Source organism: Paenibacillus sp. YIM B09110 (assembly GCF_037167145.1).
In the GTDB taxonomy this organism is placed as follows: Bacteria; Bacillota; Bacilli; order Paenibacillales; family Paenibacillaceae; genus Pristimantibacillus.
The window spans coordinates 173015-403700 of the sequence record NZ_JBANSP010000004.1 but is presented as its reverse complement, the minus strand read 5'-3'; the positions used below and the strand labels follow the sequence as shown (position 1 = coordinate 403700).

Genomic DNA, 230686 nt, shown 5'->3' with positions numbered 1-230686 from the left:
GCTTACTCAGAAATCAAGCATGCCATGGTCGGGCAACGTCAGCTATGAAGTGAAGCCTGCTGCTCCAACCAAGTTCGCGCTTGCGCTCCGCCTGCCGGATTGGAGTGCTTCCGCGACGATTACCGTTAACGGCAAGCCTTATGCATATGAGGATAAGATTGAAGGCGGATACGCAATCGTAGAGAAAACATGGTCCTCTGGAGATGTCGTGGAGCTCGTGCTTGATATGCCGGTTATGCGTGTAAGGAGCAACCCGCTTGTGAAATATAATGCGGGCAAAGTAGCTTTGCAGCACGGACCGCTCGTCTACTGCGTCGAGGAAGCGGATAATGGCGCGGGTCTGGGCTCAATCATGCTGCCGGTCGATTCGGAGCTGCGCGTGTCGTTCGACAAAGGGCTTGCGGGAGGGCTGCAAGTGATTTCGGCCCAAGCGCTCAAGCTGGAGTATAAGCAATGGGGAACGCAGTTGTACCGTACGGATTCATCGGCTTACTTGGCGCCTGCCGAAGTGAAGTTCATCCCTTATTACGCTTGGGCGAACCGGGGCAAAGGCGAGATGGCGGTTTGGGTGAAGGAACGCGTGTAATCCAACAATATATTTGTAGTTAATGCTCTAGCAGCCTTGCTCTCCTATAACTTCGGTTATTGGCGAAGCGGGGCTGTTTGTTTGTCATTCTGAGGCGGGAGGTCTACAATATAAAGGATGAATACCGGGTTGTTTCAAGAGTATAAGCGAATGAAGGAGAATACGTATGAATAGCTTTTCGGCAGAAAGTATGAAGCAGCGCTTGGTGGAGATCCGCCGTCGATTGCACGAGCATCCAGAGCTTTCGCATGAAGAATTCGCCACGACGGCTTCGATTGAGCGTTGGCTTAAGGAGGCAGGTATTCGCATCGTCGATTACGGTTTGAAGACGGGCGTTATCGCTGAGGTCGGCGGTCTAAAGGGCGGGCCGATCGTTGCGGTCAGAGCGGATATCGACGCGCTGCCCATCCATGAAGAGACGGGACTTTCATTTGCCTCCGTGCTGCCTGGCAAAATGCACGCCTGCGGACATGACTTCCATACAGCGTCGATCCTTGGCACAGCTTTTCTGCTCAAGGAACGCGAGGCGGAGCTGCAAGGTACGGTACGCTTCTTATTCCAGCCGGCCGAAGAGAATGCGAGAGGCGCACAGCAGGTCATCGCAAGCGGTGCGCTTGCTGGCGTCAGCGCCGTATTCGGCATGCATAACAAGCCGGATTTGCCAGTAGGTACGATCGGCATCAAGGGCGGGCCGCTTATGGCAGCCGCAGACGGGTTCGTTATCGAGGTAGACGGCAAGGGCACGCACGCTGCCGTGCCGGAGGCGGGGCTTGATCCTATCGTAACGGCCGCGCATATCGTGACGGCGCTTCAATCGATTGTAAGCCGCAACGTCAGCGCGCTGGATAGCGCAGTCGTCAGCGTGACAAGAATAAGCGCGGGAACAACGTGGAACGTCATTTCCGACAAGGCGGAGCTTGAAGGCACGCTTCGTTCCTTCGACGAACCGGTACGCTTCAAGGTGAGGGAGCGGTTCGAGCAGGTCGTTGCCGGCGTGGCGGCGGCATTCGCAACGAGTGCCCGCGTGAAGTGGATAGACGGTCCTCCTGCGGTTGTGAACGACAAGAAGTGGGCCGATACGGCGACTCGAATCGGTTCTAGGCTGGGGTATCAGGTGATCGAGCCGACGCCTTCCCCAGCGGGAGAAGATTTCTCGTTTTATTTGCAGCAGACGGAGGGACTGTTCGTGTTCATGGGGACGAGCGGGCCGCATGAATGGCATCACCCGTCCTTCGATTTGGACGAAGCGGCATTGCCGATTGCCGCATCATTTTTTGCTTCACTTGCCGCAGAGGCGCTAGTCGAACTCAAAACGGAATTATAGGATGAGGGTCGTATATGCCGTTGTGGCGTATACGGCTCTTTTTCTAATATGCACTTAATCTAACGGACAGCAGCAGCTCGCATATACCATTTTACCTATTGATCTCGACCATAACGGACTCAGTTGACTCTATTTCTGACATACAAGGCTAAAATGCTCAAAAAACGAGCAATTAAGGTCTCCTCAGTCCGTTATCTCGCGAAATGATAATGATATGGCGTTTTAGCGTCGCTGGTGTCCGTAACGGAGGCAGTGGTTAGAGAGCAGTGACAGCCGCATGAGCATAGTGGAGTGAGCAGCAAACTTTCGATAATGTACTTTTTATGTTCGTAATTGTGTGTTATTATAGAAAACGAACAATAACATACCTATTAGGAGGCTTTTATACAATGGAAGTGCGCCATACTACGAACCCAACCGATGTGAAGCTATATGATACGGAACGTCTTCGCCAGGAGTTTTTGATCGAAAGCTTATTCGAGCAGGATCAAATCAAAATGACTTATACACACTATGATCGTATGGTCGTTGGCGGCGCAGTGCCGGTTACGAAAGCGCTTGAACTGGAAGCGGCTGCTACGCTTAAGACGGAATACTTCCTTGAGCGCCGCGAGATCGGCTTCCTGAACATTGGCGGACCGGCATCGATTTCCGTTGACGGCGAATCGTATGAGCTTAACAAGCTTGAGGTGTTGTATGTCGGCAAAGGCAAACGCCAAGTGCTGCTTGCAAGCGTTGATGCTGCCAATCCAGCTAAGCTGTATTTCTGCTCCGCCCTTGCGCACAAAGAAATCGAGACGCGCAAAATGACGGTAGAGGAAGCGAACCCTTCGCACCTTGGCTCGCAAGAAACTTCCAATGAACGCGTCCTTTATAAATATATCCATGCTGACGGTATCCAAAGCTGCCAGCTGATGCTTGGCGTCACGAGCTTGAAGACGGGCAGCGTGTGGAATACGATGCCTTCGCACGTACATGATCGCCGCATGGAAGCTTACTTGTACTTCGACATGAACGATGACGCGCGCGTGTTCCATATGATGGGCGAGCCTTCGCAGACGAGACATCTTGTCGTGGCGAACGAGCAAGCGATTATTTCGCCGCCATGGTCGATTCATTCCGGCGTGGGCACAAGCAACTACACATTCTGCTGGTCGATGGCCGGCGAGAACTACACGTTCACGGATATGGACGCGGTACCTGCAAGCCAGTTAAAATAGTCGTACTGAAAGATTTGGGAGGTACGCGTCATGCTAGCAGCGGAAAGGCATCGCAAAATTATAGAAAAATTAGAGCGTAACGGCGCGGTCAAAGTATCCGAGCTAAGCGAGCAATTCCAGGTAACGGAGAAGACAGTCCGCGAGGATCTGGAGAAGCTGGAAGAGAAGGGGCTGCTGAAGCGCACGCACGGCGGGGCGGTCATGGAGCAGAACGGCGAGGACAGCCTGCTGCCGATCCAATACCCGAACAGCAAGCACCAGTCCGAGAAAACGGCGATCGCAGCGCTTGCGGTAACTTGCATCGAGCCGGAAGACATTATTGCTCTGGATGCCGGAAGCACGACGCTTGAAGTGGCCAGACTGCTCCCGAACATGCCTGTAACGGTACTGACGAACGATCTGCTCATTATCCGGGAACTAATCATGAAGGATCAGGTTAGGCTTGTTGTTCCCGGCGGATATCGCCATAACAATCTGCTTATCGGCGCGGAATCGCAGGAATGGATTAAGCGGCTTAATGTCCATAAGCTGTTTCTGTCGACGACCGGCATTCATATGGAGTACGGCTTAACGATCTTCACCGAGGAATTAACGAAGCTGAAGAAGATGTATATGGAGAATGCGAAAACCGTCTATTGCCTGGCCGACCATAGCAAATTCGACCGAGGGGCGCTCATTACGTATGCATCATTGGAAGATGTCGATATCATCATTACCGATGATGGCATAACTCCAGAAATAGAAGCGAAGTATGAAGCATATGGCCTTCAAATGATGAAAGCATCGGCGGCAGGCGGCGGCAAACGTAGGTAAAGGGAAGGTGTAGAACGATGGGATTGTTTGATTTAAGCGGCAAAACGGCTGTTGTGACAGGTGCAGGCCGCGGGCTTGGGGAAGCGATCGCGCTTGGCCTCGCGCAAGCAGGCGCCGATATTGCACTCGTAACGAACCGAACGCCTGCGGACAAGGCTGCGGAAGCGATCCGCGCACTTGGACGCAAGGCGATTACCATTCAGGTAGATGTTGCCGATCGCAGCAAGCTGCCTGGCATCATTGAACGGACCGTCGACGAGCTAGGCAAGATCGACATATTGGTCAATAACGCGGGCATTATCCGACGTACGCCAGCAGCCGATCACAGCTACGCCGATTGGCAGGACGTGCTGGACGTCAATTTGAATTCCGTATTCGCGCTTTGCCAGCTTGCGGGCAACCGCATGATCGAGCAAGGCTCGGGTAAAATCATCAACATTGCTTCGATGCTTTCCTTCCAAGGCGGCATCAACGTACCGGGCTACACGTCGAGCAAGCATGCGGTAGCTGGTCTTACCAAAGCTCTTGCGAGCGAATGGGCTTCGAAGGGCGTGCAAGTGAATGCCATCGCTCCAGGCTATATGAGCACGGACAATACGGAAGCGCTTCGCGAAGATCCGGTTCGCAGCGCCCAAATTCTTGGCCGCATCCCGGCTGGCCGCTGGGGTACTTCCGAGGATATGATCGGCCCTGCGGTTTTCCTTTCATCGGCCGCATCCGATTATATGAACGGCCATATTCTCGCCGTGGACGGCGGCTGGCTCGTTCGATAAGCAGCGTTGTGTTGCAAGCCTCCAAGCTATCATAGCTTGGGGGATTTTTTTTTGGAGCAAAGCTTTGATTGCCTAGATATGGATTGTGTTTCATAATCATAACTAATAGAACAAACGGGTATAAGGAGGAAGTATGTTGCTGCGGAGAACGTTAACATGGATAGGATGGATTATTGCCATACCGGTCGCGATTGCTGCGCTGTTCCTTATTTATGTGACATTGGTCGATTACAAGCCTGCTTCGGAGACAGAGCTTGAAGCCAGCCATAACAGCCAGCAAGCGTTGAAGCAAGGCGATTCTGTAACGGTGACGACCTTTAACATCGGATATGCTGGACTTGATCAAGGGCAAGACTTTTTCATGGATGGCGGCAAAAGGTCGCGTTCGAGCAGCAAGGAGCAGACGGCAACTAATCTTGATGCTATTGCACATTTTTTGCAGGAAACGCAATCGGATTTCTATCTGCTGCAAGAGGTAGATACGAAATCATCTCGAAGCTACAAGATTGACGAAGCGGCTGCTCTAAGCGACACTTTATCCGACTACGACAGCACTTATGCGGTTAATTATAAAGTGCCTTGGGTACCCGTTCCTGTGTTTGATCCGATGGGGACGGTCAGAAGCGGTCTGATGACGTTATCTACATTCCAAAGTACATCGCATATACGCTATGACCTGCCCGGCAAGGAAAGCTGGCCCGTACAGCAGTTGGAGCTGGATCGCGCATTAATCGCAAGCCGGTTTCCAGTCGACAATGGCAAGGAGCTGGTGCTGATCAATCTGCATCTGTCAGCGTTTGACAAGGGCGGAGCCATTCGCAAGCAGCAATTGGATTTCTTGGACGGTTTCATTCGCGAGGAATCAGACAAAGGCAATTATCTCATCGTTGGCGGCGACTGGAATCACTCTCTGCCTTCAACCGATGCCGCTGCTTTCGAAGCGGAGCAGGAGTGGCCGGAATGGCTGCAGCCGTTTCCTGAAGGCTTCGGGTTAGAAGGGCTTCAGTGGGCGAATGATCCCGCTGTCCCATCCGTTAGAACGCTCGACATTCCTTATGAGAAAGGCGTTAATTTTCTTGCTGTCATTGATGGTTTCCTAGTATCGCCGAATATTGGGATTACGAGTGTGAAGGGGCATGACCTCGGCTTTGCGAACAGTGATCATAACCCTGTGACGGGGCAATTTGTTTTGAATTAGCATAATCGCGCAGCTGCAGTTCAAGATAAGCCATTGTCGATAATATGACTTGGGGCAACGCCGGTATATTTTTTGAACAAGCGACTAAAGTAGTAGGCATCGGTATACCCGACCTTTTTAGCTATTTCGCGTACTGTATATTTTTTGGTGACGAGCATTTCTTTGGCGCGATTTATTCGAAATTGCAGTAAATAATCGATTGGACTAATTCCCGTATGCTTCCGGAATTGCGCTGAGAAGAAACCGTTGCTTACGCTATATCGATCGGCCAGCATCGTCAAGGTAAGTGGTTCCATATAATGAGCATGCAGAAAGGCTTTGGATTCCTCGATCATATCCGATCTTGAATTGCGCTCGCTCTGTAAGCGGAAGTCCACCAAAGTATCGTGGAGCAACTGAAAAAACGAGGCGTATACCCCGAGCGAAGACATGCTGCCCGGATCCATGGATAGGGAGTGAAGGGCAGCTAGCTTCGCTAGCGTATCCGGATTTAATCCCGTATTTAGAACGAAGGATTGATGAAGAAGGGAAGAAGAATGGTACTTGTAGTCCATTAAGCTGTAATTAATCAAATAATAATCAAATTCCGAGTCTGTGCCGGTCCTATATTTCAAGTGCATGTTTTTCATTCCATGCAATACATCGCCGGCCTTTAATAAATACGGAACGCCATCGCATACAAATTCGCTTTCGCCTCGCACAACATATAGGAACCCCGCTTTTTTTATGTTCACATCACCATAAGTGTGATTTGCAGGCAAGATCACTCTGAACACGCCGGCCACCTCAAGCTTAGATTGCAGCAATTCTTTGGCAAAACTATTGATAGGAATCATTCCCTTGGCTCTCCTAACCATAATGAGATAGACTCCCAAGGGATATCACTTGGGAGTCGGTCTTGATAATAGGCTGAATGCTATTTTAGGTTTTTTAATATTTCTTCGATTCCATAAGCTACGCCAGTCGGGCCAGGAGAGAAGGCGGAGGATTCCAACGGATAGACATGGCCGTTCTTAACCGCGTCAAGCTGATTCCATACCGCGCTTTTTTGCAGTTGTTCAAGAATTGGAGCCAAAGGAGCGGTAGGACGGTTATGAAGGAAAATATGATCAGGGTTCAGCTCGATGAGCCCTTCTAGGGATAAATCGCCGCCAGACTCGGCTAATTCGTTGTCAGGCATCTTCAAACCGATTTCATTGTAATACGTATTCAGCCGCTCCGTTCCCCAGAAATAGAAGGCTTTATCCGCAGGATCCAGGAAGACGACATCCTGATCCTCATATTTTTGCAGCTTGCTCTTGGCATCGCTTAGTCTAGCATCGTGATTGGCAATTACTTGCTGCGCTTCTTCTTCCAAGCCAAGCGCTTTGGCGTACTCGGTAAGCGCCCATTTCCAATCATCATAACCTTTAGCGGCATCCAGGAAGAAGACCGGCGCGATTTTTGTCAATTCGGTATAAACTTTTTCATTTTCCTCGCCGCCGGCAAGAATGATATCAGGTTCGTATTCGAGAAGTTTCTCCAAATTGATTTCTCCATCCGTACCAAGATCAACGAAAGCGTCGGATTCGAAGTAAGGCTTGAAAGCCGCTAGCTTGGAGTAGTAGTTATACCCGGTTGTTGCAAGCTGTTCCGGTTCAAGCGTAAGCAGCAAGTCAATGAATCCCCATGCCGTCAACGCGATTTTTTTCGGTTTATCGGGAATCGTAACCTCGCCTTTTTCATCCGTTAAAGTACGCGGAAAAGAGGACTGAGAGGACTTCTCCGGTGCTGTCGTACTGCTGTTTGCTGCTTGTTCATTTGTTTCTGAGCCTTCATTTGAAGCTCCGCTGCATCCGTATAAAAGCAAAACGCAACAAAGGATTAAAGCCATAGGTAATATAGGTTTCCATTTCATTTCTGTTACCCCATCCGTTTCTATTTTGATAATGATTATCAGTGTTAGTATAAGACGAGTACAGCTTTAGAACAATAGACGAATCGAATAGCTAGGATGGATTATATGAATCACTGATTGATCCGATTTCATGTTGTTTCTCAGGAGTGGAAAAATCTTTTTCGATTCACATCATTCTCTCATTTTCGTTCGATATAATTGCAAATGTACTCGGAATGATAATCATTATCACATTCTGTGAATATTGATCGCGTCTGCTCAGCATCGAATGAAGGAGGTAAACGGTTGATGGATCGATCCTTGTATAAGGCCGGAAAGCGTTATCGCCAAGACGGAATTAAACCCCGCTCGCAACGAAGCAAGTACAAAATTTTGCAAGCGCTAAGCGAAAGCGGAGCCGCAACGGCAAAGGAGCTGGCGGAAATGCTGAATATGGCTGCGCATGAGGTGAGCAAGGCGGCTCAGATATTGACCGTAAGCGGATTAATTACGAGGGGCGAAGGAAACGGTCAATACATGTCCATTACCGATAACGGAATTCGTGTCTGGGCGGAAGCGAAGCGGGAAGGGCAGAAGCGGTTGGGATGAGGGGTAAAGCATTTACTGGATTATTCGGAATCGCTTTGTTTATCGTTTTTTTGCTCCTTAGCTCGCAGTTGTTCGATTCTGATCACTTGCTTGGCCGGCTGCGCGTCATCATTGTTCAACCAGGATGGATCATGTTCATGTTTGTCGCCTACTTGCTCTCTTTCCTGCTTAAAGCTGCGGCTTGGCGGGCGTATGCCGGACGAGAGCATCCGATCGGCCTGTATCTCCACGGCATGTTCTATAGCTTGCTGATCAATCATCTGCTGCCGATCAAGGCCGGCGATCTTGTTCGTACAGGGATATTGATGAAGAAAACGAGCATGAGGTGGGACAATGCGCTTCATAGCGTCGTCATCATGCGTTTGGCGGATATGCTGGTGCTTGGGGTCATATCGGGATTAGGCATGCTGTGGTTAGGCATGACGATGTCTTGGCTTGCGGTTGCGGCAGCCGCTGCAGCGCTACTTGCTGCAGGCGCGGCGCTGCGATTTACACCGATGCGTCGATGGACATTTGCAGAACGGCATATTACGCAGCTTAAGGCAATCGTGTTATCCCGGCAAGGTCCATATATTCTTTCCCTTATTGCCGCCAGTTGGGTACTCGAAGCAGCTATTCTGTTTGGAATAGCCCATATGGGAGGCATAGAGATAGGCGCCGTTGCTTCCGTCTGGGCGAACAGCGTAACGATCGGAGGACAAATCTTTCATGTGACGCCTGGAGGAATCGGCACCTATGAGAGCACGTTAAGCAGCTCATTAGCCGTGCTCGGGGTGAGCTGGGATGAAGCCTATGCGACAGCGCTGCTGGCACATGCCTTCAAGTTCGCCTTTTCTTTCATCGTTGGCGCCTATTCATTGGTCCGAATGCCGATCGGCCTTCGCGAGGCGAGAGATTGGCTGCGAATGCCGAGGAAGTCAAACCTACATACGAATTCTACAAGTGAGAGGACATTTTAATGAAACAAGCGTCGGCTTTTGAGATCGTAGCGGCAAGATGTTGGAATCTATTGAACGAGGGCAAGCCGTTTACACCGATTTTTACTGTTTCTGTATTTCTGCTCTACCGGATTGATCAATGGATGAATGGCGACTTTTGGACTGACGCCGGCCTTGGACTTCTTTGCCTGTTGCCATTGTTTATTATTTATTATCATTTTGATTTTCCATTGTTTCTGCGCAATTATTTGTGGTTTCCGGTTATAGCTGCGTTGCTGCTGTGGCAGCCGGGCAATCTTCTGCTTTATGCGGCAGCTATCGGCTTGTACTTGTTCTTTACGGTCTTCTTCTGGGGTACTTTCTATTATCGAATGCGAATCGGCACATCGTGGTGGAATTTCAAAAGGTTCTGGAAGCTGGTGCTTAAGAACAGCGACTCGACGAGCGGCAATGCACAGGAGCAATTGCCGAAGGTGCTGCTGCTGCTGCTGCTGTGGAATTACGGCTATGAGTTGTTTTCGCTCGCAGACGAAGGCACTACGTTGGCAGCGTTTGATGATGAATGGCTTGTATGGGCCGCATTCACGGCGGGCTTATGGCTGTACAGCTGGATTCTGCATCGGAATCTGTTTGATTGGAAGCCCAAGGAGACGGAGTCGTTCACGAGCGATCCGGACAGGACGGGAAAGGAAATCAACGACAAGGTTATCGTGATCGTCATCGACGGCATGCGCAAGGAACGGTTCGAGGAGGCCGAAGCGCCGTTTCTTAAGAAGCTGCGGCAGGAAGGAACCGAGTATACGCAGATGGAGACGGTTTATCCGGCGAGAACGGTCGTTTGTTTCTCGTCCATGTTCACTGGCGCTTACCCGCGGGATCATGGCATACGCTCCAATATGGTTTGGAAACTGGGCATTCGGGTGGAAAGCATATTCGATTCGCTGCGGAAGGTCGGGAAGCGCGGTCGTCTGCTGGGCATTGCCCATCTGATCGACTCCATGGGAGACGATGTCGAGAGCGTAACGGCTGTCATGCACAATGACAAAGCGGATCGCAACATCATCGATCGCGCCAAAAAAATTATGGCCGAACAAAATCCTGAATTATTCGTTGTGCAGATGATCGGCGTCGATCAGACAGGACACAGCATGGGCGTGCTGTACGATGAGTATTTGCAGAAGATCGCCGAGGCTGATCGGCTTGTCGAGGAGTTTGTTGATTGGCTGACTAGCCAAGGGATGATGCAAAATACGACGCTCGTCATCTGTGCCGATCATGGGCAAGCGGACGGCATTGGCGGTCATGGTCACTTGGACGAAGGAGAGCGGTTCGTACCTTTCTTCCTGCACGGACCATCAATTAGGCAGGGTTGTCGAATTGATGAGAGACACTCGCTTATTTCTATGGCTCCAACGCTGGCTTACTTGTTAGGCGCGCCTTATCCGGGCGCCAGTCGGGGGAAGGTGCTGACGGATGCTTTCAAGCCATAACAAAGAGAGGATTGCCATGAAATCAACCATCAGGAAGAAGCTTATCGTATTTATCCCGGCGCACAATGAGGTAGGAAATATTGAGAGTGTCATTAAGCGCGTACCGCGTCAATTCGATCTCAATTATGAGGTGTTGGTCATCGTGATCGACGATGGGTCCACTGACCGAACGGCAGAGGCAGCCAAGGAGGCGGGTGCAGATTATGTGTATTCATTCGCTGCCAACAGAGGCTTGGGTGCCGCTGTGAGAGAAGGGCTTGCCCGCTGCTGCCAGCTTGGAGCCGATATCGGCCTTATGATCGATGCCGACAATGAATATCCTCCAGAGCAAATTCCCGATGTCGTTCGCCCTATCCTATCTAATGCAGCTGACTATACGTTCGGATCGCGGTTTAAAGGCAGCATTGCCGGGATGAGGCTGCATCGACGGCTGGGCAACTACTTGTTCACGGTGCTCCAGTCGATCCTGCTCCGCAAGTGGATTTATGACGGACAGTCCGGCATGCGAGGTTTTTCAAGAGAGGCGATGGAGAGCGCGGAGATCATTCATGATTACAACTACGCTCAGGTGCTCACGCTGAATTTGCTCCGAAAGGGCTTCCGGCTTGAAGAGGTAGCTATTGCCTACAAGGTTAGGACGCAAGGGCAGTCGTTCATTAAGTTCCGTCAATATGTAACCTCCGTTCTACCGGCTATTTATCAAGAGATGAAGCGACCGGCGATTCGCGGCGCTGCTTCCCATGCTCCAGGCCGGCAGTTGCAGGAAACATCCGGCTCGCAGGTTTGATGGTTGACGGAGCTTGAGGGGGATAGGCGGATGAAGCAGCGATCACTTCGTTATTTCTTATATGGCGCTCCCATTATTGCCGTGTTGACGCTCTTCGTCATGAACCTGTGGTTCGCCAGTCCGTTCGTGCGCTCTTGGGATGAAGTCGACTTCGTACTCGCAGTAGATCGTTTCGATTTGCTTGCCATGCAACCCCATTTTCCGGGATATCCGTATTTCATTGCGGGAGCTAAGCTGCTTCATACCTGGATGTCTGATCCTGTTAAGTCGTTGATCAACTGGAATGCGGCGCTCGCTTGCAGCTCGGCAATCCCGATTGCGCTGCTGGCGAGGAGGTACATAAGCGGAATCACGGCGATATGGGTCAGTGTTGCCGTTCAGACAATGCCCTATCTGTGGCTGATGGGTTCAAGGCCAATGTCCGAGTGTGCGGGCATAGCGGTGCTATGGTGGTTTTTGTGGAGTATTCGAATGGCTGCGGATCGCCCGGAGTCGAACCTACGACTTGGCGTCGCAATCGTTTCGTTTAGTTTGCTCATGGGCATTCGGGTTTCCTACTTTCCGTTTGGGCTGGCGCTGCTCCTGCTGCTTGTCTATCAATACAGAAGCGAAGCAAATAGGCGCATCGGACTTCGGAGACTTTCATTAGCGCTCATAGCCGCTGCGGGAGCGCAGATGATATGGATCGGCGGGTTAGCGATGTCCGAAGGGACGCTGGAGGGGTTCTGGAACTTGTCGATGGCATTCGTAGCCGGACATTTCTCCGAATGGGGCGGCGGCGTTGCCTCCGCACAAGTGCCGTTCGGAACCCGAGTCGTTACGCTCGTCTACGATCACTTGATTCGAGAGGTGCTGCTTAGCCGATCGGTTGTGCTAGGCGCGATCTACGGATGCCTAATCGCTCTTACAGGATGCGGGATATGGAGGCTGGGCAGCAATAGAAGGAGATCAGTCGTAGATGGTTTGAAGCATCACGAATGGCTGCTCATCGTATTGGCGGCTTACGGAGGCTGGGTTTTACTCGGTCAAAATATCGAGAAGCCGCGCCACATCGCCCCGATTGCAGGCCCGTTGATGCTGCTTGTCTATGTGTCCGCATTGAAAGCAGCTCATTGGCTGAGGCGTACTTCAGAATCGGGCCGCGAGCAGCAGCTATGGGACAAAGTCAACGCCGCAGCCATACAGCTCACATTAACGGCTGTGGTGATCGTTCAATTCATTGCCGGAGCACAATTGCTGGAGCTCCAAGCCGAGCAACGTCCGTCCATCTATCAATTGGACGATTATATGGAAACGATAGAGGAACCGTTCGTGCTATATACGTGGGAGGAAACCCGCGTACTTGGATATTTGCAGGCGGAATACGAGCATCGGAAAGTATACACGTTGGATTATTTTCATGCGATAGCGTCATCGGAGACGGAGCGTCGGGTGTTTTTGACAGACCACGTCTTGAAAGGTTTTTTGGCACAAAACAAGAACGCGGGAATGAACGTCGTGCCCGTCGCCTATATTTCTTCGGATAATCGGTTTGATCCGGTCTATTCCGAGATTACCTTATACGAATGGAAACGGGCTTATGACAACTAGAGAGAAGCAAAGAGAGGGGAGAGCGCAAGTGTCAAGATGGTTTCGATATGGGCTGGCAGCGATCGTCATTATGGTATGGCTCGCTCCTGTCCAGGTTTCGGCATACTCCTACGGAGATGCGAATACGGAGGATGTTGCCGAGACTTTCAAAGTGATAGCGGGCGCATTAAGCGGGGATAAGGCGGATTGGCAAACCGTCCAGGATACGCATCAGGTTCGGCGATCCGAGATCAAATCGCATTTTGGCGAGGCGGTTGCGCTGACGCTGGATAAGAACATTGAGGCGAAGGATAGCAAGCAGCTCATTGCCAACTACAAAGCGGTGCTTGTGATGAATTTGGATCGTCGATTTACTTATGCGTTGAAGGATGTATCGGACTATGCCGCAACGAAGCTGCTTTTGGCCAAAGCCAAGGCGACCTTCGATACGCTTGCGCCTTATATGACCTCCGGAACGGATGACATCAACAAAGCGTTTGATGCTGCGCTTGAAGCGCTCGGCAATCCCGGATTGTTCGGGGTAGGGAAGAAGGAAGCAGACCCGGATACGTTCAAGGCGAAGGTTGACTTTATTTACGGAAAGGTTAAGCCTCTATTCGCTTACAAAGCCTACGTCAAACCGACTAATACGGATACGAACGCCGTGAAACCGAGCAAGGAGCCTGCAGCTACGCAGAAGCCTTCTGCTACTAAGGCTCCGACAGCTACGAGCAAGCCTGCTGCCAGCGACAAGCCGGCTGAATCCGATTCGGCAGCGGAGGAGACGCCATCGGCGACGCCGAGCGCAGAACCGAGCCAAGAGCCGGGGGAAAGCACGGCGCCAAGTCCCGAAGCAACGGGCACTGCGCCGCCTGCAAACTCCAGCAGCGAGGGAGATTCGGATGAGCTGACGGGTGAATCCGAAGCTGAATCCGATGAGTCTGCGCTAGCCGAGGGCTCACAGCAAGGAGCGCAGGAGGAAGGCCATGCTCCGATGGAGCGGACGGACAAAACGAATCCGCTCGTTACGATTTTCGTAATCGCTGGGGTCGTAATCGTTGGCGGCGGGGTTGTATGGTTCATTCGAAAAAAAGGATTGCTATAACTACTAATCGATATTAGGAGAGATGATCATGCGTAAATTTTGGTCCATTGCAATTAGTCTAGCTTTAGTATTCTCTACATTCGTTACGGTGAGCACAACCGCTCACGCACAATCCGTCTTCAACATTACTGAGGATGCGGAGCTTGCCGCCAAAATCAAGGCATTCGCCGATATTAAAGCATTATTCACCGATAATACCGATCTTAAAGCGGTTCAACAGTTTTACGTCGCTCAATTCCAGACAGACGTGAAACGGATCGACGCTACGATTAAGCCAAACGATCCTAAGATCGACGAGAATATCTCGTTTGTGCTTGATAATGCAATCAAAGGCACGCTTAATGTGAATCAAGCGAAGCAGGCGGTAGATAAAGGTCTTCAATGGTATTTCTATTTCAATCTGCGCGATGTTATCAGCAACAAGGTTCGTCCGGCGCTGACTAAAGAAGATTTTGCAACGGCAAAAAGCGAGTTTTACAAAGTTGTTCAAATCTATGAAGGCGTCATTCAAGGGACGGTCGTTAAGCGTGACGGCACGTACAAACTTGATATGGTCGGAATTCTGAAAGGAACCATCGAACAGCTTCTGAAAGATCTGGACGATAAAAATGCGAACGACTTCAACGTACATCGCCAAGTGCTGGACAAAACGATTATCAAAACGTACGCGCTGGCAGCTTTTACGTACGCAACCAACATCCCGACGAAACCTGCGGCTGAGCAGCCGACGGCTGTTACGGAAGGCTACTTCCTTTACCTCCCTGTCTATACGTATCTAAGAGGCGGAAGCGTGGAGGATGCCGACTACATTCTGAACGCATTCGCTTCGGGAGATGCAAGCAAAGTAAACAAAGACAAAATTCAGGCGGCATTGCAACGCACGATGATCGGTAAAGTTTCTGAATATGTAACGAACGCTTACACGAAGCTGGCGGAAGGCGACTTGCAGGGCGCTCGCGGATACGCGATGGAAGGCAATATGTTCTTGTCGACGCAGGAAGTATTTCTCACGAAAGAAGATTATGCGGCTGCAGCTGCGTATGGACAACAATTCGCCGATGCCGTCAACAAATCGGATCTCGCAGGTGCGAAGTCGGCTTCCTTCCAAATGCTGAAGTACCTAGTCGTGAAGGACGGCGTACAGTTGAAGGTGGGCGAGAAAGCATACAAAGTTGACGGCGAAGAACGGACGGCGGTTAGTGCGCCATTCGTTAACAAGAACACGAACCGGACGCTCGTTCCCGTACGCTTGATTGCCGATGCGATCAATGCCGAAGTAAGCTTCGACAATAACACGAAGACGGTTACTATCGTTAAGGATGGCAAGACGACCGAGCTGAAAGCAGGCAACGATACGGTCGTTCAAGACGGCAAGCTTAACGAAACGATTAAGCTGGATCAACCGGTCGTCATTGAGAAAGGAAGCTCGTTCATTCCGCTTCGCGCAGTTGCGGAGCTGTTCGGCAAAGCGGTCTTCTATGAGAAGGGCGAAATTATTATTCTTCGATAAATAAGGGTTATCGGCGGGGAGACGCCTGCGCATCATGCGCAGGTGTCTTCCTCCGCTATTTTAACTTGCTGGGAGGTTATATTATGAATGTGCAATCGTTTCTGATCACGTTTCGCGAGGCGTTCGAAGCTATTTTGATCGTGGGCATCATCATGACGTATTTAAAGAGAATCGGACAGACGCAGTGGAACAAGTGGGTTTGGGTCGGCGTCGTTCTAGCGCTTGCGGCGAGCTACGGTGTCGCGCTGGTGTTCCAAACGGTATTGACCGGCTTCGCGACGATGGGCAGCCAAAACTATTTGAAAATCGGCATCATGCTCGTGTCTTGCGTGCTGCTGTCGCATATGGTCTTGTTCATGGGTGAGCAGAGCCGCAGTATGCAGGGGAAGCTGGAAAATAAAATATCCGCGATTCTGACGGTTGGCGGCGTGCTGAACATGATCCTTCATTCCTTCCTTGTTGTCGTAAGGGAAGGCGTAGAGACCGTGTTCTTCTTCGCGGCGATAACCGGCGGCGACATTCAGAAGGCCTTGCAAAGCTGGGGAGCGTTGATCGGCTTAATTGCAGCTTTGATTGTCGGTTATTTGTTTTTCAAAGGGACAAGAAAAATACAGCTGAAGACGTTTTTCCGAATTACGAGCGTATTCCTTATGATGATTGCGGGCGGTCTGCTTGTGCAAGCCGTTGGGATTATGCAGGATATCGGGATTATGGGGACGGTATACAAGACCGCTGGCGGCGAGGTCGGAGAAATATACAATTTGACGGCCATTATGCCCGAGCATCCTTTGGACGAGACGCAGCATATACGCGACACGGGCGAGCAGCCGCTAATTAGCGGGCAAGTCGGGATATTTTTTAAAGCGTTCCTCGGTTATACGCAAAATCCTTCCGTTGAAGAATTCGTGCTGTATTGGGCATTTTATTTGGTCATTATTGTCATGCAGGGGTTGCAGAAAAAACGTCACGAGAAGCTGCAGTCCGCACAATCGCTAACAGGAGCGTGAATAAGATGAAGATTGGGATTATCGGATTTGGACATGTAGGCAAAGCGATGTATAAACAATTTCCAATGGCGATCGTGTACGATGGGCCGCTTGGAATTGGCAGCCGGGAAGAGCTTGCGGGCTGTGATGCCGCCTTCGTATGCGTGCCTACCCCCGAGGCGGCAGACGGGAGCTGCGATACGACACAAGTGAAGGAAGTGCTGAACTGGCTGGATGCCTCGGTCATCGTCATTCGATCTACCGTTCCCGTGGGCTTTACCGAGAGTCAGGCTGAAGAGACGGGCAAGCGAATCGTGTTCCAGCCAGAATATTACGGGGAAACGACCGCTCATCCGTTCTCGGAATTATCCTCGCGAAGCTGGCTGACGCTCGGCGGATCGGCGGCGGACGTCAAGCTTGCCGTGAAAGCTTACCAAAGCGTGTACAATGCGGAGGTCAAGTTCGTGTTCACGGATGCGCGAACAGCAGAGCTGGCTAAATATATGGAAAATTGTTTTTTGGCAATGAAGGTTACGTTTTGCAACGAGTTTTACGATATTGCGCAAGCCTTTGACGTTGATTATTCCGGGCTGAGGGAAGTATGGCTGGAGGATCCTCGAATCGGGAGAAGCCATACGTTCGTGTATGAGGACAATCGCGGTTTTTCGGGAAAGTGTCTGCCAAAGGATTTGAACGCCATGATCCATCAAGCGGGAGAGCGGGACGCGAACGTCTCGTTGTTGCATGCAATGCGGTTAAGAAACGAACAATTTATGAAAAACAAGGATTGATAGGTTTGCGAATATCGAATAGAATAAGCCTATATCTAATAATGATAATCATTTTCATCAAATACTAAAAAGGTAAGATTCCTGTCGCGGCCGGCATGTTGGCGCGGCTTCAGCCTAGCGGGGGGAAATATCGGAATGAAGAAGGTCTTGTTAATTGAAGACGAAAAAAACATGTCGCGATTTATTGAGCTGGAGCTGCAATACGAGCGGTTCACGGTAACCGTGGCTTCAGAAGGGCATACGGGGCTGCAATTCGCTCTGGCCGAGGATTGGGATATTATTTTACTCGATATTATGCTGCCGGGAATCGATGGTCTGGAAATTTGTCGGCGGGTTCGTTCTTTCAAGTACACGCCGATTATTATGCTCAGCGCAAGAGACAGCGTTTCGGAGCGGGTATCCGGGCTCGATTGCGGGGCTGACGATTACTTGCCCAAGCCGTTCGCCATCGAAGAATTGCTCGCCCGCATGAGAGTCGTGTTCCGGAGGCAGCAGGATCGGATACTAATCAATCGTATGGACGATGATCGGCAGCAGGTTCTCTCCTTCCTTGACCTGGTCGTTGATCCGAATACGCGCAGAGTTAGCAGAGCAGGCGTCCCGATCGAACTGACGAAGCGTGAATACGATCTGCTCAATGTATTTCTGATCAATACGAACCGCGTGCTTGATCGCGAGACGCTGCTCGATAAAGTATGGGGCTTCGAGGTAGCGGTCGATACGAATGTAGTGGACGTATATGTACGATATTTGCGCCGCAAAATCGACTTTCCTGGCGAACCCAGCTATATCCAAACCATGAGAGGCATAGGATACGTGATGAGAAAATGAGCTTGCGACAATGGACGGGCTTTTACTTCCGTATGCCGATCAAATTCAAGCTGACTTTAGGATCGACTTTGTTGATTCTTGCGCTGCTGCTCGGTTATAACATACTGCAATACATGATTATGGAACATTGGATCATCCATCGCGAGAAAAAGAGCATCGAGCAAAACATGGATGCCATCCTAAACGATTTGCTAGAACAGGAAACAACGTTCAAACCAGCCAACTTAGCCGGCATCAAACTATATTTGAACAAAATGAATCGTGACGATCAACGGATCCGCATCTTGGGAGACGATAACCGACCGATTATTACGATATCGAATAACGTGCCCGTTCACGTAAGTAACGGGATCGATAAGCTGGAAAGCAATCTATCAATCTCGCAGCAGACGTTCGACATATACAAGCAGGACGGCTATTCGCTGTTAATCATGAAGAGTCCGCTCACCATTCATGAGTTTACCGGAACGGTCGAGATCGTGAAGAGCCTGGAGCAGTTCGAGGAACTGTCAAAGACGATTTCGCAGGTTATGTTCTATTTTGCCTTAGGAGCAGTAACACTCAGTATTCTGGTAGGGTGGCTGCTTACCCGGAATCTGCTCAGACCGCTGCAGGGCATGGCGCAGACGATTCGGGACGTAAAGAGTAAAGGGATACAGGAGAGAATGCGTCCTGCCTTAAACGGTGACGAGATATCGACGCTGATGCTGATGTTCAATGAGATGATGGATCAGGTGGAGGATGCTTTTCGGCATCAAACGAGATTTGTTGAAGATGCTTCCCACGAGCTAAGAACGCCAATCGCCATCATCGAGGGCCATCTCGCCATGCTGAGCAGGTGGGGAAAAAAAGATCCCGTTATTTTGAGTGAATCGCTGGAGGCATCCTTGGAAGAGTTTGCGCGATTAAAGCGGCTCGTCACGGAATTGCTGGCTTTGTCCCGCGCAGAGAAGGACGCGCCCCTGATCGAAATGGCGTTGACAAACCTGCCGGCAGCAATCGAGTCCATCGTGGACCGTTTTGCAGTCATCCAACCCGAGTTCAACCTGGAAACCGATGTGCTTAGGGTGGACGGTGTTCGTATAGGGGTTCCTGTCGATCATTTGGAGCAAATAATGTTCATTGTATTAGATAATGCAGCCAAGTACGCCTTGCAGGACAAAACAATCGTTGTCATGGCCGATGTGTACGATCAGCAACTGCATATTGAAGTGACCGATCGAGGCATCGGCATACCGGACAAAGACATTCCTTACGTGACGGAAAGGTTCTATCGAGTGGACAAAGCAAGAAGCCGCGATCAAGGCGGGAACGGGCTCGGTCTTGCCATCGCCAAACGCCAGGTCGAACGATATAAAGGCAGCATTGCCATCCGCTCTAAGGAACGAATGGGCACAACGGTTACAATAAGCTTTCCTTGTCTGTCCCCGCCGTCATAGACGGTATAGGAAAATGAAGCTGGAGGGTCTACTTTGAAGAAGATGTCGGTCTATATATTCATTTCCATCGTCCTTGTGGCTTGCGTAATCCTAGGCATAAGCGGTCAGCTCGGGATTTTTCCCAATACGGACAAGGATAATGCGCATGCTCAAAATGAGGATTTGAAGAAGGGGAGCGTAACGGTGTATACCGCAAGGCATTACGAAGCGGATTCCGTCGTATTCGATACCTTTACGAAACGTACCGGCATTGAGGTGATTGAAGTTAAGGGCACTCCCGAGGAGCTCGTGGCGCGCATGAAGCAAGACGGAGATAGCTCCGATGCGGATCTGTTCTTCACCGTAGACGGCGGAGTATTGAACTTCGCCAAACGTCAGAACGTACTCCAGCCGCTGAGCTCAGAGGCGCTTGACAGTCAAGTGCCTGCCAAGTGGCGCGATCCGGATCATTATTGGACCGGTGTAGCAACAAGGGCTCGCGTAATCGTCTATTCGAAGGATAGGGTGAATCCCGAAGATCTGTCCACTTATGCAAGCCTTACGGATGAGAGATGGAAGGGCAAGGTGCTGGTAAGATCCTCTGCGAGCCTATATAATCAGTCGTTGCTTGCATCCTTCATTGCGCTCGAGGGAACAGACGAAGCTGAACGTTGGGCCAAAGGAATGGTGAGCAACTTTACTCGCAGCCCTGAAGGCGGCGATCGCGAGCAAGCGAAAGCGATTGCCGACGGCATTGGCGACATCGCTATTATGAACACTTATTATGTTGGCCAGCTTTCTGCTTCGAAGGATCCGGACGAAGCGAGCGTTGCGGAAGGATTAGGCGTGTTTTTTCCTAATCAGGAGACGACGGGCGCTCATCTTAACATAAGCGGAATCGGGCTTGCTCGTTATTCGAAGCATAAAGACAATGCGTTAAAGCTGGTGGAATATCTGACTAGCAAGGAAGGCCAAACGCTGTTGGCCAAGGAGAGCTTTGAATTTCCTGTTAACGTGGAGGCGGAGGTAGCGGAGCCGATCCGATCATGGGGGACCTTCAAGGCACAGCAACTGAATTATGCCGATCTAGAAAATAACCGGCAAGAAGCGATCGATATTTTCGAACGCTCCGGCTGGAAGTAAAAGAAAAGAGCATGCGGCTGCTTAGCTGCATGCTCTTTCGTTGTTTTTTAGATTACGCATTCTCTTCGTACAGCTTCACGATCTCGATAATCGTGTTCACGGCATGAAGCATGCTGTCGACCGACACATATTCGTAACGTCCATGGTAGTTCTCTCCGCCAGTAAAAATGTTCGGCGTAGGAAGCCCCATGTAGGAAAGCTGCGATCCATCCGTTCCGCCGCGGATCGGCTGGATGATCGGCGTAATGCCGAGACGCTCCATCGCCTGCCTCGCAATATCGACGATTTCTTTGACAGGCTCGATTTTCTCGCCCATGTTGAAATATTGATCCCGCAGCTCAAGCTCAATACGATCGGCTCCGTACTTCGCCTTCAAGGTCTCGACGATGTCGGTCAGCTCGGCCTTGCGGCCATTGAATCGCTCGCGGTCATGGTCGCGAATCAAATAACGAAGCTGTGCCTCCTCCACATCGCCTTGAATCGAGGATAGATGGAAGAATCCCTCGTAACCCTCAGTATGCTCAGGAGCTTCTTCGACAGGAAGCTTGCTTTGAAGCTCTACGGCGATTTTCACCGCATTGATCATTTTGCCTTTGGCAGTACCGGGATGAACGTTCTTGCCCTTAATCGTAATTGCGGCTGCTGCTGCGTTGAAGCTCTCGAATTGCAGCTCCCCAAGGGGACCTCCATCGAGCGTATAGGCATACGAAGCATCAAACGCCGTCACATCGAACTTATGCGGGCCTCTGCCGATCTCCTCGTCAGGCGTGAATGCGATCCGTATTCTGCCGTGCTTCACCTCGGGATGTTGGATGAGATAATTCATCGCCGTCATAATCTCGGCAATACCGGCTTTGTCATCCGCGCCAAGCAGCGTCGTGCCGTCAGTCGTAATGAGTGTTTGTCCTTTATAGCCTGCCAGCTCAGGGAAGTCACTCGGCGACAAGACAATTCGAAGCTCGTCGTTCAGCGTAATATCGCCTCCGTCATACGCTTCAACGACTTGCGGCTTCACGTTCGCGCCGGACAGCTCGGTAGCGGTGTCGACGTGGGCGAGGAAGCCTATCGTCGGGATCGGCTTATCGCTGTTGGCTGGAAGGGTTGCCATAACATAGCCATTGTCGTCAAGCGTTATCTCCTGCATGCCGATCGTCTTAAGTTCCTCTACAAGCATACGCGCCAGCGTCAGCTGTCCCGGCGTAGACGGGCAGCTTGTATAGCTTTCGTTCGATTGCGTATCCACCTTCGCATAGGTGACGAATCGATTTATAATCTCGGATTTCATAGTTAACGGTCATCTCCAATTGTAATAGACATATTTATCATTATAATACAAACCGGCTCACAACGAGAAACGGTCGACAGCATCTCCGATATTCAGCGAAAAAAACACAAAATAAGCGATTTACCCGCCGCAGCATGCAGGATAATCGCGCCCGCTAAAGAATGACTTCATATAGATGAAGAAGCTTGTCCATTTGTTCACGAAAGGGCTGATCGGGTAGTGGACGCTTACGAGTATTACAAACAAATATTTGCAGATCTGCCGAAGCCCCTCGCTTATGTCGATCTTGACATGCTGGATGCGAATGCGGCTGCAATCGCCGCGGCAGCGGGAAGCAAAAAGGTACGTATAGCGAGCAAGTCGATTCGTTGCGTCGACACCATGCGGCGGCTGCTGCAAGCAAGCGACGTATTCCAAGGCATCATGTGTTATACGGCAAGCGAGGCGGCATTCCTTGCCCGCCAAGGATTCGACGACCTGCTGCTTGGTTATCCGCAGTGGCATTCTGCCGCATTGCTCGAATTGCTGGAGTTCGTTCGCGAGGGGCGCTCGATCGTCTTTATGGTTGACTGCGAGGAGCATGCGATTCAGCTTGAGAGACTGGCGAAGGACAGGCAAGTCGTTGTTCCTCTATGCATCGACATGGATATGTCCGCCGATTATCCCGGTTTGCACTTCGGCGTATGGCGCTCGCCGCTTCGATCATGGGAACAGATGAAGCCGCTAGTGCAGCGCATTAGCGAATCATCGTGGCTGAAGCTGGACGGAATGATGGGCTACGAAGCTCAGGTGGCGGGAGTTGGCGACAACGTACCGGGCAAGCGTTTCAAAAATGCGTCAATCAAATGGCTCAAAAAACGATCGATCGCAGAAAGCGCAAGACGCAGGAAGGAAGCGGCCCAAGGCATTAGCGCTATGGGCATTTCCTTGCGCTTCGTGAATGCGGGCGGAACGGGAAGCATGGACAGCTCCCGCGAGGAAGCATGCGTCACCGAGATTACGGCAGGCTCAGGCTTCTACGCGCCAGGCTTATTCGATCTATACAGCTCGTTCCGCTATAAGCCGGCGGCAGGTTTTGCCGTCGAGGTCGTTCGCCGGCCGAAAGCGGACATTGTCACTTGTATGGGCGGCGGCTATACCGCATCGGGCTCGCCTGGACCGGAGAAGGAGGCGAAGCCTTATTTGCCGGAGGGGCTTGCGCTGTTCAAGCTTGAGGGGGCGGGCGAGGTGCAGACACCGCTGCGCGTGCCGTCCGGTTTGAAGCTTGAGCTCGGCGACCCCGTGTTCTTCCGTCATGCGAAGGCCGGAGAGCTCTGCGAGCGATTCGAAATTTTGTATGCGGTTTCGCAAGGAAAGATTGTTGGCGAATACAAGACTTATCGCGGAATGGGAGAGTGCTTCCTATGAAACAAGACTCGTCAGGCTGGTCGAATTGGTCGGGCTCGGTACAAGCGACGCCAAGACAGGTCATCATGCCGAGCAGCATCGAAGAGGTTGTACATACAGTGCTCTTATGCCGCCGCGAAGGAAGAAGGCTGCGAACGGTTGGCTCAGGTCATTCCTTCACGCCGATTGCGGCATCCGACGATATACTGATCTCGCTAGACCGCATGCAAGGCATCGTCTCCATCGATCCGGAAGCGAGAACGGCAACCGTATGGGCAGGAACGAAGCTGAAGCTGCTCGGTGAGCTGCTGTTCGAGAACGGCTTGGCTCAGGAAAATCTAGGCGATATCGATGTACAGTCGATTGCCGGGGCGATTAGCACGGGTACGCACGGGACGGGGCGAACACTCGGCAATATCGCAACGCAGATCGCTGAGCTCACAGTCGTTACGGGCACGGGCGAAGTCGTGCAATGTACGGAGCAATCCCATCCTGAATGGTTCAAGGCGTTTCAAATATCGCTTGGCACCCTCGGCATCATCGTGCAGGTGACGCTGAAGCTTGAGCCAGCCTACAAGCTCGAATACGAGAGCAGACGAATCCCATTGTCTGAATGTTTGCAGCAATTGCCGAAGCTGGCGGGAGACAATCGCCACTTTGAATTTTATTGGTTTCCTTATGCGCAGCCATGCCAGATTAAGCTTACGAACAAGACGGACAAGGAAGTGACCGGAAGAAGGGCATGGGATCACATAAGCGAAGTGTGGATCGAGAATCGGTTGTTCGGGCTTTTGTCGGAAGTATCCCGCAGGCTGCCGGGCACGAGCAAGCATATTAGCCGAATCTCCGCTTCGCAAGTTCCAGTAGGACGTAAGATCGACCACAGCCACCGATTGTTTGCTACACAGCGATATGTTCGTTTTAACGAAATGGAATACAATTTGCCGGCGGAAGCAATGGCACCGGCTATTGAAGAGATGCGTGAGGCCATGTCGCGCGGCAAGTACCGCGTTCACTTCCCGATCGAGTGCCGTTATGCGAAGGGCGACGATATTTGGCTTAGTCCGGCGCACGGAAGGGATTCGGCGTACATCGCCGTTCACATGTATAAAGGGATGCCGCATGAAGAGTATTTCGAGGCGATGGAGCAAATTTTTCTGAATTACGGCGGCAGGCCGCATTGGGGCAAAATGCATAAGCTTCAAGCGGCGCAATTGCAGACGCTGTATCCGAAGTGGCATTCATTCCAAGCGGTGCGCGAGGAGCTGGATCCAGATCGCATTTTGCTGAACGACTACATGCAGAAGCTGCTTGATTAAGCAGTCGTATCCAGCCGTCATCGGCTGTAATCTATCTTCAAAAGGAGAGCTGTGCGTATGGAAGTTGACGCAATCGTAGTAGGCGCCGGTCTTGCTGGTCTTGTCGCGGCGGCAGAGATCGCAGACGCAGGGAAGAAGGTGCTGCTTCTCGACCAAGAACCGGAGAGCTCCCTTGGCGGGCAAGCGTGGTGGTCGTTCGGCGGACTGTTCCTTGTGGATTCGCCGGAGCAGAGACGGCTTAGGATTAAAGATTCGAAGGCGCTGGCGTGGCAGGACTGGCTGGGGGCGGCAGGCTTCGACCGGGATGAGGATGAAGATTATTGGGGACGGAAGTGGGCCGAAGCTTATGTCGACTTCGCCTCGGGTGAGAAGAGGGCTTGGCTTCATGCGATGGGTGTTCGTTTCTTCCCGATTGTCGGCTGGGCGGAGCGCGGAGGTTATTTGGCGGAAGGTCACGGGAATTCCGTTCCGCGCTTTCACATCGTGTGGGGAACGGGGCCTGGCATCGTCGAGCCGTTCGAGCGGCGGGTTCGTGCGCATATGGAGAGCGGGACGATTACGTATTTGCCGCGCCATAGGGTCGATAATCTGCTGCGCAGCAACGGAGCCGTCATAGGCGTGGAGGGCGCGGTGCTTGCGCCAAGCACGGCGGCGCGCGGCGAAGCAAGCTCCCGCGAGCAGGTTGGACGCTTCGAATATCGAGCGCAGGCCGTCCTTGTCAGCAGCGGAGGAATAGGCGCGAATCACGAGCTCGTTCGGCAGAACTGGCCGAGCAGGCTGGGGACGCCGCCCGATGATATGCTGTCAGGCGTTCCGGCTCACGTTGACGGGCGCATGCTCGCCATAACGGAGGAGGCCGGTGGTCGGATCGTGAACCGCGACCGGATGTGGCATTATACCGAGGGCATTAAGAACTGGGACCCCGTATGGAATCAGCACGGCATACGGATTCTTCCGGGTCCGTCATCGTTATGGCTGGATGCGAAGGGGCAGCGTTTCCCTGCGCCTAACTTCCCGGGGTTCGATACGCTTGGCACGCTCGAGACGATACAGAAGACCGGTTACAGCTATTCATGGTTCATTCTGACGCAGAAGATTATTGAACGCGAATTCGCGTTGTCCGGCTCGGAGCAAAATCCCGATTTGACCGGCAAAAGCATCAAGCAGGTGCTCGGCCGCGTGCTCCCTGGACCGACTGCACCGGTCAAGGCGTTCATGGAGAAGGGTGAAGACTTCGTCATTGCTGCGGATCTAGCCGAGCTCGTTGCCGGCATGAACAAGCTGACAGGTGAATCGTTGCTGAACTTCACTGACATTGAACGCCAGATACAAGCGAGAGACCGCGAAATTGAGAACAGCTTTACGAAGGATATGCAAATTACAGCCATTCGGGGAGCTCGCAACTATATTGGCGATAAACTGATTCGTGTCGCGGCTCCGCATAAGCTGCTCGATCCGAAGAACGGCCCGCTCATTGCCGTGAGACTTAGAATCGTCAGCCGCAAGACGCTCGGCGGATTGCAGACGGACTTGTCCGGCAGAGTGCTTGACGGGAACGGCGATCCGGTGCCCGGCCTATATGCAGCCGGAGAAGCGTCCGGCTTCGGCGGAGGCGGCGTACACGGCTACCGCGCGCTTGAAGGCACTTTCCTCGGGGGCTGCCTCTTCTCGGGAAGAGTGGCCGGGCGGGCTATCGCCAAGCTTTGAATTATACGTAAATTTGAAAAAGCCGATAATCCTTGTGAATAAAGGATTATCGGCTTTTTATTTTGACAGATGAGAAGTAATCGATCCAGAAGATTGTACGAGAAATCGTACAATTTGAGGAGATAATGTTTTTCAGGCAGGTGATTGTGTGAATAATCGTATAACACAAGCTGGCAACGGTCATAAGATAAGGTTTTTGTACGATAAACCATATAATGTGTGGATGGAGTCGTATGGAGTCAGGAGCGTTGTACGAAAATTCATATAAGACATGACACAACCACCCCAACCCTTGGAGCTATTGTTATACCTTACTTCTTCATAATCGGGATCCATATCTCGCAGCGATAGTCGTCGGCCGTCGTGTCGCCCGGCGGATACATCTCAATCTCCGGTCCTTCGGCATGCTCGTATCCTGTGGCGGGGAACCATTCCTGATAGATTCTCCCGAATACGGCTTGTATCGCGCCTGGGAGCGGGCCTATTGAAGTGAATATTGCCCAAGTTGATGCCGGAATGGAGCGCAGCGACAATCCCTCTGCATTGCCTCCGGTCGTTTGACCGGCAATCATATAGGTGAATTCCCCTTGTCCGGGCTTCATATCCAGGCAAATGCCAAGCAAATCCCCCTTGATACCCGCAGTCTCAAATTGCTGAATAGTGCCGTTGCTGTTGCATTCCGCCCAAAACTTCGGGATGTCGCGCAAATTTTGGCCGTCCTCGCACGTTACCTCAATCGACTTGCCAAGGACATTAAACGCTTCTTTCTCTTCAATGCGATAATCCATGTCTTTGTCTCCCTTCAAGGATAGATGGAAAGAGATGCGTGGAAAAGCTTTCAAGCTGACGCCTGGTTTCCTGGCTTCCGACGGCGTTAAACCGTGGATCTTGCGGAACGCTTTGGCGAACGATTCGGGAGAATCGTAGCCATACTTGAGCGCTACGTCGATGACCTTGGCAGAGGACATCGCGAGCTCCTGAGCAGCTAACGTCAGCCGGCGCTTACGCGTATATTCGGCTACCGTCATCCCAGTAAGGATATGGAACATGCGCTGAAAGTGGAAGGGAGAGACGAATGCCTCCTTCGCGATTTCCTCGATATCCAGCCGATCATCCATGCGTTCCTCGATTAAGTCCAAGGCGTCCTTCATGCGGAGCAGCCATTCCAATCGCAACACTTCCTTTCGTTACCTATAGTATCACCACGCAGGATGGGAAACCTGTCATTGTGTGCTCTCTCATAACAGACGTCACCAATGAAATAAGAAAAGGCCGAGCGGTAGTAATTAGCTACTCGCTCGGCCTTTTCTATGCCGTAAACCTATTTTAGACAAATTTTAAGCTAGGGGGTCCGTCCTCGATCTCTATAATAATAGTATAGCTGGCGCAAAATTATAAGTCTATACTTTTTTTACTAATTTGGATATATTTTTTGAGCGGCGTTTGCGAAGTGTCATCGGACTTGATTGGAAGAGGGATACACAAACACAATGAGCGGGGAGGTTTACTTGAAATGCAGGACAATATGATTGAACTACAAGGAATTGGGAAGTCGTTCAAGGTAGCGAAACGTTCGGCTGGATTGAAGCAAGCGGCGAAAGCGTTGTTCGTACGGGAGCATACGGTTGTCGAGGCGCTTAAAGATATTTCTTTCTCGATTGGCAAGGGAGAGATTGTCGGATACATCGGCCCGAACGGAGCGGGGAAGTCGACGACGATTAAAGTAATGAGCGGCATACTCGTGCCTGATGAAGGAAGCTGCTCCATTATGGGCTATACACCATGGGCGGATCGTACTGCTTATGTGAAAAACATCGGTGTCGTCTTCGGCCAGCGCTCCCAGCTATGGTGGGATGTGCCGGTGATTGATTCTTATGAGCTGCTCAAGGATATTTACAAGATACCGCCTAAGCGGTATGAAGACAATCTACGAATGCTGACGGAAACGCTGGACCTTGCAGAATTCATTCGTACGCCTGTGAGGCAGCTCAGTCTGGGTCAAAGAATGCGCTGCGAGATAGCGGCTTCGCTGCTGCATAGCCCAAGCGTATTGTTCCTCGACGAACCGACGATCGGACTTGATGCCGTGAGCAAGCTGGCTGTTAGGCAGTTTATTAAGACAATTAACAAGGAGCAAGGCGTTACGGTCATTCTGACCACGCATGACATGGCCGATATAGAAGCGCTGGCGGACCGGATTCTTATGATTGGCAAGGGGACTTTGTTATACGACGGGAGCTTGGAGCAGCTGCGCAGCCGGTTCGGCGTGCAGGGTAAAGAATCCTTGGATGAGATGATCGTTCAGCTCTATAAGGAGCATCAAATATGAGGGCCTATGTCTCGGTATGGAAGCTGAGATTCATTAATGGGCTGCAATATCGCGCATCTGCAATTGCCGGTGCAATAACGCAGTTGTTTTTTGGATTCGTATTCATTATGATCTACATCGCTTTCTATAGTCATAGTACAGCGCACCCGCCGATATCGTTGAAGGAAATTATTACTTACGTCTGGCTGCAGCAAATTTTTCTTTCGTTCATCATGCTCTGGGCACGTGACAATGAAATGTTCGATCTCATTACGACCGGCAATATTGCCTATGAATTGTGCAGGCCAATCGGCATATATCCGCTTTGGTTCGCCAAGCTGCTCGCGCAGCGCGTGGCAAACGCAGCGCTGCGCTGCTTGCCGATTGTTCTTGTCGTGTTTTTTTTGCCGGAACCGTATCGTATGACAACGCCTCCGGACTGGCCAACGCTTTTCTTCTTTGTTGCTTCATTGCTGCTGGGCTTATTCGTCATTGTTGCGATATCAATGATGATTTACATTTCCGTATTTTGGACACTGTCTCCGACAGGTTCGATTCTTATGATCTCGATTGCCGGCGAATTCCTGGCGGGGATGATTATTCCCGTGCCGCTTATGCCGGATTGGCTGCAACGGTTTACTTACGTATTGCCGTTCCGCTGGACGGTTGACTTCCCTTTCCGTGTATATTCAGGCCATATTTCACAGACGGAAGCGTTATGGGGGATCATCATCCAGGTAGGCTGGCTTGGGGTACTCATAGGAATAGGTTGGGCCGCAATGAGGAAGGCACTACGGCAAGTAGTCATTCAGGGGGGCTAATCGCCATGAAACTCTATTTCAAATACTTATCGATTTTGTTCAAGTCGCAGCTGCAATATCGAGCTTCCTTCTGGCTGCTAAGCTTCGGACAGTTTTTTGTACCGGTTACGGTGTTCGCGGGTTTGTATTTTATGTTTGAGCGCTTTGGGGAACTGCAAGGCTGGACCTTCTTCGAGGTTGCGTTGTGCTTCGGCATTATTCATATGGCGTTCTCGCTAAGTGAATGTTTCGCGCGGGGGTTCGATGCATTCTCGGGTCTCGTGAGAAGAGGCGAGTTCGACCGTCTGCTTGTTCGTCCGCGCAGCACAGTGCTGCAAGTGCTTGGGTCGCAATTCGAATTCACGAGAGTCGGGCGGATGCTGCAAAGCGCGATTGTGCTTGGCTGGGCACTGTATAAGCTGCCGGTTGATTGGAATGCGGCCAAGGTAACTACATTTATATTGATGATCGTTTGCGGCGTATGTATCTTCGCAGGCATCTATATCTTGATGGCAACGATGTGCTTTTGGACGATTCAGGGGCTTGAGATCGCGAACATTTTGACAGACGGAGGGAGGGAGATGGCACAATATCCGCTGAATATTTACGAAAGATGGGTTAAAGTTCTGTTTACGTATATTATTCCGTTCGGATGCGTCAATTATTTGCCGTTACTCTATATTCTTGGAAAGCAGAACGGCAATGACTGGTTCTATATGCTGCTGCCGCTTGCTGGTGTATTGTTCTTGGTACCTTGTCTAGCGGTATGGCATATCGGTGTCCGCCATTATCGTTCGACCGGATCATAAGGATCATAAGCTCGCCATAACGTAAGCAAGCCCGCTCCTTCGCGCTGTAGGAGCGGGCTTGCTTCATTCTAATACGCTAATGGATGGACACATAGGCAACAGAACGGTTCTTAAGTACTGTCTCTTCGGTATTGCCTTCGATGAAGGTAGGATTGTCGGTATGAGCGAGAAGATCGTCGATCGCGGTACAGAACAATTCATTGAGTCTTCCATCGACATGTGCCGGCAGCAGAGAGTCATACAACGAGGCAGAATCCGTGAAAGCTCCGACGAATTGACGCAGCGGCTCACTCCATTGCTTCAGATCGATTTGGCTGTCGGACTCAGGCGCAAAAAATTCACCCCAGCCGACCCCTTTGTTGCTTAGCATTCGAAGACATACGCGATAACCGGAAGAGTCGACGGCGAGGGCAGGAATAACGAACAACTCGATGCGTGTGATGGTGAGACTGTCACTAAGCTCTTGATCGGACAGAAAAGAAAGATGACAATCGGATTTCGTCAACATAAATAAACCTCTCCTTATTTCGCTTACGAGGTTAGCTGTCGGATTCGGACAGAGAGACGCCCTACCAAGGTTACAAATCCTTGGATTCACCCCTTGCGAGCGGATCGATTGATCCAAGTAGTGGCTCGCGTTGGTTCCCCCGCTTTTTCAAACGAAAAATTCAGCGTTAGTATGCCGTATATTATAAATCTATCCACGCCATTTGTAAATGCTTTTCGCTAAATATTCTGACAACTTACCCTTAAAACAGTGAGATATAGGAAACGGAGCACTTCAGTAAATCTCCACTCATGGCCGGATTTAACGTACTCTTGTCGTTCCGAACGTGAATTAGCGCGTCGTTGAACAAACCGTAAATGCGATTGTCAACGGGGCTTTCCTTGGCCTGTATCTCACCTATATAACGATGCAGTATGCTGCCCCATCTGATCCAGTCTGCCGGTTTATCTGCTTCATTCACGAACAACTCACCCCAGCCTAATCCGTTATTCGTTGCTAAATGGAGACAGACGCGATACCCGGCGCAATAACCGTTGTATTCAGGAATGACGAACATCTCGATTCTTCTAATGATTAGCGCCAGGAAGTCGTTGGTGCAAGAAGGTAATGGCTCGTCGATTTGTGCTTGTGTGAACATATGAAATTCTCTCCTCTATTCGCTTACGAGGTTAGCTGACGGATTCGGACTAGAGAGCTGCCCTACCGAGGCATTGCCTCGGATTCACCCCATTCGAACAATCGAACGATTGCTCTTGTTGGTTCCCCCGCTTTATCCTATGGACAAATTCAGCGATAATGATTTGCCTTTTTCGGCTCGACGTCTATCCTAAACCGATTTGAGGCATTTGTAAAAGGTTCATTTTGTTGCACAAGACGCTCTAAGAGCAAATTAGAGGCGCGACGTTCATTTTAACTATGAAAAGAGGCTTTTTCGATAGAATACTCGGTTTTACTTCTGTTATTTAAGATTTGAAAAAAAGCATGCTTGCGCGAGTTGGATACGAAATTCAGGCTTATATGTAATTTTAGAAATCGAGAGATAATTGGCGAAAAAGAGAGGAATATCGAGGTATAACTTTTTGAAAACGTTAACTATCAGTCTATAAGCTCCTATATTATCCAATATGGACGCTGGACCTGCTTTACATAAAATTTGGCTGGGAGTAAGATTCGATACAGGATTCGCAAATGAAGTTGCGATGGACTGATCGCTGAGTTTCCGCGAGGCAAGCGGAAAGCGGGGGAACCAAATGTGAAGCGGTGCGTCTGTACGATGTGAGAGTCGTCCGACAGCACGGCAGGGGTGAATCTTCGAAGAGGCAGCACCATGGATGCCGCTTCGAAGTAGGGCGACTCTCACCGCCCGAATCCGACAGCTAACCTCGTAAGCGTGGTTTGGAGAGAGGAATGATACAACGATTCGTTTTAATTGCTATTTTATCGCTGAGTTCCGCAGCAGTCTGCGGGAACGGGGGAACCAAAGAGCGATGCGCCGCTATGGAGTCGGCCGCATTGGTGCTCATGGGGTGAATCGCAAGGCTTAAGCGCCTTGCGTAGGGCGACTCTCACGCCCGAATCCGACAGCTAACCTCGTAAGCGTAATCGAGAGAGGCAACCATCGCAGTGCCGATTCGGCATGGCTTCCTTAGCCATGCCTCCGAAGAAGCCCGCGGGGAAAGGTCCTCTTTTCCCGCAGGCTTCTTTTTTGTTGCCTTTTTTTTCAGAAATTCGGAGGAGATTGCGGTTGGGCGAGGAGCATATTATCGTTGCCGGGCTTAATGAAGCTGGCAAAGCATTCATAAAAACATTGGTATTTCGCGGACTGCCGTTCATCGTCCTGACGAACAGCAAGCTAGAGGAAAGACAACTGCGTAAGCACGGACTTAACAACGTTTTATACGTGAATACTAATGACAGGAATAGTTGGATGATTCCGGAAAAAATCATTGGCGATGTATTCATCTTTGAGAGCAGCTTAGCGCTTAGCTGCAGGTTCATACAATGCTGCAGAGATTGGACGTCTGGATCGATCTACGTCATTACGACGCATTGGAATCCAAGAGTCATATATAAAGGGCTTGGCGCAGATCACATCGTACATTCGCAAACCGGCGAAATTGGGTTTCTATTGAAAAAATAACTTTTTGTAAATGTCTATAGCAGGAGGGAACTACCTTGATGGATCTGTACATGATTGGTACTTTAATCGTTTGCTTCGGATTGTTTTATGGTTTTCTTGCTTGGTGCGACAGAGCGATTAAGCAAACTGGGGGCGATGGCGAATGATTATCGTAGCAGCGCTTGCCGTACTCGTATTCGGTTACCTCTTATATGCTTTAATTCACCCGGAAAAATTTTAACCAGGAGGAACAACGATGGATATTTTGCAGCTATTAATTGTCATTGCCGTTCTTCTGCTGCTTGTGAAGCCGCTCGGAACGTATGTATATCACGTATTCTCGAACGAGTCCAACCGGCTCGATAAAGTATATGGAGGATCTGAACGGTTCATTTACAGGCTGATTGGACTTAAGAATCGAGCGGGTATGAGCTGGAAAACGTATGCGCTCAGTTTCATCGCCACGAACATCATTTTGGTAGCTTTCAGCTATCTGATTCTACGGCTGCAGCATGCGCTCCCGCTTAATCCGAACGGCATGGCGAGCATGGAGCCTACATTAACGTTTAATACGATTATCAGTTTCATGACCAATACGAACCTTCAGCATTATAGCGGCGAGAGCGCTTTGTCTTATTTCTCGCAAATGGCGGTCATCATGATGATGATGTTCACATCCGCTGCAACTGGGTTTTCAGTCGCAATCGCGTTCGTAAGGGGCATTACGAGCAAAGGAAAAACGATAGGCAACTTTTTCGAAGATTTTGTTAAAGCCCATACGAGAATTTTCCTTCCGTTGGCCTTTATTATTACGCTCGTTCTTGTTGCTCTTCAAGTACCGCAGACACTCGATCCGACGATCGCGATCAAGACATTCGAGGGCGCGGTGCAGCAAATTGCGATCGGACCGGTCGCTTCGTTGGAATCGATCAAGCATCTCGGTACGAACGGCGGCGGCTTCTTCGGCGTCAACTCGGCTCACCCGTTCGAGAATCCGAATCCGTTAACGAATGTCATCGAAATTTTGTGCATGTGGGTTCTTCCGGCAGCATTGCCTTACACGTTCGGTTTATTCGCCAAAAATAAAAAGCAGGGCTGGATCATTTTTTCGGCCATGATGACTTTGTTCCTCGTATTCCTTAGCGTTGCTTATGGCGCCGAGAAGATGGGCAACCCGGCAATGACCGCGCTTGGCATCGATGCCTCGCAGGGAAGCATGGAGGGCAAAGAGGTTCGATTCGGCATCGCGCAATCTGCTCTCTTCACAACGGTGACGGCGGCTGCGACGACAGGAACGGTCAACAATATGCACGATACGCTTACGCCGCTTGGCGGACTGGTGCCGCTGGCCGAAATGATGCTTAACGTCGTATTCGGGGGCAAGGGCGTAGGGCTAATTAATATGCTTATGTACGCTATCTTGGCTGTGTTTATATGCGGGCTTATGGTTGGACGGACGCCGGAGTTTCTCGGACGGAAGATCGAGCCTCGCGAAATGAAGCTGATCGCCATCGCGATTCTCGCGCATCCGTTCATTATCCTTGTACCGACCGCTCTCGCGTTCATGACGGATCTTGGTTACGCAGCCGTTACCAACCCGGGATTCCATGGTATAAGCCAGGTGCTCTACGAGTATACGTCCTCGGCTGCCAATAACGGCTCCGGCTTCGAAGGACTTGGCGATAATACGCCTTTCTGGAATATTAGCACCGGACTTGTCATGCTCTTCGGACGTTACATTTCGATGATCGCGATGCTCGCCGTAGCGGGTTCGCTTGCACGCAAGCAGCCGGTTCCGGAGACTATCGGCACGTTCCGCACGGATAATAAGCTGTTCCTTGGACTGTTGATAGGTACGGTGTTGCTGATTGGCGCTTTAACATTTTTGCCGGTTATCGTTCTCGGACCGATAGCCGAACATTTGACACTCCGCTAACGGATGAGGTGAACGAAGATGAGTAGAAACCATAGCCAAAAAATGCTCTCTGCCGACGCGGTCAAACGCGCGGTGCTGGACAGCTTCATTAAATTGAATCCACTTGTTATGATGAAAAATCCGGTCATGTTCGTTGTAGAGGTCGGTACGGTTATCGTCCTATTGATGGCCCTATTTCCCGGATATTTCGATGCCAAGCAAAACGTTGGCTTTAATCTGACCGTGTTCGTCATTCTGTTCGTTACGTTGCTGTTCGCGAACTTTGCGGAAGCAATCGCGGAGGGCCGAGGCAAAGCGCAGGCCGATTCGCTCAAACGGTCGAAGCAGGACATGACCGCCAATAAGCTGGTTGGCAGTACGATTACGGTTGTATCTTCGCCGGAGCTGCGCAAAGGCGATATCGTCGTCGTCTCACAAGGCGAGATGATTCCCGGCGACGGCGAAGTCATCGAAGGTCTGGCATCGGTAGACGAATCGGCCATTACAGGCGAATCGGCACCCGTTATTAAAGAGGCGGGCGGCGACTTCAGCTCTGTGACCGGCGGCACGAAAGTAGTCAGCGACTCGATTAAGGTGCGAATTACAAGCGATCCGGGACAATCGTTCATCGATCGGATGATCGCGCTCGTCGAGGGAGCCCAGCGGCAAAAAACGCCGAATGAGATCGCGCTGAATACGCTGCTGACGAGCTTGACGATCATATTTTTAATCGTCGTTGTCACTTTGAAGCCTATTGCGGAATACGTGGGCGTCGACTTGGAAATTCCGGTGCTGATTGCTTTGCTGGTATGCTTGATTCCAACGACGATCGGCGGCTTATTGTCCGCGATCGGTATTGCCGGCATGGACCGCGTTACGCAATACAACGTGCTTGCCATGTCGGGTAAAGCGGTCGAGGCTGCAGGAGACATCAATACAATGATATTGGATAAGACGGGAACGATTACGTTCGGTAATCGGATGGCGAGCGAGCTTATACCGGCAGGAGGCCGCAATCAGCAGGCTTTAGCCGAATGGGCTGCGATCAGCTCCATCAAGGACGAGACGCCTGAAGGCAGATCCGTGCTGGAATGGATGAAGAAGCAAGGACTTAGCTACGACGCCTCCATCGCAGAAGGCGGAGAATTCGTGCCTTTCAAAGCGGAAACGCGCATGAGCGGAATAGACTTGCCGGATGGTCGTCGCGTTCGCAAAGGGGCCGTCGATTCGGTCAAGAAATGGGTAATCGAGCAAGGTGGACAAATACCGTCCGACACGGATCAAATCGCGAATACGATAGCGACGCTTGGCGGTACACCGCTTGCGGTAGCCGTCGACAAGCAATTGTTCGGCGTCATCTATCTGAAGGATACGGTTAAGCCGGGCATGAAGGAGCGGTTCGACCAGTTGCGCGAGATGGGGATCAAAACCATCATGTGTACGGGTGACAATCCGCTTACGGCTGCGACGATCGCTAGAGAAGCCGGCGTTGACGACTTCATTGCCGAGAGTAAGCCGGAAGATAAGATTGCGGTCATACGCCGAGAGCAGGCGGAGGGCAAGATGGTCGCAATGACGGGCGACGGAACGAATGACGCGCCCGCTCTGGCGCAAGCCGACGTCGGCCTTGCGATGAACAGCGGCACAACTGCGGCCAAGGAAGCGGCCAATATGGTCGATCTGGATTCCGATCCGTCCAAAATCATTGAAGTAGTCGCGATTGGCAAGCAGCTTCTAATGACGAGAGGGGCGCTTACGACATTCAGTATCGCGAATGACATTGCTAAATATTTCGCAATCATTCCCGCTATGTTCATGCTCGCTATCCCTCAGATGAGCGTGCTTAATATTATGAATCTCGGCTCCCCGATGTCTGCTATATTGTCGGCGTTGATTTTTAATGCAATTATTATACCGCTGCTTATACCGCTCGCCATGAAAGGCGTTGCCTATAAAGCAATGAGCGCCTCGCGATTGCTGAGCCGCAACGTGTTGGTCTATGGACTCGGAGGCGTTATCGTTCCGTTCGTAGGGATTAAGCTGATCGACATGATCGTGCATTTGTGGGTTTAACATTTGATCGAATATAGATGAAAGAAGGCTTGCCTAATGGCGACTGAGGAGAAACAAAACTCGAAAAGCGGTTTGACAATCATAACGGTAGCATTGCGCAGCAGCGTCGTGTTCATGATCCTATGCGGCATTTTATATCCGCTCGCAAGCACGGGAGCAGCGCAGCTGCTCTTCCCCGCACAAGCGGATGGGAGTTTAATTAAGAATAGCAGCGGCGAAGTGGTGGGATCGGAGCTGATCGGACAGAGCTTCGCCGATCCGAGCTACTTCCAAGGACGAGTGTCGAGTATCGATTATAACGCAGCCGGCTCAGGCTCGAACAACTATGCGCCTTCCAATCCTGCATTGATTGAACGGACGCAAGCTTCGATCGACGCCTGGATAGCGAATAATCCAGATGTACCGATCGATCAGCTTCCAATCGCGCTGATCACGAATTCGGGCTCGGGGCTCGACCCGCATATTACGCCGCAGTCGGCGACGGTTCAAATTCCGAGAATCAGCAAGCTGTCGGGAGTGTCGGTCTCCGAGCTTGAGAAGCTTGTAGCCGATCATACGGAAGGCAGGGATTTGGGCGTATTTGGCGAAGAACGTGTCAACGTGCTTAAGCTGAATTTGGCGCTCTCTGAACTTGTGGGCAAGTAGGGTCACCCTGGAGGTGAGGGGCAATTATGCCGTATCAAAGAAAAACGCCCGAGGAGCTGTTGCTGACCATCTCCAAGCTGCACCGCGGCCGGCTTAAAATATTGATCGGAGCCGTAAGCGGATCGGGAAAGACGTATCATTTGCTGCAGGAAGGCCTGCAGTTGAACAAGGACGGTATTGACGTCGTCATTGGCTTGTTATCGACACCGCTTCGACCGGAAACGGCAGAGCTTGCGGATGGGCTTGAGTGCGTGCCTAGCCTGTTGCAGGGGGGCGTTGATCTTGATGCGCTGGTAGAGCGCAATCCCGAGGTAGTCCTCGTAGACGGGCTTGCCCATATAAACCGGCCAGGCTCGCGATTCTACGATCGGCTTGGAGAGGTTAAGTTTTTATTGGATAGAGGCATAAGCGTCATTACGTCCATCAATGTGTACGAGCTCGACGGAATCGACGAAACGGTGCTGAAATGGATGGACATCCAAGCAACCCATACCGTACCCGCAGATACGCTCGAACTGGCAGACGAGGTTAGACTCATCGACGTTTCGCCTGAAACGATGCTCGGACGGCTTGAAGCGGGGCTGCTCGGTGACGCCGCCCATCCGGCTATGGCGCAGCGAGGCAATCTGGCGATACTGCGGGAGCTGTCGCTGCGTCTCGTGGCTGAAGGCGTTAACGATATGCTGGAGAAACATCGCGGTGAAAAGGGACTCAGCGGTCCCTCCGGGGCTTCGGAGACCATCCTCGTTACGGCCCAATATGTCGTGAACGGCTCGTTGTATGTGCGGCGGGGTCGGCAAATTGCGAGAAGATTGAACGGCGAACTTCTTGTTGCTGCCTACGTTCCTCCCGGAAAGACGTTGTCCAAAGAGGAGCAGGCCATTAAACGTTCAATCATGAAGATGACAGAGAAGGCTGACGGAAGCTTCGAGGAGCTGCCGCAGCCTCCCAGGCGCAAGCTGCCTGCTGCCTTAGCGCAGTATGCGGCAGATCGTCAAGCGACGCGTATCGTGATGGGTCACTCCAAGAAAAGCCGCTGGCAGCAGCTGCTGCAGGGCTCGCTTGCCGACAGCGTTCTGCGCCGATTGGAGAAAGTCGACTTGCTGCTCATGGCGGATCTTGCCGAGCATGAAGGGGAGAGAATTATGCCCGTTCGGCAACGGGGGGATTCGAAGCGGGAGCTGTTCCGCAGATTCAGCATGGAAGAGAAGGAGCGGCAGATCGCATCGTATCGCAGGGGGGAACTGAAAGTATATATCGGAGCGGCGCCAGGCGTCGGCAAGACGTATACGATGCTAGCCGAAGCAAACTTGCTGCTCGCTAAGGGGGTTGACGTCGTGATCGGTCTCGTGGAGACGCACGGCCGCGCCGATACGCTGGGCAAGATCGGATTGCTGCCGATTATCGAACGACAGGTTATCCCTTATAAAGGCACGAGTTTAGAGGAGATGGATGTTGACGCCATCATACGCAGAAATCCGGAGGTCGTGCTTGTAGATGAGCTGGCGCATACCAATGTGCCGGGAAGCACGCGCAAGAAGCGTTATGAGGACGTCGTACAGCTGCTCGAGCATGGCATCTCCGTCATCTCGACGATGAACATCCAGCATATTGAAAGCTTAAACGACGCTGTGGAGCAGCTTACCGGCGTAAGGGTCAGGGAGACTGTGCCTGATGCCATCCTCAGGCTGGCGGATCAAGTGGAGCTGATCGACGTGACGCCACAAATGCTGCAGAGCCGTATGCGGGAAGGGAAAATTTACGCTATGGCAAAGGTAGAGCAAGCGCTAGGCGCTTTTTTCTCGACTGGCAATCTGATCGCCCTTCGGGAGCTAGCGCTGCGTGAAGTCGCCGACGATGTCGACGAGAGACTGGAATCATGGGACCGCCGCCAGACGCTGCGCGGCGAGCTTCGGAGGCGGGAGATTATTTTCGTCGCCGTCGATATTCGGTCGGGAGCGGAGCAGCTGGTCAGACGAGGATTCCGTACGGCGTATCGGCTTAAGGCGGAATGGCGCGTTCATTACGTTCATGACGGAAGCGAATGGTCGCCCGGCGATGCCGCCAAACGGGATTCGGTGATGAAGCTGGTCGAGCGGCTCGGAGGTAAGTTTGAGACGTCATTAACGGCCAGCAAGAAGCATGTAGCCGAGACGCTGCTTACCGCGGCTAGCCAAGCGAAAGCAACACAGCTCGTTATCGGTCAGCCGGCTCGTTCAATGGTAGGAAACTGGCTGAAGGGAAATACGGTTCGCAAACTGCTGCGGCTTGGACGTCATATGGATGTGCTGATCGTAGCAAGGCAAACAAAATAGACATCCTCCTGGCGGGCTATGGCTCACCGGGGGATGTCTTTTTTATTCCATAATGTTATGGCTGCAGCCAATCTGACGACCATTTCTGAATTTCGCGAATGACCGGCTCGAGCGCCTTGCCTTTATCGGTTAATGAATATTCTATGCGAACAGGGATGTCTGGATAAACGTGACGAACGACAATGCCTTCTGCCTCTAGCTCCTTCAAGCGTTCAGACAATAGTCTGCCGCTGATCGGCAAGGCGCTCTGTATCGTGCAGAAACGTTGCGTTCCCTCTAATAGTTGATAAATGATCAGGCCGGTCCAACGCCTGCTGAACATATCCATCCCCTTCTCGAAGCGGGGACAAAGAGTCTGTTGTTCCATTCGTATCACCTCTTTTGTCTTCTTCCACAGTATAACCCTTATATAGTTTTTATACAAGCACACTTCTTGACCGTTAATTACTTGACTATCATTAGTTGTGAAACTATAATTAGTTACGAATAGTAAGTGAATGAGTGGAATGAAAGTTAAGGAGGCGTTTCGTTATGAAGCCATTATTTTTAGCGCACGGCTCACCAATGTTGGCCGTCGAGCAAAATGAATATAGCCGTTTTCTACAACATATAGGCGCCAATATGAAGCCTGACGCCATCGTCATTTTCACCGCCCATTGGGAGACTGAAGCTGTGACGATCTCTTCCAAGGATGACGAATACGAAACGATCTATGACTTCTACGGCTTTCCCGATGAACTGTATCAAGTAAAGTATCCGGCCAAGGGATCAACCAAAGTTGCGGCATTGGTGGGCAAGTTGCTTAGCGATAAAGGCATCCCGGTCGCATACGATGAAACACGCGGACTTGACCATGGCTCATGGACGATGCTAAAGCATATGTTCCCGCTTGCCGATATACCTGTCGTACAGGTATCGGTCAATCCATACCGCTCCGCAGAGGAGCAATACCGGATCGGCGAAGCACTCCGGAGCTTGAGTTCACAAAATATTTTGTTGATTGGAAGCGGTGTAACCGTTCATAATCTAAGAGCGGTCAAATGGGGACAGAAGGAGCCTGAGAGCTGGGCAGTCGAGTTCGACGATTGGCTGATCGAGAAAATGAACGAGCATGATACGGAATCGTTGTTTAAGTACGACAGTCTTGCTCCGCATGCACGAATGGCCGTCCCGCGCGCCGAGCATTTCGTGCCGCTATATATTGCGCTTGGAGGCGGCGATCCCGAAACTGCGCCAAAAATTGTATATCGAAATTATGAATTTGGAACTTTGAGCTATCTTTCGATGCAATTTTAATTCATACTAATCCTATAATCTTACAGAGAAGGTGAAACGCCTAATGATTCAATCCCATATTGCAGACCGTATTAAAGACAAAATAAGAAGGATCGAGAATGGCGTGAGCGATATATACGTCGTCGGCCCGATTAATCTGCCTGTCAATTTGGACGGGGAGACGAAGATGTTCCAGTGGTACTCGTGGCTTCGGAAGGAAGCAGGCGAACCAAAGACTGCATCGCAGCTTGTCGAGGATTTGAATAGATTCTCATATGCAGATATGCAGCAATCCAGCGTTCTTGTTTACGGCGACTTCGAGCATGAGAGTGATGCAATTATACGTATGCACAGCATTTGCCACACGGGCGATATATTCGGAAGCGAGCGTTGCGACTGCGGCTTCCAATTGAAGCAATCGATGCGGATGATTACTGAGCATGGCACAGGCGCGTTATTTTATTTGGCTAACCACGAGGGCCGCGGAATCGGATTGTTCAGCAAGGCGATCGCCTATTTGCTCCAGGAGGACGGTCTTGATACCGTCGATGCCAATACGGAGCTTGGATTCGCCGACGATTCGCGCGATTACAGCGAGGCGATTGCCGTTCTGAAGCTGCTTCGCCCAGCGAGCGTAGCGATCATTACGAACAACCCGCGCAAAGTAGAGGCGCTGCGCAAAGCTGGCATGAACATTGCCCGCCGAGTACCGCTATGGGGCAATCCATCGGTTTATAACGAGAAATACCTCCAGACGAAGGTCAATCGTTCGGGTCACTTTAGCAAAGAGTCAGTGCCTGGGTCAGAGTCGGAGACGATTGCGCGATAGATAACATAGAGGAAAATGAATATGAAGGCGGAGCAAGGATGATCCCTGCTTTGCCTTTTTCCTTTTTATAAATTGGGCAATTCGTCTATTATTCACTTGAGCTTTCTCAGAAGTGCTGAATCGTAAAGGTGATTAAAGGGGATGGCTAATATATGAAGAGTGCGGGTGTGAAAACGAAAACGCCGGCTGTTATGCAATTTCATGAAGGCTTGAAGGCAGAGGCGGAAAGGCGATTAAATCAACCATAAATCGACAAATTTATTTTGCGTTCGCTCTTTATTTCAAGTATGATGATAAGAAAAAAAGAACTCATGTTCACAATCAAAGGAGCAACAACGCATGCATTCGAAAACAAGCCACTGCAAAATTGTCGATTGCACGATCCGCGACGGCGGACTCGTGAATAACTGGGATTTCAGCGTAGAATTCGTTCAATATTTGTACCAAAGCTTGAATGAAGCTGGCGTCGATTATATGGAAATCGGCTACAAAAACTCGCCAAAGCTGCTTAAAGGCGCTGAAAGCGCAGGACCTTGGCGTTTCCTGGACGACGATTTCTTGAAAAAAGTCATTCCGAACAAAGGAAATACGAAGCTGTCCGCATTGGTTGATATCGGTCGTGTAGACGAGAATGATATCCTTCCGCGCAGCGAGAGCCTGCTTGACCTTATCCGCGTCGCTTGCTACATCCAAGACGTAGACAAAGCGCTTGAGCTTGTGAAAGTATTCCACGACCGCGGATACGAAACGACGCTTAACATTATGGCACTCTCCAACGTAATGGAGAACCAGCTTATTGAAGCGTTCAAGCTGATTGACGAGAGCGTTGTAGATGTTGTGTACATCGTGGACTCTTACGGCAGCCTGAAGCCTAACGATATGACTTATCTCGTACAGAAGTTCCAACAGCACTTGCCGAACAAACGTCTAGGCGTTCATGCTCACAACAATCTGCAGCTAGCTTACGCGAACACGCTGCTTGCTGCTGAGAAGGGCGTTGAGCTGCTTGACTCCTCCGTATACGGCATGGGCCGCGCAGCGGGCAACTGCAATACGGAATTGCTTGTTGCCGAATTGCAAAACACGAAATACAACATCCGTCCTGTTCTCGATATGATCGAGAAATACATGATTCCTCTCCGCGAGAAGGAAGAGTGGGGCTACATTATCCCTTATATGATCACAGGCATTCTTGACGAGCACCCTCGCTCGGCAATGGCGCTACGTGATTCGGAAGACAGAGACAAAGGCGTAGATTTCTACGACCGTCTGACGACTCCGGAAATCGCTCACGGCAAATAAGCTCTGAGAATAAGAAAAACCGTTCGACCAGTGAATTGACGCTGGTTGGACGGTTTTTTTTGAATTGTTAAGTGCTGGGCGTGGTTACCCTACTCACCTTGTGCTTGCACTTTCTGCAACAGATGGACGAATGGAGACGATCTTCCCAGTCGTCGTTGCACTTTTTACAATGGATTGGTTAGTGGTCGTCATGAAAACGTCGTTCCTGAACATTCTGTTGCATTTTCTACAACGAGTCGCTTTATGAATGTTCATTTCAATGTATTCTGTTGCAGATACTGCAACGAGCGAAATTGCTAATCGTTAACTAATATGCCGAGCGATGTCTGAGCAGCTGCCAACGAAACGTATGGTTTCTGGTGTTAGAGGCGCCGTAGTCTGTGTGCAATTGATTATTGCGAGAATAGTTCGCCGTCACCGCGGATTGCCGCTGCTTGATGCGGCTCGTTCGGATGCAAATAACCTTTGCCGCGGAAGGTCGTGCCGTTAACGGCGACAGCCGTTACTTCAACGCCGATGTCCTCCGATTGTCCGAACCAGGCAAGCAAATCCGTTTCGCCGATGCCAATGACGTCGATATACCATAGCCGGTCGCCGTAATCGCTGACGAGAACGAGACCTGCTGAAGTGAATGATAAATGTCTGGTTTGCTGCTGATATGCGATTTCTATTGCGATGAGCTCGAATGTTTCCATTAGGGAAGTCCTCCTTGAATATGAAGCTGATGCAGTCGATCGCGGACTCGCCTCATGTCTGTTACCGATTGTAAAACGATCAGCGGAAATATGCAACATTTGTAAGCCGAGGGCCGTTTGATAACCAAATAGATAAAAAGGGGTTGAAGGAATGAATAATGCTCATTCGTTCAGAAGGTCTATTGGTAAAACGATTGCGATGCTGGTAGGCATAGCGACGCTCGTCTGGCTGCTCGGCGGCTGCTCATCGAGCAGCTCAAATGACGAAGGCACAGGTAATCGAAGCAGCAGCGAAAGTGCGACTGAAGCAGGGGAGTCCGCGAACGGAGGCGATCACGATACGTCAGCGCCGAGTTCTGAAGAGGATATGTCCTCGAAGCCTGATACTAGTAATCGCAAAGAGAACAAAGACAAGCGCGGTTATGGCTCGCAAGACAAGGAAGTTCAGGCAGGCCAGTTGACCGCGGGAGAATGGGATGATCTCGCCGCATGGGAGCGGTTCGGCAATCTGCTTAATAGCCAAGAGGGCGACAGCAGCTTGCGGGCGTGGTCCTTCGCAGCGTTCCACCGTGTTGAGGTCGTAGTGACTGCGAACGGCAAGGCAGTTGCCGACGCCGAGGTAAAGGTGATGCAAGGCGGTCAACCGCTTTGGGAAGCTCGGACGAACACTGAAGGAAGAGCTTATGTATTCGCCGGCTTGTTCGATGGACAAGAGAACAGACGACAGAACGAATACATCATCGAGGCGAGAGCCGGGCAACAGAACAAGCGGTTAGAAAATATAGATATTACGAAGCAAGGCGTCGTCAAGGTTGATCTTGGCAGCGAAAGCGGTGCTTCTTTGTCCGATCAAGTCGATGTGATGTTCGTCGTCGATACGACGGGTTCGATGGAGGATGAGCTTAACTACTTGGGCGCTGAACTGAAGGACGTCATTCGAAGAGTGTCCGAGGAGCATGCGAACCAGCTGGATATCCGTCTGAGCGCGAACTTTTACCGGGATAAGCATGATGATTATATCGTGAAGCCGCATCCGTTCGTCACGAATGTGGATACGGTGACCGGATGGATTACGAAGGAAAATGCACGCGGAGGCGGTGACTTCCCGGAGGCGGTAGATCAGGCGCTGCGGGATGCGATTCATGACCATGAATGGAGTAAAGAGGCAAGGGCGAGGCTGCTGTTCCTCGTGCTGGATGCTCCCCCGCACAGCGATCCGCAAATTATAGATGAAGTGCAGCAGTTGATACAAGACGCGGCGAAGCAAGGTATCCGCGTTATTCCCGTCGCCTCAAGCGGAATAGACGTCGATACGGAATATTTGCTCCGATTCATGGCTGTCGCGTCAGGGGGGACTTACTTGTTCCTGACGGATGATAGCGGTATTGGCGGCGATCACTTGGAGCCTGCAGTCGGCGAATATGAGGTGAAGCTGCTGAACGATCTGCTTGTAGAGGTCATTAATCGCTACGTGCAGGAGTAAAAGCTGATATAGAAGAGGGCTATTCCTAAGCGGCGACTTGGCTGCCGTGGAATAGCCCTTCTTAATATCGTTGCTGCGTATTCGATTAGTATAGCTTGCCTTGGCGATACAGAGAGGTGGACAGCTTCGTTACGGCATGATTGTAACAGCTTTGACGAAGCGGCGTAGGCTCGCCGAAATAAGCGGGCAGTATGCCGGTTAATGTTTTTTGCATTTTGGCATAGAGAAGCTTGTAGACTTCTTCTTCTGTGTAGAATTGCGTCTCGCGGCCCTGGAGCCATTCGAAATAAGACACGATAACGCCGCCTGCGTTGGCGAGTATGTCGGGAATGACGATCGTGCCGTTCGCATTCAATACGTCGTCGGCCTCGCCGGTAACAGGAGCATTGGCGCCTTCCACGACGATACGGGCTCTCACTTTGGACACATTGTCGGCGCGGATCTGTTCTTCCAACGCAGCGAGCATTAGGACGTCAACGTGGAGGTAAAGGACAGCCTCGCGCTCGAGAATGTCAGCACGGATGCCAAGCTCCTTCAAGCTCTCTGGCGTTGAAGGAAGATCGCCTTGGTTATTGGCGGCATACTCAATCAATACCGGAATGGATAAGCCTTCCGCATTAAACAAGGTGACGTTGCGGTCGCTGACGGCCACGACCTTGTTGTGGAGATGCGGACATTTGTAAGCTTCAAGCGCGGCGACAGAGCCGACATTGCCGAAGCCCTGCACCGCAATCGACAGCGGTCGGTTCGCATGGGCAAGCGCCGTCTGAGCGTACGGGTTCGAGCTTCCCGCGAGCCAATCGCTCTGCTCATTCAGGAAGTCGTGCAGCAGGTAGCGGAACGTGAAGTAAACGCCTTTGCCTGTCGCTTCCCTGCGGCCAAGGGAACCTCCGCTTACGATGCTTTTGCCTGTAAAGCTGCCGAGGTAGGGCTGGCCGGGATGAATGCTCTTGTATTCGGCCATCATCCAATCCATCTCGCGCTCGCCCGTTCCCATATCGGGTGCCGGAATGTCTTTGTCCGGTCCAAGCACATCGCTGAAGTATTGGACATATTTTTTGCAAATAAGATACAGCTCTTTGACGGAATACTTCCGCGGGTTAATGACTACGCCGCCTTTGCCGCCTCCGAACGGAACTTCGTGAAGCGCGTTCTTAAGCGTCATAAGTGCAGCGAGATTCGTTACCTCGTCCTCGTTCACCGATTCATGGAAGCGGATACCGCCTTTGTAAGGGCCGAGTGTGTCGTTATGCTGAATGCGATAAGCCGGAATGCGGACGACGCTGCCGTCTTCGACCGTAATTCTCAGAAAAGCTTTATGAACTTTATTCGGAGTGGATAGGATTGCGGCCAGCGACTTGAAAGCTTGCTCACGTTCCTTCTCCTGCAAATTTGGCAGAAATGACTGATCTCCCATTAAAACATTCAAAGATTGCTGTACGATGGCTCCTGTTTGGCTTGCCATGGGCAGACGACCTCCTTCAGTGGTTGTGCAGCTAATACTTAACGTCATAGTATGAGGAAAAATACTCCATTTGAGTGTACCATACTTGGAAGCGTTTAACCAAAACAGCTAAGCGGAGCCGCTTGCGAGTAATAGGAATAACAGTTGCTATACGGCGAAAAGGTATGTCAAAATCGATGTATCCGTATAAGAGCGGCGGGCGGGAGGATGAGCGGCATGGTTGAAAAGGATTTCGCTGGACTGCAAGTCAAGTCGGACGATGAACGGTTGCATTTCTATCCGCTGGGGGACAGCGCGATTGTCCTGGAAGCTAGTGAGATTGGAGCTGAAGCGGATTGGACAGAGTTCGCTGCGCTTGCCTATCAGTTGAGTGCGAGCCGAGAACCATGGATATTGGATATCGTTCCTGCTTATACGAGCGTAACGGTGGCATACGATCCGAATTTGCTCTGGCGGGAGGAAAGGGAGACGGATGCTGCCGGATGGAACAACAGGTTGACGGACCTTTTGCCGTATCAGCTTGCCGAGCAGAGGTTACGGGAGATTATAAGCCGGGAATGGCGCGTTTCAACAGTGAACACAAGAATAGTTGAGATCCCAGTCTGCTACGGCGGCGAATTTGGTCCGGATTTGGCCGAGGCGGCTGCACATGCGGGAATGACGGAGGATGAGATGTGCAGGAGGCATGCCGAGGCCGAATATAAAGTGGCGATGATTGGCTTCATGCCGGGTTTTCCGTATTTGATCGGATTGCCAGAGTCGCTCGTTCAGCCGCGCAAAGCTGTCCCGCGCTTACGTGTAGAGGCAGGTTCGGTTGGCATAGGAGGCGGGCAGACGGGCGTTTATCCGCTTGCGTCGCCGGGAGGTTGGCAATTGATCGGACGCACGCCAGTGAAACTATTCGATGAGCAGCGCAGCGAGCCTTCTTTGCTGCGGGCGGGAGATACAGTTCGATTTGTGCCGGTAACGGACGCGGCGTGGAGGGATGAACAGACTGGCGTTGATTCACCGAGCGAAGATCGCAACGACGGACGATTGCACGATATTGCGACTGGCGCAGCCGAAGATGCAGGTTTTCGAGTGAGTAAGCCAGGTTTACATACGACGGTACAAGATTTAGGCAGGGCGGGCTATCGTTCTATCGGCTTGCCGGCAGGAGGCGCGATAGACAGTTATTCGCTGCGGCTTGCCAATATGCTCGTTGGCAATGAGGCGAATGCGGCGGCGCTTGAGCTGACGCTTATCGGGCCGGAGCTGGTGGCGCAGGACGATATGCTGATCGCCGTATGCGGCGCGTATATGACGCCGACAATCGACGGCGAAGAGCTGCCGATGTGGCGGCCGGTCTTCGTGCGAAGCGGCGCCGTGCTCCGCTTCGGAAGTGCGCTGAGCGGCTGCCGCTCGTATATCGCGGTTGCCGGAGGCATCGGCGTGCCCGAGGTGCTGGGCAGCCGCAGCACGTATGCGCGCGCCGCGCTTGGCGGCCTCGGCGGGCGGTGGCTTGCCGCCGGCGACGTCGTGCCGTGCGGCGCAGCTGGAGCGGCTGCCGCTTCGCGGTGGGCAGCCGCATGGATCGCGGCGCTGGCCGCCCGCCCAGGTTGCTGGGCGGCCGCGCCGTGGTTCGCGCAGCCGCTTGCCTATGGCGGCGGCAGCGATGAGGACGGCATCGAGCTTCGCGCGATGCCGGGCAGCGAATTCGGGCAGTTCAGCGAAGCTGCCCGAACAGCGTTTTATCGGGAGCGCTACCGCGTCGCTCCCGACTCGGACCGTATGGGCTGCCGCTTGGACGGCAGCCCTCTCGAACGATCTGCCCATGCGGAGCTCAGCTCGCATGGCGTAACGCCCGGCGCCGTCCAAGTGCCTTCCGGCGGCGCCCCGATCGTGCTAGCCGCCGATTGCCAGACGACCGGCGGTTACCCCAAGATTGCGCATGTCGCCAGCGTTGATCTGCCGCTGCTCGCCCAAGCCAAACCCGGCGATACGATTCGCTTCCGGCATGTATCGCTTGAAGAGGCGCAGCGGCTGGCAATAGCCCGCGAGCTGGAGCTGCGTCAGCTCGCAATTGCGATACGCTGCCGCTTGCCATAGGAACAGGAGAGGAATGCATCAATGAACGATCGATTAGATAGTACGACTGGGTCGGCAGCCGTCAAAGCCGTCGATCTCAACTGCGATTTCGGAGAAGGGTTCGGCGCGTATTCGTTCGGCCAGGATGATGAGCTGCTTCGGTATGTTACAAGCGTTAACATCGCCTGCGGCTTCCATGCAGGCGATCCTCATACGATGCGCCTTGCTGCCGAGAAGTCGCTGGCGGCAGGTGTTGCGATTGGCGCGCATCCGGGCTTGCCCGATCGGATCGGCTTCGGACGACGCGAGATGAGCATAACCGCTAGCGAGGCTTACGATTACGTCGTTTATCAGGTTGGGGCATTATCCGCCTTTGTGCAAGCGGCTGGAGGAAGGTTAAGCCATGTAAAACCGCACGGCGCTCTCTACCACATGGCCGGACGCGATCAAGAGATTGCTGCAGCCGTTGTGAAAGCCGCAGCCGATATTGACAAACGGCTGCTTATCTTCGGAGGCTCCGGCAGCCTGCTTCTTAACGAGGCTAGGCGCCAAGGGCTTGGCGCTGTCTCCGAAGTATTCGCCGACCGCACGTACTTGGCGGACGGTACATTAACGCCGCGCAGCCAGCCGGGCGCGCTGCTGGCCAGCACGGAAGCGGCCGTCAGACAGGCCGTCTCGATGGCCACCGAAGGCAAAGCCTATACGGCAAGCGGCGATGAAATCCCCATCGAGGCCGGCACGATCTGCCTGCACGGCGACGGCCCGCATGCAGCCGCATTCGCGCAAAGCATTAGCAGTGCCTTGCTTGTAGCCGGCATCGCTCTGCGCGCACCGCAATAGGAGACAAAGCAAAAAAAGCAGCCGCCAATGATCTGCACCTCCATTGTTAGTCGTGTCTAACAAACGGGATGCCATTCAAAGGTGAGGCTGCTTTCTGTCTATATACTCAAATATGTTGTTACGGACTGTAGTGACGCTAACTGCAATCTATAAGCCGAGTTGGGAGTGTAACGGATCGTATAGACACTATCTGCGACTAAAAGGTCAAGTTTTGCAGAAAATCGACTATTTAACGACTCCTCAGTCCGCAACTCCGCAATAGGATCGTTTGTGGACGGTTAAGTGTCGCTGGAGTCCGTAACGCCAGCAAGCACATGTTACGATTAATTCAGCTTAAGCAGCAGCGAGCTGTGAGGTGGCAACTGGAAGGAGAGCCGATCCAGCGTTCCAAGGTCCTCGCGCTTCCACAGATCACGTCCCTGCACGGGGGCAGAAAGACCAAGCTGCTCCAAGCTGACCGATACATTGTCCGACGCTTCTCCTGCGTTGAACAAAGCGACATAGGTTGTATCGTTCTCGCCTTGCGAGGCCCATACGATACGATCACCGTCGCGCGATACTTGCCGCGCTCCGCTGCTGTTGCGATGCAGCTCCAGCACTTCTTCGTTCGTAATGAGCGACAGTGTCCAGTCGTCATTATCGCGAAGCTCGCCGCCGAACATAAGCGGCGAACGGAAGATCGACCAAAGCGACATCATCGTGACCTGCTCGTCGCGCGTGAATCTCGTCCAGCGGTCGCTACCTCCTCCGTCAACCGATCGGATGCCGAGATGCCCGAGCGGAAGCATGTCGCAGTCCGGCCAGCGTCCTTCCGCTACATGCGGAGCCCATTTCTCGCAGCGCTCGAACATATTGTAGAGCAAATGCCAGATGTCCCAGTAATCGTCGGTCATCCGCCACATATTAGCATTTGCGGCAAGCTCCTCCGCATGCTCTAGCGGCGCGGGTCCTGGCGAGAGGCTGAGCACCATCGGCCGTCCGCACTGCTCGATCGCCGAGCGGATTAGCTCGATCTCTGGCAAATGAATGCCGTATAGCCGCGATGCGGCGATGTCATCGACTTTGACGAAATCAACGCCCCAAGAAGCGTATAGGTCGAACAATGAATTGTAGTACGCCGCAGCGCCGTCTCTCGATGCATCAACGCCGTACATATCGGTGTTCCACGGGCAGATTGAGTTCGGATGCGCGATCTGGCGGGCCGTTGCCGTCGTTCCCAGCACCGGTGTATCGGCATGTGCCGCTTGGCGCGGAATGCCGCGCATGATATGGATGCCGAACTTCAGGCCTAAGCTGTGCACGTAATCAGCCAACGGCTTGAAGCCTTGTCCGCCAGCGGCAGACGGGAACCGTTCAACCGAAGGCATAAGCCGCGAATATTCGTCCATTTCCAGCGGAACGAACTGGCGGTAATGCGAAGACACCGCTCCGGGCTCGTACCATTGAATGTCGACGACGACATATTCCCAGCCGAATGGCTTCAGATGCTCGGCCATATATTCCGCATTGCCTCTAATTTCTTCTTCTCTAACCGCAGCCCCGTAGCAGTCCCAGCTATTCCAGCCGAGCGGCGGCGTTGCCGCATATTGATGATGTTTCTTCGCGCTTATTACCACAATGATCGCCCTCTCTATCGTAATATTGCTCTATGCCAATATCGTAGAACGAATCATTAGCCTGTGGCTAGCCTATTTTATTGCGTTCGTATGTAAAATATTGCTCAATCAAATCGAAGTCTATCGATGGATGGAAGCTCCTTCGCCAGTCTGAAGTCTCCTGGCGGAAAACCAACTCTGCCGCGGAACACTTTGCTAAAGTAGCTGCCGTTCGCATAGCCGACCTCTCGAGCGATTTCATCGACCGTCAGCTTCGAGCCGCGCAGCAGTTCGACTGCTTTCTCGATACGCAGCTTCGTGACATAATCCATCGGCGACATGCCGGTCGTCCGAAGAAACAACCGAGCAAAGTAATATTTGGATAAGCCGACAACGGCGGCGATTTCGTCCAAGCTCTCAGGCTGTGCGAATGAAGATTCCATATGGAAGGCGGCATCACGAATGCTGCTCGGCCAAGCGGCTCTCTCGTTCTGAAATTTATGTTTCGTTTGCAGCAGCTCCATCATAAGCGTATAAACAAACGACGATGCCTGATAACTGTTCTTTATACCGTTCATACGCGCTTCTGAATATAGCCTCTGCAGCGCTCGAACGGCAGAACTGCCGGCCTCAAGCTGAGGCGTTACACCAATCGAATCGATAAGCTCTCGCCATAACGGCTGCAGATTAGCTTGGCGAATGAGTACGAAATAGAATGTCCAGCTGTTGCTTTCGGGAGGCAGGTAATAATGATGATCGCCCGGAATTTCGGCCAGGAAAGCCGTGCCTGGGCCCATCTCATAGGTTGTATCGCCAAGACGGTATCGGCCGAAGCCCGAAACCGTATATTGGAGTAAATAGAGCGGTCCATCGATCCGCTTCATGCCGTCCCAAGAATACTCGGGATCACTGATTTGCTGATGTCCAACTGCGAACAACTGGTAGATCGGGAGCTGCGGCGAATCTTGGAAACGGTAGCCATATACGCCATAAGGTTGCGAATGAGCCACTATTGATGAACCTCCTTGCCAGTATGGGATGGAGCTAGCTAATTTGCAGCTTGTCGTATCAATCACTGAACTTTATGATAATAGCATCAAAAACGCAATACACTCGTGCGGACAGGTGTGAACAGCATTTATGAGCATTCAAGTATTTATTTATGGAACGCTTCTTCCCGGCGAAAGCAATCATCACGTCGTTGCAAGCTTCATACAAGCTTCAAGAACGGGACATGTGTTCGGCCGGCTGGTCGATTGCGGCTCGTATCCGGCAGCCGTTCGGGATGCAGATGCCAAGGAGCGCAATAGTATTATACGCGGTCAGTGGATCGTCGTCGATAGAGCGGGACTTGCGTCGATGGATGAGCTCGAGGAATTTTACGGCATAGAGGAACGCAACGATTACGAGCGGGTATGGGTGCGGGATGCTTATCGCCCAGAGCTGGCGGGATGGATCTACGTTTGGAGCAATGACAGAGGTTGCCCGAGAATACAGGAGGCGTATTGGCCGGATTATCGTGCAGGTGTTTAGCAGGGGATAGAACATTGCTCCATTATTGGCATTGGGAAATGACGTTGACAGTCCAAATCACCTAAAGTTACTGCAATTATCGAACTTAGACTAAGACTCAGACAGACGGGCAGTCCGAAACGAAAAAACCGGCGTACACGAGAGCAGCTCTCTCATTAGCCGGTTATTCCCTTATTCCCCTGCTTGCCGCTTGCCGTCTGAATGGTCGGTCTCGGCGTAAGCAACCAACGCAACCGTTGAGCCGTAATCCTCACTAAGCTTTTGTTCCAGCTTGCGAATCGAGTCGAGCGCATCCGCCAGCTCGCCAAAGCGGGCGAGCTGATAAGGCTTTTCTGACATCCAATCACACATCCTTATTCGAAGTTTAGCAGCATAGCCGCGTCAGCTTACGCCGTTAATGGACGGCAACCGCCATGGGTATCATTTATGAGCATCGGCGATTTCAGTTAAATTTATACGCCCTCTTGCAATCGGGCTGCAAAAGGTGAGCATTGTGTGTCACTGCGGCGGTTTCATTGTTCTTTTCATTTGCGTTTAGTACACTGTACGTGATAACAAGCGTAACGGAAGGATGGTTCAAGAGCGACATTATGATTCACACTCACGACAACATACATGATAGGAACTCAGGGAGAAGCTCGAGGACTGCTTTTTACCTGTTCGCAATTGTTGCCCTTTTAATTTTCACACTATTATTATGGCTTCCGGCTGGTCAAGCTGCCGCGGCGTCCGTTGATGCATCGCATCAGCATTCCGAGTCAGGTTATTCCGGCGGGGCGACAGGAGGGCAATCGCTGCTTTATATCATTAGAGCGGTCTATTATATCGCTTTGATGGCGGCAACGGGGACGATGTTATGGTCCGTTGCGCTTCCTTTTGCATCTGGCAGCGATCCGCAGCGTTTGCATGCCAAGTGGAGCTTGCTTGCCGTTAGAACACTGCTTCTCACCGCCATTGTGTACATCTTTATTCACTTCAATGCCCTTATGAATAGTCTCGGCACAAGCGTGGATGCCATCGGCGTCTTTACAGAGACGAATGCCGGCCGCTCGTGGATCGCGCTTCTAGTGCTGGCTGTTCTCGGTTTCGCTATATTGAAGCAAAATGAAATTGTTAAAGCGATATGGGCGCTGCTGCTGCTCGGCGCAGAGAGCTTCGGCGGACACACGCTGGCGCTCGACGATTCGGCGCTGGCCCTTATTATGAACTTCCTTCATCTGAGCTGCTCGGCCATATGGGCAGGGGGCGTTATGCTGCTCCTGCTCTATTGGTTCTCGGACCGTAAGGAGGCTGGGCGGTTCGCCGCTAGGTTCACTACCGTTGCTTGGATAACGATCGTTCTTCTAGCCGTCACAGGCATCATCATGACGGTGTTCCTATTGCCTTCGTGGCGCTATTTGCTATACAGCAACTGGGGGTGGCTGCTTATGGCCAAAGCGCTCCTAGTCCTTGCGGTTGTCGTCGTCGGAGCATTCCTGCGAGTTCGCGCAAAGCGCAAGGAAATGCCTCGCGGCATGCTGCTTAAGCTGGACGGCATATTGATGCTCGCCGTTCTATTGATTGTCGGCGTACTTACTTATATCAGCCCGGCCCCTGATACAGAGCCGCTTAATTATCACAAAATGGGCGAAGAGCTTCATTACACATTGGACATTACGCCGAACGGACCTGGTCCTAATGAGGTGTCGCTCAAGGTCTGGCTGCCAGAGGAGCTGGGAGAGCCGGATGCTGTCAGCTTGTCGATCACATCGCAGAAGCGTCCGAATCTTGCGCCGATTACCGTGGAGCTGTTGCCGAAGGAAACGAATAACGATAGTTCCTTCCCTGGCTTCAAGCTGACGGAATATATGGCTGGCAAGGTTGAGCTGCCATCTCCGGGTTCATGGGAAGCAGAACTGCGCATTACCGATATAGACGGCCATACAGCGGTGGAGACGATTCCATTCCGTAACGATTAAGACAGGGGGGAGCAGGTTGTCTTATAAATGGCTGAAGTGGCTGATATTATGGATACCGACGGTTACGATCGGCTTGTGGGAGTATGTGCGCCATGCGGTTTTGCTGCCCTACGTTTCGATGGAACTGGGTAATATTCTTGCTCCGGCGCTCGTATTCGTTGTTACGCTGACATTGCTGCGCGGTCTGTTCGCGAAGCTGGAGCAAACACAGGATTCTCTTCATCGGGAGCGAGTCGCGAAGGCCGCCTTCGAGGAGCGGGAGCAGCTTGCGCGCGAGCTGCATGACGGCATCTCGCAATCGCTGTTCATGCTTTCCGTTAAGCTCGACCGGCTGGAGCGCGAGACTGCCGATCCGAAGGCGCTCGCCACAGCCGAGGAAATAAAAACGACAGTCCGGCGTGTATATGACGATGTCAGACAGCAGGTCGAGAGCCTGCATCATTCGCCATTGCCTGCCATGCAGCCTTGGCTGCAAAGCATTCATCATCTGACTGCCGAGATGGAACAAACGAGCGGGATCCAGTCGTCAGTCGATTGGAAGTTGAATGAGGATGTATTATCTCCGAAACAAAAGGTCGAACTGCTTGCCATTATGCGCGAAGCGCTAATGAATGTGCAGAAGCATGCGAGAGCAGAGCGTGTAATCGTCCGAGGCGGACAACTTCCGTTTAGTGCCGGCACGGCGGGCGATGAGGCCGCCTTTTATTGTCAAATTGAGGATGATGGCATCGGAGTGCCAAGCGACGGGCTGGACAAGCAAGGGACGTACGGCTTGAAGATGATGCGGGCGAGAGCGGAAGCGATGCGTTGGTCGCTCGATGTGTCGCCTGCTTATTCGCATGGAATGATTGTTACGATACGGGGCAAGGGGGCAACAAAATGACAGATATCGAAGCAGCGGTCCGGGTGATGCTTGTTGACGACCATCCTCATGGTCTCGAAGGAATGCGGGAGATTGTGTCAAGCGATCCCGCGTTTACGGTCGTCGGCGAGGCGTCAAGCGGCGAAGAGGCGCTCACGCTCGCAGCCGCCATCTATCCCGATCTTGTTCTTATGGACATCAATATGCCAGGTATTGGCGGACTTGAGGCGACTTATCGTCTTAAACAGCTTCATCCCTCACTTAAGATTATAATGGTTACGGTTTCCGACGATATTACTCACCTCTTCGAAGCGATTAAGCGCGGCGCGCAAGGCTATCTGCTCAAGAACATTGCTCCTTCCTCTTGGCTGGAATATTTGCATGCTGTCTCTGTCGATGAAGCGCCGATGTCCAAGGCGCTCGCGTTCCGGCTGCTTCAAGAATTTACGGGAATGGACAAACCCTCTCCCTCAGTTGATCAGGCCATTTCATCGCGCAAGACGGCTGCTGGGGCTGCTAAGCCGTTGCCTGATATGACAACGCCGCTCACCGATCGGGAGAAGGTTGTGCTTGAGCATGTCGCAACAGGCGCTTCCAATCGCGAGATCGCCGGGGCGCTTTCCCTCTCCGAACATACGGTCAAAAACCACCTCAAAAATATTTTACAAAAACTTCATCTCGCAAATCGGGTTCAATTGACAATTTATGCGCTTCAGCATGGTAAGGTCGAAAAGTGACAAACGGGGTCGAAAGTCCTCCACGCCATTATTCGACGCTTTCGGCAGGATTCGAGATAGTTTCGTAGAATGATATAACAGACAAAATATCGGCGAATTCCGGCATAGTGCTTTTGGCATATGACTTCATAGAAGTGTGGGGGGAATGGATGTTGAACGATCGGCAATATCCTATCGATCGCGAGATCAAGCTCTTGAACCGAATGGACGAGCTTGAGCGTTTGAATGAGCGCTTGGAAGAGATCGGCGCCGATGTAGGGTGGACGGCTCGCGCTGTGCTTGACTTGTCTCTGGCATGCGAGGAACTTGTAGTCAATATTGTCAACTACGGCTTTCCGTCAGGCGGGGAGCATAGTATTGCTGTCATCATCCAAGCCTCGCCCAGCAGCGTCGAAGTGAAGATTGAGGACGGGGGCATACCGTTCAATCCGCTTGATAATTCGGATGCGAGCGCATTGCTCGACCTGGAACTCGACGACCGGCCGATCGGCGGCCTTGGCATTTTTTTCGTAAAACGGTTAATGGACGATATTCACTATGAATATACCGGGGGAATAAACCGATTTCGGATGCGCAAGCAATTTCAGCCTATGGAAAGTCATAACGAATAAGAGCAAGCGGGGGGTAACGAATGATGAATCTAGCAGCAACGGAATGGAATGGCGTTACGATTCTTCCTTTTGAAGGAAGATTGGACGGGAACAATGCGACGGCGGCGGAGCAAGCTTTTTTGCAATTGTTGTCTGAAGGAAAGCAAAGCTTTATATTCGATTTCAGCAGTCTTCAATACATAAGCAGCGCAGGTTTGCGTGTCGTTCTCGTAGCGGCGAAGAAGCTTCGGGCTTCGAAAGGGAAGATGGTATGCGCATGCTTGGGCGAGCAGGTATACGATGTGTTCGAAATGTCGGGTTTTACGACAATCTTGGAAATAGCGGCTACGCGCGAGGAAGCGCTAGAAAAAATCGAGGCAGGCGCGTAATGGCAAGCTGGCGCGAGCTTGAAAGGCGGTAACAAAATTGTCTCAACTCGAATGGATAATCGGCGCGGCGGGCATTGGCGCAGCGGCTTATATGCTGGTTCGTAACCGCCGTCTAGCGGCGAAGCTGAAACGGGCGGAAACGCTGTTTGATCTAAGTGCCGAGCTGCATGCGTCGCTGAACAAGCCAGAGCTGCTAAGCGCGGTGAACGAAGCGGCAAGACGTCTCGTATTCGCAGAAGAAGCGGCCGCCTTCTTCGAGGAGAACGGCGGCACTTTGCAAGGCGCGGATGTCGTCAGCATTCCGATGACGGCGCGGGGACGCAAGCTTGGCGTTCTGCAGGCTGCCGGCAAAAGCGGCGGCGCAGCGTTCAGCCATGACGATCGCGAGGCGCTTGCGAAGCTGGCAGGTCCGCTCGCGCTCGCGCTGGATAACGCGAGGTTGTACGAGGCGCTGGAGGAGTCGGTAAGCGAGCTGCAGCAGGCGACCGCGCTTACGGAGAGGCTCGAGAGCGAGCTGCAAATCGCCGGCAGCATTCAGCTTAGCTTCCTGCCGACGACGATGCCATCGGCCAATGAGCCGTTCGACGTGTGCGCGCTGCTTAAGTCGGCGAAGGAGGTAGGAGGCGACTTCTATAATTTCTTCAAGATCGATGATGATCATCTTTTCTTCACGCTGGGGGATGTCTCCGATAAGGGGATTCCGGCCGCGTTGTTCATGGCGATGACGCTTTCCTTGCTGAAAGGAAAGATGAATCCGAAGCTGTCGCCCGGCGAGCTGCTGGAGAAGGTGAACGACGAGTTATGTACGGATAATGCGCAGCTATTCGCAACGATCGTATGCGGCGTGCTGCAAATATCGACCGGTGATGTTGTGCTGAGCGATGGCGGACATTGTACGCCTTATGTCGTGAAAGCGGATGGTACTGTTCAACCGATCAAGCTGCGCAAAGGCATTCCGCTAGGGTCATTCCCGGAGTTCGTCTATCACGATCAGACGATTCGCCTCGACAAAGGAGATCGACTTATTGTGTATACGGACGGCATTACGGAAGCGGAAAATGCGCTGCAAGAGCAATATACGGTTCATCGCCTGCAGCAGTTTTTGTTGCAAACCTCAGGTTATTCAAGCGCGGAGATTATCGACGCGCTGCTGATGGATGTATTCATGTTCGCGGACGGCGCTCCGCAGTCTGACGATATTGCCGTACTGTGCCTAATGCGCAGATAGCGCGATCATTATGGAACTCGGAGATGGATATGACAAATTATGCAGCCGTTTCGAAGGATATATATGAAGAGCTTGGCTTGCTCGAACAAGGAATGCGGCTATTGCTGGCCGATTTCGAGAGCAAGGAGGTTGACGGACAAGCTCCTTATTCGATGCGCGGGTTAATGATAACGCCATCCGATATCGAGCGTACGCTAGAGGAGACGGAGCATCGTCTGGAGGACGATGCTCTTGCTGCGTTCAGGGCATATCGATTGCAATGGGAAGCTGCGCGCGATGCCGCTGGAGATGCGGACGACTCCCCGCTTGCGCGCTTGTCGCGTCAGCTTGGCTTGTCTGTGTGGGAGCGCCGCTGTGTCCTATTGTGCTTAGCGCCGGAGCTCGACATCAGATACGAGAGCTGGTTCGGCTATTTGAACGATGACGTGACGCTTCGTGCGCCGACGGCCATGCTTGCGCTGCGCTTGTTATGCGATTCGGAGGAGGAGCGCGACACGGCGCGCGCTTACTTGGCAGGCTCCTCTCCGCTTAGGCGGTTTCTGCTAAAAAACGAGACTGTCGGCGAGCGCAGCTCCTTAAAGCTTCCGCTGCGTCTTGATCCCCGCGTCGTAAGCTTCCTGCTTCATACGGAGGCGTTGGATAGCCGTATTGCGGCTGTCGCCGTGAAGTATGACGAGCAGCAGGCCGCGCCGGGACTTCTGTATGATGAGCGGCTGCAGGTCAGTCTGCAGCTTGCCGTGAATCAAGAACGTGCCAATGGCGGGGCAAGGCTTCCTTTCATGCAGATAGTCGGACCTTCGGGAGCAGGCAAAAAGCTGCATGCACGACATGTGGCGGAAGCTTCCGGTCAGCCGCTGCTTGTTGTTGCAATGGATAAGCTGGACGGCGAGGCGGATAAGCGAAGCGAGCAGCTTCGCCATATTGTGCGCGAAGCGCTGATATCCGGCGCTATGCTCGGACTTACTGAAGGGATACTCGGCGATACGCTGCTTGAGTCCTATAAAGGCAGCCTGGATGCGGCCATAGTCGAATATGCGGGCGCATCGCCGTTCCCTGTCGTCATCTGGCTGGCGCGGCGCGAACGGCGCGGCGCACAGCTTCCTCTGCCGGCGGAAGCCTCGTTATTATCATTCACTATTTCCGTACCTGACGCCGAACAACGATTGAAGTTATGGGAGCTTGGGAGCTCCGATTGGGACGATCCTTCCCTCTATGAGCAACTGGCGGATAAATATGCTTTCACGGCTGGGCAGATAGAAGGAACCAGGCGGCAGGCAGCCCTGATTGCCGCCTTGCAAGGACGAAGCAGTGCTGATCTTAACGATTACGCTGCGGCTTCAAGATCGCAGGTTCAGCATCGCTTGAGCGAGCTTGCGGAGAAGCGTGCGCCCAGCCGTTCCTGGAGCGATCTCGTGCTGCCGGAAGAGCCGCTGGCGCTGCTGACAGAGGCATGCAACCGCTATAAGTTCAATGAAACGGTGCTTAATCGGTGGGGCTTCGGGAGCAAGCTTCCTTACGGACGCGGACTCGCTTTGCTGTTCGCCGGGCCTCCAGGCACGGGGAAAACGATGGCTGCAGAGGTTGTCGCGCGCGAGCTGGGACTTGAGCTCTACCGAATCGATCTATCTCGTGTTGTGAGCAAATATATCGGCGAGACAGAGAAGAACTTGCGCGAATTATTCGAAGAAGCAGAGAACAGCGGGTCTATTCTTTTTTTTGACGAGGGAGATTCATTGTTCGGCAAACGTACGGAGGTCAAGGATTCAAATGACCGTTATGCGAATATGGAGGCCGCTTTCCTGCTTCAGCGGATCGAATCTTTTAATGGCGTAACCATTCTAGCGACGAATCTGCTGCAAAATATGGACGAAGCTTTCCTGCGCCGAATGGGGGTCATCGTGAAGTTCCCGTTCCCGGACAGCACAGAGCGCGAGCGGCTGTTCCGCTCTATGCTGCCTGCGGAGGCGCCGCTTGATTCCGACCTCGACTTTCCGTTTCTTGCGTCGGCAGTGGATGTTGCGGGCGGGCATATCAAGAACATTGTGCTTGCTGCTGCTTACATGGCGGCTGCTGAACAAAGCGCGATCGCGATGCGCCATATGATCAGAGCTTCCCGACAGGAATTTCACAAGATGGGCAAGATCGTGGTGAAGGGCTTATTCGACCCGTATGTATGAAATTTCGCCAAATCTAGCGAAATTAGGATATGAATCGCGACCGATAGATCAGATTGCCTGTTTTTTTGACATAAAATGAGTAGTTTTTCGTAGTCAATTAATGGCAGAAAAGCTATAATAGATTTGGAGTCGAGATAGGCCAAAGTCCTATGTAGGCACTGTGTAAGGAAAGAGAGGGGAATGGCAGTGGCCGGTTATACAGTTATCGCGGATTTGGGCGCAAGCATGCTTCGTTTGCTGCGCGACAATCTAACGCCGGACCCCGTGCCGCGCACCGATCTGATTGGCATTGCATCTCCGCGTGATGCGGGCGATCTTAATTTGTCGTTATTTCTGTTCAACGTGAAGGAAAATGGCGAAGCGCGTCGCACAGGCATGCAGGATCGTGGAAGCACGTTGCAATATCCGCCGCAATCGCTAGATTTCTATTTTCTAATGACAGCGCATTCGAATGCGGATCGTTTGACCAAATCGCTTGACGAGCATCGCATATTAGGACGAGCTATGCAGGTGCTGTACGACAATTCCGTGCTCCGCAGCCCCTATCTCGAAGGATCGCTTGCCGAAAGCGCGGAGACGATTCGTCTGTCGCTTGTGAGCATGGAGAGCGAAGAGCTGCTTAAGCTGTGGCAATTCGGAGATTTGCCTTATAAGCTGTCGGTTGTCTATCGCGTCGGTCCGGTCATGCTGGATTCCACGCGCGTGAAGTCGGTATCGCGTGTCGTCGAGCGCCATATTGTGCTCGAAGAGAAGGGCGGTGGCTAGCGGAATGTCGCAGCTCAGAGATACGCTCATTACGCGATGCCCGCTCGTTGTCTCTCCGGTCGATGTATGGACGAGAAGAGTGCCCGGCGGCATTACAGTATCGCTTGAGGGCATCGCCCGCAAGCCCGTTCGCAAATCGGACGGCACTTATTTGTTTCTAGATGTCCCACTGGGCGTCTATACGCTCACTGTCAAGTCGCCGATGTTCATTCCGTACAGTGAACAGATTGACTTGTCGGCGCTGCCTCCGCTTGCTCCTGTCGTGACCGTACCGTTATTGCCTGGGTCTGGCTATGCTTATCCTGCGGCGGCAACGGCTGTAAGGGTCAGAATTGTGAATGAGGCAGGAAAGCCGATTCCGCACGCTGACATCGAAGCGTATGCGACAGAGGATGCTGCAGCCAGGGCAAGAGTTGCCCAGGACGGGCTGAAGGCTGGCGACAGCAGGGTAGCTGCGGGTTCGTTCAAGGGCAAGACGTTCGCAGGGGAATGCTTGCATCTGCGCGATATGGAGAACGAACAACTCCTTCGAGTCGCAGAGATGCTTCCGGGCGATGTGCTTAGGTTCGAAAGTCCGCTTGCCCATAGCTTCCGAAGAGGCGCGCAGCTAATGCCTGCAATCGTTACGCGAAGCGGGCTGGACGGGACAGCGCTGCTGCCGTTTCGAGGCTCGTTGCCGGGGCAGTTTGCCGTTAAGGCAACGGTGAAGGTCGGAGGGAAGGCCGTTATTGCCGAACTGCAAGCAACGGCCGGGGAAGTTGCGAAGCTAAGCACCATTGTGCTGTAGTTGCACCTTTCCCGAATGAATTTGGTCTTGGGGCTGACTATGGCCATAGAAGCCGAACGTCACCTAATACATAAATAGATTCAGAGAGGAGATCATTCATGGCTGAGTACTTATCGCCAGGCGTTTACGTGGAGGAATTTGAAAGTGGCTCCAAGCCGCTCGAGGGAGTGAGCACAAGCACGGCGGGCTTTATCGGTCTTGCGTCACGCGGACCTGTCGAGGGCTTGCCGCAGCTTATTACAAGCCCTGCAGATTTCCAGCGCGTCTACGGCTCTTATTTGTCCGAGAATGCATTTGGTTCTTATCGTTACCTGGCTTATGCGGTTAATCAGTTTTTCACAAACGGAGGTTCCCGCTGCTTTATAGCACGCGTCGCACCTTCGGATGCGGCTGCAGCTTCCAATAGCGAGCAAGCTGCTGTACTGTCCGTTTCCGCCAAAAACCCAGGGGCATGGGGCAATCAGCTCCGCCTTGTTGCCGTTCCGGCAAGCAAAGCTAAGACGCCTATCTTCGAGGCGGCTGATGGCAATCGTTATCGCGTGAAAAACGCAGCCGGCTTCTATGCAGGCGATGTGGTCGTATTCACGAACGGTTCGGAGAAGCAATACAGCCGCATCGTATCCGTTCATGATCAAGTGATTGAGCTCGCTGATTCGCTGAAGGGCGAAGTGGTGGATACGGCGCTTGTGCCGTCCAAATGGCTGAGCACAGCTGAATTCACGCTTTCGGTAAGCTATGGCTCTGAAGTTGAGACGTATGAGAAGGTATCGCTTAATCCTGAAGCTCCTAACTATGTGGAGAAAGCGGCAGGCCGCTCTGTGCTGGTTCATATCGCTGTTCAATCGGTTTCCGAGGGCAGCGTATCCCCGTTCGAGCAACTGGCTGGCGCAGATGCCGATTCTTATGAAATTACGCTTTCCGGCGGCAGCGACGGTACAGCTGCAAGCTTGTCCGCAGGCGACTTTATCGGCGAAGATTTTGGCCCGGGCAAGAGAACGGGTATCCAAGCGTTCATCGATAACGACGTTGTCAGCATTATGGCGATTCCAGGCGTAACTGATCCGAACGTGCAATTGTCGCTCGTGGCACATTGCGAGTCGCTCGGCAGCAGGTTCGCGATTCTCGATCTTCCGCGCGAAGTGACGAAGGTACAGGACGTTTTGGCTCACCGCGATCTATTCGATTCGAGCTACTGCGCATTGTACAATCCATGGCTTCAAGTGTTTGATCCGCTCGACAAACGTAATATTTTCATCCCTCCTTCCGGTACGATTGCAGGGGTATACTCCCGTTCCGACTCCACTCGCGGCGTACAGAAGGCTCCGGCCAACGAAACGCTTCGCGGCGTAGTCGGCATCGATGTGCAATACAACAACGGCGAACAGGATATTCTTAACCCTGCGGGCGTTAACTTGATCCGTTCGTTCACGGGCCAAGGCATCCGCGTATGGGGAGCAAGAACTTGCTCGTCGAACACGCTTTGGAAATACATCAACGTTCGTCGCTTGTTCATCTTCCTCGAAAGTTCGATTAAGAACGGCTCCAACTGGGTCGTATTTGAACCGAATACCGAGCAGCTATGGGCACGCGTACAACGGACGATTGAAGCTTTCTTGATGCGCGTATGGCGTGACGGCGCGTTGTCGGGTACGAGCCCGTCCGAAGCTTTCTATATCAATATCGGCCGCTCGACAATGACGCAAGACGACATTGACAACGGCAGATTGGTTTGCGTAATCGGCGTAGCGCCTGTCAAACCGGCAGAGTTCGTCGTATTCCGCATTACTCAACGCACTGGCTCGGAATAGGAATAGCATTTGCATTTAGCTTCCATATCGAATAACGGAAGGGGATAACCATGGCAGGAGATCGTATTGATCCATATCGCAATTATAGATTTATTGTTGAAATTGAAGGTCTGGAAGAGGCCGGATTCAGCGAGGTTTCCGGATTTGAAGCGACTTTCGACGTTATTGAATACCGCGAGGGCAACGAGGTTATTACCCCGCGCAAGCTTCCAGGCTTGGTGAAGTACGGCAACATCACGCTCAAATGGGGCGCTACGGAATCGATGGAGCTGTATGAATGGATTCAAGAATGCATCGAGGGCACGGTTGAGCGTAAGACGATTACGATCACCGCGGTTGACGAGGAAGGCGAAGAAACGGCTAGCTGGAACGTTATCGAGGCATGGCCGGTTAAGTACACGGCGCCTACCTTCAACGGTCTTGGCAACGAAGTAGCAATCGAGCTGCTGGAATTCGCGCATGAAGGCTTGACGCGCACGGCTTAATACACGCGTGATGCAACGGAACAAGAGGCGGCAGTAGGCGGTTATCGGCTACTCCTCTCTTGTTTTCCGCTTTATTTTTGCAACTGTCAAACTTTGTAGGGAGCAGGGAGATAGCAAATGAGGCTCTCGTTGCAGAAGTTGCAATTGAATCGGGATTAGAGCTTGCTTTCGAATGTCTTGGTTGCAGCTTAGAGACTATCGATTCGCTTTTTGAATGGATTTCATACAATCAAAAGGCTAGAAACGAGAAAATTTCAGAGTTTGCTTGGATTTTGTGCAATCAAATGGATACAGAAGGGTGACTAGGGGCTAAAATGCCGTTTTTGACTGTATGTTTTCCACTCAAAAGTCACTTAACAGGCGATTTAGAACGATCAGACTGTATGAAATACAGGCAAACGTAACCTCGGTAATTGAGGTCATGTGCTTTGGATTTAGCGCTGGAGTGACCCATAATGAATCGACTGTCTCGATTGTGCAACAGATGAATGAGAAAGTGGCACATACGGAGCGAAGAGTGGTCAATCAGTTGCAAAATGTGCAATGGCATTCGTCTTAAGTTGAGCAGGATGACGAATCCGTTGCAGATTATGCAACAGGATGTGTAAAGCAAGTCCTTAGGCATACATCAATAATGGTATTGGAGTGATAGAAGGATGGCGTTTCAAACCGAATACGAATTTGAGCTTCCGCGCGGCTATGTCGACGAGCATGGCAACCTTCACCGCCGCGGCGTCATGAGGCTGGCAACCGCAGCTGACGAGATATTGCCGATGAAGGATCCGCGTGTACAGGCCAATCCGAGCTACTTGACCGTTATTCTGATGGCAAGGGTAGTAACGAAGTTGGGCGACCTTAGACATATCGATACGAGGCTCGTTGAGAAGCTGTTCACGGCCGATCTTGCTTATTTGCAGAACCTGTATCGCCAAATAAACGATCTGGAAGCGCCAAAAGTGGCGGCAGCATGTCCGAAATGCGATCACGAGTTCGAGGTGGCTGTTGATTTTTTGTCCTTAACAGAGGCCCTCTCCTAAATTATCCGGTTGAACGGTTATATGAGGAGGTAGGCTTCGTCGCCTATTATTTCCATTGGTCGCATGACGAGATTATGAATATGGAGCATGCAGAGCGTCGCCGATGGTGCGATGAAATTTCGAGAATTAACCGGAAAATGAATGAGGATACGGACAAGCCGAACGTGTTCGACGTCTTCGGAAAGAGGTGACGCTTACTTTATGGCAGCGATGGAAGGCAAGGAAAACGATCGGCTGTTCACGGTGGCAAGCAGCTTTAACTTCTGGGTGGAGCTGGACGGCGTATTCGTGGCCGGGTTCACCGAGGTGTCCGGACTGGAAGCCGAGACAGAAATCGAGGAATACCGCGAGGGCGGCGTGAACGGGTACGTTCATAAGCTGCCAAAAGGCGTACGGTATCCGAATCTCGTATTGCGCCGCGGCGTTACGAAGTCTCCGGTGCTGTGGAACTGGTATGAGAGCTCGATCGACGGTCCGATTACACGCAAGACGGGGGCAATTGTGCTCCAAAACGCCGACGGAAAAGAGTTTGGCCGATGGAGCTTTTTTGACGGATATCCGGTCAGATGGTCGGGGCCGCAGCTTAATGCGAGTACGAGCGACGTAGCGTTCGAGTCTATCGAAATTGCTCATACCGGCTTATATGGCGGATTTAACTAGGACCAAGTGAGTCTAGCAATCAGAATGAAAGAAGGAGGATGCCAGAAGTGAAAAGGACGACGAACCGGGCCAGCGATACGAAGCAGCAACCGACATCGGTTCAGTCTTTTGCCGGAGGCATCTTAAACAAGTACAAACAAAAGCAAGGTAAAAGCCAATTTGGCGGATTATCGTTATCGCATAAAAAAAACAGTTTGGGCGAACCATCGGTCGTACAGCAGAGGGTGCATGTGCAGGTCATTGCGCCGAAGGATACGACGAAGCAGCCGAAACCGAAGAAGGATACGGCGGCAAGCGCTGCGCCTCGAATAGAACGTGTTATTGAACGTGAGAAACTAACTGTAGAGAAGCAAACCGTCATTTATAGAGACGTACAACGCATCATTAAGGAACATCGGACGGTTAGGGAAATTGCTGTGACTCAGCCTGCTGTCATCTTGCAAGGGCGAGATCAAGCTGATCTTAACAAAGCTGAAAAGGCTGCTGACCTTACGGGCAGTAAGAGTAGTGCAGGCAGTATGAGTAGTAAAGGCAGTGCGAGAAGTACGAGTAGTACGAGTAGTACGAGCAGTACGAGCAGTGCTGGCGGATTGAATAGCACAGTCCATACAAAGACGGAAAGTATACAAGTTACCCAAATTGGAAAGAAAGCCGAATCGCCGGGCATTACAGCAAGTGAACGTAAGCTGCAGGCGGGAACGGATTTTCATAAATGGATTCAAGCTAGAAGCAAAGAACCTATCACGATTCAATCGGTTCGCCGGTTGGAAAACCTACAGAAGCCGCTCGTGAAAGAGCGGGTTAAGTTGAAGAGCTCCGTATTGGATTATAGAAGCGGCCGTGAGGCTGCTCCACTTCAACTAACGAATGCAAGGAGCGGTCGGCTGCGCAGCTCAGACGGAAAGCTGAATGCTGCCGAATTCAGTCGCGTAGCCCGAGACGTTTCGACGGAGCAGAGCGAGGCGAAGGCGTCCGAGCGGGCGAAGCAAGCGGAGCAGAGCGAGGCAAAGTCGTCCGAGCGAGCGAAGCAAGCGGAGCAGAGTGAGGCGAAGGCGTCGGAGCGAGTGAAGCAAGCGGAGCAGAGCGAGGCGAAGGCGTCCGAGAGGGCGAAGCAAGCGGAGCAGAGCGAGGCGAAGGCGTCGGAGCGAGTGAAGAAAGCGGAGCAGAGCGAGGCGAAGGCGTCCGAGCGAGCGAAGAAAGCGGAGCAGAGCGAGGCGAAGACGTCTAAGCGGACGAAGCAAGCGGAGCAGAGTGAGGCGAAGACGTCCGAGCGGGCGAAGCAAGCGGAGCAGAGTGAGGCGAAGGCGTCCGAGCGAGCGAAGCAAGCGGAGCAGAGTGAGGCGAAGGCGTCCGAGCGAGCGAAGCAAGCGGAGCAGAGCGAGGCGAAGGCGTCCGAGCGAGCGAAGCAAGCGGAGCAGGCAGAGTTGGACGATGCAAATTCGGCATCGAATGCTGTTCAAGGTAGGTTGTCGGGAAAAGGAAAACCCGTTCCGGCGGCGAAGCTGGAGCATTTGGCAAAGAAGAACAGCCCGGAAGAAGCGGAGCAGGTCAGCAAACCTGAGACGCGATCAACGGGTGCTAAGCCAGGTGTAGCCAGCGATGCTAGTATAACGAATGGTGCAGCGGCGAGCACGTCAACCGTGCCGCAACCAAGGAGCGAACGAGCTGTCGGCCAGCTAAAGCTGATGACAAGCCGAGGTGTAATGTCGGTGACGTATAATCAGCTTCCGGGGCAGTTGCGCCTGCTTAAGCAACACGAGACATGGTTCGAGGCTAAGTCGCAATCAACAGCAACGCAGTTAGAGCCAAGTAAACGAGGCTTGCCTGTCATTGCTGCGAAGCGGCTCGTACATCGCGAGAAAGAAGCGAAGGCCGAAGCCAATGGACAAGCAGGTGTGACGAGAGTTACCGCAACGGACCTGCAACGATCACTCCCTGCTTCTGAAGCTTTCAAGCCGCAAGCTGCTCGATCGCCGGGTCAGCCGACAGCTTCGATTAAGACAGACGCCGCTCTCCATGGTGGAGCTGGCAGAAATGTTTCACTTGCGAGTGCGGGACAGCAACCGCAATCAGTTGTACGCACGAATTCGTTAGCCTATCTTATTAGCTCTCGTATTAGTAGGCGGCATTCAGCCGATGAACCGCAGCAAAGCCCTTCAAGCAGAGCGAAGGGGACGGTTATCAAGAACGGAGCCGCCGTACAAGGGAACGTACGATTGGTGCTGCGGCAATCGCTTGGGAAACAAGTTATCTCGACAAGTACAACTAAGCCTTCAGAGCATCCTAAGGATCTTAACCAGCGAGTTCAGAATAACGTGACATCTTCAATAGCTTCCGTGCCAGTAACAACAAGCGAAGCATCGCAACGGAGTACTCCGCTGCAGTTGTCGCGTGGAAGCAAGCAGTCGGGTTATCCTTCTACCGTTAAGCTGATTCATCAATCGCCCAAAGCGTCACTGTCACTGGCGGCGACGATACATAGACGGCTTACGGGTACACAAACCGTTCAGCCTGATCACTCCATTAGCGCCCAGCGGAGAACGAGCGCTGGCGCGAAGAAGAAACCGCAAGGCCAAAAGACGAATAATGTTGCCGCAACGGTGGCAAGGCAAACGAGCGCAGGTTCGGGCAACTTCATTTCGTCCGCGCTGAAGACGCCGATAGTCGACTTGATCGGAAGACGCAGCGCAGTTGTGAAATCTGACGAAGACGTACAAGGGCACTCAGAGCAAGTCCGTAACGGACAAGCTAAGGCTGCAGCTTTAGCTTCGCAGTCAACGTCCGCTGGGGCGATGGCTGCTCTTAAAACAAGTACGACACATCGTCTTATTCGCAACATACAGCAAAGAACAGCTCCGCAGACAAGCCACAGCTTCTCATCTGTGAAGAGTGCTGCTGTGACTGTGCAGCGTGCCGGAAGCAATTTCGTGCCGCTATCGCTGCAAGCGGTGCGCAAGCAAGCGGCGGAACAACAAGCTCTTACACTTACACAATCGGGCAGCCAATCGCAGCAAGCAGCTCAAAGGTCAGCTGCAACGCCTGCTGCGGGTCCAAGCCCTCTGCGGTTGCGCTTCGCTGCTCGTCCAGCGGCATCGGCCGGAGCAGTGAGCGGAACAGCCACGCCGGGCACATACTCCTCGGCTACAGCAATGCCGCAGCTTGCGCATCATCAACGCAAGCAAGCGGCGCAGAAGGAGCCGGAGCGTCATGTTCAGGTGGAAGCGCCGAAGGAGCTTGATCCCGAAAAGCTGCAAAAGATGATTATGAAAATTCCGCAGCTTCGTCCCGAAGCGATTGCGGATCAAGTATACAAAGCGCTGGAGCGCAAGATGAAGCTCGAGCAGCGCAGGCGCGGGTTTTAGACGAGTAGAAGCGGAGGAAGCGGATTATGGCTTTAAGCAAAGCGCAGTTTTGGATCTACTGGCATGAACGGACGCAAACGATAGACGTGATGTTCAATCCGACGGAATACGAACTGGAGGTAGGCAATCAATATTCGGAGAACGAAGTGCCCGGTCTTCAAAGACCTATCTCGCAATTTGTCAGCGGCGATGCTTCTACCTTGACGCTTAATCTGTTCTTCGATACGTACGAGCAGGGCACGGACGTTAGGGAAATTACTTCCGCCATAGTAGGCATGATGGACGTCGATTCTGATCTTCATGCGCCTCCTTCTTGCCGGTTCGTATGGGGTTCGCTTGATTTCAAAGGTGTCGTCATTTCCATTACGCAAAGATATACGATGTTTCTGGAAACGGGCGTCCCGGTAAGAGCGACGCTCGATATGACATTGAAGAGCAGTCAAACGATGAAGGAGCAATACCAGGAAATTCCGCGGCAATCGGCTGACCGCACGAAGCGGAAGACGATAAAGCTAGGCGATCAGCTTTGGTCGATTGCAGCAGAGGAATATGAGGATCCAGGCGCATGGCGGCATATTGCCGAAGCTAACGGCATTGACAACCCGCGTATGCTTGCAGCTGGTAAAAGTCTAACAATTCCAAGATTGGAGTGAGCGTATGCCGGCCAACACCTTTGATTCGCTAGAAACCAAATACGGTGATTTTAATGCGCCGGAAGCCGATATCCTCATTGATGGACAATTGATTAGACTTCAAGATATGGCATTGGAATGGGTCGATGTGGAGCAGACAACCGATGCTCAAGCAGATGTAGCCAGATTCTGCATCGTGAACGCCTTCAAATGGCAGGACAACGTCATGCAATGGGTAGGGACGACGATTGCCGTAGGGAAGCTGCTTCAGGTGAAGCTTGGTTATGCGGACAAAAAAGGGCTCGTATTCGACGGCATCATAACCGGCTATAACGTCGATTATGGCTCGAGCATGAACCCCAAGGTCATCGTTGTCGCGATGGACCGTTCTTTCCTGATGATGAAGTCGTCGCATTCCAAAGTGTGGTCGCAATCAAAGGACAGCGATATCGTTCAGCAGATTGCCGGCGAATACGGACTGTCTACCGATATTGACGTAACGACCGTCAAGAAGAATACGATCGAACAGATCGGCGTGAGCGACTATCATTTCATTCGTTCGCTCGCTATAGACAACGACCGTCATTTTTATGTGACGGCGTCCAAGCTTTATTTTAAGAAACCGAAGACGTCGGGAGATCCCCTCATTACATTAAGATACGGACAAAACCTGATGGGGTTTACGCTTCAGGTAGATGCATCCAGCCAAGTCGCGGAAGTGAAGGTGCGGGGTTACGATGTGGACAAAATGGAGCCGATCGAAGCTTCTGCGAAGACGATAACGAAAATCGGCACGATGGAGAAAGCGGGACCGAGCGTAGCGGCGCAGTTCTCCGCGAAGAAGGTCGAAATCGTCTACACGCAAGCAACCTCGCAGGATGAGGCGACCGCACTTGCCAAGGCGATGCTTGAGAGACTGTCGCGCGAGCTTGTAAGCGGACATGGCAGTTGCGTGGGCTTCCCTGAGATAAAGCCGGGAGAGCTTATCAAGTTCGACGGGTTAGGCGGATCGAACCTTAATCACACTGCGAGATTGACGAAGGTGACGCACAGGATAGATGCGGAAGGCTACGTCGTTCATTTTGAAACGGAGGGGAATGCCATATGAGCTCGAACTTTACAGGCTTTTTTGATTCGCATCAGCGCTCTATGCCTTCCGAGCAATTATCCGGCGTGTTGAACGCCATCGTCAGCGACAACAATGACCCTGAGAAACTGGGGCGGGTAAAGGTTCGATTTCCGCTTCGGGAAGGCCAGTTGCAGACCGATTGGATTCGAATCGCGACTTTGATGGGCGGCAAGGAAATGGGCACTCTGTTCATTCCCGAAGTGAATGACGAGGTGCTGGTCGCTTTCCTAATGGGCAGGCTCGATCAGCCGATAGTCATCGGAACGCTGTGGAGCAAGAAGGCCGCGCCTCCGGCAGGCAAAGAGAAAAACGACGTTCGCAAAATCAAGACGAGAAGCGGTCACGAGATTATTTTCGACGATAACAGTACGGACGGAAGCATTACGATCAAGACGAGCAAGGGCCATAGCATTGAAATGGACGACAAAGGCAAGAAGGTGTCGATTACGATGCAGAACACGCAGCAATCGATCGTTCTGGACAGCACGGCGAACAAAGTCACGGTAAAAAGCGGCGATACGGCAAAGCTCGAGATGACTTCGCAAGGCGATGTAACGATGACGGGCACGAAGTCGCTGACGCTCAAGGGAGCACAGGTAAAGGTAGAGGCTGACGCTTCGCTGACTTTGCAATCGAACGGGATGATGGAAGTAAAAACGAATGGCATTTTGACGCTCAAGGGATCGATGGTCAAGATTAATTAGCCGCTTAGTTCATACGGAAGAGGGGGAGTGCTGGAATGTCGGCTTCTTTTTTGGGAAAAGGATGGAAGTTTCCTGTGCAGGTGGATGCCACGACAGGCCGCATTTTGATGGCCGATGCCGAGGAGGATATAGCGGAAGCGATTCGAATTATTATTCGCACCTCGAAGGGGGAGCGGCTCATGCGGCCGGATTTCGGCTGCGGATTGCGGGAGTTCGTTTTCGGCACGACAGACGAAACGTCATTGCGGCTCATATCAAGCGAAGTTACGGATGCGATTCGGATATGGGAGCCTAGGGTGAAGGATATCGAGGTGAAGGCGCAGCTTGATCCTCAGCATACCGGGCGTGTGCAGCTGACGGTATCGTATGCGGTGCGGTCAACGAACAATTTGTTTAATCAGGTCTATCCTTTTTATCTCGAGGAAGGCACGAAATAACGGGAGCGAAGCGAAGCGATGAAGCATGGAGGAAGAACGGGCGGCGGCCTTCGTCCGCCAAGCATTAATGCTAACAATGTTGCCTCTTTCATGGCTAGAATGAAAGAGATGGCTCCTCATTATACGCCGGAATGGCGATTCTCGCCCGAAGATCCAGACGCGGGAACTGGTCTTGCTTATTTAACGGCAGAGATGCTGCAGGATACGGTGGAGCGGCTTAATCAAGCGCCTCTGAACCATTTTCTCGCTTTCCTTGATTTGATTCAAGTGAAGCTGCAGCCTCCCAGGCCGTCACTTGCGACCGTTGTATTCGGGCTGAGCGACGGTGCCGTGAACCCTGTCTATTTGCCGGCAGGTCTCTCGCTTACCGCTCCGAATCCAGCGGGCGGTGAGCCGTTGGTGTACGAGACGGAGAAGACGCTGCTGGCAACGCCTGCCAAGCTGCAGGAATGGATTAACGTCCTTCCGGCAAAGGATCGGATCGTAACTTCCGCCGAGAAGTACAGTTCTAGCATGGAAGCCGGGATCGTACCGGAGGTGCGCTTGTTCGATACCGAATATAAGGCGAGCGAGCAGGAGCATTCGATGTACATCCGGCATGACGACCTGTTTCTGGTCGATCGTCCGAATCGCTTCTACCTGAACGTGCATCACTCGGAGAAAAGGTATTCGGAACCGGAGCTCGCTGCATCCCTTGCATCCGATCTTGTGGAGTGGACGTATCCGATGGGCGGCGAGTGGGTTCGGTTCGAAGAGGCTACTGCTGTCGGCCATACGATTGTTTTGTATAAGAAGCATGCAGGCGAACTTGAAGTAACGGAGTATCAAGGCATTAAAGGACGTTGGATTCGTTGCACGGTGAAGCAGCTTCCGAACGCGGCTTCGCCGCTTCTTGAGAAGCATCTCGAGATGGATAAGCTGCGTATCCGCGCCGTACATGATGCAGGGCTAGATACGGAAGGCATTAAGCCGAGCGCCTTGTATTTCAATGACACAGAGGTGCCTGCAGACGGCTTCTATCCGTTCGGCGAGCATTTCGTGCCCTATTCGGTCTTCTACTTGTCATGCGAGGAAGCGTTCACGAAGCGCAAGAGCCACGTAAAGCTAAGCTTCAGGGCTAAGCTGTCGCCTAATCGTCTTCGTATGGCCCAAGATCCTGAGGTCAAGTGGAAAATGGTCATGAGAACCTATGATTTTGAAGAGAAGGACCCGCCAAGAATTCATATTCGCAAAGTGCAATGGGAATATTGGGATGGCGTCAATTGGGCGCGGCTTCCCGGCAGCGAGCAGTTCGGAGCCTTGTTCGAGGAGTTGCCGGAGCAGGAGGAGAGAAGGTTCACCGTTGAATTCGAATGCCCTGAAGATATAGCGCAGACGTTCGTCAACGGCTCGTACGATTATTGGTTGCGCGCGCGCGTACTGCAGACCGATCCAATTATTGCGCCTGTCATAGAATATATGTCGCCGTGGCTGTCCTCGCCTTCATTTACTTACGCACAGCCTTCGCAGGCATTATTCATGCCGGAGAGTCTGTATACGAAAAGTAATATCGAAGTGAGGGATCGAACGCAGGAGGCGAGAGCAGGAGGAGCAGCTTACAAGCTGTTCGAGCCGCCGGCAACGAAGCAACCGACCGTATATGCTTCATTCGATATGGCCCCGACAAAAGGCCCTTTGCGGACACGATTTGAGCTAGATCGTCCGTTCGCTGGACGCAATCAGCCGCCTTGGGTGGATTGGGAAGCGTTATGCTCTCAGAACGGCAGGCTTGTCTGGCTTCCTGTGAAGACGACGGACGGTACGGACGGATTTACTTCGAGCGGCGAGCTGCAATGGGTTGGGCCGCAGACGATGGTACAAGCAAGCTTGTTCGGGCGTGAGCGTTATTGGCTGCGAGCGGTTAATCGCGACGGCTGCATGGACGGAACGTATCCGCAGCTTCCGGTTGCAAGCCGCATTGACATGAATGCGGTAACGGCCAGGCAGCAGGTCAGTCAGGAGAGAGAGCTTGCGATTCCTCTTGATGGATTCTTACAGCTGACACAAACGGCTTTCATCGACGAAGAGGTATGGGTAGATGAAGTGGAAAGATATACAACGCTCGAGCAGGAGCGGTTACTGGAATCGGAATCATCGATTTACGCTGCTCAACGCGACGGAGAAGGTGGAATTCAGCGCTTCTGGGTTCGTTGGCAGGCAGTTGCTTCTTTGGCCGAATCAGGGCCGGACGATAGACATTATGTAACGAATCATGCCGGAGGAACGCTGCAATTCGGGGATAGCGTGCATGGGCGTTTGCCATCGTCGCAGGAATCGGAGACCGTTAGGATTAGGTTCAAGACGACTGCCGGGGCCGGCGGTGACGTAGCCGCGGACCAGATTACGGGTATGCAGCTTCCGATCGCTTTCATTCGAAGTGTAAGCAATCCCGCGCCATCCATTGGCGGCGGCGATGCGGAGCGTATCGAGCAGGTAGTTGCTCGCGGACCTCAGCAGCTTAAGCACCGAGGACGAGCAGTTACGACGAAGGACGTCGAATGGATTGCCCGTGAAGCGTATCCGCAGATTGCTAAGGTGAAGTGCTTAAGCAATCGGGACGCATTGCTTAAGCGAACTCCAGGAGCTATGACGATTGTTGCTTTTCCTGCGGGAGGGCTTGCCGGTACGGCACAATTTCCAGAGCTCAAGAAGACGGTAGAGCGAGAGCTTATTCGTAAAGCACCCAATCTGGTCTCGCTTGGCGGTGCGATTCGCGTCATTGAGCCGGCTTATCTAGAAATCTCCGTGCATGCCACTGTTGCGACGGAATCGGTGGATGAGCTGTTGCCGCTGGAACTGGCTTCCGCTGCAAAGCTGGATGCTTTCCTTGATTCCATTACAGGCAATGCGGATGGTCAAGGGTGGAATATCGGCGAAGCGCTTCATATTTCGGTGCTTCATTCACTGCTGCACTCGGTAAGGTCGCTGCTCTACATAGAACGATTGTATTTGCATGTGGTCAAGATCGAGAATGGCGTTCGCACGGAATGGGATCCCGCGCGAATGGCAGAGGTCATCCATGGCATCGTCGTTAACGGACAACATCAGATTACGGCTATCCCTGCCCCACATTAATGAATATCTGAATTAAAGCTGCAAGGAAAGGAGGCATCCTATGCTGCCTAGATTACCGCTGGACGATCGTAATTTCTCAGAGATCGTCCAGCATTCCAGACGACTAATACCGAAACGCGTTCCTGAATGGACGGATGAGAACGCGCATGATCCAGGCATGACCTTCCTTGAATTATTTGCATGGTTGACCGAGATGCAGCGTTATTTCATAAGCCGTGTTCCGGACAAAAACCGTCGCAAGTTTCTAGATCTGCTAGGCGTTGCGCCGGCAGATACGCAATCGGCTGAGGCGCTTATTCAGTTCACGAACGTGACTGTTCCGACTACGCTGCCGCGAGGAACGAAGCTGATGGCGGAAGACCAGATGTTCGAGACGGATACAACCGTTAAGCTCGTTCCTCTATCGCTTGACCGGATCGTGACAAGAACGGAGCGGGAAGCGAATGATGTAACAGCTTCCAATATTCATTCGGATGTCGTGTATTACGCGTTCGGCGCCGATGCGAAGCAATCATCCAAATTATACATATCGTTCGATCGTGAGCTTACTTCCGGCGAGCAAGTCACACTCAACATAGAGCTTATGCAACCGGGGAATGAAGGTCAGGATAGGCATGCTTCGGAGCTGCTCGATCCGCTGCTTGCAGCTTCAATGATTACGCCTTCCTCCAGACTATCGTGGAAAGTATACGGGTATGACCAATCAACGGAGACGACTTCTTGGCTGCCTTTGGATATCGTACGCGACGAAACGCTTCATTTGACGCTAAGCGGTAAAATGACGTTCCGCGTAGGAGCGCAAATGCGGGCGGTTACGGTTCATCCGGCAAGCGATCGTGCGCGTTATTGGATATGCTGCACGCTTGAAGAGTCAGGCTATGAGATGCCTCCGCGCATCCGACAGCTGATGCTGCATACTACGATCGCGATTCAACGGGATACGCTGTGCGAGGTGATCGACTTGCCTTTCCATGGTGGATTGCAGACGTCGATCGTTAGCGATACTTACTTATCCGTGTTCGGCAAGATCAGAGTACAAGTGCAAAATATCGATTTTTCATGGACTTATTGGCAAGAAGAAGAAACGTCAGACACGATGGCTGACAATTTGTCGAGACAGCGCTCTAAGCTGTATTCGGTGAAGCGAAGCCTAGGTAAAGATTACTTGGAAGTTCTTTTCGGCGGCAGTCCAAACGGCGTCATGCCAGAGGAAGGCCAAATGATTCGGATTATCGCAAGCATGCCGAAGTTCGATATGCTGCGATTAGTCGGCCGAAGCAACGGGCTTCCCGGCCAATCATTCGACTTATATGACGTCCCGTGCAAGAAAAAGGACTCCATTAAGCTGCAGGTTGGAGAGAACGAAGCTACCGGTGAATTGAAATGGTTCGACTGGACGCGGGTCGACGACTTCGATCATTCAGGACCTAGCGATCTCCATTATGTGTATGATCCGGTCGGAAGACGAATCTATTTCGGTAACGGTGAGCGCGGCGCAATTCCGGCGTCTTGCTTGGAAGAAAATATTTGTTTGATTGGCTGCGAGCTTGGCGGCGGCGAACGAGGCAACGTGAAGTCCGGTCTTGTAACGGAATGGGTATGCAACGTGCAAGCCGAAAACGGAATTAAGGTTAATAATCCATTCTATGCTGCGGGCGGCTCGGAGGCAGAGACGTTGGCAGAGACGCTCCAGCGCGCGCAGTCGGAGCTGAAGCGTACGTTCCGCGCCGTAACCGATGAGGATTACGAGACGATCGCCCGCGAGACTCCGGGTGCGGCAGTTGCCAGAGTACAGGCGATTCCGCTGTACAGACCGGGACTTGCCGATTATCCGAGAGAGCGCGCTGCCGGGCAAGTATCGGTGGTCGTTGTGCCTTACAGCTTAAGCGAGACGCCGACGCCAAGCGCCGGTTTCTTGCAGACGGTAAGGAAGCATATCGACTCGCGGAGGCTGATCACGACGGAGGTTCATGTCATTCCTCCCGTTTATATCAAAGTAACCGTTCATGCGGTCGTCGTGGTTGAACCGCAGTTCATCGATGAAGGCGAGCGGCTCGTAGGGCAGCTGAAGCGCTTGCTGCGGCCGCTTGACGGAGACGATGGCTCACCGGGCTGGACATTCGGCAGAGCGGTGTACAAAGGTGATATATATAATGCGCTTAGCGGAAGCAATGGCGTATTGTTCATACAAGATTTGTGGCTGGATGCGGAAGGCGCCCATGTGAAGAAGAGCGCGGGCGGCGATCTGATCCTGCCTCCTCATGGCCTTGTATTCTCGGGCAGTCATGAAATTGAGCTGATAAGCAGCACGCATCTATGATGTCGTACTGCGGACGGCAGCAAAGGAGGGGATGAGTCTGAACGGACTTGATCTTTATTTCTCGATTAATCGCGAGGAGGATTGGCGGCGCGGAACCACATACAATTTGGAGTCGCGCACGGCAGGCTTCGGTGTGCGAAGAGATAATAAGTACGGGATTGCCGGTGTTCTGCAACTAAGCGATCTAGATGGAACGGGAACGATTCGCGAGATAGCGATCGGCGAGCATGATCGGTTGTATTTGCTTGATGAACGGGCCGATCTATGGATCTATGATCGCAGAAACACGGACCATAAGCGGCTGTTCACGCAAGGACATGGCTTATTCAGCGCCGATGCGAGGCTCGCAGCCTCCGGCGACCTGCTGTTTGCAGCCGACCGATCTGGCGATTTAACGCTTGCGGCTTATCATACGGATACGGGCCAGACGTTGTGGTCCCGTGCCGGCCAGCAAGCGGACGGCATGCCGCTTTATCCAATCGCGATAGCTTCGGATAAGCGTTATATCTATGTGCTGACACCGCTTGAGATCGATGTGAGCGGGGACGAGCCGGCGGTGCCCGAGGGAGGCAAGCTGGGCGTCATGCTGTTCACGCATAGCGGCGCATTGACCGGTGTGTGGAGCGATCCGAGCTTCACGCAACGCGTGCGGGCTAAGCTAAAGCATTTGAACCGAACTTTCTTTATGTCGCTGTCACCGAGCGGGAAGCTGTACATTTTCGACACGCTGTTCGCTAAGCTGTATGCCTTTATGAGCAGCGGTAATCTAGCAGAGAAAAGAGATCTTCCCTCGCTCCCTTATGCGGGATTATGTATCGATAGCTCAGGTATGCTCTATATCGGCGACTCGAGACAGATGGATCAGGAAAGCGAGGATGACCGATTTATCGTCAGGCTTGATGCAGCCGGTCAACCGATAGGGAAAATTACGAGCTTCCGAGGCAAAGCCGATCAATTGCTTATCGACGGCAGAGACCGCATGTTCATTCTGAACGGCGACGAGGGCGTTGTGACGATGCTTAATCTGCAGCCTCAGACGCTGGCGATGGAAGAGACTGGAGTGCCTGAAGGTGTATGGTTGTCGCGCGCTTACGACAGTGCGGAGGCCGATACGGTATGGCATAAAATGACGCTTGATGCGTTCATTCCCGACGGTACGCAGTTAAGAGTGTCCTACTTCACGTTGAATGAGGAGAGCTGTCTCATTAACGGAGCGTATCGCAAGGTCGACGATTGGCTGGCCGATGCGTCATTATCGTATCGGGACAAGCTGAACGCACTTGCGCCTTATTGGTCGCCGCCAGTCATTAATCCGAAGGATTCGCTGTTTTTTGGCGCCAAGGGTCGGTATTTGTGGATTAAGATCGAATGGATCGGGACGGAGAGGCATTCGCCTTTGCTCCAGACGATGCGGCTTTATTTTCCCCGTGAGACGTATTTATCGTATTTGCCGGCGGTATATCAGGAGGACCCTGCTAGCCGCGACTTTCTAGAGCGTTACTTATCTTTATTCGGTACACTGTTCTCCGAGGTAGAGAGCGAAATTAACGGTTTGTCTGACTATCTCGATCCGGAGCTTGCGACAGGCGAGCATCTCAGGTGGCTGTCGTCCTGGCTTGGGCTGGAGACTGACGACTATTGGACCGATGGCCAGGTGGAAGCATTCATCAAAGCCGCGCCGGAGCTGTACCGATATCGAGGTACAAGGCAGGGGCTAATGAAGACGATCGAAATTTACACGGGACAGTCGCCACTTATTATTGAATATTTCCAGACGAAGGGCATGCGCGACAATGCAGAGCTTAGGGAGCTTACGGATAAGCTGTACGATGGCGATCCTTACACCTTCACCGTTCTGCTTCGGCCAGAGCAAGCACCTAACGAGAAACAGCGCGTTGTCATTGAGCAGTTAATTGAGGAGCAGAAGCCGGCCTACACGGAAGCGAAGCTTGTGATGCTTCAGCCGTGGATGTACTTGGACCTTCATACGTACCTTGGCATCAACACCGTGCTAACGGAGCCGTCGCTCATGTCGCTGAACCCTAACCGCACGATGCCTAACGATACGTTGATCGTCGATGTCGGGATGGAGAAGCGAATAGACATACATACTCGCCTTGAGATGGATTCAGAGCTTGAATAATAGATGAAGTTCGTGAAGGAGTGGGAAATGATGAAAAAATCGAGATTGTATCCATTTGAGAGAAATCGGTATTTTTACGGCAAGCTGCTGACGGTGCGCGATTTTGAATCGGAGCAGAAGTATTTTAACGACAAAAGAAGATTGTTGAACCGCCTGCTGTACGGAAGCGGCGTATTGTCGGGCATGCAGGTCGTCGCCGTTGATGACAAGACGATTTCGGTCGAGATGGGCGTAGCGATCGACTATATCGGCCGCGAGCTCGTCATTCCTTCCCCGGTAACGTTAAAGCTGTCGATGATTGAAGGCTTCACGAACAATGAATATAAGAAAAACGTATATCTATGCGTGGCTTATGACGAGAAGGGCAAAGAGCCTGTTCATTCCGTTGGCAATTCGGCGATTCGTTCCGATGAAGTGAGCGAATATAATCGCGTGCTGGAGTCGTACCGCCTATTTATCGTAGAAGAGGCGCCTGCGCCATCCTCCTTCGAATTCGTTCGTTTGCTTGAGAACGTGACGACGATTTATGAGGATGTAGGCGTTCGTATTACGCAGCGCATGCCGAAATATGTTAATCCGGGCGAGGTTGTCGAGGTTAAGCTCGTCGTTGAGAAGACGCTCCAAACGCCGCGCATTGCTTTCCAATACGACTATGATGCGGTTGGCTTCACTACGGTAGGCCATGACGGGCAAAACGTATCGTTCGCAGAACCTGGAGATGCGCAGGAGACGGAGTATACGGTCAGCTTCCATGTGAAGGCGCCGCTTGAAGCGGGAGGTTCCGCTTCGCTTACTGTGCCAAATTCGGCTGCAAAGCTGACGATCGGTGATTCGGTCATTCCACTTGATTCCAATGCGAAACATGTGATTGAAGTGCTGGAGGAGCCGGTAGCGGAACGCATTCTGAAGGACTGGCATGAACGCAGCCTGGAAGAGGCTGTCGAGGGCTCGGCGGATCAAAGCATTTGCTTGGCGAAGATCAGCCTGCTTCAGATGGGACCGACTTATATGATCGAGAAGGTCGACCGCGTTCCTTACGGCGAATACATCGAGAGCACCTCTCTGCTGCAAAGGCTCTCCCAGACGTCGCGCGCTTCGTCGCTGCATAAGTTTTATGCAAGCGCGGAGACGGAAGATTTGGAGTATGGCGCCAAACCTTCTTTGGATGTTCAATATCATCCGGATCGCAATGAGTTCGACTTTAAACTCGGCATCCCGCGTCCGCAGCACTTGTATGACGAGATTGCAACCGGCACGATGGAAGTATTGCTGGAGTCGATTGGCAAGTCGGGAGGTTTCTTCTTCTCGCGCGGCAAGAAGAACTACGTCTCCGACGAGATTAACCATGGACTTGGCGAAGGTCAAGTATCGGTCGTCGTAGGTCTGGAAGAAGTGGAGCGTTCTGTGGCGGGCGATGTGAACGCTACACAGAAACGGATCTATTACGGGCAGAGCGACGTGTTCAAGGGAACGGAATTCGAGCCGGACATTCCGAACGTATCGCTCGGAACGATTGTTTATCCCGAGAAAGGCACGTTCCGCATCGGCATGAAGCTGCAGGGCGAGATGGAGTCTACCGCATCGGTTATTGCCGTACGCTGGTGGGCGTTCAAGAGCCTCGGCGCAGCTCCGCAGCAGGGCGAGCTAGACAACGAATTAACGGATGCAATGGCCGAAGCGGCTGCTTCGGAGGAATAAAGATTACAAGCTGCTTCTTATCGTCAGATTAACGTTTGTCTGTCGTGCGGAAGCAGTTTTTTTTATGCAAGTCAGGCTTTTTCCAAATATAAGATTGTCTTGCAACATAGTAGACGGATAGCTCGTATCAATAACTGTCAAGTTCCGCGATAGAGGTGAACGTATATGGCAACGTCATCATTCAAATATCGATATACAAGTAAGTGGCTAAGTTGGAGAACAGATCCAGTTATTAATTCACCATCCGGCATAGCTGTCGATTCATTAGGAAATTGTTATATCATAAATACGAATGAACATGAAATTCTTAAATATGATAGTAAAAACAGACTGGTTCGGCGGTGGGGAAAACAAGGTATTAAAGAAGGTGAGTTTCATTTTCCAACCGCAATCGCAATTGATTCATCCGATTATATCTATATATCCGATACCAATAACCACAGAATCCAAAAATTTGATTGCAATGGAAATTGGTTGACATCATGGGGAAAGAAGGGTGTGTCAGCTGGCGAGTTCCAATATCCGCAAGGGGTAGCTGTGGATGATCAAAATCAAGTCTATGTGGTGGATCCCTACAATTACCGCATACAACGCTTCACTGAAAATGGAAGGTTTATCGACGAATATGGAAGCTATTGCAAATTGGATTTGACGAGCGATAAATCCAGTCCCGGCTTTCTTAGTCCTTTTGGCATTGCGATAGATTCCAAACATATTTTTGTGACGGATACTAAAAATCGTAGAGTTTCAAAGTTCGATCGTAATTGGAATGTACTAAAGCATTGGGGACGTGTAGAAGAAAAGCCTTTTGACGCGGATACTTACGACTTCTACGAGAAGCCCGAATCCGGGGAACTGAAAAGCCCAACGGGAATTGCTTTAGATGTCGAAGGACACGTATGGGTTATCGATAAGGAACGCAACGACATCCAAAAATTCGATTTAGATGGACATCTCATTGACACGATAGCCCTCTCTATTTGGGGGAGTTACAATGAAATCGCAATCCGCTATCCAAAATCTCCACACTCCATTTGCAAGACAATAGAAGGCAATATGATGGTTTCGGATACCGCGAAAAATCGTATATCTATTTTCGATCGGCAAGGCTATTTATTATCATACTTAGGCAAAGCGGAAGATGAGATTGATGAATATGACCTGTTGAAATCGTTAGTTTTAGATAAGGAAGATCATATTTATGTTAATATGTCTAATGCCGCTAAAGTGGTTAAGTTAGATACGAACGGCAATTTGATATGCAAAGTAGATACCTATAAGCTATTCGGAGATATAGATGATACGGAATATAGAGAGTCCTTATTTGGACTTAATGTAGATAAAGACGGCGAAAACTTACTCGTAAGTTTTCAGGATCCCCGTAGTAATCATTCTAAAGTATGCAAAATAAAAGCGGACGGGTCTGAAATATTGTCCTTTGTTACATCAAAAGCAAGTCATTATCGTAGCAGTGACTATCGCGAATCGATATTAGTAGATTCAAATGGTAATTACTTAATTAATAGTCACAATAATAGATTAGCAACTATTCAGAGATATAGTGTTGAGGGCGTATTAATTAATAAGTGGATTACTGCTGCTCAAAAAAAAATCTCAAGACCAACTAAACAAGAAATGTGCGTATTCGATCAAATGGCTATGAACTCAATGGATGTGATATACGGCGTTTGCAGTCAAACCCATCAAGTCATAGCCTATAGTGTGGATGGCGAGTTTATCGGAAATTGGCAAGGAGAAGGAAGCGGGCAAGGTCAGTTTTCCTTTCCATGGGGGATAGCAATCGATAAGGATGATTATATATATATCGTAGATTCGGATAACCATCGTATTCAAATATTTGATCGGGACATGAACTATTTGTCGGAAGTTAGTGTGGGGACGCCTGAATACGGAAATTTGGAATACCCTCGTTCATTAGCTATTGATTCACAAGGAAATATGTATGTAATGAATATGGATGTGATCTATAAGTATGAAAGAGTCAATGAGTAAAGGCGGAACCTTGATCGTTTTTGGTTAAAAACAGCAGAATAATAAATCAAAAAGAACTGCCCCAGAGGCAGTTCTTTTTGAAAATATAGGGAGAATATGATTTTGCACATACTTTCTCAATACATTTCATCGGGCATCGCATCTTTTTCTAATGGACAATACGAACGCTTAGCGATCATTTTGCGGGTTGTTCATTTTCTAATGGACATCACAGATCGTTACAGGCACTAAATTAATCAATACGGTAATAATATGCTTTCTTAGCGTCGTTTCTGTCCATTAGCCCCCTGAAATCAGTCGAGAGTTCGTTTAAGCAGCTATTTTGTCCGTTCTCGGTTCGGCTCGTTAGAGATATGCTTTTATGGCAAATAAGCGGTTATTGCGCTTCCTCAGGGTTATAGTAGCTGATCTCAAGTCTGACCGGCTTGTCCTTGTTCAGGAGGAAGGTCAGGAAGGCGTTGCCGGATTTGAACATAATGCTTGTCCGGCCGTTTGGCAGCTTCTCCTTCGAAGAGACGGCTTTGGCATCCAGCAGCCGCTGATAGGTTTGCTCCATTACGATACTGTTCCATGTCGTCAACTTGCGAACATAATAGGCTTCCGGATTGTCGGCATCGACTTCAAGCACGAATGAAAGCTGAGCGGAGCTGAAGGTAAGCGACATGGGAAGGATATCTTCCTCGAGACCATCAATCAAGCCGGTAGTGACATCTGTTTCGGCAGGTGATGCATCAGTCTCCGCATTGTTCGATCCGGCGCTAAGCGCTTGGACTTCATTATCCGGAGCAGTCTCCTCAGCAGGAGTGCCGGAACTGTCTGATGGCTCATCCGTTGCTGTCGGAGTTTCAGTACTAGGCGTTCCAGTGCCGCCATTGTCTCCAACCTGCTCGCCATCTACGGTGCCTTCTACTGGCGTGTCCGTAACGGGCGGTGTTTCCTCGACTGGCGGGATTGTCTCGGCAGGCGGCGGCGGGTCGGCCACCCCTAATGTCTCTTGCAGCTTCACGAGCGATAGGTTCATGAAGCCTTCCGCGTACACGCCTCCGGAACGGAAGAACCCTTTGTAGATCGGCGCGCCGTCGACGTCGAACAACGAACCTACGCCCTCATATTTGCCATTGACGAATTTGCCGTCGTAGACAATGCCTCCGCTTGCGTTGTAGGCTTGGCCGATCCCGTTCGGCAAGCCGGAAGCGAAACCTCCTGCGTAGACGAGCGAGCCGGCTTCGTTGAAGGAGCTTCCTGTCCCGTGATAAGCGCCCTTCACGAAATCGCCTTCGTATTTGACGAAGCCGGTTGCAAAATATTGCTTGCCCGGTCCCGTCAATTCGCCAGCCGTGAAGTTTCCTTCATAGGCGAGAACTCCGTTACTGTCATAGAGTTTGCCTGCACCTTCGTAAACGCCATTATTGAATAGCCCTTCGTACAGCAGCTTCTCAGGTCCGCTATATAGCTTGCCATCCCCTTGATAGGCGCCTTTCATGAAGTTGCCCGCATATACGACCGTGCCGTCTTCCTTATACGTCGTTCCCGCGCCTTCGTACTGGCTTGCAGCGAACAACCCAACATAGGATGGCTTTCCGCTTGGATAAAATGCCGTGCCCGCGCCAGCGTACTGATCGGCAGCGAACAGTCCCTTATAGAGCAACACGCCATCTTCATTGTACAGCTCGCCTTGGCCCATCATCATGCCCTTGTCGAAGTCGCCGCTGTACTTCAAGTTTCCGTTCGGGTAATAGAGCTTGCCCGTGCCCGTGTACAAGCCGTCCGCTAATTGCCCCTCGAACAGAAGATTGCCCTCCGGATCAAGGATAGAAGCCGTACCGGTGAACCCTTTGTCCGCGGCGGCCGTTGCCGACAGCTCCGGCGTCTTACCGAACCACTTATTGAACAACGGCGGAGGACTAATAAACCCGAAATAAACGATGATGAGCGTCAGAACGAGAACAAGCGCAATCAGCTTCTTCGCAATATAATAGCTTCCCAGCTTGACATAGTTGTTAAGCGAACGGAGAGGGCCGAATATGGCCGTGACGAGAAACTTGCGAAGCCATTTCAACAGCAGCTTAGGCAGCTTGCGAGCTTGCTTAATCGGCTTCATTACGTATTTCTTGATCGGTTTGAAAATTGGCTTAAGAATCGATTCAATCATAGCTAAGGCACCTGTATCGTTACTTGGCCGGGATTAACAACTTCAATGACGCCGCCCCAATTGCACATGCACTTCGAAGAGTTGTTCAAGGCAGGCATATTGGCAATCAGCACCGTTGGAGATCCCGGCACCCATGGTGCGGCAGTAACCGGAATACAGGGCATAGGGGTCAATGCGCCTAATGCCGCGGCAGTTGCCGAAGCAACGGTTGGATTGGCTAGCGACGAGCACATGCCGAAAGGGAGAATATTAACCATAGGCTTGTTGTCCATAATGTTGGCAATGGGCATTGACGTCATTACCATGTTCTGCGGCAAGACGGTCAGCATGCCAGGAGCGGCTCCGAAGGAGCATTTTAGCGTTGCTCCGCCGCATACGAGTTGTCCCATAACGTTCCTTTCCGCGAGAGCGAATCTACTATTTTCGAAAATCGCTTCTCCCATTTTATACTATTATTAATAGTACTATATGCCGGCTAAGCCCATCAACATAAACCTGCGAAATTCGGGAATATTCGATGTTCTCCGCGCAAGGAAAAGGATGTAAAATAACGTATCATGTAGTACTATAGAAATAGAAAAAATATGCAAGTGAAAGCGATGGTGCGCATGCGAAAGTCCGGTTTGGGGATTGTGTTGTTGCTCTTGATAGCTGTAGGGCTTGGATTCTGGATCTATCCGAATATAGATCAGTTCAAAGCTTTGCCATATACGAAGGAAGCGTCACTCTCTTATTTGTCGCGCGCGTCAGCGGGGCCTGATGGAAGCTTGGACGTTATTGGCGATTCCAGGCAGGAATTGACGCGCATTAACGGCAAGGGCGAGATGAAGGAGCAATTACAACAAAGTCTGGACAGCAGCGCTCGACATGATTATACGGATGTAGTAACAGCGCCTGATGGCACGATGTATGTCCTTGAAACGGTGTTGGACGGGTATGGCCTGTACGTGCAAGAGGAGCAAATTATCCAATACTTGCCGGGAGACTCTGTCGGCACTACGCTGTATACGTTTAAAGGCGACGGGACGAATAAACGTGTAGGCCAAATCAAAGGCGTGCAGGTCAGTGGGGATTCGGTTTATTTCTATCTTGATGAGCAGAGCCGAATTACGCTTAACCGAATATCCGCAAAGGATAGCGCTCCTGAAGAACTATTTAGTTTTGAAATGGAAAAGAATCGTTATATGTCCGAGATCGTCGGATACGAGCCGGGACAAATCTTCTATTCATCTAAACGCGGCGCGATCTTTAATGTGCTGAAGGATGGCAGCACGAAGCTGGTGTACCCGCTTGATACGATGGATCGTACCCGCAAAAATTTCCCCGAGCGGCTCCAGCTGCATGAGAACGGCAGACTTTATTTTATCGATAGACTCTTGAACGCCGTTACGAGTATGAAAGCTGCGGACTCCAGCGATTTGCGCACGGACATTGCCGAGGCTGACCTCGCTAGCCTAGCTCCTGATGCCGAAAATCTTGAAATAATGGATGTTACGATCGATGCCGCCGGCGGTCTGAGCATGGCACTCGATGATCGAATTATTACGATTAGCGCTGACAAAACGGCTACTGAGGCGATTAGTCACCTCACCTATAACCGCTCGTCGATTTGGCAGGGGTGGCTGACTTGGGCCGCTGGGGCTCTGTTCTTAATCGTGGTCGGCCTTCTAGTACGGATGATCTACATACACTTGCTTAACCGCCGAATCTCTTTGTTCTTCAAGCAAGTATTCGCTATCGTTCCGATTCTCGTAATCGCCATGGTGCTGCTGTCGAACTTCATCTATGACAGCTTCTCTTCCCGGATGGAAGACGAGATGCAGCGGCAGCTTTCGCTCTTGGCGCGCAACGGACAGAACATTATTAACGGCGATCAGCTTAACCGTCTAACTTCGCCGAGGGATTATATGAACGAGGATTATCAGGCGATCAGCAAGAAGATGAACTTCTTGTTCGAAAGCGAGGATGCGGTGAATCGCAAAGGACTGTACAGTACGCTTTACAAATATGAGAATGGCGAAATGTTCATCATGATGGACGACGATGACGGCGTCAATATGTACAAGCCATTCCAGCTCGAGGAGGCAGACCAGCAGGTCGTCAAGACGGGCGAGATCGTATCCGGCAGATGGGAAGACACCACGGGCAAGTGGTTGTATGCGATTGGTCCGATCTATGATTCCACGGGCAAGCTTGTAGGCATTTATGAGACAGGCCGAGACATGAATGTGTTGTACCAAGCTAATCAGACGATCTACATGAGCGTCATGCGCAATATCGGCTATATCAGCATCGGCGTAATCGTGCTTGTGTTGGCTGTTACCTATTATTTGCTCTCTTCGCTGCGCAAGCTCCGCAGGAGCGTTATGGAAATGGCGAACGGTAACTGGGACGTTAAGGTTCATATCCGCGCGCAGGATGAGGTTGGCGATTTGGGCGAGCAGTTCAATCGAATGGCGCTCCATATCCGCACCTATATTAAGGACATTACATCGTTCAGCGAAGCATCGCATCGTTTTGTTCCGCAGCAGTTTTTCAAATACCTAGGAAAGAAAGGCATTACAGACATCCATCTAGGGGATCAGGTTCAGCAAAATATGGCGGTTATGGTTGCGAACATTCGCTCCTTCAATCAATTGTCCAAGCAGCTGACGCCTAAGCAAAACTTTGATTTTATGAACTCATTCTTAAAAAGATTCAGTCCTTTCGTCCGCAAGGAGGAAGGTCTTATTAGCAAATATTTAGGCGCAGGCTTTATGGCGCTATTCCCTGCCCGTTCGGATGACGCGCTTCGAGCAGCCGTAGCGATCCGAAGAGAATTGTCTTCGTTTAACGACAGCTTGCTGGCATCCGGCCATTCGCCGGTTGATATGGGCATGGCTATCCACAAAGGCCCGCTCATGCTGGGCATTGTAGGCGAGGAGCAGAGGATGGAAGGAAACGTGATCTCCGATGACGTCAACATTACGGCGACGTTGGAACGCATGTCCGATACGATGGGCGCATCGATACTCGTTACCCGTACTTTTTTTGATCAACTGAGATCGCCGGAAAGGTTCCGTCACCGGTTGCTTGGCCGAGTCAGAATTGATGGCAAGGATGAGCCTCTTGAGCTTGTGGACGTATACGAAGGCGATTCGGACTCGGTACGCGCGTTGAAAGAACGAACGAAAGCGATGTTTGAGAGAGGCGTTACGCTCTGCCAAGAAGGGCGGTTCTTTGATGCGAGGGAAACCTTTATTGAAGTCATTAAGGTGAACCGCTTCGACAAAGCGGCGAAGCTCTACTTCTACTTGTGCGATGAATATTACCAAAGAGGCGCTGTCGAAGGCTGGAATGGCACACTAGCGGTATAATCAGACCATAGAGGAGAGGAACAACTATAATGGCGGTAGAACAATTACGAACCGATAGACTAGCACATGATGAACATACCGCGAAAATAGGAGTGCCATTTACGAGAATAGACGAATATTTGGCGTATTATGAAGAAGAGGATATCCGGGAGATTGACAGCCGGAATACGGTTTAATCGCTATGAAAGCAGTACAATTGTTGCGCGCTATTAATTCAAGACCGGAAGATTACCGTAAGCTGCTTATGATGGCTCCCGTATTCTTCATTTGCGGCATAGCGGAAACGCTGAATTATAACGGGTTTATGGCGCTGTTCAATCAGAGGTTCGGCAGCGATTATTTATCCTATGTTTATGTCATAGAAGCAATTCTATTGCCGCTCGAGGCATGGCTGCTGTCGTGGCTTGCGGGGAAGCTTTCGAAGCCGCAGCTCATGCGGGTTATGTTCGGGACAATGATTGGCATCGTCGTAGTCAACTCTATCATTTTAATGAGCTTTGAGAGCTTTGGCGTTGAATTCAAATGGTTTTATCCTGTGATGTTCATCTTGTCCAACTTTGTCGTCAGACAGCAAACGATTCTGTTATGGGGGCTGGCTGTCGATCTATGTTCAACCCAGCAGGCGAAGCGACTGATGCCGGTATTCATCGGAGCGACCACACTTGGCGGTATTACTGCCGGTTTGCTTGCACAATTGATCAGCCTTGTGTTCGGTCCTGCCGTAATTTATGCCGTTGGCGCCGTGTTTCTTCTGGTCTCCTGGGGCAATTACAATAAAGTCATCACCCAATATCTCGTTCCATTGTCGCTTAAGATTGAGTCCGATCGGGAAGAAGAAGAGATGGTTTCAACCGGAACGGTGTTCAAGCATGCATTGCGTTCACCTTTCCTATTAATAGTTATATTAATCATGTCGCTTATGCCAGCTCTGTATTTCTTGATTGAATACGAGCTTCTCATTGTCACAAAGGACTCCTATCCGGATGAGCAATCGTTCAGCCGTTACTTCGGCATGATTACGATGGTGCTGTACATACTCGCTTTCCTATTGCAGATCGTATCGGGGAAGCTGATGGCGAGATTCGGCGCAAGTAAAATGCTGACGGCGATAGCCGCCGTCAACATTATTTCATTCGCGGCGGCCTCCATCTTTATCGGCGGCGCGGCAGCGCTGCCTTTCATATCCGGAGGTTATATCCTAATCTATCTGCTCTATTATTACTGGGCCGAGCCCGCGTATCAGTTGTTTTTCAAAACGCTTCCTCTCACGCAAAGGGACAGCTACAGGTATGCGGCGCAAGGCATTGCGGCATCGGCTGGCATTCTGATCGGAGCGGGGCTATTGTTCCTGCATTCGGGTTTACGCTTGTCATGGACGGCTTTATCCATTGTCGGATTTGGCGTAGCGCTGCTGCTGTTCGTACTGGCGTGGCTCGGAAGACGACACTATATGAACGAGCTTGTGAATAGCGTGCAGTCGATCGGCGAACAGGATTTTGCTGAATCCTTCGAAGAATTTGTCGGGAACTCTGCCGCTATGACGGAAGTGCGACGCTTGCTGCAACATAAGGACGATACAGCTAGAGAAATTGCGCTTCAGCTTATTGGCAGGATGCAGGATCCGCGAGATGCGGAGGAACTGCTTGCGATGATGGACGATCCGAGTCCGCGAATTCGCGTTGCCGCGGTCAGAGCGATGAATCTAGAGAATGCGGATCTCGTCGCGATGGCGAAGGTCGCCGCTTTCCTCGAAGATCCGGATGACGAGATGCGTGCGGAGGGAGTCCGTCAGATTGCGAGAATGAAGCATCTGGAGCATCATGCGTTTTATTTTTTAAGGCAAAAGCTATTGGATCGTCATCCGAGCGTTGTCGCCGAGGCGGTCAAAGCAATGTACAGCTTCAACAATGAGCCGAGCATCGAGGCTTGCTCCGAGGTCATTGACCGGATATTGGATCAAGGAGACGAAACGTCCGTATACTTATGCCCGGTTATTTCAGAGCTGGGGCTGCATACGTTCATTCCGAAGGTGGAAAGGCTTGTCTGGGAAGGGCATCCCGCATCACGTGTCGCGGCCATCGAGTGTTTAGGGAAGCTTGGCTATATTGAGATCATCCCTAAGCTTCTAGAGAAGCTGCCGCTGATGGATCAAGAGATGTTGAGGACAACGACGCAGAGCTTCATACACATGGGAAGCGCAGCGATAGAGCCGCTGATGGCCAGCTTGCCGGAAGCGTCAGCGAAGCGATGGAAAGCAACGGTATCGGCTTTGGCTGTTCTGCTGCCTGAGGAGCAGGTTCGAACGACATTGATTGAGGATGTGCTCGTTCGAATTAGCCAATTGAATGTGGCCGCGAAATTCTCGATTGCCCTGAAGCAGCTGGGTAAGGAGGAATTGGCGGCACTCGCGGAGCTTCGTTATAAAGAGGTATGTGCATTCATTTTCGACGGTGCGTGGAGCGTGCTCGCGGCGCTTGCCGATGAGCAGGTCGTTGATACGATTAAGCGGGCGGTAGACAATCCCGACGAAGAAATCCGTAGCAATGCTTGGGAAGTTCTCGCAGAGGGCATAGGGGATAGAAGGCTTTCTCAGCTTATGGTGAGTACGCACGAGGAGAGCGATGAAGATGGCGAAGTGAATGATGATGAAACCGCCATTGCGATGCTTGAACCGGCGCTGACCTCACGAGACGACTGGTGGCGGGAAATCGCATCCGGTGCATTACCGGTCGGTGAGTCCGATCACGCAGCGATTTCGAATACAGCAGTCGAGGGGGGACAAGGGAATATGGGCGACCAGCAGATGATGACCCGTTTGAATAAAGTCGTGTTTTTGAGGCAGGTCCCTTATTTTGCAGACTTGTCGCTGGAGGAGCTCGGACTTATCGCGAATATTTCCGTCGAGCAGCTGTACCCGGATGATGCGCCGCTCTTGCAGCGCGGCATACCGAACCCTGCGATGTATGTGATCGTGGAAGGCAATGTCGAGCTGACAAGCGTTTCCGCGGCAGGCTGGGAGGGGACGATCGGCGTGCTCGGAACAGGCGATGTGTGCGGCGAAACGTCAGCGCTCGATGGCACCGCTTCGTCGGTAACGGCGCAGTCGCTGCTTGGCGAGGTGCGCGTGCTTAAGCTTGCCGGCGATCAAGTAGAGCGGCTAATCAGGCTGTATCCGGAGATAGGCATCGGGCTGCTGCGCGCTTCCTTCGCCCGTATCAGGCTGCTTGAAGAGATGATGATGCGAATTGACAGCTAGCGGTAATGGCAGCGGCTTGCTTCAGACGATTCGTGATTGCGAATGAGGTTGCAACCGCTCGCCTTATTGCATATAATAAAGATTAATGTTTAATATGGATTGAAAGCGATGATAGAGATAAGTAAGCAGTGCTTTCGCACAGGGAGTAGACGCCGTAGATTGAGAGCGTTTATGTGAAACTAGGCTGCCGAAGTTCACTCTTGAGCAGACGCCTGAAACGCCTTTACGTCAAGAGTTGTGACGCAGAGCGCGCGTGTAGGGAGTGTCCGGTTCCCGCCGTTATGGGATTAAGGGATTGTTTGCCTGACGTTTAGTCTTGGAGGCGATCCGAATTAGGGTGGTACCACGGTTCTTTCGTCCCTTCGGGGAGAGAGGGCCTTTTTTTGTGCCTATATGGCTGGTTGGAAGTACACTTACGGAGGCGATAACGATGAAGGAAAGATTGGAAGGACTGCGCGTAGAGGCGCTTGCGGAGCTTGAGCAAGTGCAAAATCCGCAGCAGCTGAACGACTTGCGCGTCAAGTACTTGGGCAAGAAAGGCGCGTTGACGGAAATTTTGCGCGGCATGGGCGGACTAAGCGCCGAGGAGCGTCCGATTATCGGTCAAGTCGGCAATGATGTCCGTGCTGCTATTGAAACCGTAATCGAGCAGAAGCAAGAAGCGTTCCAACAGGAGGAGACGAATAACCGTCTTCGCGCGGAGACGATCGACGTCACTTTGCCAGGCAAAGCGCTGCCGACAGGCTCGGTGCATCCGCTTAACAAAGTCGCGCAAGAGATCGAGGACGTGTTCATCGGCCTCGGCTATTCGATAGCTGAAGGACCAGAGGTTGAGACCGATTATTTCAACTTCGAGGCGCTTAACCTGCCGAAAAATCACCCAGCGCGTGATATGCAGGATTCGTTCTACATTACGGACGATATCTTAATGCGTACGCACACGTCGCCGGTTCAAGTTCGTACGATGAAGGCGAGCAATGGCGCGCCAATTAAGGTTATTTGCCCGGGCAAAGTATATCGCCGCGATGACGACGATGCGACACACTCGTTCCAATTCAATCAGATCGAGGGGCTGGTCATCGGCCGCAACATTCGCATGAGCGACTTGAAGGGCACATTGCTTCAATTCGTACAGCAAATGTTCGGCGAGCAAGCGCAAATCCGTCTTCGTCCAAGCTTCTTCCCATTCACTGAGCCAAGCGCCGAGGTTGACGTTACTTGCGTGCAATGCGGCGGCAACGGCTGCCGGATGTGCAAGCAAACGGGCTGGCTCGAAATTCTCGGCTGCGGCATGGTGCATCCGCGCGTGCTTGAAATGGGCGGCTATGATCCGGAAGAGGTTAGCGGCTTCGCATTCGGCATGGGCGTAGAACGTATCGCGCTGCTGAAGTACGGCATTGACGACATCCGTCATTTCTATACGAACGATCTGCGTTTCCTAAGCCAATTTGCGAGAATGTGACGAAGAGAGAGGAGCTAGCCAATTATGAAAGTATCCTATAAATGGTTGAATGAATATATCGAGCTTGCAGGCTTCACAGCCGAAGAGCTGGCGGAGAAAATGACACGCGGCGGTATCGAGATTGACGGCGTGGAATCCCGCAATAAAGGCGTTACCGGTGTTGTTGTCGGCTACGTGAAGTCGAAAGAAAAGCATCCTGACGCAGATAAGCTGAATGTGTGTAAGGTCGATGTCGGTACGGGCGAGGAGCTTCAGATCGTTTGCGGCGCCAAAAACGTCGATGCAGGTCAACGCGTGCCTGTGGCCGTTATCGGAGCGGTGCTCCCTGGCGATTTCAAAATCAAGCGGGCGAAGCTGCGCGGCGTTGAGTCGCAAGGCATGATCTGCTCAGCGAAAGAGCTCGGTCTGAACGACAAGCTGCTGCCGAAGGATCAACAGGAAGGCATTCTCGTGCTGCCGGAATCAACGCATATCGGCGCTCCAATCGCTGACGTGCTCGGCATTAACGACGAAGTGCTGGAGCTCGACCTGACGCCGAATCGCTCGGATTGCCTAAGCATGTTAGGCGTTGCGTATGAGATTGGCGCGCTTACAGGACGCGAGGTTCGCTTGCCTGATACGACGGTTAACCATACGTCTGACAAAACCGAGAATCATGTTGCGGTTAGCATTAGCGAAGCCGATCTATGCTCGCATTATTCGGCAAGATATATTAAGGGCGTTAAGATCGGTCCATCCCCGTTATGGCTGCAAAATCGTCTGATGGCCGCTGGCGTGCGACCAATCAACAACATCGTTGACGTAACGAACTTCGTGATGCTCGAATACGGCCAGCCGCTGCATGCTTTCGACGCGGATCTCGTTCCAGGCGGACGCATTGATGTACGTCTAGCCCGTGAAGGAGAGACGCTCGTTACGCTTGATGACCAGGAGCGTCGTTTGGAGCCTCATATGCTCGTTATTACCGACGGCAAGCAGCCGATTGCGCTTGCAGGCGTTATGGGCGGTGCGAGTACGGAAGTTACGGAGCAAACGGTTAATATTTTGCTGGAGTCGGCGAAGTTCGACGGCGGAACGATTCGTAAGACATCGCGCCAGCTTGGTCTTCGCTCGGAATCGAGCATCCGCTTCGAGAAGGAAGTTGATCCAGCCCGCGTAATCCCGGCGCTCGACCGCGCTGCGGCTCTAATGGCGGAGCTTGGAAGCGGCCTCGTGCTGGAGGGAATCGTTCAGGTTCAAGCGAAAGCAACTGCGCCGTCTTCCGTTGCAGTGTCTTTGGACAAAATTAACGGTTACCTTGGTACCGAGCTGTCCGACTTGGAAGTGAAAACGATATTCGGCCGTCTTCACTTCGCATACGAATATTCGGATGCCGGCGTATTCACGGTACAAGTGCCTACCCGCCGCGGAGATATTACCCGCGCTGTCGATCTGATCGAAGAGGTAGCGCGTCTCTACGGCTACGATAACATTCCAACGACGCCGATTCACGGCGACATTACGCCAGGCGCGCTGACGAAGCCGCAAGCGATTCGCCGCGAGCTGCGCAAGCGACTGACGGATGCAGGCTTGCACGAGGTCGTAAGCTACTCGTTCACGGGCCCTGAACGGACGAAGCTGTTCCCAAGCTTAGCAGGCGGAGCGAAGGCCGTTCGCTTGTCGATGCCGATGAGCGAGGAGCGCAGCGTGCTGCGGACGACGCTGATCGCGCAATTGCTGGAGACAGCGGCGTATAACCGCAATCGTAAGAACGAATCGGCATCGCTGTTCGAGATCGGCAGCGTGTTCCATACCGACGAAGAACAGCTGACGCATCTGCCGCAAGAGAAGCATCGCTTCGCTGCGTTATTGACAGGAAACCGTACGGAATCGCAATGGAATCAGAAGGCGGTCGCGGTTGATTTTTATGATGCGAAGGGTATTCTTGAAACGGTGTTCTCGGTGCTTGGCGTATCGGGCAGCGTAACATATGAAGCGGCTCAGCCGGAGCACTTCCACCCTGGCCGCACAGCAGCTGTGCGCATCGCAACTGCGAAAGGCTCGGAAATTATCGGGTATGTCGGCCAATTGCATCCGGCGCTTCAGCTGGATGCTGATCTAGCTGATACGTATGTGCTTGAGATCGGCTTGGATACACTTTACGAGCTGGCCAGCTCAGATATCGTGTATAAGTCGCTTCCTCGTTATCCGGCAATCTCACGCGATATCGCAGTTGTCGTATCGCAGGACGTTGCAGCGGGAGATTTGACGGAGACGGCGTGGTCGACGGCGGGCGAACTGCTGGAGTCGGTGAAGGTGTTCGACGTGTTTACTGGGGAGAAGCTCGGAGCGGGCAAGAAGAGCATTGCACTGTCGCTTGTATACCGTCATGGCGAGCGTACTTTGACCGATGAAGAGGTATCGGCGCTGCATGAACAGGTTGTTGTGAAATTAGAACAATCTTTTGCAGCGGAATTGCGCAAGTAGGCAGGAAACCTTTAAAGCCGCATCGAAATAGTTCCTAGTGAGCTTCGATGCGGCTTTATTATGCACATATTTGCTTGTAGGAAGAAGGATTTTCCATCTTTTTATGGAGCAATACGTGCACCCTATATCCGCAATGAGATCCGCTCCTAGGAGCGGTATTTCGCGGATATAAATAACCTCATGTGAAGCGACTTGGATAATGGGAGGATTCGCCTAAATGGATGTTGATCAAGCAGTAGTGACAGTTGATATATATGGAGTCCAATACAAACTTAAAGGCCATACAAACGTTGAATACATGAAGCGAGTCGCAAGCGCGATCGATGAGAGCATGAAGAAGCTGGCGAAGGGTTACCCGCGCCTCGATATGCCGAAGCTGGCGGTTCTGTCTGCGGTGCAAATTACGGAGGAAGTGTTCCGTCTGCGCCGCGACAATGCAAGATTGCTGGAGGAGGAAGCGAAGCTGGCTGTTGCCACGCAGCAATTGGAGCAGTCAGTCGTACAAGCGGCAACGATACAAGCGGAGCTTACGGAGCTGAAGCAGCAGGCTCAGGAGCAGCTTGCAGAGGCGAAGGCTGCGGCTGAAGCCGAGATGGCAAGCATGATGGAGCTTGCCTCTGAGCAAACGAAAGCGCATGAGCAATCGATGAAGGAAGCAGGCGAGTCGCAGCAAGCGGAGCTTGCAAGGCTGAAGGAAGAGCAAGCGGGGCGCCTTGCTTCTCTGCTGCAAGAGAAAGAAGAGCAGCTTGCTGCGCTTGCCGCTGCTAAGGACGGACATTGGTCGGAGCTGTTAAGCGAGAAGGAAGCGAGTCTTGCGGCGCTGCAGTCTGAGGTTGAAGCAAAGCTTGCCGCGCTCGGCTTCGAGAAGGAAGAGCAGTTGTCGGAGCTTGCTCGTTCGAAGGATGAAGAGCTTGCGGAGCTTAAGCACGTTAAGGAATTGGAGCTTGCCGATCTACAGCGGGTTAAGGACGAGGAATTAGCGGAGTTCAAACGCGTGATGGACGAGGAACTGAGCAAGCTGGCTAGCGCGAAAGAGGAAGCGTTGCTTGAGCTGGAGCTAGCCAAGGAAGAGCAGCTTGGCGCTATCGTGAATGAGAAGTCGGCAGAGCTAGCCGCGCTTGCAGAGCAATGGCAAGGCAAGTGGGACGAGCGGGAGCAAAGTTGGCTGGCTGAGGCGGCTGCTGCCGCATCTGAACGCGAGCAGCAAGCGGCCGAGAGGGAGCAAGCGTTGAAGGATGAGGCCGCTCAAGCGGAGCAGACTTTCCGCTCCGATCTTGAGCGCCGCCGGAACGGCTGGCTGGAGGAGCGGGCAAGGCTTCAAGCGCAAGCAGCCGAGCTGCAGCAAGGCTGGGATGCGGACAAGGAAGCGATGGAGCGGCGAATTGCGCTAGCAGACGAGCAGATCGGTCAAGCGCTGGAGCAGGAAGAGGCGTTCCGTGCATCGTATGCCAAGCTGGAGCAGGTAAGCGGTGAGCGTGATAGTGAGTTGGAGGAAACGCGAGCTGAGCTTGCGGAGCTTCAAGCAAAAAGCGAAAATGTGATTGCGCAGTTGCGTCAGACGGAGAGCCAGCTTGAAGAGCAGCGCTTAACGCTTGCCGAAGCTGAGAGGCAGAGCAAGGCTGCGGAGGAGCAGCTGGCAGCGGTTAGCGAGCAGTATCAGCAGGCTGCGGGCAAGGCGAGCCAGCTTGAAGAGCAGCGCGTTCAGCTAGAAGAAGAGCTGCTGGAGCAGCAGCTTGAGAATGAGGAGCTTGTTCAGCGGAATGCGGGGGCTCTCGAGCAGCAACAGCGGGAAGCCGTAGAACTGCTAAACACTCGCTTGGCAGCTGTTGAAGCGGAGTACAAAGAGAAATTGGATGCTGCGGTTCGTGAGCATGAAGAGACGCAGATGAATCTGCAGATTGAGCTGGAACAAGCTGCTGAGGCCGCACTCGCGCAGTTAAATGAGCTGCGCGAGCAGACAAAGGTCGAATTGGACGAACAGCGTCTTGCATGGCAATCAGAGCTTGAAAACGAACGGAGAAACAAGGATAAGGCGCTTGAGGAGCTGCAAGCAAGAAGCAAGGAGCAATTGGAGGAGCAGCAGTTGGCTTCCCAGATTGAATTCGAGGAGAGCGCCGAACGACTGGCAGGGCAGCATGAGGCTGAGCTGCAAGCAATGCGCGAGGAGCTTTCGGCTCGGGACGCTCGTGACAGCCAGCTGAAGGTAGAATTCCAGCAGCGTATGGAGCAAGCGAGCTCCGAAGCTGGCGAGCGCTACATGCAGCTTCAAGTGGAGAGCAGTGAGAAGCTTGAACAGCTTCAAGCGATGACGGAGGAGCAGCTGTATCAGCAGCGGCATGATTACGAGAAGCAGACGCGAGAGCTGGAAGCAAAGCTTGAACGGCTCGAGAGCGAGCTGGAATCGTTGCAGGAGCGAGCACAGAATGCAGCTGCAAGCGAGGCGGCCATTCGCAAGGAGCTGGAGGAAATCGGCAACCGCGAGCTTGAGCTCGTGGAGCAGCTGGAAGTGACTGCGGCGCGCGAGCGTATTGCTTCGCAGCATTTGGAGGCGGCGGATGCTCGCCTAAGCGAGCTGAACGAGCAATTAGATGAGCAGCGCCAGCAAGCGCAGCGCAACGCCGCCGAGGCTGACCGGCTCGTGCGCGAGAAGCAGGCGCAGGAAGCCGAGGAGGAATCGCTCCGCGACGAGCTCGCCCGCGCGATGTCGGAGGTAGCCTCCGCATCCAGTCGGAAGGATGAACTGAACGGCGAATCGGGTCAACTCGTGATGGAGCTTGATGAAGCATCTCACGCTGCCGAGCAGCTGTTGCAGGAGCATGACCGTCTGGTTGAAGAGCATCAGAAGTTGAAGCAGGAGTATTCGAAGCTGCAGACGGAATACAATGAATGGATCGAATTGATCGAACGCAGCTAGCCTATGAATAAAAATAATCCCCGATTCGATAGTAACGGTTGAAGCCGTCGCATTCGAATTCGGGGATTATTGCATAATGCTAGATGACAGTGTATTAGAATGGACTTTATCCAATTAAATGAGACGATTCGTTCGAGTCATAGGCTTGTGAATGGATTTAGTACAGGCAAATAGAGCTGGGTTATTGAAATGGAGCAGAATGAGGAGTCTTGGTTGTAAGTTTTCCACTCAAAAGTTACTTTTCTGCTGAATAGGTCTGTTTCATTGGACAAAATCCACTCAAACGTTTGTCGGTTAGCGGCTAGTCGTTTCACAGGTAAAATGTCGAATGTATTCGCGGGATTTCGCCAGACAAGCGGTTGTAACGGTATTTTGTCGAATTGAACCAGCATCGTTCGCGCTGTACGGTATGCAAAAACCGCCGGATTCGTATCCCAATAAGGAACTCACGCGGCGGTTTTAGTAGTCGTCAGAACATAGCCTTTAGCCGTACGATAGAATGGTGCCGGTCGGTCCGCCCGGTGGCAAGCTAGCCAGTCGGATCAGGTCAGGAGTGACGATCGCCGGATCTTTGCCGGTGGCGTGCATCTCGGTGCGCAGGGTACCTGGGTTATACAAATTGACGAGTATGCCGTGCTCATGCTCTTCATCTGCGAGCGTGCGCGTAAGCGACTCGAGTCCTGCCTTGGCCGCGCTATATGCAGCATAGCCCCCTGCGCCATTCCACGATAGGCCGGATGTAATATTAATAATTCTGCCGTATTTGGCTTTGCGCATGAAAGGCAGCGTCGCTTTAGATAATAGGAAGGGACCTGTGAGATTCACAGAGATTTGATTCTGCCATTCTTCCGATGTGAGCTCAAGCACCGTTCCTGGCTCCAATACGGCTGCATTATTCAATAAAATATCGACGCGGCCGAACTGCTCGTAGATCAATTCGATAGAATGCTGGACTTGGTGATCAACGGAGACATCCGTCTGCAGCAGCAAGGCGTCCTTGCCGGTACGCTCCTTGACGAGCTGCGCCGTTTCCTCAAGCTTCGACGCCCGGCGTCCGAGAAGGACGACTTCAGCGCCTTCCGCCGCGAACGATATAGATGCTGCGCGGCCAAGTCCTGTTCCTGCACCGCTTATAATGGCGACTCGATTAGTTAATACCCCCATCACCATTCCTCCAATCATCATTTATGTTGTGACCATCTTATCAGAGGCGGTGCAGCAGGGGAAGAGGATAAGCCATTAGAAATTTTTACACATAACTAAAGTAAAAATGATATAGCGCTCTGCCCCGTTCGCACAGCCCCACAGCGAAGTATAATTCGTGTGAATGCAAGCTTGCTGATAACTTTAGTTTATGCCCGTAAAAGCAATCAAGACCTGCCTGCCGGCAGGTCTTGATTAGGCTATGCTGCAAACTAAAAGAGTGCCAGTCTGCCTGCGAATAGCGTTATTCTACAACGAGCGTTGCTTTCATCTGTCTGTGGCCGTTGCCGCAAGGGACGCTGCAGATCATTTCATAAGTACCAGGCTCTGCGACCGTAACCGTTTTGGTTTGGCCTGTTGCGATGTTGTCGACTTTATCGATCTTAACGCCATGTACGCCGTCTGTTGATTTGAGCGTAATATTCGTTGCTTCGCCCGCTTTTATTTTGTATTCCTTCTGATCGAACTCCCAGTTCGCAGCTGTGATAACAACCTCTGCGCTGGCAGCGCCGGAATCGGCAGCAACTGCATCGCCGTTGCCGGCATTCTCTTGATTATCCGATTTTGCTCCACATGCAGCGAGTACAGCGACTAGGCACAATGCGGCAGCAAATAGCAGCCATTTTTTCATTTCAAAGTTCCCCTTCCAAATTGGAAAATGTTTGTACACCTTATTTTAGCGTATAATCGCAGCAGTTGCTGCAACAGGTGTTTGACAAACTTATGAATTTCATGTGATTTTTTGCGAAAACAGAGGCAGAATGAACGCATAAAATAGCCCTTGATCGCCGCAATCCGCTCTCAAGGGCTTAGCGTATCTTAAAAGTTAATCAGCTGTCGTTAATCGCGATCTCTGCTGCGGCCTGCTTCATATGGCGTGCTGACCGGTATGAACAGGTCGATAATGCCGATCACAAGCGCGGCAAGGATCGCTCCAAGCCAAGTAACCGTCACTCCGCCTACGATGAACTGGGCAAGCCAGATGACGGCTGCGCTGGCGATGAAGCCGACGATACCGCGTCCGAACGGCGTAACCCGCTTGCCGAAGATGCCTTCAACAATCCAGCCGAGCGCCGCAATGACAAGCGCGAGCAGCAATGCGCTCCAAAAGCCGCCGACGCTGAATTGCGGAACGATGAAGCCAACAACCATCAACACAAGAGCCGACACGACGAAACGCACGACATGACCGATGAAACTCATATTTGAATCCTCCTAAAGTTTTTTTGTGAAGCAAAAAACTTGCTTCGTAAGCATTCGCTTAAAATTTTTTGAAGCAATCCTTCTTAGCTTCTGTGAAGCAAAAGCCGGGTTGGTTAAGTATGTTCGTTTTTATTGTGACCCTTAGCTTGTTTTTTATGTATGGAAAGGGCATCATATCGTGCAACGAACGCGCGGTTCGGCTATAATAGTAGGGCGAGAGGAGTGTTAAAGGTTGGACACCAAAATTTTAACGACATTAGAATTTCCTAAAATCATACATAAATTGACGCATCATGCAGCTACTTCGCTGGGCAAAGCCGCGGCGGAGCAGTTACAGCCGGTATCCGATCTGGAGGCCGTAAAACCGATGCTGCAAGCGACGGATGAAGCGTATACGGCTGACCGCTTGAAGGGGAGCGCCCCTTTTGGCGGCATAACCGATATTACATCGCCGCTGCACCGAGCAAGAATCGGCGGGACGCTTAATCCCGAGGAACTGCTGAACATCGCTTCGACATCGCGCGGCGGGCGCCGTGTGAAGAAGCATATCGGCGTTATTCACGAGGATCACCCGATACCGATGCTGCAATTCCAAGCGGAACAATTAACGGAGAATAAGCCGCTTGAGGATGCGATCTTCGACTGTATTGACGACCAAGCGGAAGTGATGGACAGCGCAAGCACGGAGCTTGCGTCGATTCGCCGCGAGCTCCGTTCCGGAGAATCGCGCATACGCGAGAAGATGGAGCAGATGATTCGCTCTTCTTCCGTGCAAAAGATGCTGCAGGACGCAATCGTGACGCTTCGCAACGATCGTTATGTTATTCCGGTTAAGCAGGAATACCGCTCCAGCTTTGGCGGAATTGTACATGACCAATCGGGGTCTGGAGCAACGCTGTTTATCGAGCCGGAAGCGATTGTTGCGATGAACAACAAGCTGCGCGAGCTCAAAGCGGGCGAGCTGCGGGAGATCGAGAAAATATTGCAAAAGTTGACGGCGCTCACCGCCGATCATGTGGAAGACCTGCTTATTAATCAGGAGCTGCTCGCACAGCTTGACTTTGCCTTTGCTAAGGCAAGACTGGCTCATGAAATGAAAGCGACGCAGCCGCGAATGAATGATAGAGGTTTCTTGAAGCTGAAGCGCGGACGCCATCCGCTTCTGGCGAGTGACAAGGTCGTTCCGATCGACGTCGAGCTGGGGAATCAGTATTCGGCGATTATCGTAACGGGTCCGAATACGGGCGGCAAAACGGTCTCGTTGAAGACGATCGGCCTGCTTAGCCTTATGGCGATGTCAGGCTTGTTCGTACCAGCGGAGGAAGGCAGCCAGCTATGCGTATTTGATGCGATTTATGCCGATATCGGCGATGAGCAGAGCATCGAGCAAAGCCTTAGTACGTTCTCAAGCCATCTGACGAACATCATACGTATTCTAAAGTCGATGACCTCGAAGAGCTTAGTGCTGCTTGATGAGCTTGGCGCGGGTACCGATCCTGCAGAAGGCTCGGCGCTTGCTATTGCAATATTGGAACACATCCATGCGAAGGAAAGCCGTATTGTGGCAACCACTCACTATAGCGAGTTGAAAGCATATGCCTTCAATCGCAAAGGCATCATTAACGCGAGCATGGAATTTGATGTCGCTACGCTTAGCCCTACCTATCGCTTGCTCGTTGGCGTTCCGGGCCGAAGCAACGCGTTCGCCATTGCAGAGCGGCTGGGTTTACAGACGGATATCATCGATCGTGCACGGGGCGAGGTAAGCGAAGACGATCAGCGCGTGGAGAGCATGATTGCCTCGCTTGAGGAGAATCGTCTCAGCGCCGAAACGGAGCGTCAGACGGCAGAGTCGCTGCGCAGACAAGTAGAGGCGCTGCAAGCGAAGCATGAGGCCGAGCGGTTGAAGTTCGAGGAGCAGAAGGAGAAAGTGCTGCAGAAGGCGCATGAAGAGGCACGAGAAGCGGTCGCGAAAGCGAAGCGCGAGGCGGAGCAGATTATTTCCGATCTGCGCAAGCTGGCGCTTGAAGAGGGCGCATCGGTTAAGGAGCATAAGCTGATCGAGGCAAGGCGCAAGCTCGACGATGCCACTCCTGAGCAGCTTAGGCCCAAACGCGGCGGAGCAGCCGGAGGCGCTGGCAGCAAGCCGGTTAAAATTGAAGCCGGCGATGAGGTTATGGTGTACAGCTTGAACCAGAAAGGTATCGTAGCGGAGATACATGGCTCAGAAGCGACGGTTCAACTTGGCATATTAAAGATGAAGGTAGCGCTTGACGATATGGAGCTGCTGAAGTCTACGACCGCTGCTGTCAAGCAGCAGCAGCCGAAACAAGCTGCAAGTTTGAAACGTTCTCGCGACGAAAACGTAAGAATGGAGCTGGACCTTCGCGGAGAGAGTCTAGAGGAAGCCATTATGGAAGTTGACCGCTTCCTGGACGAATCTTTCTTATCGGGTCTAGGCCAAGTCTATATTATTCACGGAAAAGGTACTGGCGTGCTGCGTACGGGCATTCAGCAATATTTGCGCAAGCATAGTCATGTGAAGACTTACCGGTTAGGCAATTATGGCGAGGGCGGCGCAGGCGTTACGGTGGCAGAATTGAAATAACCGTTTCGTTCGCCTCCCGACAGCCAGCCAATTAGCCATCAGGTGGAGGGATTAGGGATGGAACATGAAGTCGACAAGCTGCTAACCAATGAATTTGCCGCATCTCTCGTTTATGTATCGGTTACCGTTCTATCGCTCATTGTATTTTTGTCTGTATTCGAGCTGGTGACGAAGTACAGGTGCTGGAGCGAGATCAAGAAGGGCAATGTGTCAGTGGCAATGGCGACCAGCGGCAAAATATTCGGTATTTGCAATATTTTCCGCTTCTCCATCGAGGCGAACGATTCGGTGTATCAGAGCCTTATTTGGGGCGCGTTTGGATTTATTATTTTGCTGGCGGCGTACTTCTTGTTCGAGTTTCTAACGCCAGTGTTTCGCATCGACGATGAAATTCAAAACGATAATCGAGCTGTCGGTATGATTGCCATGGTCATCTCGATCTCCCTTTCTTATGTGATCGGGGCTACGGTTATATAGCGGCTGGAGGCATAGTTCATGAAATATTTGTGGCGTATTTTGCTCGTTGTAGCTATTTTATTTTTCGTATTCGGCGTCATTTATTTAATTAACAATTAAGGAGCGCTAACAATGAGCGAGGAAGTTATTTGCCCATGGTGTTTGACGGAAATTACATGGGATCCGGAATTTGGCCCGGAGAAGCATTGTCCGCATTGCGGCAATGAGCTGAGCAGCTATCGTACGATAGAGCTTGGTGGAGAAACAGAGGAAGAAGCAGAGGAAGAGGAGCAAGAGGGCAGCGATCAATGGCAGGAGGATGAGGAAGATGACTCCGATAGCCATGACCATGGCCATAAGCGTTGGCTTGCGGAAGGCGAGGGCTACAGAAATACAGATCGATCTTCGCTTGCTCTAGAGAGCACGCTGCAACGAATTACGGACGAGCAGGATGAAGTGCCGGAATGTCCAAGCTGCAGAGAGTTTATGCTGGAGGCAGGCACGCAGTCGATCGGCGGCGATCAATTCAAGCCGGCCGTATCTCCTGTACTCGGACAGCCCGTATTGCCAGCTCCGCTTGAGCTTGTATGGTATGTATGCCCGTCATGCTTCCACACGTCATCAATGCTAAGCCCATCTAATCGTCAGCAGCTTCTTAAACGGCTTGCTAAGCCGGAATAATCAATGGCAAATATGGACGGGCATGCGTCCAGCGCTTTAAGGGAATGTTACAAAACGTAATTCTGACGCCGATATGCGGGAGGAATCGTTTTGGCCAAATCATTGGATCGTCAAGCCGCGCTTCTGCTCATCGTGCAGGCGTTGTTTGGCATCGCTAACGCGCTGTCGGGGACGTTCGTGCCCGTCTACTTATGGAAAGCAAGCGGCGGTTCTTATATGGTGATCGGTTGGTTCACCTTAGGACAATACGTCATTAGCGGATTAACGTTCTGGGTCGCAGGGAAATGGGTTAAAGAGCACAACAAGATGCACAGTCTGAGGCTTGGCATCTTAATGTCGGGTGTCTTCTACAGCGTTGTGCTAATGTTAGGCACGGCTGCCAAGACCTATGTCTTACCCCTTGGCATGTTAAGCGGCATGTCGCTTGGCATGTTCTGGCTGGCATTCAACGTCGTCTACTTCGAAGTAACCGACCCGGATACTCGCGACCGATTCAACGGCTGGGCAGGACTGCTAGGCTCAGCGGCGGGTATTGTAGCGCCATGGGTATCGGGCTTCTTGATTACGAGAATGAAGGATGAGCAAGGATATCGACTTATTTTTACGATTTCACTCGTCATCTTCGCTATAAGCGTCGTACTTAGCTTCTGGCTAAAGAAGAAGCATGGTCAAGGCACATACAATTGGAAGCATGGCATTCAGCAATTGATGACCAAAGGAAACCCATGGCGGCGCATGTTCCCTGCAATTGCAGCACAAGGCGTTCGCGAGGGTGTATTTATGTTTCTTGTGGGACTTACGGTCTTCATTGCTACGAAGAACGAGAGCAAGCTCGGATCGTACTCGCTGATTACGTCTTTGGTTGCCTTAGTGAGCTTCTGGCTTATCGGTAAAAAGCTGAGCAAAAAAAATCACAAGCTAGCGATGCTGGTCGGTGCCGTTATGATTGCCGCAGTTATCTTGCCTTTGTTCTGGAAAGTATCATACATGACGCTGCTAATGTTCGGGATCGGCACGTCCTTGTTTATACCGTTGTACATCATTCCGATGACAACACGTGTATTCGACTTGATCGGGCAATCGGAAGAGAGTGCGCGCGAGCGCGAGGAATTTATTGTTCTAAGGGAAGCTGGACTCGTGATTGGCCGCTTGATCGGGTTGTCGATGTACTTAATTGTGCTGCCGCTTAACGATTCGCCAAGAGCCGTTACGTGGCTGATGTTCGGGGTTGGTGTCGTACCGATCGCAGGATGGTGGTTTATGCGGCCATTTCTGCAAAAAAACATTATAAGTAGGGAGGAATGAACGAATGCCAAGAATCGTTTCTGATATTACACAATTGATCGGCAATACGCCTGTTGTCGCGCTGCAGAGAATTGTCGAGGAAGGCAGCGCAGAGGTGTGCGTGAAGCTGGAGCGCTTCAATCCGAGCGGCAGCGTGAAGGATCGGGCTGCATATTCACTGATTGAGGATGCGGAGCAACGAAATCTGATTCGGCCGGGCGATACGATTATCGAGCCCACAAGTGGCAATACCGGTATTGGGCTCGCAATGACCGCGGCAGCGAGGGGCTATAAGCTTATTCTGATTATGCCGGACAATATGAGCGTGGAGAGAATAAAGATGCTCCAGGCCTACGGCGCTCAGGTTGTGTTAACTCCTGCAGCGGAGCGGATGCCGGGCGCGATACGCAAGGCGGAAGAGCTGCATGCCGGATTGCCCGGCAGCTACATACCGAATCAATTCGAGAACGAAGCAAATCCCGATGCGCACAGACGCACAACGGCGCTTGAAATTATGGAGCAGACCGAAGGACGTCTCGATGCCTTCGTAGCAACCGCTGGTACAGGCGGTACGATAACGGGTACAGGCGAGACGTTGAAGGTGCTTCTGCCTCATCTGCATATCGCGGTTGTGGAGCCGCAGGGCTCTCCCGTACTATCGGGGGGCGTGCCGGGACCGCATAAGCTGGTAGGCACAAGTCCAGGTTTCGTGCCGAGTATTCTCAATACATCTGTTTATGATGAAATTATCCAAGTATCCGATGATGATGCCTTATCGACGATGCGTAAGCTAGCATCTAGCGAAGGTCTGCTTGTCGGTCCGTCTGCAGGCGCTTCCGTATGGGCGGCTATGCAGGTCGCTAAGAAGCTTGGAGCCGGGAAGCGCGTATTATGCATTGCCCCGGATACGGGCGAAAGATATTTGAGCATGGGTATTTTTTGATTTTCTGAGATAGCTATGTTAATCCGTTAGTACCACTGCCGCAGCGCTTCGCGAAGCATTTCTCGCCGATCATCGATATAATCGCGTATGAATTCAGGCTCCGACAGGAAGCTGTCGTAGCTTGCTTTGCGCGTATAATCGCTGCGAATAGCGTGTGTCAGGCGCTGATGCATCTTCTCAATAAGCGGATCCAACTTCTCATGCGTAAATTGTTCATCGAGCAGTCTCTTCATGATGGCTCCGTAGCTTCTGCGGCAGCCCTCGAAGGTGAACAAAGTGTCGGTCAGCGTATTATAGCCCTGCAGCCGAACAAGATTGTTGCCGCACACCTTGCCATAACAGTTTCTTCCCCAAGTACCTTCATAATCCCATGGAATAATCCGATACCGCTTGCTGGTACGCGTTTCATAAAGCGCGTAGTTCTGATCGAAGCCGTCATAATTGCCCGTTAACACAGCTCCAGCGAGCCAGCGTAAATATTGCTTGATATCGAGACGGCGATTAAGATATTCAAATAATTCATGACCGGACAGTTGATTCAAATTCCTTATGAACGAGACAAGCCGCTTCTTCGTATCTCCCGCGTCCATAACTAGCTCGTAGCCGCCAAATAACGACGGTTTCCTCTGTTTGCTGTCCGGCTCAATAAGACCGAAATCGGCATGATCATGTACGGCATATATAAGCGAGCGAAAACCAATATCCCTTTTCTCAAAAAAATGGCTGTTCACCGCTTCAATCTCCAGATAGACGCCCTCTTGCACGCCGTTAATCGTTACCCATATTGGCTTTGTTTTCGGAGCCGGAACATGAATTTGATTAAAAAAAGCGAATGACAACGCATTTCGAATCATCGATGGGTCGTCATACTCCGCGTTCCAATGGTAGGTCATCCCGTCATCGACCCGAATTTCGAATGATTTCTTCGGATAATTGCGCGTATGGCCGCCTCTAAGTCCGATTTGCGCGGTATGGACCTTATCGCCAATCTGCAGCTTTGCTTGCTTGAATGACCGGCTCCATCCGTCCCGTCGCAGCTCATAAAGATCGGATTCGTTCATCGTAATGGAACGGACAGTCAATGTTTCTGTAATCACGCAATCAGCCCCCAAGGCACACAGGATGATGCCCCGCCATGGCGGCTAGGCATCAGTACGTATTACCTTATTCATAGGCATGTTGTCCGGTCACTGCGCATCTGAGCCTGAAGACTAAGTCTATTAACATATGAAATAAATAGATAATAATCTAGCACCACTCGCAATCCATTTTCATATAAATATAGTAACCTGTATATTCGGGCAATAGAGGAGGTTGTTCGCCTTGAAAAACTGTAAACCGCTGCTAGGTCATAACGTTGAGCTGATCGTTTCAGGAAACCAAGAGCTCATTCGCGGAAGAGCAGTGGACTTTGGACAAGATATTTTGGTGCTGTATACCGGCAAGCAGTTTATGTATATTCCTCTCATTCATATGAAGCAAATGCGAGTCTCGGAGCAAGGAATTGATAGTATTGTCGTTCCTGATTTGCCATTCGACTCTTATTCTGATCCGATATCCTATCGTAAAATATTGATGAATTCGAAGGGAATGTTCTCGGAAATCTATATAACGGGAAGCAAGTCCATTCACGGATATGTAACGACGGTCATGAACGATTTTTTCGTGTTCTATACGCCGGTCTATCATACCGTTATCGTCTCGCTGCAGCATCTTAAGTATTTGATTCCCTATGAGCCGCATGCTACACCGTACTCGTTAACGGCTGCGCAATTCCCGCTCAAGCCATCCCCGATCACGCTCGCGCGCACATTCGATCAACAGCTTCGCAAGCTCATCGGTGAGTTTGTCGTCCTCGACTTAGGGGATAATCCGAATAAGACGGGTGTGCTTCGCGATATAGACCAGAATATGATCGAGCTGGTTACGGCAAGCGGCGACGCGATATTTCTCCATTTTGACCATGTCAAATCGATTCATGTACCTTAATGAAATAGACTGCATGAACAGCTGCGGAAGCAGCCTGACGGCAGTCTGTTTTTATGCTCGGAGATGCATGGAAATACGGTTTTGGGGAATCATTTGCTTGTAAGGAAGTGAATGACAATGACAGCGAAGACGTTCGGCATAGTGCCGGCTATATTCATATTTTGTTTATCGGTTGGACTAGCCAACCATGTGCTTATCGTTCCGTTCCTGCTTAACGCGGCAATGCGCGATGCCTGGATGTGCGTGCTGATTGCCCTAATCGTAACGTTGCCATGGATGGTGTTTCCATTATATGGCTTGCTCAAAAAAATGAACAAAGAGCCGATTGACCAATGGTTAAAGCAGCGGATACCTGCTTTTATTTCGCATGCTATCATCAGCGTGTTCTTAGTTCTGCTCTTGGTTACCGGTTACGAAACACTCGTCATTACGTCCTCGTGGACGGCGACAACTTATTTGCCTAAGACTCCGCCGATCATTGTATGCGCCGTGTTCTTATGTTTAGGGATGTATGCCGCATTATCGAATCTGCGGACAATCGCTTATGTAAGCTGTGTATTACTGCCTCTCGTTGTTATATTCGGCGATTTTGTCATGTCTGCTAATATACCGCACAAGGACTACCATTACATGCTTCCATTGCTGGAAAATGGTCTTTCGCCTGTGCTGAAGGGAGCGTTCTATTCGTTGACGGCAACATGCGAGCTATTCGCTCTATTGTTCATTCAACACCATATTAAAGGTGAGCTGAAACGTTGGCATCTCGTCATACTTGCGCTTGTCCTTGCGATGCTTACGTTCGGACCGTTGACGGCGGCTATTGCAGAGTTTGGGCCAGTTGAAGCGGCTAAAATGCGTTTTCCCGCATTCTCTCAATGGAGACTTGTATCCATCGGCAGATACTTCGAGCACGTTGATTTCTTCGCCATCTTCCAATGGTTGTCTGGCGCGCTGATCCGATTGTCATTAACGCTATATATCCTAACGGAATTCGGCCCGTTCAGACGTTTAAAGCGCAAGTGGATTGCTCCTGTCGTCATCGGCATTGTTTTTTTGGCGGCGGCGCATTTTACGTTAAAAGATATGCTGAATTTCAATGTTTTTGTGCAAAATTATTTCTTGTTCGCCGGTGCCGTAATTGCGGTTGTCGTATTGCTGCTGTGGTTCCTGTCGTTCTTGAAGAGGGGACGCGATAAAGGAGAGTCGGCTGCGAAGGAGGAGCGGTTAGGTTGAATCCGAACGAGAAGGAAGTAAGAGGACCGCGAGGCCGTGAACATGAAGGCGAGCCGTCTATTACCCACGAGCAGTTTCGAGAAAGCATTAAGAAATGCAACGATATCATAGAACACACCGTTATGATAGGCGGCAATGATTCACAACATGTTACGCTTTATTATTGCGACGGCATGATTGATCATCAACAGATGCAGCTCGGACTTATTCCACAGCTTGATGACTGGGCGAAATACATCCTTTCGCAAGCGGAAGTGCGCGAACATCCAATCGATAAGAAAAGCGCCATGTTCAGCAAAGTGGATACCGACGAAGGGGCGGACGATCTTTTCGCTTTCCTGTTCTCCGGCAGCGTTATATTACTGTTCGAAGGTTTGCGGGAATTTTACGAGTACAACATCGGAAGCCAACCGGGCAGAACGCCTGAGGAATCCACGATGGAGCTGTCGCTCAAAGGACCGCGCGACGGCTTCATCGAGCAGTTGTCGACGAATGTGGCGTTAGTGCGCAAACGTCTCCGAACCCCGCAAATGCACGTGCAATATATAAGGATTGGAACGGATTCGCAGACAGAGGTAGCCATCCTCTATATGGCTGACAGAGCAAAGACGAAGCTCGTCGGAGAGACTCTGGAGCGACTGGCGAATATTCACATTCCGTCGTTGAACGGAGCGGGACATTTGGAGGAGCTCGTTTCCGATCGTCCGTTCTCGTTTTTCCCGTTAGTCGATTATGTAGGGCGGCCCGATTATGTCGTCCAATCGATGATGAACGGGCGAGTAGCGATTCTCGTCGACGGATCGCCTGCGGCGCTCATCGCGCCAGGCAATTTCTTGCTGCTCATCAAGTCGCCAGAGGATATGCATCTCCCCTTTTACTTCGTGACGCTCGAGCGGCTGCTGCGACTGATGGGACTTGTGTTGTCTATTTGCTTGCCGGCATTCTGGATTGCGCTCTGCTCCTTCAATACGGATCAAATCCCATTTCAGCTTCTTGCGACGATTACGATCTCGCGTATGGGGCTGCCGCTTTCATCAACGATGGAAATGTTCCTCATGCTGACGATGTTCGAGCTGTTTCGCGAAGCAGGCGTTCGGTTGCCGAGGCCGGTCGGCCAGACGGTGTCCGTCGTCGGCGGATTGATCGTCGGCGATGCCGCGATAAGGGCCGGTCTGACGTCGCCAACGATGCTCGTCGTCGCTGCGGTTACTGCGGTGTCGACGTTCACTCTAGTCAACCAATCCTTGGCTGGTACAGTGAGCATTATTCGTTATTTGGTGTTGATCCTTGCATCGGCACTAGGCATGTTTGGCTTCATGGTAGGAACCTTAGCGGTTATCATCTATATCTGCTCGCTTGAGTCTTTCGGCATGCCTTACATGACGCCAATTGCTCCGCCGAACTTCAAGCAATGGTTTACGGCTCTCTTCCAACTGCCGTGGAAAGTAAGGAGCAGCGAGAGGAGGGGCAGGCGATGAAGAGCCCTTCCGTAAGCAGAGCTGCGAGACTCGCTATGACCATTTGCTTGCTCTTATCTGCTGTGTTGCTGCAAGGCTGTTGGGATGAGGTGAATCTGGAGGACGAGAGTTATGTGTCAGCGATGGGGGTTGAATTTATTGACAACGAGTTTCATCTGTATGCTCAAATGATTAGGTTTGCCGGTGTTGCTAAAGTAGAGGGCAGCTCGGACGTTAAAGATCAAATATGGATTGGCTTGGGAAAGGGCAATTCGGTCCTGCTGGCGATTAATAATTTGAAAAGAGGGGCTCAGTCCGAAATTAATCTAGAGCATTTAAAGTCGATCGTCGTTCATGAGAACGCCATGAGTAGACTTGAAGATATTATGGACGGATTAAACAGGCAGCGCGCATCCCGATATACCTCACTTGTATTCGGTACGAAAACCAGCCTCATTGAGTTGTTTACGACGGAAGCGTTGTTCGAACAATCGCCCTTGAACACCATTCTTTATTTGCCCAGCGTTCATGAGGATCAGCGCAGCTTCATCAGACCGTTTGCAATGCAGCTCGCCGTGCAGATGATTAAGGAGCCTGCTATGACAACTTCGCTCCCGGTAATCGGCATTAACGGCTCGGATTGGCTGAAAGGGAAGAAATCGCTCATGGTGCAGGAAATCAAAGGCGTGTTCGTATTGAAAAGAAGCAAATATATCGGTTTTCTTCCCGAGAAGGAGTCAGCCGGTCTTCGCTGGCTTGATCCGGTATTTAAGGTGTTTATGGTGGAAGCAAAAGGAGCAGTGGGCAAAGCGACCATTGCTATGCGAGGTACGAGTTATAAGCTGACGGCTGTAAAAGGCGGCAACGATCCTGATTTTAAACTGTCGGTTCGGTTAAACGGAAGCGTCGTCGAGCAGGATCAGCCGATTAGCAAAGAGGAAATCGTAAGCTCAATCGAGGCATCCATCAAGAAAGAGCTAGAGCAAACGTATGTTTTCGGATTGGAAAAAGGGATGGATCTTTACCAGCTCGAGCACCATATGTACCGTTATCATAATGCAGAATGGAAGCAGACGATGGCTGCAGGCGACTGGATTCCGCGGCAGAATCAGCTAAAGATCAATGTAAAATTTGATCTGCATCATTCCGGCAAATTTGACCTTGGAGAGGGTACATAAAGGAGACGGCTGTTGCCAATAATACGATAGGAACTAAGGTTATGCCAACATGAAGGAGTGGGAAGATGCTACAACCAATGACGGCCAAAGAACTTGAATACATTGCCGATTCGATGTCGAACGAGGATTTGCTTATTAAGCAAAATGCCCAAGTCGCTACGATGGCAACGACTCCGGCGCTGCGCAGCCTATGCGCGCAGCTGGTTCAGACCCATCAACAGCATTACGATTCGCTTCTGCATGCGATCTCGCATCATCAGCAATTGGCGCCGACCCAGCCTCAATAATTGTTTAATCGAGACGATAAAGAAATTTCTTAGGAGGGCTCATCTATGTATCAGCAGCAAAATCAACCGTTTCTGTCAGACGAAGACATGGCATATACGGTATTGTCCGATCTGAAGCGAGTCGTGCGCGAATATGCGACGGCTGCAACTGAAGCGTCTTGCCCAGACATTCGGGAGCTATTCACCAAGCTGCTGAACAGCACGCTTACGATGCAGGGTCAGGTGTTCCAAGCGATGCAGCAGGCGAATATGTATAGCGTTGCTTCGCCTGCGCTTCGTCAAGAGCTCGATAAGCAGATGAAGGAATATCAACAGACAAAGCAGAAGACGCAGCAGTTCCTGCAGCAGAAATTGAGCGGCCAAACGTCGCAATCGATGTACACGCCATCCATTCAACAAAGCCAGTTCCAGCAACCGCATTATCAATAATTTGGCGATAGCCTGTCGTATTTTGCAAAGACCCTTCGGGGTCTTTCGTTTTTTCTTTTGCAGGAACAATAAATTCGTTGTAAAATGTTCTTTATAATCGCACGCGTGCTGGAAGGAGTTAACGAATGAACGAACTACAGTTGAAAGTGCTTGAGTTGCTTAAGGAAGATGCGCGCAGAGATGCGGAACTAATCGCCACCATGCTGGCCGCGCCGGTAGAGGACGTGAAGGAAGCCATCGCGTTTCTCGAGAAAGAGCATGTGATCGTGAAGTATGCGACAGTCGTGAACTGGAGCAAAGTGGATGACGAGAAAGTGACGGCGCTCATCGAGGTTCAAATTACGCCAGAACGCGGTCGTGGATTCGAAGGCATAGCGGAGCGGATATACCTGTACCCGGAAGTGAAATCCGTATACCTCATGAGCGGTGCTTATGATCTGTGCGTTGAGGTAGAGGGCAAGAATTTGAAAGAGGTCGCCTCTTTTGTATCCAATAAATTATCGCCGATTGATGCGGTGTTATCGACCAAAACATTTTTCATTTTGAAAAAATATAAACAGGACGGCATTATCTTCGAGGAGCACGAAGGTGACCATCGGTTGATGGTTTCGCCGTAACATAACAAAGGGTGATGGTAATGATAAAAGGAGAAGAAAAGTTAACATCCACCCCCGTGCAGCGTCATACGATGGCTGATTATTTGTCTCCTCATGTGAGAGACATTAAACCGTCGGGTATCCGTCGGTTTTTTGATTTAGTCAGCACTCGCAAGGATGTCATCACGCTTGGGGTTGGCGAGCCCGATTTTGTAACGCCTTGGCATGTCCGCGAGGCAGCCGTATATGCACTGGAGATCGGCAAGACGCAGTATACGTCCAATGCCGGCATGCCGGAGCTTCGCGAAGCGATCGGTCAATATTTGAACGATCAATTCGCAGTGGAATACAATCCAGCGAATGAAATACTCGTTACCGTTGGCGGCAGCGAGGCGATTGATCTTGCATTGCGCGCTTTGATCTCGCCAGGCGACGAAATATTGATTCCAGAGCCTTGTTATATATCATACTCTCCGATTACGACACTTAGCGGCGGTGTGGCCGTTGGCGTTGAGACGTTCGCGGAGGATCAATTCAAGCTAAAGGCGGAGACACTTCGTGCGGCACTGACGCCGCGCTCCAAAGTACTTATACTCTGTTATCCAAGCAACCCGACCGGCGGCATTATGACTTATGAGGATTGGCTGCCGATTGCGAAGCTCGTCGAGGAGAAAGATCTGATCGTTATTTCCGATGAAATCTATGCCGAGCTGACTTACGGAGAGAAGCACGTAAGCTTCGCAGCGATGCCGGGCATGAAGGATCGGACGATTCTCGTCAGCGGCTTCTCCAAAGCGTTCGCGATGACCGGTTGGCGGATGGGATACGCTTGCGGGCACTCCGATATTTTGTCCGCGATGTTGAAAATTCATCAATACACGGTTATGTGCGCTCCGATTATGGCGCAGTATGCTGCGCTTGAAGCGCTGCAGCACGGGCTGGAGGAGAAGGATCGGATGGTCGAGGCGTATAACCAGCGCCGCAGACTTGTCGTCAAAGGGTTCCGCGATATCGGCCTCGACTGCCATGAGCCTCAGGGCGCGTTCTACGCGTTCCCGTCGATTGTATCGACGGGCTTAACGAGCGAAGAATTCGCTCAGCGTCTGTTGGAGGAAGCGAGCGTTGCAGCCGTGCCTGGGAATGTATTCGGTCTTGGCGGCGAAGGTCATCTTCGCTGCTCCTACGCAACTTCGGTAACGAACTTGACCGAGGCGCTTGACCGGATCGGGCAGTTCGTCTATAAAGTGAACCAACAGCGTTCATAATAGGATGCTGATTGTATGTGAAGCAGAAGCAGTAGGAGGGAGTAACATCCGGCCTGCTGCTTTCGTTTGTTCTGGATGTTCATTTGAGGGCTGAATGAGCTGTGCATACGAATCGTAATATTGTTATTTTGAAATGCTGAGGCTAATCGAGGAACTTACGAATTCAGGTGTTGCTATTGTCCTCACTTTACCTTATTCAGAGTGTAATAACCGCCAATAGCGTTGTTGCGATTCTTATGCACGCCAAAAAAGATGGATATAGGCTAAATAGCGATTATAGAGTTCGTTTGGTGCAGCAGGAACATACTGCCTGAGCGCCTCGAAGATGCTCATTTATGGTATAGTGGGAACAGAAGATTGAGAGGCTTGGGAGGGTGCGATAATATGAAGCTGTACACGAGAACTGGCGATAAGGGCCAGACATCCTTAATCGGGGGACGAGTCCGCAAGGACGACGCGCGAGTTGAAGCGTACGGTACGATTGACGAGCTGAACAGCTTCGTAGGCGTTGCCGCTGCGGAAGCGGCGAAGCATGAGGCGCTGTCGGAACTGGCCCAGCGATTGACGCTTATTCAGCATGAGCTGTTCGATTGCGGGGCCGATCTTGCCTATGCGAGGGAAGGCGCGCCGCTAAAGCTGGACGCGGGTCCAGCCTTGCGGCTCGAGGAATGGATCGATGAATATACGGAGGAAGCGCCTGAGCTGCTTAAGTTTATTTTGCCTGGGGGAAGCGCGCTTTCAGCTAGCCTGCATGTATGCAGAACGGTATGCCGCAGAGCAGAGCGTCGCGTGGTGACGCTTGCGCTCGCAGCTTCGCATCCGGTCAGCGAAGATGTTCAGACCTATTTGAACCGGCTGTCGGATTTCTTCTTCGCTGCTGCGCGGGTTGCGAATGCGAGACTTGGCCTTCCCGATATGGAATATGAACGGAGTGCGGAAGTGTTCCGTACGAGCAAGAGCAAGGATTCGGGTAAGCAATGATGCAAATGCAATCCGAGGAGCTCGGGGAGCTCTATTATAAGCCGCTCATCGTACTGGTCGAGCAGAGCGATGACGGCAAGCAGGTACGCACCGTGCTGGAGCGCAAGCTTGGCGTATCCCGGAAGCTGCTGTCACAGGTGAAGCTGACCGACCATGGGCTTACCGTGAATGAGCAGCGCGTCTATACGACGGCGACCGTGTCAGAAGGCGACGTTATTCGCGTTCGGATGCTGCGCGAGGAATCGGATGATATATTGCCAGAGCCGATGAAGCTCCGGATTGTGTTCGAGGACGAGGACTTGATGATCGTCAACAAACCTGCTGGCGTGGTCGTTCATCCGACACATGGCCACTATACAGGAACACTGGCGAACGGCGTGGTCTACCATTGGCGCGAGAAGGGCGAGCGTGTCAGATTCAGACCTGTTCACCGGCTGGATGAGGACACCTCTGGACTTGTCGCCATTGCGAAGACGTCGTATGTCCATCAGCAGTTATCGGAGCAGTTGCAAGCCGGCACAGTGACGAAGCGGTATCGCGCTTATGTCTACGGTTGTCCACAGCCGCTTGCGGGTACGGTTGATGCGCCGATCGACCGCGATCCGCTTGAACCGCATCTGCGTATCGTGACGCCGGACGGGTATGCATCCGTAACGCACTATGATACGGCGGAGAGCTTTCGGGATGCCGCCGCTGCTGTGAAGCTGAAGCTGGAGACGGGCAGAACGCATCAGATTCGCGTCCACATGAAGCATATCGGCTGTCCGCTTATTGGGGATAAGATGTATGGTCCTAAGGATGACGCCGTTGCCGCTTGGGAAGAAGCGGCAGGCCGCCAAGCGCTTCATGCTGAAACGCTGGGCTTAACCCATCCGCTGACAGGACAACGGATGGAGTGGCATGCAGAGCTGCCGCCGGAACTAGTCCTGCTAGAACAGACCTTGAAGGGGCATGGCGGCTAGTTGCTGTTTGAACGATATAGAGAAGCTGCGCCGCATGAGAATGGCGTCAGCGATTAGGAGGAGTCAGCGATGACGAAGCAGAACGAACTAACCATTATTCAATATCCGAAGTGCAGCACGTGCAAGGCAGCATTTAAGTCGCTGCAAGCGAAGGGCAATGAAGTGAAGTCGCAGCATATCGTCGAGGAAACGCCGAGCGCTCAACAATTGAAAGAACTTGTCCGTCTTAGCGGACTGGAATTGAAGAAGTTTTTTAATACATCCGGCGAAGTATACAAGGAACTCGGATTGAAGGACAAGCTGGCTGCCATGTCCGAAGACGAGAAATATGAGCTGCTTGCTCAGCACGGTATGCTTATTAAAAGGCCGATCGTAACGGATGGTACAACCGTTACGGTTGGTTATAAGGAAGAGCAGTACGAGCAGGTATGGAAGAGGAACGGGTGATCTAGACGATGAGCAACGACAAACGGAAGTGGAGGTCGGAGCGGCTGTCTCAGCTTGGATCGTCGATCTTCGCAGAGGTGGCCGCATGGAAGATGGCTGCCGCTGCGAGTGGGCAGGACATCATCGATCTAGGCATCGGCAGCCCTGACAAGCCGCCAACGACTGCTGTCAGGCAAGTGCTGAGCGAAGCTGCTCTGCGCTCCGATATGTACGCTTATCCGGCTACGCGAAGCGGAATGCCCTTCAAGTCGCATGCGGCGAGGTGGATGAAGCACCGATTCGGTGTCGAGCTTGATCCGGCTCATGAAATTGTAACGCTGCTTGGTTCGCAGGATGGTTTGGCGCATTTGGCGATGGCTTTATGCGATCCTGGCGATACAGCTCTGCTACCAAATCCAGGGTATCCGATCTATACGGCTTCTCTTGCGCTTGCCGGTGTTGAAGCTGTGCTAATGCCGCTGCGAGAAGAGAACGAGTATATGCCAGACCTTGATGGGATTGCCGATGAGCAGTGGGACAAAGCAACGTTTATATTGCTTAACTATCCGAATAATCCGATCTCGGCTGTCGCGGACCTTGTTTTCTTCGAGCGGTTAATCGAGAAGGCACGCAAGCATGACGTATTGGTCGTACATGATTTGGCCTATTCGGAGATGGGTTTCGACGGCTGTGAGCCGCCGAGCATCCTACAAGTTCCTGGAGCGCTTGAACAAGCGGTCGAATTCCATTCATTGTCGAAGAGCTTTAATATGGCGGGTTGCCGGATCGGTTACTTGGCCGGCAATCGCGAAGCAGTTGGAGCACTTCGTGAGTTGAAAGCGAATATCGATTACGGCGTGTTTGATCCGATTCAAGAGGCTGGCATTGCGGCGTTGCGGGAAGCGATGGACGCTGCTGTGGAAGCGCCTAAAGCAGGCAATTTGTATGAACATCGAAGAAACTTATTTATCGAGGCATTGAATGAAGAAGGCTGGCAGGTGCCAGCACCAAAGGCGACGATGTTCGTATGGGCGCAATTGCCGCCTATGAAGTGGTCGCTGGACGAGCCGTGGACTTCGCGGACGATTTCCCAGGAAATGCTGAAGCGGACCGGTGTCGTTGTTGTACCGGGCGAAGCTTTTGGCACGGAAGGGGAAGGGTATGTGCGTATCGCGCTAGTCGAAGAAGATGATAGATTGATAGAAGCCGCTAAGCGGATTGGAAGGTTCATTCGCGGGGAATAAATAGTTTATAGCGCATGTTATTATTTTAGAAGGAGAGTGATTATAGCAATGGCTAAACAAAAATTGTTGCTCGTAGATGGAATGGCTATTTTGTTCAGAGCTTATTTCGCAACATCGTTCGGAAGCAGCAGCAGTATTCGCCGGACTAGCGCAGGTGTGCCGGTTAATGCTGTTCATGGCTTTGTCCGTTATTTCATGGACGCAGTGAAAACGTTCGAGCCCACACATGTGATTTGCTGTTGGGATATGGGAAGTACGACATTCCGGACGGAACAATACGACGGCTACAAGTCTAATCGTCCAAGTGCGCCAGAGGATTTAGTTCCGCAGTTCGATCTGGTTAAAGAAGTCGTTGCCAGCTTCAACGTGCCGAACATCGGTATCGAAGGTTTTGAAGCCGACGATTGCATCGGTACGTTAGCCCGTGCGTTTAAGGATCAGGCAGAGGTTGTAGTCGTAACAGGCGACCATGATATGCTGCAACTTGTCGACGAAACGGTCTCGATTGCAATTATGAAGAAGGGCATTGGGAACTATATGGTGTATACGCCTGCGAGCCTCATGGAGGAGCGGCAGCTTACGCCAGCCCAAATCATTGATATTAAAGGGTTAATGGGCGATACGAGCGACAATTATCCAGGTGTCAAAGGCATCGGAGAGAAGACTGCGCATAAGCTTATCCAGGAGCATGGCTCTATCGATGGACTGCTTGCCAACCTCGAGGCGGTAACGAAGACGATTCGGGCGAAGATCGAAGCGGATCTAGACATGCTGCATCTTTCCCGCGATCTTGCAACGATTCGCTGCGACGCGCCGGTCTCGGCTGAGCTTGAAGCTTGCAGCTGGGCTTACGAGCGTGAAATCGTGCTTCGCAAATTCGACGAGTTGGAATTTAAAAGCTTGATCGCTTTGATAAGCTAATGATTCGAGCGTAAGCGAGCAAAGTCCCCATAAGCAGGATGCTGACAATTTAGCGTTCGGCTTATGGGGACTTTTTTAAAATATAAGAAAGTTTAAAATGGGAAGCTTATACTGTGCTTATATTTCTCCAGAAATGAAATATGCCTCGCCGCCAGTTACTTCCTTCTTAAATTATAGGAAAGCATCGGGCTGCGCATCTTTTTCTAATGGACACTACGAACGCTTAGCGATCATTTTGCGCATTGTTCATTTTCTAATGGACATTACAGACCGTTACAGGCACTAAATGAATCAATACGGTATTAATATGTCTTCTTAGCGTCGTTTCTGTCCATTAGCCCCCTGACTATTTTGTCCGTTCTCGGATCGCGAAGTAAGTATCCTAGGATAAATGGGCGAAGCAGTCGGCGAGCAAAACGCAGCGTTGATTTTGTACATATTGTTTCTCAACGTTTCGACGAAACGTTGGCGTCTACAGATAGGATGCCGTCAGGCGTTTCTACCTGGTTTAAATAGTGGTTGACTTTTAATGGTAACGGTTGCTATTATAGATTTATACCCAAGTAATTCAATGTGTTATATAAGAATAATAGCTTTTAGCCAACGACCGTTAAAACGGAGGTGTCCTTCTTGAGAAGGATTGCCTCCTTTTTTTATTCAATCCAATGAGGAAGAGGAGTGTTGAACATGTCGGAGAGAACGATTATTTCGCATGCATTTGAAATTCCGGTATCGGAGAAGCTTGTGCTAAGAGGCAGAGTGAAAGCAACAGAAGAAGGAACGGCGAAGCCGGTCGTCATTATCGCGCACGGCTTTCGAGGCTTCCAGGATTGGGCGTTCTGGCCTGAGGTGACGGATAGCTTGGCTGAGAGAGGATTCTATGCGGTTAGCTTTGATTTTGCAAGAATCGCAGCTAAGGAATCAGGGTTGGATGACCAAAGTGTCGCGCAAGCGAGCACCATTACGCAGGAGCTGGGCGATTTGGATACGATCGTGCAGTACGTTCGTCAAGGGCTGCTTCCGTTAAGAGAGCAATACGATTCGCGTCGAATCGCCGTTATCGGGCACAGCCGGGCAGGAGGCAGCAGCCTTCTGCTTGCGGGAGAGCAACCGGACAGCATACAAGCAGTAGTCGTGTGGAATGGCGGCGCTTCGCCAGTTGCCTCCTTGGACGATCCTAATATTACCCTCGTGCAGCGCCTTGTGGCCGAGGACGCGCTGGCGAATCAAGAACGGTTCGATGTCATTGGAAAATTCAGATTGCTTGAGCAACCGGTATTAGTCGTTCAGGGCAGCAGCGACAGCGAGCGGTTGCTGGCGGTTAATCAGAAGCTGCGCGAAGCGGCGCCGGATCAGACCTTCGTCTCCATAGAAGGTGCTGACCATACATTCGGCGTTCTGCATCCTTATAGCGGGGCGACAAGTTACCTATCAGATGCATTGCAATCGACGCTTGCCTTCTTGAAGAAAGTATATTAATCTATGTGGTAAAAAAAAGCCCTTGCTTCCTCTGCCGCCCGTTTAGGCGTTAAAGAGAAAGCAAGGGCTTTGTTGTTTACGGTTCGTCGAGCACTTCAGGCACGGATGAGGTATATCCTTCGTCGCCGGGATAGTCTCGGTCAAGATCTTCATGCAGCGACCGATTCTCGTAGTCGAAGCGCTTGGATGCGCTTTGGTCGATTCGCCATGGCTTGCTCTTGCCGAGCGATTCCACTGGCAGCTCCGTGCCGTACGGACCTTCCGGAAATTCCTCGGGAATCAGGTCGTTGCGCTGCGATTCCACAGTTGATACGTCCGTGTACGCTTGACGATCTTCGTCCTTGTAACGAGTCATAGAGAGTCGCCTCCGAAATGGTTATTTGCTACCATTTCAGTGTTCCCTGATCAATCGGTAAAATTCACCGTTCCGACTACAAAATACAAAAATTGCGCAAGCTCGGAAGCTTCTTCCTCGGTCAGCTTGAACGTAAATTCCAAATAACCTTCCTCTTCAAGATCATCCGGGCCAATGATCGCGGTCTTGCCGGATTGCAGTTCGGTAATCAGCTTCTTGCCGTAGAAGCGGTGAGTTGCCGTTATCGCTAGATCGAACCGCTTCAAGCTCGGCGTAATGAATGTGACGAATCTAGTCGAGGTATCTTCGGTCGTATCGGACATAAAATCATAATCAGGCAGTAACATGGGGTATAGCCTCCACTCGCATTAGTAAACTGCAAAACCTTCTTGGAAATTACAGCGGCATTACGGATAAGTATACACTAACAAAACGCTTGTCATAAACCATTCCATATGGTAGTCTGTAAGCAATCGAATCAATTGATCGTGAGGGAGCACCTCTTCTGCTTAGGCAGGGGAGGTGCTTTTTGTTTTGTCCGGGGGTTGCTCCGCCGATCTGCGATTCGTTATCTATCATTATATTCGAATAGGGAGTGTAGCAGGTATGCAAATCGTATTTTTGAACACGCTCGAGAAAACGGACGCCGATCAACGCGTCATCAGCTCGCAACTTTCAATCTGTGAGCGGCAAGGCGTCTGGGCTGTATTATGGATGGAAGGCGAGCAGGCCGAGGGAAATCCGGACACCTGGTTCGAAGGAACATCATGGGAAGAGATGATGATCGCTTTCCGCCTTGGTATCGCGAGGAAGCTGGGCGAGGGCTACACGCCGATTATTGACGGAATGCTGGAAGAGCGCCGCACAACGGCCGGAAGTTTCGTTACGATGCTGCAATGCTACGGCGAGCTGCATGCCAATCAAGAGCTGTTCCAGTCATTGCGTGAATGGCGCAGAACAAAGGCTGCTTCAGAGAAGAAGTCGGCTTATCTCGTATCGACGAATCGTATGTTATGGATGATCAGCGCCTTCGTCCCTCATACCGCTGAAGAGCTTGCGCAAATTCCAGGCTGGGGGAATGCTAAGCTTACCGCTTACGGTGAAGAGATAGTGGGGGTGACAAGCCGCTTCGCGCGCGAGACGGCATTCCCGCTGCAATGGGTAGCCGAGAAGCTGAATACTTCAGCTTATACGGGCTGGCTGTTCAAGCAGAAGGAGACAAAGTACAAGACGCAGATGGACCGACATATCGCGAAGAAGCAAATATTGCTAGCTAATCAGCAAGGTGGAACACTAGAGCAGCTCGAGGAGAAGCTGGAGCTGACAAGGCGTGAGTTGATGGACCGGATCGAGCAGCTGGAGCAGGAGGGCTATGACCTTGAGCCGCTCATTACACGCGAGCTGTCAGAGATGCCGGAGGAGGAGCAGCAGCTTGTCTGGCATGCGCTCTCAAGCGTAGGAGATCGATATTTAAAGCCGGTCCTTCAGCAGGTATACGGGTCAAGCGAGGCTTCGGAATTAGGCAAGCCTGTGGATACGTTGTACGAGAGGCTGCGGCTCATCCGGGTTCGCTTCCGCAGGAATAGTGCGGACAAAGCTGTGTAGTAATAAATAAAGAGCCGAGAGGGCGCAATGCGACGAAAGCGTCGCGCCTTTTCGGCTCTGTTGCTAGAAAGCGGCTTCCGTGATACCAGGCTGATCCGGCCATACCGTCTCCGCATAGCGAATTCGCACGCCAATATCGCATGGAAGCCCTGTCTCATAAGAGAAATTTCCGATTTTCTCAATAGCTATCTCACGAAGCTGGCGAACCTCAATCCGGTCTTCCTTCGTTGGCTGAGGTGCTTCATGGGCTCTGAGCCATATGAGGACAGCGCTCATAACGTCCGTGGCGTCGTCGATTGCGCGATCCCATAGTGTCCAACCATTATCGCGATGGTAGATCTCTTTATCGGTCGGATCGATCCATGGCAATTCCTGTTCATTCATAACATCATAGGGCATAGGTCCTTTACGGAATACGAACGGTTCAATTGCTCCGAAGGTAAGCGCTCTGCGAACGCCGCTCGGATCATGGAATAATCGCTGTGCGTTCGTGAAATCGCGATTCGCATCATGCCAATCTTTTCGGCTAATGGAAGGAGCAAGCTCCGGATAGAACCTTCCCGCAATCGTTTCGAACGCGTCGACAATCTGCTCGGGGAAGCGGCCATTCGTATTGATATAGCGCCAAACCGGCGTGTTCCACGTCTCGATCCCCCATAGTTTCCGCGCAATAACGGTATCCATCATAATCTCGTAGCGCTGATGATCCCACTTGCGAAATCCCGATTTGCTGAATACGAATGGATGCATGTTTCGGTCCAGCACATGATGGAGAACGAAGCCAAGCACGTACAAAACTGCTCGATCTGCTTTGCCGGGACAGGCTTTGCGGCCGTTCACTGAATCCAGCAGCTCGATCAGCGCGGGGCCGCATTGCTCGTTATGCATCGCTGTTGCCATACGATTCAACGCGACGCTTCGCTGCCAGGGCAGGAAACGATGGTAGAATAGGAAGTCAGGACCTTGGCAGCCCATATTAAAAATCGCCTTGTCTTCGTCTGTGCCAATTAGCTTCGATTCCTTCATTTTTTCAAGCACGAGCTGTCCAAAAATAAGATGTGCCCATACGTTCGGCATAAGGAGCCTCCTATGAAAATTTATGTAATCCGACAATTTTTTGTATTTTATAGGACTAAAGACGCAACTGCTCTGTTTATAGTATACTTGTCCTAGTTTTTTAAGTATAATGAAAATTAAATAAGACAAAGCGCGAATTTTGTCGAAAAGGAGCGTAACCTTTCTATGAAGGCTGAATATATAAACCCGTTTCTTGAATCTGCAAAAATCGTGATCGAGCAGGTTATCCAGATTCGTCCTGCTACTGGTCAGCTTGGCCTCAAGGATATTAAGTTTGTTGAGAATCATATTTGGATTCAGATTGGTCTCAATGGACAGATGAACGGTGACATTGTATTCGGACTTAGTGAACAGGTCGCTCTTAAGATGGTCTCCGCCATGATGGGCGGATTCGTAATCTCCGAGATTGACGAGATCGTTCGAAGTGCTATTTCTGAGCTGGGCAACATGATTAGCGGAAATGCCAGTACGATGCTGTTTAACCAAGGTGTGAGAGTCGACATTACACCGCCGAAAGTTATTCAATCGGCTAATTCAGCCGGATTTTCCGCAAAACAAGCGCTGACGATTCCTCTCATTATGGAAGGGATCGGAGAACTGGACATTCAAGTTTTAATCGCATCTTAGCATAGAAGTGGCTCCTTCGGGAGCTTTTTTTGCGTCTTGGATACCGATCAAGTAAACTTGATTTATCGATTAAGAATGGGTGATGTTGGATGATACGAGGGAAGATCGTATTCATTACGGGAGCGTCAAGCGGCATAGGCGCATTGACCGCGGCTCTACTTGCAGAGCGTGGCGCTATACCGGTGCTGACGGGACGCAATTATGCCAAGCTGGAACAATTATCGAAGACGATCGATGGCACGCATTCGATCCTTCGCATGGATGTGACCGACGAGGCCTCCGTGCGGCAAGCAGTAGATGAAGCCATACGCAAATATGGAAGAATCGACATTTTGCTTAACAATGCGGGCTTCGGGAAGTTCGAATTATTTACCGAAGCATCGGTGGAAAGCTTCGCGGAAATGATGGATACAAACTATATGGGTATCGTGAGATGTACGAAAGCGGTGCTTCCGCACATGCTTAATCAGGGTAGCGGCCATATCGTGAATGTCGCCTCAATGGCGGGCAAGATCGGTTCGTCGAAGTCGACCGGCTATTCGGCTACGAAGCATGCAGTGCTTGGATTCACTAATTCGCTTCGGATGGAGCTTAAGCCGCAGGGCATTAAAGTATCATCGGTCAATCCAGGGCCGATCGATACGGAGTTCTTCGCAGTGGCCGATCCGACGGGCAGCTACGTGAAAAATGTCGGTTGGTTCATGATGAAGCCGGCTTACGTAGCGAAAATGATCGTTCGCGTTATGGAGCGCGGCAAGGAGGAGCTGGATCTTCCAAGGTCGGCATCGGTCGGCATATGGTTCTACGGGCTGTTCCCGCGCCTTGCAGACAGGCTTGTAGGCGGGCTTTTCAATCGAAAATAAGGTTAGCAAATAGAGAGGAATAACGAAACGTATGAGCAAGCAAAATTGGATTGAACTAGGCATTAACGAGACGCTGAGTCTGAAGCTGGAGGAGAATAGCATAACGGAGCCGACGGGCATTCAAGCGGAGACGATTCCGCTTCTGCTGGCAGGACGCGACGTATCGGCACGATCGCAGACGGGAACGGGCAAGACACTTGCTTACTTGCTTCCGCTGCTTCAGGGACTGAACGCGGGCTCGAACGCGATTCAAGCAATCATTCTATCGCCGACGCAGGAGCTTGCTATGCAAATCGTGAGAGTAGCCGAGTCTTATGCGGAGCCGCTAGGCCTACGCGTGCAGCAGTTGATCGGCGGCGCGGCGCTGAAGCGGCAGGTAGAGAAGCTGAAGCTGCATCCGCAGCTTGTTATCGGTACGCCGGGACGTATCCATGAACTGCTGAAGCTGCGCAAGCTGAAGCTGCACGACGTCAGGTACGTCGTTGTTGACGAAGCCGATCAAGTGTTCCATCTTGGATCGACCTCGGAGGTCGAAGCGATTCTGCATGCGACTGGCAAAGAGCGCCAGATCACTTTTTTCTCGGCAACGTATCCCGATGTGATGGCTCGATTCGAGGGCCGTTGGATGAAGGAGCCCGCGCGCATACAGATTACGCCGGAGCATAGGGTGTCGGAGACGATTGAGAATTACTACATGCTTAGCGATAAAAGGGACAAGACGGATATGGCACGCCGCCTCGTTCGTTTGTTGAATCCGTCTTCCGCGCTATTGTTCTTGAATGATACAGACAATATTTCCAATTGGGAAGCAAAGCTTGCTTATGAAGGTTTCACTGTTGAGGCCATCTACGGCGACGCCGATAAGCAACGCCGCGCGGCAACGCTGGCGCGCTTCCGTGAGGGACGCTGCCAGCTTCTACTGGCGACCGATGTCGCGGCGCGAGGTCTCGACATCGAGGGGCTGCCGCTCGTCATTCAGCTTGATCCGGCGGTCGACGCCGATCATTACGTTCACCGTGCAGGCAGGACGGGACGAATGGGACGCCCAGGTACAGTAATCACGATAGTGACGCCGCAGGAGCTGTTCATTATGGAGAAATTCCGCAAGCAGCTAGGCATTACGCTAGAAGAGCGCGTCATGTTCAGAGGCAAGCTGCTCACCAATGAACAGCTTCGCGAAGCGACGAAGCCGTTCGCCTCGGCTAATCGGAAAGCAGTGTCTGAAGATAAGCCAGTTCGCACAGCGGAAGCAGTCGAGAAGCCGCGCAAGCCGCAATCTCCGAAGCCGGCTAACGGCAGCGGGCAGGCCTCAAGCGCTGTGAAGCCGGCAGCCAAGCCGGCTCCTAAGCCCATTGTGAAGACGAAGGCGAAGGAAGAACGCAAGCGTGATGGGAAAAACAAAGGCGCTCCGAAATGGTTGAAAGCGAAGCGTGAAGACAACAAAAACGACAAATAATATTTTTTTTTGCAAGCCACCCTCCTAAATCGGACACCCTCCCCCGAACGTTATGGGCGAAGGTAAAAAGCGGAAATTTCCGTAATCGATCATAAGGAGAGTGGCTTTCTTGACTAAACAAAACATGTGGAAGAAGACAGCAATTACTTCACTGGCACTAATGATGCTTACAGGCGGTGCGACAGCAGCTTTTGCCGATAATGGCAGAGGAAACGGCGGAGGTCGTGATGATGACAGAAACAATCAGAAAGAAGACAGCCGTCATAACGATAAGGATGACGATGATAAATATAAAGTAACGTGGAAGTTCGAGGACGAGGATGATCTGAAGTGGGCAACCGAGTACATTATGCGCCTGGCTTCCAAAGGTATCTTCACGGGATATGATGACGGCACATTTAAGCCAGCGAACAAAATTACTCGCATCGAGGCGCTGACAGCTGCTGTTCGCTTGATGGGACTAAGAGAGCAAGCCGAGTCGGCTGAAGAGATGAGCACGGAGCTTCAATTCAAGGACGCGGACAAAATCAAGAAAAAATATCCTTGGGCAGTCGGTTACGTCGCTGTCGCTCTCGAGAATGACCTATTCACTGAAACGGACACTGAAGTGAAGCCTGAAGCGCAAGCGACAAGACTGTGGTCGACGATCCTGCTTATTAAAGCGCTTAAACTGGAAGACGAAGCGAAAGCTCTTAACAATACGAAGCTAGAATTCAAGGATGCAAATCAGATTCCAGCCGGCGCAGTAGGTTATGTTGCTTTGGCGCTTGAGAAGGGCATTATTACAGGTTATGAAGACCGTAACGGCAAGACATTCCGTCCGAATCAGCCTGTCTCACGCGCTGAACTGGCAGCGTTGCTTGACCGCACGGATGAGGAAATGCCGGATCAAGACGCTACGGCTATTACAGGCACATTGAAAGCTGCTGCAAGCGGCGGAAAAATTACAGTCGTGAAGGCTGACAAATCGGAAGTTGTGCTTACCCTTGACTCGAACGTCTTTATTTTCCGCGATGACAAGAAAGCTGCCGTAAGCGCGCTTCGCGCAGGCGACGAAGTACTCGTTCGCACGTACCAAAGCAAGGTTGTGTTCATCGAAGTAACGGAAGCAGAACCGGAAGTGGTTAGCTTCTCGGAGACTGGCAAAGTAAAATCGCTAACGTTCGATTCGTCGGCCAAGCTGTTCGCAATTACGGTAACACAAGAGGAAGATTCCGAGACTAACGTTCTGATCTATGCGGTTTCTCCTAATGTTAAGATTGTAGGCAACGCTTCTCTGCTAAAAGAAGGACAATCGGTAAAGGTTACTGGCAAGAACGCTATCGTAGAAACGATCGAAATTAAATAGAACTAATTTATGGATGAAAGCCGTCAATTGCCCGCTTGCGCGGGCGATTGGACGGCTTTTTTGATATTGCGTCCATAATTCGGTATTCTGATATAGAAGATAGTCATGATGCCAATATGTAATAGTGAAGGTGAAGCGAGTGGACGCGATATTGCAGGTGAAGCAGTTAATTGGCGGATATAGTCCGCGCAGGCCGGTGCTGCACGGTCTTGATTTTGAAGTAAAAGCAGGTGAAATGGTCGGTCTGATCGGGCTTAACGGAGCGGGCAAGAGCACGACGATCAAGCATATTCTAGGGCTCATGAATCCGCACCAGGGAGAGGTGAAGGTTGCGGGCACGACGCTGGCGGAGCAGCCGGAAGTATATCGATCGGCCTTCGCTTACGTGCCGGAAGCGCCTGAATTGTTTCCTGAGCTGACGGTTGAGGAGCATCTTCATATGACGGGCATGGCCTACGATGTAAAGGAGAAGGACTTCGCTGCGAGGCAAGAAGCGTTGCTTGATCAGTTCCAAATGCTTCCTAAGCGCAAAGCGTTCGCAAGCCATCTATCCAAAGGGATGCGCCAGAAGGTTATGATTATGAACGCTCTATTGGCTCAGCCGCCGCTATACATTATAGACGAGCCTTTCCTCGGTCTTGATCCGCTCGCGATTCGTTCACTGTTGGAACGATTGGTGGAAGTGAAGCGGAACGGAGCGGCTATTCTGATGAGCTCGCATATTTTGTCCACGGTGGAGACGTATTGCGACCGGTTCATCGTTATGCATCAAGGACATATCGCAGCACAAGGCACGATGGAGGATGTAAGGCGCACAGCGGGCATTGATATGCGGACCGGAACGCTTGAAGAAGCGTTCTACAAGCTCGTTACCGGAGGCCATTCATGAGTGCAGAAGGCAGAGGCAGCTCGTTAGAGTCGTTATGGAAGAAGCGCTCACAAGCTTTCCGCAAGGAAACAATGCCTTATTTGCGCTATATGTCGATGAGTGGATTTCCCGCCTTCCTGTCGCTCTTTGTCATATCCGGCATATTAGGTTACTTTAAGCTTATTAGGGACTTGCCGCAGCACTTTCCGATTACGGCGGTTGGAGTGATCGTGCTTACGTTGGCGGTTAGCTGGACTCCGCTTCGTACATGGCTTGCACCTGCAGATACGGTATTTCTTATGCCTCGTGAAGGGGAAATGGGAAGTTACCTGAAGGCGTCATACCGTCGTTCGACGATCATGACGGTTTTATTAAGTGCCGTCATGCTTTTATTGTATGTACCGATCTATAGGCAAGGGGCTGCGCCGGCTCACTGGTTGGTCATTGTAGGCGGGGCGGCGTTACTGCGCGCGGCTAATTTGTGGGGAGGCTGGAAGGAACGCAAGCTTGCATGGCCGGGCATGCGGCGTATGCTTCGCATAGCGCGCTGGCTTGCCACGTCAATCGTTCTGTATGTGTGGCTGACATACGTTCTTTGGCAGTCAGTCGTCTTCACGCTGCTAGTTGTTGCGCTTTTCACTTTCGTATACCGGCTGCCTAGCAGTCACCGCTTTCCTTGGGAGCGTATGATCGAGGAAGAAAGAACAACACATAAGCGTTATTATACGTTTTTCGGCATGTTCATCGACGTTCCGACGCTGCCGTCACCGATCGCTAGGCGTTCATACATCGCGTGGGCGCTTCGGCTAGTTCCTTATTCCAAACGACATACATTTGTTTATTTATATTTGGCTGCGCTGCTTCGAACCGAGATGGGAGGCATTCTGATCCGACTGCTGCTGCTCGGAGGACTCGTAACGTATTGGATTGCCGAGGATGCTTCATTGTCCGGATGGGGAGCGCCGCTAGTTTATGCCTTGTTCATGCTTGTGTTGTCCGTTCAACTGGGAGGGCTTAGACAAGTACATCGCCATTCCGTGTGGAAGCATGTGTACCCGCTGCCGGATAGTCAGCGCATTGGGCAATATACGAAGATAGATCGTATGGCTCTAATCGTCATCGCTGTATTGCTGGCATTTCCTCTTGCATTGCCATTGCTTATTCAAGGCTTTTACGCGCCTGTAGCTGCTACAGCAGCAGCTATGATAGCCTATATCGCCATTCGGCCAAGCCGTATCAAGAAGAAGCTGCGCAAAGAGGAAGATGACGATTAATTGTGAAAGCTCAATCGGTGCGCAGTAAATAATCCGTTTGACTGGATTGCCTACAGTCAAATGGCCGGAAACGATACGATATCAAAGTTTAATTGGATTTAGTACAGTCAAACGGACGGAGGAACCCTGCCGAGGGCTGAAATGCCGGTTTTGACTGTATGTTTTCCACTCAAATGTCGCTTAACAGGCGAATGGGGCCGATTAGACTGTATGAAATACAGGCAAAACGTCATTTCTGCAGGAGAGCTCGGGTTGTGCTCAGGCTTTGGTGCTTGAGTGGCCAATCCTGAAAGTGCTCGTACGTTAGGAGAATCCCGATTATACAAAAAGGACCTCAGCATTTCACTGTAAAGTGAAACCTGAGGTCCTTTTTATTGAAACCATTTTTGTTATTTCGCTGTTTCTTAAGCTAGCAGCTCTTGAACCGCTTTGAAGATCGTGTCATACAGTTCTTCCAAGTTCTCTTCCTCAATACAGGAGAACGCGACTCGCAGATCGGTCTCGCCAAGCGCGATTGTTCCGATGCCGTATTCGTCCAGCAGGCGGTTGCGAACAGCTTCAGCCGTAACACCGCTCAGCTTGAGGCACATGAAGTAACCGGAGTTGAACGGATAGTAGCTCAGCACATCGCCGTAACGGCCGCTGTCGAGCAAGGTCTTCACGGTATTGGCGCGACCTTTCATAATATCGTATTTCTCGGCCCGCTGCTGCTCGAACTCCGGCGACTGCAATGCGCGAAGCACGAACGTCTGCGATGGATGCGGTCCGCTCGAAATCGTAGCGCGAATAATGCCGACCGTCTTCTGCTCAAGCGCTGCGAGCGCAGCAGCCGATGAAGATGCGTAGGTGATGAACCCTACGCGGAAGCCCCATACATACTCTTCTTTCGTAGCGCCGTCAACCTTGATCGCAAGCACGCGCGGGTGAAGCTCCGCAAGCTTGGAGAACAGCGACTCGTGCAAGGAATCCTCGAAGAACAGTCCGAAATAAGCGTCATCGGTAACAGCCACAACGTTGATGCCAGCTTCCGCCGCATCGCGAATCGCAGCTACGATCTCGTCGCCTTCCTGAGGACCTGGCGTGTAGCCTGTAGGGTTGTTCGGGAAGTTAAGCACGACGATCGCTTTGCCTTTGTCCTTCTGCGCGAGCAGCGCTTCGCGAAGACCTTGGCTGTTGAATTTCATTTCATTGTTGTACAAAGGATACTCGACGATCTCGGCGCCGCGGCGTACGCCGAAGGTGAGCTCATAGTTTTCCCAGTTTTTATTTGGAATGACTACGGCATCTCCAGCATCGGCGAACAGGTCGGCAACAATGCTAAGGCCGTGCGTCAATGCATTCGTTACAACAGGCGTCCCGAAGCCCTTGGCTTCAAGCGACGGATTATCTTTAATCATCTTCGTGCGCCAAGCAGAGCGAAGCTCCGGTTTGCCGCCAGGAGGTGCATATTCGTAAAGATCCTTCGGATTATAAGCGGTCAGCGTCTCTTGAATCACTTTGAGATGCATAGGCACACCGCCCTCTGTTGCAATTCCGATCGTAGCGTTGAACTTCTTCGCCTTCGTCTTTGCTTCAGCGGATTGGCTGAGGATGCCCTCCTTCGGAAAATAAATCGCTTTGCCTAAAGCCGATAACATGGCGTAGACGTTCGGATTTTCCGTTTGCAACGTCTCATTTAACTGCTGTGCAAGTGGGTTCATTAGACTTCATTCCATCCTTCCGAGATGATTCGTATAAGTTATTATTGGCTAGAACTGCCGGTCTGTGAAGCGTTACAGCCCTAATCTTCTTGTCGGGTGCTATTATAACATTTTTTCTAAGGTGCAAACCATTCTCATAGCAAATTTTTTGCGAAATCTAGTCACATTGTTGTACGGCTTGCACAAAACTTTATCGCTGTTGTATGATGACGACATATGTTTGGACGAGCTGCAACGGTTGCTGCTCTGTAAGCGTTAGCTGCCTATTATGGGCCCGCGCGACAAATGCTGCTTCGAGATGGGATGGAAAGCGGTTTGTTTCGCAGGCGGGGGAGGATTTTTAGATGCTGCACGTATCGCCTGATTCTTTAGTTTTGCAGCCTGCCTTTGCCAAGATCGTCTGCGAGCCTGGATGGCGCTGGGCAAGACGCGAGAAGCCGATACCTAATTACGATCTATTCTATGTATGGAGCGGCGAAGGGGAAGTAGAAATTAACGGTTCGATCTATGAAGTAAGCAAGGGAAGCTGCTTCCTGTTCCGGCCCGGTGATCACACCAGCGCAACTCATAATCCGCAGAAACCTCTTGTGCTCACTTATATTCATTTTAAAGTGGATGAAGCTGTCGATTCAGTGCCGGAACGTCATCGTGTGCTTACGGATACAGTCGACTTCGAATATATGTTATCGCGTTACGTACGATTATTTCTAGTACAAACGTATGCGGCGGAAGAAGAAGCGAAGCTTGTGCTTAAGCAACTCATCATTCATCTGCTGCGCGAGGACAATGCGGCGCCGGTGGAGAAGAAAGCGAGCAATCAACTGACGGAAGCTATCCACGAGATCGCTAATTACGTCCGCCAAAATCCGAGCATCGCGCATCGCGTAGAAGATCTGGCGATGCGGGCGCAGCTTTCACCGCGATATTTTTCGATGAAATTCAAGGAAATGATCGGGATGTCTGTCCAGACGTATATGATTCGGACCCGGATCGAACGTGCGCAGCATCTGCTTATGCATGCGGGCATGAACGTCACCGAAGTGGCCGATGCGCTCGGCTATCGCGATATATTTTTCTTCAGCCGCCAATTCAAGCAATATACGGGCAGAAGTCCATCGGAAATACGTTGAGCCTTAATTCCATATTGAATCATACGATAACGAACGAAGACTTCTTACGATGCCGCCTAGGCTGTCATCATAAGAAGTCTTTTATTGTTTCTACTTAGTTATAGTGATTGCTTCGGCAATATGCGTCCAAGACGTTCGCCCATCTTCACTTTCAGTCCGACCTTGATATCCTCGCGCGGAGCGAAGCTGTCATCCTCCATCAGCAGGACGACGGTAGAGCCGAAGGAAAAGTAGGCAAGCTCGTCACCCTTGTTAACCTCGTCTTGCAGCGGCTCAACGTACTTAATGCTGCTGACGTTCATAGCGCCGACCTTGACGACTGCCGTTTCCCAGAACTCGTTCCGTATGTAGGTAATAAGCCTTTCATTGCGGCTTAACACTCTTCGCATATGTCGCAGTCCGAAGTCGTTGACCGGATACACCTTGCCGGCTATATGCTCCCGCTCTACGACCGTTCCGCTTATCGGTGTGTGGATGCGATGATAATCAGTAGGGCTTAAATATAAGACCATGTAATAGCCGCCCAAATAGGATGCTGCGCGGGGCGAACGATTGAGCAGTTCTTCTACGGTGTAATCCTGCCCCTTGACGTTCATGATCGTTCCATCCTGAATGCGGCCGGCTCCGGTGATCAGCGCATCTACGGGACTGGCCACCTGGTCTTCGCCGCCATCGATCTGTCTCATGCCGTGCTTCAGCCGGCGGGTGAAAAATTCATTCAATGTTCTATATTCAGAGAGGGGCTTCTCGGCCTCCTCCACCTTTATGCCATACATAGCTGCAAACCTTGCAATTAGATGGCGACTGGCGGCTGACTGGGCGAATCCTCCGGTCATCCGGGAAATCCATTTGCGCGAGCTTAACTCAGTCATGGAACGAAGCAGCCATATCATCATGCTCTTACCGTCACGTCCTTTCCTTTCCTTTCCTTTCCTTTCCTTACATGCAGGGCTTTTGGTCCGTTTCTCATGCGCTTGCCCCCAAACAGTGTGACATATCCGAATCCAATTTACAATACACAGGTTCATTATTTGCGTAAGCGTTTATTTCTGAAAAATATCGACGATGCTGGTCAGGAAGAGGTGATCAAAGATGATGCTATTGAGCGGAATCGGACTCGCGGCTGGGGCTCTTCTGTTAGGCTGGATCAGCGGAAGAAGCGCAGGCTTGCGGCGGCTGTGTGATGGACTGGCGGTTATTGCATTCTTCCTTTTTTTCGTCATTGCCTCAGCGGCAGTTGCGACTACGATTACGAGGGACACCGTCTTTATGACGGAGGTTCATCGGGTGCTTATTAATCCGGTTTTTCTAGCAAGCGGAGCTTATATTGGACCGTATACGCTATGGAAGCTTGCAAGCGTCTTAGGGCTGAAAACGCCGAAAACTCCGTAAGAGGGTTGCGAGGGTCTTGGCCGCTCCAGTATGATAAGGGCAGCAATGGAAGAGGACTACTGGAGGCGAACCGATATAATGAACGAGAAACAGCTTACAAAGCCGGAAGCGGTTATATTCGATATGGATGGAACGTTATTCGAAACGGAAACGCTGCTCGTGCAAGTGCATAAACGGCTGTTCGAGACGCTTCGCGAAGAGAAGCTGTATATGAAGGAGACGCCGCCCGTAGACAAGTTGCTTAGCTGTCTCGGCATGCTGCTGGAAGATATATGGCGTCAGATTATGCCGGATAGCTCTGAAGCAGCCAGGAGGCGCGCAGATGAGCTGATGCTCCAGTACGAGCTGGAAGGGCTCGAAGCGGGCGAGGGCGAGCTATATCCTTATGTGGAGCAGACGCTTGTTTGGTTGAAGGAGCAAGACGTCAAGCTGTTCGTCGCAAGCAACGGGCTGGAGGCTTATGTGAAGGGTGTAGCGGAGCATAAAGGAATTGCCCCTTTATTCGATGGCTTGTACAGCGCAGGCGAATACGGGACAGCCAGCAAAGTAGATCTGGTTGCCAGACTGCTGAGCGATCATGGCGTCCAGTCAGCTTGGATGGTGGGGGATCGTTCTTCGGATGTGGAGGCAGGAAAGGGCAACGGCTTGTCAACAATCGGATGCGCCTATGCGAGCTATGGCAAGCGCAACGAGCTCGAAGGTGCGGATATTCTTATTTCGGATTTCCGTGAATTGCGAGAATTGATTGAACGGAATTAACTAAGTGAATCGGTAAGTAAATAGATATCATTAACGGCCGCCTAGACTGCGCATTGACGCAGACTGGACGGCCGTTTTGTTTAAATAATCACACCTTGATCGGAACTCCCAAATCTGCTGTTTTCTCGAAGCGCAGCGTAGGCTTGCCCGTTGGACCGCGGTGCATGGAGACAGCCTTCATACCGAGCTTGAAGCAGATCGCCATGCTTGCGGTATTGTCGACAGCGACATTGCAAGTTATAGAACCGAGACGTCCAATCATCGCTGCTACGATTTTGCCGCCGATGCCCAGTCCTCGGGCATCCGGGTGCACGACGACGAGACTGCCACCTTCGCCGCCATCAGCAGCGAAGCCGAAGCCGACGATGCGGCTGCCGTGGACAGCGACGGCAATGACTGCTGTATACACACCGCTAGCATCTGAATCAAGCGTTGAATCATCCAGCTTGCGCAGCGCATGTATCGTCGCGATAGCTAGCCGCTTATCGCCGAAGCGAAGGGCGAAGCCGATCAGTCTCTTCTTCTCGGTACGCCATCTATCCGGCGTAAGCAGCTCCACTTCCATCGTTACATGCCTCCCGCCGTGCTCGTTTTTTTCCTGGCCAGATAGGAGCTGTAATGAAAAATCCGCTCCAGCGATTTCTGTCTAATATGCGGCTCGTCGAATTTCATCGGCTTTGAGTTCGCTTCGAAAAACCAGATGCTGCCCTCGCTGTCGATACCCAGATCCATCGACATCTCGCCAAGCAGCTGCTTCGATGCCCGTTCGATCTGCTTAGCAATGAGGATCGCTGTCGTTTTTGCTTTCAATAACAGCTTACGCGCGTTATCCTCGTTAAATGTATACACAAGCAGTTTCTCGGGATCTTCAATCATGCCGCCTCGAGGCACATGTGTCGTGATGCTCGAGCTGCCTGCGATACGGGCGCCGATGCCGGTAATATCCCATTGCCCGCGGCTATTCTTCTGAACGAGCACGCGAAGGTCGTAATGGCGATCGTTAAAGGAAGCGAGCTTAATGCCTTGCTGCGCAATGTAAGCTTCTCCGGCGCTTTCCTTCTGGATACGAGTCCATAGCTTCGTAATCGAGCTGCAGCTGTAGGTGGAGCTCTTCTTGCGCTCTTGTATTTTCAACCGATAAGGAAGCTCTTTGGCCGCTTGGAACTTGATCGTCATAATGCCTTTGCCCGCTTTGCCGCTCTCCGGTTTCAAGTAGATAAAGGAGTATTTATCCATCATCTGTCCCAGGCTCGACAGCGACATCAGCTTGCGGGTCGTAGGAATGAAAGGTTTGGTGGACTTAGAGTCCCGCAGCCACTCGAACATCTCCCATTTGTTGAAGAAGGAAGGATTGAACAGCCTGACGCGAGGGTGCTTTTGGCAGGCAGCGATCTTCTGCTTAACAGCTGGAAGCATCTCATCCTCGCGCTGAGGAATCCGATTGTAGATAATATCAGGGAACGGCAGCAGCCGCGGCAACCAGCTTTCGGATTCCTCGTTGTATACGTAGCCATTCAGGTTGCTCCGGGTTAACAGCAAGTTTTTCACTGTCACGACGTAGACGATAAACCCCATACCTTGACCTACACGAATAATATCGATGAAGTTATTGCGGTTGCCCCGGAAAAGTTGAGTGTCGTCATCGATGGTCAGTATAGCGAGTACTGTTCTGCCGGCGCGAAGCTCTCTGATGTCCGTCTCATCCGGAAGCAAGCTCTCCATTAGCCATTACCTCCTTGGAAGTGGCTAAGATACATACAGTGCTCCAAAATGTACGAAACGGAAGCACGACCCTCCGAACGAAGCGCAGGATGCTTGTAGATGGAACGGCCCGGCTTCGCGTTCGCCTCGAACATCCATACTTCACCGTCCTTGTCGATGCCAAGGTCGAGTCCGAGTTCGCCTAGACGATGAGGGTAATTGCGTTCAATCGCTTCAGATAACTTAATCGCGACACTCTTCGCTTTGTCCAGCACAGTATCCGCCTGCGCACCGAACGTCCGGCTAAGCGCCTGTTCCGGCGTCATCAGCTGTCCGCCGTTCTTCACATGGGTCGTCACGCTGCCGCGGCCGGCCTTCTTCGCTCCAATGCCTGCGGGAACCCATTCATTTTTGCCGTTCTTATGCATATGGAAGCGGAAGTCGAGCGGGCAGCTGTCGATCTCAACGAGTCGTATGCCCTGCTGAACGACGTATTGATTAAAGCTATTGCCGTGACGCGCTTGCAGCATGCGCATGAGACTGTTGAAGTTCGGGAAGCGAAGCAGAACGTTCTGGCTGCCTTTGCGATAACGTACGAAATAACCGCGCTTCGAGTGATAGGTCAGCCGATAGATGCCAACCCCAAGACTTCCAGCTGTCGGCTTGAAATATAGAAATTGATGTTTCTCAAGCATCTCCTTCATCTTCTCCGGTGTCGGATTCGATACCGATTCAGGCAGATGGTTCAGCGCCTCGGGATCGTTGTCGAGCAGCTTATACACATCGGATTTATTGAAGAAGCTCCAGTTAAAAAAAGGGATTTTCCGACGTACGAACTTCTCGCGCAGCGAGCTGATGGACGTCGAAAATTCGGCCTTGCGGTTCGGCAGGCGGTTGTAGACGACATCGGGCAGCGGAACGACTTTGCGATACCAGCCGCCTTGCGGGCTAAGGAAGTAGCCGTTGACGGTCTCAAGCTGCCAATTAATGTCGCTTGGCGTGAAGCCGAATAAATAGGCTTTATCCTCGCCCATGCGAATAATTTGTTTAATAAAGTTCGTGCGGCCTCCAAACGGATAGCTCTCGGAGTGTACGTTCGAGTCGCTAAGAATGCCTACGAGCGGCCCGATCTGGACTTCGTTCTCGCCGCTGGCGAGAACGTAAACGTTGCCCGACTTCGGCACTTTAATCAATTGCCGCACGCCCGCGGACAGATAGAGATGGTTGCCCGGGCGCTTCAGCGCCTTGAGCTCGGTCGTGATGACCTCATTGCCTAATTTGAGATGAATCGATTTTTTACCGGCCAGTTTAAGCTGCTTGAGCAACGGGCTCGACAAATAAATGACTTTATCGGACTGTGGAGAGAAGTGCACATTACACGTTGTCAAACTCATCAATGAACCTCCTGAACGTTGAAAGGCCGTAGTCGTTTCGGATCCTGCGCTTGTCGGCCGTTAGCGGATTCATGGACTGCAGCCGTAGCATATAATCGTCTCGCGATAAATCTAGCGTATAAGAGTGGGCGTTCAATGGAATGTCGCTCGGCGCTATCGTCACCGATGAGGCGGAACGAAGCGCGGCCGGGCTTCGAATTGACTTCAAGCAGCCATAGGCGGCCGCCCGGCTCAATGCCGTAATCGAAGCCAAGCTCAGCGAATCTTCCGTAGCGGCCCTCGAGATGCTCAGCTGCCTGCTCACTTATCATATGGATTTGGTCTAGCAAACGTTCGGATTGCGGCTTGCCATAGTTGATCTCAAGCAGGCTTTGCGGCAGCTTGGCGTCGCCTCCGCCGTGCAGGTTGGAGGTTAACGCGCCTTGAGCCCCTCGGCGGGCAGCTATGCCGGTCAAGCGCCAAAAGCCTTGCTCGTTCTTCTGAAGCAAGACCCTGATGTCGAAGGGATATCCCTCATTATCGTTAAGCGGCAAGTAGGGCTGAAGAATATAGGGAGTACGGGCAGTAACCCGATCCAACCAGTGCCTCCAGTTGGTTGTTGCTAAGGTGAACGTCTTGGTGAAAATGCGATTGCTTCGCGTACGACCACTCATGTGCACCGTTTGGTCTTCTGTGTTCAGCTTTATATGAATGACGCCGATCCCATGCATGCCGGCCCCCGGTTTAAGGACGAGGCCTTCCGGATAAGAAGCAAGCAGCGGCTCAATCTGAGAAGGGGAGCGATAGGACAGCGTTAATGGGAGAAACGGCGCGAGCCTATTGTTTTGCTTAATCGCGTCATAGACATCGAGCTTGGATGGAAGGCTGCTGTTAAGAAGTATATGCGGCTTCGCTAGCTTTATTTGGGATAAGATATGACGGCTGTTTCGCCGGCTTCCCGTATCTGCGCAAAAAAGGCGGTCGTAGACAACATCGGGCAGCGGACATGTCTGCTGCTGCCAACGTCCTTCTTGCCATCGATAGCCGATCAGCTCGCGAGCACCAGGCTGCCAGCCCTCTGCCGTAAATATATATAACAGCATGCAGAGACGTCCCGCGGCAATGGCAAGCTGACGATAGAAGGATGGTTCAGGCAGCTCAGGCTCGAGGTCGGCATTGGCGGCTGGAATAATGGAAGCAACATAGATTCCGATAATAACATTAGGCAGATTCATGGCAGCCTCCGTCAGAAGCCCGATAAGAAACGGGAATATTGGATTAGAGCAAGCACGGAAGGGCGTATTTTGTTGTCGTTAAGCGGAGTGTTGTCGTTTTTGGACGGCTTGGAGTTGACTTCCAGCAGCCATACGCGACCATTCGTATCCATGGCCAGATCGATGCCAAGCTCGCCGAAATGCGCGGGAATTTGCGTATCGACGCCTTTGGCAATATGAAGCGCCGCCTGCCGCAGTCTTACGGAGGCTTCCTGCTTGTTGATTCCGTTCTGCAAATTCGATTTGCCGATCGCTTCGGCTGCCGTGCTGAGTGTTCCGCCTCGGGCTAGATTGGATACGAAGTGCTGGTCGCCGGCCGTACGAGCGACGATTGAGGTAATCGCCCACGTGCCCTTGGCATTTTTCTGTACCAGCGCACGGAAATCGACGGGCCGCTTCTGAATTTCGATCAGTTGCAGACCTTGTTGAATCTGATAACGAATCGTCTTCATCTTGGTAGAGATCGTCGAGAAGAGCTTCTCAAGATTAGTAAACAATTGCTTGCGGCTGCCGCTCGCAGTGGCGAACATAGCTAAATAGCCGTTGTTCGATTCCCCGCGCGTAATGCGGATAATACCCTTGCCAAGGCTGCCTCGAATCGGCTTAAGGAAAACGTTGCTGTAGCGGGAGCACATTGCGTTCAGCATCGTGTAATTGCGCAACAGATGCGATTCAGGCAAGTAGCGAGCGACGATCTCGTCTTTTTTTAACGCATCGAATACTTCTGCTTTATCGAGAAACTTCTCGTTGAATACGACAGTAGTATGATGAAGTTTTACTTCATTCAGGAAATGTTGTACGCTGGGTCTGCTCTCCATCTTCCTCGATGTGATGCGGTTATTGACGACATCGGGCATCGGCATGGATGCTTTCATCCAGACGTTATTGAATATCCAGCCGCTGATGGCATTCATGCTGCCAAGCTGGTTCGGCGTGAAGAAGTAGACGAAAGCCCCATGCTCCGTACAAGCATCCACGAGTTCCCGGCAGAACATCGTAATCGAACCGAACGGCTTATCCGGCATATTCGGATAATCGCGGCTGACCAATACGCCGATCAGCGGACCAAGCATAAGGGATGACGTATCCTCCGTGTACCGCAGTCCCAAGGAAGCATTGTGGGAGAGTCCCATCTTCTTGGCGAGGCTCTGGCTTACGCGCATCCCTTCGAACTTAGGAATCGCGATTACTTTGACATTATGACGGAACGAGCCGAACCTTAGCGTAATATGCTGGCCCTGCGGAATTCGAAGACGCTTCATCTGCGCTTCGCCAAGCATGAGCGTATCCACCGGCAGCATGCCGGAGCTTATGACCTGTACGGATACTTTCGATTTGAGCATCTTAAAGCTCCTTCCAAGCAGGAGAATAACGGGTGGATGGGAACGAAAATAGGTATTTGACACGAATTAATTTATCATATGAGGACATCTAGCCTTTGTGAATCGAAAAAAACGAATGAGGAGTCGATCCAATGAATGTATATGACAAAGCTTATGATCTAGCGAAAGCACTTAAGGATAGCAGCGAGGCGGAGCAGTTGAAGACAGCCAAACGGGCAATGGAGGCCGATCCTGAGGCTTCACGGATTATGGAAGGCTTCCGGGAGCGCCAGATGGAGCTTCAGCAGAAAATGATGAGCGGTGAAGAACCGACTGAAGCGGAGATGGCGTCGATTACGAAGCTGTATGAAGAGATCGCGGGCAATCCGTTAATCGCCAGCGTCCTAGAGGCAGAGCGGCAGCTTGCGGTCGTATTCGAGGATATTAACCGACTGCTTAACGACGTGCTGAAGGCAATCGCGGGATAGTGTCATATCCGGCCAAGCTTGTTCATACCCTAATAATGCGGACGAGGGTGACAGGTCGGACGCATATGAGGATGAAGGAGTTGAAGGCTATGTTTTCGGGGAGAGCTCGTCATGTGCTCTATTTGCTGCTTGCGCTAGCGCTGCTCGTCTACGCGCTGCCGCGTCTTGAGCTCGGCGACCCGCTTGGCGTATCAAGCGTCTTCGGATACATCTGGGTAGCGCTCGCGCTGCTGGTCGTAACGGCGAACGTGAACGAATTGCTGCTGATGGACGAGGAGAAGCGCAAGGAGCTGGCGAGAATCAAGAGAGCGAAGTACGTGCTTATGGAGCGGAAGATGATGCAACGGAAATCAGTCGCGAAACAGTCGCGTTAACGGATAAGACATCTTGCGCAGAGCAATGTCTCGCATGTGGACAAGAAGAAGACCTAGCAGCTCGCTAATAAGCGCCCTAGGTCTTCTTTTTGTTGCAGCTATCGTTGTCGGCTTTGAATTTGGTTGTCGTTGCTATTTGGTATCTTTGAATTGAACGAGCTGCTTCACGAATTTGTATACCGCTTCCTGCTCTCGCGCAGTCAGACCGTTCAATTGAAGGGCGATTTTGTCCGCATAATCGCTGCTGTGATCCGATGAGACCGGCATGGGGGCGTCGATATTAACGATATGCTCCAGAGGCGTCTGCAGCGCGGCTGCGATCTTGGCAAGCACATCGATGGTCGGGTTTTTCTCGCCGCGTTCGACTTGCCCCATGTAAGAGGCGTTTATTTCGGCGCGAAGCGCAAGCTGCTCTTGGCTCAGCCCTTTTCTTCTGCGATGCGATCGTATATTTTCTCCAATAAGCTTCGAAATTCCACTCATTTAAGTCACCCCAGCCTAACGATAGTTCTTTCATGCAAGGACAACAACTGTCTATAGGATGTACTTAAAAAAGTGACTATAGTCATTGACGGCAAGCGGGACTCTTTACTATAATTGTGTAAAAAAGTATCACTCTATTATCATCATTGTCTGTTAAGGAGTAATTTACCAATTGAGTTAATAGTGGTAAGATAATGAAATAGGGCCGTTTGGTGGAGGGAGGCTAACAATGGTTGATGAATTCGAGTTTTTCAGAAAAGTACGGGCCTATTATTGCATGGTTCCCTTCGTTGTCAGCTTTAAGTATAAAATGTCGCACAAGGTCGAGAAGGCCGCAACAGCGTTAGGGTCGTTCAGTTGCCGTGTCAATCCTCATACACAAATTGTCGAATACATTATGCAATTGAATTCCGATATGATTGCTAGGCCGTATAGCGAGCAAAGCTCATTCCTATTCTCGAGCGTGTGCGAGGAAATTCCGCCGCAGGCTGTTCGAGTCGATAATCACCTTATTCATTCGGCTAGGTACCCGATTCCTATTGAATATGATTGGCAGAAATTCGTTATGAACGGAGCCGAGGAGGCAATCAGCGTCCAATCGATGAATCAGCTGTTCAAGAAATGGAAGCTGCTCGGTGTGCACGGACAGCAGGTGAACGCGGATATTAAAGTCGAGCGGGTCGAGATCGAGTGGTATCATTAAGCCGACTCCGCTTTACATGACTTTTCACGGTCCTATCTCTTATAATGGAGGAAGACGATGAAAGGTTGGACGGAGGAATAGCAATGACTTCAAGCGGATCTAGCCATGACAACAGCACGAAACACGAGCAAGTGCTGCAATATATTCAGAATTTGAAGATCGGAACAAAATTGTCGGTGCGTCCGATTGCGAAGGCGCTTGGCGTAAGCGAAGGCACGGCATACAAAGCGTTTAAGGAAGCAGAGGCTGCCGGTCTCGTCAGTACGAAGGAAAGAATAGGAACGGTGCGCATTGACCGCAAGCGGCGTGAAGCGCTCGATCAGCTGACTTTCGGTGAAGTGGCGGAGATTGTTGAGGGACGTCTGTACGGTGGGGCGGCGGGCCTCGAGAAGACGCTCCATAAATTCGTAATCGGCGCTATGGAGCTTGACGCGATGCTTCGTTATATCGATGAAGGAAGCCTGCTTATTGTCGGCAACCGCGTCGGAGCTCACAGGTGCGCGCTGGAAGAAGGGGCAGGCGTACTCATTACGGGCGGTTTCGAGCCCAGCGAGGAAGTTATTGCGCTTGCGGATGATCGCGCTTTGCCGATCATTTCATCGCGGCACGATACTTTCACTGTCGCTTCGATGATTAACCGCGCGATGTACGATCGACTAATCAAGCGTAAGATTATGCTGATTGAAGATATCGTTACGTTCAGCCGTCCGGCCGATGTACTGCGAGTAGGAGCTACCGTATTCGATTATCATAAGCTGTCACGCGAGTGCGGTTATTCAAGATTTCCGGTTGTAGACGAGCGGGGCAAGGTAGTCGGCATGATGACGGCCAAGGATGCCGCCTCGGCTCCTGAAGAGGGTGAAGTGGAACGTCTCATGACGAAACATCCGATCACGGCAGCGCCGAACATTACGGTACCGTCTGCCGCGCATACGATGGCTGCCGAAGGCATAGATCTGCTGCCGATTGTTGACCGGCATCGCAAGCTGCTGGGCGTAGTAACGAGACAAGAGGTGCTTGACGCTATGCGTTTCGCAGGCAAGCAGCCGCAGTCGGGTGAAACGTTCGAAGATTTAATGTGGACAGGCTTCATGGCTTCGGCCGTTCAAGGGCAGCATGAGCTTGGCATCATGTATAAGGGGGCGATTACGCCTCAGATGTCGGGAGCGCTTGGGATGGTATCGGAAGGGGTGCTGGCGACGCTAATGACGCAAGCGGCCAGGAAGATGATTAGGGAAACAATCAAGCGGGACTATTCCATGGAGAGTATGACGACCTATTACGTAAGGCCTATTCAGATCGATCGTGAAATTACGATCATTCCGAGAGCGCTCGAGATGAGCCGCAAGTTTACGAAGCTGGAGATTGAAGTGAACGACAATCAAGGACTGGCCGCCAAGGCGATGATGACGGCCCAGATGATTGATCCGTATTAACCGTCTATCCGTGAGGATAGAGGATCGCAGTACGGTGCGAGAGAAGGACATTAGCCCTTCATCGTGCGATATACGCTTAGATTGCGCAAGCCTGCGAATAGATTGAATACGCCAAGCACAAGAAACAACGAGCCGATTACGATGCGCACGGTCGATTCATTCGACAGGAACAATTGGACCAGCGCAATAAACATTAACATGACGCCCATGCTGATATTCATCTTGGCGGCGTTCACGCCGCGCAGCTTGGCGTCCGTTCCGCGCCGCGATTTGAGGCTGAATACGACGGATAAGACGAGAGTAACGAGAATGCAAGGCAATAACAGCCATTGCAGCAGTTGATCCATTTTGCAAGCCACTCCTTCAAACAAGTTCTTAAACTACCTTCGATTGTACCACGAATGGCCAATCTATGCCTATGACGGTGATTTAGCCGAGTAGCGCACGTTAACCCATAAATGCAGGACGTTGTCGACGACAAGCATCGTCTTGACCTCAACCGTATAATCCTTCCCATACACATCGTTATAGTCAATTCGTCCGAGCAATCTGCGCGCGAATTGGGCGTCGGAGTCGATTTCATAAATGCTTTTGCCGATATAAGGGGTCAGATCCTCCTTAATGCGCTTAATGAGCTCGGCCTCGGCCACTTTGTCCAAGTTCGGCTTTGCTGAATTTTGCCCCGCCTCGGTCTCGATTCTCGGAATAATGCCCTTGATGACGGTATGCTGATTTTTGAACTCTTTCAAATGCTTAATATCTTGCTCGTATTGCTCCAACTGCACCTCAAGCTCACTCTTCAAGCTGACAATCCTCTCGAATTGCGCGATATAGAAGGAATTATATACGATCGCCCCGATAAGCATACCCAGCATAAGCACCCCGGCCAATTGAAGTCCCCTTACGAAACGGTCGAATGGAGGCAATCGCATTGGCTAAGCTGTCCCCCTGCATATTAAACGAACGAGCTCCGTAGCTAGATGAGCCCCGAGAAATGCAATGATGATGAAGCAAATTTGTTGAGCGGCAGGCGACAACTGACCTTGTGCGATGTTGCTCTCGATGACGCGAACCGGATCGATAGAGCCGCCGATTGCGGCGACGATTGCCCATATTTTCAGCCTCGCTGCCGTATCCAGCATCGTTACCGCGGGAGGCAGCAGCATGAACACGGAACCGATTCCCGCCAGCATCGATCCTCCGATTACAACGCCGAATGCTATGAAAAAGTCTAGTCCAGCTTTGGACAAAAAGTAACTCATAAGCACGCACACCCTCCTGAAATGTTCTGTTGCAAATCTGCGATCTAAGCAGTCTATTCAACCCTCACATGCGGCCTGTCCGGCTCTTGCTACCATTCTATGGGCGTCTAGGTGTCTATTATGATAAAATGGAGTTAATGATTTTGATTTGGACGAGAGGGGGTGTGCGCGATGAACGAGGTGAGTTCCGCATCTTACGTGCACTTGCATGTGCACAGCGAATACAGTTTGCTAGACGGAGCAGCGCGCATTCGCGATCTAGTCTCACGGGCGGCAGAGCTCGGAATGAAGGCACTTGCGTTAACGGATCACGGCGTCATGTACGGAGCGATACCGTTCTATCGCGCATGCCGTGCGCAAGGCATCAAGCCGATTATTGGCTGCGAGCTGTATTATACGGCAGGTCATCGGCAGGATAAGGGAACACGTAAGGAAAATCCGAACTATCATCTGATTGTGCTGGCGAAGAACGAGACCGGCTATCGCAATCTGATGAAACTAAGCTCAATTGCCCACCTGGAGGGTTTTCACTATAAACCGAGAGTCGATATGGAGTCGCTGCGCGCACATGCGGAAGGGCTTGTATGCCTAAGCTCATGCTTGCATGGCGAAGTCTCGCAGCATCTGCTGTATGACCGCCCCGAGGAAGCGAAGGCAGCAGCGTTGCGATATCGCGATATATTCGGCGATGACTTCTATCTGGAGCTCCAGGACCACGGCATGCTTGAACAGAAGAAAGTAGCGGCCGCTATGATCGCTTTGTCGAAGGAGACCGGCATTAAGCTTGTAGCGACGAATGATGTCCATTATTTGCGTCCGGAGGACGCTGAAGTGCAGGATGTGTTGCTCTGTATCGGCACAGGAAAGACGACCCAAGATACGGACCGGATGCGGATGCTGACGAATCAGCTCTACATGAAGAGCCACGAGGAGATGGCGACGCTGTATCGTCATGTTCCGGAAGCGGTTGCCCACACGCTCGAGATCGCAGACAAATGCTCGCTTGAGCTGACGCTGGGTCGGGCGCCGCTGCCTGTATTTCGGCCGGTGCCGGCAGGGATGAGCTCGTCTGCTTACCTGGCAGCGTTATGCAGCGACGGGCTGCAAGCCCGCTACGCAGGATTGCCGGAATGGGCGAGTGATGCGGAATACCGCTCCAAGATAGAGAATCGCCTTGCTTATGAATTGTCCGTCATCGAGAATATGGGCTTCAGCGATTACTTTCTAATCGTGTGGGATTTCATCCGATTCTCGCATGAACGAGGCATCCGGACAGGACCTGGCCGCGGATCATCGGCAGGCAGTCTTGTCGCCTATACGCTTCGTATTACGGATGTTGATCCTATCAAATACAAGCTGTTGTTCGAACGTTTCCTTAATCCCGAACGGATCACCATGCCGGATATTGATATCGACTTCAATGATGAGCGGCGTGACGAGGTTATTGCCTATGTAGCCGCCAAATATGGGGAAGAGCATGTCGCACAGATCATAACATTCGGTACGATGGCAGCGAAGGCTGCGGTGCGCGACGTCGGCAGAGCAATGAGCGTTCCGCTTCATGAGGTAGACCGGGCCGCCAAGCTCATACCGCATCAGCTCGGCATCACGCTGGAGGAAGCGCTTCGGACGAGCACGGAGCTGCAAGAAGCTTGCGCGCGGCAGCCGAAGACGGATGCCATGCTCAAGATGGCGATGAAGGTAGAGGGCATGCCGCGTCACGCCTCAACCCACGCTGCGGGCGTTGTCATATCACGCGAGCCGTTGACGCATTATGCGCCGCTTCAGGAAGGCAGCGAGCAGATTCCGCTGACGCAATATTCCATGGAGCATCTCGAAGCGATCGGTCTGCTGAAGATGGACTTTCTGGGACTTCGCACGTTGTCGATTCTGGAGCGGACGTTGTCCTGGATCAAGCAGCAGCACGGGAAGGAAATAGACTTCCGCAATGTGAACGATAATGATGAGCTGACCTATACAATGCTTGGAAAAGGCGATACGACTGGAATATTCCAGCTCGAGTCGACGGGCGTGAGACGCGTGCTGCGTGAGATGAAGCCTTCGGAATTCGAGGACATTGTATCGGTGCTGGCACTCTATCGTCCCGGTCCGATGGAATTTATTCCAAAATATATTCAAGGCAAGCACGGACTTGTGCAGGTTCAATATCCGCATCCGTCTTTGGAGCCGATCTTAGCTGATACGTACGGCATCATTGTGTATCAAGAGCAGATTATGCAGATTGCCTCGCTTATGGCGGGCTTCTCGCTCGGCGAAGCCGATCTGCTTCGCCGAGCGGTATCGAAGAAGAAACGCGAGGTGCTGGACGAGGAGCGGGCGCACTTCGTGAAGGGAAGCTTGTCGCAGGGCTATTCGGAAGCGGAGGCGAACCTCGTATACGATATGATCGTTCGTTTCGCAGATTACGGCTTCCCGCGCGCGCATGCTGCCGCTTACGGCGTGTTGGCCTTCCAAACGGCATGGCTGAAGGCGCATTATCCGGTTCCATTCATGGCTTCCATGCTTGCTTCGGTTACCGGCAACCAGTGGAAAACGGCGGAATATGTCGACGAATGCCGGCGTATGGGAATAGAGGTGCTGCCGCCGGACGTGAACGAGAGCGGTGTTTCCTTTACGCCGGTCGGGAAGTCCGTTCGTTTCGGCCTGGCCTCGATTAAGAACGTAGGCACGCAAGCGATTGAAGCGTTATCGAAGGTGCGCGAGGAGCAGCCATTCGATAGCTTGCTCGATTTATGTCGTCGCGTTGACCTGCGCGTTGTGAATAAACGCGTGCTGGAGTCGCTCATTCAGTCAGGGGCGTGCGATTCGCTGCCCGGTCATCGGTCGCAGCAGCTCAGCGCGCTCGAGGAGACGGTGGAAGCCGCGCAGAAATGGCGCAAGGAGCGGGAAGAGCTCCAAATCGACATGTTCAGCTTCGGCTTTGACGAGGTGCAGAACTGGGATGTGGAGATGCCGGACGTCCCGCCATATACGACGAGTCAGCAGCTCGATCTCGAGCGTGATCTGCTCGGCCTGTACTTGTCGGGCCATCCGCTTGACGCGATGGATTCGCAGTTGGAGCCGCTTGGATTGGAGCGGCTTGTCGATCTGAGCGAGGCGAAGGACGGAGCGGGCGCCATTATAAGCGCAATGATCGTGTCGTTGAAGCCGTTCACGAATAAGAAAGGCAATGCGATGGGCTTCCTTGAGGTGGAGGACCGCATCATGCGGGTTGAAGCCGTCGTCTTCCCAGCCGTATGGAAGCGGTGCGAGAGCAAGCTTGAGAAGGGCGGACTCGTCATCATGCAAGCGACCGTGCAGCAGCAGGATGATGACTTCAAGCTGATAGTGGAAGATGTCGTTCCTATTGGACGCCCCGAGCTTAATCTTGCTTACGAGGTTCGGAAGCTGCAGGGACAGGCGGCAAGACGCGCGGCTCGGCCGTATGGGACCGCTCAGACGACAACGAGATCGAGTGCCGCGCCTAGTGTGAACAACGCGACTATTGAGAACACCGCTCAGGGTCCTGCTGTCGTACAGGATAAGGCTCAGCCTATTGGAACTGACGCAGAGAGGATTACGGCAGCCGCTGCTGGTCAAGCCAAGGTTGGTCCTTCGGGAACGCGAGCAGAGAGTGCTAATATTCCTGTTAAGCCTGCTCAAGAGCGCAAGAAGCAGCGGGTCTATATTAAAGTTACTGAGGCTAATGATCAGACCGCCACGCTGGATAAACTAAAGGCAGTGCTGACTGTGCACCATGGCACGCTCGATACGGTGCTGTTCTACGAACGCGACCAAAAGTCGCGCGCGCTCAGCGAGGCGTACAGCGTTAAGCCATCGCCGAAGCTCTTCAGCGAAATCGAAGCGCTGCTGGGCGAAGGCGCGATCGTAGTAAGGTAACAGGGGCAGGATGTAAGTTTTGGCCGAAAAATAGCGAAAGAAATTTTCGTTATTCCGTTGGATAGCGGTTGTATGTCGGAAATAGCGCAAGCTTATTGCGCTATTTTTTTTATTTTCATGGCAACGAAGCAGCGCTTGTCATTTTTTTGCTAAACTTTCCTGTCACGGTATGCACGTAACGGCTTGTACCCGCATATGTTTAGAGATACAAGCGGATATAGCCTGCTATCTAGAACCGATTAGGAGCGGCTGGGCTGCTCGGATCAGCGAGGTTACGTACAAGCATACAAGCATCAGCGGGAGGGATAGCCTTATGACCGGAATAGAGAAATGGCTTCTGAAGCGTGGCGTGGCGGTTGCCGATATAACAGAAATTGTCTATATGCTGCAGTTGCCGTACAATTCCGATTTGACGATGGAAGATTGTGAAGAGAGCGTTAGAGCGGTTCTTGCAAAACGAGAAGTGCAATATGTGCTGTTCACGGGCATCGCGCTTGACGAGCTGGCGGAAAAGAAACTTTTGCCAGAGCCGCTCCAGGCAATTATGGAAACGGATGAGTCATTATTTGGCGTAGATGAGACGCTGGCACTGGGCATTACGAATGTATACGGCATGATTGGGTTGACGAGCTTCGGATATTTAGATAAAGTAAAACCCGGCATTATTCGTCAGTTGAACGTAAAAGGCGAGAAAATTCATGTGTTTTTGGACGATCTGGTTGCGGGATTAGCCGCCGCTGCATCTGCCAGAATCGCCCATCAGGACCCGAAGGCGCTTCGATATGATTTGCCGGATTCGCCATGACTATGGTATCATTGTGACATCATATGGCCTGTTACCGGGAATTAGCTAAGCTTACGAAGTGAACTTTGCATGCTGCAAAGTTTTCAGGAGGTACCATGATGTGGACGGTCATCTATATCGCACAAACAGCAAAAATCGCAGATAACATCAAGAAGCGGCTGACGGAGGAAGGTTTCCTTGTGAAAATTCGCTCTGTAAATCTGTCCAAACAGCAATACGAGATATTGGTTCCGTCCGGCGAATTGGAAGAAGTGCAGGAAGTACTTAATTCCATTATGCGTTTGTAACGGATTGCTCTATACTATTGCGCCTTGAGAGGTGTCACACGTGCAAATTAAAGATCTATTTACGAAGAAGAAGTATGCAACCGTTCCATCGGAACGGCCTTCAAAACGCGATATACCTGAAGGATTAATGAATAAGTGTTCGAAATGCGGCAATATTCAGTATAGCAAGGAACTTGAGAAGAACTTAAAGGTTTGTTCCTCCTGCGGGCATCACAATATGCTTAGCGCTTGGGAACGAGTCGCTATGACGCTTGATGACGGGCAATTGACCGAGTATGACGCCAATATGGAATCGGTTGACCCGCTTGGCTTCCCAGGTTATGCAAGCAAGCTGGAGCAGCAGAAGAGCAAGACGAATCTGCGCGACGGCGTCATTACCGGTGAAGGTACAATTGGCGGTTTTCCAGTCGTAATCTGCGTCATGAGCTTTGATTTCTTCACAGGCAGCATGGGCTCAGTCGTCGGGGAAAAAATTACTCGCGCGATCGAAGCGGCTCATGCGAAGCAGTTGCCGCTTCTTATATTCTCGACCTCAAGCGGCGCGCGGATGCAAGAGAGTATTCTTAGTCTCATGCAAATGGCGAAAACAAGCGCGGCTTTGTCCCGGTTCCAAGGTGCAGGCGGCTTGTACATTTCGGTATTCACGGATCCGACAATGGGCGGCGTATCTGCGAGCTTCGCAAGCTTGGGCGATTATATATTGGCCGAGCCTGGCGCGCGCGTTGGCTTTGCGGGACGTGTCGTCATCGAACAAACGATTCGCCAGAAGCTTCCTGACAACTTCCAAACGGCAGAATTCAATTTGCAGCACGGACAGCTCGACAAGGTTGTGCATCGTAAGGATATGAAATCAACGTTAACGAAGCTGCTCGATATGCATTGTGTAAGGGAGGGAGCATCCCATGGCGGGTGAGTTGCCTTTTGAGAAACCGATCTCTGATTTACGCCAGAAAGTAACTGAACTGAAGGCTCTTAGCGAGGAAAAGGGAATTGACTTCACCGATGAAATCCTTATTTTGGAGGAAAAGTGCAAACGGATGGAGCAAGAGCTATACAGTGAACTGACTCCAGCTCAACGTATGCATATGGCGCGTCATCATCAGCGTCCGACCTCGCTAGATTTCATTAACGCAGTGTTCACCGATTTCATGGAGCTGCACGGCGACCGCCTGTTCGCGGACGATCTTGCGATTGTCGGCGGACTTGCGAAGCTGAACGGTATTCCGGTTACGGTTATTGGTCATCAACGGGGCAAGGATACGCGCGATAACATCGCTCGTTTCTTCGGCAGTCCGCATCCTGAGGGCTTCCGCAAAGCTTTGCGCTTCATGGAGCAGGCTAACAAGTTCAAGCGTCCGATCATTACGTTCATCGATACGAAGGGCGCATATCCGGGCAATACGGCAGAGGAGCGCGGACAATCCGAAGCGATTGCGCGCAATCTTCGCGAGATGGCAAGCTTCGGCGTTCCGATCATTTGTATCGTTATTGGCGAAGGCGGAAGCGGCGGCGCACTGGCGCTTGGCGTCGGCAACCGGGTGCTTATGCTGGAAAATGCCATTTATTCGGCCATTTCTCCAAACGGAGCGGCATCGATCCTTTGGAAGGATGCCTCAAGAGCGGATGAAGCTGCTGCTGCTATGAGAATTACAGCCAATGATTTGCTGGAGCTCGGCATCATCGAAGATATTATTGCCGAACCGCAAGGCGGCGCTCACCGCGACTTGGCCTTTCAGGCAGAGCAAATTAAGGATAAGCTATGGAAGCATCTTGAACAGCTTCTTGCGCTTACTCCGGACGAGCTTGTCCTTGACCGTTACAATAAATTTAGAAAAGTCGGCCAGTTCCGCGTAAGCGAGCAGCCAGCAAGCGATGAGCCAAGTTATGGCGGTGAACAAGAGCCTTCTGCGGAAGCGGCGGCGAGTGAATCGGATGATTCCGAGCAGCTTGCGATGCAGGAAGCGCCAACCGTACAATAAGAGGCTGTAAAGACATGATTTTTCACTGTACAAGCAGTAGTGAATCATGTCATTATAAATGAGGAAATAACAATGTATAAGCCAAGCTTATACGTTGTTCATTTTTGCCCATTTCTAAGCATTTATGAGAATTACTCTTAAGGTACTTAGAAACCATTAAGAAACAAACGGCTTGCTTCGCCAAATAAGTTGCTGGAGCGGCCGCATTTGCATGATATCGAATACTAGGCGTTAATCGGAGGAAAATGAACATGCGTAAAACTAAAATCGTTTGTACTATCGGACCGTCCAGCGAATCGTTGGAAAACACAAAGAAATTGATTAAAGCCGGCATGAATGTCGCTCGTCTTAACTTCTCTCACGGCGACTTCGAAGAGCATGGCAACCGTATTAAAAACATTCGTCTTGCCAACGCTGAGCTTGGAACATCTGTAGCCGTTCTGCTCGACACGAAAGGTCCGGAAATTCGTCTGGGCAAGCTGAAGGAAGAGCCGATCGAGCTCATTCAAGGCGACGCAATTACGCTGACGACAGAAGAAATCCTCGGCGACCGTACTCGTATTCCGATTACGTACAGCAATCTGCCGAACGATGTAACGGTTGGTTCCACGGTTCTGATCGACGACGGTCTGATTGGACTAACGGTTGAATCGGTTGAAGGCACTGAAATTCATTGCCGTATCGTGAACAATGGCCCAATCAAGAGCAAGAAGGGTGTTAACGTTCCAGGCGTGAAAATTTCGTTGCCAGGTATTACGGAGAAGGATGCGAACGATATTATTTTCGGTATCGAACAAGGCATCGACTTCGTAGCGGCTTCCTTCGTGCGCAAAGCAAGCGACGTTCTTGAAATTCGTGAGCTGCTTGAGCGTCATAACGCCGGCCACATCCAAATCATCTCGAAAATCGAGAACCAAGAGGGCGTAGACAACCTCGACGAAATTCTTGAAGTATCCGACGGTCTTATGGTTGCTCGTGGCGACCTCGGCGTTGAAATTCCAGCCGAAGAAGTACCGCTCGTTCAAAAAAATATGATCAAAAAATGTAACCGCGTAGGCAAGCCTGTTATTACGGCTACGCAAATGCTTGATTCGATGCAACGCAATCCGCGTCCAACTCGCGCTGAAGCGAGCGACGTAGCGAACGCGATCTTCGACGGCACGGACGCGATCATGCTGTCCGGCGAGACGGCTGCCGGCAAATACCCGGTTGAATCGGTTCAAACGATGGCTCGTATTGCAGAGCGCGCAGAAGCGGCTCTTGAATACCGCGAGATCTTCACGAAACAAGCGAACGCTCAACAAACTTCCGTTACGGAAGCTGTTAGCCAAGCTGTAGCGAACTCCGCTCTTGACCTTAGCGCCAAAGCGATCATCACTTCGACACAAAGCGGCTTTACGGCTCGCATGGTATCGAAGTACCGTCCGAAATCGCCAATCGTTGCGGTAACGACGGACGAGCGCGTTATGCGTCGTCTTGCGCTTATCTGGGGTGTATTGCCGGTTAAAGGCGAAGACGCAGATACGACCGACGCTATGTTTGAAAATGCTGTAAAAGGCGGTATGAGCACAGGCCTTCTTAGCCTAGGCGACACTGTTATTATTACAGCAGGCGTTCCAGTTGGCCGCGCAGGCACAACGAACCTGATCAAGATCCACCATATCGGTGAGCTTCTTGCTCAAGGACAAGGCATCGGGAGCCAAACGGCTACCGGCAAAATCGTAATCGCACGCACTGCGCAAGAAGCGATTGAGAAAACGACAAAAGGCTCCATTCTTGTTGCTGTAGCGACAGACAAAGAATATATGCCTGCAATCGAGCTTGCAGCCGCTGTAATTACGGAACAAGGCGGCATTACGAGCCATACGGCAGTTGTCGGCTTGAACGTAGGAATCCCTGTTATTCTAGGCGTTGCTGAAGCAACCGAGCTGCTCAAAGACGGCATGGAAGTAACGGTATACGCTGAGACGGGCGTTATCTACTCCGGTCAATCGAAAGTTCTTTAATGAAAAAAGCTGCTTCTCGCGAAGCGGCATATAACGATATGGAAGCGACGGTGAATCTACCGTCGCTTTTTTCTCAATTTAGACGGAATGGAGCAGTAGCTATGAGTACAGCAACTGGGTGGTATATGCATCCACTGAGGGTTCGTTACCAGGAAACGGATCAGATGGGAGTTGTTTTTCACGGCAATTATGTAACCTGGTTCGAAATTGGACGTACGGAATGGATAAGGAATGCCGGATACGATTATAAGACGATCGAGGCGCGAGGTTTGCTGCTACCTGTAATCGATCTGCAATGCCGATATATGCTGCCGGCCCATTATGACGATATGGTAGTGGTGTGCACGAGAATTGCGGAATGTACGCCGCTGCGTGTTTCCTTCGAATCGCAGGTTCGAAGAGTAGGCAAGGAGCATTTCGCTGCCGGCCTGCTGTCTGCAGGCGAAGAGCCGCCTGGCGAGCTGCTCGTTCAGGGCGGTACGAAGCATGTATGGGTCAATCCGGAGTGGCAGCCTGCACGGCTTAATAAAGTGATGCCTGAGCTGTACGAGCTTATTCGCTCTGGTGCTGGCGTATAACGAGAAGGAGGAATAAGCGGTGAATAAATGGCTGCTGGCGGCATTCATTGTCATACCGATCATTGAGCTATGGGGAATTTTGCAGGTAGGCGATCTTATAGGTGGTTGGACGACGTTTCTTGTGCTCATCCTGATGGGCCTGGTCGGTTCGTATATGGCCCGGGCGGAAGGGCGCAAAGTATGGGCTGAAGCTCAGCGGCAGATGCAAGCAGGACAAATCCCTGGACAGACGATGCTGGACGGTCTATGCGTTTTAATCGGCGGCTTGTTGCTGCTCATGCCTGGATTTTTCTCCGACATCGTAGGGATCACGCTGCTCTTCCCACTAACCCGTCCCTTCTACAGAGCATATATGCTCGGTTGGATTGAGAAAAGAATGCGGAACGGCAACTTCAAGATTGGCCGATTCTGACTTTCGTATGATTTACGTTACCTTTACAATTGATTAACATGGAAATAATAATCGTCGATTACAATAGAAGCAGTGCTAGGAGCACGCTAATGAATTACGGTACGGCTATGTTGGATTTTAGCAGGATAGAATGCCTTTAGGCGGATGGGCTGGCTGCTATATTGGATTTTTGCATCAACTTCGGTCTTGAATGGTCTTAAATGAGCGTTTCGGAGGAAAGTTAGTGCAAATATCCAATATAGGTACTGGAAAGCCTCATTATGGGCAAAAGTTAATGCAATTATCCAATATAGACGAGACACTAGAGCAATATGCTAAGATTACGCTTACGAAGTCACGCTTTTCTACGAAAAGCAAGATTACGCTTACGAAGTCACGCTTTTCTACGAAAAGCAAGCTTATGCTTACGATGTGAGTTTGCTACGCAAACTCTTTAGGAGGATCACCTTGACCAAACATTTATCGCAATATGTCAACCGGGATTTAAGCTGGATTGAGTTCAATCGGCGCGTGCTGCAGGAAGCGCAGGATGGAAGAAACCCGCTGCTGGAGCGAGCGAAGTTTCTAGCCATCGTAACGAGTAATTTGGATGAATTCATGAGCGTTCGCGTAGCCGGTATTCAGGATCAGATGCGGGCAGGACTGACGAAGACCGACTTCACTGGCTATACGCCAGGCGGCTTGTGGAAGCGACTTATTAAACGGGCGACGCAAATGGTGCATGAGCAATATCGTACATATCGCGAAGTATTTCGCGGACTAAGCAAGGAAGGTATTTTTATTCGCTCGTTCGACGAATTGAACGCGACCCAAGCGAAAGTGATTACGGAATATTTTCATGAAATCGTATTTCCGGTGTTGACGCCGATGGCGGTTGACCAGAGCCGTCCATTTCCGCTCGTTCATACGAAGGAGCTGTATTTGGCTGTGCTGCTGCAAAGAGAGGGCGGATCGGCCGATGAGGAGCCGCTATTTGCCATTGTGCAGGTTCCGTCAATCTTATCGCGCCTTGTGCCTGTTCCAGGCAGAACGAACAGCAAGAAGTCGGAGTTCGTCTTGCTTGAGGATCTAATTGAGCAATTCATAAATACATTATTCAATGGCTATGAGCCGTTCTCCGTCCATCCGTTCCGTCTTACCCGCAACGCCGACTTAACGCTGGATGAAGAGGGCGCGGAGGACTTGCTCGAAGAGATCGAGAAGGAGCTACGCCGTCGCCGTTGGGGGATTCCGGTGCGTCTAGAGATCGGCAAAGGGATGCATCCTTATGCGCTTGAGACGTTGCGAGAGGAACTTGAAATCGAGGACAACTTGTTCGAAATCGATGGACCGCTTGATCTCAGCTTCCTTATGAAGTTCGCGAACTCGCTTCCGGGGTACGACAGTCTAAGATATGAGAAAATGGAGCCGGTCTATCCGCGTGAATTCGATGATACGGACGATATGTTCGAGGTCATCCGGCAGCGGGATGTACTGATGTACCACCCGTATGAGTCATTCGAGGCAGTCAACGACTTCGTTATGCAGGCAGCTTATGATCCAGATGTAATGGCGATCAAGATGACATTGTATCGCGTCAGCGGCCAGTCTGCGCTCGTGCAAGCGCTAGCGAAGGCAGCAGAGTCTGGCAAGCAAGTCACAGTCGTTGTCGAGCTTAAGGCGCGATTCGACGAGGAGCGGAATATTGCTTGGGCGCGCCAACTTGAGAAGGCCGGCTGCCATGTCGTCTATGGACTTGTCGGATTAAAGACGCATGCGAAAATACTGCTCGTCGTCAGACGCGAGCAGAAGACGCTGCGCCGCTACGTCCATGTCGGAACGGGCAACTATAATGACAGCACGGCAATGTTGTACACCGATATTGGTCTATTCACTTCGCATCCGGTTATTGGCGGTGACGCTTCCGCACTGTTCAACGAGGTGACAGGGTATTCTTCCCCTTACGATTGGAAGGCGTTCGGCGTTGCTCCGTCTGACTTGAAGGAGAAGTTGTATCGCCTTATCGACCGTGAGCGCGACAATGCGCTGGCAGGCAAGCCGGCCCGTATTATTGCGAAGATGAATTCTCTGTCCAATCAAGAAATGATCGACAAACTGTATGAGGCGTCCCAGGCTGGGGTGAAGATCGAGTTGATCGTGCGCGGTGTATGCTGCTTGAGGCCGGGCGTTGCGGGGCGAAGCGAGAATATTCGCGTAATCAGCATCGTTGACCGCTTTTTGGAGCATGCGCGGATTATGTATTTCAACAACGGCGGCGAAGAAGAAATTTATTTGTCCAGTGCCGATTGGATGACGCGCAACCTGACGCGGAGAATCGAGCTGATGAGTCCGGTATTCGATGAATCGTTGCGACAAATATTAATCAATATGCTCAAGCTGAATTTGAATGACAATGTAAAAGCAAGAGAGCTGAAGCCGACTGGTTTATACGAGTCGATAGAGGAAGAGGGAAGAGAGCCGTTCCGAAGCCAGTTCGAAGCGAGGTTTATAAATTCGTGGAAAGGCCGCGCATAGCGCGGCCTCCGTTTTGACGGCGTTGTCAGTCATTAACACCTGTTAAGGAGAGCTCAGGCGATAAGCCCCAAAGCTTCTTGAATTCAGAAGCGAGTTCTTCGATCTCGCGCTGTTCCACTGCCAGAACGCCTCGAGGCTGTATCGGCCGAAGCTGAAGCGATGAACCCGAAGCATGAATGAACAGCTGTCCGATTGCTTGTGTCTCGCTGCGGTCGAGCGCAATGGAAAGTTGCAGCAGCGATCCGAGTTTATAGATAAGCTCAAGGTCGGTATCCTGCAGCAGCTCGCGATATTCGGACATTTGCTGCCTTGCGCGGCTCTTGCTCTTGTAGGAGGCAATGGCGGCAGTCATGATAATCTCCCGATGGGACAAGCCGTTCAGATGCGAATTCACGATTAGATAGAAGGAGTGCCGGGCATATTCGTAATAGTCGATCGAAGCGCCTATTCGGAACAGCTTTGCGGCCGAGTCGAGCAGCACTCGAGCATCGTCAGGCAATTGATGCAAATATTGCAGCGAGTCATACAGCTCTACAGCAAGCCGCCCAACCTGCATCACATGCTGCCTTGGCGCTTCGGGATGCAGCGCGCTTAGGTTGTTTAAGCTGAAAGCAAGCACATCGTCTTGTCTGGAATGGTTAGGAAAACGTGTCGCATGGAATAAGCCGTCCCTGAGGCCTGCTCCGCATATCTGATAATGTGTTGCTTTAACAACGCGGTACAGAACGCGTAAGATAGCTATCCCAGGCACTACTACGTCTGCTCGGTCCTTGGACAAGCCTGGCAGCTTGCGGCGCTTGTCTAGCGGCAGCCTGCGCATCTGATCGAAGAGCAGATCGGTCTCCTCGCTGTTGATCGTGTAGTTATGGGTTTGCGGAAACGGATATTTGTAGGCCGCTTGATGTATTTTGCCGAGCGCCCGCACGGTTCCGCCGACTCCGACAAGCGGCATGCCAGGCGACTTTCCGATCCATTGCTCCTGCTTAACCGCATCGCTCACGAAAGCTTCAAGCGACTTCAAGGCATCGTCTGTGAGCATGCCCTTCGGTCCGAACTGCTTGTTCAAGCTGACGCAGCCGAACGGGAACGACACTGATTTCACTAGTGTGCGATTGCGGAATAAGCTTAGCTCGGTGCTTCCGCCGCCAATGTCGATGAGGAAACCGTCGCGAACGCTCAGGGAGTTAATCATGCCTAGGAAGCCGTAAGACGCTTCTTCTTCACCGGAAAGCAGCTCGATGTCGAGTCCCGTCTCGTTCTTGATCCGTGCCAATATTTCGGCGCAGTTGCTAGCATTGCGTACTGCAGCCGTAGCGACGGCTCGGATTTGTCCAGTATGATGATGCGCGCATATCATCGTAAAATGACGCAGCGTGACGATAAGCTCGTCAAGCGCTGCGTCGTTTAATCTGCCGTTCTCGTCGATTCGTTCGCTAAGCCTCGCTGCCCGCTTGCTTCCGTCCGAGACGCGATGCGCGCCGTTCGCGGTTCTCTCATAGACGACGAGCCGGACGGAGTTCGAGCCGATGTCGATAATTCCGATGCGTTGTCCTGTCATGATGCGCCTCCGTTCCGGCAACTTTCGCCTGCCGATTCTCTTTTGGACATTTTACCATTATATCCGACCGAATAAAAATAGTTTTCTACGACGGCTAAAATGGGAGCAAATGGGGAAAAATGCAGCAGGAGCTAATGAGAATAAGGACTGCGATAAAATATTTGATAATGCCGATAAAGCATTTTTATGTCCAATTTTGTTCACTTCACCCGCAAAATCATTTATGATTAAAAGCGACGGTAAAGAAACGAACGTTTTTTTATGAACCAATAGCAAATATTTGGTTAAAGGAGAGAGAACGATGACAGCAACTAAAGGTCTAGAAGGAATTGTCGCCGCGGCGTCGTCCATTAGTTCGATTATTGATGGAGTCTTGACGTACCGCGGTATCGATATCGATGATCTTGCAGCAAACGCAACTTTTGAAGAGGTCGCATATCTGCTTTGGTATGGTAAGCTTCCTAATCGTTCCGAGCTTGCAGGACTGCAGAAGCAATTGGACGAGTATGCAGCCGTGCCTGCAGCCGTTCTTGATCAAATTAAGCTGTATCCGAAGGATACGAATTCGATGGCCGCTCTCCGCACAGCTGTATCCAGCCTTGCTCTGTATGACGGCTCTGCTAACGAAATGACTCCGGAAGCTAATCAGTTGAAAGCGATTAAGCTTCAAGCTCAGCTTCCTACACTTATTGCTGCTTTTGCCCGCATCCGCGAAGGCAAAGAGCCGGTTGCTCCAAAGAAAGGCGTTTCTATCGCCTATAACTTCTTGTACATGCTGACAGGCAACGAGCCTGCTGAAGTAGCAATTAAAGCTTTGGATCAAGCGCTCGTGCTTCACGCCGATCATGAGCTTAACGCTTCCACATTCGCTGCGCGCGTTACGGTTGCGACGCTTTCCGACATTTACTCAGGCGTTACTTCCGCGATCGGCGCTTTGAAAGGCCCATTGCACGGCGGTGCGAACGAAGCTGTTATGGTTATGCTTGAGGAGATTGGTTCTTTCGGCAATGTAGAGAGCTACATCAACAACGCGCTTGCGAACAAGCAAAAAATTATGGGCTTCGGACACCGTGTATACAAAAACGGCGACCCGCGCGCGAAACATTTGCAAAAAATGTCCCGCGAGCTTGGCAAGCTGACTGGCAACATGGAATTGTACGAAATGTCCGTTAAGATCGAAGAATTGGTTACGGGTCAAAAAGGTCTTAAGCCTAACGTCGACTTCTACTCCGCTTCGGTGTACACGACGCTTCAAATTCCGCGCGATCTGTTCACGCCGATCTTCGCGATCAGCCGTGTATCCGGCTGGTGCGCTCACATCCTTGAGCAATACCAAGACAACCGTCTGATTCGTCCGCGTGCGGACTATGTTGGACCGGTTAATGCGAAATATATTCCAATTGACGAGCGCTAGAATCGTTGACAGGGTATAATGGAGAGGGCGAGGACGGGCTCATGCGTCAATATGTCCGTTCTCCTCACTCAGAGTATAATCATTTATAGACTAGGCTTGCTAAGCAGGCAACATTTTGAAGGAGGATTTTATTCATGGCTCAGTTTGAAAAATACGCGCTTCCAACAGAAGGCGACCAAATTACGATTGACAACGGCGTGCTTCAAGTGCCTAACAACCCTATTATTCCTTTCATCGAAGGCGACGGCACGGGCCGCGACATTTGGCGCGCTTCGAAACGCGTACTTGATGCAGCTGTAGAGAAAGCATACGGCGGCAGCAAACAAATCGCTTGGTACGAAGTATTTGCAGGCGAAAAAGCGTTCAACACATACGGCGAGTGGCTTCCTGCCGACACGCTGACTGCAATTCGCGAATACATCGTGGCGATCAAAGGTCCTTTGACTACGCCAATCGGCGGCGGTATCCGTTCCCTGAACGTTGCGCTTCGCCAAGAGCTTGACCTATACACATGTCTTCGTCCAGTTCGTTACTTCGCTGGCGTACCTTCCCCGGTTAAACGTCCTGAGCTGGTTGACATGGTTATCTTCCGTGAAAACACAGAGGACATCTACGCGGGTATCGAGTACCAAGAAGGTTCCGCTGAAGTGAAGAAAGTAATCGAGTTCTTGCAAAACGAAATGGGAGCTAACAAAATCCGTTTCCCTGAAACTTCCGGTATCGGCATCAAGCCAGTATCCAAAGAAGGTTCGAAACGTCTTGTTCGCGCAGCAATTGAATATGCAATTAAGCACGGCAAGAAAACAGTTACGCTTGTACACAAAGGCAACATCATGAAATATACAGAAGGCGCGTTCAAAAACTGGGGCTACGAAGTGGCTGAGCAAGAATTCGCTGAGCAAACCTTCACTTGGGGTCAATACGACCGCATCAAAGAAGCTGAAGGCACTGACGCAGCTAACAAAGCACAAGCAGAAGCAGAAGCTGCCGGCAAAATCGTCGTAAAAGACGCAATCGCCGACATCGCTCTTCAACAAGTATTGACTCGTCCGACTGACTTTGACGTTATCGCTACGCTTAACCTGAACGGCGACTACTTGTCCGACGCTTTGGCTGCGCAAGTTGGCGGTATCGGTATCGCACCGGGCGCGAACATCAACTACTTGACTGGTCACGCGATCTTCGAAGCTACGCACGGTACAGCTCCGAAATATGCGGACAAAGACGTTGTAAACCCTGGTTCGGTTATCTTGTCCGGCGTAATGATGCTTGAGCACCTTGGCTGGCAAGAAGCGGCTGACCTTATCTATAAAGGTATGGAAACGTCGATTAACAACAAAACGGTAACGTATGACTTCGCTCGTCTGATGGAAGGCGCTACAGAAGTGAAATGTTCGGCATTCGCTGACGAAATCATCAAAAACATGTAGTCTGGCTCGCGGGCCTAGCGGTTTGCGCGTTTGAAAGTGTATTGGAATGCACAAAATATATTCATAGCTTGATTGAAAGGGGACTTTGGGGTCCCCTTTCGGTTTGCATACCAATTGGGAGGAATGATCTAATGGCTATCAAACGGAATAAGATTACAGTTGTAGGCGCGGGCTTCACAGGTGCTACTACAGCGCTTATGCTTGCTCAGAAAGAGCTTGGCGACATCGTTCTCGTTGACATCGAGCCGCTTGAGAATCCGACGAAAGGCAAAGCGCTCGATATGCTCGAGGCGACTCCTGTACTCGGCGTTGACGCTAACATCATCGGTACTTCCAACTATGAGGATACGAAGGATTCCGACGTCGTTATTATTACGGCTGGTATTGCCCGCAAGCCAGGCATGAGCCGCGACGATCTCGTTAATACGAACGCCGGCATCGTGAAGTCCGTATGCGAGAACGTAAAGGCGACCAGCCCTAACGCTTACGTGATCATTCTAAGCAATCCGGTTGACGCTATGACTTATGCTGCATTCCAAACGCTTGGTTTCCCTAAAAACCGCGTAATCGGCCAATCCGGCGTGCTCGATACTGCTCGCTACTGCACGTTCATCGCCCAGGAGCTTAACGTTTCCGTTGAAGACGTACGCGGCTTCGTGCTTGGCGGCCATGGCGACGATATGGTGCCGCTCGTTCGATATTCGAACGTTGGCGGCATTCCAATCGAGAAGCTGATTGCTGCTGAACGCATTGAAGCGATCGTGCAGCGCGCCCGTGTTGGAGGCGGCGAGATCGTTAACCTGCTTGGTAACGGCAGCGCATATTATGCGCCTGCAGCTTCGCTTGTCCAAATGACAGAGGCGATTCTGAAGGACAAGAAACGTATCCTGCCTGTTATCGCTTTGCTGGAAGGCGAATACGGCTATAACAATCTGTTCATGGGCGTACCGACAATTATCGGAGGAGACGGCATCGAGAAGGTCCTTGAGCTCGAACTGACGTCTGAAGAGAAAGCGGCGCTTGATAAGTCTGCTGAATCAGTGCGCAACGTGATTCAAATCGTTACAGCAGGCCAATAAGGCTTAGGCCAGCATTATAACATTTCGTTCGGGAGGACCCTGACAGACAACTGCCAGGGTCTTTCTATGCACTAATGTGGGGGAGGGATTCGGATTGGAAATGATCGAAGAGGCTAAGCAGGCGCTTAAGCGGGTATATGGATATGATACGTTCCGCAAGGGGCAGGAAGATATTATTGCAGGCATATTGAATGGGAGAGATACGCTTGCTATATTGCCGACCGGCGGAGGCAAGTCGATCTGCTACCAAATTCCGTCTATGCTGCTGCCGGGAACGTCGCTTGTCATATCGCCGCTCATCTCGCTAATGAAGGACCAGGTTGACGCGCTTCGCCGCGTAGGGGTCTCGGCGGCGTTTTTGAACAGCTCGCTTAGCGCGTCAGAATACAGGGATGTTATGCGCAGCGCCATGCAAGGCGAATACAAGCTGCTCTATGTAGCGCCGGAGCGGCTAGATGCGCCGATGTTCCAATCGTTATCGGAGCAGCTGGCCATTCCGCTCATCGCGATTGATGAAGCGCATTGCGTATCGCAATGGGGCCATGACTTCCGCCCGAGCTATCGGCAGCTAGCGGGCTGGATCGCCAGGATGGCGAACAGGCCGCTCGTAGCGGCCTTCACCGCTACCGCTACGACGGAAGTGGCGGAGGACATTTCGGCAATGCTGAAGCTGCGAGATCCGAGCGTCTTCGTGACCGGCTTCGCGAGACCGAATCTATCGTTGTCCGTCGTGACGGGCGTCGATAAGAAGAAGTTCCTAGAGAAGTTCCTTGCGGGACGCAAGGAGCAGTCGGGTATCATCTATACGGCTACCCGCAAGGAAGCGGAGGACGTATGCGCATCTTTGATTCGCAGCGGCATTGCGGCCGGCAAATATCACGGGGGTCTATCCGATGCGGAGAGAGCAGATACGCAGGAGAAGTTCCGGTTCGATGAACTGCGCGTTATGGTCGCGACGAACGCTTTCGGCATGGGCATCGACAAACCTAACGTTAGATACGTGCTGCATTGGCAAATGCCCGGCGATCTGGAGTCGTATTACCAGGAAGCAGGCAGAGCGGGCCGCGATGGCGAGGAGAGCGAATGCATTCTGCTGTTCGAGCCTGCCGATATGCAAGTTCAGCGATTCCTGATTGAACAGGGAACAGGCGATACGGATCGCAAGTCGATCCAGCTGTCGAAGCTTAACACGATGATGAATTACAGCCGGACGCAGCGCTGCTTGCAGCAGTTCATCGTCGATTACTTCGGCGAGATTGGCGTTGAAGCTTGCGGTAAGTGCAGCAGTTGTCTTGATAAGAGCGAACCGGTCAATCGTACGGAGGAAGCGAAAATGGCGCTGTCCTGCGTTGGCCGGATGAAAGGGCGCTTCGGCGTGATGATGGCTGCCAAAGTGCTCAAGGGCTCGCGGGACAAGCGGTTGCTAGAATTCGGCTTGGATCGGCTCTCTACATACGGCTTAATGCGCAATATGGCCGAGAAAGAAATTGCCGATTGGCTGTATTGGCTCGTAGCCGAAGGCTACTTGCGGCTTAGCGACGGACAATATCCGACCGTCTCGCTTACTGCAAACGCGCTCCCCGTGCTTGAAGGGCGCGAGATGATCATGCAGCGGATGCGGACGACGGTTCGTCAGACCGCATCCGCGGACAGCTTCGCGGCATCGCCTCTATTCGATGCGCTCAAGCAATGGCGCAAGGAGAGGGCGTCAGCGGAAGGCGTGCCGCCGTTCATGCTGTTCTTCGACGCCACGCTGAAGGAGATTGCGGTCGCGCACCCGCTTAGTGTGGATGAATTGCTGAACGTCAAAGGAATCGGCTCCGCTAAGGCGGACAAGTACGGTGCGGAGCTGCTTGCCATTCTTCAAAGCTTTGAAGGAGATTTAGAGGGACGTACGGGAGTCCGCAACGTGACGATATCAACTGCTCCTGCTGCTAAACGTTCGCCGCAAGGCGATGACGAGCAGCCAAGTCATATCGCGACACTAGCGCTATTCCAAGAAGGCCTTGAGCCGGACGCGATTGCCAAGGAACGAGGTCTTAGTAAGGTAACGGTGGAGGGTCATATTATCCGCTGCGCCGATGAAGGGCTGGAAGTAGAATGGAGCCGCATTATTCCTGAAGCCTATGAGCAGCAAATCGTGGATGTAATCGGTGAGATTGGAATTGAGAAGCTACGTCCTATTAAGGACGCCTTGCCCGAGGAAGTGACCTACTTCGCGATCCATGGCGTCATGAGCAAGTATGGTTTCAAATCGTAAGCGGGTCGAAGCGGCCCAATAGTTCGACGAAATGCCGCTATGCATCGAAAGTTCGTTAATGTTTCACAAAAGAAGTTATAAAAGCTGTAATTCTGACTTTATACGAGCGTATTTCTTTGAAAACAATCTCGTATCTGATAAACTACATGTTAGGTATAAGTTTGAAGGAAGCGGACAAAGACTGAAATATTATTCGCTTCGCGAACCATAAGAGGAGGAAAAATAATGTCTAATGTAATGTGGTTTATCCATTTGCTTGGGGCAATCGGAATGGGCTTCTATATCGTGCTTCCGATCATGCTGGGCAGAGCAACAAAACTGGCAGGAGCTGGGCAAGAGGGACTTGCCGACGGGCTGCTGTCTGCGAACCGAATCGCGCAATATTTTCTCGTGATTCAACTGCTGACAGGCGGTTATATGATGTCCCAAGGCGATTATGCGGTTGTCTGGATGATCATTATCACTCTGTTGTTCCTAGGAATCGCTGCTATCGGCGGTATCGTAACGAAGCCGCTAAAGCTAATTGTTTCCTCGATTCAAGAGGGCAAGAGCGCAACGGCTCATATCCAAAAAGCGCGCGTGCTAAGCTTAATCGTACTCGTTCTGTACATTGTAATTATTTACTTCATGAGATTTCCGATTGCTCCATAAGTATACCGCGAACATAAACGTGAATAAGCTGTAGGGGGATTGCAGTATGCATGAATCATCACCGCAAATTGTTACGTTTGGCGAATCCATGGCCTTGTTCATGCCGGGAGAACATAAATCAATCGAAAGAGCTTCTTCGCTGGAGCAAAGCTTCGGAGGGGCAGAGAGCAATGTTGCAATTGGACTTGCTAGACTAGGCTCTTCCGTAGGCTGGTTCGGCGCGCTAGGCGATGATCCGTTCGGCAAGCTCATCTTGAAAACGCTCCGCGGAGAAGGCGTAGATATATCGCGCGCGAAGCTCGACGGCAGCGCTCCGACCGGCATGATGTTCCGTGAGCATGTGGCGGGCAAGCTTGCGGTACATTACTTCCGCAAGCATTCTGCAGCAAGCAAAATGACGCCGGACAAGCTTGACGAGCAATACATACGCGGAGCGAAGCTGCTCCATGTGACAGGCATTACTGCCGCTATAAGCGAAGAGAGCAGAAATACGCTTAAGCGCGCGGTAGCCGTTGCGAAGGAAGCAGGCGTGAAAATCAGCTTCGATCCGAATTTGCGGCTGAAGCTATGGTCGATCGAGGAAGCGCGCGAGACGCTGCTGCCGATTGCCGAAGACGCGGATTATTTCCTGCCTGGCTGGGACGAGCTGAAGCTTCTGTACGATACGAACGACTATGAATTTGTTAAAGGCAAGCTTAAGCAATTGAAAGCGATCAGTATTATCAAAGGCATGGGCGATACGACTGTTGTATTGAACGGCGATCAAGAGGACAGCCTTCCATTCTATCCGGCCGAGCAAGTCGTCGATACGGTTGGTGCGGGTGATGGGTTCTGTGCCGGTTTCCTTGCAGGCATTATGAAAGGCATGACGCCGGTTGAAGCGGTACGGCTTGCCAGCATTAACGGTTCGCTCGTCGTGCAAATGCGCGGTGACTGGGAAGCGCTGCCAGAATGGGACATTGTGGAACAGCGATTATCGGCGAAAGCTTGGGTGGAACGTTAATAATGGCGGATACGAGCGGCTCCAAAGGACAGCGCCGGCGCGATGCGATTCTGCAGCTTCTTAAGCAGCAGGGAAGGCTCACGATTCAAGAGCTCGTTGAGCGGTTCGGCATCTCGGAAGCGACCGCAAGGCGTGATCTGGAGCAGATGGAAGGCGACTATCCGGTTATTCGTACGATAGGCGGAGCTATGTATGACGGTATGCATACCGTTCGGGAGCTTCCTTTTGCCGAGAAAGAGGGCTTATCGATCCTCGAGAAGGAACGGATCGCCGAGCTGGCGACCTCGCTTATCGTCGAAGGGGACGTGATCGGCCTCTCCGGCGGTACGACGAACTTCCTAATGGCGAAGCTGCTGAAGTCGCGCAAAGGCATCACGGTCGTTACGAACGCGGTCAATATCGCGATGGAGCTGGCCGGCAGTCCGATTCAGGTCGTCGTGACCGGCGGCATTATGCGTCACAACAGCTTCGAGCTGTGCGGACCGCTTGGCGAAGGCATGGTCGGACATTTACATATTGGCAAAATGTTCATCGGCATCGACGGCATCTCGGCAGCTGGCGGCATTACGACGTATTCCGAGCAGGAAGCCCAAATTGCCAAAGCACTCATCAAACGATCCCATTCTACTTATGCGGTATTCGACCATACGAAGACGGATCGAACTTCCTTGTTCTCCATTGCGCCCATTGCTGATCTTGGCGGCGTCATCACCGACGTTCCGCTCGAGGGCGAATTGGCAAAGCTGCTGGAAGAGCAGCGTATCGCGGTATATGTGACAGGTTAATCTAGAAAAAACAGCCCGATAAGATCCAAGGATCTTATCGGGCTTTTTATTATGCTACTCGTTACTTGCGAAGACCGTTCTTCCCTGCACCCACGTTTGGCGCACGTTCAGATCGGCGTCAGTCAGCACGAGATCGGCTTGCTTGCCTATTGCAATCGAGCCTGTACGATCGTCGATGCGAAGCTGTCTTGCGGCATTGCCGCTCGCCATAACGCTGATCTGCGATAGCGTCAGGCTCGTATTCGCGAGCATGAAGCGGATAGCGCCGATCATGGTCAGGCTGCTGCCTGCGAGAGCGCCGCCTTCTGCAAGGCGGGCGACGCCGTCCTTTACGACGACGGGCAGCTCGCCGAGCTCGTACTCGCCGTCAGGCATGCCGGCTGCCGACATGGCATCGGTGATTAGAATGACTTTATCGTCGGGTTTAGCCGCGACAAGCAAGCGTATGGCAACGGGATGGACATGATGACCGTCGGCAATAAGCTCGGCATGGATGCGGTCGTCGGTCAATACGGCGCCCAGCGTCCCCGGCTCGCGGTGGTGAAGACCCCGCATCGCGTTATACGTATGCACCGCTTGGGTCAGGCCGGCATTGGCTGCAGCTTCGATCTCCGTATACAGCGCATCTGTATGGCCGCATGCGGTTACGATGCCGTTCTGCGACGTCCATGCAATCGTCTCTACCGAACCCTCTTTCTCCGGTGCTAGCGTTAGTTGGCTAATGAGGGAAGGCCAACGCTCCGCCCACTCTTGCAGCCAACTAAGCTGCGGCGTGCGAATATGGGCAGGGTTTTGCGCGCCAGGCCATTTCTCGCTAATGAACGGCCCTTCCAGATGAACGCCGTGCAAGGCTGCATAAGGCATTTCAGCCGATCGGTATGCGGCTACCGCTTCAAGAACGGGGTCGATGGATGACTTAGGAGCCGTCATCGTCGTGGCCAGCATTGTCGTTGTGCCGTTCGCGGCGTGGAAACCGGTTATTTTGTCATAGCTGTCACGGCTGGCGTCCATGAAGTCGGCGCCGAAGCCGCCGTGAACATGCATGTCGATGAAGCCAGGCAGCACGTAACCGCCTTCGCCGTCAATTACAGTACTGCCATTGCCCACTTTAGCATTGCTTCCAATTGCAATACTTTCAATTAGTCCGTCAGCGATAACGATGCTTCCTGCCTCAACGCTATCCTCCAAGACGATGCGGACATTGCGTATGGCGAAGCGATTCGTATCATTGTGTTCTTTCATTTAATTCAACATCCTTCCTGCCTCTCGGTCGAGGAGAACAATGACGCGCGGATGTGTCTGAAGCAGGGAGGCGGGTACGCTAGTCGTAATAGGTCCGGTCAACGCTTCCTTGACGATCTGCGCCTTGTCCGCACCGCGAACTGCCAAAATAATCGTATTGGCTTTCAGAATCGAGCCAACGCCCATCGTCACTGCATATTCAGGCACGTCGTTCATGGATTCGAAGAACCGGGCATTCGCCTCGCGAGTTTCCTGTTTCAGCTTCACGACATGTGTGCCGCCGGAGAGGTTTTGATCGGGCTCGTTGAAGCCGATATGTCCATTATGTCCAAGGCCGAGCAGTTGTACATCGACGGGTTGTTCCGCCAGCATCTCGTCATATTGGATGCACTCGGCTTCGACGTCGTCAGCCATGCCGTTCGGCAGATGCGTCTGCTCACCAACGATATCGATGCGGGAGAACAGATGACTGTTCATATAGTAGGCGTAGCTTTGATCGTTCTGCGGCTGCAGACCGACATATTCGTCGAGGTTATACGTCGTCACCTGCTTGAAGCTGACGCGCTCATCATTGTGTATTTGTACTATTTTGTCATAAATTCCGATCGGTGTCGATCCTGTTGCCAGTCCCAGCACAGCTTGCGGCTTCTCTTTAACCAGGTTCGTAATATATCGCGCTGCATAAGCGTCCAGCTCCTGCTGCGTATCGAATTGAATGATTTCCATCACGTAGCCTCCTTTAAAATAGGGGTTGAGCGTATTTGCTATTTTAAGTGTAAAACATTTTCGAAGGATAAACAACAAAATTATGATTGAAAAAGTCAAAATAATGATTGTAAAGATCATATGAATAATAAACCAACTCATGCCCGCCAAATATCCCGATGCGGAAGCGCGAAACGAAAATGTATGCTATGCTAGTTCTATATGTCTAATTGGCGAAAGAGGCTACTCGCTCACAGCGGGGGGCAATAGCTTGCATAGATGAAGTAATGGCGTGGGAGGAAAGTCGTATGGCGGTGGAGCAGCAGGAGGCAACAGCAAGGCGGAAAGGTGAGCATATACGAATATGCTTGCAGGAGAAGGTGAACGGCGTCGGCATCGAGACGGGCTTCGAGCGTCTGCGCTTCAAGCATAACGCGATGCCGGAGCTGTCATTCCGAAGCATTAGCCTCGAGACGGAGTGGTTCGGCAAGAAGCTCGGAGCGCCTTTGCTCGTCAGCTCCATGACCGGCGGCACGGATGAAGCGGGAGCAATTAATCGTCGTCTTGCGATCGCGGCGGAAGAGCGAGGTTGGGCCATTGGACTCGGGTCAATGCGGGCGGCGATCGAGCAAGAGGAGCTTGCCGCCTCATTCAAGATCCGCAAGGAGGCGCCTACTGTACCGGTTATCGCTAATATTGGCGCAGTGCAGCTAAATTACGGATTCGGACCGGAAGCGTGCCAACGGGCGGTTGATCTATCGGAGGCTGATGCGCTCGTCCTGCATCTGAACAGTATGCAGGAGGTGTTCCAACCGGAGGGAGATACGGACTTTAGTCACCTTTACGCCCGGATCGAGCAAGTGTGCCGGTCGGTCTCCGTACCTGTTGGGATAAAAGAGGTTGGCTGGGGCATCGATGGCGAGACAGCGTCCGCGCTTGCAGGCGTCGGCGTTGCATTCATTGATGCCGCAGGCGCAGGTGGCACGTCATGGAGTCAGGTGGAGAAGTTTCGCTCGAAGGACATGATGCGGCGCGAGGCCGCTGAAGCTTTCGCCGATTGGGGAATTCCTACGGCGCTCAGTATTGCTGAGATCCGCAGCGCTCTGCCTTCGATGCAGCTTGTCGCAAGCGGAGGCTTGCAGCATGGCGTCGATGCGGCTAAGTCGCTTGCGCTTGGAGCGAATATGGCAGGCTTCGGCCGGGTGCTGCTCCCAAAAGCAGCCGGGGGCAACAGCGAGGTTTCGGTACGGGAACTGCTGGAGCAGTTCGAACGGATTGAATTTGAGCTCCGCACCGCCATGTTCGGCATTGGAGCAGGCACGATTGAGGAGCTTCGCAATACGAATCGGCTTATTGCTATTTAATGTACAAATAAGCGTAATCACGAATAAAGCACGGCTAGGTAGTAACGACATCACTCGTTGCTTTCTAGCCGTGCTTTATTGAATTAATCCCGTGCCTTCAATATTTATTTTCGTATCGACTTTGAATTCGACGCCGGGATAAAGGGACAGCCATTTCTCGTACGCCTCATTAGGATTGTTGGTGTGATGGTTCGCTCGATACCGAAGACCGAAGCCGAACGGATCTACGCCGGCGCGCTGAATTTTCAGAAGGAGCGCTTCCGATTGCTGCGAGAAGTCTTTGCTCAGCTTATTTTCAATCGGTTGCCATTCATGTTGATACAAGTTTTCCGGAGCGTCCTCGAGCACAATGCTTAATTTGACATTGAACGTAATGACGATCTTATCGTCTTCACTTTTCATATGGTACTTCGAACGAATATCGTTCACTGCGCCAACGATCTGAATACCCTCGTAGATTCCGTGAATGGACGATTTGGCATAGCTTTGGTCAAGCTGATTGAACAGTTGCGATTCCTCGGGCGTCAACACGACGCTTATTTTGTTTTTATCGAGCAGCGCAGTGCGATTGATAATGTAGCTTTTTTTGGAATCGGAAACGATAATCGGAAGCAGCGGGTCCAACCCCTTCTCGAATGCCCGCTTCGCGAATTCGGACAGCGGCTGGACGTATGAAAACGGCGAATCGGTCCCGTCGGCTCCGAAACTTAGGAAGAGCGTATTGCCCGGATAGCGCTCGGATACAGGTGTAATGCCGAGCAGCGATTTCGCGTCGGGCTTAGCCACGGCAATGTCGGCCACGCTTTGAATGTCCCTTCTCCGCCGCATCCACTGCATGAGCCCGGTATAGTCGGTGCGGGCTTGATCCTCTCCAATCAGAAAAATTTTGCAATGGCCGAAATCGAGCTCCTTGTCTACATAAGATTTCAGCATTCGAACCCCTTCTGCTATGCTGCTGGCCTCAATCGTTTCTAGTTGGACTTTGGATGCGCCAGGCTCTATCTTGGGAGACGGGACGGCGAGTTGAAGCGTAATGCGATAGGGCTTCTGCTCATTATCGGACTTATCGATGCCCGTCGCTACGACAAAGAAACGTTTGTCGATATCTTTGAAGCCGCAACCTCCCGCGAGGTAGAGAAGCATGAGGAGAGTGACGCACTTAATTATGTTTCTCATGCGGATCTCGGTCTCCTTCGACTAAACATAAACAGCCCGATGACAAGCGGGATTTCGACGAACAATCGGACAATAAGCCAATACGTGGAAATGACCATGTTCATTTTCTCGTTCGTCATGAACATGTAGACGAATGTGAGAACGATGAATAAGCCTACAATAACATAATTGGCGATCGGTGCTTGAAGGCTATCCACCTGTGGCTTATGGCTCGACATCGTGCTCTTCACGAATTCCATAGCCTGATGCCAGCCTGACATCGTAAAGATGAGCGTAAGGTTCAAATATACGATGAGGAACAGGAATAATACACGTTCAATGAAGCCGTATTGCATAAGGAGCGAGTCGGCTGTCATACTCCATATGTAAATGTAATGGCCAACCGCCTCCGTGCCGTGAATGCCGATCGGGACAAAAAACGTAGTAAGCATGATCAAGAAACCGACAAGCGGAACAATCCAGCGGTGCCGGAAGCGAAAGTTGGACGGCATTAAGCGGTTGAACAGCGACATGTTAATGTATCCGGCGAAAATAAAAGACGCAGCCGCGACGGACTGCAGAGTCGGCGTTTTCGTTGCGTAGTTGGCAACAATGCGTATCGCATCCCAGTTCAAGTGAGGATTGCTCCCTGCTTTGAACAAAACAAAAAAGATAATTGGCGCATTCACAATAAGGCCGATCTCAATGACGAGCATAACGGTCATTGTAGAGCGGGTGGCCGCATACCCGCAAGCGAGAACGAGCATGCCCAATATAAGAGCGACATGCACGTCGGGATTGAAAAAACGGTTGATCATGATCGCAAAGGCGATGATTGCGATCGTTGTCGCATACAGCCACAGCAGCGCAAAAAAGATCATCAGCGTGTTAGCTAACCATTTCGGCAGATGCAGCTTCAATATTTCTGGCAATCCTTTGCCGGGATACCTTGCCAAGGCGCTCGTATACATATACAGAAGAATCGTCCCAATCACTGCGCCTATAATAAGCGACATGACTGCGCCTTTATAACGATCAGCAATAAGAATATGAGGGACATACAGCATGAGGTTAATGAAGCTTACAAGTATAAAGTTATAGAAAAAGTAACGGTTCACTTGTGCTCCACCTGCCCAATATCGCCTTCTGTCGGCTGAAGTTTGCCGAATACGCGGAAGTACGGCTTGCCGAAGCTGCGCAGATTGCATAAGTACGTCATGTAGATGAACATACCGACCGTAACGCCCGATATGCCGAAAAAAATAGCGATAACGATTAAAGGATATTTCAAGAATCGAATCGCGAACGATAGGGAGCTGACCGGAACGACAAAGTTCGCGATCGCTACGACGGAAGTAACGATAATCATTATGCTGCTGACAAGGCCGGCTTGCTGCGCGGCTTGTCCTAGGATGAGTCCGCCGACGGTCGTCGCCGTCGAGCCGATATACCGCGGTAGCCGTATGCTCGCTTCAATGAGTGTCTCAATCATGAACAGCATGATGAATACTTCGATGAAGGAAGGATAAGGAACGGCCGAACGGCTGCCGGCGATCGAGAATGCAAGTTGGACGCGGAACAGCTCCGGGTTGTAGGAGACAACGGAAATGTAGAGGGCAGGCAGCATGATTGTAAGCAAAATAGATGTGTACCGCAGGAAAATGAGAAATCTCGTCATCCAGAATGCCTCGTAATTATCCTCGACCGCATGCATGAAGTCGAAAAAAGTAGCAGGCAATATAAGCGCGAACATGCTGCTTTTCATTAATAGGATGACTTTGCCCTTAGCGATCGCTTTCGTAATCCGATCGGGACGTTCCGTTATGAGCACCGTCGGAAACAAATGCTTGCGCTTGCCGATAAGCAGCTTCTCCAGCTCGCCCGCCGCATTAACCATTTCAACGTGAAGGGTCGTTATTTTGTCGCGAACGCTGTCCAGAACGGAAGGGTCAACGCGCCGTTGGTCGAATACGACCATGACAGGTGTTTGGGATACATAGCCGATCGTATGCTCCTCTACGGACAAGTCGGCCGATTGGTACATGCTCCGAATGAGGTTCAACGATTTGCTTAAGTCTTCGCTTAAGGCAAGCTGCGGTCCTTGAATGGCGCTTTCGACCTGCGTCTGCGGGCTTTCGTTGCAGATGATCCGCGCGGTGTACAACGAATAGACGGTGCCGTCCGCCTCGATAAGCACATTGCCGCGCAGCAGCAGACTGCGCCATTTGGCTACGTCGTCAACAACCTTATATTCGGCAATCGTATGAAGCAATTCACGAAAAGGCTTCTCCTGCTTTGCGAACGGAATGAATATGTAATCGCTGATCATTTTCTCTTCACACATCGGAGCGAGGTAGGCGACTTGAATGGTCATATCGCCATTGCTCAGTTCCTCGAGCTTCATGTCGACCGCCTCCGCGAACATTAGCCTTATGCGTTCATTCATTGTTGATTACCTCCCCTTGCGCAATTTGGATAAGCTACCATAGTTTGTGCAAGAGGACGTATATTATGCCACATGGCTGCCCGATGCATCGTTTTGCGAGGAGTAAAGAATTCAAGTACAATGAGTAATCATGACGATCCGCGTATGGCAGCAGGCGATAATGAAGGAGTAAGAGTGAATGAAACCTTGGTATGAGACAAGCTTCGGCAACGATTATATGCTCGTCTATAAGCATCGAGACATGGAGGCCGCTAGGAAGGAAATCGAGCGAATGATAACCTTGCTTGGTTTGCCCCAAGGGGCCAAAGTGCTCGATATCGGCTGCGGAATGGGGAGGCATTCCGTTGCGTTGTCCGATCTGGGCTTCGCGGTTACGGGCGTTGACTTATCGGACGATCTGTTGGAGGAAGCAAGGCGGCATGATGCGTATGGAGAAGTCGAGTGGATACACGGGGATATGCGCGAGCTGCCTTTCGAGGATGGAAGCTTCGATGCGACCGTCAATTTGTTTACTTCCTTTGGTTATTTTGCGCGAGAGTCGGATAATGTTGGCGTGCTGCGCAATATTAGGCGCGTGCTCCGCCCGGGAGGGCTTTGCCTCATCGATTTCTTGAATCCGAACTACGTCGCGGAGCATCTCGTTCCCCATTCCGTAAGAGAGGATGAGGAAGAAGGCGTACGAATCGACGAGGTGCGGACAATTGACGGCGACTGGGTGAAGAAGGAAATCACGATAACGGAGCTGGTCGTCAAAGAAGGCAAGGATGCGAAGCGGCAGTATATGGAACGTGTTCGGCTCTATGAGCTGGATTGGTTCCGGGAACACTTCGCAAGCTCGGGTTTAGAGCTGATAGGTGTATATGGCAATTATGACGGTACTCCCTATCGGGAGGCCGATTCTAATCGATTAGTCATGATAGGAAGGGCGATATGATGGGGGAATTACATACATTGAAGCTTGCGAATGGGTGGCTGCAGGTGAAGGTGCCGCTGCCATTTTCATTGAGGTGGGTCAATAGCTATGTCATACCGGAGGACGACGGTTATACGTTGATCGATCCAGGATTGCGGACAGATGAGGCGATAGCAGCTTGGGAGGCTGCGCTCACGGAGCATGAGTTCAAATGGAGTGATGTTACGCGCATTCTATTAACGCATCAGCATCCTGATCACTACGGCCTCGCCGGTTACGTGCAGGAGAATAGCGGCGCGCCGGTCTATATGTCGAGGAAGTCGCATGCCTATGCGCAGCGGTTATGGGGAGAGGACAGCCGGTTCGCAGAGGAGCTCCAGATGCTGTTCGCCGAGCACGGCATGCCGGCGGAGTTGATAGACGCGATTGGACATAATCTGTCCAGCTTCGTGAAGATGGTATCGCCGCAGCCGCAAGTCACTTATATAGAAGCGGGCAGCACGATTGCATTAGGCGGCTTAGACTGGGTGCTCATCGACTCTCCCGGACATGCCTCCGGTCAGTTATGCTTCTATCAACCGGAGCGCAAATGGATGATATGCGGGGATCAAGTATTGCCGCATATTACCCCTAATGTGAGCGTCGTGCCTGGCGAGGATGAGAGGCCTCTTGATTTATTTCTCACTAGCCTGAAGGAGCTTGCCGGCTATGAGGTGGAGATGGCTTATCCCGGACATCGCGATCCATTCGGCGATTTCTCCGGACGAATAGAGGAGCTCATCTCCCATCATGGACGCCGACTCGAACGGATGGCAGAGATGCTTGCAGAAGAGCCCCGCACAGCTTTCGACATGTGCGAGGCTCTATTCGGCAGCAGACTGCGAGACAATCCGCATAATCTGCGATTTGCGATGGCTGAGACGCTTGCCCATTTGTACGAGCTTGTTCAGCAGGGGCGGGCTACTTATAGTCCCGCGAACAGCTGTACCAGCGGCGTATACTATGCCGCAACGCCAGCGCAATAATATATAATTATCTGTCGCGGAATTCTTGCGGCGTAATGCCGTAACGATCCTTGAATACTTTGATGAAATAGCTTGTTTTCAAATAACCGATTTTGGCGGCGATCTCGTAGATCTTCTCGTTGGAGGAGCGAAGCAGATGAGCCGCCTTTTCCATTTTCAGCCTCGATAAGTAATCGCTAATGCCTTCCCCAGTCTCAAGCTTGTACACCTTAGACAGGTATGAAGGATTCAGATAGACATTCGCCGCAATCGTCTGCAGCGAAGCGTCCTCGAGATGATTCGAGACGTATTCCTGCACCTTCTGGACGATGCCGGAACGCGAATCCCGATTTTTCGAACTCATCTGGCTTCGGTAAGCGCCTAACACGTCCTCGGTCCATGCCCGAAGTTGTTTAATCGTATGGAAATGCGGACCGCCGAGCAGCTGGTTGAAGTTGTCCTTCATAATGTCGGCCATCCACAGCTTGTTTTTATGAATCGAAAAGCTGAGCGAGCTTGCGATATTGAAATACGTCTCCAAGATGTGCTCATGTGAATCGCCCCATTTATGCTCCAATTCCTCAAAGGCGCTGTTCAGCTTGTCCGTAATCGCCTCCCATTGTCCCGCCTCGAGCAAATGATGAAGAAGCGGCGGATTGTAAATTTGCGTCAGCGAATTGGCTTCGCCTTGGTCGCTTTCATCCGCAAGCGAGAACATAAAGCCGCGGTCGCTCCCGATCCGCTGTCTGAAGCTGTAGAGACAACGCTCGTACGTATCTCTGACTTCATCGGGGAACACGGCTTGCTTGCTCAGCACGAGCGAGATTGTCCCTTTCAAATAAAGGCTCACATAATGCTGAAGCTGAGCGACTTTTGATTCGACCTGCTGCAGGTTCAGCTGCTCGCCCGCGGTGTCGGTCGTCTTGCTGCTCGCTTTGCGCACAATCAGGAAGACGAGATAACCGTGATCATCCTTCAAGTGCCACAACGTATACTCGTCGGCGAATATTTCTTCGGCGATGTTGCATACGGCGAATTCGAGCAAGGAGTTGTCCCGCTCCGTCTGCTCATCGAAGTAGTCCTCCATGCGCAGCAGCATAATGCAAAACGGCGAGCCTGCCGAATGAGGCAGTTGGAACATATCGAGCTTCTGCTGAAGCTCGTCTGACGCAGCAAAGGTTTTGCCATGAAGCAGCGAGGCGAGCAGATGCTTCCGCAATACGGGCAAATTTTCTTTCATTGAGGTCAGCGACTTATGCTGCGAGGTTACCGCGCTCCAATGCTGCTCCAGCTCGGTGACCGCTTTCTTCACCGCTTCAAGCAGCTCCTCATCCTCGGCTGGCTTAAGCAAATAATCGGTCGCTTGCTGCTGCAGCGCCCGCTTGGCGTATTCGAAGTCGTTGTAGCCAGTAAGCAGAATACATCTTACATTGGTCCAAGTGCCGCGAATCTGTTCGATGAGTTCAAGCCCGGATAGGCCAGGCATATGAATATCGGTAATGACGATGTCAATCGGTGTCTCGTTCATAATGGCAATAGCGTCTTGTCCCGAATAGGCTTGATGCACGTTATCGATGCCTACCGTGCTCCACGGCAAGTTATGGGCCAGATCTTCAACCAGATCGGGCTGGTCGTCAACAATTAACAATTGATACAAGGCTGTGATGCACCTCCTATGGTGAAGTATGTGTCTGATTGTCTAACTGTTATGCGGCCAAGTGACCGATACGGCAAGTCCTCCTTCAGGCTGGATGCGGAATGTCAACGACGCCTCGGAACCGAATTGGTATATCATTCGTTGACGGATATTCCATAGCGCGCATCCTGTACCTTCGTTGGGCGGATTCATAACGCTCATCTCCAGCTTCCTCATGCCCTCCTCGGTAACGCCTATGCCGTTATCCGCAATCGTTATCGTGTGGTAACGATCATTGCTCTCTCCGGTAATCGTAATAATACCATCGCCTTCGAAACGTTCAATGCCGTGAAGGACCGCATTCTCGGTAAGCGGTTGAAGCAGCAGTCTAGGAATTTCTAGATGATGCATCGTTTCCGGCACGTGAATCTCATAGGACAAGTGCTGAATATGGAATTGTTGAATTTCCAAGTAGCTCTCGATCAGATCGAGCTCTTCCTTAATTGTAGCGGTTTGCTTTTCGACCCTCGTCGTATAACGATAATATTTGGACAGGTGCATCGCAAGCTTCATAACCGACTCTTTCTTATCCAGTCTTGCCAAGCTGCGTATAAGCGCGAAGCAATTATACAGGAAATGCGGGTTGATTTGCGATTGCAACTGCTTCACATTGGCTTCGCGGGTTCGTATTTCTTCCGCATACAGCTTCTGAATCAATTGCTCCGTATTGGCTGCCATGTCGTTGAAACGATGGAACAGGTACGTAAATTCATTTTTCGGATTAGCCGTAATCCTCGTCGAATAGTTGCCGTCCTGCAGCCGCTTCACGCTGCGGATGAGCAGTCCGATCGGCCGCTGAACGTTCCGATAAAGCAAGTATCCGGCCAGCAGGCTCATAACAAGGAGAAGCCCCACAGATCCATAGAACAGGTTCTGGCTCTTGACGATCGGCTTGAGGATGTCGGCTAGCGGCACATAATCGACAAGATACCAGTCGAGCGTTTCTATATGCGCGGTCGTCACAAGGAAGTCGTCCCCATGCACTTTAATGATGCTGTTGGCTGCAGCATCCGATGTGATGCTAGGGAGGAAGCTTTGAATCGAATCGGTCATCTCTTTGTCCGCGTTGCGATTCTGAATGACCGCGCCGTCCTTATGGACGAGGAATGGGTCGCCTTTGCCTGCAAGCTTGAACGTATCGAGGTCTTTAATGAGATGCTCCTCGGGAAAAGAGATTTCGACGATAATGCCGGCGTTCTCTAGGTCGTTCACTTTGTTGTTCGGTTTAACGATATGGCGCACGAACCGCTTCTGCTTAATGTTCTGAATAATCATTTCTTCATACTTCCATTTTGGCGCATAAATTTGCTTGACGTAATCCAGATCGTAACCAAGGTATATGTTGGTTGATACGAACTCCTTGCTTGCAGGGGCAAGCACCGAATATTGCGTATCCCAGCGCTGGGATACGTTCAGCAGCCGAAGGCGCTCAATGATGCGCAGCTTCTCGTCATTCCGCACGTAGGCGCTTTCGATCAAATTCAAAGTTTGCAGCTGTTGAATATGAATATCCTCGCTAAGCAAAAAACCGAGCGACGAAAGCGTCGTTACACTCCGATCAATCTCGCTGGCTAAGAAGGAGACGTCCTTCTGCTTCAACGACTTCATCTCTTCCTTAATAACTTCGATGCTTGTCCGAATCGAAAGCGTATACAAGACGATGATCGGAATGAGGAGCAAAACGATCAACGTCATGATTTTGGCGAACGTATTTTCTCGTAAGCGCATGGTCAACCTCACTTTTTTGTTTAAATAGCGATAGATAAGTCAACAAAGTGGCATGCTTCCAAAGAACGTGGTCTATAGCACAGGAGATACTGCTGATAAAATTAATCATACAGGAGAGCTGATAAAACACAAATCAATTTTTGTTTGGAAAGGGGCAACAGGAGTGGATAGCGCATTAAACAAACCGCTGCCGCAAGCAGAGAAACAACCGCAGAAGCGGGAGAACAAAGGTAGAGAGAAAATAAGACTCACTTGGCCCTTGCATCTGATGCTGCTGCCGGCAGTTATCGTAACGTTCATCTTCGCTTACGTACCGATGAGCGGTCTTATCATGGCATTTCAGGATTTTAAGCCGTATGACGGCATTTCCGGATCGAAGTTCGTTGGCCTAGAGCACTTCAGGTTTATGTTCGAATATCCGGACAGTAAGCAGGTTATATGGAACACGCTTATTATTTCAGGATTAAAAATCGTATTCGGTCTCATTGTACCGTTCACATTCGCAATATTGCTTAACGAGGTTCGCAAAATGCTGTTCAAGCGCGTTGTACAAACGCTTGTCTATCTGCCTCACTTTATTTCTTGGGTTATTCTCGGCGCGATATTGACCGATATGCTCGGCAACAAAGGTATCGTTAATCAGACGCTGAATGCGATCGGCTTGTCCAACGTATTCTGGCTTGGCGACGGGGATTGGTTCCGATTCACGGTCGTTGTCAGCGATATTTGGCAAAACTTCGGCTTCAACACGATTGTCTTCCTGGCTGCGCTGTCCGGCGTTAATCCGTCTTTGTACGAAGCGGCGGAAGTCGACGGCGCAACGCGCTGGAAGCAGACGATTCATATCACGATCCCGTCGATGATTCCGATTGCGGTCGTTGTCGGCACGCTGTCGCTGGGCAACATCCTGAACGGCGGATTCGACCAAATCTTCAACCTTTATAATGCGCTTGTCTATGACAAAGGGGACATCATCGATACGTTCGTATACCGTACAGCAATCCTCAACGGTCAATACAGCTTTGGTACAGCGGTCGGATTGTTCAAATCGATTATCGGCTTAATCATGATCGTATTCTCTTACCGGATGGCGTACAAATTCGCCGGTTATCGAATTTTCTAATAAAGGATGAGATTTCATGTATCATAAAACAGCAGGCTACAAAACGTTTTCTGTATTCAACTACGTACTGCTCGCGATTATCTGCATTACTTGCGTCATACCGCTCATTCATATTCTCGCCGTCAGCTTCAGCGCAAGCTCGCCGGCGAACGCGAATCTAGTCAAGCTTTGGCCGATCGGCTTCAATCTCGACGCTTACTCGAAGACGTTGAATAATGCGAACTTCTTCAATGCGCTTAAGGTCGGCTTATGGCGTACTGTGCTTGGTACCTTGGTCGGTATGAGCCTTATGATTCTTGCCGGCTACTCCTTGTCCAAGGACAATCGCGTTTTCCGCAGCCGGTCGATCTATACGTGGTTCTTCTTGTTCACGATGCTGTTCAGCGGCGGTATCGTACCGGGCTACATGCTGATCCGCAACTTGGATCTGATGAATTCGATCTGGGCGCTGGTCTTGCCAGGCGCGATCAATGTATTCAATATGGTATTGTTAATGAACTTCTTCCGTGCTGTTCCGAAGGAGCTGGAGGAGGCGGCAACGATCGACGGCGCAGGCCAGTTCCGGACGCTGTGGAGTGTCTTCCTTCCGATTTCCATGCCAGCCTTAGCGACGATCTCGTTGTTCACGATGGTGACACACTGGAACTCTTGGTTTGATGGTTTGTTGTATATTACAGATTATAGAAAATATCCGCTATCAACATTTTTGCAAACGATAATTGTACAACAAGATTTCAATAAAATTAATCCGGATATCAATGAGCTCAAAAACATTTCTCAGCGTACGGTAAAGTCGGCTCAAATTTTCATAGGGACGCTCCCGATCCTACTTGTTTATCCATTTTTACAGCGTTATTTCGTGAAAGGCATCATTTTGGGAGCGGTTAAAGAATAGGCGACAAAATGGCATCGATAACAAAATAATGGTCTTTCGAAGTGATTAATATGGCATTATAGTTAAATTATAGCGATATGAAATATCGTTAAAAATAACATAATATTACTTATGGGGGTAGAGCAATGAAAAAGTGGTTGTCTGTACTATTAATTCTTACTTTTATGCTGGCGATTGCGGCATGCTCGGGTAACAACAACGGCAACAACACGAATACGGGAACGAACGGCGGTAAAGCAAGCGACAAGCCGAAAGAAACCGAAGCGGCAGCAGAGGAGAACTTTAAGGACGGTAAATACACGACTACTATTACGCTGTCGACGGTTTGGGGACTTAACCAAAACGGTTCGGTCTTCAAAGAAGGCGAATCGATCGAAGATAACGTTCATACACGCCTTATCAAAGAACGTCTTGGCATTGACATTAAGTATGATTGGGTTGTAACGAACACGAATGACGCTTACAAAACAAAGCTTCGCCTGATGCTCTCCTCCGGTGAGAAAATGCCGGATGTCGTTGTATACCGCGGCGACCTTGAGACGGTCAACATGCTGATCGACTCCAACCAATTCATGCCGGTTGGCGATCTTGTGGACAAATACGCGAACGAAACATACAAAGCTGGTCTTGAGCTCGATCCGACGATCTGGCTGCCAATCAGCCGTGATGGCGAGAAAATGGCATTGCCGATTCTCGACTATGCTTACAACGGTGACCATGTCATGTGGGTTCGCCAAGACTGGCTCGATAAGCTAGGTCTGAAAGCGCCTACGACGATTGCTGAATTGGAAACGGTTATGGACGCATTCACGAACCAAGATCCAGACGGCGACGGACAGAAAAATACGATCGGTCTGGCAACAGGCTTCAAGAACGGCTTCGCGAACTGGATGACGGACATCGGCTTCGTGTTCGGCGCTTACGGTTCCGTGCCTGGACAATGGAACCTGACTGCAGACGGCACTTTGGAGCACGGTTCGGTTAACCCTGCAACGAAAAACGCGCTTTCCAAGTTGAATGAATGGATGAACAAAGGCTACATCTCGAAAGACTCGGCATTGTTCGACGAAACGAAAGGTTCCGAGCTGTTCACGAAGGGCGAAGCGGGCATTATCTTTGGACCTAACTGGCTGCCGGCATGGCCTTTCCCGGATCTGAAAAACAATGTTCCAGGCTCTTCGTACAAAGCATACGGCGTACCTGCAGGTCCAGACGGCACGATCGGTTCGCAAGGCGGCAACCCGCCGGCTAACGGTTACATTTTCATCAACAAAGATTCGAAAAATCCGGAAGCGATTCTTCACTACTACAACTGGTTCTTCGATAACCTTGCTAACCCGCAACCCGGCAGCGAATTCGAGAAAGGTTTCGCGGAAGGTTATGACTATGCGACTCTTCCAGACGGATCGATCACAGCGGATATTGCCAAATACCCTGATCTGTTCCCTGGCTTGAAAGACCAAACGGCACCGCCGCTTTACTACACGCTGACTTATGAAGGCGCACGTATCCCTACGTTGTATGCTGATACACATGTCAAGCTTGCTGGCGGCGCAGAGCCAGTAACGCCTTACGAGAAACAAGAATTCAATACTCGTCTGAAAGAAAATACAGACGCAATGAAAGTAGTTATGGACCAGGTATCGATTCGTAAGAAAAACTACTACATGGGTCCATTGACAGAAACGATGCAAAGCAAAAATGAGCTTCTGAACAAGCTGCTCAACGAAACGTACAGCAAAATCATTTACGGTCAACAACCAATCGACTCGTTCGACGAAATGGTCGAAAACTGGAAGAAATCCGGCGGGGAGCAAATTACGAAGGAAGTTAACGACTGGTACAACAGCGTTAAGTAATATTGCCTCCTAGAACTTACACCTAGAGCATGAACGTCACACATCAGCCTGTTACCTGCAGTGTCATTATCGAACTGTAAGAGCAGGCTGATTTTTTATGCCCAATTACGGCCTAATCGATGGATTTGAACGAGAAAGGAAGGAAAGTAATGACGAAAAAACTGATTTCGCTGGCACTTGTTTTCCTAATGCTTGCGTCATATATTCCTGCAGTATCCGCACAGTCCGCAAGCAACGGGGAATCGGCGCATTGGGGTGAGGCGCTTCTAACCAAGTGGGTAGACAAAGGGCTGTTAACCGGGTACCCCGACGGCAGCTTGCAGCCGGATCGCAGCGTATCGCGGGCGGAGTTCGCCAAGCTGATTCAAGTCGTGTTCGGGTTGAAGGGAAGCGGGAAACTGCCGTTTGGCGATGTGCCAAAGAAAGCATGGTACTACAGCAGCGTTGCATCCGTGTGGAAGGCAGGGGCCATCAATGGTTACCCGAGCGGATTATTTAAGCCGGATGCTCCGTTGACGCGACAGGATGCGGCGATGGTAGCTGCACCGTTGTTCAAGCTGCCTGAAGCTGCAGCTGGAGGTTTGGCCGGATTTAAAGATAACGACAAAGTAAGCGCTTACGCGATAGCTTCGCTTGAGAAGATGATAGCCGGAGGGTATATGAAAGGATATCCGGACGGCAATTTGCGGCCGCTGCGTCCGATTACGAGAGCAGAGATTGTAGCCGTACTGGATCGGCTTGCCACGGCTATTATTAATGAGGCAGGCACAGTGGATCGTTTTGATTCTACTGGCAATGCGGTTGTAAATACGGATGGCGTTATGTTATCCGGCGGAACGATTGCGGAAGATCTCTTCTTGTCCGCGGGTATTGGCGAAGGAAGCGCCTATTTGAAGGAGATGACGGTGAAAGGCACGGTATATGTAAATGGCGGCGGAATCAACAGTATTCATTTTACGAATTCGTTGGTAGGTTCGATCATTATTCATAAGCCGGATGGTCCGGTTCGTGTCGTAATCGACGGGCAATCCTCAATTGAGCACGTTGCTGTACAAACAGGTGCGAAGGTGGAGGTCGGAAAAGGCTCGACGATCTCGGAGCTTACGATTGGGGAAGAAGCATCCGATACGGAGCTAACGATTGATGGATCTGTTGAACATATAGACAATAACGGCGACAATACGGAGCTTAATGGCGCCCCGTTAAATAAAGGTGAAGAGGCTTCCGTTAAGGATGGTGTCGTAACGAAAGGCAGCGATCAAGGAAACGGCACTGGCGGCGGGGGAGGAACAGGCGGCGAGCAGCCGGAACAATGGGAGCTCGTGTGGAATGACGAATTCGACGGCACAGGTGGCAATGTCGATACGAATGGCGTCAATCTCGACAAATGGGCTTATCAGAACGGTACGGGTTCGGATTATGGTCTAGACGGTTGGGGCAATAATGAGCAGCAGTATTACCGTCCGGAGAACATTGAAGTGGAGGACGGCAAGCTGACGATTACAGCGGACGATGATGGTTACGGCGGCAAGCCATACACGTCGGGCAGGCTGTTCACGTCTCCGACGTTCACGAAGACATACGGCAAATTCGAAGCGAGCATCAAGATGCCGGTAGGCGAAGGCATATGGCCAGCGTTCTGGATGATGCCGCAGGATAGCGAGTACGGCGTATGGGCTTCATCGGGCGAGCTTGACATTATGGAAGCAAGAGGCAGACTGCCGGAGGAAGTGGGAGGTACGATTCACTACGGCCGCAATTGGCCGAACAACAAGTCCACCGGCGATGAATATCATTTCCCGGAAGGCGAAGACATTACGGGGTACCATACGTATGGCGTCGAGTGGGAACCGGGCGAGATCCGTTGGTACGTTGACGGCAAACTGTATCAGAAGCTGAACAACTGGGACAGCATCGGCGCGGATCAGCCGGCCAAGTATGCGTACCCTGCGCCGTTCGACAAGCCGTTCTATATGATCTTGAACTTGGCGGTAGGCGGTAATTACGACGGAGGACGAACGCCTGACCCGTCTCTGCTTCCGGCCAAGATGGAGGTCGATTACGTGCGCGTATACGAACTGACGGGCAGGCCTTACAAGCAACCGGTCGAGCCGACGTTCGAAGCCGAGCCGTATCCGGCTACATACAAGGAGCCGGTGAACGGCAACTTCATATACGATACGGCGTTTAACCAGCCGTTCACGACAATTGCCGAGCCGAATGTGACGCTGAACGAGCAGTATTGGAATTTTGCCCATATTAGCACGTTCCTCGGTAACGGCTCGATCTCCGTCGATCCGATTGACGGTGTCAGGTACGCGAAGGCAGCCATAACTTCTGGAGGCAATGCGGCTCATGCCGTCCAGTTGATCCAGAATGTTACCTTGGGCAAAGGCAGATGGTATAAGCTGTCGTTCGACGCGAAGTCGGACGCGAACCGGACGATGACCGTCAAGTTCGGCGGCGGGGAAAGCCGAGGATGGACGACGTATTCCGATACGCTGGAAGCGAGATTGTCCGGCAGTCTGCAGTCCTATGAGATGACGTTCCAAATGGGAGCGGGTACCGACCCGCTCGCGCGACTCGAGTTCAACATGGGTCTAAGCACGAATCCGATCTGGCTTGGCAATGTGAAGGTGGAAGAAACGACAGCACCGGATCCTTACAATGAAACTTCGCCGAAAGAGCCATTGGGTGGCAACCATGTGTATAACGGCAGCTTCGATCTCGGCCGGTTGGATCGGATGACGTATTGGAGCTTGAAATCGGCATCAGGCGCGAATGCTTCTGCGTCGGTTAATCCGAGCGCAAGAGAGCTTCTCGTTGATGTGAAGACCAAAGGGAATGCGCCTGGCGCAGTCGAGCTGACGCAGCCAGGCATGAACTTGATTAAGGATAATGATTACAAAATCAGTTTCAAAGCACGCGGGACAGCCGCAAGGAATATAAGCTTAGCTGTTCGGAGTGCGGATGGTACGAATTATGCAGCTCCACAATCCGTTTCGCTTACGACATCGATGGATACGCATGAAGTGATGTTCACGATGGCGAATGATACGGATGTGGCTGGGGTGCTCGCATTCCAGCTTGGCGGCGAGCAAGCCGATGTGTACATCGATGACGTATCAATGTTAAGACTGACGAACAATAATGCGGGCGAGCTGTCGCTCAATGACCAGTTCCCGGTGAAGAACGGCGACTTCTCGAACGGCACGGCGGGCTGGGCGGAGCATGTGCAGGGGCGTTACGACGGATACGGCTCGAATGCAGCTTTCTCGGCTGCGGCTGGGGCAATGAAGATGGCTGTGACGAACGAAGGTACGGAGCCATGGCATGTCATGCTGATGCAGACCGACTTCGAGCTGTTCAAGGATCAGACGTATACCGTATCGGTTGATGCGAGAGCGTCGGTGAACCGTGAGATCGAGATCGTCATTGACGAGAGCAACGGCAACCGTCTGTTGTCGGAGAAGGTGCAATTGACGGGCGAAATGCAGACGTTCACGTTCGATATGGTTATCGGTCTGAACACAACGGCATCCCTCAAACTGCTTCTCGGCAAGCTGCTGGGGGCAGCGGCGATAGGAGCGCACGATATTTATTTCGATAATGTGAGAGTCGAGCTGAAGGATGCGCGGAGCAAGGCGTTCCTCTTGCAGAACGGCTACTTCGATGAGGAGTTGACGGGCTGGACTGCTCATATTCAAGGCGAATATGACGGACCATCAAGCGCCGTGGTTACGGCCGACGACGATGCACTGAAAGTAAGCATTGCGCATTCGGGCATCAACGCGTGGGATGTTCTCGTTCAGCAGCTCTCCATGGCATTTGCCAAAGGCAAAACTTATATCTTGTCGTTCGATGCGCGCTCGACCGTGCCGCGTACAATTGAAGCGATTGTCGAGAACGGTACTTATTTCCGTTATTTCGAGACGGATGTAGAGCTTGACGAAATAACGAAGTCGTTCAGCTACGAATTCACGATGGCCGAGGAAGACATTGCCGGCCTGAAGTTCCTGCTTGGGAATCAAGACGGGGCACCGTCTCCCGATGCCGACCATCAAATTCTGATCGATAATGTGCGGCTTGAACTTAAGGGTGCGAAGGAAGCGACCGGCGAGAAGGTCAGATCGGGCAACGATATCAGATTGCCCGCTGCTCCGATTCTAACGCCAGATGCCGCTAACAACGCGATAGGCGAAGAGGTTGAGCTGACATTCGCCAGCAATGCAACTTGGGAAGCGGCTGTTCGCACGGTGACGATTGACGGCGTGGCTGTGGCAGCTGGTGATTATACGCTGGAGCCGGGCAAGCTGATAATCGATGCCGGCAAGTTCACTGCCGCGAAGACGTATGTGATAGCGATTCGGGCAACCGGCTTCGAGCCGGCCGAAGTACGGCAGGAGATGCAGGCTGAGCTCATGTGGAGCTTAACCTGGTCGGATGAATTCAACGGATCGGGCGACAATCTCGATACGAATGGCGTCGATCTGAGCAAATGGGCTTACCAGGAAGGCAACGGCGCAGAATACGGCGTTCCGTCATGGGGCAACAACGAGGAGCAGTACTATCGCAAGCAAAATATTAGCGTAGCCGACGGAATGTTGTCGATCGAGGCGAAGAAAGAAAGCGTCGGCGGCAAAAGTTATACGTCCGGCAGGCTTTGGACGTCGCCGACATTCAGCCAAACGTACGGCAAGTTCGAGGCGCGCATCAAGATGCCGGTAGGGCAAGGGATATGGCCGGCCTTCTGGCTGATGCCGAAGGATCAGGAATACGGCGGCTGGGCATCCTCCGGCGAGATTGACATTATGGAAGCGAGAGGCAGGCTGCCGGGCGAGGTGGACGGTACGATCCACTACGGCAAAGGCGCTCCGAACAATAAAGCGACGGGCGCGAAATACGAGTTTCCCGCAGGAGAGAGCATTGCCGAATTCCATACGTACTCCGTGGAGTGGGAGCCTGGCGTAATTCGCTGGTACGTAGACGGAAATCTGTTCCAGGAAATTAATGATTGGCATAGCTGGGGAGTGGATCAGCCGGAGAAATACGCGTTCCCTGCTCCTTTCGACAAAGAGTTCTACATCATTCTGAACCTAGCTCTCGGCGGCAATTACGACGGCCAGCGAGCGCCCGACGATTCGAAGCTTCCTGCGAAGATGGAGGTCGATTACGTCAGAGCTTACGAGCTGACGGGGCGTCCATACCAGCAGCCGGTCGAGCCGCTGCTGGTGAAGGAGACGTTCCCGCAAGGCGGCAAGCCGGCGGTCGGCGGCAATCTGGTCTTTGACGCCGATTATGCGCACGGCATCAAGGATGTTAACGCGGCGTCTCCGGCGATGGATCCGCAATATTGGAACTTCGTCCACGGCGCCGACTTCGGCGGAGCCGGAACAGCGACGGTGGAGTCGATCGGCGGCGTTCCGTACGCGAAGCTCGATGTGACCAATGGCGGCAACGCGCTGCACGCTTTGCAGTTCATTCAGTATGTGACGCTCGTCAAAGGCCATGCGTATAAGCTTAGCTTCGACGCGAAGTCTGCCGCGGCTCGCAGTATCGCGCTCAAGCTGGGGGGAGACGAGGACAACGGCTGGGCCGCATACTCGGACAGCTTCGAGGCAGCGTTGAAACCAGAGGCAGGACACTATGAATACCGCTTCCTGATGACGGCGAATACGGATAAGACAGCAAGGCTTGAGATTAATATGGGCTCGAATGTAAGCGATGTTTGGATTGGCGGCGTGAAGCTGGAAGAGATCGAGGTGCTGAACGATCCGAACGGCCCGAAATCTCCGCTCGGAAGCGGCAACCATGTGTATAACGGGGGCTTTGACCTTGGCGCAATGGATCGGATGGTCTATTGGAATTCAGTAATTGGCGAGTCGGCGGATGCGTTATTATCCGTTGATCCTGTCGAGCGTCAATTGTCGGCCGTCATCGAAAACGGTGGTTCGGATGCTGCGCAGATCAAGTTGATTCAGCAAGGAATCAATCTGCTGCAACAAGATGAATATAAGCTGACCTTCGACGGTTCTGCAGAAGCGCCGCGTACGATCGGAATTGCTTTCGTCAGCAAGAACGGCAGCGTGACTTATTCCGGTCCGCATACGATTGAGCTGGATACGGTAAGCGACTCGCATTCGGTAAGCTTCACCATGCCTGCCGGCATCACCGACGAAGAGGCTCAGCTCGTCTTTCTGCTCGGCGGCGAGGATGCGGACGTAAGGCTGGATAATGTAAAGCTGCTAAGGCTTACGAACTTAAATGTCGATTTTACAGGCATTGATCTGTTCCCGCTGAAGAACGGCGACTTTGCTTTCGGAATTGACGGCTGGGAGCCATTCGTGCAAGGCGGCAACGCGCAATTCAGCGCAACGGACGGCGCGGCGAAAGTTGCGGTGGCAAGCCGCGGCAACGAGGCTTGGAATGTCATGCTTAACCAATCGGGACTGCAATTATCCAAAGGCATGACATACACGCTGTCCTTTGACGCTAGCTCGACCGCCGCCCGGGATATCGAAGTCGCATTGGAGAATGCGGGTTATACGAGACGCTTCTACTCCGGCCCGTTAATGATAGGTCCGAGTATGCAGCACTTCTCGTTCACGTTCCGAATGACGACGGATGATTCGCTTGCGCTGAAGTTCCTGCTCGGCAAAACCATACAAAGCCCAGACGGAGCTCATGACATCTTCATCGACAACGTCGTGCTTGAAGTACAAGGAGCGCCGGTCTTGAGACCGCCAACGCTTGCTGCGGACGCAACGAATAATCGCGTAGGCCAGCCGGTGGATATTCGATTCGCGGCTAACGAGACGTGGAGAGAGGCGATAACATCCATCGATGTAGACGGCGAGATTCTTGATCCGGAACAATATGAGGTAGAATCAAGCAGCATCATGATAGGTTCGGATGTGTTCGCTGACGATAAGCTTTATGCGATCGTCATCAAGGCGGCCGGTTATGGCGATGCCGCGGTCAGTCAGCAGCTAATGCCGGGCGACGGCAATCTGGTATTGAACGGCGATTTGTCGAGCGGCTTTGCTTCTTGGGAAAATTGGGTCGGCGAGGGAGGCGTGGCCGACCTGACGGCCCACAACGAAACCGCCAAGATCGACGTCCACTATCCGGGCAATGCCAGTTGGGCTATCCAGCTTATGCAAAGCGGCATCGTGCTGCAAGCAGGCAAAGCCTATGAGCTGAGCTTCAACGCTTGGTCGACGGCGAACCGCCCCATTGAGCTCGAGCTTACCGGCTCCAACAACAATCAGAAGATTAGCTTCAATATTACAAGCGATTCTAATGCTGTATACAAGAGAAGCTTATTGCCCGGCGCTAATGTAAACCTAACGCTGAAATATTTGCTCGGTAACGTAACGAATGGAGGTGGAACGACACCTGTGCCGCCGCATACGATCTACATCGATAACGTATCGATCACGGAAGTGACGCCGGGTCCTGCATTAACGACGGATACGACGGACAACAAGGTCGGGCAGCCGATTGTCGTCACCTTCGCCGATAATACGGCATGGCGAGCAGCGGTAACGGGCGTTACCGTTGACGGTATCGCTGTCGCGGCGGAACATTATTCGCTGACTGAAGGTCAGCTTACTCTGAACGCGAGCTTGTTCCCGTCGATCAAGACGTACACGATTGCTATAGAAGCGCTTGGTTACGGGGCGGTCATGGCTGAGCAACGCGTATTTACAGCTGCGAACAACATTGCGCTTAACAAGTTAGCGTCATCGTCACTATCTAACGCGGCGATGCCGGCTAGAAACGCATTCGACGGGACGCTCGGAACCAGATGGGAATCTGCCTTCGACGATAACAGCTGGGTAGCGGTCGATCTTGGTGCGATCTATTCATTGGATAACGTTGTCTTAGCCTGGGAGGGGGCATATGCCGCATCCTACAAACTTCAAGTGTCGAGTGCAGCGGTTCCAGTGGAAGCAGACTGGACCGACGTCCATGTCAATCCGAACGGAACAGGCGGCACAGAGAACATTCCGCTGGCCGTAGAGGAAGCTCGCCATATTCGTATGCTTGGCGTAGACAGAGCGACTCCATGGGGCTACTCTCTGCATGAATTTGAAGTGTACGGCCATTGGATACGGGATGTTGAAGGCGGAAGCGGGCCGGGCACCGACCCGGGTCCGGGTACCGATCCAGCGGGCACGAACTTCGCCCTGGATAAAGACGTTACCGCCTCGAGTATCGGCGAAGGCTTCACTGCCGACCTGTTGACCGACGGCGACCTGGGAACGCGTTGGTCGGCCGACTGGGCCGCCAATCAAGAAGGGGCGATGCGCCCGGAATGGGTGTATGTCGATCTTGGTCAGTTGCGGACTATTGAAAAGTTTGTGCTTGCTTGGGAGACTGCGTACGGCAAAGCCTTTGAGATTGCGGTGGCGCAGGAAGGCGACGATTTATCTGCTGACAGCGAGGACTGGGTAGTCGTCCATGCCGATAATCGCAATCTTGGCGCAGATGAGCTGACGGAAACGATTGAGCTGGATGAGAGCGTGCAAGGTCGTTTTGTACGGTTGTATATGACGGAGAGAGGTTTCCAAATCTATGGTCCATCGTTAATCGAGCTGGAGATTTATTAGAATGAACGGGTGACAAAATAGCCGGAGCGGCTGGAGCTCCGGCTATTTTTGTCGTCTCAATAGAAGCGTAATGGAGTAAGTAAACGTTCTATTGGTTGATAATATGGAATGACAATCTATTTATGACGGTTAATGATGATTTAATGAACATAATAAATTATATATTGCGTCATATATAAATTTATGATACATATTAAATAACGGAAATGAAAGTTGAGAGCCATACGCATGATTCCGTAACATTAGAGCAGGGGAGAAGAGTCGATTATGGAGAGAGAGTTAGCGCTTGAAATCGTACGTGTAACGGAATTGGCGGCTCTGGCGTCTGCGCCTTGGATGGGCAGAGGAGATAAGAATAGCGCGGATGGCGCAGCGACTTCCGCGATGCGCGCGATGTTCGACTCGGTATCTATTCGCGGAACGGTCGTTATCGGCGAAGGGGAGATGGACGAAGCGCCGATGCTCTATATCGGTGAAGAGGTCGGCAGCTTGAACGGACCGGAGGTCGACGTAGCGGTGGATCCGCTCGAAGGTACGGAAATCGTGGCTAAAGGGCTTAATAATGCAATGTCCGTCATCGCTGTAGCCCCGAAGGGGCAGTTGCTCCATGCGCCGGATATGTACATGGAGAAGCTTGCATTCGGTCCTGCATTAGTCGGCAAGCTTAGCATTACGGATCCGATGGAAGTGACGCTGGAGAAGGCGGCGGGCGCCCTGAATAAGAAAGTATCCGATCTTACGGTTATGATTCTAGACCGCGCACGGCACGAGGAGCTTGTTAAGGTGCTTCGCATGGTTGGGGTGCGCATCAAGTTTCTATCGGACGGGGACGTTGCCGGTGCGATGGCACCAGCGTTTCCCGAGGCGGGCATTGATTTGTATGTAGGCTCTGGCGGAGCACCTGAAGGCGTGCTTGCCGCAGCTGCGCTCAAATGCTTGGACGGTGAGCTCCAAGCTAGACTTATGCCGGCTGATGATCAAGAGTATAACCGCTGTATCCAGATGGGCATCGCCGACCCTTACCGCGTCCTGACAATGGACGATATGATCGGTACAGGGGATGTCATATTCGCTGCAACAGGCGTTACGCCGGGCGAGTTCCTAGGGGGCGTTCGCTACCTTTCGGATCAGCGTGCCGAGACCCACTCCATCGTCATGCGCGCCAAGACGAAAACGATTCGTTTCGTCAAATCGCTTCATTACTTGCCGAACAAGCCGCTGCTCGATGCCGCTTTGGTGAATGTGGGCAATGAGCAGTCCATGCCGATAAGCGTTGGGAAGTAGCAGAACCTAAGGAAAGAAGACACCGGCGAGGTGTCTTCTCAGATTGTCCTATGGTCGCTGAAGCATTGTGATTAAGCCTCAGGGATTGTTTCCTCTAGACTCGACACGACATCATGGAGCTCGGCTTGAAGGCTATCGTAATTGGAAGCAAGCGTCCATGCAAATACTTGGTGGTAATGTGTATCGGTTTCGATCGTTGTAACAATGTACGCAATCTTCATCCCGTCATACTCCGACTCGAAGCTGAGCTGGTAGGCAGGATAATTGCCGATAAATGTCTCTGTGGTCGGATAATAGATTTTGTCGGATGCTGTAAGCTCTAGCGCAACCTCGATATCTTGATGGTAGTCGGACAAGGTGTAGCCTTCCTCAAAATCGCTCTTGCTCTCCGACAATACAAATAGGTATTTCTCTGCAAACAGATTAGAGATCGAAATGTCGGCCTCGTCATTCAAGCTTGTGTCTTTGCGCCAATCCGCGGGAGCGGTTATTTGAAACTGCCCGTCCACGCTAAGAAATCGTTCTGGTTCTTTAGCTGTAGTCTCGATATTGGCCAAGGCCATAATAGTCAACACAAGCACCAAAACCGCGTAGACGGGGAAAGCAATCGTCATCACCATCGTTTTTTTTCTGCTACCAGGCGGTAAGTCTTTCACTTTGACTACATAGGTATTGGCTGCAATATCACCAATCCGTTGTTTCTTTCTCGTTGCAAGAACGCTAATGCCAGCAGGCAGTCCGCCAAACAGTACCGGATTGGTATCGACGAGGCGTAAAAGCGTTCTGATCAGTCCTTTGACGAAGCCTGGCGGTTGTCCATTCTCGTTTACCGCTTGAATTCGCAATGCGAATTTTCCTGCCGTGTATCCGGTTAAGCCTTCTAGCAGCAAATAATAACAGATGGCAATCAATAGCGGAGCAAGCACAAGCAGCAGCGGAACTTCCTTAAATAAATAGGCAGCAGCGCCGGTTGTTAGCGCGATGAGCAGGAAATCGATGATCGTGGCTGCCCATCTTCTAAAAAATATAGACGAGCTGTAGGTAGAGCTGAGTTGCTCCATATTGCCCTTATTGTCATAGGCAAATGGATTTGGGTATGCATCATTCGCTGATGCAGTCGGAAATTTGTTAACTGGGATTTGTTCCATTAATTACACCTCGTAAATAGTAAATGTAGTTAATTTTAAACACCCCATAATTCTCTTGTCAACCTTTATTTTCCTAATTAATCTGATGAAGAATATCGGTTTCACTATATATTTCCTTGATTTAATATCGTTTGCAGCTGATTGTTTGCAAAAAAAAGGGACTGTTTACAAGGTCGAATATGACCTTTATAAACAGTCCCTTCTATCGTTGTTAATCGAGCGGAGGGGTCGTTACGCCTTCGCGTTCAGCTTGTCTGCGGTGAGCAATGCGGCTTGCGGCGGATGCTGCAATCGCTCCGACGATATCGTCGAGGAACGTGTGGCAATCACCGTCTGACTTGTCGTTCAGCTTAACGAGAATGCCCGGCTTCAGCTTGTCGATATATCCAAAGTTAGTGAAGCCGATGCTGCCGTATACGTTGACGATCGACAGCGCCAATATTTCGTCGCAGCCGTACAGTCCTTCGTCATGCTTGATCATATCCTGCAGCGGAGCCATCAGCTTGCCCTCTTCGGCAAGGATGTCCAGCTGGATTCCCGTTAGCACGGCATTCTGCACCTCGCGCTTCGATAGGACGGCATCGACGTGAACCATGCAATCCTCAGGCGTTAAGTCCGGGAAGTAATCCTTTTGCAGAAAATGAACGAGTTCGGCGATCGCTTCCTTCTTCACACCGCGCTTCAATAGCCATTCATTCGTCGCCTCGGCCACTTTGCGGCTGTTCAGGCTGTATTTCTCCGTATTGCTCATTCGTATATACCCCCTCAGAATTTGTGGACAAAACTGGTCTAAAACAGGGAAGGGCTCGTATACATAGTACTACAAATAAGGAGTTGTACAAAGCCGACAGGCAAAAAATGATTGGGGAGGAAAGGTTAATATGGTTCAAAAAAGTTGGATTCGTCGCACTGCGCTCACGGGTGTGTTGGTGCTGCCCATACTGACAGCGGGGTGCGGGCTGTTCTCGCAGGAGACAGGGAAATCGATTGATCCCCCGCAGGTGGAAGAGAACACGAACGGCACAGACAATGGTCAGACGGGACAGGCAGATCCGCAGGGACAAGGCACGCATATGACTGTTTATTTGCAGGATCGCAACGGTTACTTGGCGCCGGTATCGATTGATACCTCGCTTGCCGCGAACGAAGCGGCCGGGCAGAGAGCGCTGGAGATGATGGTAGAGGACGGGACTTATGCTAACCTGCTGCCAGAAGAATTCCGCGCCATGATCCCGCAAGGGACTCAAATTAAGTCTTTCTCGGTGGACAAGGAAAACAAGCTTGCGCTGGTCAATTTCACCGAACCGTTCGCGAGCTACAATCCGCAGGATGAGCGGGCGATCGTCGAAGCGATTACTTGGACACTGACTGCGATTCCGGGAATTGAGAACGTCGAGCTCTCGCTTGAAGGCGAGAAGCTGTCCGAGATGCCAATGGATGCATTCCCGCTTGATCTGGCGCTTAATCGCGATATCGGTATCAACATCGAAGCGGCTGAAGGCGTGAACTATATGCAGTCAACGCCGGTTACGCTGTACTTCTCCGCTAAGACGCTCAGCGACGATCAATACTATGTGCCGGTTACAAGGCTGATTAGTAACGACAACGATATGCCGACTGCGGAAGCAGCCATGGAGCAATTAATCGCAGGCCCTCTTAATAAGAAGGAACTTACGAGCATCATCTTGCCAGAGGTTAAGGTGACGAGCGTAGAGACGAAGGAAGACGTCGTTACGGTCGATCTGGAAGATGCAACGTATGAGGCGGGCCAACAGATGCCTTCCGAAATGCTGCAGGCCGTCGTTCTGTCCATCACGGAGAACACGGGGGCAGCCCAGGTTCAAATCCTGATTAACGGCGAAGCGAGCGTCGTAGACGCTCAGGGGAATTCTTATGTCAAGCCGGTAGGCAGACCAAACTACGTGAATGCCCTCAAATCTTAATTGCGGCAAAAGTCGCGTTAAATGATCAAAAGACGGTTCAGGATGCTCCTGTACCGTCTTTTTTCTATTTCGATTAATGGTGAGCCATGCTACAATGGATGCAAGAAGTAAACCGCTTAACCTAAAAATTCCACTTTTATTTGATAGCGCTTACAGAATAGGCGGTTACTGGCAGGAGGTTGGTATATGCTTAAGCTTAACAACTGGTATTTCCGGTTGCTTGTATCTTATTTTCCGATTTTGGTGCTTACCGTATCGATGATCATCTTTTTGTCGTTCATCGCGGTGAATGAAATATCGCGCTCCGAGACGGCGAAGGCAGACAGCATAACGACTGGTTATGTAGTGGACAGCATCGAACGCGCCATCCGCGAAGTTGAGTTTAACGCGCTGAATGAAGCCGTGAAAAATAAGAGCTACGCCGCGTATTTGAACGGCTCGTCCGGGACAAACGACCGATACAATGTTGTCCATAGTTTACGATCGCTTGTTGAGGATAGCGATTTGCTCGATTCCATCTATTTGTACAGGCAGTCCGATGATATCGTATTGACGTCAAGCGGGCAGACGGGGCTGGCGGATTTCGGCGACCGGGAGTTCATTTCCCGCGCGAAGGAAAACCGCAATTATACGGGATGGTCGGCATCCCGGGAGTACCGGGAATATGATCAGCTTAAGCCGGTCAGGGTCATCACCATGTATAAACAGACGCCGCTTCCATTCGGGAAGGACGGTATCCTTGTCATCAATATCGATTTGTATGTAGTCGATCAATTGATTGGAAGCATGACGAATCACCAATTTTCGTTCATGCGGATAACCGATGGTGCCGACCAGCGGATTTATCCCGCCTACAATGGCGATGAAGAAGAGGCAGGCGGCAATGTCCTGACGACAATTACCTCGAGTTCACTCGGCTGGACATTCGAGAGCGGCATCCAGGCTGGGCAATTGCTTGGCTGGGTATCCGTCGTTTCTTATTTATGGGTGATAATTGCGGTTCTGACATTTGCAGTCGCGATCATCTATATTATTTGGGTCACACGCCGCAACTACAAGCCGATACGTCTTATGATGAATCGGATCCAGGCGCTCCAGCTGCGAAGCAGCGACGGGAAATCGGTAAGAATGGATGATTTGACGGTTATTGACCGAGCGCTCGAGAATTTAATCGATCAGTCGCAAGACTATGAGAAGGGGCAGCGAGAGAGCGTTATGCTCCAGCGAAGGCAGCTGTTCAACGAACTCATCAGCGGAGAACGAAGTCAGCAAACGATCGAGCGGATGCGTAAGCTGAATCTGCTTCCAAATGCCGGGCGGTATGCGGTGATGATCGTTCGGCTGAACAGGTACGATGATTTTCAAGCCGAGAACAGTCTTAACGAGCAAAATGTACTGAAATTCGCGCTTAGTAATGTCATGCAGGAACTTGCCTCGGGCGAAGGCTTGATGGGATGGGGAGAATGGACGGCACCGGATCGGATCGCCTATGTGTTCGCCGTGCCCGATACTGCTGCTCCGATGTTGGAGCAGCTTCACACAACAGCTTCCGTTGCAAGGCAATGGGTAAGAGAGCATTTGCGCTTCATATTGTCGTTCGGAATCGGTTCTATTGTAGAAGACTGGAGCCGAATTGGACAATCGTACCGCGATGCCTTGTCCGGTATGGAATATCAATTGTCAATTGGCAAAAGCGCGATTACGTTCAGCGGCGATATACCGAAAAATAATCAGCCTGGGATGTTTAATTACATGCAGATGTGCACAGACTGCGTGCAGGAAATCAGGCAGACAAACGACAGCTGGCAGCCTACGCTGGAGCATTTATTCAAGCGGTTGGAGACGGATACGCTGAAGGATGAGGATATTCATTCGCTGATGCAATTATTCGTTCAGATGCTGACCCGCGAGTTGAAGGATTTGTCAAATACGCTGAACGAATGCTTGGAAGATGACAGGACGTCCGCGCTGCTAGACAAGCTAAAGGCGTCGTCTTCCCTGACAGAGATGAAAGAGCAGCTGCTCGATTATTTGTTGTATGTATTCGAGACGTACGTGGCGATGAGCGAAACGAAAAGCTACAAAACGATGATAACCGAGATGAGAGTTTACATTCAGGAAAACTTCGCGGATCCGGACTTGTCTCTCAAGCATTTGAGCGACCGGTTCCAAATATCAGGCAAGTATGCGAGCTATCTTTTCAAGCTGGAGTACGATATGAAGTTTGTTGATTTTCTTGTACAGCTTCGGATGCAGCAGGCGGAGCGCTTGCTGGCGGAGACGGATGAGACGGTGCAAAGTATTGCGCTTCAGGTTGGTTATGCGAACTCAATCACGTTCGGGCGTGTATTCAAACGTATCATTGGCATTACGCCAGGCGAATTCCGGAAGCTTAAGATGCGGCCTTCAGCCCTAACATAGTTGTCTTGTAAACGGCAGCGGCAGTCCGAATAAGGAACTACATTCGGACTGCCGCTGTATTTGTCTCTTATGATTATAGTTTATCGTCAGAATCCGTTTTATTATGGCCTTTTCGAACGCGTATGGAAAACGGTTTATGTAGGGAAAATAATCTATTCTAGTCGGAAAAAGCCTTATACGACAAGGGTTTGGAGCAACGGTTTGCTGAGCCGAAACTGGTTTATTGTCATTGCTTTGCAAGTCGTGCCATACTGAGGCCACTTCCCGAACACGGGCCGCAAGCCACGATTGAAAGCGCGATCAATTCCCGGGTGCAGGAAGCAAATTGATGGGGAAGAAAGAGGGGTTGGTATCAAATGGTAAAAGTTGAAAACGTAAAAAAGAAAGCCAGTACGCTCCTAGCACTCACACTCGCATCTACCATGATTCTCAGCGCATGCGGCAACAGCAATGACAACAAAGGAAGCGAATCAACAGGAGGCGGAGGCGCCTCCAGCAAACCGGTAACGCTTAAGGTAGAAGTGTTCGACCGGGGCAACTCGCCTTCCGGATCGACCATCACGAAGAACTATCTAACCACATACGCACAAGACAACTTCGGCACGCCGAACAACATCACGCTTCAATACGTACCTGTCCCGCGGTCGGAAGAGATTCAGAAGCTTAATGTACTGATGGCGAGCGGAAGCGACGTACCGGATATTGTATTTACGTATGATTCGCCAACATTCTATCGTTACGCGCAGCAGGGCGGTCTGACTGAACTCGGCGAGCTTCTCGATCAGTACGGCCCAAACCTGAAGAAATTTCTGGGTGAGGACACGATTGCTTACGGCCAATACGACGGCAAACAGTATGCTCTCCCGGCTAAGCGTGCTCATCTAGGCAAATACTCGTCGTTCATTCGTCAGGACTGGCTCGATAAGCTGAACCTTCCAGTGCCGCAAACAACAGATGAGCTTTACAGCACGTTAAAAGCGTTCAAGGAAAAAGACCCGGGTCAAACTGGCGGCAAAGTAATCCCGCTCGGCATGGCGCTTGCTTCGGCGCAATATGAACCGCTTGTATGGTCGTTCATTCAGCCGACTACAGAAGAGCAGCGATATACGTTGACGCAGCAGCTTGGCTCAAACGATTATCCTACGCTGCTTCCGGGCTTCAAGGATGCTTTGCAATTCATGAACAAGCTTTATAACGAAGGACTGATGAGCACCGACTTCAGCCTTGATGAGGATAAGAAAAAGCTGGCTGAAGATGCAGCTAAAGGTCTTGTCGGATTCTTCAGCGAAGACGACATGAACCCGTTCTATGCGGACGGCTTGTACGCTACGCTTCAGAAGAACATTCCGGATGCGAAGCTCTCCTCGGTTGATGTGTACTCCAACTCCGAGGGCAAACATCCGAAACCGGAATATGCGCCGGTGGGTCTATATTTGATGATTCCAAAAAGCAGTAAAAACGCTGTAGAAGCAATCAAATACCTGGATTGGATGGCTTCCGGAGATAATCTGCTTAACATGCAAAACGGTGTAGAAGGCGAGAACTATACGCTTCAAGACGGCGTTCCGGTTTCAAAAGCCGATGCTACTGAAGAAGCGAAAAACCGCATCTACAACTTTGGCGACATGGCCATCATCTCGAACGGCAAGCAGCTTGGCGACACAGAGAAAAACGTTGAGGCTTACGTATTCGGCATGCCGGAGCAATTCCGAGATGAGACGCGTAAAGCGTTAACGATCTCCAGAAGCGATACGATTAAGCCTGTCCAGTTCGATCGTCCGATTGAGTCACAAAGTAAATACGGTACGGCGCTGCGCGATAAGTTCCACGAAATGATCGTCAAAACAACGATGGTGAAGCCGGACCAATTCGACAGCACGTTCGAAGCGATGTTGAAGGACTACATGGCTAACGGCGGTCAAGCGATTTTGGACGAACGCACAAAAGCTTATGAGGCTATGAAATAAGCGTAAGCGACGACATCAAGCAGCTCGGAGACGAAACGCCAAGCGTGGCTCCCGTCTCCGGGCAACACCGTAAAGAGATAGGAGTGGATGGCATTGAACGCGATCGCGTATTTACGTAGATATTGGCAATTGTATGCGTTGCTCATTTTACCGGTCAGTTACTTCATCATTTTCAAATATGGACCGATGTACGGCATTATTATCGCGTTTAAAGATTTTAACTTTTTCCAGGGCATTAACGGAAGCGAATGGATCGGGTTCGACGCCTTCAAGGAAGTATTCTCGATGTCGGACTTTTACAAGACGCTGCGCAATACCTTGATGCTTAACGGCTTGGATTTACTCGTATCGTTCCCGGCTCCTCTAATCTTGGCTATTATGCTCTATGAGCTGAATATCATCTGGTTCAAGAAGCTATCGCAAACGATATTGTACATTCCGCATTTCATTTCGTGGGTTATCATCGGCGGAATCGTCTACCAAGTATTCGGCACGCAGTCCGGCATGATCAACAACATTATCACCTCGTTAGGCTTCGACGCCATTCCGTTTCTGACGAACAAGAGCGATTGGTTAATAACGTATCTGGTGGTCGGCGTGTGGCAAAGCGCAGGCTGGGGAACGATCATTTATTTGGCGGCTTTAACCGGCATCAACCGCGAATTGTTCGAAGCGGCAGACGTCGACGGCGCGGGCAGGCTGAGAAAGATTTGGAGCATTACGCTGCCATCACTGAAGCCAACGATCGTTACGCTGCTCATTATCAATGTGGGCCACATGATTGCGATCGGATTTGAACGACCTTACATCATCGGCAATACGGCCGTTCGGGATTATTCGGATGTGCTCAGCACCTTTGTATACCGCATCGGCATCGAATCCGGCCAATATACGCTCGCTACGGTGGTTGGCTTGTTCCAGGCGGTTGTCGGACTGGTCTTCGTACTAGGCGCTAACTATTTCTCCAAGAAATTGGCGGACCAAAGCATTCTGTAACAACAAAACAACCTTCTGTTCTCGAAAATTGGAAAGGAGCGATAGACATGAGGGATCGACATGCAAGCCGATCATTCGATGTTATCAATGTGATCGCTATAATATTTTTCGTGCTGCTGTGTCTGGCTCCATTTCTTCATATACTGGCTATCTCCTTAAGCTCGTCGCGCGCCATTATGTCGGGCGAGGTTAGCCTTATACCAGTCGAACTGAACTGGGGTTCCTACAAGCAGGTGTTCTCCGACGTGTCGATGATCCGTTCGCTCGGCTTTACGATCATGATGACGCTGCTGTTCACCGTGTTATGCATGCTGATGACGATCGCGGCGGCTTATCCGCTTGCCAAGACGAAGCTCAAGGGACGCAAGATCGTCATGTTCATTATCGTCATTACGATGTTTTTCAGCGGCGGGATCATTCCTGAATATATGCTTGTGCGCAATTTGAACTTGCTTGACTCGATCTGGGCGCTTGTCCTGCCCGGGCTGATCAGCCCGTTCTACTTGATCATTCTGATTACGTTCATGCAAAATATTCCCGATTCGCTGGAAGAATCGGCAGAGATCGACGGCAGCTCGTACTTCCGCACCTTGGTCAGCATTATCGTTCCGCTGTCGCTGCCTGTCATCGCAACGCTAAGCCTATTCTACGGCGTCGGCCGTTGGAACGGATTTACCGATACGCTCATGTACATTACAAGTCCTGAAATGTACCCGCTTCAGTTGAAGCTCTACCAGCTTGTGCAGAACAACATGGTTAGCGAGCTCATGCAAATGGAAGGGGCAAGCGGACAGTCCATGCTTCAGCCGGAAAGCTTGAAAGCGGCGAGCGTCATATTCGCAACCGTGCCGATCTTGCTCGTTTATCCTTGGCTGCAGCGGTATTTCGTCAGCGGGGTGATGCTCGGAGCGGTCAAAGGTTAACGTACAGATCAGCATGCGTATTCACCGGTTCACGCCATTGTTCCGGCTCGTTCCCTACGAGCTGGAGAAACGTGAGCCATTGTTCGTTTTCATGTAAAGAAGGAGGAAGAGGACGATGTATAAGAAGCTGGTTGCTATCAATGATGGTTGGGTCACGCAAGGAATGGACAATCAAATAATGGACGGCGGCAGCCGCTTTTATGGCGGAGTTGCCGATCATGACAACGGCATCGCTTGGGCGACCCATACGGGAACGACGGCGGTTATGTCGATATGGGCATGTGCTCTTGTATGCGAAGATTCTCGTTATTATCATGACGAGCTGCTTCGGGAGCGTCTGGAGCTTGCAGCGGCATTTATCGTTCGCGCGCAGCACGAGGACGGAAGCATATCGCCAGGCTGGACGAATATGCATTCTCCGCCGGATACCGCATTTGCGGTCGTCGGTCTTGCCCAGCAGCTTGAATTGTTAGAGAGGCATGATTGGTCGACGCTGGAGGGCATTCGCGTCAACCTTCGAACATTCTTGGAACGCTCGGCGCAGGCGCTGCTGACTGGCGGCTGCCATACGCCGAATCATCGGTGGGTGCTGACGGCAGCGCTTGGCTTCGTGCATAGGTTGACCGGCAATGAGAAGCTGATCGCCCGCGCCGATCAGTGGCTGGCGGAAGGGATCGACTGCACGGAGGACGGAGAATGGACGGAGCGCAGCAATGGCATCTACAACGGCGTTAGCGACATTATGCTGTTCCATACGGCGGAGCTGCTTGGGAGGCCTGAGCTGCTTGCGCCGGTTCGTCGCAACTTGAGGATGATGGCTTATCTGATTCATCCCGACGGGGAAGTCGTCACCGATTACTCCGGTCGGCAGGACTTCGGACATAAATTCGATATGTCGAGTTACTTTCAAGTATCCAGCATAATGGCGCATCGCGATCAAGATCCGTTGTTTGCCGCCATTGCAGCGCTGGGAGGAGAAGCTCTGGGTCGCCCGGATGCGAGTTCAAATAACGGCTTTATCGGATATTTGCTATATCCGGAGCTGAAAAAGAACACAGTCGAACGGGGCAGTTTGCCAGACCATTATCGGGTCGTTATTAATGGACAATTTCCTCGGGCTCGCTATTTAAGCGGGATGGATGCCGCGGGTCACGGCGGCAAAATTTATCATAGCCGTCTTCACCCTGAGTTCGGCGCTCCCGTAGCCCGGCAGCGGGAAGGCAAGACGAGCGTTACGGTCATGACGGAAACCAATTCGTTCTTCGCGCTTCGGCATGGTGACGCCCGTCTGCTTGGCGTGCAGGTCAGCAGCTCGTTCGAGCCGGGTTTCATTAAGATGAACGAGCTTGCGCAGCTTGAATCCGGCTACTTGTTGTCAGGGACCGAAACGAAAGGTTATTACGGTCCGATTGCAGGCGATCGCTTGCCCGTTACGGCCAGCGGTCCGGTTAGCCCTTGGTATTTGCTGCCGCATCAGCTGCGCGAAGTAACCCATTTGCAGGAGCATCATGTGCAAATCGAGCTGACGGAATCGCAAGCTGGCTGGCAACTGCGCGTTAGATGCGACCTGCCTGACGTGCTCTTGACCCAGATTTCGTTCGTGTTCGGGAAGGAAGGGGCGTTTGCAGGCGGAGAATTGGCTCCTGCCGAAACGGGCACGCAATTTTGGAAAGAAGGCAAGGTGCGATATTCGGCAGGCAATGAGTGGATTGAGGTGGACGGCGGAGCGCATGAGCATAGAGCCCGTTCGATTCGCGGGGCTTCTTTCCCGGCAGACTGTCAGACGCTCGTCGTTAACGTGCTGACACCGTATGACAAAACGTTCAATGTTCGGCTATCTCCAGCGAGATAATCGTTGAAAGCGGTCTCCTTAGCGCGCATAATGGAAATGAAATCGATAACAAGCGAATGGAGAACGTTGTCATGAAAGCGACCATATATGATGTTGCCAAAGAAGCCGGTGTATCCATTGCTACCGTATCTCTTGTCATCAACGGCAAGGGCAAGATCAGCAAGGAACGACGTGAGGAAATTAGGGGGATTATGCTGCGCATGGGCTATAAGCCTAGCATGATCGCTTCTGCGCTTACGGGCAAGAAGACATATGCGATTGGTTTGCTCGTGCCGGACATCTCGAATCCCTTCTTTGCCGAAATCGCGAGGGCGGTCGAGGATGAGGGACAGCGTCACGGCTACAGCGTCTTTATATGCAGCACGGATAATAAGGACGAGAAGGTAGGGCACTATGCCGATCTGCTGCAGCAAAAAAACGTGGACGGCGTAATTATCGGCACAGGCATCAAGGAGCTGTCGGTGCTGGAACCGCTGCTGAACGGCGGCGTACCGATTACGTTTCTTGCCCGTGATTTTCCTTCCGTTGAGGTGCCGTCCGTTGTTGTGAATGATTATGAAGGCGGAGCTGCAGCGGCGGAGCATTTTATCGCGCTTGGCCACCGCCGTCTCGCCGTATTGGCCGAGCAGGATTCGATCAGCAGCAGCAGGGAAAGAGTGCGTGGATTCAGACAAGCCGCCGAGGCCGCGAGCCTGTCTCTCGATCCGGCGCTTGTGCTGAGCAGCAGCGTCAATGAAGGCAAGACAAAAGCGCTGGAGCTGCTGCAACGGCATGATCGTCCGACCGCCATCTTCTGCTGCAACGACTTGCTTGCGATCGGCGCTCTCCGAGCTGCCAAAGAAATAGGTCTTCGCATTCCGCAGGATTGCTCGATTATCGGGTTCGACGATACGGTGCTTGCTTCCGTTACGGATCCGCCGCTTACAACGATTGCCCAGCCGATCGAACAGATGGGACAGATTGCCGTACAGCTTCTGGTCCGCAATATCGGGCGGCGCGGTGAGCATCCCGAGCGAATTGTGCTCCGTCCTGAATTGTCGGTTCGACATTCGACGATGGCGGCGCGGGATGCGTACGCTTGATTGAACCTCAGCTATTCGCTATATAGGCGGATAGCTGGGGTTTTTGTTTTAAATATAAGAAAGGTTTTGCCTGTATTTCCATTAGACTGCACAAGATCCAATCAAACTCTTATAACTTCTCGTTACTAGGCTTTTGATTGTATGGAATCCATTCAAATGTCAGCGGCGTGCTGTTTTGTGACCTGCTATGCAGCAAGACCAAGCATGATGAAAAGGTAAGAGGTGCTTTTCACGATTCACTTTGGTAAAATAGGAAAGATTGCACGAAGAGGCATTCCATGAGTTGAAATATGAGAGCGGTTCAGGAGGAAGACACGAATGAGATTGGACGGACGTCAGACTAACCAGCTTCGGCCGGTAACGATAACGACAGGTATTAACAAACATGCAGAAGGCTCGGTGCTCATCGAGGTCGGCGACACGAAAGTTATTTGTACGGCGAGCGTAGAGGAACGTGTTCCTCCCTTCATGAAAGGGCAAGGAAAAGGCTGGATTACGGCCGAATACGCGATGCTTCCGCGCGCAACGCATTCCCGCAACATTCGCGAAGCGGCAAAGGGCAAGCTGACGGGCAGAACGATGGAGATTCAGCGTCTTATTGGGCGCGCATTGCGTTCGGTCGTCGATCTGAAGGCGCTCGGCGAGCGCACGATAACACTCGACTGCGACGTTATTCAAGCGGATGGCGGAACAAGAACAACCTCGATTACCGGCGCATTCGTTGCGCTTGCGATTGCAATCAATAAGTTGGCTGAAAATAACGCCAAGTTTGATAAATATCCGATTACTGATTTTCTTGCATCGGTCAGCGTTGGCGTTATCCAAGAGCGTGCGCTGCTTGATCTGAACTACGAAGAGGATTCCAAAGCCAAGGTCGACATGAATGTCGTTATGACCGGCAGCGGCAAGTTCGTAGAGGTGCAGGGCACTGGCGAAGAATCGCCGTTCACGCGCGAAGAGCTTAACCAACTGCTGGCGCTGGGCGAAGAAGGCATTAGCGAGCTGATCGTGAAGCAGAAGGAAGTGCTGGGACCGATCGCAGCGCGTATCGGAGGCTGATTGCATATGGCTAATTCTTTTTTGGCGGCAAGCAACATTGTCGTCGTTGCAACGAAGAACGCAGGCAAAGTGAAGGAGTTCGCTCACGCGCTGAGCAAGCTGGATAAGGAAACGACAAGCTTGCTCGATTATGCGGATTTTCCTGATATCGTCGAGGACGGCGATACGTTCGCGGCCAATGCGCGAATTAAGGCGAAGACGGCAGGAGATGCGCTCGGCGTGCCTGTGCTGGCCGACGATTCGGGTCTGCGGGTCCATGCGCTTGGCGGCGAACCGGGTGTTTATTCGGCGCGATATGCCGGCGAAGGCGCAAAGGATGCCGACAATAATGCCAAGCTGCTTCGCGAGCTTACACGGCTCGAGAGCGAAGGCGTCATTCAGGTCAATGAAACGCTTGCCGATGGCTCCAAGCTGCTGAGCGGCGCTCAGTTCGTCTGTGCGCTCGCGTTGTACGATCCGGCAACGGGCCAGTTTCTGGAGACGGAAGGGACGGTTGACGGATGGATTACGGACAAGGCGCATGGCAACGGCGGCTTCGGGTATGATCCGCTGTTCTGGCTGACAAGCCTTGGCCGCGGGATGGCCGAGCTGTCGACGGAGGAGAAGCAGCAGATCAGCCATCGCGGCGATGCATTGAGGAAGCTCATTGCTTTGCTCGAGCAATAGCGAACGACAATATATGAAATGAACAAACCCCGCTTGCGCACTGCTTCATATAAGAAGCGACGCGCGAGCGGGGTTATTTAAATGAGTCACAAGGTATACGATATTTAATCGCAGTGCGGACAGGTTAGACCTTAATCGCAGGTTTATCCTCGGATCTATTTTATTACGGACTCAGCCGACTCTAAATGTGACAATCAATGCCAATTTGTTGGGTATACGTTCCGATAGAGTCACCTCGGTCCGTAACCGTGCGGATGGATCGCAATTCGGTAAATTAGTGTCGCTCGTGTCCTTAACCGATCACGACTTTATAATGCTTCAGCCACAGATTAACTTGATACAGGTAAGCGAACAATTGAGGGCCGGACATAAGCTGGCCGAACCAAGGGATATTGGATTTGGCAGCATCGGATTCCGCTAATTCTCTAACCTTCTTCACGTTGATAAGCGGGAGCAGCGGAGACGAAGGATCATTCAGCACATCAAGCAGCAAGCCTTTGACCGCGGCTAGATAGTTTGGGTTATGCGTCTTCGGGTACGGGCTCTTCTTGCGCGTAATAACGTCATCCGGCAATACACCCTTCAGCGCTTTGCGAAGAATTCCTTTCTCCCGGTCGCCCGATGTCTTGATTTCCCAGGGGATGTTCCACACATATTCAACGAGCCGGTGATCGCAGAAAGGGACGCGCACTTCCAGTCCCGCTGCCATGCTCATCCGGTCCTTGCGGTCGAGCAGCGTCGGCATGAAGCGGGTAATGTTCAAGTAGGACATTCTACGCATCTTCTGCTTCTGCTCATCTTCGCCGTCCAAATGCGGAACCTCCGCAATGGCTTGCGCGTAACGATCGCCGATGTAATCCAGTGGCTTTATCCACGCCGCTACATCGGGCGCGAGCAGATCCGCTCGCATATTCGAAGCGAGCGACCAAGGGAACGTGTTCGCGCTAAGCGCATCCTCGCGGTGAAACCATGGATAGCCGCCGAATATTTCGTCTGCGGCTTCGCCTGAGATCGCGACGGTAGCGCCTTTCTTAATCTCATGGCAGAAGAGGAGCAGCGAAGCGTCGACGTCGGCCATACCGGGCAGGTCGCGTGCGAAGGTGGCGGCTTGCAGCGCGTCTACAAGCTCCGGCGTATCGAATTGAATCGGGTGGTGAATGGTGCCGAGATGGGTCGTCATCCTTTCAATCCACGGCGCATCGCTATTCGGCTGGAAAGCATGCGCTTGGAAGTGCTTGTCGTTATCGGTATAGTCGACCGAATACGTATGCACATTGCCTTGCCCGTTCGCATCGTAATAGCGGACAGCGAGTGTCGTCAGGGCGCTGGAATCGAGTCCGCCCGACAATAACGTACAGACGGGCACGTCCGAAACGAGCTGTCGTTCAACTGTATCCTTCAGCAGCTCGCTTACATGCTCTGCAGTTTCGGCGATATTTTGCAGATGAGGGCTGCTTTCCAGCTTCCAATACGTAATGGTCTTAACGCCGGCGTGGGTAACAGACATACAATGTCCTGGCTTCAGCTCGCTAATTTGTTTGTATACGCCATGACCTGGTGTCCGCGCCGGGCCTAAAATGAAGATTTCGGCCAATCCCTCTGCGCCGACCTCTGGCTTCACTGCCGGATGGGCTAGAATACACTTCTGCTCCGAACCGAAAATAAACAAGCCGTCCTGCGTACTATAAAACAGCGGCTTCACGCCAAGCCTATCTCTTGCCAGAAACAGCTCCTGCTCGGCAGTATCCCATATGGCAAAAGCGAAAATACCGTTAAACCTTTCCAAGCATGCCTTGCCCCATTCCATATAAGCGACGAGCAGCACCTCAGTATCGCAATTCGTCGTAAATGTCCGGCCTCTGCTCTCCAATTCCTTGCGCAGCTCCAGCGCGTTATATAACTCGCCGTTATAGACGACGACGTATTTGTCATCGCCGGTATGGCGAATCATGGGCTGAGCGCCGTTCTCGGGATCGATGACGGACAGACGCCGATGTCCCAAAGCGCAATGCGCCGAGATCCATGTGCCCGATGCGTCAGGTCCGCGTGGCGCTAGCGTGTCGGTCATCTTCTCCAGGCTAATGCTTTCCTTGGTCAGGTCACGGGTCCAATCGATCCAGCCGGTAATTCCACACATCCGTCTCATTCCTCTCTATTGCTGGACTCCAGTAGCGATAATAACAGTTATATGCTGAAAATAGGCATAAAATGTCTGTCCATAGGGGGAAGCTAGAGGAGGCTGCAACAGCTTGGGCAAAGTAAGCATGAAGGAAGCGAGGCTGGGTAGGATGTGGAATGAGGAAAGCAATGATGAAGAGCGAACGACGTATTATGTGTCCGTTCAAGCGGGCCAAATATTAGCCGATCCGGAAGCGGCGGCCTACGAACTTGTCATACAAGCGAACGATGAGGAGATTGGAAAGCTGCATGAGCTGTTCAAGGAGCTTGCCGCAGCGGACAACGGAGGAGTAAGGACTATGGCTGCCAATCCTTATCAAGCGGTAAACGACGAGAAGCGCAATTCGGATTATGACTATTGGCTGAAGCAGGTGTATAAGCAATTGTATGATTGCGGAACGGATACAACGAAGAATCATATCGAATCGATGCATTTATGGTAATGAGAAGAAGGGCTTACCTCGCTTTCTGTCACGGTCAGTGACAGAAAGGATGAGGTAAGCCCTTTGTTTCGCCTAATGAAGTCTGATGCTATTGCCCAATCTTGTTTATGAGCTGATCGATTCTTTCGGATAAAAGAAGCAATCTGGCGCAAGTGTCCGCTAGATGGTCTGTCAACTCGACTTGCTTATCCGTCAAGCGGCCGATGACCTTCGTTTCCTCGAGCGAGTCGACCGAGAATTGCGCCATCTCGTCCATCGTAAGGGAGACAAGACGCGTGCCGGCGGCAACTTGAGCCGAGGAAGCAGCGGATTGAAGGACTTGCTCTTCGACGATATGTATCTGATTCACAATATGCTTGAATGAGGAGTTGGTCTGGCCGATGCTGTCAATCATAGTCCGCGTTCGTGCGACGCATGCTTCTGTCCATTCTGCACATTCACGAACGGAATGCTGCACGCCCTCAAGAACTTCTTTGATCGAATAAGCGGACTCCCCAGACATATTAGACAGTTTACGAATTTCCCCTGCAACGACGGCGAATCCTTTGCCCTGCTCGCCCGCTCTTGCTGCTTCAATAGAAGCATTCAGCGCGAGCAGCTTCGTCTGCTCGGCCATCGCGGATATGATATCGACGAACGATCCAATTTGATCTGATTTCCCGCTAAGCGCAATCACGCTGCTGCTCATGGAGTCAAGAGCGCGGGTTACATCGTCCATTTGTCCAATCGTATGCTCGATATGCCGGCTGCCCTCATCTGCGGTATGGCGGGATAGCTTAGCGTGATGCGCAACGCTTTGGAACGCACCGTTCATGCCGTTCATCTCTTCTGACATTTCATTCATATCGTTCATACTGCGACGGGAGTCTGCTGTTTGCGACGCCAGTCCGCCTGTCAGTTGACTGACTGCCGCAGCGATGCCGCTGATCGATTCCGCCGTATGGCCGCTCTTGTCGACAAGTCCTGCTGTTAATTGCCTCAGCTGTTCCGAGGTTTCCGTCAACTGCCCAACAATCGTCTCGAAGAGCTGCTTGCTTTCTTGGTTCTGTTCGTCAACGGCCTTCATAACCTTCATCTTATTCGCAATTTGAAGAATAGTGGCCAAGGAGGTAAGCAGCAGAAAGACAGCGTGAATCGCTACCATGCCGATTGAATAATCATTTGTTCCGAATACGTAGGTTGGAAATAAATAAAGCCCGGCTACGTGCTGTACGGCGAATAATACAGTCATGACAACAATAAGGCTTATTCGCTCATAATAAGCGACTATGGCGATGACCATGAATATAGAAAAATGGAACTCTACCGCTCCGCCTGCCCCTGCAATGACAGAGAAGCTGGACAACGTTAACGATAATGCGTTAAGGAGCGGGATATGCGAATGATTCCGATCGCGGCGATAAAGCAGGAAAGCAATGATCCACGCCGCAAAGGGGAGTAAGGCTAGAAGATTCATAACCCAATCGTTCGTTTCCGGAAGTGAAGGTTCATGGCCGTTCATATGGTGACCGGCTATGGCGACTTGAAAGGAGCGTGTAAGCAGATGGATGATAGCTGCGAGAGAGGCAGCGGTAAGGCTCATTTGCAAAATTAGTTTATTTTTTTGGTTCATAATGATGAATCACCTCAGTTGTTAGTAATAGGTTAATAATACCATCCTCATGCGCGTAACAAGCAAGGACTATTCTATGAAAATCTATGAAAAGATGATATAATGCTTCAAAAAAGTAGTGGAGGCACATTTTTTTGCAAAAATTAATCTTCTTTGTAGGGGTAGCAGGCACAGGCAAAACAACTGTAGCAAGGAAGCTATCAACTCGTATACCGGCGGCATTCCTGGATCGCGACACGATTGGCGGAAGATTCGTAGAGGCGATTCTCGAATTAAACGGACTGGATAAGAACGATCGGGATTCCGATTATTATAAACGCAATTTGCGCGACCTTGAGTACGACACGGCTAAGGATGTATGCATCGAGAACCTTGCGGCAGGCCAAAATGTGTTCATGATTTCTCCTTTTACAGCTGAGCTTAGAAATGAACAATGGATCGAGGACGTCCTTCAAGCGGCCGGCCTTACTAAACAATCGGTTGACGTGAAAGTCGTGGTCGTTACTTTGTCTGACATCGCGATGCAGAAAAATCGGATTATCGGCAGACAGACCGTACGCGACCAGTGGAAGCTCGACAACTGGGGCGACTTCGAGAAAAGAGTCGACTTCGTGCCGCAGATCAATTGGGATATTCCGGCCTCATCGATTCTCGTATTCGACAATAGCGGTGAGCTGACTGAGGAGAAGGCGGAGCTCCTCTTCCAGTTTGTTACGGAAAAACAGGCTTCACTTTCGGTTTAGCATAGCTATAAATTCAGAGAGACCATATCCTTTACTAGGATAATGGTCTTTCTTTTTGAGTAGCAATATACATCAAATGTCCCGATCTAACACTTTTCAAAAACTTTATCCGATAAGCCGTCTAATTTATCACTTTTCAAATAACTTCCATGGAATTTTTCTAACAACTCTCATTTAGTATGGTGAATATAGAAGTTCACTATTTCAGTCGGCTTAACCGACAAAGGAGGTCAGGGTCATTCCTAAGAAACGATCGATGATTGTAGAGGTAATCACATCCAGGCAAACGTCAGCTGCGGACCGACAAGAGAAAAGACATATTCGAATACTAATCGGCAAAGAGCTTGAATCCTGTGACCGATGCGAGCATCGATTCAATTCTTTAAAGGGAGACCAGGTGCCGGCGCCGTGCAGAGAGTGCCCGACAAGTCTTCGCATGCAGCAATTGGTATCGAAGCTTGAGACGGCAAACGTATAACCTATTCATAACCAATTCATAATGAAGTAGGAGGTAGTGTTCATATGTACATGCAAAGAACGGATGCCAAAGCCCGAATCGAAAGCCTTCGCAAACGGATGGTCGAACTCTATATGCAGTCGGGATCGTTGACATCATCGCAAGTGGTTAAGGCAAGCCAAGAGCTGGATGAGGCGCTTAATTACTACAGCAATAGCGCAGGGACATGGCAAATTTAGCAAACATGTAAAAAAAGCCCCGCCGCTGACAGCGGCAAGGCTTTGAATGAGCTCATATAATGGCGTCCCAGAAGAGATTCGAACTCCCGACCGACGCCTTAGAAGGGCGTTGCTCTATCCAGCTGAGCTACTGGGACACGAGTAATAATATAACATGAAGGTTTTTAGTATTGCAAGTCATTTTTTTGGTTTTGTCAAAAAAATAGTTGGTTGCACCTGCCGAACGGTCTTCTAGCAGCTTTTGTTTTTTTCTTTCCTCAGACCGTGGTATAATCTTACGCAAGCTGGCGAGAAGCATGAGATGGCGTATACGAAGGCGGTGTTAGCATTACAACTCCCATTGACCCACAAGGCGACAACAAGGATAACGTATATTTGTTCCCTAGCATGCTGGATCATTATCAAATTCATCTTACCCGAATGCTGGAATCGGAGCAGTATGGGGAGGCCAAGGAGCTATTGCGTTTCCTGCTGCAATGCCAAGGGGAGGACGAACGCCACTATGAGGAGTGGAACAGTCTTCTCACATGGCTCGATATGGCTTTTCCTGAAGGAGGAGGCGGAGACGACGGTACAGGTTATGTGCTTGCGATTCCCGAGAAGGAGCCGAGCGAGGATACTATTCGCGCGGAGCTGCTGAACCCGCCTGAGCAGGATGAGACATACATTAATCAAGTGATGTACATTATGCAGAATCATCCTATGATTGATCAGCAGATGCTTGCGCTTGAACGAGCGGCATACATACAAAGTGAACAGGTGGACGCAACGATTGTGAACTGGCTCGTAACGAAGCAAGTTCATCCAGTCGTTCAATTCAAAGCGCTGCAATGCTTGCGAAAGCGCGGTGCTCAAGGCTCTTTGACAATTGAAAGGCTCGATGAGCAAGTCGAGCTTGAGCTCGACGAAACGCCGCTCTCTTTGGACGACTTTCCGAGTCAGATCAACCAAATTTTGGAGCGGGCTGAACAGGTGGCCGAAGTCGATGATCCGACGCTGCCTCATTTTGCCAAAGAGCTTTGGAAGGAAAGTCTGCAGTTTTTGTATGGGACGGCGGCTTACAAATGGATGCTTAGAGAAGATGAAGGAACCGTCGATTGCTTTGCTGCGGCGCTTCATCTTACGCTATTGCTGACCGTATACGGATCGGCGAACGACGATGATATACGCGATACATACGGCATTACCGAATCGTTAAGATTTCAATATGAGCAAGCTTGCAGAGCGCTTAGGCAGGTTGCGGTATTGCAGCCGTCAGAGCCGGATGAACCTCAGCCTTGAAAAGCTCGTCCATCTTGTTTATAATGGAATGGTTTATGGAACGTGAAAATAAGCGAAGTACGTGCAATTTTGGAGGGGAAGGCATAAAATGAAAGCAACTTGGGAAAAAATAGACAAGAACATCGTGTCTATCGATGTTGAGGTTGAAGCGGAGCAAGTCGCAACAGCGCTGGATCAAGCGTTTAAGAAAGTCGTAAGTAAAGTGAATGTACCTGGATTCCGTAAAGGCAAAGTACCTCGCGGTATCTTTGAATCCCGCTTTGGCGTGGAGAGCCTGTACCAGGATGCAATCGACATCCTGCTTCCTGACGCTTACACAGCAGCAGTGAACGAGAACAATCTTCAGCCGGTTGACCGTCCGGAGATCGATGTTGAGCAATTCGCCAAAGGCCAATCGTTCAAATTCAAAGCGAAAGTAATCGTTAAGCCAGAAGTAACGCTTGGCGAATACAAAGGCCTTGAAGTTGAAGCAGCAGCGGCTGAAGTAACAGAAGAAGAGGTTGCGGCTGAGCTTGAGCGTCTGCAACAACGCCACGCTGAATTGTCGGTTGTAGAAGAAGGCGCTACTCAGAACGGTGACATCACAGTTATCGACTTTGATGGTTCCGTTGACGGCGTTCCATTCGAAGGCGGCAAAGCAGAGCGTTATTCCCTTGAGCTTGGATCGAACTCGTTCATCCCTGGCTTCGAGGATCAAGTAGTTGGCATGCAGCTCGGCGATTTCAAGGACGTTACTGTAACGTTCCCTGAAGACTACCACGCTGAGAACCTTGCAGGCAAAGCAGCGGTATTCGCTGTTAAACTGCACGAGATCAAGCGCAAGTCGCTTCCAGCTTTGGATGATGAGTTCGCGAAGGACGTTAGCGAGTTCGACACGCTTGACGAGTACAAAGCAGACTTGTCAAGCAAGCTGAAAGAGCGCAAAGAGAAAGAAGCTGAGCAAGCCCGCGAAGTTGCTGTCGTTGACAAAGCTACCGCGGCTGCTGAAGTTGAAATCCCTGAAGCGATGATCGTAACCGAGACGGACTACATGATCAAAGACTTCGAGAACCGTCTTCAAATGCAAGGAATGAACATGGATCTGTACTTCCAGTTCTCTGGCCAGAACGAATCCGTGCTTCGCGAGCAAATGCGTTCCGACGCTGAGAAACGCGTTCGCAACAACCTGGTGCTTGACGCAATCGCGAAAGCTGAAGGCTTCTCCGTAAGCGAAGAAGATCTGACAGCTGAGCTTGAGACGTTGTCCAAATCGTACAACCGCCCTGCAGAAGAGCTGCGCGACATCTTCACTCGCAACGGCAACATTGCGAACCTGCAAGAGGACGTATTGCTTCGCAAAACGATCAAGTTCTTGCTTGATAACAGCAAAACGGTTTAATACGCATAATCAAAATCAATCTACAACAACATAAGCAACATTTCAAAATAAGGCGCGTAATATACGTGCCTTATTTTGACCCTACATATGAAAATGTGCTTGACTCGGAGGCTAATCTCCGTACATATCGAACGGCCGCCATCGTATACTGTATTATTGGAAAAATGACATCACTACGATGACGTGTTACAATAAGGAAGTACTTAAAGCCATAAACGAAAAGAGGTTGGTCGCATGAATCTGGTACCTGTCGTAGTCGAACAAACAAACCGCGGGGAGCGTTCTTACGATATTTACTCCCGCTTGCTGAAGGACCGCATCATTTTCCTTGGGAGCGCAATTGATGATGACGTTGCAAACTCCGTTATTGCACAACTGCTGTTCCTGGCGGCCGACGATCCGGAGAAAGACATCCATCTGTACATTAACTCTCCTGGCGGATCTGTAACCGCTGGTATGGGTATTTTCGATACGATGCAATATATTAAGCCTGAAGTGTCCACGATCTGCATGGGCATGGCAGCAAGTATGGGTTCGCTGCTCCTAACTGCGGGAGCGAAGGGCAAGCGCTTCGCGCTTCCGAATGCGGAAGTCATGATTCACCAGCCGCTTGGCGGCGTTCGTGGTCAAGCGTCCGATATTAAGATTCACGCGGACTGGATTTTGAAGACGAAGCAGAAGCTTAACAATATTTACGTTGAACGTACGGGTCAACCATATGACAAGATCGATCGCGATACCGACCGCGACAACTTTATGAGCGCGGAAGACGCACTCGCTTACGGTCTGATCGACAAAGTCATTACTTCGCCTGTAGTGTAACGATTTAATTGAAGGGGTGATTCCATGTTCAAATTCAACGACGAAAAAGGCCAGTTGAAATGTTCTTTCTGCGGCAAGTCGCAGGATCAAGTGCGCAAGCTGGTAGCCGGTCCCGGCGTATATATATGTGATGAGTGCATCGAGCTATGCACGGAAATCGTAGAAGAAGAGCTCGGTAACGAAGAAGAGCTTGATCTGAAGGATATTCCGAAGCCGAAGGACATTCGCGCTATTCTTGATTCGTATGTTATTGGTCAAGAGTTTGCTAAGAAATCGTTGTCCGTTGCGGTTTACAACCATTACAAGCGGATCAACTCCGGCAGCAAGATCGAGGATGTCGAGCTTCAGAAGAGTAATATTTTGCTTCTAGGCCCTACAGGTTCGGGTAAGACGCTATTGGCTCAAACAATGGCGAAAATTCTGAATGTTCCGTTCGCGATTGCGGACGCGACTTCGCTTACGGAAGCTGGTTATGTAGGCGAGGACGTAGAGAACATTTTGCTCAAGCTTATTCAAGCCGCCGACTATGATGTTGAGAAAGCGGAACGCGGTATTATTTATATCGACGAAATTGATAAAGTAGCCCGCAAATCGGAGAATCCGTCCATTACGCGCGACGTATCCGGTGAAGGCGTACAGCAAGCATTGCTGAAGATTCTAGAAGGTACGGTTGCATCCGTTCCGCCGCAAGGTGGACGCAAGCATCCGCATCAAGAGTTCATTCAGATCGATACGACGAACATTTTGTTCATTTGCGGCGGCGCGTTCGACGGCCTGGAGCAATTGATCAAACGCCGTATCGGCAAGAAGGTTATCGGCTTCAACTCCACTGGCGAATTAACGAAGGACTTGAAACCGGGCGAATACCTATCGATGGTATTGCCTGAAGACTTGCTCAAATTCGGGCTAATCCCTGAGTTTGTAGGACGTCTGCCGGTTATCTCTACTTTGGAGCCGCTTGATGAGCCGGCACTCGTTCGGATTCTGTCCGAACCGAAGAACGCGCTCGTGAAGCAGTACCAGAAGCTGCTTGAGATGGACAATGTGAAGCTCGACTTCGAGCCGGCTGCGCTTGATGCGATCGCCAAGGAAGCGATTAAGCGTAATACCGGCGCGCGGGGCCTGCGTGCGATCATCGAAGGCATTATGCTGGAAGTGATGTATGAGGTTCCTTCCCGTGACGACGTGCAGAACTGCCTGATTACGGAGCAATCCGTACAGGAAAAGATGATGCCTGAGTTGACGGCGAAGAAGGGCAAGAAAAAGGAAGAGAGCGCGTAAGCTACCTTTTCAAATAACAAACGTATGATATAGAGCGAGATTACCGTCATTGTTTCCACCTTGCTAGCTGCGGCTTTTTTCGCCATAAGCTTGCGGGGTGGACTTTGACGTTCATGGGAGAGATTGGTAATATGTACAAACGTCAAGATACGGTAGCGGTGAAGGTCGGCGATCTGACGATCGGCGGCAGCAATGAAGTCATCATTCAAAGCATGTGTACGACGAAGACCGCCGATGTGGAAGCGACTGTAGCTGAAATACTGCGTCTCGAGGAGGCTGGCTGCCAGGTTGTCCGGGTAACCGTCAATAACAAGGAAGCGGCGGATGCGATTAAAGAAATTAAGAAACGCATTCATATTCCGCTAGTTGCTGACATTCACTTCGATTACCGCTTGGCGCTTGCGGCGATCGAGAACGGCGTCGACAAGGTGCGTATTAACCCAGGCAATATCGGCCGCCGCGAGAAGGTTGAGGCGGTTGTTAAAGCGTGCAAGGAGAAGGGCATTCCGATCCGGATCGGCGTCAACGCAGGCTCGCTTGAGAACCATCTGTTAGAGAAGTATGGTTATCCAACGCCGGAAGCGATGGTCGAAAGCGCTTTGTTCCATATCGGCATTCTCGAAGAGCTCGATTTCCATGATATTATCGTGTCGCTTAAGGCGTCCGACGTACCGATGGCAATAGCGGCTTATTCGATGGCAGCTGAGAAGATCAAATATCCGCTGCATCTTGGTATTACAGAGGCTGGCACATTGCACACGGGTACGATCAAGAGCTCGGCAGGCATCGGCGCATTGCTGGCGCTCGGCATCGGCAATACAGTGCGGATCAGCCTAAGCGCAGATCCGGTTGAAGAAGTTAAAGTCGCTCGCGAGCTGCTCAAGACTTTCGGCTTGATTACGAACGCAGCAACACTAGTCTCTTGTCCGACCTGCGGCCGTCTTGATATCGACTTATTCTCAATCGCGAACGAGGTCGAGGACTATATATCGAAGATCAAGGTGCCGATCAAAGTATCGGTGCTCGGCTGCGCGGTTAACGGTCCGGGCGAAGCTCGCGAAGCTGACATTGGCATCGCCGGCGCTCGCGGCGAAGGGATGCTGTTCCGTTACGGGGAAATGATTCGTAAAGTACCGGAAGCAGAGCTGTTGAACGAGCTCAAGAAGGAAATTGACGAAATCGTCCGTGTATACGAAGCGACCGGCGAGATCCCGGGGCGCAAACATCATACGCACGCTTAAATGTTATTGGGCCTATGCCGACTCTATTCGTCGGGGAGGCCCTTTATTTATGAGGTCAGCCAGAATGCTCTGGCTGGCCTTTTTTTATTCGGCGTCAAATGATGGCAATGCCGCCACGCACCTACTTCGAAAGCACGCTGTAAGCACACATATGCTCTTAGATGCGAATAATTTCCATAATAGGTGGTAAATTAAGGATCGCAGCTACGACAAACGCAAAAGGTGGGAGCGGGTTGGAGCGAATTAGTCTGAATCAGTTAGGATCGATGCGGCAGGGTAGAAATACTTGAGCCGAAGTTTTACCAAATGCGATTATTCCTATTGCCAAGAGGCAATACTGACATAATACGGATGCCTTCGAGAAACAGGCGGTATGAGAGGAGCGGAAATAAATGAGTTTAAGTGTCGTGTTAATGTTGATTCAAGTGTTTTTTGCCGTCGTTATCGGCTTGTATTTTTGGAATTTGCTGCGTAATCAGAAGACGAACCGCTCTGCGGTCGATCGGGAATCGCGCAAGGAAATGGATAAGCTGCGCAAGCTGCGGTCAGTTTCGCTTACGAAGCCGCTCGCGGAGAAGACGCGCCCGCAGGCCATGCAGGACATTGTCGGTCAGCGCGATGGGCTAAGGGCGCTTAAGGCTGCATTATGCAGCGCGAACCCGCAGCATGTAATTATCTATGGACCGCCTGGAGTCGGTAAGACGGCTGCCGCGCGTGTCGTATTGGAAGAAGCGAAGAAAAATCCAAGCTCGCCATTCCTTCCGGAGGCGAAGTTCACCGAGATCGATGCGACGACAGCGCGCTTCGACGAGCGGGGTATTGCCGATCCGCTGATCGGGTCTGTTCATGATCCGATCTACCAAGGCGCTGGAGCGATGGGTGTGGCGGGTATACCGCAGCCGAAACCCGGCGCGGTTACGAAAGCCCATGGCGGCATTCTGTTCATTGACGAAATCGGAGAATTGCATCCGATTCAAATGAATAAACTGTTAAAGGTGCTGGAAGACCGCAAAGTATTTCTCGAGAGCGCCTATTACAATTCTGAGGATGCGAATATTCCTGTTTATATTCATGATATATTCCAGAACGGGCTGCCGGCAGACTTCCGTCTCGTAGGCGCAACAACGCGTTCGCCTCAGGAAATCCCGCCTGCTATTCGCTCGCGCTGCATGGAGGTATTCTTCCGACCGCTGCTGGCAGATGAAATTGCGCAAGTCGCTGAGAACGCAGTGAAGAAGATCGGCTTCGCGCCATGCCCGGAAGCGATCGAGGTCGTGAAGCGTTATGCGACAAACGGCCGCGAAGCGGTCAATGTTATTCAGCTGGCAGCAGGAGTAGCTTTATCCGAGAAGCGGGATAGTATTTCGGCCGGTGATATCGAATGGGTTGTAAATAGCAGCCAAATTCCGCCGAGACCGGACCGCAAGGTGCCTGCGGCGCCGCAGGTTGGTTTCGTGAACGGGCTTGCCGTATACGGACCGAATATGGGCACGCTGCTTGAGATCGAGGTTAGCGCTATTCCGGCAGCGGCAGGACGCGGTCAATTCACGATAACGGGTGTCGTGGAGGAAGAAGAGTTAGGAGGCGGCTCCAGGACGCTTCGCCGTAAGAGCATGGCGAAGGGTTCTGTCGAGAATGTACTGACTGTATTGCGCCGTATCGGGCTTAATCCGCAAGACTTCGACCTGCATATCAACTTCCCTGGCGGAACGCCGATTGACGGCCCGTCAGCAGGTATTGCAATGGCTACGGCGATCACGTCTGCTATCAAAGGCTTGCCGATCGACAATAAGTTGGCGATGACCGGAGAGGTCGGCATACACGGCAACGTGAAGCCGGTAGGCGGCGTGCTGGCGAAGGTAGAGGCTGCTTTCCAAGCAGGCGCTGAGAAGGTTATTATTCCGCGTGAGAACTGGCAGGCGATCTTCGCTGATTTGAACGGGCTGAAGGTGATACCTGTTGAACGCGTCGAAGAAGTATTTGGCATTGTTTTCCCTGAGTCGACTATTGTGGAGAAGACTGTGGATGCGCCGATCGGCACAGAGTTGTTCATCGCATCGGGGGTTCCTTATTTGCAAGCTGAATCAGCTGAATAATAAGGAATTCGCCGGCATTTAGATTTTGTACTTTGCGATGTGGTAATATAGGGTAGACGTATACAATTGGAGGTGCTGGAATGGGACCTAATAAATCGAAAGGTCGTCGTCGGCTGCCCCTGCTTCCGTTACGGGGGCTACTCGTTTATCCCAGCATGGTTCTCCACCTTGATGTGGGCAGGGACAAATCGGTTCGGGCGCTAGAGAGGGCAATGGTCGAGGAGAATATGATCTTGCTCTGCTCACAATCCGAAGTGAACATTGAGGAGCCGACGGAGGAAGATATATATAAGGTCGGTACGATCGCAAAAGTAAGGCAAATGATGAAGCTGCCGAACGGAACGATCCGAGTGCTGGTTGAAGGCGTTGTTCGCGCGGAGATACAGGAATATGTGCCGAACGATGAATTTTACGAAGTAGCGGTGAAAGAGCTGCCTGAGCAGGAAACGGACGATCCTGAGGTCGACGCGCTTATGCGCACGGTGCTTAGCCAGTTCGAGCATTATATCTCGTTGTCGAAGAAGGTAACGCCGGAGACGCATGCTGCCGTGTCCGACATTGACGAACCAGGCAGGCTCGCTGACGTTATCACGAGCCACCTCTCTCTGAAGATTAAGGATAAGCAAGATATCCTAGAGACGATCGGCGCTCGCGAGCGGCTGGAGAAGCTGCTCGACATCTTGAACAACGAGCGCGAGGTGCTGGAGCTGGAGCGCAAGATCAACCAGCGCGTCAAGAAGCAGATGGAGAAGACGCAGAAGGAATATTATTTGCGCGAGCAGATGAAAGCGATCCAGAAGGAGCTTGGCGAGAAGGAAGGCCGCGCCGGCGAGATCGAGGATTTGCGCAGTCAGCTTGCCGAATCCGGCGTGCCCGAGTCTGTGAAGGAGAAGATCGAGAAGGAAATCGATCGGCTCGAGAAGATGCCTGCCTCGTCCGCCGAAGGCGGCGTTATCCGCAATTATATCGATTGGCTGTTATCGTTGCCTTGGGATAAGCAGACAGATGATGATCTCAGCATTAGCAAAGCTGAGGAAGTGCTGAACGACGATCATTACGGTCTCGAGAAGCCGAAGGAGCGCGTGCTGGAGTACTTAGCCGTCCAGCAGCTTGTGAAGAAGCTCAAAGGACCAATCCTTTGTCTAGTAGGACCTCCGGGTGTCGGCAAGACATCGCTTGCCAGGTCGATAGCGAAGTCGCTCGGACGCAAGTTCGTACGTATCTCGCTCGGCGGCGTACGCGACGAGGCTGAGATTCGCGGCCACAGACGGACTTATGTCGGCGCGATGCCGGGACGTATTATTCAAGGGATGAAGACAGCCGGTTCGCTTAATCCGGTATTCCTGCTTGATGAAATCGACAAGATGGCGATGGACTTCCGCGGAGATCCTGCTTCTGCCTTGCTTGAGGTGCTTGATCCTGAGCAGAACAGCAACTTCAGCGACCATTTCATCGAAGTGCCGTTCGATCTTTCTAACGTCATGTTCGTTACGACCGCGAATGCGATGCACAACATTCCGCGTCCATTGCTTGATCGGATGGAGGTACTCTACATTCCGGGCTATACGGAGCTTGAGAAGCTGCAGATCGGTACGCGGTATTTGCTGCCGAAGCAGAAGAAGGAGCACGGTCTTACGGAGGAGCAGCTTGTCGTATCCGAAGATACGCTGCTGCAGCTGATACGTGGATATACCCGTGAATCCGGCGTGCGTAACCTAGAGCAGCAGATTGCGTCGATATGCCGCAAAGCAGCGAAGTTCTTCGTCTCGAATGAGGAAGCGGAGACGCTGGAGGTAACAATCGATAAGCTTAAGGAATGGCTTGGACCATCCAAGTTCCGTTACGGCTTAGCGGAAAGCGAGAATCAGATTGGCGCCGTTACAGGCCTAGCTTGGACGGAGGTCGGCGGCGATACGCTCGTCATCGAGGTGACCGTTATGCCGGGCAGCGGCAAGCTGACATTGACGGGCAAGCTTGGGGACGTTATGAAGGAGTCCGCCCAAGCGGCGTTCAGCTACACGAGGTCGAAGGCGATCGAGCTTGGCATCGATCCAGGCTTCCATGAGAAAAACGATATTCATATTCATATTCCGGAGGGTGCTATTCCTAAGGATGGTCCTTCGGCAGGCATTACGATCGCAACAGCGCTGATCTCCGCGTTAACGAATCGTTATGTGAACAAGGAAGTGGCGATGACGGGCGAGATTACGCTACGCGGCCGCGTGCTTCCGATTGGCGGATTGAAAGAAAAATCGTTGGCAGCGCATCGCGCGGGCATTAAGACCGTGCTGATGCCAAAAGACAATGAACGGGATTTGCGGGATATTCCCGACAGCGTGCGCAATGATCTGCAATTTATTCCTGTCGCTCATATGGATGAGGTTCTGCAGCATGCGCTGCTTCCGGTTCTAACGGAACAGAAAGCAGGTACAACAATTTCATGAAGATTATGGATGCTCAATTTATTATTAGCGCGGTTCAGCCTCACCAGTACCCGGAGGACGCCTTGCCAGAGATTGCTCTGGCAGGGCGTTCCAATGTCGGGAAATCGTCACTCATCAATAAGCTGATTATGCGCAAAAACTTGGCTAGAACGAGCTCGCAGCCGGGCAAGACGCAGCAGCTCAATTATTATCGTGTAAATTGCGAGAATGATGCTACAGTCTTCTTCGTCGATTATCCGGGTTACGGCTATGCCAAGGTGTCCAAAACACAGCGCGAGAAGTTCGGCACGATGATCGAAACCTATATTAGAGATCGCAAGGAGCTTAAGCTGCAGCTGCTCGTCATCGATATTCGCCATGAGCCGTCCAAGGACGATCAGCTCATGTACGATTGGCTTAAGCATTATGAAATTCCTACATGCATCGTCTGCACGAAAGCGGACAAGATTCCAAGGTCGAAGTGGGACAAGCATGTTAAGATGGTCAAAACAACGCTTGGCGTCGACCCGCGAGATTCTATCATCTTATTCTCGTCGGAAACAGGGCTTGGCCGCGAGCAGCTCTGGGACGTTATTATGGAGACGATTGCTACTTAAGGTAGCAAGTGCAGCAACTTCCACTCTAAAGCAGAGGATATAGGGAGAAATGCGGCATTCCTCGTGAATTCCTGCGTTATTTTCAGTTATATGCAAGAATATCGCGTGCGGACGGCAGGAATATATTGATGGGATCACGTATAATATACTTAATCTAACGAACCGACGTGAACGATGAATCGCGCGGAGAGACGCGTCGATCGATTCGGGCAAGTCAAAGAATTGAGGAGATTTTTATGGCTAAGCGGCTAGCCACAGAGTATGTAAATGCCAAACTGCAGTTAACGGCCACGGAGATGGCGGGATTCATTCGATTGTTCGAAGAGCAGCAAATACACCTTCAGGTGCTTGTGCTGGATGGCGGCAATCAGGAGCTCGTTCTCGAAGACGTAGCAGGGAGGGAAGAGGTCAGGTTGACGTTTGAGCGTCGACAAGACTATTACGTATGTGTTCTTTCTTGCCGACTTGTAGGACCAAGGCTGACAAATGCAATGCGCAAAGCGGTCTCCGCTTTCCGAGGCAACGCGATCGTCAACCGGATTTATAGTCATTATACGATGATCTATCATTATAGGAATGGTTCCGTCATGAGCATTGTGGAACAAACCGCTGCAGGCGAGCGGGTCGTATTTGAATGTAAGGATACGGCTTTGCAGCTTGAGAACGTATACCGCAGCCGCTTAATCGAGCGAGAGATTGGATTGATTAACGGCGCAGTCAACGAACTTCTTGACCTTCGCAATCAAGCGACGGCAGCCGAGGAGATCGGCAGAATTGACGAGCGCTTGGCGGATATGACCAAGAAGCTGTTTATTTTAGAAGCGTAATGTTTAATAAGGGATAAGCAGGAGGCCGCTTGCGCGGCCTCTTTTTTATATGCAACTTGTAACCTCATGACCGGTTTGATCGTCTAAGATTTGTCGCAAGTTTTTCAAACGATTTCGATTAGCATCACAGAGATTACACAAAAGGAGCTGGAACAGAAATGAATCCATCGAAAAATTTCAAAAAGTTTGCGGTCGGCATAACGTTTTCCGTGGCATTGGCGCTATCAGCTTGCAGCAATGCTAATAATGGGGAAAACGGCGAACAGCCGGACCCAATCGTAAGCGAAGCTCCGTCCGAGGCTGAGCAGACAAGCCCTAGCCAAGACGTTGATCCGAGCGCAGAGCCGTCAGAAACGCCGAATGGGACGGGCGAACAAAACGGCGGCAGCCATACTCCATCCGACGACGAGGAAGCAGCGGTAACAATCGGATCTCTCGTCCAACTGGCCAAGAAGGGCAAAGTTCCGAATTGCCAATACGCGGCACATACGGACCTCTTCGACGATATCGAGAAAAAGTGGGGGAAACCGGACAGCAACAATGCAGCGGGCAAGGGGCTTTATGCGGAGTATAAGGATAAAGGCATCACCTTCGGTTACAACAAAGGCATGGTGGTATTCGATGTCCGTTCCTATGCAAGCGAGCTGCGCACCATCGCTTTGAAAGATATAGAGAAGGCGCTTGGCAAAGCGGATGAACAAACAAAAAACGGTTCGGACGATATATACGCCTATGAAGTAAACAAGCAGTACCAGCTGAAATTCGTTGTATCAGAAAAGACCGGGAAGGTTGATCATATCTCGGTATTCAGCCCGCAGGACGCCAAAAATAATATGGCTGGCTAACAAGCGTTTCTGTTTCGCGACAAGCCTGACAGTCATACATTGAAAACGGGGCTGGCGACGATATTTTGGGCTAAAAAAACCTGTTGCATTTCTCCCAGATAGATGTTATTTTTAGATTCGTTGAAAACATTGTTGCAATTGAATAATAGGAACCAGGATTCACTCAGGACATGGTTATGTTGCGAGAGATTAATCCCTCGAGAAGTGAATGACGTAGGTCCTAGCGGATGAAATTTTTCAAACATTTTATTCCTAGGAAGGGGGAACCGAAGGATGGAATATTCAACTTTCGGAAGACACGTTGCTGTTGATACTTGGGGTGTAGATTTTGAACTGCTGAACAGCGCTGAATTTTTGCAAAACCACATGGTGGAGGCTGCCGAAGCTTGTGGTGCTACTGTGCTATCGGTGCAAGCGAAACAATTCGATCCTCAAGGCGCAACCGTACTTGTAATGCTGTCGGAGAGTCATCTCTCGATTCATACGTATCCTGAGAGAGGATTTGCCGCACTGGACTGCTATACCTGCGGTGATACTGTAGATCCACAACTTGCGATTGATTACATGCTCGCTGTTCTTAAGCCGAAGTCGACTTATGCGAAGAAGCTTGTACGCGGAATGGGCGAATTGCAAGTCGTAGAACAAAAAATGAAACAAATCGAGCTTGTCTAAGAGCTTTAGGCCGATTGGCATATCGAAATAACCATGGATCTAATCCATGGTTATTTCTTTGTATGAAAAGGGAATAATGGATAGGAGTTTTTCAAACATTATTCATAAATGAACATTTTCTGAAAGTCGAACTATGTTATAATTAGCGATAACATCAAGGTTATGACGGACAAGAGAAGGAGGCAGGTGATCGCGCATGCACATTATCGCAGTAGGACTCAATTATCGGACGGCTCCAGTTGAAGTGAGAGAAAGATTCGCATTCGCGGAACGGGAATTGCCGGGTGCGCTTAAGCAGCTCATTCAAACGAAGAGCATCATGGAGTGTGTCATTGTAGCAACCTGCAATCGTACGGAAATGTATGCAGTCGTTGACAGGCATCATCTATGCGGTCATTATATTCGCAGCTTTATGGAGAAGTGGTTCAATCTGCCGAGACAGCAGTTCACGAACCATTTATATATGTATGAAGATGACAAAGCGATTGAGCATTTATTACGACTAACGAGCGGGCTTGATTCGATGATCATTGGAGAAACGCAAATCTTGGGTCAGGTGAGAGACGCGTTTCTGCAGGCGCAGCAGCTCAAAACGACGGGAACGCTGTTCAATCATCTGTTCAAACAAGCGCTAACGATGGCGAAGCGGGCGCATACCGAGACGACGATAGGCGAATCGGCTGTATCCGTCAGCTACGCAGCAGTAGAGCTTGGCAAGCGGATATTTGGACAATTCAACAAAAAGACGGTTATGGTGCTAGGTGCGGGCGAGACAGGCGAGCTGACGGCGAAGCATCTGTACGCGAACGGCGCTGAGCGAGTCATTGTGGTGAATCGGACTTATGAAAGGGCTGTGCAGCTGGCGGACAAGTTCAATGGCGTAGCTTACTCGATGGAGGAAGCGGCGCAGCGGCTGCATGAAGCGGATATCGTCATCAGCTCCACCGGAGCTGAGAACTATGTCCTCACCAGGGGGCAGGTTGCTGAAGCGATGAAGCGCAGAAAGTCGAAGCCGCTTTTCATGATCGATATTGCTGTTCCGCGGGATCTTGAGCCGTCGATTGCGGCGGTAGACAACGTCTTTTTATATGATATTGACGATTTGGAGGGCATTGTGGAGAGTAATTTGGAGCAGCGCCGCCAGGAAGCAGCCAAGATCGAAACGATGATCGTCGAAGAAATGGGACTGTTCGAGCAATGGTACAAGA

The 230686-nt window shown here is 51.4% G+C and carries 190 protein-coding genes, 1 tRNA gene, 1 pseudogene and 4 riboswitches (2 of these 196 cut by a window edge); of the genes and pseudogenes, 147 read left to right on the top strand and 45 right to left on the bottom strand.

What is annotated here, in order from left to right; genetic code table 11:
- The 6 genes from V8F51_RS08470 to V8F51_RS08445 form a co-directional block, all read left to right on the top strand.
- Window positions 1–586, top strand: partial view of a glycoside hydrolase family 127 protein gene (locus tag V8F51_RS08470; RefSeq protein WP_337099738.1) — the 3' portion only. Its footprint begins 1391 nt before the window's first position; only the last 586 of its 1977 coding nucleotides appear in the window; the start codon falls outside the window, past its left edge; the stop codon is at window positions 584–586.
- Window positions 587–752: 166 nt separating this feature from the next.
- Window positions 753–1910 (top strand): amidohydrolase, encoded by a 1158-nt coding sequence (locus V8F51_RS08465; RefSeq protein ID WP_337099737.1) that lies wholly within the window; start codon window positions 753–755, stop codon window positions 1908–1910.
- A 389-nt stretch (window positions 1911–2299) separates the two neighbouring features.
- Window positions 2300–3130 carry a 5-dehydro-4-deoxy-D-glucuronate isomerase gene (gene kduI / locus V8F51_RS08460; protein WP_337099736.1) on the top strand — a complete coding sequence of 277 codons (831 nt, stop codon included), beginning with the start codon at window positions 2300–2302 and terminating at the stop codon, window positions 3128–3130.
- Window positions 3131–3160: 30 nt separating this feature from the next.
- Window positions 3161–3943 carry a DeoR/GlpR family DNA-binding transcription regulator gene (locus V8F51_RS08455; RefSeq protein WP_337099735.1) on the top strand — a complete coding sequence of 261 codons (783 nt, stop codon included), beginning with the start codon at window positions 3161–3163 and terminating at the stop codon, window positions 3941–3943.
- Window positions 3944–3960: 17 nt separating this feature from the next.
- Window positions 3961–4716 carry a 2-dehydro-3-deoxy-D-gluconate 5-dehydrogenase KduD gene (kduD, locus tag V8F51_RS08450; RefSeq protein ID WP_337099734.1) on the top strand — a complete coding sequence of 252 codons (756 nt, stop codon included), beginning with the start codon at window positions 3961–3963 and terminating at the stop codon, window positions 4714–4716.
- Between the two features lie 136 nt (window positions 4717–4852).
- Complete coding sequence (locus V8F51_RS08445) at window positions 4853–5914, top strand: endonuclease/exonuclease/phosphatase family protein (protein WP_337099733.1); 1062 nt, start codon at window positions 4853–4855, stop codon at window positions 5912–5914.
- A 20-nt stretch (window positions 5915–5934) separates the two neighbouring features.
- Here V8F51_RS08445 and V8F51_RS08440 read toward each other — a convergent pair whose 3' ends face one another.
- Together V8F51_RS08440 and V8F51_RS08435 are read right to left on the bottom strand one after the other, a co-directional pair.
- Window positions 5935–6750, bottom strand: a complete 816-nt coding sequence (locus V8F51_RS08440) for an AraC family transcriptional regulator (protein ID WP_337099732.1) — start codon at window positions 6748–6750, stop codon at window positions 5935–5937.
- An 80-nt stretch (window positions 6751–6830) separates the two neighbouring features.
- Entirely contained in the window at window positions 6831–7763 is a 933-nt protein-coding gene (locus V8F51_RS08435; protein WP_337099731.1) for an iron-siderophore ABC transporter substrate-binding protein, read from the bottom strand.
- 336 nt (window positions 7764–8099) lie between these two features.
- On the opposite strand from V8F51_RS08435, the gene V8F51_RS08430 reads away from it, so the two are divergent.
- The 12 genes from V8F51_RS08430 (at window position 8100) to V8F51_RS08375 (ending at window position 20967) form a co-directional block, all read left to right on the top strand.
- Window positions 8100–8399, top strand: a complete 300-nt coding sequence (locus tag V8F51_RS08430) for a winged helix-turn-helix domain-containing protein (RefSeq protein ID WP_337099730.1) — start codon at window positions 8100–8102, stop codon at window positions 8397–8399.
- Window positions 8396–9358 (top strand): lysylphosphatidylglycerol synthase transmembrane domain-containing protein, encoded by a 963-nt coding sequence (locus tag V8F51_RS08425; RefSeq protein WP_337099729.1) that lies wholly within the window; start codon window positions 8396–8398, stop codon window positions 9356–9358. The genes V8F51_RS08430 and V8F51_RS08425 overlap by 4 nt, the downstream gene beginning before the upstream one ends.
- Window positions 9358–10827, top strand: coding sequence for an alkaline phosphatase family protein (locus V8F51_RS08420; protein WP_337099728.1), 1470 nt, complete (start codon window positions 9358–9360; stop codon window positions 10825–10827). The genes V8F51_RS08425 and V8F51_RS08420 overlap by 1 nt, the downstream gene beginning before the upstream one ends.
- Before the next feature lie 16 nt (window positions 10828–10843).
- Complete coding sequence (locus V8F51_RS08415; RefSeq protein WP_337099727.1) at window positions 10844–11614, top strand: glycosyltransferase family 2 protein; 771 nt, start codon at window positions 10844–10846, stop codon at window positions 11612–11614.
- A gap of 30 nt (window positions 11615–11644) precedes the next feature.
- Window positions 11645–13204: a hypothetical protein gene (locus V8F51_RS08410; protein WP_337099726.1), complete on the top strand. Its 1560-nt coding sequence runs from the start codon at window positions 11645–11647 to the stop codon at window positions 13202–13204.
- A 28-nt stretch (window positions 13205–13232) separates the two neighbouring features.
- A complete protein-coding gene (locus tag V8F51_RS08405; RefSeq protein WP_337099725.1) occupies window positions 13233–14288 on the top strand; it encodes a hypothetical protein in 1056 nt (351 codons plus the stop codon).
- A 28-nt stretch (window positions 14289–14316) separates the two neighbouring features.
- Window positions 14317–15798 carry a copper amine oxidase N-terminal domain-containing protein gene (locus V8F51_RS08400; protein WP_337099724.1) on the top strand — a complete coding sequence of 494 codons (1482 nt, stop codon included), beginning with the start codon at window positions 14317–14319 and terminating at the stop codon, window positions 15796–15798.
- Window positions 15799–15881: 83 nt separating this feature from the next.
- Window positions 15882–16805 carry an FTR1 family iron permease gene (locus V8F51_RS08395; protein WP_337099723.1) on the top strand — a complete coding sequence of 308 codons (924 nt, stop codon included), beginning with the start codon at window positions 15882–15884 and terminating at the stop codon, window positions 16803–16805.
- Window positions 16806–16810: 5 nt separating this feature from the next.
- Window positions 16811–17575, top strand: a complete 765-nt coding sequence (locus V8F51_RS08390) for a hypothetical protein (RefSeq protein WP_337099722.1) — start codon at window positions 16811–16813, stop codon at window positions 17573–17575.
- Between the two features lie 135 nt (window positions 17576–17710).
- Window positions 17711–18406, top strand: a complete 696-nt coding sequence (locus tag V8F51_RS08385) for a response regulator transcription factor (RefSeq protein ID WP_337099721.1) — start codon at window positions 17711–17713, stop codon at window positions 18404–18406.
- Window positions 18403–19845, top strand: coding sequence for a HAMP domain-containing sensor histidine kinase (locus V8F51_RS08380; RefSeq protein ID WP_337099720.1), 1443 nt, complete (start codon window positions 18403–18405; stop codon window positions 19843–19845). The genes V8F51_RS08385 and V8F51_RS08380 overlap by 4 nt, the downstream gene beginning before the upstream one ends.
- A 42-nt stretch (window positions 19846–19887) precedes the next feature.
- Window positions 19888–20967, top strand: coding sequence for an extracellular solute-binding protein (locus V8F51_RS08375; RefSeq protein WP_442956410.1), 1080 nt, complete (start codon window positions 19888–19890; stop codon window positions 20965–20967).
- 52 nt (window positions 20968–21019) lie between these two features.
- On the opposite strand, the gene pepT is transcribed toward V8F51_RS08375, so the two are convergent.
- Window positions 21020–22252 carry a peptidase T gene (gene pepT, locus V8F51_RS08370; RefSeq protein WP_337099718.1) on the bottom strand — a complete coding sequence of 411 codons (1233 nt, stop codon included), beginning with the start codon at window positions 22250–22252 and terminating at the stop codon, window positions 21020–21022.
- A 219-nt stretch (window positions 22253–22471) separates the two neighbouring features.
- Between pepT and V8F51_RS08365 the strand changes: the two genes are divergently transcribed.
- The 3 genes from V8F51_RS08365 to V8F51_RS08355 are packed head-to-tail and all read left to right on the top strand — an operon-like array spanning window position 22472 to window position 26664.
- Window positions 22472–23659, top strand: coding sequence for an amino acid deaminase/aldolase (locus V8F51_RS08365; RefSeq protein ID WP_337099717.1), 1188 nt, complete (start codon window positions 22472–22474; stop codon window positions 23657–23659).
- On the top strand, window positions 23656–24957 hold the full coding sequence (locus tag V8F51_RS08360; RefSeq protein WP_337099716.1) for a D-arabinono-1,4-lactone oxidase: 1302 nt from the start codon (window positions 23656–23658) through the stop codon (window positions 24955–24957). Before V8F51_RS08365 ends, V8F51_RS08360 begins: the two co-directional genes overlap by 4 nt.
- 57 nt (window positions 24958–25014) lie before the next feature.
- Window positions 25015–26664, top strand: coding sequence for an FAD-binding dehydrogenase (locus V8F51_RS08355; protein WP_337099715.1), 1650 nt, complete (start codon window positions 25015–25017; stop codon window positions 26662–26664).
- Window positions 26665–26975: 311 nt separating this feature from the next.
- On the opposite strand, the gene V8F51_RS08350 is transcribed toward V8F51_RS08355, so the two are convergent.
- Complete coding sequence (locus V8F51_RS08350) at window positions 26976–27833, bottom strand: AraC family transcriptional regulator (RefSeq protein WP_337099714.1); 858 nt, start codon at window positions 27831–27833, stop codon at window positions 26976–26978.
- 344 nt (window positions 27834–28177) lie between these two features.
- On the opposite strand from V8F51_RS08350, the gene V8F51_RS08345 reads away from it, so the two are divergent.
- From V8F51_RS08345 to V8F51_RS08335, 3 genes are read left to right on the top strand one after another with little or no spacing between them, the layout of a single operon-like run.
- On the top strand, window positions 28178–28993 hold the full coding sequence (locus tag V8F51_RS08345; RefSeq protein WP_337099713.1) for an ABC transporter ATP-binding protein: 816 nt from the start codon (window positions 28178–28180) through the stop codon (window positions 28991–28993).
- Window positions 28990–29793 carry an ABC transporter permease gene (locus V8F51_RS08340; RefSeq protein ID WP_337099712.1) on the top strand — a complete coding sequence of 268 codons (804 nt, stop codon included), beginning with the start codon at window positions 28990–28992 and terminating at the stop codon, window positions 29791–29793. The genes V8F51_RS08345 and V8F51_RS08340 overlap by 4 nt, the downstream gene beginning before the upstream one ends.
- Window positions 29794–29798: 5 nt before the next feature.
- Window positions 29799–30581, top strand: a complete 783-nt coding sequence (locus tag V8F51_RS08335; protein WP_337099711.1) for an ABC transporter permease — start codon at window positions 29799–29801, stop codon at window positions 30579–30581.
- Window positions 30582–30657: 76 nt separating this feature from the next.
- On the opposite strand, the gene V8F51_RS08330 is transcribed toward V8F51_RS08335, so the two are convergent.
- Window positions 30658–31089, bottom strand: a complete 432-nt coding sequence (locus V8F51_RS08330; RefSeq protein ID WP_337099710.1) for a hypothetical protein — start codon at window positions 31087–31089, stop codon at window positions 30658–30660.
- Window positions 31090–31094: 5 nt separating this feature from the next.
- Window positions 31095–31265: riboswitch (cyclic di-AMP (ydaO/yuaA leader) on the bottom strand.
- 65 nt (window positions 31266–31330) lie between these two features.
- On the bottom strand, window positions 31331–31726 hold the full coding sequence (locus tag V8F51_RS08325; RefSeq protein ID WP_337099709.1) for a hypothetical protein: 396 nt from the start codon (window positions 31724–31726) through the stop codon (window positions 31331–31333).
- 5 nt (window positions 31727–31731) lie between these two features.
- Window positions 31732–31891: riboswitch (cyclic di-AMP (ydaO/yuaA leader) on the bottom strand.
- A gap of 397 nt (window positions 31892–32288) precedes the next feature.
- Window positions 32289–32495: riboswitch (cyclic di-AMP (ydaO/yuaA leader) on the top strand.
- 25 nt (window positions 32496–32520) lie between these two features.
- A riboswitch (cyclic di-AMP (ydaO/yuaA leader) is annotated at window positions 32521–32703 on the top strand.
- A 130-nt stretch (window positions 32704–32833) separates the two neighbouring features.
- On the opposite strand from V8F51_RS08325, the gene V8F51_RS08320 reads away from it, so the two are divergent.
- The 6 genes from V8F51_RS08320 to V8F51_RS08300 all read left to right on the top strand — a co-directional run bounded on the left by V8F51_RS08320 (window position 32834) and on the right by V8F51_RS08300 (window position 40156).
- Entirely contained in the window at window positions 32834–33229 is a 396-nt protein-coding gene (locus V8F51_RS08320; protein ID WP_337099708.1) for a hypothetical protein, read from the top strand.
- A gap of 142 nt (window positions 33230–33371) precedes the next feature.
- Window positions 33372–33449: a K(+)-transporting ATPase subunit F gene (kdpF, locus tag V8F51_RS31550; RefSeq protein WP_442048104.1), complete on the top strand. Its 78-nt coding sequence runs from the start codon at window positions 33372–33374 to the stop codon at window positions 33447–33449.
- Window positions 33450–33464: 15 nt separating this feature from the next.
- Window positions 33465–35144: a potassium-transporting ATPase subunit KdpA gene (kdpA, locus tag V8F51_RS08315; RefSeq protein WP_337099707.1), complete on the top strand. Its 1680-nt coding sequence runs from the start codon at window positions 33465–33467 to the stop codon at window positions 35142–35144.
- 18 nt (window positions 35145–35162) lie between these two features.
- Complete coding sequence (gene kdpB, locus V8F51_RS08310) at window positions 35163–37196, top strand: potassium-transporting ATPase subunit KdpB (protein WP_337099706.1); 2034 nt, start codon at window positions 35163–35165, stop codon at window positions 37194–37196.
- 36 nt (window positions 37197–37232) lie between these two features.
- Window positions 37233–37841 carry a potassium-transporting ATPase subunit KdpC gene (gene kdpC / locus V8F51_RS08305; RefSeq protein ID WP_337099705.1) on the top strand — a complete coding sequence of 203 codons (609 nt, stop codon included), beginning with the start codon at window positions 37233–37235 and terminating at the stop codon, window positions 37839–37841.
- Window positions 37842–37867: 26 nt separating this feature from the next.
- Window positions 37868–40156 carry a universal stress protein gene (locus V8F51_RS08300; RefSeq protein WP_337099704.1) on the top strand — a complete coding sequence of 763 codons (2289 nt, stop codon included), beginning with the start codon at window positions 37868–37870 and terminating at the stop codon, window positions 40154–40156.
- A 55-nt stretch (window positions 40157–40211) separates the two neighbouring features.
- On the opposite strand, the gene V8F51_RS08295 is transcribed toward V8F51_RS08300, so the two are convergent.
- Window positions 40212–40523, bottom strand: a complete 312-nt coding sequence (locus V8F51_RS08295; protein WP_337099703.1) for a winged helix-turn-helix transcriptional regulator — start codon at window positions 40521–40523, stop codon at window positions 40212–40214.
- A 164-nt stretch (window positions 40524–40687) separates the two neighbouring features.
- On the opposite strand from V8F51_RS08295, the gene V8F51_RS08290 reads away from it, so the two are divergent.
- The 3 genes from V8F51_RS08290 (at window position 40688) to V8F51_RS08280 (ending at window position 43562) form a co-directional block, all read left to right on the top strand.
- Window positions 40688–41452, top strand: a complete 765-nt coding sequence (locus tag V8F51_RS08290; protein WP_337099702.1) for a dioxygenase family protein — start codon at window positions 40688–40690, stop codon at window positions 41450–41452.
- A 43-nt stretch (window positions 41453–41495) separates the two neighbouring features.
- The gene (locus V8F51_RS08285; RefSeq protein ID WP_337099701.1) at window positions 41496–42260 is read left to right on the top strand and encodes a GTP cyclohydrolase II; all 765 of its coding nucleotides are present in this window, start codon (window positions 41496–41498) and stop codon (window positions 42258–42260) included.
- Window positions 42261–42599: 339 nt separating this feature from the next.
- Window positions 42600–43562, top strand: a complete 963-nt coding sequence (locus tag V8F51_RS08280) for an aldolase catalytic domain-containing protein (protein ID WP_337099700.1) — start codon at window positions 42600–42602, stop codon at window positions 43560–43562.
- A 392-nt stretch (window positions 43563–43954) separates the two neighbouring features.
- Here V8F51_RS08280 and V8F51_RS08275 read toward each other — a convergent pair whose 3' ends face one another.
- Entirely contained in the window at window positions 43955–44257 is a 303-nt protein-coding gene (locus tag V8F51_RS08275; RefSeq protein ID WP_337099699.1) for a hypothetical protein, read from the bottom strand.
- A 151-nt stretch (window positions 44258–44408) separates the two neighbouring features.
- On the opposite strand from V8F51_RS08275, the gene V8F51_RS08270 reads away from it, so the two are divergent.
- A complete protein-coding gene (locus V8F51_RS08270) occupies window positions 44409–45740 on the top strand; it encodes a VWA domain-containing protein (protein ID WP_337099698.1) in 1332 nt (443 codons plus the stop codon).
- An 85-nt stretch (window positions 45741–45825) separates the two neighbouring features.
- Here the strand turns inward: V8F51_RS08270 and V8F51_RS08265 are convergent, their stop codons facing one another.
- A complete protein-coding gene (locus V8F51_RS08265) occupies window positions 45826–47205 on the bottom strand; it encodes a Glu/Leu/Phe/Val family dehydrogenase (protein ID WP_337099697.1) in 1380 nt (459 codons plus the stop codon).
- A gap of 216 nt (window positions 47206–47421) precedes the next feature.
- Here V8F51_RS08265 and pxpB point away from each other — a divergent pair, with 216 nt between their 5' ends.
- Window positions 47422–49293 carry a 5-oxoprolinase subunit PxpB gene (pxpB, locus tag V8F51_RS08260; RefSeq protein WP_337099696.1) on the top strand — a complete coding sequence of 624 codons (1872 nt, stop codon included), beginning with the start codon at window positions 47422–47424 and terminating at the stop codon, window positions 49291–49293.
- A 21-nt stretch (window positions 49294–49314) separates the two neighbouring features.
- A complete protein-coding gene (locus V8F51_RS08255; RefSeq protein ID WP_337099695.1) occupies window positions 49315–50112 on the top strand; it encodes a LamB/YcsF family protein in 798 nt (265 codons plus the stop codon).
- 323 nt (window positions 50113–50435) lie between these two features.
- On the opposite strand, the gene V8F51_RS08250 is transcribed toward V8F51_RS08255, so the two are convergent.
- Window positions 50436–51728 carry a glycoside hydrolase family 27 protein gene (locus tag V8F51_RS08250; RefSeq protein WP_337099694.1) on the bottom strand — a complete coding sequence of 431 codons (1293 nt, stop codon included), beginning with the start codon at window positions 51726–51728 and terminating at the stop codon, window positions 50436–50438.
- 104 nt (window positions 51729–51832) lie between these two features.
- Window positions 51833–52717 (bottom strand): AraC family transcriptional regulator, encoded by an 885-nt coding sequence (locus tag V8F51_RS08245; RefSeq protein ID WP_337099693.1) that lies wholly within the window; start codon window positions 52715–52717, stop codon window positions 51833–51835.
- 130 nt (window positions 52718–52847) lie between these two features.
- Here V8F51_RS08245 and V8F51_RS08240 point away from each other — a divergent pair, with 130 nt between their 5' ends.
- Window positions 52848–53240, top strand: a complete 393-nt coding sequence (locus tag V8F51_RS08240) for a gamma-glutamylcyclotransferase family protein (RefSeq protein WP_337099692.1) — start codon at window positions 52848–52850, stop codon at window positions 53238–53240.
- A 171-nt stretch (window positions 53241–53411) separates the two neighbouring features.
- On the opposite strand, the gene V8F51_RS08235 is transcribed toward V8F51_RS08240, so the two are convergent.
- Entirely contained in the window at window positions 53412–53579 is a 168-nt protein-coding gene (locus V8F51_RS08235) for a hypothetical protein (RefSeq protein WP_337099691.1), read from the bottom strand.
- Window positions 53580–53788: 209 nt separating this feature from the next.
- Here V8F51_RS08235 and V8F51_RS08230 point away from each other — a divergent pair, with 209 nt between their 5' ends.
- From V8F51_RS08230 to V8F51_RS08115, 24 genes and pseudogenes are all read left to right on the top strand, one after another.
- Window positions 53789–55198: a copper resistance D family protein gene (locus V8F51_RS08230; RefSeq protein WP_337099690.1), complete on the top strand. Its 1410-nt coding sequence runs from the start codon at window positions 53789–53791 to the stop codon at window positions 55196–55198.
- Window positions 55199–55214: 16 nt separating this feature from the next.
- Window positions 55215–56081, top strand: coding sequence for a sensor histidine kinase (locus V8F51_RS08225; protein ID WP_337099689.1), 867 nt, complete (start codon window positions 55215–55217; stop codon window positions 56079–56081).
- Window positions 56078–56797, top strand: a complete 720-nt coding sequence (locus V8F51_RS08220; RefSeq protein ID WP_337099688.1) for a response regulator transcription factor — start codon at window positions 56078–56080, stop codon at window positions 56795–56797. The genes V8F51_RS08225 and V8F51_RS08220 overlap by 4 nt, the downstream gene beginning before the upstream one ends.
- 152 nt (window positions 56798–56949) lie before the next feature.
- A complete protein-coding gene (locus V8F51_RS08215) occupies window positions 56950–57408 on the top strand; it encodes an ATP-binding protein (RefSeq protein WP_337099687.1) in 459 nt (152 codons plus the stop codon).
- Between the two features lie 23 nt (window positions 57409–57431).
- Window positions 57432–57776 carry an STAS domain-containing protein gene (locus V8F51_RS08210; RefSeq protein ID WP_337099686.1) on the top strand — a complete coding sequence of 115 codons (345 nt, stop codon included), beginning with the start codon at window positions 57432–57434 and terminating at the stop codon, window positions 57774–57776.
- A gap of 37 nt (window positions 57777–57813) precedes the next feature.
- Entirely contained in the window at window positions 57814–59004 is a 1191-nt protein-coding gene (locus V8F51_RS08205) for a PP2C family protein-serine/threonine phosphatase (RefSeq protein ID WP_337099685.1), read from the top strand.
- Window positions 59005–59027: 23 nt separating this feature from the next.
- On the top strand, window positions 59028–61181 hold the full coding sequence (locus V8F51_RS08200; RefSeq protein ID WP_337099684.1) for an AAA family ATPase: 2154 nt from the start codon (window positions 59028–59030) through the stop codon (window positions 61179–61181).
- A 180-nt stretch (window positions 61182–61361) separates the two neighbouring features.
- Window positions 61362–61946: a DUF4255 domain-containing protein gene (locus tag V8F51_RS08195; protein ID WP_337099683.1), complete on the top strand. Its 585-nt coding sequence runs from the start codon at window positions 61362–61364 to the stop codon at window positions 61944–61946.
- 4 nt (window positions 61947–61950) lie between these two features.
- Window positions 61951–62733, top strand: coding sequence for a hypothetical protein (locus tag V8F51_RS08190; RefSeq protein ID WP_337099682.1), 783 nt, complete (start codon window positions 61951–61953; stop codon window positions 62731–62733).
- 98 nt (window positions 62734–62831) lie between these two features.
- The gene (locus V8F51_RS08185) at window positions 62832–64541 is read left to right on the top strand and encodes a phage tail sheath family protein (protein ID WP_337099681.1); all 1710 of its coding nucleotides are present in this window, start codon (window positions 62832–62834) and stop codon (window positions 64539–64541) included.
- A 50-nt stretch (window positions 64542–64591) separates the two neighbouring features.
- Complete coding sequence (locus V8F51_RS08180; RefSeq protein WP_337099680.1) at window positions 64592–65026, top strand: phage tail protein; 435 nt, start codon at window positions 64592–64594, stop codon at window positions 65024–65026.
- Between the two features lie 656 nt (window positions 65027–65682).
- Entirely contained in the window at window positions 65683–66063 is a 381-nt protein-coding gene (locus V8F51_RS08175) for a phage tail assembly protein (protein WP_337099679.1), read from the top strand.
- 20 nt (window positions 66064–66083) lie between these two features.
- A pseudogene (locus V8F51_RS08170) lies at window positions 66084–66254 on the top strand (DUF6760 family protein); the annotation flags it as partial.
- A 10-nt stretch (window positions 66255–66264) separates the two neighbouring features.
- Window positions 66265–66723 (top strand): phage tail protein, encoded by a 459-nt coding sequence (locus V8F51_RS08165; protein ID WP_337099678.1) that lies wholly within the window; start codon window positions 66265–66267, stop codon window positions 66721–66723.
- Window positions 66724–66770: 47 nt separating this feature from the next.
- A complete protein-coding gene (locus V8F51_RS08160; RefSeq protein ID WP_337099677.1) occupies window positions 66771–70085 on the top strand; it encodes a hypothetical protein in 3315 nt (1104 codons plus the stop codon).
- A 26-nt stretch (window positions 70086–70111) separates the two neighbouring features.
- Window positions 70112–70738, top strand: a complete 627-nt coding sequence (locus tag V8F51_RS08155; protein ID WP_337099676.1) for a CIS tube protein — start codon at window positions 70112–70114, stop codon at window positions 70736–70738.
- Window positions 70739–70742: 4 nt separating this feature from the next.
- Window positions 70743–71825, top strand: a complete 1083-nt coding sequence (locus V8F51_RS08150; protein WP_337099675.1) for a phage late control D family protein — start codon at window positions 70743–70745, stop codon at window positions 71823–71825.
- Entirely contained in the window at window positions 71822–72550 is a 729-nt protein-coding gene (locus tag V8F51_RS08145; protein WP_337099674.1) for a phage baseplate assembly protein V, read from the top strand. The genes V8F51_RS08150 and V8F51_RS08145 overlap by 4 nt, the downstream gene beginning before the upstream one ends.
- 35 nt (window positions 72551–72585) lie before the next feature.
- On the top strand, window positions 72586–72987 hold the full coding sequence (locus V8F51_RS08140; protein WP_337099673.1) for a GPW/gp25 family protein: 402 nt from the start codon (window positions 72586–72588) through the stop codon (window positions 72985–72987).
- Window positions 72988–73005: 18 nt separating this feature from the next.
- Window positions 73006–76101, top strand: a complete 3096-nt coding sequence (locus V8F51_RS08135) for a baseplate J/gp47 family protein (RefSeq protein WP_337099672.1) — start codon at window positions 73006–73008, stop codon at window positions 76099–76101.
- A 40-nt stretch (window positions 76102–76141) separates the two neighbouring features.
- Window positions 76142–78421, top strand: a complete 2280-nt coding sequence (locus V8F51_RS08130) for a putative baseplate assembly protein (protein WP_337099671.1) — start codon at window positions 76142–76144, stop codon at window positions 78419–78421.
- Between the two features lie 31 nt (window positions 78422–78452).
- Window positions 78453–80564, top strand: coding sequence for a phage tail protein (locus V8F51_RS08125; protein WP_337099670.1), 2112 nt, complete (start codon window positions 78453–78455; stop codon window positions 80562–80564).
- A gap of 3 nt (window positions 80565–80567) precedes the next feature.
- A complete protein-coding gene (locus V8F51_RS08120) occupies window positions 80568–82262 on the top strand; it encodes a hypothetical protein (RefSeq protein ID WP_337099669.1) in 1695 nt (564 codons plus the stop codon).
- Between the two features lie 165 nt (window positions 82263–82427).
- On the top strand, window positions 82428–84275 hold the full coding sequence (locus V8F51_RS08115; protein ID WP_337099668.1) for a hypothetical protein: 1848 nt from the start codon (window positions 82428–82430) through the stop codon (window positions 84273–84275).
- Between the two features lie 376 nt (window positions 84276–84651).
- On the opposite strand, the gene V8F51_RS08110 is transcribed toward V8F51_RS08115, so the two are convergent.
- Both V8F51_RS08110 and V8F51_RS08105 read right to left on the bottom strand, forming a co-directional pair.
- A complete protein-coding gene (locus tag V8F51_RS08110) occupies window positions 84652–86427 on the bottom strand; it encodes an MORN repeat-containing protein (RefSeq protein ID WP_337099667.1) in 1776 nt (591 codons plus the stop codon).
- Window positions 86428–86429: 2 nt separating this feature from the next.
- Complete coding sequence (locus V8F51_RS08105; RefSeq protein WP_337099666.1) at window positions 86430–86816, bottom strand: DUF4280 domain-containing protein; 387 nt, start codon at window positions 86814–86816, stop codon at window positions 86430–86432.
- A gap of 243 nt (window positions 86817–87059) precedes the next feature.
- Between V8F51_RS08105 and V8F51_RS08100 the strand changes: the two genes are divergently transcribed.
- The 5 genes from V8F51_RS08100 (at window position 87060) to zapA (ending at window position 99881) form a co-directional block, all read left to right on the top strand.
- Window positions 87060–89783 carry an adenylate/guanylate cyclase domain-containing protein gene (locus V8F51_RS08100; RefSeq protein WP_337099665.1) on the top strand — a complete coding sequence of 908 codons (2724 nt, stop codon included), beginning with the start codon at window positions 87060–87062 and terminating at the stop codon, window positions 89781–89783.
- Window positions 89784–89964: 181 nt separating this feature from the next.
- On the top strand, window positions 89965–93039 hold the full coding sequence (locus V8F51_RS08095; protein ID WP_337099664.1) for an Npt1/Npt2 family nucleotide transporter: 3075 nt from the start codon (window positions 89965–89967) through the stop codon (window positions 93037–93039).
- 430 nt (window positions 93040–93469) lie between these two features.
- Window positions 93470–94501, top strand: a complete 1032-nt coding sequence (gene pheS / locus V8F51_RS08090; protein ID WP_337099663.1) for a phenylalanine--tRNA ligase subunit alpha — start codon at window positions 93470–93472, stop codon at window positions 94499–94501.
- Window positions 94502–94525: 24 nt separating this feature from the next.
- Complete coding sequence (gene pheT, locus V8F51_RS08085; protein WP_337099662.1) at window positions 94526–96967, top strand: phenylalanine--tRNA ligase subunit beta; 2442 nt, start codon at window positions 94526–94528, stop codon at window positions 96965–96967.
- Window positions 96968–97184: 217 nt separating this feature from the next.
- Window positions 97185–99881: a cell division protein ZapA gene (gene zapA / locus V8F51_RS08080; protein WP_337099661.1), complete on the top strand. Its 2697-nt coding sequence runs from the start codon at window positions 97185–97187 to the stop codon at window positions 99879–99881.
- A gap of 483 nt (window positions 99882–100364) precedes the next feature.
- On the opposite strand, the gene V8F51_RS08075 is transcribed toward zapA, so the two are convergent.
- The 3 genes from V8F51_RS08075 to V8F51_RS08065 form a co-directional block, all read right to left on the bottom strand.
- Entirely contained in the window at window positions 100365–101045 is a 681-nt protein-coding gene (locus V8F51_RS08075) for an SDR family NAD(P)-dependent oxidoreductase (protein ID WP_337099660.1), read from the bottom strand.
- A gap of 283 nt (window positions 101046–101328) precedes the next feature.
- The gene (locus V8F51_RS08070) at window positions 101329–101715 is read right to left on the bottom strand and encodes a cupredoxin domain-containing protein (RefSeq protein WP_337099659.1); all 387 of its coding nucleotides are present in this window, start codon (window positions 101713–101715) and stop codon (window positions 101329–101331) included.
- Window positions 101716–101924: 209 nt separating this feature from the next.
- The gene (locus V8F51_RS08065; protein WP_337099658.1) at window positions 101925–102287 is read right to left on the bottom strand and encodes a phage holin family protein; all 363 of its coding nucleotides are present in this window, start codon (window positions 102285–102287) and stop codon (window positions 101925–101927) included.
- A gap of 232 nt (window positions 102288–102519) precedes the next feature.
- Here V8F51_RS08065 and V8F51_RS08060 point away from each other — a divergent pair, with 232 nt between their 5' ends.
- From V8F51_RS08060 to cysK, 5 genes are all read left to right on the top strand, one after another.
- Window positions 102520–104895 (top strand): endonuclease MutS2, encoded by a 2376-nt coding sequence (locus V8F51_RS08060; RefSeq protein WP_337099657.1) that lies wholly within the window; start codon window positions 102520–102522, stop codon window positions 104893–104895.
- Window positions 104896–104952: 57 nt separating this feature from the next.
- Complete coding sequence (locus V8F51_RS08055; protein ID WP_337099656.1) at window positions 104953–105372, top strand: DUF350 domain-containing protein; 420 nt, start codon at window positions 104953–104955, stop codon at window positions 105370–105372.
- A 111-nt stretch (window positions 105373–105483) separates the two neighbouring features.
- On the top strand, window positions 105484–106032 hold the full coding sequence (locus tag V8F51_RS08050) for a hypothetical protein (protein WP_337099655.1): 549 nt from the start codon (window positions 105484–105486) through the stop codon (window positions 106030–106032).
- A 90-nt stretch (window positions 106033–106122) separates the two neighbouring features.
- Window positions 106123–107337 carry an MFS transporter gene (locus tag V8F51_RS08045; protein WP_337099654.1) on the top strand — a complete coding sequence of 405 codons (1215 nt, stop codon included), beginning with the start codon at window positions 106123–106125 and terminating at the stop codon, window positions 107335–107337.
- A 4-nt stretch (window positions 107338–107341) separates the two neighbouring features.
- Entirely contained in the window at window positions 107342–108259 is a 918-nt protein-coding gene (gene cysK / locus V8F51_RS08040; protein ID WP_337099653.1) for a cysteine synthase A, read from the top strand.
- Window positions 108260–108285: 26 nt separating this feature from the next.
- Here cysK and V8F51_RS08035 read toward each other — a convergent pair whose 3' ends face one another.
- The gene (locus V8F51_RS08035; protein WP_337099652.1) at window positions 108286–109356 is read right to left on the bottom strand and encodes a CotH kinase family protein; all 1071 of its coding nucleotides are present in this window, start codon (window positions 109354–109356) and stop codon (window positions 108286–108288) included.
- A 226-nt stretch (window positions 109357–109582) separates the two neighbouring features.
- On the opposite strand from V8F51_RS08035, the gene V8F51_RS08030 reads away from it, so the two are divergent.
- The 14 genes from V8F51_RS08030 to V8F51_RS07965 all read left to right on the top strand — a co-directional run bounded on the left by V8F51_RS08030 (window position 109583) and on the right by V8F51_RS07965 (window position 122706).
- Window positions 109583–110248 (top strand): DUF2642 domain-containing protein, encoded by a 666-nt coding sequence (locus V8F51_RS08030; RefSeq protein WP_337099651.1) that lies wholly within the window; start codon window positions 109583–109585, stop codon window positions 110246–110248.
- A 117-nt stretch (window positions 110249–110365) separates the two neighbouring features.
- The gene (locus V8F51_RS08025) at window positions 110366–111481 is read left to right on the top strand and encodes an endospore germination permease (RefSeq protein WP_337099650.1); all 1116 of its coding nucleotides are present in this window, start codon (window positions 110366–110368) and stop codon (window positions 111479–111481) included.
- Window positions 111478–112959 (top strand): spore germination protein, encoded by a 1482-nt coding sequence (locus tag V8F51_RS08020; protein WP_337099649.1) that lies wholly within the window; start codon window positions 111478–111480, stop codon window positions 112957–112959. The genes V8F51_RS08025 and V8F51_RS08020 overlap by 4 nt, the downstream gene beginning before the upstream one ends.
- Window positions 112956–114116 (top strand): Ger(x)C family spore germination protein, encoded by a 1161-nt coding sequence (locus V8F51_RS08015; protein ID WP_337099648.1) that lies wholly within the window; start codon window positions 112956–112958, stop codon window positions 114114–114116. Before V8F51_RS08020 ends, V8F51_RS08015 begins: the two co-directional genes overlap by 4 nt.
- 65 nt (window positions 114117–114181) lie before the next feature.
- On the top strand, window positions 114182–114403 hold the full coding sequence (locus V8F51_RS08010) for a hypothetical protein (RefSeq protein WP_337099647.1): 222 nt from the start codon (window positions 114182–114184) through the stop codon (window positions 114401–114403).
- Between the two features lie 45 nt (window positions 114404–114448).
- A complete protein-coding gene (locus V8F51_RS08005; RefSeq protein WP_337099646.1) occupies window positions 114449–114832 on the top strand; it encodes a spore coat protein in 384 nt (127 codons plus the stop codon).
- Between the two features lie 125 nt (window positions 114833–114957).
- Window positions 114958–115449 (top strand): Lrp/AsnC family transcriptional regulator, encoded by a 492-nt coding sequence (locus V8F51_RS08000; RefSeq protein WP_337099645.1) that lies wholly within the window; start codon window positions 114958–114960, stop codon window positions 115447–115449.
- Between the two features lie 20 nt (window positions 115450–115469).
- Window positions 115470–116693, top strand: coding sequence for an aminotransferase class I/II-fold pyridoxal phosphate-dependent enzyme (locus V8F51_RS07995; RefSeq protein WP_337099836.1), 1224 nt, complete (start codon window positions 115470–115472; stop codon window positions 116691–116693).
- Window positions 116694–117077: 384 nt separating this feature from the next.
- Entirely contained in the window at window positions 117078–117674 is a 597-nt protein-coding gene (locus tag V8F51_RS07990; RefSeq protein WP_337099644.1) for a cob(I)yrinic acid a,c-diamide adenosyltransferase, read from the top strand.
- Window positions 117671–118636, top strand: a complete 966-nt coding sequence (locus V8F51_RS07985; RefSeq protein ID WP_337099643.1) for an RluA family pseudouridine synthase — start codon at window positions 117671–117673, stop codon at window positions 118634–118636. The genes V8F51_RS07990 and V8F51_RS07985 overlap by 4 nt, the downstream gene beginning before the upstream one ends.
- A 69-nt stretch (window positions 118637–118705) precedes the next feature.
- On the top strand, window positions 118706–119083 hold the full coding sequence (locus tag V8F51_RS07980) for an arsenate reductase family protein (RefSeq protein ID WP_337099642.1): 378 nt from the start codon (window positions 118706–118708) through the stop codon (window positions 119081–119083).
- A gap of 8 nt (window positions 119084–119091) precedes the next feature.
- On the top strand, window positions 119092–120306 hold the full coding sequence (locus V8F51_RS07975) for an aminotransferase class I/II-fold pyridoxal phosphate-dependent enzyme (protein ID WP_337099641.1): 1215 nt from the start codon (window positions 119092–119094) through the stop codon (window positions 120304–120306).
- Window positions 120307–120354: 48 nt separating this feature from the next.
- Entirely contained in the window at window positions 120355–121227 is an 873-nt protein-coding gene (locus V8F51_RS07970) for a 5'-3' exonuclease (RefSeq protein WP_337099640.1), read from the top strand.
- Between the two features lie 687 nt (window positions 121228–121914).
- Entirely contained in the window at window positions 121915–122706 is a 792-nt protein-coding gene (locus tag V8F51_RS07965) for an alpha/beta hydrolase family protein (RefSeq protein ID WP_337099639.1), read from the top strand.
- 76 nt (window positions 122707–122782) lie between these two features.
- Here V8F51_RS07965 and V8F51_RS07960 read toward each other — a convergent pair whose 3' ends face one another.
- Both V8F51_RS07960 and V8F51_RS07955 read right to left on the bottom strand, forming a co-directional pair.
- On the bottom strand, window positions 122783–123061 hold the full coding sequence (locus tag V8F51_RS07960) for a hypothetical protein (protein WP_337099638.1): 279 nt from the start codon (window positions 123059–123061) through the stop codon (window positions 122783–122785).
- 50 nt (window positions 123062–123111) lie between these two features.
- Window positions 123112–123408, bottom strand: coding sequence for a DUF3055 domain-containing protein (locus tag V8F51_RS07955; RefSeq protein ID WP_337099637.1), 297 nt, complete (start codon window positions 123406–123408; stop codon window positions 123112–123114).
- Between the two features lie 259 nt (window positions 123409–123667).
- Here V8F51_RS07955 and V8F51_RS07950 point away from each other — a divergent pair, with 259 nt between their 5' ends.
- Window positions 123668–124666: an HRDC domain-containing protein gene (locus tag V8F51_RS07950; RefSeq protein ID WP_337099636.1), complete on the top strand. Its 999-nt coding sequence runs from the start codon at window positions 123668–123670 to the stop codon at window positions 124664–124666.
- A 63-nt stretch (window positions 124667–124729) separates the two neighbouring features.
- Here V8F51_RS07950 and V8F51_RS07945 read toward each other — a convergent pair whose 3' ends face one another.
- Complete coding sequence (locus V8F51_RS07945) at window positions 124730–125743, bottom strand: zinc dependent phospholipase C family protein (RefSeq protein WP_337099635.1); 1014 nt, start codon at window positions 125741–125743, stop codon at window positions 124730–124732.
- Between the two features lie 165 nt (window positions 125744–125908).
- Between V8F51_RS07945 and V8F51_RS07940 the strand changes: the two genes are divergently transcribed.
- The 6 genes from V8F51_RS07940 to V8F51_RS07915 all read left to right on the top strand — a co-directional run bounded on the left by V8F51_RS07940 (window position 125909) and on the right by V8F51_RS07915 (window position 132179).
- A complete protein-coding gene (locus V8F51_RS07940; RefSeq protein WP_337099634.1) occupies window positions 125909–126370 on the top strand; it encodes a chemotaxis protein CheX in 462 nt (153 codons plus the stop codon).
- An 89-nt stretch (window positions 126371–126459) separates the two neighbouring features.
- Window positions 126460–127233, top strand: coding sequence for an SDR family NAD(P)-dependent oxidoreductase (locus V8F51_RS07935; protein ID WP_337099633.1), 774 nt, complete (start codon window positions 126460–126462; stop codon window positions 127231–127233).
- Window positions 127234–127264: 31 nt separating this feature from the next.
- Window positions 127265–128689, top strand: coding sequence for a DEAD/DEAH box helicase (locus V8F51_RS07930; RefSeq protein WP_337099632.1), 1425 nt, complete (start codon window positions 127265–127267; stop codon window positions 128687–128689).
- A gap of 109 nt (window positions 128690–128798) precedes the next feature.
- On the top strand, window positions 128799–130037 hold the full coding sequence (locus tag V8F51_RS07925; RefSeq protein WP_337099631.1) for an S-layer homology domain-containing protein: 1239 nt from the start codon (window positions 128799–128801) through the stop codon (window positions 130035–130037).
- A gap of 139 nt (window positions 130038–130176) precedes the next feature.
- Window positions 130177–130926: an ABC transporter ATP-binding protein gene (locus tag V8F51_RS07920; RefSeq protein WP_337099835.1), complete on the top strand. Its 750-nt coding sequence runs from the start codon at window positions 130177–130179 to the stop codon at window positions 130924–130926.
- Complete coding sequence (locus V8F51_RS07915) at window positions 130923–132179, top strand: ABC transporter permease (protein WP_337099630.1); 1257 nt, start codon at window positions 130923–130925, stop codon at window positions 132177–132179. The genes V8F51_RS07920 and V8F51_RS07915 overlap by 4 nt, the downstream gene beginning before the upstream one ends.
- A 404-nt stretch (window positions 132180–132583) precedes the next feature.
- On the opposite strand, the gene V8F51_RS07910 is transcribed toward V8F51_RS07915, so the two are convergent.
- Window positions 132584–133879 (bottom strand): aminotransferase class I/II-fold pyridoxal phosphate-dependent enzyme, encoded by a 1296-nt coding sequence (locus tag V8F51_RS07910; RefSeq protein ID WP_337099629.1) that lies wholly within the window; start codon window positions 133877–133879, stop codon window positions 132584–132586.
- Between the two features lie 344 nt (window positions 133880–134223).
- On the opposite strand from V8F51_RS07910, the gene V8F51_RS07905 reads away from it, so the two are divergent.
- Window positions 134224–135009 carry an AraC family transcriptional regulator gene (locus V8F51_RS07905; protein WP_337099628.1) on the top strand — a complete coding sequence of 262 codons (786 nt, stop codon included), beginning with the start codon at window positions 134224–134226 and terminating at the stop codon, window positions 135007–135009.
- Window positions 135010–135107: 98 nt separating this feature from the next.
- On the opposite strand, the gene asd is transcribed toward V8F51_RS07905, so the two are convergent.
- Window positions 135108–135905: an archaetidylserine decarboxylase gene (gene asd, locus V8F51_RS07900; protein ID WP_337099627.1), complete on the bottom strand. Its 798-nt coding sequence runs from the start codon at window positions 135903–135905 to the stop codon at window positions 135108–135110.
- Window positions 135906–136101: 196 nt separating this feature from the next.
- Here asd and V8F51_RS07895 point away from each other — a divergent pair, with 196 nt between their 5' ends.
- Together V8F51_RS07895 and V8F51_RS07890 are read left to right on the top strand one after the other, a co-directional pair.
- On the top strand, window positions 136102–136401 hold the full coding sequence (locus tag V8F51_RS07895; protein ID WP_337099626.1) for a transposase: 300 nt from the start codon (window positions 136102–136104) through the stop codon (window positions 136399–136401).
- A 78-nt stretch (window positions 136402–136479) separates the two neighbouring features.
- Window positions 136480–137160: an HAD family hydrolase gene (locus tag V8F51_RS07890; RefSeq protein WP_337099625.1), complete on the top strand. Its 681-nt coding sequence runs from the start codon at window positions 136480–136482 to the stop codon at window positions 137158–137160.
- A gap of 88 nt (window positions 137161–137248) precedes the next feature.
- Here the strand turns inward: V8F51_RS07890 and V8F51_RS07885 are convergent, their stop codons facing one another.
- The 5 genes from V8F51_RS07885 to V8F51_RS07865 are packed head-to-tail and all read right to left on the bottom strand — an operon-like array spanning window position 137249 to window position 142851.
- Window positions 137249–137725, bottom strand: a complete 477-nt coding sequence (locus V8F51_RS07885; protein ID WP_337099624.1) for a GNAT family N-acetyltransferase — start codon at window positions 137723–137725, stop codon at window positions 137249–137251.
- 2 nt (window positions 137726–137727) lie between these two features.
- Entirely contained in the window at window positions 137728–138882 is a 1155-nt protein-coding gene (locus tag V8F51_RS07880; RefSeq protein ID WP_337099623.1) for a YheC/YheD family endospore coat-associated protein, read from the bottom strand.
- Entirely contained in the window at window positions 138882–140255 is a 1374-nt protein-coding gene (locus V8F51_RS07875; protein WP_337099622.1) for a YheC/YheD family endospore coat-associated protein, read from the bottom strand. Before V8F51_RS07875 ends, V8F51_RS07880 begins: the two co-directional genes overlap by 1 nt.
- On the bottom strand, window positions 140255–141469 hold the full coding sequence (locus V8F51_RS07870; protein WP_337099621.1) for a YheC/YheD family endospore coat-associated protein: 1215 nt from the start codon (window positions 141467–141469) through the stop codon (window positions 140255–140257). The genes V8F51_RS07875 and V8F51_RS07870 overlap by 1 nt, the downstream gene beginning before the upstream one ends.
- Before the next feature lie 11 nt (window positions 141470–141480).
- Entirely contained in the window at window positions 141481–142851 is a 1371-nt protein-coding gene (locus V8F51_RS07865; protein WP_337099620.1) for a YheC/YheD family endospore coat-associated protein, read from the bottom strand.
- Between the two features lie 131 nt (window positions 142852–142982).
- Here V8F51_RS07865 and V8F51_RS07860 point away from each other — a divergent pair, with 131 nt between their 5' ends.
- Both V8F51_RS07860 and V8F51_RS07855 read left to right on the top strand, forming a co-directional pair.
- On the top strand, window positions 142983–143318 hold the full coding sequence (locus V8F51_RS07860; protein ID WP_337099619.1) for a YlbF family regulator: 336 nt from the start codon (window positions 142983–142985) through the stop codon (window positions 143316–143318).
- Between the two features lie 89 nt (window positions 143319–143407).
- On the top strand, window positions 143408–143692 hold the full coding sequence (locus V8F51_RS07855; protein ID WP_337099618.1) for a hypothetical protein: 285 nt from the start codon (window positions 143408–143410) through the stop codon (window positions 143690–143692).
- A gap of 132 nt (window positions 143693–143824) precedes the next feature.
- On the opposite strand, the gene V8F51_RS07850 is transcribed toward V8F51_RS07855, so the two are convergent.
- Window positions 143825–144175, bottom strand: a complete 351-nt coding sequence (locus V8F51_RS07850; protein WP_337099617.1) for a helix-turn-helix domain-containing protein — start codon at window positions 144173–144175, stop codon at window positions 143825–143827.
- Window positions 144176–144404: 229 nt separating this feature from the next.
- On the opposite strand from V8F51_RS07850, the gene V8F51_RS07845 reads away from it, so the two are divergent.
- Both V8F51_RS07845 and V8F51_RS07840 read left to right on the top strand, forming a co-directional pair.
- Window positions 144405–144878, top strand: a complete 474-nt coding sequence (locus tag V8F51_RS07845) for a hypothetical protein (protein ID WP_337099616.1) — start codon at window positions 144405–144407, stop codon at window positions 144876–144878.
- An 83-nt stretch (window positions 144879–144961) separates the two neighbouring features.
- Window positions 144962–146314 carry a DRTGG domain-containing protein gene (locus tag V8F51_RS07840; protein ID WP_337099615.1) on the top strand — a complete coding sequence of 451 codons (1353 nt, stop codon included), beginning with the start codon at window positions 144962–144964 and terminating at the stop codon, window positions 146312–146314.
- Window positions 146315–146364: 50 nt separating this feature from the next.
- Here V8F51_RS07840 and V8F51_RS07835 read toward each other — a convergent pair whose 3' ends face one another.
- The 3 genes from V8F51_RS07835 to V8F51_RS07825 all read right to left on the bottom strand — a co-directional run bounded on the left by V8F51_RS07835 (window position 146365) and on the right by V8F51_RS07825 (window position 147576).
- On the bottom strand, window positions 146365–146661 hold the full coding sequence (locus tag V8F51_RS07835; RefSeq protein WP_337099614.1) for a YtpI family protein: 297 nt from the start codon (window positions 146659–146661) through the stop codon (window positions 146365–146367).
- A 69-nt stretch (window positions 146662–146730) separates the two neighbouring features.
- Entirely contained in the window at window positions 146731–147246 is a 516-nt protein-coding gene (locus tag V8F51_RS07830) for a hypothetical protein (protein WP_337099613.1), read from the bottom strand.
- Between the two features lie 3 nt (window positions 147247–147249).
- Complete coding sequence (locus V8F51_RS07825) at window positions 147250–147576, bottom strand: YtrH family sporulation protein (RefSeq protein ID WP_337099612.1); 327 nt, start codon at window positions 147574–147576, stop codon at window positions 147250–147252.
- A gap of 171 nt (window positions 147577–147747) precedes the next feature.
- Between V8F51_RS07825 and V8F51_RS07820 the strand changes: the two genes are divergently transcribed.
- The 9 genes from V8F51_RS07820 (at window position 147748) to ppk1 (ending at window position 160057) form a co-directional block, all read left to right on the top strand.
- Complete coding sequence (locus V8F51_RS07820) at window positions 147748–151476, top strand: DNA polymerase III subunit alpha (protein WP_337099611.1); 3729 nt, start codon at window positions 147748–147750, stop codon at window positions 151474–151476.
- 313 nt (window positions 151477–151789) lie between these two features.
- Window positions 151790–152281: a phosphatidylglycerophosphatase A family protein gene (locus V8F51_RS07815; RefSeq protein ID WP_337099610.1), complete on the top strand. Its 492-nt coding sequence runs from the start codon at window positions 151790–151792 to the stop codon at window positions 152279–152281.
- Between the two features lie 98 nt (window positions 152282–152379).
- A complete protein-coding gene (locus tag V8F51_RS07810; protein WP_307200428.1) occupies window positions 152380–152568 on the top strand; it encodes a glutamate decarboxylase in 189 nt (62 codons plus the stop codon).
- A 40-nt stretch (window positions 152569–152608) separates the two neighbouring features.
- Window positions 152609–153481 carry an acetyl-CoA carboxylase, carboxyltransferase subunit beta gene (gene accD, locus V8F51_RS07805; RefSeq protein WP_337099609.1) on the top strand — a complete coding sequence of 291 codons (873 nt, stop codon included), beginning with the start codon at window positions 152609–152611 and terminating at the stop codon, window positions 153479–153481.
- Window positions 153471–154547, top strand: coding sequence for an acetyl-CoA carboxylase carboxyltransferase subunit alpha (locus V8F51_RS07800; RefSeq protein ID WP_337099608.1), 1077 nt, complete (start codon window positions 153471–153473; stop codon window positions 154545–154547). The genes accD and V8F51_RS07800 overlap by 11 nt, the downstream gene beginning before the upstream one ends.
- A 251-nt stretch (window positions 154548–154798) precedes the next feature.
- Window positions 154799–156553, top strand: coding sequence for a pyruvate kinase (pyk, locus tag V8F51_RS07795; protein WP_337099607.1), 1755 nt, complete (start codon window positions 154799–154801; stop codon window positions 156551–156553).
- Between the two features lie 101 nt (window positions 156554–156654).
- The gene (locus V8F51_RS07790; protein WP_337099606.1) at window positions 156655–157131 is read left to right on the top strand and encodes an acyl-CoA thioesterase; all 477 of its coding nucleotides are present in this window, start codon (window positions 156655–156657) and stop codon (window positions 157129–157131) included.
- Window positions 157132–157150: 19 nt separating this feature from the next.
- Complete coding sequence (locus tag V8F51_RS07785) at window positions 157151–157543, top strand: FxsA family protein (protein ID WP_337099605.1); 393 nt, start codon at window positions 157151–157153, stop codon at window positions 157541–157543.
- A gap of 447 nt (window positions 157544–157990) precedes the next feature.
- Complete coding sequence (ppk1, locus tag V8F51_RS07780) at window positions 157991–160057, top strand: polyphosphate kinase 1 (RefSeq protein WP_337099604.1); 2067 nt, start codon at window positions 157991–157993, stop codon at window positions 160055–160057.
- 25 nt (window positions 160058–160082) lie between these two features.
- Here ppk1 and V8F51_RS07775 read toward each other — a convergent pair whose 3' ends face one another.
- Window positions 160083–161615, bottom strand: coding sequence for a Ppx/GppA phosphatase family protein (locus tag V8F51_RS07775; RefSeq protein WP_337099603.1), 1533 nt, complete (start codon window positions 161613–161615; stop codon window positions 160083–160085).
- A 301-nt stretch (window positions 161616–161916) separates the two neighbouring features.
- Between V8F51_RS07775 and citZ the strand changes: the two genes are divergently transcribed.
- From citZ to V8F51_RS07740, 7 genes are all read left to right on the top strand, one after another.
- On the top strand, window positions 161917–163029 hold the full coding sequence (citZ, locus tag V8F51_RS07770; protein ID WP_337099602.1) for a citrate synthase: 1113 nt from the start codon (window positions 161917–161919) through the stop codon (window positions 163027–163029).
- 134 nt (window positions 163030–163163) lie between these two features.
- Window positions 163164–164459 carry an NADP-dependent isocitrate dehydrogenase gene (icd, locus tag V8F51_RS07765; RefSeq protein WP_337099601.1) on the top strand — a complete coding sequence of 432 codons (1296 nt, stop codon included), beginning with the start codon at window positions 163164–163166 and terminating at the stop codon, window positions 164457–164459.
- A gap of 131 nt (window positions 164460–164590) precedes the next feature.
- On the top strand, window positions 164591–165538 hold the full coding sequence (mdh, locus tag V8F51_RS07760; protein ID WP_337099600.1) for a malate dehydrogenase: 948 nt from the start codon (window positions 164591–164593) through the stop codon (window positions 165536–165538).
- 100 nt (window positions 165539–165638) lie between these two features.
- Window positions 165639–167798 (top strand): DNA helicase RecQ, encoded by a 2160-nt coding sequence (recQ, locus tag V8F51_RS07755; RefSeq protein ID WP_337099834.1) that lies wholly within the window; start codon window positions 165639–165641, stop codon window positions 167796–167798.
- 225 nt (window positions 167799–168023) lie between these two features.
- On the top strand, window positions 168024–168449 hold the full coding sequence (locus V8F51_RS07750) for a hypothetical protein (protein ID WP_337099599.1): 426 nt from the start codon (window positions 168024–168026) through the stop codon (window positions 168447–168449).
- 46 nt (window positions 168450–168495) lie between these two features.
- Window positions 168496–169452, top strand: a complete 957-nt coding sequence (locus V8F51_RS07745; protein ID WP_337099598.1) for a sugar kinase — start codon at window positions 168496–168498, stop codon at window positions 169450–169452.
- A gap of 2 nt (window positions 169453–169454) precedes the next feature.
- Window positions 169455–170237 carry a DeoR/GlpR family DNA-binding transcription regulator gene (locus V8F51_RS07740; protein WP_337099597.1) on the top strand — a complete coding sequence of 261 codons (783 nt, stop codon included), beginning with the start codon at window positions 169455–169457 and terminating at the stop codon, window positions 170235–170237.
- A 54-nt stretch (window positions 170238–170291) separates the two neighbouring features.
- Here V8F51_RS07740 and nagA read toward each other — a convergent pair whose 3' ends face one another.
- Both nagA and nagB read right to left on the bottom strand, forming a co-directional pair.
- Window positions 170292–171479 (bottom strand): N-acetylglucosamine-6-phosphate deacetylase, encoded by a 1188-nt coding sequence (gene nagA, locus V8F51_RS07735; RefSeq protein ID WP_337099596.1) that lies wholly within the window; start codon window positions 171477–171479, stop codon window positions 170292–170294.
- Window positions 171480–172205 (bottom strand): glucosamine-6-phosphate deaminase, encoded by a 726-nt coding sequence (nagB, locus tag V8F51_RS07730; RefSeq protein ID WP_337099595.1) that lies wholly within the window; start codon window positions 172203–172205, stop codon window positions 171480–171482.
- A gap of 287 nt (window positions 172206–172492) precedes the next feature.
- Here nagB and fni point away from each other — a divergent pair, with 287 nt between their 5' ends.
- Window positions 172493–173548: a type 2 isopentenyl-diphosphate Delta-isomerase gene (gene fni, locus V8F51_RS07725; RefSeq protein WP_337099594.1), complete on the top strand. Its 1056-nt coding sequence runs from the start codon at window positions 172493–172495 to the stop codon at window positions 173546–173548.
- 75 nt (window positions 173549–173623) lie between these two features.
- Here the strand turns inward: fni and V8F51_RS07720 are convergent, their stop codons facing one another.
- The 3 genes from V8F51_RS07720 to V8F51_RS07710 are packed head-to-tail and all read right to left on the bottom strand — an operon-like array spanning window position 173624 to window position 177149.
- Window positions 173624–174724, bottom strand: coding sequence for a Ger(x)C family spore germination protein (locus V8F51_RS07720; protein WP_337099593.1), 1101 nt, complete (start codon window positions 174722–174724; stop codon window positions 173624–173626).
- Complete coding sequence (locus V8F51_RS07715) at window positions 174721–175821, bottom strand: GerAB/ArcD/ProY family transporter (RefSeq protein WP_337099592.1); 1101 nt, start codon at window positions 175819–175821, stop codon at window positions 174721–174723. Before V8F51_RS07715 ends, V8F51_RS07720 begins: the two co-directional genes overlap by 4 nt.
- Window positions 175818–177149 (bottom strand): spore germination protein, encoded by a 1332-nt coding sequence (locus tag V8F51_RS07710; protein ID WP_337099591.1) that lies wholly within the window; start codon window positions 177147–177149, stop codon window positions 175818–175820. The genes V8F51_RS07715 and V8F51_RS07710 overlap by 4 nt, the downstream gene beginning before the upstream one ends.
- Before the next feature lie 178 nt (window positions 177150–177327).
- On the opposite strand from V8F51_RS07710, the gene V8F51_RS07705 reads away from it, so the two are divergent.
- On the top strand, window positions 177328–178083 hold the full coding sequence (locus tag V8F51_RS07705) for a class I SAM-dependent methyltransferase (protein ID WP_337099590.1): 756 nt from the start codon (window positions 177328–177330) through the stop codon (window positions 178081–178083).
- Window positions 178083–179087, top strand: a complete 1005-nt coding sequence (locus V8F51_RS07700; RefSeq protein ID WP_337099589.1) for an MBL fold metallo-hydrolase — start codon at window positions 178083–178085, stop codon at window positions 179085–179087. The genes V8F51_RS07705 and V8F51_RS07700 overlap by 1 nt, the downstream gene beginning before the upstream one ends.
- Before the next feature lie 7 nt (window positions 179088–179094).
- Here the strand turns inward: V8F51_RS07700 and V8F51_RS07695 are convergent, their stop codons facing one another.
- Both V8F51_RS07695 and V8F51_RS07690 read right to left on the bottom strand, forming a co-directional pair.
- The gene (locus tag V8F51_RS07695) at window positions 179095–180723 is read right to left on the bottom strand and encodes a response regulator (protein WP_337099588.1); all 1629 of its coding nucleotides are present in this window, start codon (window positions 180721–180723) and stop codon (window positions 179095–179097) included.
- A gap of 42 nt (window positions 180724–180765) precedes the next feature.
- A complete protein-coding gene (locus tag V8F51_RS07690) occupies window positions 180766–182490 on the bottom strand; it encodes a sensor histidine kinase (protein ID WP_337099587.1) in 1725 nt (574 codons plus the stop codon).
- A 268-nt stretch (window positions 182491–182758) separates the two neighbouring features.
- Here V8F51_RS07690 and V8F51_RS07685 point away from each other — a divergent pair, with 268 nt between their 5' ends.
- From V8F51_RS07685 to glpX, 5 genes are all read left to right on the top strand, one after another.
- A complete protein-coding gene (locus V8F51_RS07685) occupies window positions 182759–183613 on the top strand; it encodes an ABC transporter permease (protein ID WP_337099833.1) in 855 nt (284 codons plus the stop codon).
- A gap of 16 nt (window positions 183614–183629) precedes the next feature.
- Window positions 183630–184508: a carbohydrate ABC transporter permease gene (locus V8F51_RS07680; RefSeq protein WP_337099586.1), complete on the top strand. Its 879-nt coding sequence runs from the start codon at window positions 183630–183632 to the stop codon at window positions 184506–184508.
- 125 nt (window positions 184509–184633) lie between these two features.
- Window positions 184634–186367: an extracellular solute-binding protein gene (locus V8F51_RS07675; protein ID WP_337099585.1), complete on the top strand. Its 1734-nt coding sequence runs from the start codon at window positions 184634–184636 to the stop codon at window positions 186365–186367.
- A 149-nt stretch (window positions 186368–186516) separates the two neighbouring features.
- Entirely contained in the window at window positions 186517–194982 is an 8466-nt protein-coding gene (locus V8F51_RS07670) for a carbohydrate binding domain-containing protein (RefSeq protein WP_337099584.1), read from the top strand.
- Between the two features lie 267 nt (window positions 194983–195249).
- A complete protein-coding gene (gene glpX / locus V8F51_RS07665; RefSeq protein ID WP_337099583.1) occupies window positions 195250–196266 on the top strand; it encodes a class II fructose-bisphosphatase in 1017 nt (338 codons plus the stop codon).
- Between the two features lie 71 nt (window positions 196267–196337).
- Here glpX and V8F51_RS07660 read toward each other — a convergent pair whose 3' ends face one another.
- Both V8F51_RS07660 and V8F51_RS07655 read right to left on the bottom strand, forming a co-directional pair.
- Window positions 196338–197414 carry an RDD family protein gene (locus tag V8F51_RS07660; protein WP_337099582.1) on the bottom strand — a complete coding sequence of 359 codons (1077 nt, stop codon included), beginning with the start codon at window positions 197412–197414 and terminating at the stop codon, window positions 196338–196340.
- A gap of 211 nt (window positions 197415–197625) precedes the next feature.
- Window positions 197626–198165, bottom strand: coding sequence for a phosphatidylglycerophosphatase A family protein (locus V8F51_RS07655; RefSeq protein WP_337099581.1), 540 nt, complete (start codon window positions 198163–198165; stop codon window positions 197626–197628).
- Between the two features lie 130 nt (window positions 198166–198295).
- On the opposite strand from V8F51_RS07655, the gene V8F51_RS07650 reads away from it, so the two are divergent.
- From V8F51_RS07650 to rdgB, 9 genes are all read left to right on the top strand, one after another.
- The gene (locus tag V8F51_RS07650; protein WP_337099580.1) at window positions 198296–199357 is read left to right on the top strand and encodes a GerMN domain-containing protein; all 1062 of its coding nucleotides are present in this window, start codon (window positions 198296–198298) and stop codon (window positions 199355–199357) included.
- A 186-nt stretch (window positions 199358–199543) separates the two neighbouring features.
- Window positions 199544–201778, top strand: coding sequence for a helix-turn-helix domain-containing protein (locus V8F51_RS07645; RefSeq protein WP_337099579.1), 2235 nt, complete (start codon window positions 199544–199546; stop codon window positions 201776–201778).
- Window positions 201779–202134: 356 nt separating this feature from the next.
- Window positions 202135–203745: an extracellular solute-binding protein gene (locus V8F51_RS07640; protein ID WP_337099578.1), complete on the top strand. Its 1611-nt coding sequence runs from the start codon at window positions 202135–202137 to the stop codon at window positions 203743–203745.
- A gap of 87 nt (window positions 203746–203832) precedes the next feature.
- On the top strand, window positions 203833–204741 hold the full coding sequence (locus V8F51_RS07635) for an ABC transporter permease (RefSeq protein ID WP_337099577.1): 909 nt from the start codon (window positions 203833–203835) through the stop codon (window positions 204739–204741).
- Between the two features lie 47 nt (window positions 204742–204788).
- Window positions 204789–205664 carry a carbohydrate ABC transporter permease gene (locus V8F51_RS07630; RefSeq protein WP_337099576.1) on the top strand — a complete coding sequence of 292 codons (876 nt, stop codon included), beginning with the start codon at window positions 204789–204791 and terminating at the stop codon, window positions 205662–205664.
- Between the two features lie 115 nt (window positions 205665–205779).
- Window positions 205780–207516: a hypothetical protein gene (locus V8F51_RS07625; RefSeq protein WP_337099575.1), complete on the top strand. Its 1737-nt coding sequence runs from the start codon at window positions 205780–205782 to the stop codon at window positions 207514–207516.
- A 71-nt stretch (window positions 207517–207587) separates the two neighbouring features.
- Complete coding sequence (locus tag V8F51_RS07620; RefSeq protein ID WP_337099574.1) at window positions 207588–208598, top strand: LacI family DNA-binding transcriptional regulator; 1011 nt, start codon at window positions 207588–207590, stop codon at window positions 208596–208598.
- 318 nt (window positions 208599–208916) lie between these two features.
- Complete coding sequence (rph, locus tag V8F51_RS07615) at window positions 208917–209657, top strand: ribonuclease PH (RefSeq protein ID WP_337099573.1); 741 nt, start codon at window positions 208917–208919, stop codon at window positions 209655–209657.
- Between the two features lie 6 nt (window positions 209658–209663).
- Window positions 209664–210323, top strand: a complete 660-nt coding sequence (gene rdgB, locus V8F51_RS07610) for an RdgB/HAM1 family non-canonical purine NTP pyrophosphatase (protein ID WP_337099572.1) — start codon at window positions 209664–209666, stop codon at window positions 210321–210323.
- A gap of 292 nt (window positions 210324–210615) precedes the next feature.
- Here rdgB and asnB read toward each other — a convergent pair whose 3' ends face one another.
- Entirely contained in the window at window positions 210616–212460 is a 1845-nt protein-coding gene (gene asnB, locus V8F51_RS07605) for an asparagine synthase (glutamine-hydrolyzing) (protein ID WP_337099832.1), read from the bottom strand.
- Between the two features lie 112 nt (window positions 212461–212572).
- Between asnB and V8F51_RS07600 the strand changes: the two genes are divergently transcribed.
- Window positions 212573–212944, top strand: coding sequence for a hypothetical protein (locus V8F51_RS07600; protein WP_337099571.1), 372 nt, complete (start codon window positions 212573–212575; stop codon window positions 212942–212944).
- Between the two features lie 88 nt (window positions 212945–213032).
- Here V8F51_RS07600 and V8F51_RS07595 read toward each other — a convergent pair whose 3' ends face one another.
- Window positions 213033–214556: a methyl-accepting chemotaxis protein gene (locus V8F51_RS07595; RefSeq protein WP_337099570.1), complete on the bottom strand. Its 1524-nt coding sequence runs from the start codon at window positions 214554–214556 to the stop codon at window positions 213033–213035.
- 134 nt (window positions 214557–214690) lie between these two features.
- Between V8F51_RS07595 and V8F51_RS07590 the strand changes: the two genes are divergently transcribed.
- Complete coding sequence (locus V8F51_RS07590; protein ID WP_337099569.1) at window positions 214691–215299, top strand: AAA family ATPase; 609 nt, start codon at window positions 214691–214693, stop codon at window positions 215297–215299.
- A 522-nt stretch (window positions 215300–215821) separates the two neighbouring features.
- Window positions 215822–215995, top strand: coding sequence for an aspartyl-phosphate phosphatase Spo0E family protein (locus tag V8F51_RS07585; protein WP_337099568.1), 174 nt, complete (start codon window positions 215822–215824; stop codon window positions 215993–215995).
- 60 nt (window positions 215996–216055) lie between these two features.
- On the opposite strand, the gene V8F51_RS07580 is transcribed toward V8F51_RS07585, so the two are convergent.
- Window positions 216056–216132: transfer RNA gene (locus V8F51_RS07580), tRNA-Arg, on the bottom strand.
- A gap of 250 nt (window positions 216133–216382) precedes the next feature.
- Here V8F51_RS07580 and V8F51_RS07575 point away from each other — a divergent pair.
- The 12 genes from V8F51_RS07575 to hemA form a co-directional block, all read left to right on the top strand.
- Window positions 216383–217276 carry a hypothetical protein gene (locus V8F51_RS07575; protein ID WP_337099567.1) on the top strand — a complete coding sequence of 298 codons (894 nt, stop codon included), beginning with the start codon at window positions 216383–216385 and terminating at the stop codon, window positions 217274–217276.
- A gap of 88 nt (window positions 217277–217364) precedes the next feature.
- The gene (gene tig / locus V8F51_RS07570) at window positions 217365–218654 is read left to right on the top strand and encodes a trigger factor (RefSeq protein WP_337099566.1); all 1290 of its coding nucleotides are present in this window, start codon (window positions 217365–217367) and stop codon (window positions 218652–218654) included.
- 234 nt (window positions 218655–218888) lie between these two features.
- A complete protein-coding gene (gene clpP / locus V8F51_RS07565; RefSeq protein WP_337099565.1) occupies window positions 218889–219476 on the top strand; it encodes an ATP-dependent Clp endopeptidase proteolytic subunit ClpP in 588 nt (195 codons plus the stop codon).
- A gap of 24 nt (window positions 219477–219500) precedes the next feature.
- On the top strand, window positions 219501–220757 hold the full coding sequence (gene clpX, locus V8F51_RS07560; RefSeq protein WP_337099564.1) for an ATP-dependent protease ATP-binding subunit ClpX: 1257 nt from the start codon (window positions 219501–219503) through the stop codon (window positions 220755–220757).
- Between the two features lie 131 nt (window positions 220758–220888).
- The gene (gene ispG / locus V8F51_RS07555; protein WP_337099563.1) at window positions 220889–221998 is read left to right on the top strand and encodes a flavodoxin-dependent (E)-4-hydroxy-3-methylbut-2-enyl-diphosphate synthase; all 1110 of its coding nucleotides are present in this window, start codon (window positions 220889–220891) and stop codon (window positions 221996–221998) included.
- A 392-nt stretch (window positions 221999–222390) separates the two neighbouring features.
- A complete protein-coding gene (gene lonB, locus V8F51_RS07550) occupies window positions 222391–224094 on the top strand; it encodes an ATP-dependent protease LonB (RefSeq protein WP_337099562.1) in 1704 nt (567 codons plus the stop codon).
- An 80-nt stretch (window positions 224095–224174) separates the two neighbouring features.
- A complete protein-coding gene (gene lon, locus V8F51_RS07545; protein WP_337099561.1) occupies window positions 224175–226538 on the top strand; it encodes an endopeptidase La in 2364 nt (787 codons plus the stop codon).
- Window positions 226535–227134, top strand: a complete 600-nt coding sequence (gene yihA, locus V8F51_RS07540; protein WP_337099560.1) for a ribosome biogenesis GTP-binding protein YihA/YsxC — start codon at window positions 226535–226537, stop codon at window positions 227132–227134. Before lon ends, yihA begins: the two co-directional genes overlap by 4 nt.
- 236 nt (window positions 227135–227370) lie before the next feature.
- On the top strand, window positions 227371–227961 hold the full coding sequence (locus V8F51_RS07535; RefSeq protein WP_337099559.1) for a non-ribosomal peptide synthetase module: 591 nt from the start codon (window positions 227371–227373) through the stop codon (window positions 227959–227961).
- A 158-nt stretch (window positions 227962–228119) separates the two neighbouring features.
- A complete protein-coding gene (locus V8F51_RS07530; protein ID WP_337099558.1) occupies window positions 228120–228806 on the top strand; it encodes a YjgB family protein in 687 nt (228 codons plus the stop codon).
- Between the two features lie 273 nt (window positions 228807–229079).
- Window positions 229080–229478 carry an adenosylmethionine decarboxylase gene (speD, locus tag V8F51_RS07525; protein ID WP_337099557.1) on the top strand — a complete coding sequence of 133 codons (399 nt, stop codon included), beginning with the start codon at window positions 229080–229082 and terminating at the stop codon, window positions 229476–229478.
- A gap of 196 nt (window positions 229479–229674) precedes the next feature.
- Window positions 229675–230686, top strand: partial view of a glutamyl-tRNA reductase gene (gene hemA, locus V8F51_RS07520; protein WP_337099556.1) — the 5' portion only. It continues 371 nt past the right edge of the window; 1012 of the gene's 1383 nt are visible here — the first part of the coding sequence; the start codon lies at window positions 229675–229677; the stop codon falls past the right edge of the window.

Coding starts and splice junctions, on each gene's coding strand:
- V8F51_RS08465 (WP_337099737.1), top strand. CDS start 753: ATGAATAGCTTTTCGGCAGAAAGTATGAAGCAGCGCTTGGTGGAGATC.
- kduI (WP_337099736.1), top strand. CDS start 2,300: ATGGAAGTGCGCCATACTACGAACCCAACCGATGTGAAGCTATATGAT.
- V8F51_RS08455 (WP_337099735.1), top strand. CDS start 3,161: ATGCTAGCAGCGGAAAGGCATCGCAAAATTATAGAAAAATTAGAGCGT.
- kduD (WP_337099734.1), top strand. CDS start 3,961: ATGGGATTGTTTGATTTAAGCGGCAAAACGGCTGTTGTGACAGGTGCA.
- V8F51_RS08440 (WP_337099732.1), bottom strand. CDS start 6,750: ATGATTCCTATCAATAGTTTTGCCAAAGAATTGCTGCAATCTAAGCTT.
- V8F51_RS08430 (WP_337099730.1), top strand. CDS start 8,100: ATGGATCGATCCTTGTATAAGGCCGGAAAGCGTTATCGCCAAGACGGA.
- V8F51_RS08425 (WP_337099729.1), top strand. CDS start 8,396: ATGAGGGGTAAAGCATTTACTGGATTATTCGGAATCGCTTTGTTTATC.
- V8F51_RS08420 (WP_337099728.1), top strand. CDS start 9,358: ATGAAACAAGCGTCGGCTTTTGAGATCGTAGCGGCAAGATGTTGGAAT.
- V8F51_RS08415 (WP_337099727.1), top strand. CDS start 10,844: ATGAAATCAACCATCAGGAAGAAGCTTATCGTATTTATCCCGGCGCAC.
- V8F51_RS08410 (WP_337099726.1), top strand. CDS start 11,645: ATGAAGCAGCGATCACTTCGTTATTTCTTATATGGCGCTCCCATTATT.
- V8F51_RS08400 (WP_337099724.1), top strand. CDS start 14,317: ATGCGTAAATTTTGGTCCATTGCAATTAGTCTAGCTTTAGTATTCTCT.
- V8F51_RS08395 (WP_337099723.1), top strand. CDS start 15,882: ATGAATGTGCAATCGTTTCTGATCACGTTTCGCGAGGCGTTCGAAGCT.
- V8F51_RS08390 (WP_337099722.1), top strand. CDS start 16,811: ATGAAGATTGGGATTATCGGATTTGGACATGTAGGCAAAGCGATGTAT.
- V8F51_RS08385 (WP_337099721.1), top strand. CDS start 17,711: ATGAAGAAGGTCTTGTTAATTGAAGACGAAAAAAACATGTCGCGATTT.
- V8F51_RS08380 (WP_337099720.1), top strand. CDS start 18,403: ATGAGCTTGCGACAATGGACGGGCTTTTACTTCCGTATGCCGATCAAA.
- V8F51_RS08375 (WP_442956410.1), top strand. CDS start 19,888: ATGTCGGTCTATATATTCATTTCCATCGTCCTTGTGGCTTGCGTAATC.
- pepT (WP_337099718.1), bottom strand. CDS start 22,252: ATGAAATCCGAGATTATAAATCGATTCGTCACCTATGCGAAGGTGGAT.
- V8F51_RS08360 (WP_337099716.1), top strand. CDS start 23,656: ATGAAACAAGACTCGTCAGGCTGGTCGAATTGGTCGGGCTCGGTACAA.
- V8F51_RS08355 (WP_337099715.1), top strand. CDS start 25,015: ATGGAAGTTGACGCAATCGTAGTAGGCGCCGGTCTTGCTGGTCTTGTC.
- V8F51_RS08345 (WP_337099713.1), top strand. CDS start 28,178: ATGCAGGACAATATGATTGAACTACAAGGAATTGGGAAGTCGTTCAAG.
- V8F51_RS08340 (WP_337099712.1), top strand. CDS start 28,990: ATGAGGGCCTATGTCTCGGTATGGAAGCTGAGATTCATTAATGGGCTG.
- V8F51_RS08335 (WP_337099711.1), top strand. CDS start 29,799: ATGAAACTCTATTTCAAATACTTATCGATTTTGTTCAAGTCGCAGCTG.
- V8F51_RS08330 (WP_337099710.1), bottom strand. CDS start 31,089: ATGTTGACGAAATCCGATTGTCATCTTTCTTTTCTGTCCGATCAAGAG.
- V8F51_RS08325 (WP_337099709.1), bottom strand. CDS start 31,726: ATGTTCACACAAGCACAAATCGACGAGCCATTACCTTCTTGCACCAAC.
- kdpF (WP_442048104.1), top strand. CDS start 33,372: ATGATTATCGTAGCAGCGCTTGCCGTACTCGTATTCGGTTACCTCTTA.
- kdpA (WP_337099707.1), top strand. CDS start 33,465: ATGGATATTTTGCAGCTATTAATTGTCATTGCCGTTCTTCTGCTGCTT.
- kdpB (WP_337099706.1), top strand. CDS start 35,163: ATGAGTAGAAACCATAGCCAAAAAATGCTCTCTGCCGACGCGGTCAAA.
- kdpC (WP_337099705.1), top strand. CDS start 37,233: ATGGCGACTGAGGAGAAACAAAACTCGAAAAGCGGTTTGACAATCATA.
- V8F51_RS08300 (WP_337099704.1), top strand. CDS start 37,868: ATGCCGTATCAAAGAAAAACGCCCGAGGAGCTGTTGCTGACCATCTCC.
- V8F51_RS08295 (WP_337099703.1), bottom strand. CDS start 40,523: ATGGAACAACAGACTCTTTGTCCCCGCTTCGAGAAGGGGATGGATATG.
- V8F51_RS08290 (WP_337099702.1), top strand. CDS start 40,688: ATGAAGCCATTATTTTTAGCGCACGGCTCACCAATGTTGGCCGTCGAG.
- V8F51_RS08285 (WP_337099701.1), top strand. CDS start 41,496: ATGATTCAATCCCATATTGCAGACCGTATTAAAGACAAAATAAGAAGG.
- V8F51_RS08280 (WP_337099700.1), top strand. CDS start 42,600: ATGCATTCGAAAACAAGCCACTGCAAAATTGTCGATTGCACGATCCGC.
- V8F51_RS08275 (WP_337099699.1), bottom strand. CDS start 44,257: ATGGAAACATTCGAGCTCATCGCAATAGAAATCGCATATCAGCAGCAA.
- V8F51_RS08270 (WP_337099698.1), top strand. CDS start 44,409: ATGAATAATGCTCATTCGTTCAGAAGGTCTATTGGTAAAACGATTGCG.
- V8F51_RS08265 (WP_337099697.1), bottom strand. CDS start 47,205: ATGGCAAGCCAAACAGGAGCCATCGTACAGCAATCTTTGAATGTTTTA.
- pxpB (WP_337099696.1), top strand. CDS start 47,422: ATGGTTGAAAAGGATTTCGCTGGACTGCAAGTCAAGTCGGACGATGAA.
- V8F51_RS08255 (WP_337099695.1), top strand. CDS start 49,315: ATGAACGATCGATTAGATAGTACGACTGGGTCGGCAGCCGTCAAAGCC.
- V8F51_RS08240 (WP_337099692.1), top strand. CDS start 52,848: ATGAGCATTCAAGTATTTATTTATGGAACGCTTCTTCCCGGCGAAAGC.
- V8F51_RS08235 (WP_337099691.1), bottom strand. CDS start 53,579: ATGTCAGAAAAGCCTTATCAGCTCGCCCGCTTTGGCGAGCTGGCGGAT.
- V8F51_RS08220 (WP_337099688.1), top strand. CDS start 56,078: ATGACAGATATCGAAGCAGCGGTCCGGGTGATGCTTGTTGACGACCAT.
- V8F51_RS08210 (WP_337099686.1), top strand. CDS start 57,432: ATGAATCTAGCAGCAACGGAATGGAATGGCGTTACGATTCTTCCTTTT.
- V8F51_RS08200 (WP_337099684.1), top strand. CDS start 59,028: ATGGATATGACAAATTATGCAGCCGTTTCGAAGGATATATATGAAGAG.
- V8F51_RS08195 (WP_337099683.1), top strand. CDS start 61,362: ATGGCAGTGGCCGGTTATACAGTTATCGCGGATTTGGGCGCAAGCATG.
- V8F51_RS08190 (WP_337099682.1), top strand. CDS start 61,951: ATGTCGCAGCTCAGAGATACGCTCATTACGCGATGCCCGCTCGTTGTC.
- V8F51_RS08185 (WP_337099681.1), top strand. CDS start 62,832: ATGGCTGAGTACTTATCGCCAGGCGTTTACGTGGAGGAATTTGAAAGT.
- V8F51_RS08180 (WP_337099680.1), top strand. CDS start 64,592: ATGGCAGGAGATCGTATTGATCCATATCGCAATTATAGATTTATTGTT.
- V8F51_RS08175 (WP_337099679.1), top strand. CDS start 65,683: ATGGCGTTTCAAACCGAATACGAATTTGAGCTTCCGCGCGGCTATGTC.
- V8F51_RS08165 (WP_337099678.1), top strand. CDS start 66,265: ATGGCAGCGATGGAAGGCAAGGAAAACGATCGGCTGTTCACGGTGGCA.
- V8F51_RS08155 (WP_337099676.1), top strand. CDS start 70,112: ATGGCTTTAAGCAAAGCGCAGTTTTGGATCTACTGGCATGAACGGACG.
- V8F51_RS08150 (WP_337099675.1), top strand. CDS start 70,743: ATGCCGGCCAACACCTTTGATTCGCTAGAAACCAAATACGGTGATTTT.
- V8F51_RS08145 (WP_337099674.1), top strand. CDS start 71,822: ATGAGCTCGAACTTTACAGGCTTTTTTGATTCGCATCAGCGCTCTATG.
- V8F51_RS08140 (WP_337099673.1), top strand. CDS start 72,586: ATGTCGGCTTCTTTTTTGGGAAAAGGATGGAAGTTTCCTGTGCAGGTG.
- V8F51_RS08135 (WP_337099672.1), top strand. CDS start 73,006: ATGAAGCATGGAGGAAGAACGGGCGGCGGCCTTCGTCCGCCAAGCATT.
- V8F51_RS08130 (WP_337099671.1), top strand. CDS start 76,142: ATGCTGCCTAGATTACCGCTGGACGATCGTAATTTCTCAGAGATCGTC.
- V8F51_RS08125 (WP_337099670.1), top strand. CDS start 78,453: ATGAGTCTGAACGGACTTGATCTTTATTTCTCGATTAATCGCGAGGAG.
- V8F51_RS08120 (WP_337099669.1), top strand. CDS start 80,568: ATGAAGTTCGTGAAGGAGTGGGAAATGATGAAAAAATCGAGATTGTAT.
- V8F51_RS08115 (WP_337099668.1), top strand. CDS start 82,428: ATGGCAACGTCATCATTCAAATATCGATATACAAGTAAGTGGCTAAGT.
- V8F51_RS08110 (WP_337099667.1), bottom strand. CDS start 86,427: ATGATTGAATCGATTCTTAAGCCAATTTTCAAACCGATCAAGAAATAC.
- V8F51_RS08105 (WP_337099666.1), bottom strand. CDS start 86,816: ATGGGACAACTCGTATGCGGCGGAGCAACGCTAAAATGCTCCTTCGGA.
- V8F51_RS08095 (WP_337099664.1), top strand. CDS start 89,965: ATGAAAGCAGTACAATTGTTGCGCGCTATTAATTCAAGACCGGAAGAT.
- pheS (WP_337099663.1), top strand. CDS start 93,470: ATGAAGGAAAGATTGGAAGGACTGCGCGTAGAGGCGCTTGCGGAGCTT.
- pheT (WP_337099662.1), top strand. CDS start 94,526: ATGAAAGTATCCTATAAATGGTTGAATGAATATATCGAGCTTGCAGGC.
- zapA (WP_337099661.1), top strand. CDS start 97,185: ATGGATGTTGATCAAGCAGTAGTGACAGTTGATATATATGGAGTCCAA.
- V8F51_RS08075 (WP_337099660.1), bottom strand. CDS start 101,045: ATGGGGGTATTAACTAATCGAGTCGCCATTATAAGCGGTGCAGGAACA.
- V8F51_RS08070 (WP_337099659.1), bottom strand. CDS start 101,715: ATGAAAAAATGGCTGCTATTTGCTGCCGCATTGTGCCTAGTCGCTGTA.
- V8F51_RS08065 (WP_337099658.1), bottom strand. CDS start 102,287: ATGAGTTTCATCGGTCATGTCGTGCGTTTCGTCGTGTCGGCTCTTGTG.
- V8F51_RS08055 (WP_337099656.1), top strand. CDS start 104,953: ATGGAACATGAAGTCGACAAGCTGCTAACCAATGAATTTGCCGCATCT.
- V8F51_RS08050 (WP_337099655.1), top strand. CDS start 105,484: ATGAGCGAGGAAGTTATTTGCCCATGGTGTTTGACGGAAATTACATGG.
- cysK (WP_337099653.1), top strand. CDS start 107,342: ATGCCAAGAATCGTTTCTGATATTACACAATTGATCGGCAATACGCCT.
- V8F51_RS08025 (WP_337099650.1), top strand. CDS start 110,366: ATGACAGCGAAGACGTTCGGCATAGTGCCGGCTATATTCATATTTTGT.
- V8F51_RS08015 (WP_337099648.1), top strand. CDS start 112,956: ATGAAGAGCCCTTCCGTAAGCAGAGCTGCGAGACTCGCTATGACCATT.
- V8F51_RS08010 (WP_337099647.1), top strand. CDS start 114,182: ATGCTACAACCAATGACGGCCAAAGAACTTGAATACATTGCCGATTCG.
- V8F51_RS08005 (WP_337099646.1), top strand. CDS start 114,449: ATGTATCAGCAGCAAAATCAACCGTTTCTGTCAGACGAAGACATGGCA.
- V8F51_RS08000 (WP_337099645.1), top strand. CDS start 114,958: ATGAACGAACTACAGTTGAAAGTGCTTGAGTTGCTTAAGGAAGATGCG.
- V8F51_RS07995 (WP_337099836.1), top strand. CDS start 115,470: ATGATAAAAGGAGAAGAAAAGTTAACATCCACCCCCGTGCAGCGTCAT.
- V8F51_RS07990 (WP_337099644.1), top strand. CDS start 117,078: ATGAAGCTGTACACGAGAACTGGCGATAAGGGCCAGACATCCTTAATC.
- V8F51_RS07985 (WP_337099643.1), top strand. CDS start 117,671: ATGATGCAAATGCAATCCGAGGAGCTCGGGGAGCTCTATTATAAGCCG.
- V8F51_RS07980 (WP_337099642.1), top strand. CDS start 118,706: ATGACGAAGCAGAACGAACTAACCATTATTCAATATCCGAAGTGCAGC.
- V8F51_RS07975 (WP_337099641.1), top strand. CDS start 119,092: ATGAGCAACGACAAACGGAAGTGGAGGTCGGAGCGGCTGTCTCAGCTT.
- V8F51_RS07970 (WP_337099640.1), top strand. CDS start 120,355: ATGGCTAAACAAAAATTGTTGCTCGTAGATGGAATGGCTATTTTGTTC.
- V8F51_RS07965 (WP_337099639.1), top strand. CDS start 121,915: ATGTCGGAGAGAACGATTATTTCGCATGCATTTGAAATTCCGGTATCG.
- V8F51_RS07960 (WP_337099638.1), bottom strand. CDS start 123,061: ATGACTCGTTACAAGGACGAAGATCGTCAAGCGTACACGGACGTATCA.
- V8F51_RS07955 (WP_337099637.1), bottom strand. CDS start 123,408: ATGTTACTGCCTGATTATGATTTTATGTCCGATACGACCGAAGATACC.
- V8F51_RS07950 (WP_337099636.1), top strand. CDS start 123,668: ATGCAAATCGTATTTTTGAACACGCTCGAGAAAACGGACGCCGATCAA.
- V8F51_RS07945 (WP_337099635.1), bottom strand. CDS start 125,743: ATGCCGAACGTATGGGCACATCTTATTTTTGGACAGCTCGTGCTTGAA.
- V8F51_RS07940 (WP_337099634.1), top strand. CDS start 125,909: ATGAAGGCTGAATATATAAACCCGTTTCTTGAATCTGCAAAAATCGTG.
- V8F51_RS07935 (WP_337099633.1), top strand. CDS start 126,460: ATGATACGAGGGAAGATCGTATTCATTACGGGAGCGTCAAGCGGCATA.
- V8F51_RS07930 (WP_337099632.1), top strand. CDS start 127,265: ATGAGCAAGCAAAATTGGATTGAACTAGGCATTAACGAGACGCTGAGT.
- V8F51_RS07915 (WP_337099630.1), top strand. CDS start 130,923: ATGAGTGCAGAAGGCAGAGGCAGCTCGTTAGAGTCGTTATGGAAGAAG.
- V8F51_RS07910 (WP_337099629.1), bottom strand. CDS start 133,879: ATGAACCCACTTGCACAGCAGTTAAATGAGACGTTGCAAACGGAAAAT.
- V8F51_RS07905 (WP_337099628.1), top strand. CDS start 134,224: ATGCTGCACGTATCGCCTGATTCTTTAGTTTTGCAGCCTGCCTTTGCC.
- asd (WP_337099627.1), bottom strand. CDS start 135,905: ATGATGATATGGCTGCTTCGTTCCATGACTGAGTTAAGCTCGCGCAAA.
- V8F51_RS07895 (WP_337099626.1), top strand. CDS start 136,102: ATGATGCTATTGAGCGGAATCGGACTCGCGGCTGGGGCTCTTCTGTTA.
- V8F51_RS07890 (WP_337099625.1), top strand. CDS start 136,480: ATGAACGAGAAACAGCTTACAAAGCCGGAAGCGGTTATATTCGATATG.
- V8F51_RS07885 (WP_337099624.1), bottom strand. CDS start 137,725: ATGGAAGTGGAGCTGCTTACGCCGGATAGATGGCGTACCGAGAAGAAG.
- V8F51_RS07880 (WP_337099623.1), bottom strand. CDS start 138,882: ATGGAGAGCTTGCTTCCGGATGAGACGGACATCAGAGAGCTTCGCGCC.
- V8F51_RS07875 (WP_337099622.1), bottom strand. CDS start 140,255: ATGAGTTTGACAACGTGTAATGTGCACTTCTCTCCACAGTCCGATAAA.
- V8F51_RS07870 (WP_337099621.1), bottom strand. CDS start 141,469: ATGAATCTGCCTAATGTTATTATCGGAATCTATGTTGCTTCCATTATT.
- V8F51_RS07865 (WP_337099620.1), bottom strand. CDS start 142,851: ATGCTCAAATCGAAAGTATCCGTACAGGTCATAAGCTCCGGCATGCTG.
- V8F51_RS07860 (WP_337099619.1), top strand. CDS start 142,983: ATGAATGTATATGACAAAGCTTATGATCTAGCGAAAGCACTTAAGGAT.
- V8F51_RS07855 (WP_337099618.1), top strand. CDS start 143,408: ATGTTTTCGGGGAGAGCTCGTCATGTGCTCTATTTGCTGCTTGCGCTA.
- V8F51_RS07850 (WP_337099617.1), bottom strand. CDS start 144,175: ATGAGTGGAATTTCGAAGCTTATTGGAGAAAATATACGATCGCATCGC.
- V8F51_RS07845 (WP_337099616.1), top strand. CDS start 144,405: ATGGTTGATGAATTCGAGTTTTTCAGAAAAGTACGGGCCTATTATTGC.
- V8F51_RS07840 (WP_337099615.1), top strand. CDS start 144,962: ATGACTTCAAGCGGATCTAGCCATGACAACAGCACGAAACACGAGCAA.
- V8F51_RS07835 (WP_337099614.1), bottom strand. CDS start 146,661: ATGGATCAACTGCTGCAATGGCTGTTATTGCCTTGCATTCTCGTTACT.
- V8F51_RS07830 (WP_337099613.1), bottom strand. CDS start 147,246: ATGCGATTGCCTCCATTCGACCGTTTCGTAAGGGGACTTCAATTGGCC.
- V8F51_RS07825 (WP_337099612.1), bottom strand. CDS start 147,576: ATGAGTTACTTTTTGTCCAAAGCTGGACTAGACTTTTTCATAGCATTC.
- V8F51_RS07820 (WP_337099611.1), top strand. CDS start 147,748: ATGAACGAGGTGAGTTCCGCATCTTACGTGCACTTGCATGTGCACAGC.
- V8F51_RS07815 (WP_337099610.1), top strand. CDS start 151,790: ATGACCGGAATAGAGAAATGGCTTCTGAAGCGTGGCGTGGCGGTTGCC.
- V8F51_RS07810 (WP_307200428.1), top strand. CDS start 152,380: ATGTGGACGGTCATCTATATCGCACAAACAGCAAAAATCGCAGATAAC.
- V8F51_RS07800 (WP_337099608.1), top strand. CDS start 153,471: ATGGCGGGTGAGTTGCCTTTTGAGAAACCGATCTCTGATTTACGCCAG.
- pyk (WP_337099607.1), top strand. CDS start 154,799: ATGCGTAAAACTAAAATCGTTTGTACTATCGGACCGTCCAGCGAATCG.
- V8F51_RS07790 (WP_337099606.1), top strand. CDS start 156,655: ATGAGTACAGCAACTGGGTGGTATATGCATCCACTGAGGGTTCGTTAC.
- V8F51_RS07775 (WP_337099603.1), bottom strand. CDS start 161,615: ATGACAGGACAACGCATCGGAATTATCGACATCGGCTCGAACTCCGTC.
- citZ (WP_337099602.1), top strand. CDS start 161,917: ATGACAGCAACTAAAGGTCTAGAAGGAATTGTCGCCGCGGCGTCGTCC.
- icd (WP_337099601.1), top strand. CDS start 163,164: ATGGCTCAGTTTGAAAAATACGCGCTTCCAACAGAAGGCGACCAAATT.
- mdh (WP_337099600.1), top strand. CDS start 164,591: ATGGCTATCAAACGGAATAAGATTACAGTTGTAGGCGCGGGCTTCACA.
- recQ (WP_337099834.1), top strand. CDS start 165,639: ATGATCGAAGAGGCTAAGCAGGCGCTTAAGCGGGTATATGGATATGAT.
- V8F51_RS07750 (WP_337099599.1), top strand. CDS start 168,024: ATGTCTAATGTAATGTGGTTTATCCATTTGCTTGGGGCAATCGGAATG.
- V8F51_RS07745 (WP_337099598.1), top strand. CDS start 168,496: ATGCATGAATCATCACCGCAAATTGTTACGTTTGGCGAATCCATGGCC.
- V8F51_RS07740 (WP_337099597.1), top strand. CDS start 169,455: ATGGCGGATACGAGCGGCTCCAAAGGACAGCGCCGGCGCGATGCGATT.
- nagA (WP_337099596.1), bottom strand. CDS start 171,479: ATGAAAGAACACAATGATACGAATCGCTTCGCCATACGCAATGTCCGC.
- nagB (WP_337099595.1), bottom strand. CDS start 172,205: ATGGAAATCATTCAATTCGATACGCAGCAGGAGCTGGACGCTTATGCA.
- fni (WP_337099594.1), top strand. CDS start 172,493: ATGGCGGTGGAGCAGCAGGAGGCAACAGCAAGGCGGAAAGGTGAGCAT.
- V8F51_RS07720 (WP_337099593.1), bottom strand. CDS start 174,724: ATGAGAAACATAATTAAGTGCGTCACTCTCCTCATGCTTCTCTACCTC.
- V8F51_RS07710 (WP_337099591.1), bottom strand. CDS start 177,149: ATGAATGAACGCATAAGGCTAATGTTCGCGGAGGCGGTCGACATGAAG.
- V8F51_RS07705 (WP_337099590.1), top strand. CDS start 177,328: ATGAAACCTTGGTATGAGACAAGCTTCGGCAACGATTATATGCTCGTC.
- V8F51_RS07700 (WP_337099589.1), top strand. CDS start 178,083: ATGGGGGAATTACATACATTGAAGCTTGCGAATGGGTGGCTGCAGGTG.
- V8F51_RS07690 (WP_337099587.1), bottom strand. CDS start 182,490: ATGCGCTTACGAGAAAATACGTTCGCCAAAATCATGACGTTGATCGTT.
- V8F51_RS07685 (WP_337099833.1), top strand. CDS start 182,759: ATGCTGCTGCCGGCAGTTATCGTAACGTTCATCTTCGCTTACGTACCG.
- V8F51_RS07680 (WP_337099586.1), top strand. CDS start 183,630: ATGTATCATAAAACAGCAGGCTACAAAACGTTTTCTGTATTCAACTAC.
- V8F51_RS07675 (WP_337099585.1), top strand. CDS start 184,634: ATGAAAAAGTGGTTGTCTGTACTATTAATTCTTACTTTTATGCTGGCG.
- V8F51_RS07670 (WP_337099584.1), top strand. CDS start 186,517: ATGACGAAAAAACTGATTTCGCTGGCACTTGTTTTCCTAATGCTTGCG.
- glpX (WP_337099583.1), top strand. CDS start 195,250: ATGGAGAGAGAGTTAGCGCTTGAAATCGTACGTGTAACGGAATTGGCG.
- V8F51_RS07660 (WP_337099582.1), bottom strand. CDS start 197,414: ATGGAACAAATCCCAGTTAACAAATTTCCGACTGCATCAGCGAATGAT.
- V8F51_RS07655 (WP_337099581.1), bottom strand. CDS start 198,165: ATGAGCAATACGGAGAAATACAGCCTGAACAGCCGCAAAGTGGCCGAG.
- V8F51_RS07650 (WP_337099580.1), top strand. CDS start 198,296: ATGGTTCAAAAAAGTTGGATTCGTCGCACTGCGCTCACGGGTGTGTTG.
- V8F51_RS07645 (WP_337099579.1), top strand. CDS start 199,544: ATGCTTAAGCTTAACAACTGGTATTTCCGGTTGCTTGTATCTTATTTT.
- V8F51_RS07640 (WP_337099578.1), top strand. CDS start 202,135: ATGGTAAAAGTTGAAAACGTAAAAAAGAAAGCCAGTACGCTCCTAGCA.
- V8F51_RS07635 (WP_337099577.1), top strand. CDS start 203,833: ATGGCATTGAACGCGATCGCGTATTTACGTAGATATTGGCAATTGTAT.
- V8F51_RS07630 (WP_337099576.1), top strand. CDS start 204,789: ATGAGGGATCGACATGCAAGCCGATCATTCGATGTTATCAATGTGATC.
- V8F51_RS07625 (WP_337099575.1), top strand. CDS start 205,780: ATGTATAAGAAGCTGGTTGCTATCAATGATGGTTGGGTCACGCAAGGA.
- V8F51_RS07620 (WP_337099574.1), top strand. CDS start 207,588: ATGAAAGCGACCATATATGATGTTGCCAAAGAAGCCGGTGTATCCATT.
- rph (WP_337099573.1), top strand. CDS start 208,917: ATGAGATTGGACGGACGTCAGACTAACCAGCTTCGGCCGGTAACGATA.
- rdgB (WP_337099572.1), top strand. CDS start 209,664: ATGGCTAATTCTTTTTTGGCGGCAAGCAACATTGTCGTCGTTGCAACG.
- asnB (WP_337099832.1), bottom strand. CDS start 212,460: ATGTGTGGAATTACCGGCTGGATCGATTGGACCCGTGACCTGACCAAG.
- V8F51_RS07595 (WP_337099570.1), bottom strand. CDS start 214,556: ATGAACCAAAAAAATAAACTAATTTTGCAAATGAGCCTTACCGCTGCC.
- V8F51_RS07585 (WP_337099568.1), top strand. CDS start 215,822: ATGTACATGCAAAGAACGGATGCCAAAGCCCGAATCGAAAGCCTTCGC.
- V8F51_RS07575 (WP_337099567.1), top strand. CDS start 216,383: ATGCTGGATCATTATCAAATTCATCTTACCCGAATGCTGGAATCGGAG.
- tig (WP_337099566.1), top strand. CDS start 217,365: ATGAAAGCAACTTGGGAAAAAATAGACAAGAACATCGTGTCTATCGAT.
- clpP (WP_337099565.1), top strand. CDS start 218,889: ATGAATCTGGTACCTGTCGTAGTCGAACAAACAAACCGCGGGGAGCGT.
- clpX (WP_337099564.1), top strand. CDS start 219,501: ATGTTCAAATTCAACGACGAAAAAGGCCAGTTGAAATGTTCTTTCTGC.
- ispG (WP_337099563.1), top strand. CDS start 220,889: ATGTACAAACGTCAAGATACGGTAGCGGTGAAGGTCGGCGATCTGACG.
- lonB (WP_337099562.1), top strand. CDS start 222,391: ATGAGTTTAAGTGTCGTGTTAATGTTGATTCAAGTGTTTTTTGCCGTC.
- lon (WP_337099561.1), top strand. CDS start 224,175: ATGGGACCTAATAAATCGAAAGGTCGTCGTCGGCTGCCCCTGCTTCCG.
- yihA (WP_337099560.1), top strand. CDS start 226,535: ATGAAGATTATGGATGCTCAATTTATTATTAGCGCGGTTCAGCCTCAC.
- V8F51_RS07535 (WP_337099559.1), top strand. CDS start 227,371: ATGGCTAAGCGGCTAGCCACAGAGTATGTAAATGCCAAACTGCAGTTA.
- V8F51_RS07530 (WP_337099558.1), top strand. CDS start 228,120: ATGAATCCATCGAAAAATTTCAAAAAGTTTGCGGTCGGCATAACGTTT.
- speD (WP_337099557.1), top strand. CDS start 229,080: ATGGAATATTCAACTTTCGGAAGACACGTTGCTGTTGATACTTGGGGT.